217 protein-coding genes, 3 tRNA genes, 1 pseudogene and 1 riboswitch (1 of these 222 running past the window's edge) are annotated in these 225,566 nt (G+C 62.7%); of the genes and pseudogenes, 133 read left to right on the plus strand and 88 right to left on the minus strand.

The window, feature by feature from the left end; all coding sequences use genetic code 11:
• Positions 1-181: 181 nt before the first annotated feature.
• The 5 genes from cas3 to L0F51_RS00020 all read right to left on the minus strand — a co-directional run bounded on the left by cas3 (position 182) and on the right by L0F51_RS00020 (position 6,239).
• Positions 182-2,872, minus strand: coding sequence for a CRISPR-associated helicase Cas3' (cas3, locus tag L0F51_RS00005; protein WP_234627370.1), 2,691 nt, complete (start codon positions 2,870-2,872; stop codon positions 182-184).
• Positions 2,873-3,582: 710 nt separating this feature from the next.
• Positions 3,583-4,629 carry a tyrosine-type recombinase/integrase gene (locus L0F51_RS00010; RefSeq protein ID WP_370642357.1) on the minus strand — a complete coding sequence of 349 codons (1,047 nt, stop codon included), beginning with the start codon at positions 4,627-4,629 and terminating at the stop codon, positions 3,583-3,585.
• Complete coding sequence (locus tag L0F51_RS20075; protein WP_370642274.1) at positions 4,512-4,826, minus strand: helix-turn-helix domain-containing protein; 315 nt, start codon at positions 4,824-4,826, stop codon at positions 4,512-4,514. The genes L0F51_RS00010 and L0F51_RS20075 overlap by 118 nt, the downstream gene beginning before the upstream one ends.
• 442 nt (positions 4,827-5,268) lie before the next feature.
• Entirely contained in the window at positions 5,269-5,493 is a 225-nt protein-coding gene (locus L0F51_RS00015) for a hypothetical protein (RefSeq protein WP_234627372.1), read from the minus strand.
• Positions 5,494-5,645: 152 nt separating this feature from the next.
• On the minus strand, positions 5,646-6,239 hold the full coding sequence (locus L0F51_RS00020) for a J domain-containing protein (protein WP_234627373.1): 594 nt from the start codon (positions 6,237-6,239) through the stop codon (positions 5,646-5,648).
• A 104-nt stretch (positions 6,240-6,343) separates the two neighbouring features.
• Here L0F51_RS00020 and L0F51_RS00025 point away from each other — a divergent pair, with 104 nt between their 5' ends.
• Entirely contained in the window at positions 6,344-6,532 is a 189-nt protein-coding gene (locus L0F51_RS00025; RefSeq protein ID WP_234627374.1) for a type II toxin-antitoxin system HicA family toxin, read from the plus strand.
• A 57-nt stretch (positions 6,533-6,589) separates the two neighbouring features.
• Positions 6,590-6,976: a type II toxin-antitoxin system HicB family antitoxin gene (locus L0F51_RS00030; protein ID WP_234627375.1), complete on the plus strand. Its 387-nt coding sequence runs from the start codon at positions 6,590-6,592 to the stop codon at positions 6,974-6,976.
• A gap of 17 nt (positions 6,977-6,993) precedes the next feature.
• Here the strand turns inward: L0F51_RS00030 and L0F51_RS00035 are convergent, their stop codons facing one another.
• From L0F51_RS00035 to L0F51_RS00100, 14 genes are all read right to left on the minus strand, one after another.
• Positions 6,994-7,260, minus strand: coding sequence for a hypothetical protein (locus L0F51_RS00035; protein ID WP_234627376.1), 267 nt, complete (start codon positions 7,258-7,260; stop codon positions 6,994-6,996).
• Positions 7,257-7,916, minus strand: coding sequence for a hypothetical protein (locus L0F51_RS00040; protein ID WP_234627377.1), 660 nt, complete (start codon positions 7,914-7,916; stop codon positions 7,257-7,259). The genes L0F51_RS00035 and L0F51_RS00040 overlap by 4 nt, the downstream gene beginning before the upstream one ends.
• On the minus strand, positions 7,913-8,155 hold the full coding sequence (locus tag L0F51_RS00045) for a helix-turn-helix domain-containing protein (protein ID WP_234627378.1): 243 nt from the start codon (positions 8,153-8,155) through the stop codon (positions 7,913-7,915). Before L0F51_RS00045 ends, L0F51_RS00040 begins: the two co-directional genes overlap by 4 nt.
• Positions 8,156-8,157: 2 nt before the next feature.
• Positions 8,158-9,267: a hypothetical protein gene (locus L0F51_RS00050; RefSeq protein WP_234627379.1), complete on the minus strand. Its 1,110-nt coding sequence runs from the start codon at positions 9,265-9,267 to the stop codon at positions 8,158-8,160.
• A gap of 52 nt (positions 9,268-9,319) precedes the next feature.
• Entirely contained in the window at positions 9,320-9,613 is a 294-nt protein-coding gene (locus tag L0F51_RS00055; RefSeq protein ID WP_234627380.1) for a hypothetical protein, read from the minus strand.
• On the minus strand, positions 9,610-10,326 hold the full coding sequence (locus tag L0F51_RS00060) for an exonuclease domain-containing protein (protein WP_234627381.1): 717 nt from the start codon (positions 10,324-10,326) through the stop codon (positions 9,610-9,612). The genes L0F51_RS00055 and L0F51_RS00060 overlap by 4 nt, the downstream gene beginning before the upstream one ends.
• Before the next feature lie 10 nt (positions 10,327-10,336).
• Complete coding sequence (locus L0F51_RS00065; RefSeq protein ID WP_234627382.1) at positions 10,337-11,581, minus strand: hypothetical protein; 1,245 nt, start codon at positions 11,579-11,581, stop codon at positions 10,337-10,339.
• The gene (locus L0F51_RS00070) at positions 11,578-12,495 is read right to left on the minus strand and encodes a YqaJ viral recombinase family protein (RefSeq protein WP_234627383.1); all 918 of its coding nucleotides are present in this window, start codon (positions 12,493-12,495) and stop codon (positions 11,578-11,580) included. Before L0F51_RS00070 ends, L0F51_RS00065 begins: the two co-directional genes overlap by 4 nt.
• Positions 12,492-12,665: a hypothetical protein gene (locus L0F51_RS00075; protein ID WP_234627384.1), complete on the minus strand. Its 174-nt coding sequence runs from the start codon at positions 12,663-12,665 to the stop codon at positions 12,492-12,494. Before L0F51_RS00075 ends, L0F51_RS00070 begins: the two co-directional genes overlap by 4 nt.
• Positions 12,658-13,227, minus strand: a complete 570-nt coding sequence (locus L0F51_RS00080) for a hypothetical protein (RefSeq protein WP_234627385.1) — start codon at positions 13,225-13,227, stop codon at positions 12,658-12,660. The genes L0F51_RS00075 and L0F51_RS00080 overlap by 8 nt, the downstream gene beginning before the upstream one ends.
• On the minus strand, positions 13,227-13,430 hold the full coding sequence (locus L0F51_RS00085; protein WP_234627386.1) for a hypothetical protein: 204 nt from the start codon (positions 13,428-13,430) through the stop codon (positions 13,227-13,229). Before L0F51_RS00085 ends, L0F51_RS00080 begins: the two co-directional genes overlap by 1 nt.
• Complete coding sequence (locus L0F51_RS00090) at positions 13,427-13,696, minus strand: hypothetical protein (RefSeq protein ID WP_234627387.1); 270 nt, start codon at positions 13,694-13,696, stop codon at positions 13,427-13,429. Before L0F51_RS00090 ends, L0F51_RS00085 begins: the two co-directional genes overlap by 4 nt.
• Entirely contained in the window at positions 13,693-14,580 is an 888-nt protein-coding gene (locus tag L0F51_RS00095) for a hypothetical protein (protein ID WP_234627388.1), read from the minus strand. Before L0F51_RS00095 ends, L0F51_RS00090 begins: the two co-directional genes overlap by 4 nt.
• Positions 14,581-15,116: 536 nt before the next feature.
• Positions 15,117-15,719: an XRE family transcriptional regulator gene (locus L0F51_RS00100; protein WP_234627389.1), complete on the minus strand. Its 603-nt coding sequence runs from the start codon at positions 15,717-15,719 to the stop codon at positions 15,117-15,119.
• A gap of 90 nt (positions 15,720-15,809) precedes the next feature.
• Here L0F51_RS00100 and L0F51_RS00105 point away from each other — a divergent pair, with 90 nt between their 5' ends.
• Positions 15,810-16,064 carry a hypothetical protein gene (locus L0F51_RS00105; protein WP_234627390.1) on the plus strand — a complete coding sequence of 85 codons (255 nt, stop codon included), beginning with the start codon at positions 15,810-15,812 and terminating at the stop codon, positions 16,062-16,064.
• A 2-nt stretch (positions 16,065-16,066) separates the two neighbouring features.
• Here L0F51_RS00105 and L0F51_RS00110 read toward each other — a convergent pair whose 3' ends face one another.
• Positions 16,067-16,354 carry a hypothetical protein gene (locus L0F51_RS00110; RefSeq protein WP_234627391.1) on the minus strand — a complete coding sequence of 96 codons (288 nt, stop codon included), beginning with the start codon at positions 16,352-16,354 and terminating at the stop codon, positions 16,067-16,069.
• 157 nt (positions 16,355-16,511) lie between these two features.
• Here L0F51_RS00110 and L0F51_RS00115 point away from each other — a divergent pair, with 157 nt between their 5' ends.
• The 31 genes and pseudogenes from L0F51_RS00115 to L0F51_RS19870 all read left to right on the plus strand — a co-directional run bounded on the left by L0F51_RS00115 (position 16,512) and on the right by L0F51_RS19870 (position 37,835).
• Complete coding sequence (locus L0F51_RS00115; protein WP_234627392.1) at positions 16,512-16,898, plus strand: hypothetical protein; 387 nt, start codon at positions 16,512-16,514, stop codon at positions 16,896-16,898.
• A gap of 361 nt (positions 16,899-17,259) precedes the next feature.
• A complete protein-coding gene (locus tag L0F51_RS00120; protein ID WP_234627393.1) occupies positions 17,260-17,556 on the plus strand; it encodes a hypothetical protein in 297 nt (98 codons plus the stop codon).
• Positions 17,557-18,486: 930 nt separating this feature from the next.
• Positions 18,487-18,984, plus strand: coding sequence for a GcrA family cell cycle regulator (locus L0F51_RS00125; RefSeq protein ID WP_234627394.1), 498 nt, complete (start codon positions 18,487-18,489; stop codon positions 18,982-18,984).
• A gap of 47 nt (positions 18,985-19,031) precedes the next feature.
• Positions 19,032-19,607 carry a hypothetical protein gene (locus tag L0F51_RS00130; protein ID WP_234627395.1) on the plus strand — a complete coding sequence of 192 codons (576 nt, stop codon included), beginning with the start codon at positions 19,032-19,034 and terminating at the stop codon, positions 19,605-19,607.
• Between the two features lie 3 nt (positions 19,608-19,610).
• A complete protein-coding gene (locus L0F51_RS00135; protein WP_234627396.1) occupies positions 19,611-20,162 on the plus strand; it encodes a hypothetical protein in 552 nt (183 codons plus the stop codon).
• Entirely contained in the window at positions 20,159-20,344 is a 186-nt protein-coding gene (locus L0F51_RS00140; RefSeq protein WP_234627397.1) for a hypothetical protein, read from the plus strand. The genes L0F51_RS00135 and L0F51_RS00140 overlap by 4 nt, the downstream gene beginning before the upstream one ends.
• The gene (locus L0F51_RS00145; protein WP_234627398.1) at positions 20,341-20,559 is read left to right on the plus strand and encodes a hypothetical protein; all 219 of its coding nucleotides are present in this window, start codon (positions 20,341-20,343) and stop codon (positions 20,557-20,559) included. Before L0F51_RS00140 ends, L0F51_RS00145 begins: the two co-directional genes overlap by 4 nt.
• Before the next feature lie 605 nt (positions 20,560-21,164).
• Positions 21,165-21,560 (plus strand): annotated as a pseudogene (locus tag L0F51_RS20080) (DNA N-6-adenine-methyltransferase); the annotation flags it as partial.
• A 156-nt stretch (positions 21,561-21,716) separates the two neighbouring features.
• Complete coding sequence (locus L0F51_RS20085) at positions 21,717-21,902, plus strand: hypothetical protein (protein ID WP_234629421.1); 186 nt, start codon at positions 21,717-21,719, stop codon at positions 21,900-21,902.
• A complete protein-coding gene (locus L0F51_RS00160) occupies positions 21,899-22,234 on the plus strand; it encodes a hypothetical protein (protein ID WP_234627399.1) in 336 nt (111 codons plus the stop codon). The genes L0F51_RS20085 and L0F51_RS00160 overlap by 4 nt, the downstream gene beginning before the upstream one ends.
• Entirely contained in the window at positions 22,231-24,561 is a 2,331-nt protein-coding gene (locus L0F51_RS00165) for an AAA family ATPase (protein ID WP_234627400.1), read from the plus strand. The genes L0F51_RS00160 and L0F51_RS00165 overlap by 4 nt, the downstream gene beginning before the upstream one ends.
• 14 nt (positions 24,562-24,575) lie before the next feature.
• Complete coding sequence (locus L0F51_RS00170) at positions 24,576-24,818, plus strand: hypothetical protein (RefSeq protein WP_234627401.1); 243 nt, start codon at positions 24,576-24,578, stop codon at positions 24,816-24,818.
• Complete coding sequence (locus L0F51_RS00175; RefSeq protein WP_234627402.1) at positions 24,818-25,318, plus strand: DUF6362 family protein; 501 nt, start codon at positions 24,818-24,820, stop codon at positions 25,316-25,318. Before L0F51_RS00170 ends, L0F51_RS00175 begins: the two co-directional genes overlap by 1 nt.
• A 354-nt stretch (positions 25,319-25,672) precedes the next feature.
• Positions 25,673-25,749, plus strand: a tRNA-Met gene (locus L0F51_RS00180).
• A 17-nt stretch (positions 25,750-25,766) separates the two neighbouring features.
• Positions 25,767-26,261, plus strand: coding sequence for a terminase small subunit protein (locus L0F51_RS00185; RefSeq protein ID WP_370642276.1), 495 nt, complete (start codon positions 25,767-25,769; stop codon positions 26,259-26,261).
• Positions 26,212-27,693 carry a phage terminase large subunit gene (terL, locus tag L0F51_RS00190; protein WP_370642277.1) on the plus strand — a complete coding sequence of 494 codons (1,482 nt, stop codon included), beginning with the start codon at positions 26,212-26,214 and terminating at the stop codon, positions 27,691-27,693. Before L0F51_RS00185 ends, terL begins: the two co-directional genes overlap by 50 nt.
• 19 nt (positions 27,694-27,712) lie before the next feature.
• Positions 27,713-29,362, plus strand: coding sequence for a phage portal protein (locus tag L0F51_RS00195; protein ID WP_234627404.1), 1,650 nt, complete (start codon positions 27,713-27,715; stop codon positions 29,360-29,362).
• Positions 29,295-30,083: a phage minor head protein gene (locus tag L0F51_RS00200; protein WP_234629281.1), complete on the plus strand. Its 789-nt coding sequence runs from the start codon at positions 29,295-29,297 to the stop codon at positions 30,081-30,083. Before L0F51_RS00195 ends, L0F51_RS00200 begins: the two co-directional genes overlap by 68 nt.
• 211 nt (positions 30,084-30,294) lie before the next feature.
• Positions 30,295-30,981, plus strand: coding sequence for an HK97 family phage prohead protease (locus L0F51_RS00205; RefSeq protein ID WP_234627405.1), 687 nt, complete (start codon positions 30,295-30,297; stop codon positions 30,979-30,981).
• A gap of 26 nt (positions 30,982-31,007) precedes the next feature.
• Positions 31,008-32,411: a phage major capsid protein gene (locus L0F51_RS00210; protein WP_234627406.1), complete on the plus strand. Its 1,404-nt coding sequence runs from the start codon at positions 31,008-31,010 to the stop codon at positions 32,409-32,411.
• Positions 32,412-32,437: 26 nt separating this feature from the next.
• Positions 32,438-32,881: a hypothetical protein gene (locus tag L0F51_RS00215; RefSeq protein ID WP_234627407.1), complete on the plus strand. Its 444-nt coding sequence runs from the start codon at positions 32,438-32,440 to the stop codon at positions 32,879-32,881.
• 69 nt (positions 32,882-32,950) lie between these two features.
• Positions 32,951-33,457 carry a hypothetical protein gene (locus L0F51_RS00220; RefSeq protein ID WP_234627408.1) on the plus strand — a complete coding sequence of 169 codons (507 nt, stop codon included), beginning with the start codon at positions 32,951-32,953 and terminating at the stop codon, positions 33,455-33,457.
• Positions 33,454-33,984 carry a DnaT-like ssDNA-binding protein gene (locus tag L0F51_RS00225; RefSeq protein WP_234627409.1) on the plus strand — a complete coding sequence of 177 codons (531 nt, stop codon included), beginning with the start codon at positions 33,454-33,456 and terminating at the stop codon, positions 33,982-33,984. The genes L0F51_RS00220 and L0F51_RS00225 overlap by 4 nt, the downstream gene beginning before the upstream one ends.
• A gap of 10 nt (positions 33,985-33,994) precedes the next feature.
• A complete protein-coding gene (locus tag L0F51_RS00230; RefSeq protein ID WP_234627410.1) occupies positions 33,995-34,252 on the plus strand; it encodes a hypothetical protein in 258 nt (85 codons plus the stop codon).
• A 32-nt stretch (positions 34,253-34,284) separates the two neighbouring features.
• Positions 34,285-34,692 (plus strand): hypothetical protein, encoded by a 408-nt coding sequence (locus L0F51_RS00235; protein ID WP_234627411.1) that lies wholly within the window; start codon positions 34,285-34,287, stop codon positions 34,690-34,692.
• Positions 34,689-35,039, plus strand: coding sequence for a hypothetical protein (locus L0F51_RS00240; protein ID WP_234627412.1), 351 nt, complete (start codon positions 34,689-34,691; stop codon positions 35,037-35,039). Before L0F51_RS00235 ends, L0F51_RS00240 begins: the two co-directional genes overlap by 4 nt.
• Positions 35,036-35,533, plus strand: a complete 498-nt coding sequence (locus tag L0F51_RS00245) for a hypothetical protein (protein ID WP_234627413.1) — start codon at positions 35,036-35,038, stop codon at positions 35,531-35,533. The genes L0F51_RS00240 and L0F51_RS00245 overlap by 4 nt, the downstream gene beginning before the upstream one ends.
• A 73-nt stretch (positions 35,534-35,606) precedes the next feature.
• Positions 35,607-36,767, plus strand: a complete 1,161-nt coding sequence (locus L0F51_RS00250) for a DUF3383 family protein (RefSeq protein ID WP_234627414.1) — start codon at positions 35,607-35,609, stop codon at positions 36,765-36,767.
• 11 nt (positions 36,768-36,778) lie between these two features.
• The gene (locus L0F51_RS00255; RefSeq protein ID WP_234627415.1) at positions 36,779-37,210 is read left to right on the plus strand and encodes a phage protein; all 432 of its coding nucleotides are present in this window, start codon (positions 36,779-36,781) and stop codon (positions 37,208-37,210) included.
• A gap of 8 nt (positions 37,211-37,218) precedes the next feature.
• Positions 37,219-37,647 (plus strand): phage tail assembly chaperone, encoded by a 429-nt coding sequence (locus L0F51_RS00260; protein ID WP_234627416.1) that lies wholly within the window; start codon positions 37,219-37,221, stop codon positions 37,645-37,647.
• A gap of 59 nt (positions 37,648-37,706) precedes the next feature.
• Positions 37,707-37,835 carry a hypothetical protein gene (locus tag L0F51_RS19870; protein WP_255701259.1) on the plus strand — a complete coding sequence of 43 codons (129 nt, stop codon included), beginning with the start codon at positions 37,707-37,709 and terminating at the stop codon, positions 37,833-37,835.
• 36 nt (positions 37,836-37,871) lie between these two features.
• On the opposite strand, the gene L0F51_RS00265 is transcribed toward L0F51_RS19870, so the two are convergent.
• Entirely contained in the window at positions 37,872-38,531 is a 660-nt protein-coding gene (locus L0F51_RS00265; protein ID WP_234627417.1) for an FxLYD domain-containing protein, read from the minus strand.
• A 61-nt stretch (positions 38,532-38,592) separates the two neighbouring features.
• On the opposite strand from L0F51_RS00265, the gene L0F51_RS00270 reads away from it, so the two are divergent.
• The 19 genes from L0F51_RS00270 (at position 38,593) to L0F51_RS20040 (ending at position 56,300) form a co-directional block, all read left to right on the plus strand.
• On the plus strand, positions 38,593-40,458 hold the full coding sequence (locus L0F51_RS00270; protein ID WP_234627418.1) for a tape measure protein: 1,866 nt from the start codon (positions 38,593-38,595) through the stop codon (positions 40,456-40,458).
• Positions 40,455-41,036, plus strand: coding sequence for a phage baseplate protein (locus L0F51_RS00275; RefSeq protein ID WP_234627419.1), 582 nt, complete (start codon positions 40,455-40,457; stop codon positions 41,034-41,036). The genes L0F51_RS00270 and L0F51_RS00275 overlap by 4 nt, the downstream gene beginning before the upstream one ends.
• Complete coding sequence (locus tag L0F51_RS00280) at positions 41,036-41,362, plus strand: hypothetical protein (RefSeq protein ID WP_234627420.1); 327 nt, start codon at positions 41,036-41,038, stop codon at positions 41,360-41,362. The genes L0F51_RS00275 and L0F51_RS00280 overlap by 1 nt, the downstream gene beginning before the upstream one ends.
• A gap of 2 nt (positions 41,363-41,364) precedes the next feature.
• Complete coding sequence (locus L0F51_RS00285; protein WP_234627421.1) at positions 41,365-42,252, plus strand: hypothetical protein; 888 nt, start codon at positions 41,365-41,367, stop codon at positions 42,250-42,252.
• Positions 42,252-42,899: a Gp138 family membrane-puncturing spike protein gene (locus L0F51_RS00290; protein WP_234627422.1), complete on the plus strand. Its 648-nt coding sequence runs from the start codon at positions 42,252-42,254 to the stop codon at positions 42,897-42,899. The genes L0F51_RS00285 and L0F51_RS00290 overlap by 1 nt, the downstream gene beginning before the upstream one ends.
• Before the next feature lie 3 nt (positions 42,900-42,902).
• Positions 42,903-43,280, plus strand: coding sequence for a hypothetical protein (locus tag L0F51_RS00295; protein WP_234627423.1), 378 nt, complete (start codon positions 42,903-42,905; stop codon positions 43,278-43,280).
• The gene (locus tag L0F51_RS00300; RefSeq protein ID WP_234627424.1) at positions 43,277-44,179 is read left to right on the plus strand and encodes a hypothetical protein; all 903 of its coding nucleotides are present in this window, start codon (positions 43,277-43,279) and stop codon (positions 44,177-44,179) included. Before L0F51_RS00295 ends, L0F51_RS00300 begins: the two co-directional genes overlap by 4 nt.
• A 63-nt stretch (positions 44,180-44,242) precedes the next feature.
• Positions 44,243-44,677, plus strand: a complete 435-nt coding sequence (locus L0F51_RS00305; protein WP_234627425.1) for a hypothetical protein — start codon at positions 44,243-44,245, stop codon at positions 44,675-44,677.
• Between the two features lie 3 nt (positions 44,678-44,680).
• On the plus strand, positions 44,681-45,649 hold the full coding sequence (locus tag L0F51_RS00310; protein ID WP_234627426.1) for a DUF2612 domain-containing protein: 969 nt from the start codon (positions 44,681-44,683) through the stop codon (positions 45,647-45,649).
• 8 nt (positions 45,650-45,657) lie between these two features.
• On the plus strand, positions 45,658-46,902 hold the full coding sequence (locus L0F51_RS00315) for a hypothetical protein (RefSeq protein WP_234627427.1): 1,245 nt from the start codon (positions 45,658-45,660) through the stop codon (positions 46,900-46,902).
• A 5-nt stretch (positions 46,903-46,907) separates the two neighbouring features.
• A complete protein-coding gene (locus tag L0F51_RS00320) occupies positions 46,908-47,216 on the plus strand; it encodes a hypothetical protein (RefSeq protein ID WP_234627428.1) in 309 nt (102 codons plus the stop codon).
• Positions 47,216-48,937 carry a hypothetical protein gene (locus L0F51_RS00325; RefSeq protein WP_234627429.1) on the plus strand — a complete coding sequence of 574 codons (1,722 nt, stop codon included), beginning with the start codon at positions 47,216-47,218 and terminating at the stop codon, positions 48,935-48,937. Before L0F51_RS00320 ends, L0F51_RS00325 begins: the two co-directional genes overlap by 1 nt.
• Positions 48,934-49,536 (plus strand): hypothetical protein, encoded by a 603-nt coding sequence (locus L0F51_RS00330; RefSeq protein WP_234627430.1) that lies wholly within the window; start codon positions 48,934-48,936, stop codon positions 49,534-49,536. Before L0F51_RS00325 ends, L0F51_RS00330 begins: the two co-directional genes overlap by 4 nt.
• 172 nt (positions 49,537-49,708) lie before the next feature.
• The gene (locus L0F51_RS00335; protein ID WP_370642358.1) at positions 49,709-50,080 is read left to right on the plus strand and encodes a hypothetical protein; all 372 of its coding nucleotides are present in this window, start codon (positions 49,709-49,711) and stop codon (positions 50,078-50,080) included.
• Positions 50,080-50,886, plus strand: coding sequence for a LamG-like jellyroll fold domain-containing protein (locus L0F51_RS00340; protein WP_234627431.1), 807 nt, complete (start codon positions 50,080-50,082; stop codon positions 50,884-50,886). The genes L0F51_RS00335 and L0F51_RS00340 overlap by 1 nt, the downstream gene beginning before the upstream one ends.
• 247 nt (positions 50,887-51,133) lie before the next feature.
• Positions 51,134-52,360, plus strand: coding sequence for a GGDEF domain-containing protein (locus tag L0F51_RS00345; RefSeq protein WP_234627432.1), 1,227 nt, complete (start codon positions 51,134-51,136; stop codon positions 52,358-52,360).
• 497 nt (positions 52,361-52,857) lie between these two features.
• Positions 52,858-54,105, plus strand: a complete 1,248-nt coding sequence (locus tag L0F51_RS00350) for a peptidoglycan-binding protein (RefSeq protein WP_234627433.1) — start codon at positions 52,858-52,860, stop codon at positions 54,103-54,105.
• A gap of 36 nt (positions 54,106-54,141) precedes the next feature.
• On the plus strand, positions 54,142-54,501 hold the full coding sequence (locus tag L0F51_RS00355) for a hypothetical protein (RefSeq protein ID WP_234627434.1): 360 nt from the start codon (positions 54,142-54,144) through the stop codon (positions 54,499-54,501).
• A gap of 104 nt (positions 54,502-54,605) precedes the next feature.
• Positions 54,606-56,300, plus strand: coding sequence for a site-specific DNA-methyltransferase (locus tag L0F51_RS20040; RefSeq protein ID WP_370642278.1), 1,695 nt, complete (start codon positions 54,606-54,608; stop codon positions 56,298-56,300).
• A gap of 44 nt (positions 56,301-56,344) precedes the next feature.
• Here L0F51_RS20040 and L0F51_RS00370 read toward each other — a convergent pair whose 3' ends face one another.
• Positions 56,345-56,800 carry a thermonuclease family protein gene (locus L0F51_RS00370; RefSeq protein ID WP_234627435.1) on the minus strand — a complete coding sequence of 152 codons (456 nt, stop codon included), beginning with the start codon at positions 56,798-56,800 and terminating at the stop codon, positions 56,345-56,347.
• Between the two features lie 194 nt (positions 56,801-56,994).
• Between L0F51_RS00370 and L0F51_RS00375 the strand changes: the two genes are divergently transcribed.
• On the plus strand, positions 56,995-57,183 hold the full coding sequence (locus L0F51_RS00375; protein WP_234627436.1) for a hypothetical protein: 189 nt from the start codon (positions 56,995-56,997) through the stop codon (positions 57,181-57,183).
• Between the two features lie 154 nt (positions 57,184-57,337).
• Here L0F51_RS00375 and L0F51_RS00380 read toward each other — a convergent pair whose 3' ends face one another.
• Together L0F51_RS00380 and L0F51_RS00385 are read right to left on the minus strand one after the other, a co-directional pair.
• A complete protein-coding gene (locus tag L0F51_RS00380; protein WP_234627437.1) occupies positions 57,338-57,712 on the minus strand; it encodes a hypothetical protein in 375 nt (124 codons plus the stop codon).
• A gap of 99 nt (positions 57,713-57,811) precedes the next feature.
• A tRNA-Gln gene (locus L0F51_RS00385) sits at positions 57,812-57,885 on the minus strand.
• A 341-nt stretch (positions 57,886-58,226) separates the two neighbouring features.
• Here L0F51_RS00385 and L0F51_RS00390 point away from each other — a divergent pair.
• The 11 genes from L0F51_RS00390 (at position 58,227) to L0F51_RS00440 (ending at position 71,689) form a co-directional block, all read left to right on the plus strand.
• Positions 58,227-59,543 (plus strand): Ppx/GppA phosphatase family protein, encoded by a 1,317-nt coding sequence (locus L0F51_RS00390; protein WP_234627438.1) that lies wholly within the window; start codon positions 58,227-58,229, stop codon positions 59,541-59,543.
• Positions 59,544-59,649: 106 nt separating this feature from the next.
• Positions 59,650-60,315, plus strand: coding sequence for an RlmE family RNA methyltransferase (locus L0F51_RS00395; protein WP_234627439.1), 666 nt, complete (start codon positions 59,650-59,652; stop codon positions 60,313-60,315).
• 143 nt (positions 60,316-60,458) lie between these two features.
• A complete protein-coding gene (locus L0F51_RS00400) occupies positions 60,459-61,079 on the plus strand; it encodes a YceI family protein (RefSeq protein ID WP_234627440.1) in 621 nt (206 codons plus the stop codon).
• A 347-nt stretch (positions 61,080-61,426) separates the two neighbouring features.
• Positions 61,427-62,929, plus strand: coding sequence for an IMP dehydrogenase (guaB, locus tag L0F51_RS00405; RefSeq protein ID WP_234627441.1), 1,503 nt, complete (start codon positions 61,427-61,429; stop codon positions 62,927-62,929).
• 107 nt (positions 62,930-63,036) lie between these two features.
• Positions 63,037-64,332 carry an RsmB/NOP family class I SAM-dependent RNA methyltransferase gene (locus L0F51_RS00410; RefSeq protein WP_234627442.1) on the plus strand — a complete coding sequence of 432 codons (1,296 nt, stop codon included), beginning with the start codon at positions 63,037-63,039 and terminating at the stop codon, positions 64,330-64,332.
• 98 nt (positions 64,333-64,430) lie between these two features.
• Positions 64,431-65,132, plus strand: coding sequence for a glutathione binding-like protein (locus L0F51_RS00415; RefSeq protein ID WP_234627443.1), 702 nt, complete (start codon positions 64,431-64,433; stop codon positions 65,130-65,132).
• A gap of 313 nt (positions 65,133-65,445) precedes the next feature.
• Positions 65,446-65,538 (plus strand) — tRNA-Ser (locus L0F51_RS00420).
• A gap of 78 nt (positions 65,539-65,616) precedes the next feature.
• Complete coding sequence (locus L0F51_RS00425; RefSeq protein ID WP_234627444.1) at positions 65,617-65,952, plus strand: DUF6538 domain-containing protein; 336 nt, start codon at positions 65,617-65,619, stop codon at positions 65,950-65,952.
• A 159-nt stretch (positions 65,953-66,111) separates the two neighbouring features.
• Positions 66,112-67,254, plus strand: coding sequence for a tyrosine-type recombinase/integrase (locus L0F51_RS00430; RefSeq protein ID WP_234627445.1), 1,143 nt, complete (start codon positions 66,112-66,114; stop codon positions 67,252-67,254).
• A gap of 365 nt (positions 67,255-67,619) precedes the next feature.
• Complete coding sequence (locus L0F51_RS00435; RefSeq protein ID WP_234627446.1) at positions 67,620-70,103, plus strand: hypothetical protein; 2,484 nt, start codon at positions 67,620-67,622, stop codon at positions 70,101-70,103.
• Entirely contained in the window at positions 70,100-71,689 is a 1,590-nt protein-coding gene (locus L0F51_RS00440; RefSeq protein ID WP_234627447.1) for a hypothetical protein, read from the plus strand. Before L0F51_RS00435 ends, L0F51_RS00440 begins: the two co-directional genes overlap by 4 nt.
• Before the next feature lie 443 nt (positions 71,690-72,132).
• Here the strand turns inward: L0F51_RS00440 and L0F51_RS00445 are convergent, their stop codons facing one another.
• The 21 genes from L0F51_RS00445 to L0F51_RS00545 form a co-directional block, all read right to left on the minus strand.
• Complete coding sequence (locus L0F51_RS00445; RefSeq protein ID WP_234627448.1) at positions 72,133-72,897, minus strand: HNH endonuclease; 765 nt, start codon at positions 72,895-72,897, stop codon at positions 72,133-72,135.
• Positions 72,897-74,579, minus strand: a complete 1,683-nt coding sequence (locus L0F51_RS00450; RefSeq protein ID WP_234627449.1) for a DUF2326 domain-containing protein — start codon at positions 74,577-74,579, stop codon at positions 72,897-72,899. Before L0F51_RS00450 ends, L0F51_RS00445 begins: the two co-directional genes overlap by 1 nt.
• 275 nt (positions 74,580-74,854) lie before the next feature.
• Positions 74,855-78,265, minus strand: coding sequence for an N-6 DNA methylase (locus L0F51_RS00455; RefSeq protein WP_234627450.1), 3,411 nt, complete (start codon positions 78,263-78,265; stop codon positions 74,855-74,857).
• A 153-nt stretch (positions 78,266-78,418) separates the two neighbouring features.
• Positions 78,419-79,399, minus strand: a complete 981-nt coding sequence (locus L0F51_RS00460; RefSeq protein ID WP_234627451.1) for a hypothetical protein — start codon at positions 79,397-79,399, stop codon at positions 78,419-78,421.
• 2 nt (positions 79,400-79,401) lie between these two features.
• A complete protein-coding gene (locus L0F51_RS00465; protein WP_234627452.1) occupies positions 79,402-81,051 on the minus strand; it encodes a C-terminal helicase domain-containing protein in 1,650 nt (549 codons plus the stop codon).
• Positions 81,052-81,096: 45 nt separating this feature from the next.
• The gene (locus tag L0F51_RS00470) at positions 81,097-82,038 is read right to left on the minus strand and encodes a DEAD/DEAH box helicase (protein ID WP_234627453.1); all 942 of its coding nucleotides are present in this window, start codon (positions 82,036-82,038) and stop codon (positions 81,097-81,099) included.
• Positions 82,039-82,169: 131 nt separating this feature from the next.
• The gene (locus L0F51_RS00475; protein WP_234627454.1) at positions 82,170-83,300 is read right to left on the minus strand and encodes a DUF1998 domain-containing protein; all 1,131 of its coding nucleotides are present in this window, start codon (positions 83,298-83,300) and stop codon (positions 82,170-82,172) included.
• The gene (locus L0F51_RS00480; protein ID WP_234627455.1) at positions 83,278-86,748 is read right to left on the minus strand and encodes a DEAD/DEAH box helicase; all 3,471 of its coding nucleotides are present in this window, start codon (positions 86,746-86,748) and stop codon (positions 83,278-83,280) included. Before L0F51_RS00480 ends, L0F51_RS00475 begins: the two co-directional genes overlap by 23 nt.
• Before the next feature lie 475 nt (positions 86,749-87,223).
• Positions 87,224-88,354 carry a hypothetical protein gene (locus tag L0F51_RS00485; protein ID WP_234627456.1) on the minus strand — a complete coding sequence of 377 codons (1,131 nt, stop codon included), beginning with the start codon at positions 88,352-88,354 and terminating at the stop codon, positions 87,224-87,226.
• A 942-nt stretch (positions 88,355-89,296) separates the two neighbouring features.
• Positions 89,297-89,533 (minus strand): hypothetical protein, encoded by a 237-nt coding sequence (locus L0F51_RS00490; protein WP_234627457.1) that lies wholly within the window; start codon positions 89,531-89,533, stop codon positions 89,297-89,299.
• A 39-nt stretch (positions 89,534-89,572) separates the two neighbouring features.
• Positions 89,573-89,965, minus strand: coding sequence for an AAA family ATPase (locus L0F51_RS00495; RefSeq protein ID WP_234627458.1), 393 nt, complete (start codon positions 89,963-89,965; stop codon positions 89,573-89,575).
• Positions 89,966-90,081: 116 nt separating this feature from the next.
• Positions 90,082-90,501, minus strand: a complete 420-nt coding sequence (locus L0F51_RS00500) for a hypothetical protein (RefSeq protein ID WP_234627459.1) — start codon at positions 90,499-90,501, stop codon at positions 90,082-90,084.
• Complete coding sequence (locus tag L0F51_RS00505) at positions 90,473-90,772, minus strand: hypothetical protein (RefSeq protein ID WP_234627460.1); 300 nt, start codon at positions 90,770-90,772, stop codon at positions 90,473-90,475. The genes L0F51_RS00500 and L0F51_RS00505 overlap by 29 nt, the downstream gene beginning before the upstream one ends.
• Positions 90,773-90,838: 66 nt before the next feature.
• On the minus strand, positions 90,839-90,982 hold the full coding sequence (locus tag L0F51_RS00510; RefSeq protein WP_234627461.1) for a hypothetical protein: 144 nt from the start codon (positions 90,980-90,982) through the stop codon (positions 90,839-90,841).
• A complete protein-coding gene (locus tag L0F51_RS00515) occupies positions 90,979-91,311 on the minus strand; it encodes a DUF6634 family protein (RefSeq protein ID WP_234627462.1) in 333 nt (110 codons plus the stop codon). Before L0F51_RS00515 ends, L0F51_RS00510 begins: the two co-directional genes overlap by 4 nt.
• Before the next feature lie 110 nt (positions 91,312-91,421).
• On the minus strand, positions 91,422-91,739 hold the full coding sequence (locus tag L0F51_RS00520; RefSeq protein WP_234627463.1) for a hypothetical protein: 318 nt from the start codon (positions 91,737-91,739) through the stop codon (positions 91,422-91,424).
• Positions 91,736-92,563 (minus strand): hypothetical protein, encoded by an 828-nt coding sequence (locus L0F51_RS00525; protein ID WP_234627464.1) that lies wholly within the window; start codon positions 92,561-92,563, stop codon positions 91,736-91,738. Before L0F51_RS00525 ends, L0F51_RS00520 begins: the two co-directional genes overlap by 4 nt.
• 492 nt (positions 92,564-93,055) lie before the next feature.
• Complete coding sequence (locus tag L0F51_RS00530; RefSeq protein WP_234627465.1) at positions 93,056-93,325, minus strand: hypothetical protein; 270 nt, start codon at positions 93,323-93,325, stop codon at positions 93,056-93,058.
• 554 nt (positions 93,326-93,879) lie between these two features.
• The gene (locus L0F51_RS00535; protein ID WP_234627466.1) at positions 93,880-94,590 is read right to left on the minus strand and encodes a cyclopropane-fatty-acyl-phospholipid synthase family protein; all 711 of its coding nucleotides are present in this window, start codon (positions 94,588-94,590) and stop codon (positions 93,880-93,882) included.
• Positions 94,591-94,785: 195 nt separating this feature from the next.
• Complete coding sequence (locus L0F51_RS00540) at positions 94,786-100,743, minus strand: DUF3320 domain-containing protein (RefSeq protein ID WP_234627467.1); 5,958 nt, start codon at positions 100,741-100,743, stop codon at positions 94,786-94,788.
• A 252-nt stretch (positions 100,744-100,995) separates the two neighbouring features.
• Entirely contained in the window at positions 100,996-102,780 is a 1,785-nt protein-coding gene (locus L0F51_RS00545) for a DEAD/DEAH box helicase (RefSeq protein ID WP_234627468.1), read from the minus strand.
• 366 nt (positions 102,781-103,146) lie between these two features.
• Between L0F51_RS00545 and L0F51_RS00550 the strand changes: the two genes are divergently transcribed.
• The 6 genes from L0F51_RS00550 (at position 103,147) to L0F51_RS00575 (ending at position 107,319) form a co-directional block, all read left to right on the plus strand.
• Positions 103,147-103,626 carry a low molecular weight protein-tyrosine-phosphatase gene (locus L0F51_RS00550; protein ID WP_234629283.1) on the plus strand — a complete coding sequence of 160 codons (480 nt, stop codon included), beginning with the start codon at positions 103,147-103,149 and terminating at the stop codon, positions 103,624-103,626.
• Entirely contained in the window at positions 103,623-104,429 is an 807-nt protein-coding gene (locus tag L0F51_RS00555) for a fructosamine kinase family protein (protein ID WP_234627469.1), read from the plus strand. The genes L0F51_RS00550 and L0F51_RS00555 overlap by 4 nt, the downstream gene beginning before the upstream one ends.
• A gap of 101 nt (positions 104,430-104,530) precedes the next feature.
• On the plus strand, positions 104,531-105,013 hold the full coding sequence (locus tag L0F51_RS00560; RefSeq protein ID WP_234627470.1) for a DUF3429 domain-containing protein: 483 nt from the start codon (positions 104,531-104,533) through the stop codon (positions 105,011-105,013).
• Positions 105,014-105,099: 86 nt separating this feature from the next.
• On the plus strand, positions 105,100-105,714 hold the full coding sequence (locus tag L0F51_RS00565; RefSeq protein WP_128293483.1) for a CDP-alcohol phosphatidyltransferase family protein: 615 nt from the start codon (positions 105,100-105,102) through the stop codon (positions 105,712-105,714).
• Positions 105,711-106,382, plus strand: a complete 672-nt coding sequence (locus tag L0F51_RS00570; protein WP_234627471.1) for a 1-acyl-sn-glycerol-3-phosphate acyltransferase — start codon at positions 105,711-105,713, stop codon at positions 106,380-106,382. Before L0F51_RS00565 ends, L0F51_RS00570 begins: the two co-directional genes overlap by 4 nt.
• Positions 106,375-107,319 carry a phosphatidate cytidylyltransferase gene (locus L0F51_RS00575; protein ID WP_234627472.1) on the plus strand — a complete coding sequence of 315 codons (945 nt, stop codon included), beginning with the start codon at positions 106,375-106,377 and terminating at the stop codon, positions 107,317-107,319. Before L0F51_RS00570 ends, L0F51_RS00575 begins: the two co-directional genes overlap by 8 nt.
• A gap of 229 nt (positions 107,320-107,548) precedes the next feature.
• On the opposite strand, the gene tenA is transcribed toward L0F51_RS00575, so the two are convergent.
• A complete protein-coding gene (gene tenA / locus L0F51_RS00580) occupies positions 107,549-108,226 on the minus strand; it encodes a thiaminase II (protein WP_234627473.1) in 678 nt (225 codons plus the stop codon).
• A 216-nt stretch (positions 108,227-108,442) separates the two neighbouring features.
• On the opposite strand from tenA, the gene L0F51_RS00585 reads away from it, so the two are divergent.
• A complete protein-coding gene (locus L0F51_RS00585) occupies positions 108,443-109,450 on the plus strand; it encodes a TAXI family TRAP transporter solute-binding subunit (protein ID WP_234627474.1) in 1,008 nt (335 codons plus the stop codon).
• 99 nt (positions 109,451-109,549) lie between these two features.
• Positions 109,550-111,607, plus strand: coding sequence for a TRAP transporter permease (locus L0F51_RS00590; protein WP_234627475.1), 2,058 nt, complete (start codon positions 109,550-109,552; stop codon positions 111,605-111,607).
• On the opposite strand, the gene modC is transcribed toward L0F51_RS00590, so the two are convergent.
• From modC to L0F51_RS00610, 4 genes are read right to left on the minus strand one after another with little or no spacing between them, the layout of a single operon-like run.
• Positions 111,604-112,734 carry a molybdenum ABC transporter ATP-binding protein gene (gene modC, locus L0F51_RS00595; protein ID WP_234627476.1) on the minus strand — a complete coding sequence of 377 codons (1,131 nt, stop codon included), beginning with the start codon at positions 112,732-112,734 and terminating at the stop codon, positions 111,604-111,606. The genes L0F51_RS00590 and modC overlap by 4 nt on opposite strands.
• A complete protein-coding gene (modB, locus tag L0F51_RS00600; protein ID WP_234627477.1) occupies positions 112,731-113,417 on the minus strand; it encodes a molybdate ABC transporter permease subunit in 687 nt (228 codons plus the stop codon). The genes modC and modB overlap by 4 nt, the downstream gene beginning before the upstream one ends.
• 6 nt (positions 113,418-113,423) lie before the next feature.
• A complete protein-coding gene (modA, locus tag L0F51_RS00605; protein ID WP_370642279.1) occupies positions 113,424-114,185 on the minus strand; it encodes a molybdate ABC transporter substrate-binding protein in 762 nt (253 codons plus the stop codon).
• Between the two features lie 17 nt (positions 114,186-114,202).
• Positions 114,203-114,994, minus strand: coding sequence for a TOBE domain-containing protein (locus L0F51_RS00610; protein WP_234627478.1), 792 nt, complete (start codon positions 114,992-114,994; stop codon positions 114,203-114,205).
• Between the two features lie 90 nt (positions 114,995-115,084).
• On the opposite strand from L0F51_RS00610, the gene L0F51_RS00615 reads away from it, so the two are divergent.
• The 7 genes from L0F51_RS00615 (at position 115,085) to L0F51_RS00645 (ending at position 121,016) form a co-directional block, all read left to right on the plus strand.
• On the plus strand, positions 115,085-115,294 hold the full coding sequence (locus tag L0F51_RS00615) for a molybdopterin-binding protein (protein ID WP_234627479.1): 210 nt from the start codon (positions 115,085-115,087) through the stop codon (positions 115,292-115,294).
• Position 115,295: 1 nt separating this feature from the next.
• Complete coding sequence (gene tsaA / locus L0F51_RS00620) at positions 115,296-115,814, plus strand: tRNA (N6-threonylcarbamoyladenosine(37)-N6)-methyltransferase TrmO (protein WP_234627480.1); 519 nt, start codon at positions 115,296-115,298, stop codon at positions 115,812-115,814.
• A 172-nt stretch (positions 115,815-115,986) separates the two neighbouring features.
• Positions 115,987-116,418, plus strand: coding sequence for a manganese-binding transcriptional regulator MntR (gene mntR / locus L0F51_RS00625; RefSeq protein WP_234627481.1), 432 nt, complete (start codon positions 115,987-115,989; stop codon positions 116,416-116,418).
• A gap of 259 nt (positions 116,419-116,677) precedes the next feature.
• Positions 116,678-117,898 carry an NAD-dependent epimerase/dehydratase family protein gene (locus L0F51_RS00630; RefSeq protein ID WP_234627482.1) on the plus strand — a complete coding sequence of 407 codons (1,221 nt, stop codon included), beginning with the start codon at positions 116,678-116,680 and terminating at the stop codon, positions 117,896-117,898.
• A gap of 23 nt (positions 117,899-117,921) precedes the next feature.
• On the plus strand, positions 117,922-118,725 hold the full coding sequence (locus L0F51_RS00635; protein WP_234627483.1) for a glycosyltransferase family 8 protein: 804 nt from the start codon (positions 117,922-117,924) through the stop codon (positions 118,723-118,725).
• Positions 118,726-118,741: 16 nt separating this feature from the next.
• Positions 118,742-119,740, plus strand: coding sequence for an NAD(P)-dependent oxidoreductase (locus tag L0F51_RS00640; protein ID WP_234627484.1), 999 nt, complete (start codon positions 118,742-118,744; stop codon positions 119,738-119,740).
• Positions 119,718-121,016 carry a DUF3422 family protein gene (locus L0F51_RS00645; protein WP_234627485.1) on the plus strand — a complete coding sequence of 433 codons (1,299 nt, stop codon included), beginning with the start codon at positions 119,718-119,720 and terminating at the stop codon, positions 121,014-121,016. Before L0F51_RS00640 ends, L0F51_RS00645 begins: the two co-directional genes overlap by 23 nt.
• Here the strand turns inward: L0F51_RS00645 and L0F51_RS00650 are convergent.
• From L0F51_RS00650 to L0F51_RS00660, 3 genes are all read right to left on the minus strand, one after another.
• Positions 120,910-121,497, minus strand: a complete 588-nt coding sequence (locus tag L0F51_RS00650; RefSeq protein ID WP_370642280.1) for an excalibur calcium-binding domain-containing protein — start codon at positions 121,495-121,497, stop codon at positions 120,910-120,912. The genes L0F51_RS00645 and L0F51_RS00650 overlap by 107 nt on opposite strands.
• Positions 121,498-121,576: 79 nt before the next feature.
• Positions 121,577-122,089 (minus strand): hypothetical protein, encoded by a 513-nt coding sequence (locus L0F51_RS00655; RefSeq protein WP_234627487.1) that lies wholly within the window; start codon positions 122,087-122,089, stop codon positions 121,577-121,579.
• A gap of 66 nt (positions 122,090-122,155) precedes the next feature.
• A complete protein-coding gene (locus tag L0F51_RS00660) occupies positions 122,156-122,572 on the minus strand; it encodes a DoxX family protein (protein ID WP_234627488.1) in 417 nt (138 codons plus the stop codon).
• Positions 122,573-123,011: 439 nt separating this feature from the next.
• Between L0F51_RS00660 and L0F51_RS00665 the strand changes: the two genes are divergently transcribed.
• The 11 genes from L0F51_RS00665 (at position 123,012) to L0F51_RS00715 (ending at position 131,454) form a co-directional block, all read left to right on the plus strand.
• Positions 123,012-124,496: an FGGY-family carbohydrate kinase gene (locus L0F51_RS00665; protein ID WP_234627489.1), complete on the plus strand. Its 1,485-nt coding sequence runs from the start codon at positions 123,012-123,014 to the stop codon at positions 124,494-124,496.
• Positions 124,497-124,678: 182 nt separating this feature from the next.
• Positions 124,679-125,452 (plus strand): SDR family NAD(P)-dependent oxidoreductase, encoded by a 774-nt coding sequence (locus tag L0F51_RS00670; protein ID WP_234627490.1) that lies wholly within the window; start codon positions 124,679-124,681, stop codon positions 125,450-125,452.
• Entirely contained in the window at positions 125,449-126,390 is a 942-nt protein-coding gene (locus L0F51_RS00675) for an ABC transporter permease (RefSeq protein WP_234627491.1), read from the plus strand. The genes L0F51_RS00670 and L0F51_RS00675 overlap by 4 nt, the downstream gene beginning before the upstream one ends.
• Positions 126,391-126,436: 46 nt before the next feature.
• Positions 126,437-127,384 carry a sugar ABC transporter substrate-binding protein gene (locus L0F51_RS00680; RefSeq protein ID WP_234627492.1) on the plus strand — a complete coding sequence of 316 codons (948 nt, stop codon included), beginning with the start codon at positions 126,437-126,439 and terminating at the stop codon, positions 127,382-127,384.
• A 44-nt stretch (positions 127,385-127,428) separates the two neighbouring features.
• Positions 127,429-128,166 carry an ATP-binding cassette domain-containing protein gene (locus L0F51_RS00685; RefSeq protein ID WP_234627493.1) on the plus strand — a complete coding sequence of 246 codons (738 nt, stop codon included), beginning with the start codon at positions 127,429-127,431 and terminating at the stop codon, positions 128,164-128,166.
• Positions 128,167-128,369: 203 nt separating this feature from the next.
• Positions 128,370-128,666 (plus strand): metalloregulator ArsR/SmtB family transcription factor, encoded by a 297-nt coding sequence (locus L0F51_RS00690; RefSeq protein ID WP_234627494.1) that lies wholly within the window; start codon positions 128,370-128,372, stop codon positions 128,664-128,666.
• Entirely contained in the window at positions 128,663-129,739 is a 1,077-nt protein-coding gene (locus tag L0F51_RS00695) for a permease (protein ID WP_234627495.1), read from the plus strand. The genes L0F51_RS00690 and L0F51_RS00695 overlap by 4 nt, the downstream gene beginning before the upstream one ends.
• An 18-nt stretch (positions 129,740-129,757) precedes the next feature.
• On the plus strand, positions 129,758-129,994 hold the full coding sequence (locus L0F51_RS00700) for a thioredoxin family protein (RefSeq protein ID WP_234627496.1): 237 nt from the start codon (positions 129,758-129,760) through the stop codon (positions 129,992-129,994).
• A 52-nt stretch (positions 129,995-130,046) separates the two neighbouring features.
• Entirely contained in the window at positions 130,047-130,469 is a 423-nt protein-coding gene (gene arsC / locus L0F51_RS00705) for an arsenate reductase (glutaredoxin) (RefSeq protein WP_234627497.1), read from the plus strand.
• 79 nt (positions 130,470-130,548) lie between these two features.
• On the plus strand, positions 130,549-130,905 hold the full coding sequence (locus L0F51_RS00710; RefSeq protein ID WP_234627498.1) for a hypothetical protein: 357 nt from the start codon (positions 130,549-130,551) through the stop codon (positions 130,903-130,905).
• 78 nt (positions 130,906-130,983) lie between these two features.
• Positions 130,984-131,454 (plus strand): DUF411 domain-containing protein, encoded by a 471-nt coding sequence (locus L0F51_RS00715; protein ID WP_234627499.1) that lies wholly within the window; start codon positions 130,984-130,986, stop codon positions 131,452-131,454.
• Positions 131,455-131,539: 85 nt separating this feature from the next.
• Here the strand turns inward: L0F51_RS00715 and L0F51_RS00720 are convergent, their stop codons facing one another.
• The 5 genes from L0F51_RS00720 to cobF all read right to left on the minus strand — a co-directional run bounded on the left by L0F51_RS00720 (position 131,540) and on the right by cobF (position 140,339).
• Positions 131,540-133,204, minus strand: coding sequence for a hypothetical protein (locus tag L0F51_RS00720; RefSeq protein ID WP_234627500.1), 1,665 nt, complete (start codon positions 133,202-133,204; stop codon positions 131,540-131,542).
• A complete protein-coding gene (locus L0F51_RS00725) occupies positions 133,195-134,493 on the minus strand; it encodes a glycosyl hydrolase family 8 (RefSeq protein ID WP_234627501.1) in 1,299 nt (432 codons plus the stop codon). The genes L0F51_RS00720 and L0F51_RS00725 overlap by 10 nt, the downstream gene beginning before the upstream one ends.
• Entirely contained in the window at positions 134,490-136,898 is a 2,409-nt protein-coding gene (locus L0F51_RS00730; RefSeq protein WP_234627502.1) for a cellulose biosynthesis cyclic di-GMP-binding regulatory protein BcsB, read from the minus strand. Before L0F51_RS00730 ends, L0F51_RS00725 begins: the two co-directional genes overlap by 4 nt.
• Positions 136,895-139,366, minus strand: a complete 2,472-nt coding sequence (gene bcsA / locus L0F51_RS00735) for a UDP-forming cellulose synthase catalytic subunit (RefSeq protein WP_234627503.1) — start codon at positions 139,364-139,366, stop codon at positions 136,895-136,897. Before bcsA ends, L0F51_RS00730 begins: the two co-directional genes overlap by 4 nt.
• Positions 139,367-139,586: 220 nt before the next feature.
• On the minus strand, positions 139,587-140,339 hold the full coding sequence (cobF, locus tag L0F51_RS00740; protein ID WP_234627504.1) for a precorrin-6A synthase (deacetylating): 753 nt from the start codon (positions 140,337-140,339) through the stop codon (positions 139,587-139,589).
• A 262-nt stretch (positions 140,340-140,601) separates the two neighbouring features.
• On the opposite strand from cobF, the gene L0F51_RS00745 reads away from it, so the two are divergent.
• The 4 genes from L0F51_RS00745 to L0F51_RS00760 all read left to right on the plus strand — a co-directional run bounded on the left by L0F51_RS00745 (position 140,602) and on the right by L0F51_RS00760 (position 144,517).
• Positions 140,602-141,714, plus strand: coding sequence for an ABC transporter substrate-binding protein (locus L0F51_RS00745; RefSeq protein ID WP_234627505.1), 1,113 nt, complete (start codon positions 140,602-140,604; stop codon positions 141,712-141,714).
• A gap of 91 nt (positions 141,715-141,805) precedes the next feature.
• On the plus strand, positions 141,806-142,660 hold the full coding sequence (locus L0F51_RS00750) for an ABC transporter permease subunit (protein ID WP_234627506.1): 855 nt from the start codon (positions 141,806-141,808) through the stop codon (positions 142,658-142,660).
• A complete protein-coding gene (locus L0F51_RS00755) occupies positions 142,657-143,448 on the plus strand; it encodes an ABC transporter permease (RefSeq protein ID WP_234627507.1) in 792 nt (263 codons plus the stop codon). The genes L0F51_RS00750 and L0F51_RS00755 overlap by 4 nt, the downstream gene beginning before the upstream one ends.
• 1 nt (position 143,449) lies before the next feature.
• Positions 143,450-144,517 carry an ABC transporter ATP-binding protein gene (locus L0F51_RS00760; protein WP_234627508.1) on the plus strand — a complete coding sequence of 356 codons (1,068 nt, stop codon included), beginning with the start codon at positions 143,450-143,452 and terminating at the stop codon, positions 144,515-144,517.
• 44 nt (positions 144,518-144,561) lie between these two features.
• Here L0F51_RS00760 and L0F51_RS00765 read toward each other — a convergent pair whose 3' ends face one another.
• Positions 144,562-145,956, minus strand: coding sequence for a hypothetical protein (locus tag L0F51_RS00765; protein WP_234627509.1), 1,395 nt, complete (start codon positions 145,954-145,956; stop codon positions 144,562-144,564).
• 223 nt (positions 145,957-146,179) lie between these two features.
• Between L0F51_RS00765 and L0F51_RS00770 the strand changes: the two genes are divergently transcribed.
• The gene (locus L0F51_RS00770) at positions 146,180-147,139 is read left to right on the plus strand and encodes a complex I NDUFA9 subunit family protein (protein ID WP_234627510.1); all 960 of its coding nucleotides are present in this window, start codon (positions 146,180-146,182) and stop codon (positions 147,137-147,139) included.
• A gap of 70 nt (positions 147,140-147,209) precedes the next feature.
• Here the strand turns inward: L0F51_RS00770 and L0F51_RS00775 are convergent, their stop codons facing one another.
• The 6 genes from L0F51_RS00775 to L0F51_RS00800 all read right to left on the minus strand — a co-directional run bounded on the left by L0F51_RS00775 (position 147,210) and on the right by L0F51_RS00800 (position 153,146).
• Positions 147,210-148,655, minus strand: coding sequence for an aldehyde dehydrogenase family protein (locus L0F51_RS00775; protein ID WP_234627511.1), 1,446 nt, complete (start codon positions 148,653-148,655; stop codon positions 147,210-147,212).
• Positions 148,656-148,682: 27 nt separating this feature from the next.
• Entirely contained in the window at positions 148,683-149,852 is a 1,170-nt protein-coding gene (locus L0F51_RS00780; RefSeq protein WP_234627512.1) for a M20 aminoacylase family protein, read from the minus strand.
• Positions 149,853-150,665, minus strand: a complete 813-nt coding sequence (locus tag L0F51_RS00785) for an ABC transporter permease (protein WP_234629285.1) — start codon at positions 150,663-150,665, stop codon at positions 149,853-149,855. It abuts the gene before it with no gap.
• A gap of 29 nt (positions 150,666-150,694) precedes the next feature.
• Entirely contained in the window at positions 150,695-151,408 is a 714-nt protein-coding gene (locus tag L0F51_RS00790; RefSeq protein ID WP_234627513.1) for an ABC transporter permease, read from the minus strand.
• A gap of 166 nt (positions 151,409-151,574) precedes the next feature.
• Positions 151,575-152,348 (minus strand): transporter substrate-binding domain-containing protein, encoded by a 774-nt coding sequence (locus L0F51_RS00795; protein WP_234627514.1) that lies wholly within the window; start codon positions 152,346-152,348, stop codon positions 151,575-151,577.
• A 60-nt stretch (positions 152,349-152,408) separates the two neighbouring features.
• On the minus strand, positions 152,409-153,146 hold the full coding sequence (locus L0F51_RS00800) for an ATP-binding cassette domain-containing protein (RefSeq protein ID WP_234629286.1): 738 nt from the start codon (positions 153,144-153,146) through the stop codon (positions 152,409-152,411).
• 447 nt (positions 153,147-153,593) lie between these two features.
• Between L0F51_RS00800 and L0F51_RS00805 the strand changes: the two genes are divergently transcribed.
• From L0F51_RS00805 to L0F51_RS00815, 3 genes are read left to right on the plus strand one after another with little or no spacing between them, the layout of a single operon-like run.
• A complete protein-coding gene (locus L0F51_RS00805; RefSeq protein ID WP_234629287.1) occupies positions 153,594-154,223 on the plus strand; it encodes a TetR family transcriptional regulator C-terminal domain-containing protein in 630 nt (209 codons plus the stop codon).
• Between the two features lie 44 nt (positions 154,224-154,267).
• A complete protein-coding gene (locus tag L0F51_RS00810) occupies positions 154,268-155,467 on the plus strand; it encodes a pyridoxal phosphate-dependent aminotransferase (protein ID WP_234627515.1) in 1,200 nt (399 codons plus the stop codon).
• Positions 155,464-157,092 carry a 5-guanidino-2-oxopentanoate decarboxylase gene (locus L0F51_RS00815; RefSeq protein ID WP_370642281.1) on the plus strand — a complete coding sequence of 543 codons (1,629 nt, stop codon included), beginning with the start codon at positions 155,464-155,466 and terminating at the stop codon, positions 157,090-157,092. Before L0F51_RS00810 ends, L0F51_RS00815 begins: the two co-directional genes overlap by 4 nt.
• A 57-nt stretch (positions 157,093-157,149) precedes the next feature.
• Here L0F51_RS00815 and L0F51_RS00820 read toward each other — a convergent pair whose 3' ends face one another.
• Genes L0F51_RS00820 through L0F51_RS00830 form a run of 3 tightly spaced genes read right to left on the minus strand, consistent with a single transcriptional unit; the run spans position 157,150 to position 160,272 of the window.
• Positions 157,150-157,968, minus strand: a complete 819-nt coding sequence (locus L0F51_RS00820) for an ABC transporter permease (RefSeq protein ID WP_234627516.1) — start codon at positions 157,966-157,968, stop codon at positions 157,150-157,152.
• Positions 157,965-159,218, minus strand: a complete 1,254-nt coding sequence (locus tag L0F51_RS00825) for an ABC transporter permease (protein ID WP_234627517.1) — start codon at positions 159,216-159,218, stop codon at positions 157,965-157,967. Before L0F51_RS00825 ends, L0F51_RS00820 begins: the two co-directional genes overlap by 4 nt.
• 7 nt (positions 159,219-159,225) lie before the next feature.
• Positions 159,226-160,272 (minus strand): ABC transporter substrate-binding protein, encoded by a 1,047-nt coding sequence (locus L0F51_RS00830; protein ID WP_234627518.1) that lies wholly within the window; start codon positions 160,270-160,272, stop codon positions 159,226-159,228.
• Between the two features lie 317 nt (positions 160,273-160,589).
• On the opposite strand from L0F51_RS00830, the gene L0F51_RS00835 reads away from it, so the two are divergent.
• Positions 160,590-162,371, plus strand: coding sequence for a M10 family metallopeptidase C-terminal domain-containing protein (locus L0F51_RS00835; RefSeq protein WP_234627519.1), 1,782 nt, complete (start codon positions 160,590-160,592; stop codon positions 162,369-162,371).
• A gap of 120 nt (positions 162,372-162,491) precedes the next feature.
• On the opposite strand, the gene L0F51_RS00840 is transcribed toward L0F51_RS00835, so the two are convergent.
• Entirely contained in the window at positions 162,492-165,224 is a 2,733-nt protein-coding gene (locus tag L0F51_RS00840) for a calcium-binding protein (RefSeq protein ID WP_234627520.1), read from the minus strand.
• Positions 165,225-165,697: 473 nt separating this feature from the next.
• Positions 165,698-168,271 carry a calcium-binding protein gene (locus L0F51_RS00845; protein WP_234627521.1) on the minus strand — a complete coding sequence of 858 codons (2,574 nt, stop codon included), beginning with the start codon at positions 168,269-168,271 and terminating at the stop codon, positions 165,698-165,700.
• A gap of 741 nt (positions 168,272-169,012) precedes the next feature.
• Here L0F51_RS00845 and L0F51_RS00850 point away from each other — a divergent pair.
• Positions 169,013-169,246, plus strand: coding sequence for a hypothetical protein (locus L0F51_RS00850; protein ID WP_234627522.1), 234 nt, complete (start codon positions 169,013-169,015; stop codon positions 169,244-169,246).
• Positions 169,247-169,444: 198 nt separating this feature from the next.
• Here L0F51_RS00850 and ald read toward each other — a convergent pair whose 3' ends face one another.
• Positions 169,445-170,560 carry an alanine dehydrogenase gene (gene ald / locus L0F51_RS00855; RefSeq protein WP_234627523.1) on the minus strand — a complete coding sequence of 372 codons (1,116 nt, stop codon included), beginning with the start codon at positions 170,558-170,560 and terminating at the stop codon, positions 169,445-169,447.
• A gap of 131 nt (positions 170,561-170,691) precedes the next feature.
• Between ald and L0F51_RS00860 the strand changes: the two genes are divergently transcribed.
• Positions 170,692-171,174 carry an Lrp/AsnC family transcriptional regulator gene (locus L0F51_RS00860; protein ID WP_234627524.1) on the plus strand — a complete coding sequence of 161 codons (483 nt, stop codon included), beginning with the start codon at positions 170,692-170,694 and terminating at the stop codon, positions 171,172-171,174.
• Positions 171,175-171,206: 32 nt separating this feature from the next.
• Here L0F51_RS00860 and pncA read toward each other — a convergent pair whose 3' ends face one another.
• The 5 genes from pncA to L0F51_RS00885 all read right to left on the minus strand — a co-directional run bounded on the left by pncA (position 171,207) and on the right by L0F51_RS00885 (position 176,411).
• The gene (gene pncA, locus L0F51_RS00865) at positions 171,207-171,839 is read right to left on the minus strand and encodes a bifunctional nicotinamidase/pyrazinamidase (protein ID WP_234627525.1); all 633 of its coding nucleotides are present in this window, start codon (positions 171,837-171,839) and stop codon (positions 171,207-171,209) included.
• A gap of 123 nt (positions 171,840-171,962) precedes the next feature.
• A complete protein-coding gene (locus L0F51_RS00870; protein WP_234627526.1) occupies positions 171,963-172,808 on the minus strand; it encodes a carbohydrate ABC transporter permease in 846 nt (281 codons plus the stop codon).
• Positions 172,805-173,647 (minus strand): carbohydrate ABC transporter permease, encoded by an 843-nt coding sequence (locus tag L0F51_RS00875; RefSeq protein WP_234627527.1) that lies wholly within the window; start codon positions 173,645-173,647, stop codon positions 172,805-172,807. Before L0F51_RS00875 ends, L0F51_RS00870 begins: the two co-directional genes overlap by 4 nt.
• A gap of 63 nt (positions 173,648-173,710) precedes the next feature.
• Positions 173,711-174,964 (minus strand): extracellular solute-binding protein, encoded by a 1,254-nt coding sequence (locus tag L0F51_RS00880; protein WP_370642359.1) that lies wholly within the window; start codon positions 174,962-174,964, stop codon positions 173,711-173,713.
• 265 nt (positions 174,965-175,229) lie between these two features.
• Positions 175,230-176,411 carry an ROK family transcriptional regulator gene (locus L0F51_RS00885; RefSeq protein WP_234627528.1) on the minus strand — a complete coding sequence of 394 codons (1,182 nt, stop codon included), beginning with the start codon at positions 176,409-176,411 and terminating at the stop codon, positions 175,230-175,232.
• A 153-nt stretch (positions 176,412-176,564) separates the two neighbouring features.
• On the opposite strand from L0F51_RS00885, the gene L0F51_RS00890 reads away from it, so the two are divergent.
• From L0F51_RS00890 to L0F51_RS00910, 5 genes are all read left to right on the plus strand, one after another.
• On the plus strand, positions 176,565-177,608 hold the full coding sequence (locus L0F51_RS00890; protein WP_234627529.1) for an SIS domain-containing protein: 1,044 nt from the start codon (positions 176,565-176,567) through the stop codon (positions 177,606-177,608).
• Positions 177,605-178,579, plus strand: coding sequence for an ROK family protein (locus L0F51_RS00895; protein ID WP_234627530.1), 975 nt, complete (start codon positions 177,605-177,607; stop codon positions 178,577-178,579). Before L0F51_RS00890 ends, L0F51_RS00895 begins: the two co-directional genes overlap by 4 nt.
• 14 nt (positions 178,580-178,593) lie before the next feature.
• Positions 178,594-179,682 carry an ABC transporter ATP-binding protein gene (locus tag L0F51_RS00900; protein ID WP_234627531.1) on the plus strand — a complete coding sequence of 363 codons (1,089 nt, stop codon included), beginning with the start codon at positions 178,594-178,596 and terminating at the stop codon, positions 179,680-179,682.
• Positions 179,683-180,115: 433 nt separating this feature from the next.
• Positions 180,116-180,328: riboswitch (cobalamin riboswitch) on the plus strand.
• 119 nt (positions 180,329-180,447) lie between these two features.
• Complete coding sequence (locus L0F51_RS00905) at positions 180,448-181,698, plus strand: PocR ligand-binding domain-containing protein (RefSeq protein WP_092814174.1); 1,251 nt, start codon at positions 180,448-180,450, stop codon at positions 181,696-181,698.
• The gene (locus tag L0F51_RS00910) at positions 181,691-182,560 is read left to right on the plus strand and encodes a response regulator (protein WP_234627532.1); all 870 of its coding nucleotides are present in this window, start codon (positions 181,691-181,693) and stop codon (positions 182,558-182,560) included. The genes L0F51_RS00905 and L0F51_RS00910 overlap by 8 nt, the downstream gene beginning before the upstream one ends.
• A gap of 12 nt (positions 182,561-182,572) precedes the next feature.
• On the opposite strand, the gene eutJ is transcribed toward L0F51_RS00910, so the two are convergent.
• From eutJ to L0F51_RS00925, 3 genes are all read right to left on the minus strand, one after another.
• Positions 182,573-183,421 carry an ethanolamine utilization protein EutJ gene (gene eutJ / locus L0F51_RS00915; RefSeq protein WP_234627533.1) on the minus strand — a complete coding sequence of 283 codons (849 nt, stop codon included), beginning with the start codon at positions 183,419-183,421 and terminating at the stop codon, positions 182,573-182,575.
• Between the two features lie 10 nt (positions 183,422-183,431).
• Entirely contained in the window at positions 183,432-184,640 is a 1,209-nt protein-coding gene (locus L0F51_RS00920) for an acetate kinase (protein WP_234627534.1), read from the minus strand.
• 98 nt (positions 184,641-184,738) lie between these two features.
• The gene (locus L0F51_RS00925; protein WP_234627535.1) at positions 184,739-185,860 is read right to left on the minus strand and encodes an alcohol dehydrogenase catalytic domain-containing protein; all 1,122 of its coding nucleotides are present in this window, start codon (positions 185,858-185,860) and stop codon (positions 184,739-184,741) included.
• Positions 185,861-186,275: 415 nt separating this feature from the next.
• On the opposite strand from L0F51_RS00925, the gene eutS reads away from it, so the two are divergent.
• The 16 genes from eutS (at position 186,276) to L0F51_RS01005 (ending at position 200,264) form a co-directional block, all read left to right on the plus strand.
• Complete coding sequence (gene eutS / locus L0F51_RS00930; protein ID WP_234627536.1) at positions 186,276-186,638, plus strand: ethanolamine utilization microcompartment protein EutS; 363 nt, start codon at positions 186,276-186,278, stop codon at positions 186,636-186,638.
• 17 nt (positions 186,639-186,655) lie between these two features.
• Complete coding sequence (locus L0F51_RS00935; RefSeq protein WP_128293630.1) at positions 186,656-187,147, plus strand: EutP/PduV family microcompartment system protein; 492 nt, start codon at positions 186,656-186,658, stop codon at positions 187,145-187,147.
• Between the two features lie 6 nt (positions 187,148-187,153).
• Positions 187,154-187,453: an ethanolamine utilization microcompartment protein EutM gene (eutM, locus tag L0F51_RS00940; protein WP_234627537.1), complete on the plus strand. Its 300-nt coding sequence runs from the start codon at positions 187,154-187,156 to the stop codon at positions 187,451-187,453.
• Positions 187,454-187,487: 34 nt separating this feature from the next.
• The gene (pduB, locus tag L0F51_RS00945; RefSeq protein ID WP_092814152.1) at positions 187,488-188,285 is read left to right on the plus strand and encodes a propanediol utilization microcompartment protein PduB; all 798 of its coding nucleotides are present in this window, start codon (positions 187,488-187,490) and stop codon (positions 188,283-188,285) included.
• Between the two features lie 31 nt (positions 188,286-188,316).
• Positions 188,317-189,984, plus strand: coding sequence for a propanediol/glycerol family dehydratase large subunit (locus L0F51_RS00950; RefSeq protein WP_234627538.1), 1,668 nt, complete (start codon positions 188,317-188,319; stop codon positions 189,982-189,984).
• Between the two features lie 24 nt (positions 189,985-190,008).
• Positions 190,009-190,689: a propanediol/glycerol family dehydratase medium subunit gene (locus tag L0F51_RS00955; RefSeq protein WP_128293640.1), complete on the plus strand. Its 681-nt coding sequence runs from the start codon at positions 190,009-190,011 to the stop codon at positions 190,687-190,689.
• A 19-nt stretch (positions 190,690-190,708) separates the two neighbouring features.
• Entirely contained in the window at positions 190,709-191,224 is a 516-nt protein-coding gene (locus tag L0F51_RS00960; RefSeq protein ID WP_234627539.1) for a diol dehydratase small subunit, read from the plus strand.
• Positions 191,225-191,353: 129 nt separating this feature from the next.
• Positions 191,354-193,192 carry a diol dehydratase reactivase subunit alpha gene (locus tag L0F51_RS00965; RefSeq protein WP_234627540.1) on the plus strand — a complete coding sequence of 613 codons (1,839 nt, stop codon included), beginning with the start codon at positions 191,354-191,356 and terminating at the stop codon, positions 193,190-193,192.
• A 3-nt stretch (positions 193,193-193,195) separates the two neighbouring features.
• Positions 193,196-193,858 carry a glycerol dehydratase reactivase beta/small subunit family protein gene (locus L0F51_RS00970; RefSeq protein ID WP_234627541.1) on the plus strand — a complete coding sequence of 221 codons (663 nt, stop codon included), beginning with the start codon at positions 193,196-193,198 and terminating at the stop codon, positions 193,856-193,858.
• Positions 193,849-194,541, plus strand: coding sequence for a BMC domain-containing protein (locus L0F51_RS00975; RefSeq protein ID WP_234627542.1), 693 nt, complete (start codon positions 193,849-193,851; stop codon positions 194,539-194,541). Before L0F51_RS00970 ends, L0F51_RS00975 begins: the two co-directional genes overlap by 10 nt.
• 79 nt (positions 194,542-194,620) lie before the next feature.
• Positions 194,621-195,403, plus strand: a complete 783-nt coding sequence (locus tag L0F51_RS00980) for a PduL/EutD family phosphate acyltransferase (protein ID WP_234627543.1) — start codon at positions 194,621-194,623, stop codon at positions 195,401-195,403.
• A 21-nt stretch (positions 195,404-195,424) separates the two neighbouring features.
• Positions 195,425-196,240 carry a flavoprotein gene (locus L0F51_RS00985; protein ID WP_234627544.1) on the plus strand — a complete coding sequence of 272 codons (816 nt, stop codon included), beginning with the start codon at positions 195,425-195,427 and terminating at the stop codon, positions 196,238-196,240.
• Positions 196,241-196,259: 19 nt separating this feature from the next.
• Positions 196,260-196,508 carry a EutN/CcmL family microcompartment protein gene (locus tag L0F51_RS00990; protein WP_234627545.1) on the plus strand — a complete coding sequence of 83 codons (249 nt, stop codon included), beginning with the start codon at positions 196,260-196,262 and terminating at the stop codon, positions 196,506-196,508.
• Complete coding sequence (locus tag L0F51_RS00995) at positions 196,505-197,485, plus strand: cob(I)yrinic acid a,c-diamide adenosyltransferase (protein ID WP_234627546.1); 981 nt, start codon at positions 196,505-196,507, stop codon at positions 197,483-197,485. The genes L0F51_RS00990 and L0F51_RS00995 overlap by 4 nt, the downstream gene beginning before the upstream one ends.
• Positions 197,486-197,512: 27 nt before the next feature.
• Positions 197,513-198,937 carry an aldehyde dehydrogenase family protein gene (locus tag L0F51_RS01000; protein ID WP_234627547.1) on the plus strand — a complete coding sequence of 475 codons (1,425 nt, stop codon included), beginning with the start codon at positions 197,513-197,515 and terminating at the stop codon, positions 198,935-198,937.
• Between the two features lie 493 nt (positions 198,938-199,430).
• Positions 199,431-200,264 (plus strand): permease, encoded by an 834-nt coding sequence (locus L0F51_RS01005; RefSeq protein ID WP_304504487.1) that lies wholly within the window; start codon positions 199,431-199,433, stop codon positions 200,262-200,264.
• A 269-nt stretch (positions 200,265-200,533) separates the two neighbouring features.
• On the opposite strand, the gene pflA is transcribed toward L0F51_RS01005, so the two are convergent.
• A complete protein-coding gene (gene pflA / locus L0F51_RS01010; protein ID WP_234627549.1) occupies positions 200,534-201,352 on the minus strand; it encodes a pyruvate formate-lyase-activating protein in 819 nt (272 codons plus the stop codon).
• On the minus strand, positions 201,315-203,585 hold the full coding sequence (pflB, locus tag L0F51_RS01015) for a formate C-acetyltransferase (protein WP_234629290.1): 2,271 nt from the start codon (positions 203,583-203,585) through the stop codon (positions 201,315-201,317). The genes pflA and pflB overlap by 38 nt, the downstream gene beginning before the upstream one ends.
• Positions 203,586-203,929: 344 nt before the next feature.
• Between pflB and L0F51_RS01020 the strand changes: the two genes are divergently transcribed.
• Positions 203,930-204,769: a MurR/RpiR family transcriptional regulator gene (locus L0F51_RS01020; RefSeq protein ID WP_234627550.1), complete on the plus strand. Its 840-nt coding sequence runs from the start codon at positions 203,930-203,932 to the stop codon at positions 204,767-204,769.
• 33 nt (positions 204,770-204,802) lie between these two features.
• Here the strand turns inward: L0F51_RS01020 and L0F51_RS01025 are convergent, their stop codons facing one another.
• The 5 genes from L0F51_RS01025 to ptsP all read right to left on the minus strand — a co-directional run bounded on the left by L0F51_RS01025 (position 204,803) and on the right by ptsP (position 213,432).
• Entirely contained in the window at positions 204,803-205,048 is a 246-nt protein-coding gene (locus tag L0F51_RS01025) for a hypothetical protein (RefSeq protein WP_234627551.1), read from the minus strand.
• A gap of 115 nt (positions 205,049-205,163) precedes the next feature.
• Positions 205,164-207,821, minus strand: a complete 2,658-nt coding sequence (gene adhE / locus L0F51_RS01030) for a bifunctional acetaldehyde-CoA/alcohol dehydrogenase (RefSeq protein WP_234627552.1) — start codon at positions 207,819-207,821, stop codon at positions 205,164-205,166.
• A 345-nt stretch (positions 207,822-208,166) separates the two neighbouring features.
• Entirely contained in the window at positions 208,167-209,921 is a 1,755-nt protein-coding gene (locus L0F51_RS01035; RefSeq protein WP_234627553.1) for a fructose-specific PTS transporter subunit EIIC, read from the minus strand.
• Between the two features lie 8 nt (positions 209,922-209,929).
• Complete coding sequence (pfkB, locus tag L0F51_RS01040) at positions 209,930-210,919, minus strand: 1-phosphofructokinase (protein WP_234627554.1); 990 nt, start codon at positions 210,917-210,919, stop codon at positions 209,930-209,932.
• On the minus strand, positions 210,916-213,432 hold the full coding sequence (gene ptsP / locus L0F51_RS01045) for a phosphoenolpyruvate--protein phosphotransferase (RefSeq protein WP_234627555.1): 2,517 nt from the start codon (positions 213,430-213,432) through the stop codon (positions 210,916-210,918). The genes pfkB and ptsP overlap by 4 nt, the downstream gene beginning before the upstream one ends.
• 161 nt (positions 213,433-213,593) lie before the next feature.
• Between ptsP and L0F51_RS01050 the strand changes: the two genes are divergently transcribed.
• Positions 213,594-214,637 carry a LacI family DNA-binding transcriptional regulator gene (locus tag L0F51_RS01050; RefSeq protein WP_234627556.1) on the plus strand — a complete coding sequence of 348 codons (1,044 nt, stop codon included), beginning with the start codon at positions 213,594-213,596 and terminating at the stop codon, positions 214,635-214,637.
• 19 nt (positions 214,638-214,656) lie between these two features.
• Here L0F51_RS01050 and L0F51_RS01055 read toward each other — a convergent pair whose 3' ends face one another.
• Positions 214,657-215,253, minus strand: coding sequence for a cyclopropane-fatty-acyl-phospholipid synthase family protein (locus tag L0F51_RS01055; protein WP_234627557.1), 597 nt, complete (start codon positions 215,251-215,253; stop codon positions 214,657-214,659).
• Positions 215,254-215,332: 79 nt separating this feature from the next.
• Positions 215,333-216,127, minus strand: coding sequence for an IclR family transcriptional regulator (locus L0F51_RS01060; protein WP_234627558.1), 795 nt, complete (start codon positions 216,125-216,127; stop codon positions 215,333-215,335).
• Positions 216,128-216,354: 227 nt separating this feature from the next.
• Here L0F51_RS01060 and L0F51_RS01065 point away from each other — a divergent pair, with 227 nt between their 5' ends.
• The 8 genes from L0F51_RS01065 to L0F51_RS01100 form a co-directional block, all read left to right on the plus strand.
• Positions 216,355-217,923: an ABC transporter substrate-binding protein gene (locus L0F51_RS01065; protein WP_370642360.1), complete on the plus strand. Its 1,569-nt coding sequence runs from the start codon at positions 216,355-216,357 to the stop codon at positions 217,921-217,923.
• Positions 217,924-218,003: 80 nt separating this feature from the next.
• Positions 218,004-218,855 (plus strand): alpha/beta hydrolase, encoded by an 852-nt coding sequence (locus L0F51_RS01070; RefSeq protein ID WP_234627560.1) that lies wholly within the window; start codon positions 218,004-218,006, stop codon positions 218,853-218,855.
• Positions 218,855-220,465, plus strand: a complete 1,611-nt coding sequence (gene ggt, locus L0F51_RS01075; protein ID WP_234627561.1) for a gamma-glutamyltransferase — start codon at positions 218,855-218,857, stop codon at positions 220,463-220,465. The genes L0F51_RS01070 and ggt overlap by 1 nt, the downstream gene beginning before the upstream one ends.
• A 17-nt stretch (positions 220,466-220,482) precedes the next feature.
• Positions 220,483-221,457: an ABC transporter permease gene (locus L0F51_RS01080; RefSeq protein WP_234627562.1), complete on the plus strand. Its 975-nt coding sequence runs from the start codon at positions 220,483-220,485 to the stop codon at positions 221,455-221,457.
• A 4-nt stretch (positions 221,458-221,461) separates the two neighbouring features.
• A complete protein-coding gene (locus L0F51_RS01085; protein ID WP_234627563.1) occupies positions 221,462-222,388 on the plus strand; it encodes an ABC transporter permease in 927 nt (308 codons plus the stop codon).
• 1 nt (position 222,389) lies between these two features.
• Positions 222,390-223,391 (plus strand): ABC transporter ATP-binding protein, encoded by a 1,002-nt coding sequence (locus L0F51_RS01090; RefSeq protein ID WP_234627564.1) that lies wholly within the window; start codon positions 222,390-222,392, stop codon positions 223,389-223,391.
• A 17-nt stretch (positions 223,392-223,408) separates the two neighbouring features.
• The gene (locus L0F51_RS01095; RefSeq protein WP_234629291.1) at positions 223,409-224,428 is read left to right on the plus strand and encodes an ABC transporter ATP-binding protein; all 1,020 of its coding nucleotides are present in this window, start codon (positions 223,409-223,411) and stop codon (positions 224,426-224,428) included.
• Between the two features lie 72 nt (positions 224,429-224,500).
• Positions 224,501-225,566 carry the 5' portion of a heavy metal translocating P-type ATPase gene (locus L0F51_RS01100; protein WP_234627565.1) on the plus strand. Its footprint extends 1,763 nt past the window's final position, so 1,066 of the gene's 2,829 nt are visible here — the first part of the coding sequence; the start codon lies at positions 224,501-224,503; its stop codon lies beyond the right edge, outside the window.

Here is a 225,566-nt window from a genome sequence, read left to right on the forward strand (position 1 = left end):
TTTATTTTCGCGAGCGAAAGGAAGTCGCGGAACGGTTCATCCCCGCGTGTGCGGGGAACACAGGCACTCTCCATCCGGCAGCCCTGGGCATGGCGGTTCATCCCCGCGTGTGCGGGGAACACTCCTTTTGGAAGTTATTGGAATGAGGGCGGTTTTTCCAGCGTCCTAAAACTACCGATCCTCAGCCCTCGTTTTGACTGCGGAGGAAGCCGTGTACGGGGTCATAAGCAAAGTGGTCTCCCGAGGGATTCGCGAGGGAAAGGTTGCCGTCCTCATCGACGACGACGAGCACGATCTTCGCCTCCCATTCCGGCCAGTCGGCACGCGCCGCATTCGCTGCGGCATCGTGAAGAGGCGCTGCCTGGCGCAGGAAGGCGGCCCGTACGCGACATTCCGACAGGGCCCAGGCCTGCATCGTCGTCGGCGCGTCTGCCCAGGGAACGACCTCTGCGCCTTTCCGCCTCGCGAGCCGCAACGTCACGGTGGCTTCGCCGAGGCGGGTGCCGATCTCCTCATCGTTGCGCAGATCGCTTGGCAGCCCTCCATACCCCTTGGCGAGGTCGACGACGTTCCAGCGGCCCATCGCATCGTCCGCGCGGGCAATGCCTTCGCCCTCGCGCTGAGCCGCCTCCAGGCATTCCGGGACACGATCGCTCGCATAAACAGCCTCGATCAGATGCCGCAGGCGGTCTGGCGCCACGATCCGGCCCTCGTCGAAAAGGAGTTTTGCCGAACGCCACATGATGCCGGCATGCTGATAGACGAAAGCCGCACCGCCGAGCGCTGGGCGCAGCCAGTCGGCGGCTGTGACCGCATCAGGGTCCGGCGAAATCACCTGGATGCGGGGCGCCGCGATGGGGCGGCCTGCGGCCGGCCGCCGGTCGAGATGCCGCCAGATCCGGCCTGCTCTTTGAATGATGAGATCGATCGGCGCGAGATCGGAAACGAGGACGTCGAAATCGACATCCAGCGATTGTTCGACGACCTGCGTGGCGACGAGAATGTGGCCCCTGCGGCCCTCGTCGGGGCCATCGGCTCCGAAGCGGGCAAGCACCTCCGCCTCGATCGCCTGACGGTCCGTCTGGGCGAAGCGGGCGTGAAAGAGATGCACTTTCTCCGGCTCCGGCATTTCGGAGACGAGGGCCTCATAAAAGGTGATGGCTTCATCGACGGCATTGACGAGAACGAGCACGGCGGCGCCGTCTTTCGCGAGTGAGAAGGCGATCGCGCGCGCTTGTTGACGATCCTCCAGCCGCTCCACGCCGATTTCGCGCGCCAGGCTGGGGGACGCGGCGACCGGACGCTCGCACGTGGTCTCGCGGGATGCGATCGTCACGAGTGGATAGGCGCTCGACGTGACGCGCGGCGGTTCGTCAGCGCCCAGCCCCTCTGTGAAGGCTTCGATGAGCCTGCGCCGCTGCTTCTCGGCGAGGGTGGCGGAGAGAACGATTGCCGAGCCGCCCTGCATGGCATGCAGGCGCAGCAGCGTCGCAAGCTCCCGGCTCATATAAGCATCGAAGGAATGCGCCTCGTCGATGATGAGGATACGGCCCGCAAGGCCATATTGGCGAAGCGTCAGGTGCTTCTTGGGCAGGATGGAAAGAAACGCCTGGTCGATTGTGCCGGCCCCGACATCGGCAAAGAACGCCTTGCGGCGATCATCGGCGATCCAGGCGGCACAGAAGGCGCCTTCGGCCGTGTCCTCGCCGCGGCTTTCGCCGTTGGAGAGCGGGAGAGAGGCGAGGAAGGCCTGCGTGTGCCGGGCATGGCCGTGCGCAAGAACGAGTGAGGGGGAGCCGCCTTCGAAGAGAGCGCGATAGAACGCGGCAAGTCGGCCATGCATCGCATTGGCCGTCGCCTCCGTCGGCAGCGCGAAGTAGATGCCTTCTCCCTTGCCCTCCGTCATCATGCGGGCCGCGACGAGAGCCGCAGCCTCGGTTTTGCCGGCGCCTGTCAGATCCTCGATCACGATAAGACTGGGACCTTGCTGCAGCGCAAGACGTCCCGCCTCGGTCTGCAAGGGACGGGGCGCTGCGGCTGCGTGTGGGGCAAGACGGGCGAGACTGGGCTTTGCGAAAACGGCGGGCGGCACGAGGCCCTTTGCGTGGAGCGCAGCTTCGGCCGCCGTAAGAGCGTGCTCCCAATAATCCTGCGGCGGCATCTCCGGCGGATGGAAGCTGAAGGAGGCGACATCGGAGCCGATCCAGTCGGCGAAGGTGATCAGCCCGGAAAGCTGCCAGGACCAGCGGCAAGCCCCCGTATTACGCAACGCCGGAAGCGGCTCAGGCCGGATGATGTCCGCCAGGAGGCGTGTCGCTGTTGCGGCGGCATCGACGCAGATCGGACCGATCGCCGGGTGTCGTTCGGCGTCTGTCTTGTCGGCCCCCGCTTCGAGGCTCTCCGTCGGGCGACCATGGTGGCCGGCGACAGCCGCGATGATCGATGCCCGCCGGCTTCCTTGAAGTCGCGGAAACAGCGGGTCGAGGAGGAGTGCAATGGGCCCGGCATTGAGAAGAAGAGCGCTCGCCCGCCAGTGGGGCAGGGGAACTGCCGGGCTGAGCGGCCCCAATTGCTCTTGCGGCCAGAGAGCGGGCTGCAAAGCCTGGAATGATTTGGAAAACTTCCCCAGATCGTGAAGTGCAGCAAGAAAGGCCGCGGTGCGCGCAAGTGATTCCGGATCCACGCCGAGGAGATCGGCCATGCGTCTCAGACGCGATGGGACCGTGCGTTGCGCGACGAGCGCGACGGCGCCGACGTCCATGAGATGATGCAGGACTGGTTTATAGGCGCCGTCATCGTTTGAATGCGACGCGGGCGGAGGCGTCTTGCCCCAGAAGGGAATGACGCCGCGCCAATCGTCCTCTTGCCCCATGACCCCCTACCTCTCATGCATGTTTGCGGACCTATGGCGGGGTCGGTCAAGTCATGCGTCCGCGCAAATCCTGGCGGTTCTCCGTCGACCCCCGCTGCTAAGGGTATCCCGCGCGTCTTTCTGACTGGCAGACCGGATTATAAGCTCATGAGCGGATGTTCATTGGCGCGTCGAGGATGCTTCAACGTTCTCGAGGAAGGTCTCGAGTGCGCAACGCTATGAGCTGACCGATTTCCAGTGGTCGACCATTCAGCCTTTGCCTTGCTAGGTCCCGTTGGTCGGAGTTTCGACTCCATGAGCTTGGGAATGAGACGTCGGATTGTCCCGGTATCGAGCACGGCACCGTCTCCGACGCCTGCCATCTGTCACGCACCAGGAGGAGGTGCTCCGAGAATCGCCGGAGGGCGCGGATGGAGCCGCCGGGCGACGCCGTCTGCACGGCCGCCAACTCTTTGCCTTGCGCGAGAAAGGGGTAAACGGCGGCGCCACCAATATACGGCGCCGCGGCGATGGACGTGCTGAATCGTGTCACGCTCAAAAGTCCTCCGGTTGAGGACGGGAGCGGTTAGACATCTCTGTGAGACAGGTCCGTGTGAATCGGCCTTGCGGCCCGCGAAGCGCGCAAGAATATCGATCACTGAGGGGTGATTGGCTGGGGAACCTGGATTCGAACCAGGACCGACGGAGTCAGAGTCCAGGCAGCGTATGCTCTAAGCTGTTGATTGTCTTCGATTTGTGGCATGATGACCGTGGGTCTGTGCCGTCTTTTGTGCCGAGGCTTCGAGGTCGAGGAAGGCATAGCTCTTCTCGGTCACCTGCACGGATGAATGGCCCAGGAACCAGGATACCTCCTCCATCGAATAGCCGTCGCGTTGCAGCCATCGGCATCCGGCCGTGCGCCGCAGATCGTGCCATTTGAGGTCGGCAATGCCCGCATGCCGAGCTGCTGTCTGGAACGCCTTGATGGTGCGGCCGTAACGAGTGCCATCAGCGTGGCAGATGACGTAGGGGCTCTGAAAATGCCGTGGGCGCTGTGCCAATATTTGTGCCGACCGGGGCAGGAGCGGAATGACCCGGGCCTTGCCGGATTTGGTCTTCGTGGTGGTCCGGACGAGGCCGGCGTCGAAGTCGATCTGATACCATTTCAGGTCGAAAATCTCCTGATCGCGTAGACCGGTGTCGATCGAAAGAATGGCGGCCGTGCGGCAAGGCTCTGACATGTGTGCGAGCAATGCCTCTTCTTCCGCGGGGGAGAGATAGCGTGTGCGTGGCGGGCTCTCCTTCAGACCGCGGCGGCGCATGCGACGCATGAAGGTCGGCACTGGATTCGAGCCGGCTTCGACCCATTCCCACTCCTCGCAGTAAGCGATGATCAGCGACAGGCATGTGAGATCGCGTCGGATCGATGCGCTTGTGACTCCGTCTCCTCGGCGCATTGCCACGAAGTCGCTTAAGAGCGCTGTCCCGACGTCCTGAATTGTCTTGCCGTCAAGGACGCGAGACAGGTTCTTCAGGCTGACGCCATAGCGTGTCAGGCTCGACCGCTTGATCGTCGGGGCGTGCTGCTCAAGGAAGTGCGGCCACACGTCTTCCCATCGCCTTGCCGGCTTCTCCCCCCATTTGAGCTTGTCGAGCTGGTTCAGCCAGTTTCGGAGACGCGTTTCAGCCACGCGTCTATCCTGGGTGCCGAGGGACTTCCGATGTTCCTTGCCGGCCCGGGTGGCGCGGCCCCACCATATCTTTCCGCGGCGATAGATGGCTGCCATCGATCAGTGGTCCTGCGCTGTGAGCGACGCCATACGGCGAATTCCTTCGGGTCGAAAAGCCATTTGCCTCCAGCCCCGCCGGGTTGCCATGCCCCAGGTATCTTCCCTGCTGCAGCGAGCCGCGTCCAGTGCCTCGGTGACATGCCGTATTCTGAGGCGAGTTCGGCTGCTGTGACGTGACGAGGCATGATTAGGCTCTGTCGCGCGCGGCCTGCATGTCGGACGGCAGGACGCGGAGGGTTTTGAGGTCGGTTTCAGTCGTCATCCCCGCACGCCCATTTCGTCCAGAATCGCTTCCATGCCAGCCGGCTTCTCGCCCGGGGTAGCGTTCGCAATGATGCGCTCCCAGAATTTGTCGAGCAGCTTCTCCATCCGCGTGATTCTGCTGTAGTCGCGGTTTTGAGGCATGCGACGCCGTTGGCCGGCATAGGCGCGCTTTACGGCCTTCCACCGTCTTAGAAGCGACGGCGGAGACATCTTAAGGTGTTGCCTACAGATCAGATCACAGCCGAAATTCTCTGGCCGATACGGCCACGATTTATTGCAGCCTGGAACGCAGCACTCCTGCCGCGGCGGGATATGGTCTGGGAACGGCACCTCACGAACGTTTTGCATGTCGTTTACCCTTCCTCACCCGGCCGCGGCTTGCGCCCGGGTCGCGGCGATGGCGCGCACGCGGTCGAGCGCGTCTTCGCGCTTTTCCAGGGCGGCGCATTCGCGGTCGAGCCGGTCAAAGATCGGCAGAAGCTCCTCGCCATGGCGCAGCACCAGCGACGCGGCGAGCGCGCGCGCCCGCGTCAGCTTGCGTTGCCGCTCAGTTATTGCCGGTAAGGGAATACGCTCTTCGGTGTTCATTGGGGGCTCCACAATATCTTTCCAGAGACAGTCTCGACCCGAAGCGTGCCGGGGTTCACCTCGGCATGCTCTGCGGCTTGCCCGAAAAGGCGATCAATGCGCGCCGTGGCGCTTGCAGGGCAGTAGTGCGTGTGGGCCGAACTCATGGGAGTTCAGTCTCTCTCATGACCTGATCTCCTTAGCGCCTCATCCCGCGCGCGGTTCAATTCGGCCATGGCCGTTTCTGAGCCGCCAGGCCGATCTGGATGCAACTCTGCCGCTTTGTGGCGATAGGCAGCTTTGATTTCGGCTTCTGTCGCGTCTTCTTTCACGCCGAGGATGCGCCACCACTTCGCGCTTTCCGCCTGACCGGGCGGTGGAAGAGCCTGAAACCCCTTGAAGGTTGCCCGAACCAAGGCGAGCGTTCCGTGCCGAAGCTCGGTTCGCCGCGCCTCGATGACGTGGTGGATGGCCTGCAGGTTGTGCTCGATCAGCAGGTACCGGTCGACGGGGATGCAGACCTGCATTCCATCCCACCAGAACCATACGGCGACGCCAGGGTCGGAAGGCCGGCGATCACCGAGCGAATAGTTCGATGAGATCACCAGGTTCTCGACCTTCTTGCCGCTATCAGATGCGAACCGGCGGATGCTGTCTTCGACGTTCTTTAGGGCGTTCGGCAGCGTTGTCTTGAAGCGGCCTCCTTCGCGCCTCGACGCCCGATCGATGTGGTCTGGCCACGTTAGTGGGAATGCGGCAACGCTCATTGTCCCACCCCTGGCGCATAAAAAAGTGCATCATAATGCACGATTTCGCTTGTCATCACGAGCAAAAGAGTGCATATATATGCACATAGAAAGGGGCGGGGACGATGGAACAGCAAACGGCAAAGATCATCAAACGCCTTGAGAAGGACGGTTGGTATCTTGCCCGGAACGGATCGAACCACGACATTTACCGCCATGATGTCATTGAAGGCGTCATCACGGTTCCAAGACACAAAACGGTGTCGCCGGGTGTCTGGCGTTCGATAGCGAAAAAGGCGGGCTGGCCAGTTTAGGCCAGCCTCCCAGGCTGTTCCCGCGTTTGCCCTGATTGTGTTGAGAGGATGTGAGCCATGAACCGTTATCCTGCGCTGATCGACGGCGAAAAGGGCGCTTACGGCGTCGTCTTTCCGGATCTTGATGGCATCGTCGCTATGGGGGAAACCATCGACGCGGCGATGCTGAATGCCGAGGAGGCTCTGCGCGACGCGGCCCTGGAAGCGGAAAAGGATGGGGCCGCCTTGCCGGCGCCCTCCGCGCCTGAAGATGTGCACGTGCCGGATGGAGCGACGCTTGTTTCCGTGCCGCTGATTGCGCTCTCCGGCAAGTCCGTGCGCGCCAATCTCACGCTGGACGAGGACGTGCTCGCATTTATCGATGCCGAGTCGAAACGACGCGGCATGACCCGCACGGCCTATGTCAACTGGATGGCGCGGCGTGTGGCGCAAATGGGCGGCTGAAGTGAGGAGAGGTCGCGTCATGCCACGTCTTCCTTCAGATTGTTCTTACCGGCGCCCTGGAAGCCCCAAACCGAGATCCCTGAGCATCGGAAGACAGACGCCCCGGCGGCCACCTCCGAGCCTCGATAGATGACACCACTCATCGGCTTGATGATCCGACGAGCTTTCAGCGCATCCTCTTCTGTGAGCACGAGTTCGGCTGCAGCGGCATCGATCCCGGCAACTTTCAGCGAGTCGTGCAGGATCAGAAGTGCATCGTTGAGCGGGCGGGCGTGGTCGTTCATGCCACTTCCCTCGCCACGATCTCGTCGACATTCGCGAAGAGCGGATCGAAGCTGACGACGGCGACCCATGGGTTATCCTCCCATGTGCAACCGGGGCGCTTGACGTTGATTGATTGCCACAGGTCTGCAAAGGCCAGCCTCTCGATCGAATAAGGGGCTCCGGCCGCGACCTTTCGTTCCGCGTTGTCGTAGAAGTCCGTTTCACGGACGCCTTCTGCTACGGCATCCTCTTCACTGATGCCCTGTAGTCGTTCCACGCGCACGTCGATGACGCGGAGCGTGATTCGACTCGCCCATCGCGGCATGTGGATGGATGGGCGAGATTTTCGCCCGATGACGCCGGCATTGTCATTGCAATCGCCGGCGTCAAACCAGAGTCGCGACCACGGGGCTATGTCCTTGATTTTTGCGCCATCATATCCGCGGCCAGCTCGCCACGTCTCCCTTACCCAGAGGAGATCGCCGACGGCATATGGCACGCGGACCGGAATGTGCGGCAGGCCGCCTTCACCAGTCCACTGCCAGCCGGTCGGCCCGAGGCGATCAAGATGCATGCCTTCAAACTGCGGCTTGAGCACCCGCCGCGTCTGCGTCTTCCTCCTCTCGAGGATCTCGTGCACCATCGGCCCGCCGAAGAGAATTGGACGCACATTCATCGCGTGGCCTTCCGATCGAGAAGAATGTCGCCGGGCGTCACGCCGACGATCTCGGCAATGCGGACAAACCTCACCGTCGGCATGGGGCAGGTGCCCATCTCGTATCTGTGCACTGTCGCCTTCGTGACGCCGATGCGGCCGGCAACCGAGGTGAGACTGAGGCCGGCGGCCTCTCGGGCTATCCGGATGCGACCGCCGATTTCCTGAGCCATGGTGCGCTCTGCGTAGGTCGTAGACATCCTCACTCCGCTTCGTCTGGGTCTTCGGACGGCAGCGCGGCTCGCTGAGCCGCGGAGAGCCCTGCGAACCACTCGGCAAACGCCTGCATCCCTGCCTCTCTTTTCTGGGCAGCGATCTCGGCGAGGGCTTCTGCCTCTTCGTTCGAGATGTCGCCGGTCCCGCCCTCAGCGGAGGACGTATGGGCGGGACCGGCTTCGCTGGCGGCCGGACCAGCGTTCTTGGAGGTAGTGTTCTTCGGCTTTTCGTTCTCGGGCGCTTCGGTTTTGCCCGTGTCGGTCGCCGGCGAACCAAACTCCTGCAGCGACTTCGCTGGCGCTTTGCCGGGGGCGGGTTTCTTCGGAAACATTTCCTCGACGGTAGCTTCGCCGCTCTTCAGAGCGGAGTGCATGCCCATCAGCGTTGGCATGTGCTCCAGCGTGATCTCCTCCATCCCGGCGATGCCAAGAGCTTCGAAGATCTGTTCCGGCGTCACTCCAAAGGTCGCGAACGCCTTCATCGCGTTGTCGCGACGCTCGGCGAGAGTTTTTACGTCTCCAGCAACGACGGACTCCACAGCATCGTAGGAGCGTCGCCAGACAGCCTTTGGCACGGCACCGAGGATCGCATTGCGCTTAGCGATTGCACACGCTGCATTGCCGGTGACGACGATCATATCGTCGTTCAAGAGGCGTCCGTGCTTGTCGGAAATCCGGCGCCGCACCCGCGACGTGGTGGCGACGTTGGTCTCCAGATCGTGAAAGATGCCTTCTGCTTCGACGTACTTCTCCAGCCGGTCGACGTGCACGACGCGCGCACCGACGCGGCAGTTGCCCCACTGGCCGGCGATGATCTCGGCGAGGCGAATTGACGGGCCTTTGATCGGCTTGCCGCCGCGTGGGAGTGCGTAGACGCATTCCTCGGCGCTGCGCTCATCAAGCGTCGCAAGAGACAGGATGTTGTCGACGGCGCGCTTTACCGAGCGCGGCATCGCGCGGGCTGTGGCGATCTGCTGATCAACCTCGGCTCGCGCCAGGCTGACGGCTAGGCTCTGTGTTGCCTCACCATATGCGGCGGGGAGACCGGCGACGAATTCGCCATCGTCGGTAACGTGCTGCATTTCGTGCTTGGTCATGCTGCCCTCTGCTTCAGGTGATCGTTGCGCGTGAAGAGCTTGCTCTCGGTCATCACTCCTGCTCCTCGTTCAGAGCCGGCGACGGCGGGGCGTATGCAACGCCTTCGAGCGAATGAAGTGGGGCCTCGAAAATGACTGTCTCACCGTCGAAGACGCGAACCCGCTCCATGTTGCAGTGGAGGCCGGGAAGGTCGTCCGTGACGGTAATGCGAGACACCACGCCGACGTCCTCCCAGGTGTTGCCGACAGGGCGCCTGTACTTGGATCCTAGCTGGTAATAGATGCCCTCTTCGCCGTCCTGTCCCCAAGGTATTCCCGTGACGATAGTGGCTTCGCGAGTGCTCATGCTGCTTCCCTCTGCTTCAGGTGATGGCGGGCATTCGCCTTCACGTCTCTGCTCATGTCGGATTTGTCGGCGAGCCAACGGAGGTAATCCGTGGGCACGTCCTGCCACTTCGCGCCCTTGTGCTTGCCGAACGTGACCTTCGGCAGCAACGCCGGACCGCGCGACCAGCGGATCATCTCTTCCGGGTCGGCACCGGCTTCCAGAAGCGCCTTCAGGAGCCACGCCGTGACATAGGCGTCCGGTCCGGCGCGGTGCGGCGGCAGGGCGAGCTCGGCATCAAGCTTCAGATCGTGGTGGTACCGCAGCACCTGGTTGCTGTGAGACGGCGCGTCGGGCCAGACCCGGAGCGCGCTCTTGTAGGTGCATATCCAGGGCACATCGCCGCCCCCAAAGAACTCTCGCTCAAAGTCGGCGTTGTGGGCCACGAAGACCGTAGTCCGGTCGTCCATGCCGTCCATCAGGTGCCGAAATCCGTCGGTCACGTCAGGGGCTGCCGCACATTGCGCATCAGTGATGTGGTGCACTGCCAGAGCCTCGATCGATATCGGGCGGTGCGGATTGACCAGCATCGCTGCCGGAGGCGCCACGACGCGCCATGCCGTGTCACCGACGGGGAGCACGTCGCACCACCCGATCTCACAGATCGCATGCCGTTCTTCGTCCGTGGGGGTGCCTGTCGTCTCGAAGTCGACCACGCGGAAGAGCGTCCTCATGTGCGTATCCTCAAAACCGAATAGTGACGTTGGGGACGCTGCCGGCAGCTATCGCCGCGACGATTAGCTTGGCCTTCGCCTCGGAGATTGTGCCGGCTTCCATGACCGCTTCTGTCGAGGCTGCCATGACCTTGGACCGGTGTTCGCGGTCCCGCTGGCGAGCTTCCGCAGCCTCGCGCTCTCGGCGTTCGGCCTCCGCTTTCTCTGCGGCTTCTCTTTCAGCCTTGCGCCGCTCGGCGGCACGCTCTTCCTCTATCCGTCGAAGCTCGGCAGTGTGACGCTCTTCGGCCTCGCGCTGCGCACGGGCTGCTGCCTCTTCAGCAAGACGAGCTTCGGCTGCCGCGCGCTCGGCCTCATGACGTTCGGCGTCACGCCTTTGCGCCTCTCGAAGCGAAGCGAGCGCCTCCTGGCGAGCGGCTTCCACCTCTCCCGCGAGGTCACCGCAAGCGTCGTCCACGACGAGCTTTTCTTCCAGCTCACGAAACAGGATCACGTACGGATACGGAGTTCCGTCGATCATGCCGAGGGCGCATTGCTTGCAGTGCTCAATCAGCCGCCTCGCGTAGTCACGCCTTTGTTCTCGCTCTTGCTCGGCGGCGATGCGCTCTTGCTCCTTGCGGTCCCGTTCGGCGGCCTCAGCTCGTAGACGCTCCAGCTCCGCGCGGTCGGCTTCCTCTTGGCGAATGCGTCTCAGATTGGCTGTCAGGATTTCAACTGCGCTGTTGCGCAGGCGTGCCGCATCTGTGTGAAATTCCTGGTAGGTCTCGGCGTCAACCCGAAGTGTACCAAGTGTCTCAAGACGCGCGCTAATTGTCTGCACGGTGTCATCGGGGTCGACGATGGCAGCGACCTCTATCTCCGCCAAGCCACGCTTCAGCGCTTCAATGCGAGCCTTCTCCGCCTCTTCCCATTCCGTAAGCGGCTGCCGAACCTGGTCGCGGAGTGCGTCCAGGCGAGCGCGGACATGCCGCCGGGATTCATCGACCTTGTTGATGCGCTGACGGGCCTCTTCATTGAGGCGCTTGCCAGCGTCGTCGATGGCTGTCTTCGTCCGCGCGACCTTGTAGGCGAGGGATCCAATCGCTTTGCGTCCGGACGGTGTCGACGTGTCAGCGACGAACGCCTCTACCTCCCGCAAAATCTCGGCGTAAAATACTTCGAATTTCTCGCTGTCGATGAGGACGAGCGTAGGGTTCGCCTCGACGTGTTTGATGATATCCGTCGAAGTCTCGACGGCTTCTGCAAGCGCGCTCATGCCGCTTTCCCCCATGCTTTCGGTGTGTGGATGCGAAGGACGCGGAACGACGTCGCAGCGAGCGTCACTTCTTTGCGGTGTTGTGTCTTCCACGAGATGGACCGGCCATCGGCGAGGATGGCGCGCTCGGCATCTCCGAGCTTCGCCTTGATCTCGTCATCGATCGCGTCTCGACGCTTCTTGTCGGCACTCTGTCGCGACGTAATCTCGGCGCGCTCATCCAGGAGCTCAGGAAGCATGTTGTCGCCGGAGAGGTCGATTTCTTTGCCGACCGTTTCGCGTGGATAGAGCGCCGCAAGAGCGGCCGCGTCTTCGCCGTACGTTGCGGGCGGTGGATCCTGGTTCTCTAGGCGCTTCCAGAAAGCGGCGACGCCTTGGAGAACCCGCTCTTCCGCAGCGGCGACACGCTCGATCTCGAAGATGCGCAGATCGGCTTTCCAGCCGTCGACAACGAGGGCCGCGATCCAGCACTTCGGCTTGTCGAGCAGAACCGCCTGGGTCAGCGCCTGCAGCTGGTAGTGCAGCGGCGGCCCGTCTTCCCATTCTGTTTCGAAGACCCGCGGGGTTGGCGCCTTGACTTCGACCGGTTCACCATCGAAGCCGTCGGCGATCAAATCCGGCGTTGCGCCGAGTCGAAGCTCGGTATCCTGCACGAAGACACCAGCAGCTCTGCACTGCATCTCTGGTCGCTCGTCGGCAAGCGCGGCGAGGGCGGCTGCCTCAAGCCAGCGGCCCCTCTGCAGGAGCGCGTTGTCGTCGATCTCACGGCCGTTGATCTTGGCGAGATAGAGATCAAGCGGCGTCATGAACGGGGAAACACCGAAGACCGCCGCGACCTCGCTGCCATTGATCGAATGCCGACGTTTGGCGAGCCAAGTGGCTCGATCCGTGACGGGATAGGTGACCGCGCTCATGACCACCACCCGATGAGATGGCCGATGCCCGAGAGGATGAGACCCGCGGTAGACAGGGCAGCCAACGCGTCGGCGACCCAGGCAGAGAGGCCCATGTCGGTCGCACGCCGCAAAAATGCGTCGGCGTTCGCCAACCGGCCGCGTGCGCGGAGGAGGGGGAGGTCAGACATTGCCGGCCTCCTTGAGGACGGCACGTGCCTTATCGCCCGCATCCTTATCAGCCGCTGACAGAGCATAGCCAGCAGGCGCCTCGCGGACGTAATCCCCGCAGCGGACAGCTGTCGTTACATCGGCGCCATCTCCAGTGCTTCTTTGCTTCGCACGCTGCTGTTCGATGGTCAGCTGCGTCCAGGAAGCGATATCGGCATAGAAGCGGAGGGCTTCTTCGGCTCTCTCAGCCCGATCGCGGAGAGAGGCGATGTCACACTGGGCGGACCGGAGCTTGTCGTTGGCCATGCGGCAGGCCGCGTAAACATCCTCTTTTCCCGCATGCCGCCGGATCATGTGCCATTCCCACTCATCCATCTCGAGATGGAGATCGCGGAGCTGATCGGCTTGATTGGTGCTGGCGAAGTAGACGCGGTCGCCTTCATCCTCCAGCGTCTGGACAGTTGAACCGACCACAACTTCAGCATGACGCATCGTGCGCGCCATCGACGTCAGTTCCGCTTGGAGCTGCCTGGTTGCGATACGCAGCTTCTCAATCTCGGCTTCTTTGGTCCTGTCTGCCATCACGCGGTCTCCCTCGTTGCTGCCAAGCGATCGCCGTCGTCCGGGAGCATCGAGACAAGACGAATGGCTTCGTCGAGCGCTTCGGCACGACCACGCATTTCACGGGCCCATTCAGTGAGGCGTGACGCCTCATCTTCGGCTTGAGATTTCTCCGCGGCGCGCTTCGACGCCTCGAGACAGGCGAGAACCTGTTCGCGGGTCATGCCGCCCTCCTGAGCTTCTTGCCGCTTATCCGGTCTAGGCGAGCTGCAGCCGCTTCTCTGCGATCCTCGGCATAGGCATCGGCCATTCGCCGCTCGGCTTCGTCGAAGTGCGGGACCGTGCAGACTTCGTGATATTCATTTCGTGCGTCGGCGCGCTGGACCTGCCAGTCGCCGCCGGAGGTCTCCACGATGCAGTAGCCGTGGCTGTAAAAGTGGGCTTCGCCATCCTCGTCCGTCCAACAGCCGCGGAAGTAGGGAAGGGTCATGCTGCCCTCCCTGTGCAAAGGGCGTCGCCTAGCGCCTTCATGACATGCTCGACTGCGCACCGGCCGTTCTGGTTCAGGTGACGCTGCCAGGCGCCAGCTGATGGAGCCCATCGAAACCCCCGGCTCTTCAGGAGTGAACGCGTGGCCTCATCCGGCTTGTCCGGAAAGAACAACTGGATACGGCCTGCTTCCGGGTCTTCGACGATGCGAACATCTCCGGCTGCCGTCTCCTTTGTTTTCTCCACCTCGCCGCGGTCGACCTGAGCGGATATCGCATCGATGCGTTTGTCGATCCGGCGGATTTCTGCGCCGAGGCTCTGGAAACGGAAGCCCTCGGCTCCGCGCTTGCCCATGTAGTTCGGGGTGATGAAGGTCCTGGCGGTGCTTTGTTTCCAGCCCATGGCTGCCGCCACCGCCGCGGCCATTTCTGCCTCGTCGGCGCCGGACCGCTCGGCCTTGCGCAAGACAGCGTTGGCGGTTTTCAGAGCGTCGCGTTCAGCGATGAGATTTGCGCGCTTCTGTGCCAACAGCGCCAGCGCATCGGGATTGTTCGATCGGATTGCCTTGCCAGGCGCACCATGCGGAAAGGCGCGACGCTTGGCTGCGTTCTTCGATCGCGCGACATGGTCGCTGATCTCGGCGCCGCGCTTTGCGGCCGTGTCCATTCGTTTGCGATTCCGCGCGATGGGGAAGTTGGCCGGCCCGCAGATGAAAGAGGAAGCGCAGCGGCTTTCGGCGGCCCAATAGGCGCGGGTCAACTCGACATGCTTGCGGGCGAAGCGCTCGCCTTCGGCAGCAGCCTTGAAATCCGCGGTGGCCGCTTTCGAGGCTTCAAGCTTTTCGAGATAGGCGCCGAAGTCATTCAGACGCTCGCAGAGCCCCACGAGTTCGAGGCGTGCGCGCCTTTCGGGATACTGCGAGAGTGAGTTCCAGGACGAGGCGATATCGGCGACAGAGATCGTCGTCGTGAAGTCGCCGGCGGAGATGCTGAGGGTGCCATCTGTGATCGATGCGAACGCCTTCAGCGAAGGATGCGCCGCGCTGTCGTTCTCGCCAGCTTTGGGTGCCCGCTCATGCAGGGATGTCGTGTTCATCGCGTCCTCCGATCGATGAGGAGGACAATAAGTCGGATATCTCCGATGTGCAACAGGAAAAGTCGGAAGTGTCCGATTTTTTCTTGACGCGGCCGAATGCGTGCCGCTACAAGCGAAGCGACCCCTGCGCGGAACACGGTAAGAAGATGAAGTCGGCGCGCGGCTCAGAGACTCAGGAGTCTGTGGAGAGGGGAGCGCATAAAGCGCGACCCATCGACTCGCTGAATCTCCCTATGCACAGAAGTTGAGATTCTGAGTGAAGAGCCGCGAGGCAGAAAACTGCTTGCGCGCTCGCTTGCCCTTGAGGGCGCGAGCGCTTGCTCAGCTCACCGAGGCTTCATGTCGAGCACCTTCGCTGCCCACACCACGTGGGCATCGAAAATCGGCTCTGCATTTTCCGATAACAAGTGAAACCGTCCAACTCGTTCGGACGAAGCAAGCTTCTTCACGAGGACCCGATCGTCGTCGAGGCCGACGACGCAAAGACTTCCGATCAGATCCGGGGTCACTGGCGCGCGAACCTCGTCGTAATAGGCGCGCCAACCGTTGAAGATGCTACCCAGGCTGTCGCCGCGTATCTCGACTGCGACGGTGTGTTCGGTGGCTCCAGATGGCGCTGGAACGTCATCGAACGGGCCCTGGCCAGCTCCGAACAGGTGAGCTTCGCCGCCTGCGCCGACAAAGCCGACAAGCGGAACTGCACGTCTAGGATTGTCGTCTTCCGACAACCTGCCGAGGAGCCACGCTTCGCTTGTGTTCAGCCCCCGAGCGAGCTTCGTCAGGCTTGTGTCGCGGATCGATCTCTTCCGACCCGAGAGGAGGTCGTTGATGAAGTTCCGCTCCACGCCTGCGCGACGAGCGGCCTCGAAGGGATTGATCCCGAGATCATCAAGCCGTTGGCGCACCCGTTCTTTCAAGCCGTTCTCCATGTCGGGTTTATCCGACAGAAACTAAAACGACGCTATTCGGAGATTTCCGATTGACATGGTCGGAAACGTCCGACTATCTTCGTCGCCATCATGGAAACCGAGCTAGCCCAAAATCTCATCTCCTGTGCCGAGGCTTACTGCCGCGAACGCGGGAGGAAGCGCTCCACGATCGGCCGGCTGGCCGCCGGTGATTGGCGGTTCTTCGACAGGCTTGCCGATGGGTCGAGCTCCTTCACCGCGCGAAAATACGACGAGGTCATGACCTGGTTCTCAGCGAATTGGCCGGACGGGCTGGACTGGCCCGCCGGCGTCCCGCGGCCACAGACAAGCGAGGCCGCGGCATGACCTCACTGCTTTCCGGCGCGTCGGATCCGGCGCTCGATATCGGCGACCAGCGCTACCGCATCGATCTCGGCCGCCTTGGCGAGACGCTCGGCGGAACCCCGCGAGAAGCCAGGGAAGGCTTCCGGGCGCGCGGCTACCGCAATATGTCGCTTGAGCCCTTCGAGTTGTTGCATGGCCTCGGCGTCGTCGGGCGGAAGCGTCGCTTCGATGAAGATGCCGATCAGGAGCTTCAGGCTCGCGATCTGGGCAAAGAGCTGCTCGGTGACGAGATCGTCGACTTTCTGCTTCATGGCCATTCTCCGCTGGGGTTGTCGGTCAGCATAGCGGACCGGGGGCGGGAATGACCGCCGCCAATCTGATACTCGCGCTCATCGTTCTCGCGTTCTGCGTCTCGTCTGCGCTCGTCTTTATCGGTGCGCGGCGCGGTTGGTTCGATGGGGAGGATTGGTGATGCGCGATCTTCACCTCCTTGACGCCTATCGGCAGACCGGCTCCGAGATCGTTCGGCGGTTTGGCGGCATTGGAGATGGCGGCTGCGGCATGTTCGAGGTTGCGTCGCCGGTCGATCGCGCCCCGATGCGCGTCGTCGCGTCGACCGGCGGGGGTTGGGACCATGTCTCGGTGTCTCGGCCCACCCGGTGCCCGCACTGGTCTGAGATGGAGTACGTCAAGCGGCTCTTCTTCTGCGACGATGAAACGGCGATGCAGTTGCATGTTCCGCTGTCTCAGCATGTGAATCATCACCCGCACTGCCTGCATTTGTGGCGACCTCAGCATCAGGACATCCCATGTCCCCCGGCGTGGATGGTCGGGCCCAAAGACGAGGCGGTCTGATGCCTTGCTCCGACATCTCGAGCGATGCCTACGATCCTGAGCTCGCATCCGATCCATATCTCGAGGCCTGCGCTTCTCGGCTATCGCCGCCGGCGTTGCCGGCGGGCTTCGATCGCAGTCCGTTCACTCTGTTTTTCGGCCTGACGCCATTTGACGTCAGCATTTCGACCAGCCGCCCGACGAGGGCTCCCAAAGGCTCCCATACCCCGGAGCTCTCGTGATGTCGGCTGTCTCTGCACACTTCGCATCCTCCCTAACCGTGATGACTGGTCCAAGATCAGCCACGGAGAACGGGGTGTCTGCGTACAACGCTACGGGAAAGTGCGGAAATCGATCCGTAAAGTCACGGGTTGGGCTCGATATGGAAGGCCTGGCGGCCTTTCTGCGGCGCATCCATCCGATCAGCACAGCCATGAACGTCGAGGCCGACACCGGCATTTCGGCGCGCACGATCGAGGGGTGGTTGGAGCTCCGGTCGCGGCCGAGCTTCGCGAATGGCCTCGTCATGGTCGGGGTTTATGGCCCTGAGTTTCTTGCTGCGGCCGCGCACGGCGCCCCCGATTGGCTTTCCGAGGCCGGACGGCAGCAGCGCATTGACCAGCTCAAAGCCGAGGAAGAGGCGCTTCGCGAGCGGCGGCGCGCTTTGGAGGGCGCATGAAACGTCTGCTGTGGGCGGTCTGGTTCCGCGTCTGTGAAGGTCGAGCGTCGCGGCATTTCGAGCTTGCCCGTGCGTGGCGGCGACGCGCCGAGGCTGCGCATGGAAAGGTGAGGTCTCAGCGATGACATTGCCCGTCCGCAACGTCCGCCTGAAGAAACCGTGGTCGCGGCTAAGCCGAGCTGAAAAGCGCTCGCTGGTGCGCGCGGGACAGCAGATGGGCATGACGCTTCGCGAAATTGCGTCCGCGCTGCATGTCGAATGGCACATGGTGGCCCTTGCCGCGGCGGATGACGATGAAGAACCGCGTCGGGAGGTGTTCCCAGAGCCTGCTTCCTCCTGCGCCGGCCAGGAGCCCGACAGCGGGCCGGCAAGAACTCAGAGTGGGGTGTCGACGTCCCCATTATTGTCCTCGTCTGCCGGGCGCGAGGCTGAGAAAGCCCCGGCAACCATTTCGATCGCGGCTCCTAAGGTGCGCCGCGGGGCGACAGCGGCAGCGGCCCCAATAGACAAGCCCGCGCCCGCAAAGACCGCGAATAAGGGGCCGTCCGAATCGAACGGCTCCGGGGTGGCGCAAGCGACGGTAGGGTCGACCTCCGTCACCCCGTCCAATTCCCGCCGACGCGACGTCAGGCGGGAGAGCGAGGGTCGCTCAAAGCCCCGAGCCGGTGGGAGGCCGGCGCCTCAGCCGGCCGGCGCTGACGAGCTGCACTTCGCCCCCATTCACTTCGAGGCGTCTGGTTCGCGGCACTGCCGGTGGCCGATGTGGGATGAGCTAGCCGATTACGCCGAGAAGGCAGTCTGCGGCTGCCCTCGCGTTCCTGGCAGCCCGTATTGCACCACGCACGCCGCGATGGCGGCCGGCGTGGGCACGTCGAGTGAGCGCCGCGCCGTCTCCGACCTCAAATCCCTGGCGAAACAAGAGGCTATGGCATGACGGCGGAGCCGACCAAATGGGTGCCGGGTCGTGTCGATCGGCTCAAGCAGATGATCCGTGACGGGATGAGTCGCGACGAGATCGCGCGGCATTTCGGCGTGTCCCGCGGCATGATCAAGAAGGTTCTTGAGCGGCACGTGTCACCGCCTTTTGATGAGGATCGGCGCTTCGTTCCCGGCACGAAATGGACCCGCCAGCAGCTCATCGACATGAGCAATCGGTCGCTTGCAGCGATGGCAACCGCGCATCCCAAGCATCCTGCGGCAGCTCAGATATTCGTTGCGGCTGCAGCTTTTAAGCAGGCCTCAATAGAGGCTCAGGTCGGTCGCGAGCGCTCAGATTCTCCCTGGACGAGCGACCGGGTCGAGCGGCTTAAGGCAATGCACGCAGCCGGCGCCTCCGCGCAGCTGATCGCCGATCGCCTCGGTCTCTCCCGCAACTCCGTGATCAGCAAGTCCAAACGTCTCGGGCTCAGGAAGAGGCCGGCAGCATGACGCCGACGCCGCAAGGAAAGCTCTCAACCGGGAAGGAGAACACGCGAATGACAGAGACAGAACCGAGGGCGGGCCATAACGGCTTCGATCCGCAGAAGTGCCAGACCTTCGTCTCGCAGATTGAGCGCATCTTCGCCGAGATGGAGACGAAGAAGGGCGAGTATATGGCGTGGTGCCAGGGGCGCCGCGAGCTCATTTCGGGCGTCTACGACAATGCCAAGGATGCTGGGATTCCGAAGAAGGAGCTGAAGGCGAACGTCAAGCGGCGTCAACTGGAAGCACAGATCGATGCGCTCCGCGAGGACATGGAGCCCGATCAGCAGGACACCTACGACAACATCCGACTTGCTCTCGGCGATCTTGCGGATACGCCGCTGGGGGATGCGGCCCTGGCAAAGTCTTCAGCTGGCACTGGCGGAAATGCCAAGCAGGAGCCGAAGGATGTCAAGCCGTCTGATGCTGATGTGAAGGCGGCCACAGCCAAGGAGATGGCGGAAGCACCCGAAGAGGTGACGACGTCCTACGCTGATCGACTGCGCAAGCAGAATGATAGCGTCGACAAGAAGCTTCGCGGCTCCGGTTTCCCGGGCGCTGATGCGCCGGGATCGCACAAGGTCAACTGAGCCGTGTCCGACGAGCGCATCATCCTCACGTTGGACATCGCGACAAACACCGGCTTCGCGACGGGGCAGCCCGGTGCCCTGCCGCGGTCAGGTGTGGTGCGCCTCAAGAAGCGTGACGACGAGCCGATGCGGGCGCCACGAAATCTTGCCTGCTGGCTCCGCGATCAGTTCGTCCTGAGCCTGCCGCACATGGTGATTTATGAGGCCCCCATGGCGACTGGAGCCATGCTGGAGGCCGGCAACGCCAGCCGCACGGCCGATCTCACATGGATGCTCGTCGGAGCCGTGGAGGCCGTGTGCGGCGCCTACGGCATCCCGAGCAAAACGGTGAACGTCCAGACGGTTCGGAAGCACTTCACTGGCCGGGCTCGGTGGGGCGATCGGCAGAAAGCCAAACGGGCTGTAATCGAACGCTGCCATTTGCTCGGTCTCATCCCCGGCGATTGCCGAGATGACAACCGCGGCGATGCCTGCGCGATCTTCGATTGGGCGAGTGCGACGCTGTTCAGGGCGCCGCTGCCGAGCTTTGCGATGTTCCAGGAGCCGGCAGCATGATCCCACTTTCCGAGCTCATCGCGACGGCGAAGGCGACAGCGCAGCTCGCCGAGCACAATGACGAGATGTGGGGGCAAGAGTCGCGCCGCGCGGTGCAATTCCGCGCGATCCAGAGGCTGCTGGAGCGGATCGCCGAACGGCCGGACCTGCATGCGCTGCTGGAAGGGGAGCCGGCGGAATGAGTGAGAAGAAATTGACCCGCCAGCAAGCCGCAATGCTCAGCCGCCTGCGGGATCACCCAGTTATCATCCCCGTCGAGGGTGTGTTTACGGATATCGGTGGCAACAGGCTCAACAAGCGCGTGGTCAAGGGCCTCATGGCGAAGGGCTGCGTCACTGCGCAGGGCGATGCCTTCCTGGGTGCCCCCCCCCCAGTCGTACCGAGTGGGGTCGCCTAAATGAGCTGCGAACTTACTCAGACCGAACCCCGCGCGAAACACGCCAAGTTGTGGGATCGTGACCCGTTCGATTGGTACGTCGAGCCGGAATGGGTTTCTGAACGACTGTTTCAGGTCGAGCCGTTCGACGGCATGATCATGGACCCAGCGTGCGGCCTTGGACGCATCGTAGACGCGGCGTTTCGGTCCGGCCTTACCGCTTTCGGCACAGACATTGTCCGCAGGTCTGATAATTGCGCCGAAGAATGCGATTTCCTCACAAGTTATGATGGCGCTCGCAACATTGTCTCTAACCCACCATTCGGGCTGTGTGATCCCCGGGACAAGAGCCGGTGTTTCGTCCGGCATGCGCTGAAGGTCACACAGTACAAGGTCGCGCTTCTGCTGCCGACTGTGTGGCTCAATTCTGCAGAGCGAGGGGCGTGGCTGGAGACAACGTCTCTCTACCGTGTCTGGCTGTTGGGGCCGCGCCCGTCCATGCCGCCTGGTGCAGTTATCCAAGCAGGAGAGAAGCCTGGGAACGGGACGAAGGACTTTTGCTGGGTCGTCTGGCTGAAGGGGTTTGACGGAGCGCCATCGCTTCGTTGGTTGCGGAGGATGGGCAAATGACCCACCGCCACCCGCACAATACGCCGCCAGGCTCGCAAGTCTGGCTGACGCCTCCACACGTGCTGGCTGCTCTGGGGGACTTCGATCTCGATCCCTGTGCTGCCCCAAACCCGCGGCCGTGGCCTACCGCTGAACGTCATTTTGTGGAGGCTGACGATGGGCTTGCTCGGGAATGGTTCGGGCGAGTTTTCTTAAATCCGCCTTATGCCCGAGCTCTCATTCAGTCGTGGATGGCGCGAATGGCAGCCCACTGCCGCGCGGGAGGCCGGGGAGTTGCGCTTGTCTTCGCTCGTACGGACACAATCTGGTTCCAGCGGGACATTCTTGGGGCGGCTGACGCGGCGCTATTCCTTGATGGGCGGCTTCACTTCCATCATCCAGACGGCCGGCGCGCCGCTGCTAATGCAGGGGCGCCGAACGTGCTCGCTGCCTACGGTTGTGATGACGCTGAGATCCTAGCCGGGTGCGGGCTCGCCGGCCATTTTGTGCCGCTCAGATTGCCTCGCTTCCTGCCGATTCTCTTGAGGCGCCGGACTTGGCGAGAGGCGGTGCTTGAAATCCTGGCTGCCGAAGACGGGCCAGTCACGATTGATGCGCTTTACCGGGCCCTCATCGGCACAGCGACGGCTCGCGACAATCGGCATGTGCGTGAGAAGATCCGGCAGACGCTTCAGCGCGGGCCATTCGAGCGCATCGAGCGTGGGGTGTGGCGGCTGCATCCGGGGGCCACATGACTTCCGACCGCCTCTCCTGGTGTAACTCCAAGCTCGCCCGGGCCGCCTATCTCTGCGGCAGCGGCATGTCCTGGGATGAGATTGGCGCTGAGCTTGGCTGCTCCGGCGACGCCGTCCGCGTCCATCTCGGCAGATACGGACTGCGACGCCGGTCGCGTGACCCGAACTCGATTGGTTGGCCTCTCAATCGGCTGGAGCCCGCTGCCAGGGCGCGCGGCATATCTGTGACAGATCTCGTCGCCCGAATTGTCGGCGTGCTTGCTGCGGATCTGGAGGAAGGTCGGACCACGGTCGACGCCGTCTTGGATGACGGGGTGTCGAGCCTGATATGAGCGCGGACGCCCTCGCATCGGCACTGCCTGCGCTCGCTCGCGATGTTCTGGGCGACAAGTTTAATGCCGCCCTATCATCCAAAGGGCGCGAGGATCGCTATGGGCGCAAGGGCTCGATCGCGGTCGATTTGCAGAAGCACACCTGGTACGATAATGAGCAGAACGAGGGCGGAGGCACGCTGCAGTTCTGCGCTCGCTTTCTTGGTCTCGACAAGGGGGCCGCCCTCCAAGAGCTCGAGCGGCGGCACTTGATCCCGCCTCGTGACGATCGAAACGGAAGCGCCCATAACGGCCATTCCAACGGCTACGCGAATGGCGGGCCGAGCTTCTCCTCCCCCTATGTGCCGGATGAGCCGCCGCCGTGGGAGCCCGAGGAGCCGTCTTCATCGCCGAAGTTTGATGCCAGCACTGGGCCGATCGCGACCTACCGCTATGAGGACGAAGCCGGCGAGCTGCTCTACGAGGTTCTGAAGTACCCGAAGGATGTGAAGCCGCGCTTCCGACAGCGCAGGCCGGCGCCGGATGGCGGCTGGGTATGGGGCCTCAGCGCCGGGGAATACGGCAGGACTCGCGCCGGCGACTGGTACAAGGCGAAGGACGGTAAAGACTATTCAGAGCGCCGCGCCTTCGACGAATGCCGAAGGGTGCTCTACCGGCTTCCGGAGGTGCTGGAGGCGATCTCGCTCAGCCGGCCCGTCGTTCTGACGGAGGGCGAGAAGGATGCGCTCACGGTCGTCGAGTTCGGCGCCGTCGCGACCTGCAACGCCGGCGGCGCCGCGTCATGGAAGCCGGAATACACCGAAGCGCTTAAGGGCGCCGACGTCATCCTCATCGGTGACAACGATGATGCCGGGCGCAAGCACATCCTGACCATTGGCGCAGCGCTGAAGCCCGTCGCCAACTCCGTCCGCCATCTCGACCTGAAAGCTATCTGGTCAGAGATCGGCGAGAAGGACGATATCACCGACTGGAAGGAAAAGGCGGGCGGAACGGCGGAGCTCTTCCATCAGGCGATTGCGGATCATGCAAAGCCGTGGGTGCCAGGGCCACCACCGAGCCATTTTAAGGCTCGCCTCTGGTCGCAGCTCGACTTGCCCGGGCCAGAGCACGAATGGCTGATCGAAGATTTTCTCTCGGTCGGTGACCGATCGATCATCGCCGGGCCGTCGAGGTCCGGGAAGAGCTTCTTAGCGATCGATGCCGCGATGTCTGTCGCGCAGGGCAAGACGTTCTTCGGTCGCGACGTTCAGCCGGGTCTCGTCATCTATCAGGCCGGCGAGGGCGCGCGGGGCATCCTGAAACGCCTTAGGGCCTATCGTCAGCATTACGGACTATCACCCAAGGCCGATTTGCCGTTCGTTCTCCTTTCGTCGCCCGTTGATCTCTACCACACCGATGGCTCGACCGGCCCTTTGATCGAGGAAATTAAGGCATGGGCCGCCTACTGGGACCTGCCGCTGCGCCTCGTCGTAATCGACACCCTGTCGACCGCCACTGCGGGTGCAGACGAAAACAGCGGCAAGGACATGTCGACGGTGCTGGCGAACATCGCGCGCATCTCCGAAGAGTGCGCCTGCCACGTGTCGCTCGTGCACCACATGAACGCGGGCGGCACTAAGCTTCGCGGCCACACGTCCATTCTCGCCAATGTCGATCAGGTCATCGAAGTCGCCAATTCCGACGGCACCAGGACCGCGACGCTGACGAAGCAGAAGGACGGAGAGGACAACATCTCTTTCCGGTTCGGTCTCAAATCTGTGCGCATCGGCACAGGCTGGCGAAAGGACGGCGCCGAGAAGCCGATCACGTCCTGCGTCGTCGACCCGCTCTCCGATGGGCAGGCGATAGACCGCCAGCTGGAGCGACAAATGTGGTCGCCCAATGTGGTCGAGCGCCGCGTCCTTGTCGCCATGTTTGAGGCGCTTAAGCGGCATGGGCACTTCCTGAGCGAAGGCGAACGCGAGGAGCACAAGGGTGTGCCGCCTGGCACTATGGTGCTGCACTACGATCATTATCGCGCCGTCATGAAAGAGATGTCTCCCGACGACGAGCGCACGGCAGGTGCCATCAACAAGGAGTTCCAGCGTGCGCGCGACAAGCTGATGCCGGCCAACGTCCTGGGCTGGAGCCGCCCGTACATGTGGCACAAGGGGCGCCCGGTTCGGGGAATTCCTGAGACATCCAAGGCGATGACGAAGCGTGGACAGATGGCGGACGCGGCTGACCCGGCAAGCGGACAGAGCACCGACACTGGCGCGACAGAAGGTGGACACGACAGTTTCGGATGTGGTGATGACCTCGACCCGACAGCCGAGCTTCCTTGGTAAGGGGAGAGGTCACGATGTCCCGCCTGTCCCCACATGTCTCGCTGCTTGTCTCCCGAGCCGAAGCTCTCGTCGCGGCTGTGGTTGACGATGAGAACCTGAGCGGAGGGCTGCTCTCGAGAGAGACAATCCGCAAGGCGGATGAGCTGCGGATCGAGATCAATCGAGCCAGACGAAGAGCCGCAGAAGAGGAGAGGCGGATGGAGGAGTTCCTCGCCACGATTGATGCGTTTGCGCCAACTATGGGTGAGGAGGGCTGATGCCGATCATTGCCGAACCTGCCGCGCGGGCTGAGGATCTGCCGGACGAATGGACGCCCGAGCACGTCGGAGAAAAGCTCATTGAAGCTTTCAAAACGCTCCGCCGGATGCCGTCCGATATCGGGCCGGCCGGCTACGGATCGAACTGGCCGGCCTATCTCCACGACTTCGCGGATCTCCGGAACCAAGTTGAGGGGATGTCCGCCAAGGAGCCCACACGCCCGCGATGGCGCACCCGCGGCGCTAAGATCCCGCCGACGCCTGCAGAGATCAGCCGCATGCTTGCCGCTCTCTCATGGAGCATCGAGCTTTTGCCGACATCGGATCACGACTTCCGCCGGCAGGTTCAGGTTTGGGCGATGGCGACCGCCTGGGGCCTCAATCGGGAGCGGTTGCAGGAGCTCTTCGGCTGGGAGCGGAACATGTGGCGCCGGCGGAGGATGCGGGCCCTCGAAATCATCTCCGAACGGCTCAACGCGAAGAAAGTCGGCGTCTTCTAAAGGCTCCTTTGAACAAGTCGCGAAGAACCGTTAATCCAAAAAATGGCGCTGCGCCTGTGCCTTGTGACAGTGAGTTAAAGCAAACTCTTGTTCAAGTCACAAAACGTGATCGCTTGACGTGAGCAGAGTGAGCAGTCCAACGTGCGCGCGTTCAGCCCCCCTTGCATCCTCTCCAACGCCGGCACTCGCTGCCGACCGCTTGGAGGGCCGGCGCCAAGCCGGACCCGACAAGCCGAGTTCAAGCTCAGAGAGATACGGCTGGGGCATATCAACAAACTCAGAAGTAAAGAGCCGCGCGCGGAAAATCGCGTCGGTCTGAGTGTCGCGCATCGAAGGTGTGCCGGTCCAAAAAATAGCTGGGTGGAGCAGTCCGGTAGCTCGTCAGGCTCATAACCTGAAGGTCAGAGGTTCAAATCCTCTCCCAGCAACCAACGCGTCGGATGAGATCATGACGGGACGTCCATCTTCGTTCACACCGGAGATCGGAAACGAGATCTGCGAACGTATCGCTTGCGGGCAATCCCTCAAAAGCATCTGCCGTGACGAGGAAATGCCACCTGAGCGCACCGTAATGCGGTGGCTCCAGGTGAACGATGCCTTCCGGCAGCAATACGCGCGAGCAAGATCGGAGCAGGCCGACGCCGATGCTGATGCCATCGGCGACATTGCGGAGCGTGTGTTGCGTGGTGAGGTCGAGCCCAATGCTGGTCGGGTCGCGATCGATGCGCTGAAATGGTCTGCGGGCAAGCGCAAGCCGAAAAAATATGGCGACAAGCTTGCGATCGGCGGTGATCGCAACATGGACCCGATCTCGACGGTAGACCTGACGAACCTTTCGGATGAGCAGCTCGCAGCCCTCAAAGCCGTCTTTGGCCCGCTTGCAGGTGGCGCCAATGACGATGATGCGCCTGATTCGGCAGGAAGAGGCTCGGAGGCAAGCTGACCGGGAGCGGGAGCGCCTTGCGCGCGATGCTGAGCGTATCCGCGCACGCTGCAGGTCTCTGCGCGGCTTTGTTGGGGAGGCTTGGTCTGTCCTTGAGCCGAACGCTGCCTTCGTTGGAAATTGGCATATCGATGCAATCTGTGAGCACTTGGAGGCGATCACAGGAGGGCAGCTCAATCGCCTCCTGATCAACATCTCACCGGGTTCGTCGAAGTCTCTGCTGACGTCGGTTTTTTGGCAGGCGTGGGAGTGGGGGCCGATGGGGCTCGCCTCGCTCCGCCATTTGACGACGAGCTTCAATGACGGGCCGGTGAAGCGGGACACGCGAAAGACCCGCGATCTCATCCTGTCGGATTGGTACCGGCAACTCTGGCCTGAGGTGGACCTCGTCAGGACTGGCGAGACCAGCTTTGCCAACTCGGCGACGGGCACCCGCGAGGGCGTTGCTTTCGGCTCTCTGACATCTCAGCGCGCCGATAGGCTCGTGATCGACGATCCGCATTCGACGGAGACGGCGGAATCGCCTGCGGAGCGAGAGCGCACGACCAGGAAGTTTCGCGAGGGTGCGCAGAACCGACTGAACGATCAGCAGCGGTCGGCGATTGTGGTCATCATGCAGCGCCTGCACAGCGATGATGTTTCCGGCGTGATCGAACGCTATGGCATGGATTACGAGCGGCTCATGATCCCGATGGAGTTTGAGCCGGAGCGGCATTGCCGAACGTCTATCGGCTGGTCCGATCCTCGTCGCACCGATGGGGAGCTCATGGATCCGGTCCGCGTGCCGCGTGCGGAAGTCGAAAGGCTCAAGCGCGACATGGGCTCATACGCTTGGGCCGGACAATACCAGCAGCGCCCGATGCCGCGCGAAGGCGGCATGTTCAAGCGGCAGTGGTTCGAGGGGAAAATCATCCAGGCCGCTCCACAGGGAACGGTTTGGGTGCGCCATTGGGATCTGGCGGCCACCAATAAAGTGAACGCTGCGCGAACGGCTGGCGTGAAGCTTGGGAAGACTCCCGACGGACGCTTTGTTGTTGGTCACGTCGTTCTTGAGCAAGAGGAAGGTCCAGTCGTCCGGCGGCTGATAAGGGCCACTGCTGAGAGTGATGGCTTCGATGTCGAGATCAGCCTTCCACAAGATCCGGGACAGGCTGGCAAGGTCCAGAAGAGCGACATGATCGCGATGCTGGCCGGCTTCTCCGTGCATGCTGAGCGCGAAGGTGGCAACAAGGAGACTCGTGCGGAGCCATTCTCCGTCCAGTGCGAAGCTGGCAACGTCTATCTCGTGGCCGGGACTTGGAACCAAGGCTATATCGATGAGCTGTGCCTCTTCCCGGGCGGCTCATTCAAAGATCAGGTCGATGCGAGTGCCGGAGCGTTTGCGCGGCTGATCATGAGACCATCGGCTTTCGAATGGTACGTGGGAAACTGAGCGGAGAGGCTGAGCATTTATGGCATCGCTCAATCCGCTGAGATGGTTCGGCCGTGACGATTCGGCACCAGCACTAGCTACACGTCAGGAGCCGCGGCTTGAGCTAAAAGGCTCCGCCGCGGGCGAAGCGATTTCCGCTGTTACGATTGGTCAGCCGGTTTGGACCGATCGCCGCTTCGATGCTCTGGCGGAGGAGGGGTATGCTCGCAACGCAGTGGCCTATCGCTGCGTGCGCATGATTGCGACAGCCGCGGCAACCGTGCCGTGGTTGCTCTATCGCGGCGACCAGGAAGTCGAAGAACACGACCTGCTGCGTCTGCTCGCGAAGCCGGCGCCGGGTATTGGCGGGCATTCGCTGTTTGAGGCGTTCTTCGCCTACCTGCTCTTGAGCGGGAATGGTTTTCTGGAGGCTGTCGGGCCGGATCAGAGACCTCCGCGCGAGCTGTGGACGCTCCGCCCGGACCGCATGAAGATCATTGCGGGGCGAAGCGGCTTACCGGCTGGATATGAGTATGAGGCCAATGGCCGTCGTATCCGTTGGGATGTTGATGCGGTGACTGGGAAGTCGCCTATCCTGCATATGAAGGAATTTAATCCGCTCAACGACTGGTATGGCATGTCGCCGTTGGAAGCTGCGGCTTATTCAATCGATCGCCATAATGCTGCGGGCGCCCATAACGTGGCGCTGCTCCAAAACGGAGCGAGTCCCAGCGGGGCGCTGGTGTTCAAGCCGGTGTCGGTTGGTCAGGGGGTGGCCCCTCAATATGCGCCGCAGGACGTCATCAAAGCCGCTGAGGATCGGCTTGAAAGTCGCCACCAAGGGGCGGTCAATGCGGGTCGGCCGATGGTGCTTGGTGGAGATATCCGATGGGAGCCGATGGGGCTTGCTCCGAAGGATATGGATTTCAACGAGGGCAAGCTGGATGCGGCGCGAGACATTTGCCTGGCATTCGGCGTCCCCCCGATCCTGATCGTTGAGGGGCAATCGACGTACAACAACGTCCGCGAGGCGAAGCTTGCGCTCTACGAGGAGACGGTTTTGCCGCTCCTGGACAAGTCCACCGATCATCTTAACGAGTGGCTCGTGCCGCAGTTCGGGGACGATCTCCGGATTGCGCCCGATTTGGACGAGGTGCCGGCGCTGGAGTCGCGCAGAGAGAGTAAGCGCAACTCGGTGCGGGATCTGTACAAAGACGGACTACTGACACGAAGCGAGGCGCGGGCGGCACTGCAATACGATGAGCTCGATGAGACGTTCGAAGGGGCTCCGGATGCCGCGGTTATCACGGCGCTGCTCAGCGCATACGACCAGGGCGCATCGACGGTTCAGCCGCTGCGGCGATATCTCGTCGCGATGGGGCTCTTGGATGCATCCGTGACCGACGAGGACATGATCTCAACCGCCCGCGGCATCGCCAAGCAGCTGGAGGTGCCGGCCAAGCGCATCAACATCGCTCAAGCCGCGGCCATGACCGGCGAGGTGAGCGGTGAAGCCCTCGGGCGCGGGATTGAGCTTGTCTTGGCGGGTGATCGCGTCTTGCCAGATTTTGAGAAGGCCTTAGCGGACGCAGCGGATGAAGACGCGATACGATTTGGCGGCGATGGCGAGGGAAAAGACCCGGAAGCGTCAGATCGTCCTCCGCAAGATCGAGCATCGCCGAGCGGCTGAGGAGACCTATCGCAAGGCGCTTTACGCCATGATCAGGGCGGCGGCAGCAATCGTCCGTGCCGAGGTTCTGCCAGCTGCGGCGAGTGCTGCGGCTCAGATGCAGGGCAAGTCGGTCGGACAAATGGAATGGGCACTGAATATACTCAGGGAGGCCCTGCAGTTTCGTCTGTCACGAATTGCGGAAGAGACAGTGGATCGCGTGCTGTCAACCGAGAGGGATCGGCATACCCGCGTCTTTGCGGAACGTGTCCGATCGGCTCTCGGTATCGACCTGACTGCAGTTCTTGCTCAGGATGGGCTTGAGGACGAATTGGCTGTTGCTCTTCGCCGCAACGCCGCTTTGATCAAATCTCTGTCGGACGAAACGGTGAAGCGGGTTGAGAGCGCAGTTAGCCGATCGGTGCTTGCCGGTGGCGGACACCGCCAACTGGCGAAGACCATGACGGATGAGTTCGGAGTGCTGCAGAGCCGGGCGAGATTGATCGCCCGGGATCAGACGTCGAAATGGAATTCCGACCTCAACCGCATTCGGCAAGTGCAGGCAGGTGTCACTCAGTACCGTTGGCGCACTTCGCGCGATGAGAGAGTGCGTCAGACGCACCGCGAGAAAGAGGGCAGGGTCTACGCCTGGGCAAAACCGCCGACGGATACCGGTCATCCCGGTGAAGACGTTCAATGCCGCTGCACCGCGGAAGCTATTCTCGATCTGTTTGAGGACTAGGCCGGGCGAGAGCCTCTTTCATGGGGAGATTGTCCGTGAACATGGCGGCAATGTCCTCTGTCGAGATGGGTTTCGCCAGGAGGCCAGCCTCTTCGGCAAGATCGGCAAGAAACTCTGCGTCGGCTGCCGACGCGCCCTGAGCGCGCATTGCAGCGATAAACATGTCTCGGGTCATCGGCCCGACCTTACACCATCGAAGAGGTGCAAGCCTATGATCGGCTTCGAGCGGAAGGAAAGTCGCTTCGAGGGCCATATGAGTGCCCCGGTCGAGCTCGAAATGAAGCTCCTCTCCGAGGAGGGGGAATTCGAGGGTTACGGGTCGATTTTCAATACGGTTGATCATGGCGGCGATATCGTCATGCCGGGTGCGTTTTCCGCGTCGATCGGCAAACGTGGTGCCGCGGGTATCAAGATGCTGTTTCAGCACGACACACGCGACATCATCGGGAAGTGGCTGGAAATCCGTGAAGACGCGAAGGGGCTCTACTGCAAAGGTAGGCTGTTTCTCGGTATCCAGCGCGGGCGTGAAGCCTACGAGCTGATGCGCGAAAAAGCCCTGGACGGTCTTTCGATCGGGTTTCGCACCATCGTCGATCAGTGGGATCGCGAGGACGACGTGCGGCGATTGATCGAGGTCGACCTTCGAGAGATTTCGGCGGTGACGTTCCCGATGCATGAGGGAGCGACTGTCTCGCTGGTCAAGGGCGATCAGCTTCCGACTGAACGAGAATTCGAGCGCTGGCTTGTGCGGGATGCCGGGTTCAGCGCGCGTCAAGCCAAGGCAATTGTTGCCTCTGGCTACAAGTCACTCCAGCGCGAGCGGGATGCCGGAACGGGTGACGAAACTGGTCTTTTGGAGGCCATTCGCGGGCTTCGCAGCTCTATCGCGGCGGCCTGACCCAACCTGACATCAAGGAAAAGATCATGACCAAGCACTATGGTCGTCAGTCCTTCGCCCTGGAGCGCAAGGACGAGGGCGGCGGTAATCGTAATTCCGTGGTGGATGAAGTCCGCCGTGAGGTGAAGTCGTTCGGCGACGACTTCAAGCAGCTCAATGAATCCATGCGCACCGACCTCGAGGCCGTGCGCAAGCTCGCCGAAGACGCGAAGAACGCAGCAGAGCGTCCGGAAATCAAGTCGCAGATTGAGGCGCTGACGACCTCGGTCTCCGAGAAGCATGCGGCGCTGGAAGACTTGATCAAGAAGGCGAACGACCGATCCGAAGCGGTCGAAACTGTCTTGAAGCGATCACCGGTTGGTGGCGGTCAGGATGAAGCGGATCATGTCAAGCACGCCATTCGCTTCTTCGAGACGAAGGCGGCGGCCTCTGGCAACCTCGCCTGGCGTAGCCGGCCGACGCGGGAGAGCGTCGACATGGATGGCTACAAGGCGTGGGAAGCCGAGTTCGGCACCTATCTTCGCGCCAGTGACGAGCGGCAGGTCGAGGCGAAAGCCCTTTCCGTCGGCTCCAATCCCAATGGCGGCTATCTCGTGCCGACTGCCACGTCGCAGCGGATTATCGCCAAGGTCTATGAGACCTCGCCGCTTCGTCAGCTTGCCGCGATCGAGACGATCGGTACCGAGGCGCTGGAAGTTCCGGTCGACACCGATGAGGCCGGCGCCGGCTGGGTCGGTGAGGAAGAGGCTCGCTCCGAGACATCCACGCCACAGGTCTTCATGCAGCGCATCCCGGTGCACGAGATCTATGCCAAGCCCAAAGCGACCCAGTCGTTCCTCGAGGACGCATCGGTCAACGTTGAGCAGTGGCTTGCGACTAAGGTCGGCGACAAGTTCTCTCGGGTCGAAGCTGCGGCGTTCATCGTCGGCAACGGCGTCAAGAAGCCTCGTGGCATTCTGACGTACCCGGCCGGATCGTCTGGCGCGCGCGGCACCGTCCTGCAGTACGCATCCGGAGCCGCGACAGCAATCACGGCCGATGCCATCGTGGCGATGCCGTTTCAAGTAAAGGCGGCATATCTCGCCAATGCGCAGTGGCTCATGAAACGCTCGACCGTGCAGGCAGTGATGCTGCTGAAAGATGGGCAGGGTCAGTATCTGTGGCGCCCCGGACTGCAAGCCGGCATGCCCTCCGTCCTCAGCGGATACCCGGTCACCATGGCGGACGATATGCCGGCAGTGCAGGCCGGAGCTTTGCCGATCGCCTTCGGCGACTTCCGCCGGGCTTACACCATCGTCGATCGTCTCGGCATCACTACGCTTCGCGATCCTTACTCGGCGAAACCCTTCGTCGAATTCTATTCGCGCAAGCGCGTCGGCGGCGATGTGGTCGACTTCGAGGCTTATGCCCTCATGGTCGTGTCGGCGTAACGGCGGCTCAGGAAAGGAAACCTCCCATGCACATGAACTTGCTTCATGACGCCAAGATCGTTCCAGTCGCGATCGCCGCGGCGGCCGGGCAAACTCTGCTCACCACCGACGTGGTCGATACGCAGGGCTTTGAAAGCGTCGCCTTCGTCGTCCATCTCGGCGATGTGACGGACACTGCAGAGCTGACCCTGACGGGCTTCACGAACGAAACCGAAGACACGGTGGAGCCGACTGAGCTCGCCGACAATGTGACGTTCACGGCCGGGGCGACCGACGCTGACAACAAGCTGTTGGTCCTGGATCTGCACAAGCCGCGTGAGCGGTATGCCTACGCCACACTTGCCCGCGGAACGGCCAACGCGGCCGTGAATGGCATCATCGCTGTGCTCTACAACGCTCACCAGAAGCCTGTGGCCCAGGCCGCCGAGGTGATTGCGTCGGCGCATCTCAACGATCCCGATCCCGCGTAATCCCCCAACGCGGTTTTGACAGCCGGCCGGGACTAAGGCCCCGGCCTTCAAATTCCAGGAGGCGCGACGATGCTCTGCAAGGTCCTCAAAGATTTCCCATTCAGCCGGGATGGTTTCACGACCGTGTCTGCGAAGGCAGGCACATCACCGGATGTTCCCGATCGTCTCGTGGCGGGGCTGCGGCGTGAGGGGTACCTTTCGTGCGTTGGCGACAAGTCGCTCGATGCAACGGCTGAGAACAAAGCGGTTCTGAGCGCTGAGGAACAGCAGGTCATGCCGGCGTTCGAAAACAAGGCTGAAGGAAGCTCCTCAGTGAGCGCTGCAGGCGACGAAAGCGATGATGTCGGCAGCACCCAACAGGCCTCTCCTGAGCCTCCTGTGGCCGATGATGCGAGAAATTTCGAGGCTCGGGAGACCGGGCGCGGCTGGTTCGCTATCGGTTCGCTCGCCGTGGACGGCTCGTGGGTTGAAATCGAGCCTCTGAGAAAAATGCGAGAGAGCGACGCTAAGACTTTCAACGAGATGTCGCCGGCGGACCAAGCCGAATACGTTAAAGCGGAGCTCGAGAGCGAGTGACGCTCGTCGTCGAGGACGGCACCGGCATTATCGGCGCTGAGAGCTATGCCAGCGTTGCTGAGGTCTCAGCCTATTGGGGCAAGCGCCCGCATGATCCGCTGGCGACATCATGGAGCGACGGATCCGCGGCGAACCAGGAGGGGGCCCTGCGCGAGGCCACGGTTTTCCTGGATGCGAATTACGGTGGCCGATATCGCGGCATCCGGGCCTCTTATTCGCAGGGGCTGGAATGGCCGCGATATGAGTTGGACGATTCCGGCGACAAGGTTGCGGTCAAAGATCGAGACGGCAACGAGCTGCCGGACCTGCCGGCGCAGCTGAAGAGTGCAACGGCCGAGCTTGCCGTGCGGGCACTGAGTGAGCGTCTGGTCATCGAACCCTCATCCGAGGGCGTCATTGGGCGCGAGAAGGTCGGGCAGGTCGAAACCGAATATGCCGTTGCCGCCGCGGGGGCGAAATCGTTCGCATCGGTCGATGGCATCCTGTCTCAAATCATCGGCGCGTCAGCCAATTGGTATTGGCGCTGAGGAGTTCGATATGACCGCAGCCAATGTCACGAGCCATCATGATGCGCCGTTGCCGCTGCCGGGCGGAACGCTCCTTCGGCCGGGCGCTACGGCGCGCGTCGAGAATTGGGATGTGGTCAAGGCGCATCCCACAGTGAAGGCCTGGCTCGCGGCCAACGCGATTTCCGCGGATTTGATCAAGGCCAATGTCGCGAGCGAGCCTACAAAGCGCAGCGCCCGCAAGAAGGGAGCGCCAACGGCAGAGAAGGGTGCGGGAAGCGCGTCCTGATGTTCACGGCTAAGGTCATCCGCAAGAAGCGGTTGGATATCGGTGAGATCAATTCTCGGCTGCACGGGCCGGCTCGGGTCAAGGTTGGGCTGCCGGCTGGCAACTCGCCTGGCGCCGTGCTCGATCGTGCGTTTTGGAATGAGTTCGGCACGGCGCGCATTCCGGAACGTCCGGCGCTGCGGAATGCCATGCGCGCCAATCGCGGCAAGTATCAGTCTGGGATGCGTAAAGGCGCAAAGATGATCCTGAACGGATCGGCGTCGATGCGCACGATCCTGTCGCAGCTCGGGATCAAAGCGCAGGATGACATGAAGGCGGAGATCGTTTCGCTCGACAGCCCTCCGAACGCGCCCTGCACGGTTCAGCAGAAAGAATCGAGAAATCCATTGATCGATACCGGAGAGTATCGCCAGAGCATCACGTGGAAGATCGACGAATGAGCGTCGCCTCCGTCATCGACCGCAAGGGGCGCATGGTCGCGCTCGTGACCAAGACTGGCGGCCATTACAGCACCGACCCGGACAATTACGGCGAGTGGGTGCCGGGTGGCGAAGCGACGAAGCCGATCAAAGCTTCGGTGCAGCCAGCTTCGGCGACGCTACTCAGGAACAAGCCTGAGGGCGTGCAGGCCGAAAGCCGGCTGATTATTTGGACGCGGGCTCAGATCTCGGAAGACGACATCATCGAAGATGACGGCAAGCGCTACCGCGTGCTCGACCGTGAGAACTGGAGTGCCGACGGGGGTTACTTCGTCGGGTATCTGGGATCGCTGGGGGCGACGGATTGACTGAAGCTGAAGTGCAGTCCGCGTTGAACGCGTGGCTCGCCAGCGTCACGGGTGTCGCGACAGTTATCAACGCGCATCCCGACGCGCCGCGCCCGGCCAAGCCCTATTGCATGACCAATCTGACCATATCGGGCGCGGTCTACCTCGATCCGATCGAGGACGAATTTACGGTCGAAGGCGAGGGCGAGGAAGACGAGACGATCACACAGGCGCCGGTGCGTGACTGGTACTGGCGCTTTTCCGTCTTCGCTTATGGCGATGCGCCCATGTCGACGCTGCGCAAGATCGACACGGCCTGGAAAGTGCCGACTGCGCATGGGGAGCTGTACCCGCTGACGATCTTTGAGGCGAGTGCGGTGCGCAACGTTCCAGAGCTTGTCGAGAACGCCTGGGAAAAGCGGGCGAATATGGACATCGAAGTTCGGGGCATTGTCCGCGACGGGCTCGTGGTCGATGTCATCGAAGAAGTGCCAGTTACGGTTCAGCGCGCATAGCCGCGCCCCCTCCATCTGAATTCCATCGCAATTTGCCCGGCGGCGGGCTTAACGTGAGAGAGGACACTCGCTCGTGGCGAAAAACCCGTATTCTCGCGTCGTCAACGTCTCTTTGACGCGAAGCGACGCCTATCCTCAACGCCGGGGCTTTGGCGTCGCCGGTCTTCTGACGTCGACGACGATCGCCGGTAAGCTCGACAGCTCCAACCTCACTCGCGTCTACGGGTCGATCGACGAAGTAGCGGCGGACTTCGCTGACGGCGACGCCTTCTATGCTGCCGCACAACAGGCCTTTTCGCAGAAACCGAGGCCGCTGCAGGTCAAGGCCCTATGGTACGACACCGCCGCCTATACCGCGGCCGCTGACGACGTGGCGAAGGGCTCGGTTCTCTCCGATGCACTGGATGCGATCCAGGACGCCGATCCGAACTTTTACTGGCTCGATGTCGAAGCCGGCCTTCGTGACAAGGGTGCTCTCGACGCCGTCGTGGCCTGGCTGGAGGCACACAACAAGATCGGCATCTTCACGTCGAACGATGCAAAGCTGAAAGACGCTACCGACACGACGAACATCGCCGCTCGTCACAAGGGCACGGTGGAGCGTTCTGCTGGCTTCTATCACGAGACGGCAGAGCTTTACCCCGGCTTCGCCCTCGCGGCCAAACTCGGCACCTTCAACTTTGACGACACGAACTCAGCTTACACCGCCAAGTTTAAGAAGCTGCAGGGTGTCACGGCGTCGAATATCCGTTCTGCCGAGGTGCAGGCCATCACCGGCTTTGTGCCGGCGCTCGGGCAGGACACAGACAGCGGGCATTGCTGCAACTGCTACATCGACATCGGCGATCAAGACTTCGTCGTCGAAGGCTCAACGTTCACGCCCAACGTCTTCATCGACGAGATCCATGCGACCGACTGGATCATCGCCCGGACCGAGGAAGAGGTTCTCGGCATTTTCCTGAACAATGCCCGTGTGCCTTACGACGGCGGCGGCATGGAGATGATTGCGAGTGCGGCGCGCACCGTCATGGGCCTCGCCGATCGCGCTGGGCTCATCGCCAACGACCTTGATGAAAACGGGGACTACTCTCCAAACTTCACGGTTACGGTGCCGAGTGTCTTCGACGTCACAGCAGCGCAGCGCAAGGCCCGTATCGGCCCGAACATCTCCGTTCGGTTCCGCTATCGCGGGGCGCAGCACTATACGACCATCAACTACATGATGACCTTCTGAGGAGCTGATCGATGCCCCAGGTTTCCAGTTATGGATGGGAGGCTGTTTCGGCCACTCTTGATGGCCAGGCCGTCTCCGGCTTTTGGGAAGGCGACGATGCTGTCGTCGTGAGTGAGCGCGACGATGTCGGCACGGAAATCGTCGGCGTCGACGGCTCGTTTATCTTTTCGCAGAATATGAGCCGCGCCGCGACCATTACCATTCGCCTCCAACACACCTCGCCCACGCATCGGTTGCTGATCCAGAAATGGAAGAGACAAAGGGCTCTCGCCGGTGGCGCTGGGTTTCCTTTCGACTTCAACGACCGATCGAGTGGCGAGGGCGGATCGACGCCATCGGCATTCATCAAGACGGCGCCGGACGATCAGAAGGGGCGCAACGCTTCGGTTCGGGTTTGGACGCTCGTCTGTGGTGACTGGAACCGCCTGGTTCCGAATGCGTGAGGTGATACGTGGCTGAGAAGAAGATCAACGGCCGCACCTTCAAGGTGGAGCCAATGCTGGCTTATCAGGCCATCACGTTGCAGGCGCGATTGCTCAAGGCTGCCGGTCCGGCTCTCGACAAGTTACCGGCCATCTTTGGCGGGCTCGGCAAGGGCGAGACGGCTAAGGTGGAGGCCAACGTCAGCGCGATCGCTGCTCTCTCCAGTATTCTGGAGAAAATGGAGCCGTCACAGGTTGCCGATCTGATGCGTGATGTCGCCGAAACGGCAAAAATCGAGCGGGCCTCCGGGCATTATGAGCCTGTGGATTTCGACGGCGACTTTTCCGGCCGCCTTGGTGACGTCATCCCCGTCATGGCCTTCGTCTTGAGGGAGCAGTTCGGCGATTTTTTTCGCGACGCCCTGGGGAGTGGCAGCCCAGCGACGGCAGCAGGTTAACCGAAGCTGATATCCGCAGGGCTGCGCCGACGCTCAATCTCTTCCTTTGGCGTCCGATTTTGTCTGAGCCGCCGATCTATACGCAACGCGATCTCAAGGAATGGGTCACGTTGTGCGACGTGCTGGACGCGCACGAAGCTCTCGATCTGAAGGCGATGTTTGCGGAGAGGTCGAGGCAGAAGGATTAGCTCCGAATAAGCTTTGGATTTAGTCGATGTCCACCGTCACGAGGGGTGATTGAAACGCACCACCCTGCAGTCCGCAGATACAGCTCCTTCGACGGTGCCAATGGCCTCGCCCACAGCTTGGGTGCCTGGCGCGACATTGTTGATCCAGCCTCCGGCGCGTCCGACGCCATTGCCTTCATCGTCGTATAAACTGCACCGAACGCTTACGTTTGCCGGCTCCTGCATGTCGTTCTTTACGAGAAGAACGACCCGGACGAACCCGCCTGGTGTATTGTCGAGCGCTTCAGTTTCGAGCGTCAAACCGGCAAATGTTGACGTCGCAGAGAGGGTTTGATTTGGGCGGGCCTTGGATCTTGAAGTCCGCATTACTTTAAGAGCTTTTATGGCCGCTTGCGCCACGAACATCTCGGGATGCTTGGAGCAAAGTTCAAGGACAGCATTCTCATAAGCGATAATTTCTTCCTCGTCTCCGAGAACAAAATCGCGCTTTGTGTCGCCGAAATAAATTCCTGTGACAAACCCCATGATGTGGGCGGTTTTCGCGGGAATTTTTTCGATGCTTGGCGTGGGCGATGCCGCTTTCAGCGCCGTAAATTCGTCGTGGTATTGGGCGCAAAGAATAGGGTCTGCCGCCGCCGTATGCGTGCCGACGATAAGAGACCCGGCAAGCACTAGGCCAACTAGCCTCACAAACATTGATGATGCCCTCCAGTTCTGAGTGTCAGCGTAACCAGCGCTACATGAAAAGAGCAACAACATGATCATTGACGAACTTGTCGCACTGTTGGGTTACGACGTCCGTGGTGAAAGCGAACTTCGGAAGTTCAACCAGGGCCTTGACGCTGCCGAGCGAAACGCGCGTGGCCTCGCTGCCGGCATGGCGAAAATCGGGCTGGCGATTGCTGGCGCCGTCGCAGCGATGGACGTTGGGCGACGCTTGGTTGGCTTCGTTAGCGATATCACCGCCGTCAACGCTGAATTCGAGAGTTATGAGGCGACGCTGAAAACCATCACCGGATCGGCCGACGAGGCTGAAAAGGCGATGAGTTGGATTTCTGATTTCGCCCAGACAACACCATACGATGTGGCCGGTGTTACTCAGGCATTCATCCGGCTGAGGGCATATGGCTTGAACCCTGTGGACGGGACGCTTCGTACCGTTGGGGATGCCGCCTCAGCCATGGGTATGGACCTTATGTCGGGGGTGGAAGCCATCGCGGATGCGGTGACTGGCGAAAACGAACGACTGAAAGCGTTCGGCGTCACCACGTCTGTAGCCGGAAACAAAATCACATACTCTTGGCAGGAGAACGGCAAGAAGCTCTCCAAGACGGTTCAGAAGAGCGCGCCGGAGATCCAGAAGGCATTGCTCGCGATTTTCAACCGGTTTCAGGGAGCGATGGACGAACAGTCCAAGACCTGGGTCGGGATGACATCCAATTTAGAGGAAAACTGGACCAAGTTCCTCCGCAAGATTGGCGAGGCAGGATACTACGACGACATCAAGCGCCGAATGCAGGGGTTGCTCGACTGGACCGAGCGGGCCTGGGTCGATGGACGTATTCAGGCCGTGGCTTTGGCAATTTCGGATGCTCTCGTGCAAGGTATGCGTTTGGCAGAGCACCTCGCCACGCAGGCGTACCGCATCGGTCGTGGCTTCTATTACGCTGCAGACGGCATTGTTTCTCTGACGAGCCGCCTCACTGGCATGTCGAAGACGATGGCGGGAGTGGGGCTTGGTGGTGCCTTGATTGCATCGTCCGCTTTCGGCAGGCGAGCACTCATGGCCGTTGCGCGCAGAACACCGCTCATCGCTGCTCTTCTCGCCTTCGACGACATTATGGCCGGCCTCAGCGGCGACAAAAGCGTCGTTGGTTCGCTTGAGGGCGGACAGGAGGCGCTGAACAATCTCAAGCAATCATTCGACGAAGTTTACGAGTCCTTGGAGCAGTTTGCCGGCGCGCTCAACGAGTTCTTCGGCAACCAGATGCCGGCCGGTGCCGACATGTCGCAATTCGAGCTCCTTTTCGAGGGGCTCCGAGCGTGGGCGTCAAGCGAGGTCGTTCGCGGATTTAAGGAGATGGCGGAGTCCATGCGAGAGATCGCGGGGGCGGTCGACTTCCTTCGCAGGGCACTCGAAAACCCCGAGGCGATGTGGCAGCGCTTCGCAGATGCTGCGGTGTCTGCAATCGATCGCGTCGTTGCCGCTCTTGACGAGCGTCTTGGCGGGGCCTTGAGCCGTTTTGGTCTGGTTGGCGGTGGTGCCAACACGATGGCGCCCGTCCAGGTCGGCGGTGGGGCACCTTCCGCGCCGCGCACATCACCGAACTTCACGCCGGAAGCGCGCGCTTATCTCGACCGCTTGCAGGTGGAGGAGGGGTTGAAAAATCTGCGGGGCAACCTCGCGAGGATGGACGCTGCACCGCAGGCCGCGATCGGCACGGTGACGAACAACAACCAGCGCACGATCAACACGACTGTCGATGCTCCGATCACGATCAACCAGCGCATCAACCAGGCCGTTGAAGCAGCTCAGTCTGCGGCTCAGGCGACGGGCAATTCGGTTCGTGCTGCGGTTCGTGACGCCGCCCGGCTGCAGGCCTCCGAGGCTGCGGCGCCGTGAGCGTTATCGTCGTCAACCGTGTTATCGGGCCGGTCGCGCTTGACGTCATCGTGCGCGAGAAGCACGAGAGCGAGCTGGAAATTGCGCAGTCCCCGATCGAGGCCGGCGCCGACATCACCGATCACGCCTTTATGCGGGGCAAGCGGTTGGTTCTTGACGTTGCCGATGGCGCCGCTGCCGTCACCTTCAACGCCCTTGAGCGGTTCCAGGCTTCGCGGGTGCCATTCACGATGGTCAGCGGGCTCTACGTCTACCGCAACATGCTGATCAGGCGCCTGAGTGCGGAGCGGGATCAAAGACATTCGCAGATACTGAACTGCATCTGCGAGATGGAGGAAGCGATCATTGTCGGCACCGCGACCGTCCTTGTGGGCGGTGAGGGCGCCACGGAGACGCGAGGCGGGGCAGCAGAGCCAGGCGGTAAGGGAAGTCGCAGATCAGCGCGGCCAAGCACTGAGCGCGCCACAGACGCAGCTACGGCCGATCGCGCCGCCGATACTGTTGCCCGCGGCGACAGCGCGTCGACGCCTGTCGATGCCAGCAAGGGCTCTAGCATCCTTTACGACCTGACTCACTGATGCGCGAATTCACGATCATCGACGCCGCAGATCAGAAGTTCACTGCCATCTTCGGCAATCGGCGCGCAACGATCCGTCTGCGCTACAGCGTGTTCGCCAAGAGATGGGCAATCGATCTCTCGATCGATGATGAGCCGGTCATGCACGGCCGACGGTTGGTGCTCAACGTGGACGTCCTGAAAACGCTCAGTCTCGGCATTGGGGCGATTTTCATCGCGGCCGAAACCGATGGGGCTGAGCCCAATCGCGAGAACCTGCCGGGCGGGCTGGTGCGAATGTACCACGCCACGGAAGAAGAGGTGGCTGCGGCGGCGGCGCTAGCCTGACGATGTGGCAGTATCTTCGCAAAATCCGGGTCACCTTCAACGGTGGTGCGCTGGTCGTGAACCCTGGCAGCGAGACAGATCGCCAGCTTCGGGTGCGATTCAGCGTGTCGAAGGGAATCAGCGGCGTCGCTAACACGGCCACGATCGAGATCTTCAATTTGGCTAAAGATCGCCGCAAGGCAGTCGGCAAGGAGTTGGATGACGTGCTGCTGGAGGCTGGTTACTGGCCTCCGACCGGCGGCAACAATGTTGGGATCATCTTCAAGGGGCAGATGCGTGATGTCGAGCACCGCTACGAGGGTGCAGACATCATTACCAAGCTGGAATGCGGCGACGGCGATAGGGGGCTGCGGCGCGCGACCATCTCGAAGACGTTTCCAGCCGGAACGCCGGTCAAAGAGGTCGTGGAGGAGTTGCAGCGCAAGTTCGAAGAGCATGGCATCGACCGCGGTGAATGGAGGGGCCTTGATGACCTCCCGCCCTATAAGCGGCCGTATTCGATGTGCAGCACATGCGATCGCGAGATGGATCGGATCGCGCGGTCGAACAAGCTCTACTGGTCCATCCAGAACGGCGCCATGGAGATCATCACGAGCGACGGCTTTATCGAAAGCGCCGTCTATCTGACGCCCGAGACTGGACTGATCGGCGTCCCCACATTGACCGACAACGGGATCAGGTGTGATGCGCTGCTCAATCCGGAGGTTCGGCCCAACCGCAAAGTCGTGGTGCAGTCGAAAACCCTGGAAATGAACTCCGAAGGTGGCGTCTACCGTGTCTCGCAAGCCGCTTACACCGGCGACAATCGTGATGACGGCCCGAACTTCATCGTAACGATCGCTGGTGAGCGCATCGAAAGCGGCAAGGTCGATGAAGGGGTACGGAGATAATGCCGGCCGGGCATGGATACGTCGGCAAGACGACGAACACCGAACGGGACATCTCCGGCGCCCACCTTCAGGCGGAGCGCGAGGACATGTGGGGCGAGATGCCCGGCAAGATCGTCTCTTTCGACAAGGACAAGCAGACGGCGACGGTCCAGCCGCTCTACAAGAAGCGCCTGAACGGCGAGCCGACGGCGCTGCCGGAGCTCCAGGAAGTGCCGGTGCGCTTCCCGCGGGTCGGCGGCTTCATCATGACCATGCCGGTCCGCGCCGGCGACCGTGTCACGTTGAGGCCGCAGATGCGCAACAACGAGGCCTATCACGAGGAAGATCAAGAGTACGCGGCCAATGATGCCCGATCCTTCTCGCTCTCGGACTACGAGGCCTTTTTGGACGGTGGCGAAAGCCTGGCAACGCCGATCGAGAACTTCAATGCCGATCGCCTGGAGATCCGTTCCGAAGGATCACCCGTCAAGGTGGATATGGCTGATGATGTCGTGCGCCTGGTGAATGATCAGGTCCGCGTCGTTGCGAGAAATCAATACGTGCAGCTCAAGGCAGGCGAAATGCATCTGACGATCGATCTTGTGGCCGGGCAGATCGTGTCGTCGCATCCGATCGTCCTTGGCCCTGATCCGCACCCAGAGGACTGATCCATGGTCGTATCGCGCATCGGTCTCGCTTTGGCGTCGCCTGCGGCAGGCGCTCCCCATGACCTTTATCTGCTCCCGGACGGTAATCTCGCCGTGGTGCGCGATGCAGAAGCAGTCGGGCAGCACGCCAGGCAGCGCACGATGGCGTTTGCTGAAGAGTGGTTTTTGGATTCCGACGTCGGCATGCCGTGGTTCGATGATATCTTGGGTGGGCCTTCTGACTTGCCGCTTGCTGAGGCGCTGATCAAAGCCGAGATCATGGACACGGATGGCGTCACGGGGATCGAGGATTTTTCGATCCGCTATCTTCGCGGAACGCGCGGTGTCGATGTGACCCGCGCCGTGATCGGCACTGAATATGACGAGGTCGCCTCGGTATGAACGCCTATGGCCCGACTTCCGCAGGCTTCAATCGCAAGCCCCTCTCGGTCATCCTCTCTGAGCGGGAGCAGGCCAATGTCTCGACATTTGGCGAGGGAGTCATCCAGGCTGCCGCCACGCCTCTAGGGCAGATCAATGGGCTTGCCGCGGACTTCGCCGGCGAGCTGTGGGAGCTGCTTCACGAGGTCTATCTCTCCTTCGATCCGGACCAGGTCGAAAAGCTTCGGCTCGATCATATCGGGCGAATTACCGGACGACCGCGTGGAAGTGGCATTTCGGATGACGATTATCGCCGCATCCTGACCAATGACGGGGCGGCGAATATCAAGGTCACGGATGCGCTTTCAGCCATCCAGGGTGTCGAGGGTGTGTCATGGTGCTCCATGACGGAGAATAGCGGCGATTATGTGCGTGAGAATGGGCTGCCGGCGCATAGCTTGGCGTTCGCCGTGATCGGAGGCGCCGATGCTGACGTCGCGCGCGCCATCTATCTCAATACGGTGTCAGGGGTTGGCCTTTATGGCCTCACCTCAGTCGAGGTGGCCGCGGACGGATACTGCCGTCAGATCAACTTCATTCGCCCGGATGATGTCGAGACCTTCGTGGATCTCACTTTGCGCAAGATCGACGGTTGCGGCTGCACCAATGCCCAGCCCGGAGATATCGCAGAGGCAATCGAGGATTACGCGCTGACGAGCTGCGGCTTTACCAACGGTATGGCTTTGAGCGAAGGGCACGTCGCTGACGCGCTCTCGAGCGCCGGGTTCGGCGGCCTCGAAATGGTCACGACATTGTTCGGTATCGATGGGGCTGATCTCTCAGAGGGGCCGCTGCAATTCGACATTTTCAGTCGTCCGGGCATCGTCAGAAAGAACATTTCGGTTCGCTTCGTCACCTGACACCAGGCTTCTCTGCCGTCATTTTCGAGCCCGCGTTATGCGGGCTTTTCTATAGGATCGCCCATGTCAAAGAGCGCTACCTTTGCCGATGATCTTCTCGCCTTAATCTTCAACGCGACGCCGATTGCCAATATCGCAGACGACGCCTCCTCGTCGCCGCTCGCCAGTCTCTATATCGCGTTGCATACGGCCGATCCTGGCGAGGGCGGCACGATGGCGACGAGTGAGTGTGCCTACACCGGGTATGCCCGAATGGCCGTCGACAGATCATCGGATGAATGGCTTGTCGAGAATGGCCGCGCGACGCCCGTCAACAACATCGTTTTTCCGGCGGTGACAGGCGGCAACGAAATTGCCCGCTATTTTTCGGTTGGCGTCGGCGCCACGGCCGGCGGTGCCGACAAGATCCTCTACAGCGGCGCTCTAGAGAATGAGATCGCGATTTCGTCGGGTGTCATACCGCAGCTCACGACGGCAACGAGCATTTCCGAGGACTGATCCGTGGCGACTTACGGTGTTGCCGCAGGTTCATCGACCACCACAGGCTATGGCGGCACGAATATCAGCGCCGGCACGGCGGCTGGTCGTGCAGCGGTGTCCGGTGCGCCCGGACCCATCGCGTCCACCGCCGCCACGGCCGCCGGATCGTCTCGGGTCAAAGCCTTTGCTCCACATGCAGGCGCGGCGATCGAATATGATGAGGCTGCGGCGCTTGAGCAGCGCGTTGATCGTGTTCTGACGCAATACCGGGAGAGCCCGAAGCTTCTCGGGCTGATCCGGACGCAGCTTGGCGAAATTGCGGAAGTTGCCGCGGCGGCGAAGGTGCTGCCGTCGTTCTTCGACATTGAAACAGCGTACGGCGATACGCTGACGATCATCGGCAAATGGCTCGGCTGGCCCCGCACCCATTGTGAGGGGCAGTTGGTGCCGGTGTTCGGCTATTCGCGGGGCGGTCGGCAGGAGGGGTGCGGAAGCGCAGTCCCGACGCTCGGCTATTGCGAGGGCGCCTACTACGCTTGTCCGGAAGGTTCGAAGTATCGCCCCTATACGTTCGGCGATGACGATGTCTACCGCCGCTATCTCAAGGCCCGCCGTATCAAGCTTCGCCGGGATTTTCGGCGCGAAGCCTTTATTGAGGCCACTCAGGAGCTTTTCGGCGACGATGCTTTGATCATCCGGGAGAGCCCTGGCGTTGTCATGGCGTCGCCCGGGCGGAGCTTCTCGCCAGAAGAGCTGTCGGTTCTGCATCTTGCCGAGCATGTCTTGCCGGTAGCGCCTGGCATCCGCCTGGAATGGGCAGAAAGTGGTCCGGCGCCGTTCGGCTATGGCGAGGGATGGGGAGGATACTGCGACAGCAGTTTCTACCGGATCATCACGAGGCCGGAGCAGACAGAGCTCCACGATGAATTCGGCTATGGCCCGAAATATCGGGGCTACGGCTACAGCAACTGGCTACCCACACATTCGTGAGGACGTAAATGGCAGTCCCCTATGACGTGCTCTGGGCTCAGGGCAACGCGAACAAGCGCGCCCCTACGACCAGCGAGCTTCTGAATGGTCACGCGTGCGGCCCGGCCGATCCAGACCTCGAGGATTATCTCAAGCACCAGCTGCAGCAGACGCAAAACAACTTCGCTCTGCAGCTCACCTATGCCGCTTCGCAGCTCGGCCTCGGCTATGATCCGGCAGGGGAAGATCAGCTCTACAGGATACTGCAGTCCTACGCCGACATCATCAAGCAGGACATGGCGATCTCGGTTCCGGAGGATTATCCGACCATCATCGACGCCATGAACTACCTCTCGAATTACCGCATCATCGAGGGCGTGACGGTCGTCATTTCGGTGGCCTCCAACACCTACAATCATGGCGATGCGGTCATCCCGGGCCATCCTGACGGCGATAAAATTCTGGTTCAGGGAGCGTCATTGCCGCTTGGTATGGTCTCTGCTGGCGACTTCGCTGTGACGGGCGCCGATGCAAGCTCTCGCAACGCCGATCGGATCACCAACGATGCGATGCTTCGCGCCCGTTTCCCGACCAGGATTGTTACGTCTGGAGACGCCGTCGCGGTCGGCGGCAATCATATTCGCCTTAAGAACCTTGTCTTCATCGGCGATGGCGACAGCGACGGCTTGAAAGCCTCGGAAGGTGGCTCGATCGAGTGCGAGAATGTCGCCGTCCATTACTACGCCAACGGGATGCTGACCGACGACGGTGGGCGCATCGACGCCCCGTATTGCAGCGTGTCGGGGTGCACCGAGAACGGTGCGACGACATCCCGCAATGGCGTCATTGTGCTCGACAACGGGATCGCATCCGGGTGCACGGGGCAGGGCATTCAGGCCTCCTTCGGGGGCCATATCAACTTCATCCAGGGCATATCGAAGGGCAATGGCTCGACCGGTGTCTTGGTCAGCTTCGCCGGGTCTGTTCAGGCCTTGAGTTCCGAGGCCGATGCAAACGGTGCGATCGGCTACTCGGTGTCCAATGGCGGGATCATCCAGGCCAAGCAGTCAACGGCCACGGCCAATCCTACGATCGCTTATTTCGTCAACGGCAACGGCACGATTAACGCTATCGAATCGACCGCGACCGGCAGCGCCACAGCCTACAAGGCGCAAGAGAGCGGCTACATCGAGGCGACCTCTGTTGGCGGGACGACGACCTATTCGCCGACCAAGAATGCCGTCGGCAACGGCAACGCCTACATCAAGGGCTGATCCCCATGCAGAAAACGATTGTGACCTCTCCCGAGGGGCAGATCATCGCAACACACGACGTCGCGCAGGGTGTCACTCGCCAGGACTACGAGGCTTTCGGGCTCGTCTATGTCGGGGCGATGGACGCCGGCATGATCAGGCGCGGCGAGACAGGATTCGTGTGGACGGACGCGGCAGAGACCTTCGAGAATACGAAGAAACTGGCACTGCAAATGCTTTCCGCCGAGGGCGCCGACGAGGATGCAATCGCCGCGGCTGAGAAGACCCGCAAAGCATCGACGTTGCGCGGTGCTCTGGAAGAGGCGCTCGGCTGATGGGGCGCATCTGCAACTGGCAGGTCGATCCGCCTCGCCAGCGCAGAATTGGGCGCGCCGCTGTCGCCTCAAAAGGGGCGTTTGAAAGCGGCGCGATCGCGCACCTCAATTTCACCCGCGGCGTCTACATGGTCGAGGGCAGGGTCTATACCAACCCCGCCATGGCCGTGACGGTGAATTGGGCTGGTCGCGAGCTTTATATGGCTCAGCCGGATGGGATCGATATCCGGGGCGGCAAGGCGCGCCTGCTGCTGCCACCTGGGACTTACGACATCCTGCAAGTCGACCCTGCCGGCGGTTATTGGCGCAACGGCGTCACCGTTCCCTATGACAAATCGATAGAGCCGCGGCCAGGCACAGCCTTCGTGCAGCTCGTTCTCGTCTTTCCGGCCGGGCTTCTTTCCCAAGCAGAAAAGGATGCACTCATCATGCCGCTGAACGTGCAGGCAGATTGGGACGTCTCCGACAGTGAATCGACGGCATTCATCAAGAACAAGCCGAGCGTGGTGACGAAAGTTGAGCTGGAAGGCCGCGTCATTGCCGAGGTCGCCGATCGGCTCGCAGATTACGTCACTCCGACATTCAGCTTCCAGGCGGGGGAAGAGGGGATCGAGATTGCCGGCAGTTGGGCGCCAAACGACTACATGCCCTTTGTCGACTACGATCTCATCCGTGGACAGGCGGCCAAGGCCCCGATTAGTTGGTCATCCGTCGACACTGACGGCGGCGAAGTGGCGGATGTCGATCAGGCCTATGTCTTTGAAAACAGGGTGTGGCGTGCCCTAGCGGCGACGATCGAGGATCCATCCGAGGTATCCGCGGACTGGGAATTTCTCTATCACGTCTATGTCCCGGCGCGTGCATGGAAGAGTGGCGTCACGACAGCGGAGCCGTTCGGGCAATATGCTTTCGACAACGCTGTTTGGTTGGCGTTGGTCGAGACAACAAATGATCCGGCCGAGGCCTCGGGAGATTGGGAGTTTCTCTACTCCGGACCTTCGACGACGCATAATCACGATGACCGCTATTATACCAAATCGCAGCTCGATCGCGTCGCGCTCGCCGGCATTCCGGCCGTGTCGGACATCGTTCCGATCGAAGGCGTGACGCCCGCCGGCTATGTGCGGGCCACGACGACGAGCCGGACCGATCCTGCTGGCAATGCGCAAAGCGTGCCGGCGGGCGTGATCCCTGTCGATTACGACGCGACCACGGGGGCTCTTCTCGGCTGGCTCTTCGACGATGCCGATGACACGTGGTCCGTGCCGCTTGAGGCGACATTCGATGTCGGCGAAGGCGCGATCTACATCCGGGGCCGGACCGGGTCGCTCACGGGTCAGAAGGCGTTGTGGGTGCTCGATGACGGCACGTCCGACAATTACATCTATCTGGCTCACTCCAGTGGCAATTTCACTCTAGGGATCAAGGCTGGAGGCACGACGGCTCTGAATGCCACGTTGGGTGCGGTCGCGACCGACACCGATTTCGCGCTTGCAATCGCGTGGGTCGGCACAGCTGTCAAAGCGTCGATCAACGGCGCGGCGTTTACGAGCCACACGGCGGCGGGCCTTCCCTCCGGACTGACGACGGAGCGTCGCGGGGAGATGCCTGCGGGAACCTCGGGTGGCCTCCATTGGGCCGGGCACGCCAAACACTTTGCCCGCTTCGCGCGTGCGGTTGATGGGGCAACGCTCCAGGCCATAACGGGAGGCCTCGCATGAGCACGATGAACGCACTTTTGCGACGGGCGATCGACAGCGGCGCCATTCCGAGCGGTGCCGGAAAGCAGACGATCGCCATCCCTGCGTCGGCATGGGATGAGGACAAGAGCGCTCCCCCCTCTTACGTGCCAATGACAGGCGACGGTAGCCAAAAGCTGGCTAATGGGTCGTGGGAGTTCTCCGAAAGCTCAATTCAACGCATCAACACCCCGATATTCATGCCTAAATCGTGGGATGGCGGGGTAATTGGGGTCCGGTCAATATGGTACAGCTACTCTGGGGCCAGCGGGGACGTATTGTGGGCATATACAGCTCTCAATCGCGTTGAGGGCGACAGTGTTAGCTCAGGCTCTTTGTTGTCGTCGGTGAACGCAGATGACGCTGCATCAACAGTCGACACCGCGGCTGACGCAACGCTGCGCGTCGCAGATAGGGTGGAGCTGGACTTAGGCGCCGCCGCTGAAGCGTTAGTCGGCATGAGAGCTGTGTGGGTGCAGGTGGAGCGCACAGCGACATCTGGGTCGGACACACTAAACAATCCGGTTAGATGGATCGGCGCTCTTATCGACTACACCACGACAGCAGCGACGGACGACTGACATGGAAAAGATAGAACTCGCACTCGTCAGCGGATCTGGCGAGGTGCTCGATACTGCGCGCGTAACGCTGGCGCAGGCTGTCGAATGCTATGGCTGGGTCGAAGGCGAAACGGCCACGGCGCCAAACGGCAAGGGCAATCGTTGGATGCTCGTTGTTCGCGACGATGCGCCGGTGAACCCCGACACGGAGGCGGCGACCGAAGAGGTCGTCACGGTCGAAGCCGATCGCGTCGTCAAGGCGCGCGGGAAGCGGGCGCTGACCGTCGACGAATTGATGCCCCGCTATGGGACGGCGATCCAGGCTCATCTCGATGCTGTGGCGGCCGAACGCAGGTACGACGGGATCCAGACCGGCGTCTCTTATCGCGACGATCCGAGGCCGAAGTTTGCCGCTGAGGGCGAGGCGCTCTTTGCCTGGCGCTCGGCCGTGTGGGGCTATGCCATGGACGAGCTTGGCAAGGTGCAGGCCGGCGAGCGCCCCGTCGTGACGCCGGCCGAATTCGTTGCCGAACTGCCGTCCTTCGTCTGGCCTGAGGCGAGCTGATGGCGCTCAATGGGGCCGCGCTGACGCTGATGGGCGGGAGACGGCGGGGCGGCGCCAACAACTTCTTCGGCGACCTGCAATCGCTTGGCCTCGACACCGGCCTGGTCCGCTGCGTCGATGCCGGCGCGGCGGAGAGCTATCCCGGCACGGGGCAGACCTGGGCCGATCTCAGCCCGGCCGGCAACGATCTCTATCTCGGCTCGAGCTCCGGTGCCGACGCGGCTGATCAGGCGTTCACCGGCACGGCCGGGGAGGTCGGGCCCGACACGTATTTTTCGTCGGATGGCGGAGATTACTTTGTCGAAGCCGCCGCGGTGATGACGGACTGGCACAAAAACAACGGCCTGTTTTCGGTCGCGGCCCTGATCTACTACACCGGCTCCAACACCATCATCGTCTCCAGTCAGGGGTCTGTCAGCCAAGGCGTCCGGCTCGCGATCGTTTCCGGAATTTTGAGGCTGCAGTGTTACAATGGCAGCGGTTTGGCTTTGGATGCACAGCATCCCGGCACACCAACACCGAACGCATGGAATTTTGTAGCCGTCGGCGAAGATGAAGCGGCAGAAACCTGCCGCCTTTGCCTCAATGGGGCAAATAGTTCCGTGGCAGGCACTTATACCAGCCCCTCAGCATCGAATCCCGCCATCGCCATGGGCGCTGTCGGTGCGCTCAACAACGGTTTTCTTCTCGCCCCCGCCGGCACCCGCTTTGCCCGCCTCGCCATGTGGGACGGGGTGGCGCTCTCCGCGGCCGATCTGAGCGCGATCTACGCCAAGCAGGCGGAGCTGTTCACCACGCTGCCGTAGCGCCCCGACGGGCGATCCGCCGGAATCATCCAACATCGGAGCCCACCCATGAACCTCGCCTGGAACTGGCGCAGGGTGCTGCGCCATGCCTAGTGCCTCAGGTCTGATCTTAAGCGTCTATCCATCGATTTCTGCTGCTACTAACGCGTAACAGCTTATTCGAAGTTACGCGGGAGTAAATCTGGTGGTTGGATTCCTCAGGACTAAGTCCCTGCGGTTCTGGGTTGCGGTTGGAATGTGTCTTGCCTTGGCGCCGCTGATCATTTCCGGCGTCGGAGGATATTTTCTGCTCCAGCGTGGTGTCATTGTGCCGTTCGAGGACGTGGCGCATCGGCAGCGTCATCAGATCGCTCCGGTGCAGCAATTGCGCTTCCTCATGTGGGAAACCCTCAAGCCGATCGATGAATATATCCAGGAGAATGATCCAACCCATGTTCCGGCCTATCGTGATCTCCGCAGACAAATTGAGGCGGGCTTTGCCAGCCTCTTTGAAGTGCTGGACGGCAAGCCTGCTGTTCAAGCGCTGGTAGAGAGGGCGGGGGCTGACTGGTCTCAGGCAGACGTTCATGCCACCGAGTTGCTCGCAGCAACTCCGAACACAGATGGCACGATAAACCCGAGAACCTTGCGGCTTTTTCACGCCAACATTTTGGCTGCGAATGATAAGCTGGCTGGCGCCTATCGAGAGCTCGCTACAGAGATCGAGAGCGACCACGATATAGCTCTCCAATCTTACCAGAGATCTCTATGGATCTCCGCAATTGCAGGCATTATTTCGCTCATCACGCTGATAGGTGGCGTAATCATCATTGGGGGCATTCTCAAGGCGAGCGTTGACCGGCTTGTCGATGGCGCCATCCGCTTTGCGGAAGGCGACCGAATCCATCGCATCAAGGTGCAAGTGCCTCCGGAACTTCGTCGCGTAGCGGACGAGTTCAATCACATGATTGGGCGTATCCAGGAATCCGAGGCTGCCTTGTCGGAGATGGCACATCGAGACAGCTTGACGGGGCTTCTCAACCGAAGAGCGTTCGACGACGCCTTTCCGAAGCTTCAAGCGCGCATGCTACGCTACGGGGAGGTCGCAAGCCTCTTGGCTCTGGATATTGATAAATTCAAACGAACAAACGATGACTACGGCCATGCAGCGGGAGACGAAGTTCTCCGCATTGTTGCTAGGCTGATGTCACAGCACGTGAGGGTTTCAGACAACGTCTTCCGGCTCGGAGGAGAGGAGTTCGCTGTTCTTCTCTCGCACACCGATGTGAAAGAGGCGCGTCAGACGGCAGAACGGCTCCGTCAAGCATTCGCTGCTACGCCAATACATTACGAAGACCAAGAGATCAGGATAACCGTCAGCATCGGTGTGGCTGAGATCCTAGCGCGCTTTCCTCAAGAAGCGACGATGAAGGTGGCTGATGCCGCCCTCTACCTAGCAAAGACACAGGGCCGAAACCAAGTTGTGATCGGGTAGAGACGAGCGGACCTGCACATCCCCTTAGCAGGCGCAGCCCGGGCCTTTGCGGCAGGTTTTGTCACGCGAGATGCAGCTGTCGCCGCAAGGCTTGCCCTTGCTGCAGTGCTTGCAGCAGGCGGCCGGCTGGGCGGGGACTGGGGTCATCTGAGCGGAGGTTGGGGCCTGTTTGAGTAAAGCCGCGAGATCCAGCATCGGTGCGGCTTGGGCCGTTGTGGCCATAGCCGCGATCAAAAGGGCTGCAACCAGGCGCATGATATCCTCCCGTATATGCGCGTCTTGCGAGAAGAATGCGCAGCACGCCCGCATGAGTCGAGACGCCTGAATGCCGCGGGATAGGTGGTGGGCGAACTGCTGAACCAAACGCACCAACCGGAAGCGCCGGGGGCAGATCCCCGAGCCTGAACGCTGAAACGCCCGTCCCGGTGGGTCTGCCGGCGGCCCGCGCACTGTGAGCAGCCGGGGCGGGCGACATCAACATCACAAGGAACATTGTCATGCTGACTGAAGCACAGCTTCGGGCGGTCGTTGGCCGTCGTGCGTCTGCGGCGATCCTGCGAAAGGTGGCGGCAAGCGGGGATATTCTCGCGCGCTTCGATCTCGCTCAGTCACATCGGCTGGCGCAATTCCTTGCGCAGATCGCTCATGAGAGCGCGCGGTTTCGCACGACGACGGAATATGCAAGCGGCGCCGCCTATGAAGGCCGCGAGGATCTCGGCAACACGGAAAAGGGCGACGGCGTCCGTTTCAAGGGGCACGGGCTCATCCAGACGACCGGCCGCTACAATCATCGCAAACAAACCGCGTGGCTGCGTGCGAACGGTTTTCCGAGCTGTCCCGATTTCGAGGTTGAGCCGGACAAAGCGTCCGACTTTCCCTGGGCGCTTCTCGGCGCAGTCTGGTATTGGCAGAGCCGCGACCTCAGCGCCTATGCCGATCGCGGCGACATCGAGATGATCACCCGGCGCATCAACGGCGGGCTCAACGGCTATCAGGATCGCATCGACCTCTATGTGCGCTTCGCGCTCGTCATCCTCGGTTATGAGCTGACGAAGGGGGCGGTGAAACGCTTTCAGGCCGCCCGCGGCCTCACCCCCGATGACATCGCCGGAGCGAAGACCCGCGCCGAACTTCACAGACAACTCGTCATCCTGCCGCCCGTCGCGGCGGCGGAACCTGTGCAGGAGACTGATATGCCGATTGACGAAAGCATCTACAATGGCGAGCCGAACGACGTGGTTCGGGCCGTCCAAGGGCAACTCAAGGCCAAGAATTATCCCGTTGGCTATGTCGATGGCCGATGGGGCAATCTCACGCGCGACGCGGTCAGGGCCTTCCGTGCTGACAATGGTCTTGCCGATGGACGACTCGATGCGGAGCTGTTGGCGACGCTCGTGACGGCCAAGTCGCGGCCTGTGAGCAACGATCGCGCGGCCGCGACGGAAAGCGAACTGAAGAAGACGTCGCGCATCGCGTGGGGCTCTTGGGTCGGCAAGATTGGCGCCGCGGTGACCGGCATCGTCGGCGCAGGCGGGCTCAGCGCGGAGGTCATTTCTATGGCCGGAGATCAGATGTCCAATACGGACATCGGCGCGGCGATCGATACCGCAAGGACAATCGGCACCGCGACCGCTGAGCTCGGCCCATGGGGCCTGGTTGTTGCTGGCGCCGTGCTGGCGTTCCGAGTCTTTGCGATGGTGTCGAAAGCGCGCCTGGACGACGAGCGCACCAGCAGGACTGCGTGAGCGCATGAGTAGGACAAGAATCATGGGGCAGGGTGTATGAGCCCACAGACTGTCTACGAGGACGCCAAGGGCCGTGCTAATGACCTTGCCGACAACGTCATCCTGCGGCTTCTAGCGCGCCTGTCGATGCTGTTTTGCATGCCGGTCGCGATCTGGTTTGGCAGCCAATTTATCGACGTCCGCGATAAGGCCTTGATGCTCGCGAACACGGTGAACGCGCTTGCCGACCGGATCGACGAGCGAACGGCCGATCGATATCCGGGATCGCTTGCGGCTCGTGATTGGGCAGAGCAAGCGCGCCGCGACACGCAGCAGGACGCGGCGATTGAACGGAATCAGACGCGCATCGACAGCAATGACGTGAGGTTGCGCAAGCTGGAGATCGAGGGGCGGTAAATCAACTCGGTACCAAATTCGATTGTCTGCTTGAGGGGTGCTTCATGAAAACCTGACATTAACCGTCATTTCGGCATTCTAGTCGAGCAATCGAGGGGGGTGGTGTGAACAAACTGTTCTTTGGAGACAACCTCGACGTCCTCCGCGAGCATCTGGCGGATGAATCCGTCGACCTCATTTATCTCGATCCTCCTTTTAATTCCGCGGCTAACTACAATCAGCTTTTTAAAGAAGTTGGCGGTCAGCCTTCCGAGGCACAGGTGGAGATTTTCCGCGATACGTGGACCTGGGGCGAGGTCGCTGAAGCGTCGTTTGACGATGTTATGGCTGCTGGCGGTGATCTCGCGGTCTTGATGCGGGCGTTGAGAAGCGTTTTGCACCAGACGCCAATGATGGCCTATTTGACGATGATGACGTCACGGCTTCACGAGTTGAGGCGTGTTCTTAAGGCTAATGGGAGCCTTTTCCTGCACTGTGATCCCAGCGCGAGTCATTACCTCAAGATCGTGCTCGATCAGCTTTTCGGACCAGACTGCTTTCGGAATGAGATCGTTTGGCGGCGTTCCACCGGAAAATCACTGATGTCGCGGCGCTTGCCCACGAACCATGACATCGTCTTCTTCTATGCTGGCAGGGATGCGGTCTGGAATGTCGACAATGCTTTCATCCCGTATGACGAGGCTAATCTCCCGGTCAAGACGGCCAGAAAGTACTCTCACAAGGATGCCGACGGTCGGCGCTTCAGGCTTGACAGCCTCATAAATCCAAACTTGGACCGACCTAATCTGACTTACGAGTTTCTTGGCGTCACGCGAGTGTGGCGGTGGACGCGCGAGCGAATGCAGGCGGCCTATGAGGCTGGTATTGTCATCCAAACCGGTCCTGGTCGCGTCCCCGCTCTAAAGAGGTACCTTGACGAGCAGCGTGGTCTTGCGATTGACGATGTCTGGATGGATATTCCTCCGCTGAATTCTCAGGCTGCGGAGCGGCTCGGTTATCCCACTCAAAAGCCTCTTGCCCTCCTGGAGAGGATAATCTCCCTAACCAGTAAGCCGGGGGACCTAGTTTTAGATCCTTTTTGTGGATGTGGCACTACCGTCGAGGCGGCTGAGTCTTTGGGACGAGAGTGGATTGGCATCGACGTTGCTCACTATGCGATCTCCCTGATTGAAGCTCGTCTGCAGGCAAACCATCCTCAAGCGCAATACTCGGTTGACGGCCGTCCGACCACGTTTGATGGAGCTCGCGAGCTTGCTCGCCGCGATAAGCACCAGTTCCAGATGTGGGCAGCGTGGAGACTTGGAGCGCAAAGCTACAGAGAAACGCGGAAAGGCCCTGATAGAGGGATCGATGGTCGTATCCAGTTTAAGAATGGTGCTTATGGTTGGGGCCAAATAATCATTTCGGTGAAGGGCGGAGAAAACGTTGGCGTTTCTGCCGTGCGCGACCTCCGCGGCGTCATTGAACGAGAGGAGGCCGAGATGGGGGTGCTTGTTACCTTAAATGAGCCCACCCGGCAGATGGTGAGCGAAGCGGCGGCCGCCGGTTTTGTGAGTCGTTCAGCCCATGGACGGCTTCCCCGGCTACAAATAGTAACTGCAGAAGAGATTGTGGGTGGAGCCATGCCGTCGCTTCCTCCGATCCCGCAACCTGTGCACGCTGCGGTCCGTCGACCACGGAAGGGCAGGAAGACGTCCAGCGCTCAGATAGAGATGCTTCTGCCAATCGGCGACGGGAAAGCTCCAAAGAGGGTGGAGAACGAGGTGGTGGATCCCCGTTTCATGGATCTCACTGGCTAGAGACCACTGGCGTCCCGCCTAAAGTCGCTCATTCGCAATTGCCGTTACTGGTGGGAGCTCTCATGCTCGCACCACCGATTGCCTTCATTCGGCCATCGCTGCGACAGGCCTTCCTGGATCAATACCTTTCCTGCATCGCGACCGTCTGACAGGCGGATGGTCGCCAGCTCCCGCCCTAAGCTTCCCCGCCGATCCGCCCACTCGATCGTGTAGCCACCGGCCATGAGCTCTCGCAGGCGGTCGCGCGCACGCTCTCCAAGCTCCCGCTCTCTGTCGCACTCTGCATGGCTGATTTCAGGGGTGTCGACGTCGATCGCGCGCCACTTGATGCCGGATTCCCACCCGGTGTCGCCATCCACAAGGCATGTCACCTTACGAGCCGCTCGGTTTCCGCCGGAGCAGATCGGCAGCATCTCGCCAGCGACGGCACCTGATGTGGTGACGATGGAAAGAGCGAGGCTCAGCCACCTCCGGCTAAGGCTCATTTGCTTGAGATTCATTGGTGGATCGATTCTCCCAGGTGGGCGTGTAGACGGGCGGCGGTTTCGTAGAGGGAGTTTAGTTAATTGCTCAGAGACATGACTATATGTTGTCCTCGCCCTAAGCGTTAAAAAGCCATAAACGAAAATTTACATCAATTAATATTCTGTCTTCGATAACATGACCTCGTATAAAACATGCGCCTGGGGGTTTTATGATTATCTTTACAACGGAAGAACATTTTCCTGCGGCGGCGCCGGCCGGACAGATTGCCGAGGTACTCAGTGAAATCATGGAGTTATCGCAGTCGCAGGGTTGGTCATTTCTGGCCTATCTCGTCGATATGGCCCGATATGAGGCTTTGATCATTGAGGCATTGGCGAGCGAGTCAGGCGAAGGGTAGAGCGCCTAGGGAAGGCGGCGGGGCGCCGCCGGACTGACGCGGCGGACGTTGGCAAAGCTTCTCGGGCGACCGGAGATCACCGTGTCGCGTCAGTTGCTGGATCGATGAGGCGGAAAAGGCGAAGGCCGAGGAGAGCGGCGAGGGCTAACGATGGTTATTCCATCAGAGCTCGCCAGATTACAAGCGCTGGCGCGACAATATTAATCCAGCAAAAGGTGGCGAGAACAGCAAGGCCGACGACCCATAGAAGCGCGGACGCAAGCCGCTCTCTTGAGGTTGTTTTCAGTTCTCGTTTGGGAAGGAGCGCCTCTTCGGCCATTCGGGCCGCCTCAATCTTGCTCGCCGAAAAACCACTTCCCAGCGGAGTCGTTCGGCTGGCGCACCAATACCAGCTCCGATCGCCGTCGTGATAGGTCCGGTAAATGCGGCCGACGCCATCAGCCGCATCTTTGGCGGTGAAGTCGGGCCCTCGCTTCGGCCATGTGTGACGCCAGGCGAGCCGGAGGGGAGAACGCTTGTTCTCCGTCATCTCGGGGTGTGCCGAGTTTTGCGCGTCCGATGTGCGCCGTTCGTTCCGGGATGTCTGGTTTGTCGAGCAGCCCAACAGCTTGGAATGCCTGGGTTTTGATGGCTGGGGAACCTGGATTCGAACCAGGACCGACGGAGTCAGAGTCCGCTGTTCTACCGTTAAACTATTCCCCAACGGGCCGAACGGCGTCTACCTAAATTCCGCTTTCGCGCTTGGCAAGGCCATTGCAGCGATTTTCTGCTGGCGCGACAAGCCATGCACAGGCTTCAGGGCAGCCAGAATGTCGTGCCGCCCCTGGCGGATGTCGTTCGGCCGGCCCCAAACCTGGAGGGCGCCGCCCGGCCGCAAGATCCGGCGAACCGGAATAAGCGCCCGCGAAGAGGCCATCGAAGGTCAAAGATCTTCGCCGGCCCGCACGCTGTGCGGCCTTGACCGTTTCCCTTTGCCGGCGACGCTGTTACTCTCTCCTCAACGAAAGCGTGGTCTCAACCAGGAGACCGCGCGAGGAGAGCATATGACCAAGGGCACGAATGCGGTGCGACCCGCATTCCTGCCCGGTCCGACGGAGCCGCTGGCGCGCGCAGCATCCTTGCGCGAGGCGGCGGTTGACGCTGCAGGCGCTGCGCAGCCCTCCCATCGGCGGATGGAGCGCGAAGGTGCCGAACACAAGAGCGGCTCCCGTCGATCGGGCACGAGATGGCGCGGTCGCCATGGCAGTTTCGAGCGGGGGCCTTACTATGCCGCGCTCGATCTCGGGACGAACAATTGCCGACTTTTGATTGCCGAGCCGCGGGGTGAGCATTTTCGCGTCGTCGATTCGTTTTCGCGCATCGTCCGGCTCGGGGAGGGGGTCGGTCAGAACGGCTGCCTTTCCGAGGAGGCACAATCGCGCGCCGTGGAAGCGCTGAAGGTCTGCCGGCAGAAGCTCGAGACACGGCCGATCGCACGAACCCGCCTCATCGCCACCGAAGCCTGCCGTCAGGCGACGAACGGCCGTGATTTTCTGGAAAGGGTGCAAAGCGAGGTCGGTCTCCGGCTCGAGATGATCGACCGGCGCACGGAAGCCCATCTCGCGGCGGCCGGCTGTGCCCCGCTTTTGGATCCCGCGACAGAGGGGGCCGTCCTTTTCGATATCGGTGGCGGCTCTTCCGAAATCGTCTGGCTCGACCGGCGGCGCGGGCGCCGCCGCGGTCTCGTACGCGCCTGGGCGTCTCTGCCCGTTGGCGTGGTGACGCTCGCCGAGCGCTATGGTGGCGTCGACGTAACGCCTGCCGTCTTCCAGGCGATGGTGGACGATGTGCGCAAGGAATTTTTCCGCTTCCGCGCCCGGTCCGCCCTGCAGAGCGCCTTGCGTGAGCGCCGCTTTCACCTCCTCGGCACATCCGGAACGGTGACGACGCTGGCCGGCGTCTATCTCGATCTGCCGCGCTATGACCGGCGCTCCGTCGATGGTCTGTGGATGGAAGCGGCCGACATCGAAGCGATGATGACGCGGCTGCGTGCCATGGATTACGCGGCCCGCATCGCCAATCCCTGCATCGGCCGCGAGCGTGCGGATCTGGTGCTGGCCGGTTGCGCCATCTTCGAGGCGATCCGCTCCGAATGGTCGTGCGAGCGTCTGCGCGTCGCCGATCGCGGTCTGCGCGAAGGGATCCTCATTCAATTGATGCGCGCCGACGGACATCTGAAGCCGCGTCCGGATCAGCCACGCCACGACCAACACCGCCGCGGTGACATGAAAGGTGGTGAAGGGAGAGGTGGCGAGGCGAGGGCTTGCGAGGCGAAGGGAAAAAGGCGCGGCCGGCCCGACATCTCCGGAGACGATGCATGACACCGCCAGCGCTTTTGCACATAGGCCGCCCGCGCAGGCGGCTCGGGCGCGGCGTGCTGCACACGCGTGCTGCGAGCCTTATGGAAGACGGTAAGGAGACGCCCGAATGGCGCGGCTGACAAGCCACAAGAAGCGCAAACCCTCGTCGCGCCGCTGGCTGGAGCGCCAGATCAACGATCCTTATGTCACCCGCTCGAAAGCGGAAGGCATGCGCTCGCGCGCGGCCTACAAGCTTCTGGAGATCGACGAGAAATACGGGCTCCTGAAGCCGGGGCTGCGGGTCGTCGATCTCGGTGCGGCACCGGGTGGCTGGTCGCAGGTGGCGGCAAAGCGGGTGCAGTCGTCAGACGAGGCGCCCCGCGTCGTGGCGATCGATTATCTGGAGATGGACGCGCTTGCGGGCGTCGCCTTCCTGCAGAAGGATTTCCTCGACGATGACGCGCCGGATGCGCTCAAGGCGGCGCTGGGCGGGCATAAGGCCGATCTCGTCCTGTCCGATATGGCCGCGCCGACGACGGGCCACAAGCCGACCGACCATTTGCGCATCGTGGCGCTTGTGGAGACGGCTGCCGCCTTCGCCGACGAGGTTCTGGCGCCGGGCGGCGCGTTCCTGGCGAAAGTCTTTCGCGGCGGCACCGAACATACACTTCTGGCCGAGCTCAAGAAAAGCTATGCCAAGGTCGTCCATGTGAAGCCGCCGGCGAGCCGCTCCGACAGCCCCGAAACCTATCTTCTGGCGACGGGATTTCGCGGGCAGCCGGACGAGGCATAGCGGGGGAACCTCAGCGCTGGTGCGCAGTCGCCGTGACTTTGGCTGGCGGGGAGGTGGGTGCAGACCTTTCCGGTCGATGGCTCGCATGCCATATTCGCAGCGGGCCTGAGGCCTCCCCCCGTCAACTTCGAAAAAGGTATTTCATGCGCATCATCCTTGCTGCCGCGTTCGCTCTCGCTGCTGGCACTGCTTTCGCACAGACGATTCCCACGACCGCCGAGCAACCCGGACAGGCGGAACCCGCCCGTATCGAAGCCGGCACATATCAGGTCGATCCGGCCCATACGCAGGTCTCCTGGGCCGTAAACCATCTCGGCGTCACGATGCTGGACGGCCTGTTCGGCGCATCGGAGGGATCGCTCACCATCGATCCGGACAAACTCTCCGCTGCAAAGGTCGATGTGACCTTCCCGATCGAGGATGTCCGCGTGACCTTCGCCGATTTCGCCGGGCATCTTCAGTCGGAGAGCTTCTTCAACGCGGCTGAATATCCCACCGCTCACTTCGTTTCGACATCCGTCACGCCCGCCGACGGGAATACGGCGACGATCGTCGGCGATTTGACGATCAAGGATCAGACGAAGCCGGTGACGATTTACGCAAAGTTCGTTGGCGCGGGCACCAATCCGATGGATGACAAGCTGAATGTCGGATTCTACGGCACCGCGACGATCAAGCGAAGCGACTTCGGCCTCGACGCATACGTGCCCGCCGTATCGGACGAGGTGCATCTCGAAATCAACGCGGCCTTCATGGCGCCCTGAGCTTGCGTCGGAAGAGTGGTGCGTTTTTCGGACCGCTCTTCCGCCCGGCGCCAAGGCTGCCCAGCGTGAAGGCTGTGGCGGTCAAGGGGATCTGGGACGGATCGCCTGTGCGCTCGCACAAAATCTTGCGCAAAGATCAAGCCGGGCGGGGATCCCATCCCGCGTGCTGACCTCCGTGCCGAGTGAGCGGGAGGGAACCTCGCCGGCTTCTTTTCTCTCTGCAGGGCAGCCGTGCAAAAGGGGAAAGGACTCTTGAGGGCATTTGCAAGCCGTCACCTGCGTGTTAATGACCCGCGCCAACCTCACTTACGCCCAGTCGCACCGTTGCGATCCCTCTCGGAGGTGGCATGCCACAAATCATTGATGTCTCGACCGGTCGCGAAGCTCTTACCTTCGACGACGTGCTTCTGCGTCCCGCCCACAGCCAGGTGCTGCCGGGCGAGACCGACCTTTCAACCCGTCTGACGCGCACGATTTCCCTGAAGCTGCCGATCATTTCCTCGGCCATGGATACCGTGACGGAGGCGAAGCTTGCCATCGCCATGGCGCAGGCCGGTGGCCTCGGCGTCATCCACCGCAATCTCAATCCGGAAATCCAGGCCGAGCAGGTGCGGCAGGTCAAGAAATTCGAATCGGGCATGGTGGTGAACCCCGTCGTCATCGGCCCGGACGCGACGCTTGCCGACGCGCAGGCCCTGATGAAGGCGAACGATATTTCCGGCATTCCGGTGGTGCAGAATGCCGGCACCGGAGGCACGGTGACGGGCCGCCTCGTCGGCATCCTCACGCATCGCGACGTGCGCTTCGCATCGGATCCGAACCAGCGCGTCTACGAGCTGATGACGCGAGAAGATCTCGTGACGGTGCGCGACAATGTCAGCCAGGAAGAGGCCAAGCGGCTTCTGCACCAGCACCGCATCGAAAAGCTGCTCGTCGTCGACGAGGCGCACAATTGCATCGGTCTCATCACGGTCAAGGACATCGAGAAGGCGCGTCTGCATCCAGATTCCGCCAAGGATGCGCAGGGCCGTCTGCGGGCCGCCGCCGCCACCAATGTCGGCGATGCCGGGCTTGAGCGCTCCGAGCGCCTCATCGATGCCGGCTGCGACGTCATCGTGGTCGACACCGCCCACGGCCATTCCTCACGCGTTCTCGAAAGCGTGACGAAGATCAAAAAGCTCTCCAACGAAACGCAGATCGTCGCCGGCAATGTGGCGACGGCTGAAGGCGCCAAGGCGCTCATCGATGCCGGTGCCGATTGCATCAAGGTCGGCATCGGGCCGGGCTCGATCTGCACGACACGGGTCGTGGCCGGCGTCGGCGTGCCGCAGCTCACCGCCATTCTGGAGACGGTGGAGGCAGCCTCGAAAGCCGACATTCCGGTGATCGCGGATGGCGGCATCAAATTCTCGGGCGATCTGGCGAAGGCGCTCGCCGCCGGCGCGTCGGTCGCCATGGTGGGCTCGCTTCTCGCCGGCACGGATGAAAGCCCGGGCGACGTCTATCTCTACCAGGGCCGCTCCTACAAAGCCTATCGGGGCATGGGCTCCGTTGGCGCCATGGCTCGGGGGTCCGCCGATCGCTATTTCCAGGCGGAGGTGCGCGATTCTCTGAAGCTCGTCCCGGAAGGCGTCGAAGGCCAGGTGCCCTATAAGGGGCCGGTCGGTGGCGTTCTCCACCAGCTCGCCGGCGGACTTCGCGCCGCCATGGGCTATGTGGGCGCACAGAACCTGGAAGAATTCCGCAACAAGGCGCAGTTCCTGCGGATTTCCGGCGCGGGCTTGCAGGAAAGCCATGTGCACGACGTGCAGCTGACCCGCGAGAGCCCGAACTATCCGGGCCGCTCGTAGGCTGCCTCGACGTCGTTTCAAAGGCGCTGCCAGCCGACGGTAGCGCACCACGTATCGTGCCGGGCGGCTCCCACCGTCCGGCCGATTTTTTCAAAGAGGCAGAAGCCATGCGCCTTCCCGGGCGGATCGATGCGGCCATCGCAGTTTTGACGGATGTGGAGGAACGCCATCGGCCCGTGGCGGAGGCACTCAAGGATTGGGGCCTGTCGCATCGTTTTGCGGGGTCCGGCGACCGCGCGGCGATCGGCGATCTCGTCTATGATGCGCTGCGCCGACGCGCCTCCATCGCCTGGCGGATGGGGGAGGAGACGCCGCGCGCTTTGGGGCTCGGAGCGGTGGTGTTCCACTGGGGCGAGTCTGCGGACGGTTTGAATCAACTTTTCAGCGAAGACCGCCATGCCCCTGCGAAACTGACGGAATCGGAGCTTGAGAGACTTCAAGCAACATCTGAGGAAGGCATGCCGGAGGCCGCCCGCGCGGATGTTCCGGACTTTGCCGCAAAAGAGCTTGAAAGGGTCTTCGGGTCTGCCTGGGTCGAGGAGGGCGCCGCGCTTGGCGAACGGCCGCCGCTCGATCTGCGGGTCAACACGTTGAAGGCGGAGCGGGACAAGGTGGAGGGGCAGCTTGCGCGTTTCGGCGTGGAGAAGACGCGCCTGTCGCCCGTCGGTCTGCGTGTGCCGCCGCGCGAAGGCGCACGCCGGCATCCGAACGTTCAGGCCGACGAGGCCTATCAGCGCGGCCGCATCGAGATCCAGGACGAGGCGAGCCAGCTTGCGGCGCTTCTCGCCGCCTCAGCCCTCGATGAGGGTGGTGGGCAGATCCTCGATTTCTGTGCCGGCGGCGGCGGCAAGACGCTTGCTCTGTCGGCGGCGCTCGCCAATCGCGGGCAAATCTACGCTCATGATGCGGACCGCCACCGCCTGGCGCCGATTTTTGAGCGATTGAAGCGCGCGGGTGCACGCAATGTGCAGGTGCGGCAGCCGGGCGAGGGTGCGCTCGACGATCTTGCAGGACGGATGGATGTCGTCCTCGTCGATGCGCCGTGTTCCGGCTCCGGGACCTGGCGGCGCAGGCCTGACGCCAAATGGCGCATGAAAGAAGATGCGCTGCAGGAGCGCGCCGAAGAGCAGGAAAAGATTCTTCACGAGGCGTCTCGTTTCGTGCGGCCCGGTGGCGTCCTCGTCTACGTCACCTGTTCGCTGTTTCCTGCCGAAAACGGCGAGCGCATCACCGCCTTCACCGGGGCACAGCCGGAGTTTCAGACGCTCGACCTTGCCCCGGCCTGGGACAGGGTGACCGCGGGGCCACTGCCGCGCTGGGCGACGCCCGCAGGCCTCGTTCTCACCCCGGCCTCGACGGCAACCGACGGTTTCTTTGTCGCGGCGATGGCGCGGCAATCTTAGGCTGAGGCTTTGCATGGCGGCCCTTTGCGGTCGTCATGCAGCGCTTGTCGAGGGCCTGGGCGCGACTAGCTATGGGCACGAATGCAAAGGAGTGTTTCATGGCAGAGCCCGCCCTTCAGCTCTATTTCTGGCCGACGCCCAACGGCTTCAAGGTAACCCTGTTCTTGGAGGAAGTCGGCGTCCCCTATGGCGTCAACTTTGTCGATATCGGCAAGGGCGAGCAGTTTCAGCCGGACTTTTTGAAGATTTCTCCCAACAACCGAATGCCGGCGCTGATCGACCATGACGGGCCGGGCGGCGAGCCGATCTCGATGTTCGAATCGGGTGCGATCCTCATGTATCTCGGCCGAAAATTCGGCCGCTTCTATCCGACGGACGAGAGACAACGCGTGGAGGTGGAAAGCTGGCTGATGTGGCAGATGGCAGGCTTCGGCCCGATGCTCGGCCAGAACCACCATTTCCGCAATTATGCGCCGGAGAAGATCCCTTACGCCATCAAGCGCTACGAGGATGAAACCGATCGGCTTTACGGCGTTCTCGACCGCCGGCTGGAGGAGCGCAGCTTCGTCACCGGCGAAGAGCTGACGATCGCCGATATGGCGATCCTGCCCTGGGCGCGTTCTCCCGAAAAGCAGGGTGTTGATCTGGCGGATTTCCCCAATGTCGCGCGTTGGCGCCAGATGCTGCTCGCCCGTCCCGCCTTTGAGAAGGCCTTCGCGGTCGGCCTGGACAAGCAAATGGATCTGTCCAGCGACAAGGACGCGCAGGCGGTGCTCTTCGGTCAGCGCACGCGGCGATAGGCCTACAAGCGACTCTTTTGCAGTGGGAGGCCATCTGAACCTCTTGCTCACCATCCGCCATTAACCCCCGGAAGCCGCCGCGCCACAATCTCGTGGCGGCGTCTATGGCCCGCAAGCGGCCCAACCTCATCTGCACTTTCAGGGATTGGGAAGCCCGTGCCTGTGCCGGCTCCGGAATGGGCGTCTCGCGAGCGGCCGGCCGGTCTTGTCGACGGCAGCGTGGGCGCGAGCATGCAGGTGCAAACAGAGCCAAAAGCCTTTCCGGCAAGAGACCCGGTTGACGCGGGCCGCGAAACCGGCCATTTCGGGAGGTGGAGAGGTGGCCGAGTGGTCGAAGGCGCTCCCCTGCTAAGGGAGTAGACGGCTTAAACCCGTCTCGAGGGTTCGAATCCCTTCCTCTCCGCCATACCTAAGCCATTGATAAAAGCGCAGAATTTCGCGGATTTGGGTTTTTGGTACCCACCAATGTACCCAGGAGCGAAGGATGCGTCTCGCCCGCCGCGGCGCCGTCTGGAGATTCCAGATTCGCGTGCCGCGTGATCTGGAGCCGGTTCTCAGCGCCACCCCCATCCGCATTCCGATCGGCACTGCGACAACTCGCGAGGCCCAAAGCCAGGCGCGTTTACTCGCTGGAAGGGCGGAATCCGCATTTCTCGCTTTAAAAGCCAGGGGCGGCAGAATGGGCGAGCACGAAGATCCACGCGATGAGCTGATCAGGATCTTGAAAGCGAACACCGAAGAGCTTCGCGAAGCGCGTGCAGAAGACCGAAAGCAATGGGCGGAGCTCGCGGGGGAGCAAAGGCGTTTCCATGCCGAATAGCTCCGCGTCATCGAGCAACGCTACAAAGACGAACGTGCCGACGACGCACATGTACTCCGCAGCGCGAGTGAGAAGGCCACCGAACTTGCCGAGGGCGGAGGAGCCGGCGTCGGTGGCGAAGGAGCCACTGCAGGCGGTCAGCTCGAGCAGCTCGTTGCGTTGCTCAAGAAGGTCGGACTCGAAAAGAGCGAGGAGAAGAAGGCGCCGCTCTTAAGCGAGTTCATCGAGGACTATGTCGCCGCGAAGCAGAGGCGCGGCGTCGACGATAAATTTGCGCGTTCCATCCGCAACCGGCTCTCCGACTTCATTGCCTTCGCGGGCGACAAGCCGCTCGATGAGTACATCTTCTCCGATCTCCAGGATTTCGCCGACATGCTCGCGAACCTGCCGACGAACTGGACGAAGAAGGAGCTCTTCAAGGATCTGAGCCTGAAAGAGGCGGCCGAGAAGCATCGCCAGCTCCTAGAGGAGGGACGCCATCCGCTTCCCCGCTTCGGCCGCAAGACGATCAAGGACAATTACATCGGCATCGTCCGAACCGCCTTCGCGGAGCTTTGCGTCAAGCACGATTGCCGTCACCCCTTTGAGCGCGGCAGGATCTATGTGCCTACGGAGGCAACCGCCTCGATAAAGCGCGAGGCCTTCACGGTGGGAGCACTCAATCGCTGGTTCGCTCTCGCCGCAGCGGAGGACCGACCCGATGATCGCTGGCTGCCGCTTCTCGGCACGCTGACAGGAGCCAGGCTTGCGGAGCTCATCTATCTGCAGGGCAAGGACATCTACGAACTGAAGAAGGGGCTCTGGGTTGCCGACCTGACGAAGAAACTGCTCCTGCAGGATGGCAGGGAGAAGCGGCGGGCGATCAAGACGGAGACGAGCATCCGCATCTTCGCTCTGCATTCGGTGTTCGAGGAGGTCGGCTTTCTCGACTACGCCCGCAGGAAGAAGGAGGGGCAATGGCTCTTTCCGGCGCTGCACAGCGGCGTCGCCGATCCGCCGAGGACGGCCTCCAAGCGCGTCAACTACCGCCTGAAGAAGGCGGGCATCCACCGCCCGCGCGAGCTTGTCTTCCACTCATCGCGCCACACCTCGAAGGACCTCATGCGCATCGCCCATGTCGACCCGCGCACCATCGACAGGCAGACCGGCCACGCGCCCACAAGCGTCGGCGACCGCTACGGCTCCAAGCACCTGCGCGAAGACGAGATCGCGGTTCTTGCAGCCATCCCGCTGCCGGAGGGGCTGGATCTCGGGCCGTACCTGAGGAGACGCGAGGCGGAGCTGGAGGGGCGGCGGAAATGATTTCCGCTCGCGGATGAGTGCGTAGAGCTTCTGTCCCTAGTCTAGCACGCTACGCTTGAGCTCCCTCGCGTGTTCTATCGACGTCTACAAATGGCGCCACTCAGAGACAAATGGCCCCACGCACAGCCGTGCCAACTGAGCCCAGCGCAGTTCGAGGATCAACGCGCCCGCAAGAGGCAAAAGCGGATCCTGATTGTGTTCATCCGCGGGGCGGCACTCCATCACGTTATTAGGAATTGAGCCTTTCCGCTTGGGTTGCAGCTTCGGCCCTCGGTCGCGTGCGAACGGAGCGTCTGAATAAGGCTGTTGCGCTGATTGCAGAAGAACTTTTCCCGTCTGCGAGAATCTCCTAACCTTGGGACACCATGAGTGAACCGGCGAATCCGCTGCAAGGTCCGAGAATCGCCGAGGTTCTCGCCTCGGCATCGTGGAAACATGCGCTATTCACTACCTATACGCTTAGTCTGAGCTACTTCGAATCTGAAATATTGCGGCCGTTGCTGCGCGGCGGCTGCAGTGACATCTGGCTTGTGGCTGATGTTGTAGGCTATCGGGCGTCTCTACTCGAGCGGCATTCCGCCCGAATTGGGCAGGACTACCGACTTATCCCGGCCGCGTTGCCTGACGGCGTGTTTCACGCGAAGTGTATCTATCTCTGCGGCGAGAGCGAAGACGTCCTGCTCGTTGGCAGCGGCAATGTGACCTTCAGCGGTCATGGCCGGAATCTCGAGGCCTTCGAGGCTTTCAGCTCAGCGGAGTCGCCCTGGTTATTCGAGGAGTTTGCGCTTTTTCTCGAGTCGCTGGGTTCGCGTCCGGATATCCAATTTGCGTGCAGCGAATGGGTTGATGATTTCGCCGAGCATGCCCGGCGCGTTGCCAGACGCGATGGCGGCACGACAAAACCGCCGATCAGTCTGGTGCACTCGCTCGACGAACCGGTCAGTAGCCAGCTTTTTGATGTTCTGGCGCCCTATGGCTCGTGTATGCGTGCGACGCTAATGTCGCCCTACCACGACGCAGACGGCGAAGGCGCGAAGAGCATCATCGCTTCTTTATCGCCCGCCGAGGTGGATATCGCCGTAACGAGCAGAAACGATGAGAGTGCGTTTCCTTTCGCGAAGGCCGCCACCTGGGGTATTCCTGTCCAGCCGGTGCGCTTGGAACACCGGGACACGCGTTTCGTACACGCGAAGTGGTACGAGTTCCTCTTCGAAGACGCGTGCCTGCTGCTGACCGGCAGCATCAATGCCACACGCAAAGCGCTCACAACGACCGGCAATGTCGAGCTCGGAGTGCTGCGGGTTCTGAAAGCGGGAGAGGGCTTCCTCGCGTGGGAGCAGGTTGGGAGACCGGAGTATGCTCCGCAGGCCCGCATGCGCTCCGGCCTTGGTAACACGGAGCTGGTGTACGCTAGCTTCGACAGCACTGCGCAAGACCGTCTTCGGGGTCAGATCGTGAGTCTGCAACCCCTCTCCGGAACATGGCAGGGCTGCCTCGTTCATGCGGACGGAGATACCTTGACTTTCTCTGCTGTGGTGAATGCCGAAGGACAGTTTGAGGTGCGCGAAAGAGAGCTTGAGGCGTTCGCCACTCTGCCTTCGATGCAAATCGTGATGAGCCTCGCTGACCGGACCGCTCGAGGCTGGGTTCACAACGACATGCTTCTTGGGATGGGCACGCGGGGCCGATTGTCGGCGGGTGCACTTAGCCGTCTTGTCCGGCGGGTGGGCACCGACGACGACCTTCAGGCTTTGCTCGATTACCTTAGCCAGCAGGCCGAAACGCATCTCAGGCTCTTTGAGGGTGCGATCGGGGATAAGGACGGAGAGAGGTCAGGTGAACGCGGCGAAAAACGGACGGTCATAGTAGCCATTGAAGAGCTCGCCCCGCTTGAAGCCGTTCCGAGTTGCACGGGAGAGCACGGTCATAGCGGCGACGCTACTGGTGATAGCTTCCAGTCGATCATGGCGCAGCTACGGCGCGTTCTGCTCGGCCACGGGCGGAGTTGCAATCCCGCGGCCATGAACGGGCTGGACGAGAAGGCCAGCGAAGTTCCGGAAGACTCGCCGGAAAAGGGGCTGACCGCGGAGGAAACGGCACGCCATATCGGTCTCGTTGACTTCGAGGTCGAGATGGATCGCATGATCGAGGATGCCGAGGGTCGACCCCAGATGAGGAACGGGCTCCTCAGCATGCTCCTTGAGGTAAGCATGTCGATGCGGCTGTACCGCCTCAATGATCGTGATGGCGCCCACGAATTCCTTAGCAACTGGCTTGGCGAGGCATCTCATTTCGGCACGTTGGATCGAGAAACACGTTCGTCCCTGCCGCAGCACGTGGTGACTGCAGCCGCGATACTTTACCTCCTTGGCGGAACCGGCGGTGCGAGAGCCGTTCTGGTAACCTCCCTGCACGATGCGCTAGAGACGTTCTACGGCGGCACTGTCGATTGGGATCATGCACGCTCGGTGTTGATCGCTGACCCACAAGCCGGGTTTGCGACGCCGCTAGTTGGCGAGCTCGAAGCTCACGAGCTTCGCCGTGCGCTTGACAGGATCTCTGCGACGCCGACCCGCCGCAAGCAGCTGGATGACATGCTGGCGAGGATAGCGCGCGGTGAGGACGTGCCTTCTGACTGGCCGATCTTTCAGAGCCCCCTCGGTCAGAAGCTCTGGAAGGCACTGGAGCGTCCTGATCCCGAAAAGCGTGTTAGGCGGGCAGCTTTCCAGGGAAGCGCGTGCGCGTTTGACTATTACACCTTCGCGCCACAGGAAATGGCGCAGTTCAAGCGTCAGCGCATCGGTTATTGCATTCACTGCCACCGGTTCACGGTAAATACTGCGATATGAATATCCCTCTTCCCCAATCGGCCTTCTTTCTGCCTCCTCGCATCGGTGAAAACAACGGGGTGGACTTCCTTGGGTTGCGGCAGGCAAATCTCGATCTCATGGCTGAAATCATCCCGGCGACGAACAACGTTACCGACTATGTCAGACCCTTTTCGTTGCTGTGTTGGATTTTCTGGAAATTCCACAAGCTGTGCGAAGAAGAGGAGAAAACAGAGGTAGATGGCCGCGAGCTGCAGATTTTTCGCGAGCGCATCGAGGTGCTCTTCACGTGGGGCGCCCGTCTTGCGGATTTTCCGCGACTACCAGGAAAACGGGCGACACCTCCACCCATATCGGAAAAGGGCGCAGCTCTGACATTCAAGGATTGGGGGCGCTCACAGGACAGCACTAGTCTCATCGCGGCGCTGTGGTACGGTCCGGCCGCAAAGATGACCGGCCTCCGCTTCCTGATGCCTGTTCCGGGGAAGAGCGGTTTCTTTCGCACCGTGGAGCATGGCATCTCGCTTGCGGAGGCGCTTGATGAACGGCTGCAAGAGGATGCGGATCGCTATATCCGACTCCTCTCGACGCTCAAGATTGTCACAGCCACTGAGGAGGATGCGCAGGCGCTCTGGGACTCATGGCGACCCGACCGCCTGACCACTCAAGAAGCCGATGCGTTTCGGCTCGCGCTCTTCGATGCGCGAAGTGTCGGGAGCTACAAGTCTATGTTGGGACGCCGCAGCAGCATGCTCTCCCTCGTTCAGCTGCATCTGCAACACGAGGACGGCGCTGTCTCTGCCGATCAAGTGCGCAGCGGTGTCTTTCTGTCTCAAGGCGCGGAAGGCGACCCCTATGAGTTGCCCGAGCAGCTTCAGGAAGCGCGGCAGAAATGGATCATACTCCAGATGCGCCAGCTCCAGCGCTACTCTCTTGAGAATCTTCTTGGGTGGGTCGAGATGCAGCTTCGAGAGGGGGCACAAGACACGGAGGCTCTAGTTTCCGCCTTGATTGATGAATGGACGGAGATGGAGTTTCCAGGGTCGGAGACTTCTACTCTCGATGCCGCGCTCGACGAGACTTCGGAGCACTTCTGCTCGCTCGAGGAGTTCATTGCCGCTTGCCGAAGCGGCGACATCGAAACGCCCTTCGCCCTGATCGAGCGCATCTATGAAGGGATAAGCGACGAGGGCGGCGGCGCAGCAGCTTGCCTGCATGGTTTGTTTCTCTGTGCAGAGTTTACTGCATGCTTCCCTGCCGATCATCAGGGGATCCAGACCGGCGGGCCGCAACGTTTGTCGCTCTTTCATCTGCACAAGCGCTTTCGTGCACTCGGTGGCATGCCTATGAGCGAGGCGATCCGCTTCATCCTTGAGGCGATGGTGATCAGCCAGCACTTTGCGACGGCAGTCAATCGCTTCGACGGCCAGAGTCAGCGCTTGCGATTGGCAATTGACGAGAACGGGCTTGCGCGGCTCGTAGACGAGCCGTGGGCGCCCTCAGTTACCGAGGATCGCTTGCCCACGCTCCTTTCCCTTGCCGCCCAAGCCGGTCTCGTCGGCCGCGACGATGAAGGGCTCTATCTTCCGGCAGAGAGCGGTCAATAGAGATGGCAATTCGTTCTGAAGCTTCGGACTAGTCACTTGCGCTAGGCTCTGCCCGCGAGAATGCAACAGGCTGCCTCAGTCGACGGCGCCTGTCCCTGGCTTCAAGCGAGAGCAGTTCTTCTGCCCCGGCCATTCTCCAACGTTGAACAGAAGCTTGCGGCCGCATGTCCGGCGTCGCGGAAATTATTTCCGCGCGCATTGAAGAGCCAAGTTGCCGGACGGCAGGAGAGGGTAGGCACAGCGGGAACGCAATCTCGCGCCCGCCATGGCGTGCTCGGACGGCAAAAAGCAAGAATTACTCGCGAATGTTGCCGCAAGCTGGCTCGCAAAGGTCGACGGCTCGGTGAAACTGAATTTGAAGAGCGTTTTGAGCAGCGCCCTCTCCGCCTGGTGCTCGCCGGGAGCGGAACGGATCGGGGGGCGGTTGAGCTTTGGCGGCGGGGTCAGCACAGGTGCTGTTCCGAAGTCTGAAATACCCTCGTTCTGTGCCATTCGAGGAAAGCCCGGTGTTGATCCGTGAGGCGCAACGGCCTCTCGTAGGCTAGAGCTAAGACGGCCCGTTCGCCTAACTCCGCCGAGAACTGCGGATGTCCGTTGTCGTCGAAGGTCACAAGCCCTCCGTCAAACGCAGCGTCCCAAAGTGCCGAAAGCAGGAGGCCGTTGTGCACATCGAGGCGCGCTTCGTCGGTTTCACAGTCCCTCCACGGCTGAATATGAGAGGCGCGAAGCAGTGCGGGATGATCGATGCCCGTCAGCGGACAGCGCCCTTGCCAGTACTTCATCAGGCGTTCCCGAAAAACGCTCTGGCCGACGCGCTGAACCAGAAGCCGTTCCGCCTCGGTTTCCTTCGGCAGATCGCGCGTACGCTGCAGGAACTCTCGCAGCGGCGCGTCCGGGAGGCTGATCGCAAGCTCGTAAACGCGTGGCATTGAAGCGTAGAGCGTGCCCAACGGTCCGAATCGGAATCGCGAGAGACCGGGGCCATTCACTTCAGCGGGTTCAATTCCGATTTCGGCGACCACACCGGCGTGGTCGATCGCTAGCATCCAGCCCGCGTCGCCAGATGCCAACCAGATTGAGCCCTGCGCCGTGGTCGAGCTGTAGCGTCGCCAGCCGTCGGTTTCTCCATGAGGCCTGCGGAAGCCGTGCTGAAACGCGACCTTGTCGCATTCTTGGCGGGTTACGAAGGATTGGGGCGCTTCGATCATCACAAGTCCATCCGGAAGAGGCGCTGCTCCGCTGGGGTCGAACTCATTTGCAGGCGTACGTACTGGTCGTTGTGCAATTCCTCCGGCGGAGCGGTGGTTGTCGTAATGATGTACTGGAAGCAGGGCGGTCCGGCTTCCTCCTCCCAACATTGCACCAGTCGGAACAGGCGGGCGTACAGGGTTCCATCCAGATCCGCCTCGCGGGGACTGTCATGGATGAGAAATGCGGGCAGATCCGCCTTTTCTTCCACTGCCAAGTGCAGCGCTGCCAGGTCAAAGGCGACAATCTTCAGAGAGTCGAGCGCGGCCGTCGAAACCTCGCCCCGGCCGGAAAATTGTGCGTCGACCTTTAGCCCTTTGCCGTCGAGCTTTATCGCGCCATCCACCCCTTCAGGAAGCCAGGTGGACATTATCCCCCGATACCGGTCTTCCAAGGTCTGGATCGCCTGCTGCGCACGTTTCCTCCCCTGTTCCAACTGCGCACGGGCGGCGTCCAGATCATCTGTCGTGAGAAATGCAGGTGCTGCAGTAACTGAACTCTGCCGAACGTCTCGCGCGTCGTCGAGTAGACGCCTTGCTTGATAAACCCGGTCCTGGATGTTTGCTGCCGCTTGTTGCGCAGCTCGAAGGGCGATATCGGCGCCCTTCGCTTGTCCTTCGGCGATGCGTATTTCCTGATCGATCTGCGTGATGATGGCTGCTATGCGTTTTGCTTCGCTTTCGGCTCGCTCGGCTTCCTGATCCAGATTTGCTGCCTTCTTCTGTTTCGCTTCGATCTCAGCTTTGATGGCGGCGACGTCGCATCGCTCCAGCGAAATCCCGCACCCCTGCGCCAGTACCTGATCTATTGAAACTCGGCAGATCGTGCATACCCGAATACGGCCCTGGGTGATATCGATCTCGCCAACGCTTGCTTCGCTGCGGAGGTGTTCTGCCTCAAGTCGCTTCCGCTCAGCGTCTCTCTCCGTTGTCTGTCGATCTTCAACGTGCGCTGCTCGCCGGGTGTTGAGATCTCCCAAGCGATCGAAGAGCGCGCTGACATCAGGAGGTGCCGGCAGGTCTGCCCGCATTGCCTCGGCGAGCGCCGTTTCAGCAAGTGATACGAGCCCCTTTTGGTCGAGCGTGTCGTCGAGCCCGATTTCGTCTTCCACACCCAATGCACTGCGAAGAGCACCTAGCCGATCGGCCAGTCGTTGCTCATCGTATGCATGTTTCCTGCGCTCTTCCTCGGCAGCGCTCGCCAGCTCCCGTTCGCGCGCGGCGGCCTGCTGTTCCTCCGCGTCGAGCGCGCGCAGGGCAAGACGCACCATGGTCAGTTTCGCGGTTTCGCTCAAAACCTGCGCGCGCGAGCGCGTCTGCGTCTTCGCTGTCCGCCAAGCCAAAATGTCGCCCAAGCGGCACTCCTGATCTCGCGAAAGCCATGCCCTGAGCACGTCCCAGATGTGTTCGTCTCCGACCTCTTGGGGCGAGCGCCCGTTGAGGCCGGAGAAAAAGGCCCTTGTGACAATAGGATCGAGTGACGCTGCATCGCCTTCCTGGCGCCCCCTTGCCAAAGCGTCCTCGACGCTATCCGCTCGAGCGACGAAACTGCTGCTTCCAAGCCCTAGGTAGCGAACGGCGATCCAGCAGTCTCCATCGACGATGACCTCGGCCGCCACCAGTCCATTCGGTAGCTTCGCCATGAGGCGGGTGCGCTGGCTGTCTGTTGCGTAGTCGGGCTCTCCGAGGCAGGCCGCTGAGCAAGCGGCAGAACGTCGTCTTCCCGCTTCCATGCGCCAGCGCCGACTGGCCACTGACGGACATGTCGGGCGTCCACACGATGTTCAGACCGGGCTTGAGCGGGATGTCCCGTTTGATGGTCTCCGGATCCTCGAACAGGGCCAGACGGCGTACCCACAAGCGCGGCTCGCGACTCCCGCCTGGAGCGATGGGCGGCTGTAACTGAGGCGCAAAGAGGTCAGGCCCAACCATGCCCGAACCTCGCCCAGACGATGTTATCCTCCTGCGCGACGGCTTGGGCAACTCGGCCTTCATCGAGCTGCCGGATAGCTCGCAGAGCGAACGCTGCCCGCTGGGCTTCGGCAGAGTCGGCCCTCAACCCGGTCGAGTCGAAATGCTCGCCCCGGCACCAGTCTCCGCCGTTCCGTTCCTCGAGTTGGCCGGACGAGATGAGTGTTTCGAATGCGGTGCGCCATGCCGCATTTATGGGCGGACGCAGGCGGGCAACGCCTTGCGCCGGTCGCGCTTCCGCACCCAGCAGTCGGATCCACTGCACGCGATCCTCTTCGCTGAGCAGCGGGGTCAATAGGGAAGGTTCGGCCAGGCAGGCGACGAGCACCCGCATGCGCGAGGCATCTTGAGAGGGATCGCTGATCCAGAGCGCGTATTGAGCCGCATAGCGCAGCCTCTTTTGCGGCGGGGTGTGTACCGGCCATCCCCATGCTCCGTCGCGCAAGAATGCAAGCACCGGCGGTTCGATGCGCGGCGTCTCCCCCGGCGTCTCCACTTCGGCACCCAACCCCATCGCCGCGAATTCACCGCCCGCCTCCATGCGGTCCCAGGAGGCGAGGGCGAGGCGGCGGGTGCGGTATTCGCCGTGTTGGCGGATTTCCTTTTCCTTGAGGACGCGGAAGGTTTCCGAGGGGTAGTCGGTGCCCTTCACGTCGGCGGGGTCGAGGATGTAGCGCAGCTCGTCGCGGGTCAGGCCGTAGGCGCGGGCGTAGAAGGCGTCGAGCTCGGCGCGAAGGAGCGCACGGCGGTCCTCGTCCCAGGCGAAGGGCGGACCAACGTGGCCCAGATCGCGGGCGAAGGGGGCGAGGCTGTGCGAGGTGTAGGTGAGTTCCAGCACCCTTGGAGTTATGAATCCTCGCCGCGCAGTAGTGTAGAACTCTGGTGGGAGTATTGGAAACTGTTTGAGATACCCAAAGGTAAGATGAGTTCCGCCAACCGATTGCCGGGCTACAAAGTCGAGAGCAAGTGAACAAAGGCAAGCGAGAAAACCGGCGATGGCATCTGGTTCGAGATCCAGAAATATCAACGGAGAAGTATGCCCGACAGCAGACTTCGGAAAGACGGCGGCGATTGTTGTCCTTTCATTCGTAGCGTTCGTGATATCACGCCAACCCATTAGCCAGTCGCGTGTCCAGTTGCGATCTCTTAGCCGCTTTGTGACCTCAGCCTCGGGCACCCAATATCGGGCGGTGGGCTCGAATGACGCATTTCGTTTTTCGGACAGCTGCACGTCGCGTGCGTTTCCGCCTTGGTCATAAGTGGCCCATCGATGATCGAAATGATGGAACATCTTCGCTTCATACAGCGGTGCGAATCGTTGTGGTCCTCGCGGCCCAGCGTCGTGAAGATTTAGGACGCCTGCACCTGAGCCTTCGACGGATAGAGCGCCTTGCCTTGTACGTGCACCCTCGGCCACCCATGAAGTTCCATTCTTGACATAGCCCGCGTCAGACAAGTTGGAGGCGGTGCGGAACCATTCGGAATCCTCCGCCATGTGCCAAATCCGAGAGTGCAAGCTAACGTTCCAAGGGTTGCCGATCGAACCCTTGCTGTCTTCGATCAGGACCGGAGCCCGAGTGTAGATTTTTGCTGTCAGTTCGGCGTCCCAACGAGATCGGAACACAGGCGCCGTTTTGGTATTTGGATTGATGGCGGCAATTTGCTCAGGACTAAGCGTGAAGTTTCGCTCCGCTTCCGCCAACTGTGCAGGCTCAGTGAGGAAGAAGGCAAAGCGTGCTGCTGGTTCGTTGCTTCCGATTGTAAGCAAGCAAAACTTCATACGGCTGTCGACTGCCGGGAATAACCCTGCTCGGTTCTCGAAGTCCACTAAGCTTGAAAGGCGTTTTTCTTCAACAAGATGAGAGAAAAATGGAGCTGTCGTGGCGTCTGTAGCAATGCCCGTGGGAACAATCACACCAGCGCGGCCTTCAGGTCCAGCTAAGCAGGAGAACAGCTCGGCAAACACCTGATATGTGTTCACATCACCCGCACCTGTGAAAGGGAAGCGGCCGCCATCTTGGCCGTCGACACGAGCGAAAGTTGAGATGGCGTCAGAGAAGCGTTTCTCTGCCTGAAAAGCATCCCAGAGCGCTCTTTGCGGAGTACCTTCTTCAGCGTCTCTCAGCTCATTAATTTTTCGTGTTCGAGCAGCTGCGTTAGGTGCAGATGCAATGTCTGCGTCACGTGCAGCGAAGAATTCTTTCTCTTGAAGCTTGATCCGTTCCCAAGGTGGATTTCCAAGCACCACATCGAAGCCGCCACGCCCGATGATATCCGGAAACTCCAGGGGCCAATGCAACGCACGTGCCTGCGTTGCGGCCCTTGCGTTCTCCATGATGGGTTTTCGCCCTTTGCCTTGACCCACAGCCAGCCAGACATCCTGCGAGGTCGGTACGGTCCGCTCGGAGTCTCCGCTCGGCACCTCTCCGGTCTTCGGCAGCAGGAAAGCCGCAGTGTAAAGGTTGCAGCCCATGCGCGCCCGCAGGAAGGCGTCCTGCTTGTGGAGCGAGCGGTAGGCCTTCGCCTTGGCCTCCACATCCGCGACCGTGTCCTCCGGCAGGTCGCGCAAATCGGAGAACTCGGCCGAAAGCGGTGCAGTGGGCAGGTCGGATCGGCCACCGGTGAAGTCGAACGCACCCTGGCCCTTCTTCGCATCCTTGTTGGCGCGGTCGTAGAACTTGGCGACGTCCTTGTCGTCGCCCGTCAGCGGCTTGTAGGCAGCGTCGGGAATGCCGTCCTCCAGCACCTTCAGGTCGAAGACGCCAAGCAAGGCGTCGCCGCAGCGGATCTGCGCGTCGAAGAAACCGAGGGGAAGGCCGGGGTCCACCGTCTCGATCCAGAGGGCGACCTTGGTCAGTTCCACCGCCATCGGGTTGCGGTCCACCCCGTGGATGCAGCAGCGCGCGACATCACGGAGTGCATGGCGGAAGTCGGCGAGCGAGGGCGTGCCCTCGGCCCGGATACGCGCGAGCCGCGTGGCGATACGGCGGGCGGCAGCCAGCAAGAAGTGGCCTGAGCCGCAGGCGGGGTCGATGACGGAGAGCTTCAGCAGCGCCTTGGCGGGATCGTCCGCCTCGGCCTCGGTCTTGTCGAGCACGGGGTCGAGCGCTGTGTCGAGCAGCGCCTGAACGAGGCTGTCGGGCGTGTAGTAGGAGCCGGTGGTCTTGCGCTGGTTGCCCTTCTGCTCGGCCGCCTCGGAGGCGAAGACCAGCGTCTTGCCGTCGTCGCCCAGCTGCGGCTGCAATTCGAGGAGGGACTCGTAGACAGAGCCCAGTTCCTCGGTCTCCATCGCGCGCCAGTTGACGGGGACCATGCCGGATTTGTCGGCGAGCCAGGAAAGGCGGTAGAGCGCCTCCATGAAGGCCCGGTTGCGCAGGCGGGCGGTTTCGAGGTGGGGCAGCCTGTCCTCGGCGAAGAGGCCGCCGAGCGCCGGGAGGGCGAGCGCCTCCTGCCCGTGGGCAAGCGCGCGGAAGACGATCTTGATGCCCTCGTAGCGGTCGTGATGCTTGTCCTAGGTGGCGGCGCGGTAGCACTGCTTGCGCAGCGCCGCGAGGCTGTAGCCCTCGGCGTAGAGCGCGCGGGCCTCGGTCTTCGACTTCGCCGGGTGGAGCAGGTTCCGATCCTCGGCGACCATCAGGAAGATCAGCCGATAGACGAGGCGGAGGAGCTCGTTGAACCAAGTGGTGAGGTTCACCTCGCCCGATTTCAGCTTGGCCGCGAGGTCTGGGTTAGCCTCGAGGAAGCCCGAGCCCAGCACCTTGAGCGCGATCTGGACCTGGTCCGCCAGGCGGTCACGCGCGGTCTCGCCCTCGCGGGAGCCTGCCTCGCGCCAGCGCTCCAGCGGGCAATCGGTGGCCGGGGTGTCAGCTGCGCCGAAGCGGGACCTGTGGATCAGGAGCCAGAGCGCGGCGAAGGACGCGATATCCTCGGTCGAGAAGATCTGGGCGAGGTCGGCTTCGATGTAGGCAGGGCGCGTAAGGGACGCGTTGTCCCGCATGAGGCGCAGGTGAGTGCCGTTGGTGACGATGCCCCACAGCGCGTCGTCGGAGTCGTTGAGGTAGTCCTGAAGTGCGAAGGCGGGCGAGCGGGAGCGATCGACCGACAAGGTCGGGCTTCGGCGGTCCAGCGTCTCGCTCGGCGGCACCACAACCACAGGAACCCGGCCACTCGCGATCATGGCGAGCGGGGCAGCGGCGGGCGCCAAGTCGTCAAAGCCGAAGGTCTCTTTGAAGAAGCCGGCAACGAAACGGCGGGTTGCATCCTGGGAGGGCGCCTCGAGTTTCGCGAAGGCGTCGAAGTGGGACTGGCCGACCCGGAACGCCGTGGAGATTTCTTCGCGGATCGTGAGACCCTTGCGGACGGCGTAGTCCTCCGGCGCCTGTTCCGGGGCGTCCCGTTGGTCGATCCTGGCGATCATCGCGGGCGCGATCAGGTTGCCCTCGAGGCTGAGCGAGGGCCATGCGGACATGTCGGAGATCGGTTTGCGCGCCATGATCACACCTCGCCCGGCATGAGGACGAACAAACCGATCACGTCGGGCGGAAGGACCGCTTCGACGCTGACGCGGGAGATGGATCCGGCCGCGGCACGCAGTCTCGCGTGATCCTCGACGAGTTCCGCTGCACGCTGCTTGACGAAGTCTGCCAAAGGTCCGGCAAGCAGGTCGGGAAGTTCCGCCTTGGCAGCATTGATCATCCGATCTCGCGCGATCGCCGCGAAGTCGGCACTGGCGGACGTGCTGAGCATGTTGCGGACGTCTTCACCGGTCGCCACGACGCTCTTGCCCTGGAGGGCCACCAGCGCCGCTTCTTCGGCCAGAAGGAGCCGCTCCTTTCTGGCGTGGATCGTGAGCTTGTACCGGACGCGCAGGAGGGCGACGCGTGTCATCGCCGAGACCGCTGTTGTCGGCCATGCACCGACACGGCCGATGCCGAGGTCCGGAAGCGCCTCCTGATCCAAGGACGCCTCGACAAGACTTTCGGCAAGCGATGCCGTCAGCGGGTGGGTTCTCGTCAAGAGAGACGTTCCAGAGGGAGCAGGCTCTGAGGTGGCGAGCCGGACGGACTTCTCGAGTCCGCGCTGTTCAAGCTTCTCCTTCAGGGCCGGCTGGAGCGCGTGAACGTGAGCAACGTAGGCGTTCCGCTTTCTCTCAAGCGGCACACCGAACCGCGACATCGCGCGCTCGACGAAAAGCTTCGTGTCCTGGGGCGAACCAAGGAGGCTTCTGACCTTGTCCCACTCCGGCGCTACCTCTGCGGGCTTCATCGCATTCTGGGCGAACCTGGCTCGCGATTTCTTCTCGTTCTCGCTGGCATCGCGCCAACGCGCTTCCATGACCTTGGTGCCATCCTCGAGGCGAAGGTCGAGCGTGAGCTGCTTGTGCCCTCCTCGGCGGAGCATCATTGCGGACATCAAGGCGTCTGTGACCGGCCCGCGCTCGTCAGGCAGAGGAACCGTCACCCCGGTTGCCTTCCTGATTTCCTCGGCTTTTCGCAGGATCACATCGAGGACGGCACCATCGATGGCGCTTTCCGGCGAGAACATCATGATCGAGCGAACAAGCTCCGCCGGCTGGCCGAAGCGGTCCACCCGTCCCTCACGCTGCTGATGTCGGGTCGGATTCCACGAGAGATCGTAGTGTACGACCGTGTCGAAAAGCTGCTGCAGATTGATGCCTTCTGAGAGGCAGTCGGTCGCCACCAGGATTCTCTGCGCACCTTCTTCCCCATCTCCCAGCGCCATCTCCGCGACGCGATCGCGGCGTTCGTCCGGGGTCAACTCTCCAGTTACCGACTCGATGATCAGCTTCGTGAAAGCTTTCCGCAGGCCTGACTTCACGTATTCGGCGGTGGCCAAATACCGGCAGAAGACGACCGGGTTGGCACCACTCTTGATCAGCGGCTTGAGCGCACCGACGAGGGCATCGAGTTTCGGATCTTTCGCTTCAAGTAGATCGCCAGCCTGATCGATGAGAGCACGAAGCACGGGATCATCCGAGAAAGCCGTACTCGGTTCGATGTCGACGGCATCTTCGTCCTCGCCGTCTTCGTCATAGATCTGCGGTTCGAGACGGTCTGCTTCGTTGGGGGCACGATTTCTCAGCGCACTCAACTCCGCGGCGGGCGAGGAACCGACGCAGCGCATGAGAGCGAGGGTGCCCCAGAGCGCAAGGCGCTGATCTCTCTTCTGCTATCCCGCTTTCGAGACCACCTCGAGGCAATAGTCCAGAACGGCCTCCTGGAACGCCAAGTGCTCGGGCGAGAGGCGGTAGGCGTGCTCTGTCGTTTCGTGTTTCGGGAATGATCGGTCCTCCTGCCAATCACCCTCGACGAGATCTACGCGACGCCGTTGGACAAAGTGCCTGGCAAGGCGCTCTCGATATCTCGCGCTGTCAAAGTCCAGCGTTGCGAAGTCTTGGTCGATCAGTGAGAGCAGTCGTGCGAATGCTTCCTCGTCGCCCGAATGGGGCGTGGCCGTAAGCATGATGATCCGGCGTTCCGTGTCCTTCGCGAGCCCCTGCAGCAACTCGAAACGCTGCTGTTTGCCTTTGTGGGTGCCCACACAAGCGTGGGCTTCATCGACGATCACAAAGTCGGGACAGGCCCGCGCGAACCCCTCCCGGCGCTTCTCGGCCTTGATGTAATCGAGGCTGACAACCGTGTAGGGATAAGCGTCGAAGAGAGTATGAGCGAGCGGCAGATTGCGTTCGAGGCGTGCCGCGGTGCCGGAAGTTACCGCCACCGCGTCGATTCCGAACCGATCCTTGAGCTCGATGATCCATTGATCCACGAGGTGGGGCGGGCAAAGAACCGAGAAGGCATCGATTTCACCGCGGTCCATGAACTCCCGCAGGATCAGGCCCGCTTCGATGGTCTTGCCGATACCGACATCGTCGGCGATCAGCAGTCGCGGCACCTGGAGCCTCAGTGCCATCAGCAGTGGCACAAGCTGATACGTTCGAGGTTCGAAGGCGAGCTGCGCGGCAGATCGGAAGGGCCCGGCGCCGCGGCGAAGCGTGAGACGCAGTGCATCCGCCAGGAGCGCAGCCTTGGCCTGGACAGTAGTGCGCGCGTCCTCGGGGAGATCGAACCGCGCGGTTTCGACCGCGGAAATCTCCAGCGCGGGATCCAAGACAACGGTGTCGTTCTCGTTGCCTGACAGCGGTCGTAGCGCAAGAACCCCGTCGCGTGGCGCTGGGAGAGCCACCCATTCGCGGCCTCTGGCTCGAACCAAATCGCCAGGTGCGAAACTCAGCACGATGCTTACCCCCGCAATAGATCAAGTAGCTGTTTGGGGATGCCGCCCTCGGCCGATGCTGGCAGCGCTACGAGCTCCCAACCTTTGCCGGCTGCTTCATTGGCCATGTCTGAGGAAACCCCCTGGCTGGTGGCAGCTACAAAGTGGCCCCGCCATGCAAATTCGGCTTCCTCACCGGCAAAGCTGACGCCGATGGTGTCGACGCGGGGGAGACCAGCAGCCTCAAAAGCCTCCAGCCACGGCGACGAGGCCCCGTCGGGCGCAGCTCGCCTCTCAACGACTGTGTGACCACGCGCGAGATCAACCAACAGCTGGGTAACTTCCCCGCTGCCGCGGTCGATCTGCTCGTGGTCCGGCTGGTTGAAGTATGACAACAGACAGCGGTAGCAGCCTCTGACGCAGGCTTCGTCTGGCTTCTCGGTCAGCAGTTCGGCATCTCCGCTTGCGATTGCCGCGTCGATGTTCTCGAAGTGCATGAGCCCGAGAGCTGTCCGTGCGACTTCGCTGATCGCCTCCGGATCATCCATCAGACGAGTAAGCACACCGGCGCCGCCCTCCGTTGCTTCGTAGGCAAGAATGGCGCGGCGGTTGTCGCGGGCTGGAAGCGGCTCGCCGAGGATCTCACCCTCTTCAAGCTGGTAGACGACCTCGATGCCTCGCAAAAGCGCATGCTGAACGGTCGTAATCGTGCTCTGGGCAAAGTTTCCCGGTTTCTTGAAACGGAAGAGGAGCGCGTTCTTGCGGTCTCTCACGATCGGCACGATCCGAACTGGTTTGACCACGTCTGGTGGAGGGTCTGTCTCAGTATCCTCGTCTTCTGATTTCGCCCAATAGCCGGTACGTGGATCTATGTTGAAACCGAAGACCGTCTGATCCTTCCGACGCTTCAAGCCCTTGTTCAGACGGCTTATCTCGGCGCTGTTGGCGTACTGCAGTGCGAGCAGGGAAGTCTCGCCGCATTTGAATTCCGCGTTCGTGACCTGGAGCTGATCGTCCTTCTTCGGCCAAGCAAATACGGTCTGGATGTCGAAGCCCTGCCGCACGCGCTCTTCATCGTTCGCCGTGATGCGCTCCGTGGGCGCGGCCTCGACGTTGTTGATGCGGAGCGTCCGTTTAATCGGTACTTCGCCGGCCATGTGCGCATCGCAGCCATGGCAGCGCTCCACCTCTCCCTCGTGGCACGCTCCGCAGTTCGCACAGATGTAAATGTCCTTGGTAGCGAGTTCTGCGGTCGCCACCAAGATCGAGGATGTCCGGGATGTCCGGCGAGAGGGCTAGGCGACTCTCAGCGAGCCAAACCGCGTGCAAGTGCGAGCGGACCAGTTCTTCGTTCGTGATGTCCAGAGCAGGCGGGCGCACGATACCTGCCACCATGTCATTGCGGCGCTCGAAGAAGTACTGGTCGTGTGGAGAACCCGATGCGCAGTACGTCACCACAACCGCTGCCTGGCCGGACCGGCCCGAGCGGCCAGCGCGCTGCGCGTAGTTGGCGGGCGTGGGCGGGACGTTTCTTAGGTAGACCGCATTGAGAGCAGAGATATCGACCCCCAGCTCCATCGTTGGTGAGCAGAACAGCGCAGGGAGGAACTGGTCGGATTCCCCGGTCGCCTTGATTTCTGTTCGGTACTCCGAGGTGCTGAGGTTCTCCAGATCATCATCTTCACACCTGAAGCGCCACTCGCGCCATTCCCGCTGCCTTTGGGAAACCTGTGCGGTGTGCTCACGACCTTCCAGTCCCCAATAGGCGCTATGACCCGATGCCAGATCGTGCGCAATTGAAGCGTATAGCTTATGGAAGTATCGGTTTCCCCGTTTGCTCTCGTCGGAAAGCGCGGGCCCGGGCACAAGGCGGACGGCAGAGGGGGTCAGCCGCCAGCCTGCGAGATCAGCTTCTAGTTCAACCGGGACAATCAGGCCCTCATCAGCGAACAGCTCAAGCAGGCGTGAGAAGAACTCAACATAGTCATCCCGCCCGAGCTTCGTGCCCAGCAGACTCTTCTTGTTGATCAGCCGCGCAATGCGCGAGTTATGGCCGGCGCGAAGGAGGGTCTGTTCCTCACGAAGGCCCACGGCGTTCTTTCCGGGCGCACGCAGAAGCAGCGACGACCGTCCGCGCGGGTTCTCCTTGGCATCTATCGCCCACGGAGCGCGCAACAGCGAACGTGATTTCTGCGCGACACCATCCAGGACAGTCAGATCCAGGGCTTCCGTATTGACGGCCAGCCCTTCGAGCATTGCGCCCAGCACGCTCTTCAGCAGAATGGCTCTCTGCTCTTCTGCTTGATTGCCGAGCTCGGGCAGGACTGTCATCAGCCTTTCCCGGTCTGATGCCATGTCGGCGACGCCGACGAACTCAACACCGAGAAGCTTCAGAACGGAGAGGCTGGGGTTGGTGTAGCGCCAACCCCTGCGGAGGTCAGTCCACACTCGGTGAGCCAGAACCTTTGCGAGTGCGCGCTGGGCGTCTTCCTGAATGACGGCGCCAGCCGATGGATCGAGCATCCAGTGGGCGCGCGCCTCCTTGTTTGCAGACGTGAAGCCAAGCGCCTTGACGACGCTGAGACCGAACTCATCCTCGGTCAGGCCCTCGGGCCCTGCTGCAATTATCGCCCGGAGAATGGCCCCACGTAGAAGGCTCACAAACAGAAAGTCGTTGAAGTGGCCGGACTGAAGCGCAGCATCTTGCCGATTGTCAGTGAACCCCAGCAATTTTCGCTTCGTTTCTGGAACGCCGCTCGTCGGCTTGTTCATCCACTCGAGAGCACTGGATACGAGAAGCGTCGTCGCGGAGCTCCGCCCTTCCCCGGACAGGCCGGCTAGCTTGCTGCGCTCGCGCATCCCCTGATTGGGCTCGTCTTTGCAGCAGAGGCAGAATGCAAACTTTCCAGGGATGAACCAGAACTCTCTGCCACCAGCGCCATGGCGACCGTCTGGCGTCACCACATAGGAGATGGGCGCGCGCTTCTTGCGATAGGATCGAAGCCGCTCGATGCCGTTGCGCTCTTCCAGCCAGCTCTCAGGATAGCCGCTCAAGTCACCATCGAAGGCGAAATCGAAATCATTGGCCGGAACCGGACAGAGATATCCCGCCACATCATCATCGTCTTCGGTTTCCAGCGGTGTATCGTCGATGTTGCGAGGGAGAAACCTGATGTGACCGTCGTCTTCGTTCTTCGTGACGACGTGGTATTCGTGTCCGCAGTTCCTGCAGAAGCGTGTTGGGTAAAGCCGATTTCCTGGAGCGTCGGGGTCCTCGAGCTGACCCTCGAACAGTACGGTGCGTGGCTTGTCCGTAAGCGTGGTGAAGATCTCACCCGCGCCGGAAATGAACCTGTGCAATTTGAAGGCGAGGAACGCTCCCTCGCCGGTCCCACCGCGCTGATTTTCTGGAAGGCTTACCAGTGTCAGGAAGCCTTCGAGCTGATTCCGACACAGCTCTGCATTGAGCCCGCTGTCTTCGGTAAGCCGTTTGACGGCGTCCTCGAACGGGATAGGCTTCTTTCGCTTCAGCTCGAGCCCGTCATCGAGTCCGAGCGCAAGCTCTGCCCATACCGCGAGCGGATGCTTCTTGAGCTGCTCGTCGTCCAAGTTTGTCGGAATTGGATGTTGCAGCGTATCAGCGAGCGCAGTGGTCGCTTGTGCAAGAGTGATGGTGTCGTCAGTCGCTCGCTGAAGGGACTCGTCGATGACTGCGTCTGGACCGATCTCGGAGCCGAAGAGCTTGGCTGCAACTTTTGCCACGGCAACCGCTCGGCTTTCCTCGGTTCCCTCCGAAGCCATCGTCGCCGATGTGCCGATACAGATCGGAGCTTTGTTCGGGGTACATCGATCCCGTAGCCGTCGAACGAGTACCGCCACATCTGCACCTTGGCGACCTCTGTAGGTGTGGAGTTCGTCCAGGATGATGAATTCAAGGCCGGTCGCGTTTTTGACGACCTGGGCGTCTAGGTCGTCTTGGCGGGTCAGAAAGAGTTCCGCCATCATGTAGTTGGTGAGTAGGATGTCTGGCGGACTGGCCGCGATTCGTTGACGCTCCTCTTGGCTTTCCTGGCCTGTGTATCGTTTGACAACCGGTTTCAGTCCGTTAGGTAGCCCCGACTGTCCAATGAACTTTTCGATTTCCTTCAGCTGGCTGTTTGCCAGTGCATTCATTGGATAGACTATTATTGCTCGGGTGGTTCGCGGTTTTCCTGCGCGCAGCGCGCGTATGATTGTGTCCACGACCGGCACGAAGAAGCACAGCGACTTACCGGAGCCTGTCCCTGTCGTGACGACAAAGCTTTTTCCGGATTTTGCCTTTGCAATCGATTCCGCTTGGTGCCGGTGAAACCTCAAAGGTTCTTCGCCAAACCGGAATACCCGCCCAACCCCTTCGTCGAGATCTTCCGAGGCGACGAGGTCATCCACGCTGGGACCTGAAAGGTATCTGGGGTTCAAGGAGAGGAGGGTATCAGGCCAGAACCGCCCTGCATCATACTGTGCGTCGATTGCTGCACTGAGATCCGTCGAACGAACGGTGCTAAAGGAGCGTGAGAACCGTTCGTACGAGCTGACTAGATGATGGTCAAAGGCAAATGCTTTCATGGAAAATTCCTGCAGTGGGAGCAATAGCCGCCGTATCGGGCGGTAGCTTTGACCAAGTCCGCTCAGTCAGGTCTAGGTGCATAAATCGGTGTGAAGGCTAGCACGAGGATCCCGATGGTTGTACCAGCGACCATCGCTACGAAGTGTCGTGGCGCTTCGTTCAGCCCCTGATGTTGATATCAAATGCCCACATGCGCTGCGTCGTCCGCAGAGTTCCGACTCTGCGGGACTACAGTGCGAGATCATCAGTATGCGGACAAAGAGCCGGTTCCGCCGCCGCCGGCAGAGGTGGTCGTCAAATCAAGCGTGTCCGCCCGACAGTCGGAGGGAGCCGCGGCCGAGTTTCGGTAACGGCCGCAGAGAGTGCCCGAGTGCTGCAGTCGGCGAGGTGCAAGCCAGGGAAATCAGTTGCTGCGAAGCCTGAGCACCGCCCATCGTTGAGACGCGGGCGGCTTGCGCCGCCCGCCGGAAGTGATCACGCAGCGGCGGTTGCCGCCTCGGCGTTGTCGTTCTTCGCGCGCCGCGTCCAGGTCTTCCGGGTAGGCGCTGCCGACTTCGCCTTCTCGGCCGGTGCTTCGCTGTCCGCATCTGCCGCCTCGGGCTCAATGTCGATAGGCATCTCAGGCTCCGTCGCGGGCTGAGCGATGGTTGCCTTGCCCTTCGCGGGCTTGCGCTTCGCTTGCGCCTCCCGAACGGCTTCGACAGTTTCCAAGGCGTGCCGCTTCAGCTTCTTCGGCACGCCGCCGTCGAGTGCCCACAGAAGCTGGGGCACCACCTCGTCCACGAGCCAGGGAACAAGCTCCGTCACGCCCGGCCACTTGTCCTTGCCGCCGAGCTGGTAGACCAGATTGTGGAACCTGCGCCACGCATCCGACGCGCACTCCTTGTGCCCGACGCTCACGCCATAGGAGGCAAGGAAGCTCTCCGTGCTGAGACCGCAGAGGAGTTCCTTCATCTGGCGATTGGCAAGACGGGCGAGGATCTCGATCTCTCCAGCGAGCTTGCCCTTTTCGACGCGCTTTTTGTCGGTGGCTGGCTCAAGCGCCGTCACCACGGCTTCCAAAATGGTGAGCAGTGCGCCGGTGACGACGTCCGCCTGGGAGCGAGCGTGTTTCGTCGCGTGGTCGCGCAGCGCCTTGACGCCGCCGGGATCGCCATCGTCCTCGGCGGCGGGTTCGCCGGTCTGCAAGAGCACTTTCACCTCGTCGACTTTGAGCGGGTTGCCCGCCTCGAAGGAAGCGACGACAGTCTCCACGGTTTCTGCCGGCGCGCTGGCGATATTGTAGAGCACCGTGGGCGGAACGGCCGCCTCGATCACCCGCTTGCAGTAAGCGCTGAGATTGCGCAGGACCGCGCGGTAGTTCCGCTCGTGCCGGGGGCAGATCTCGCATTCGTCTTCGATGAAGCGGGCGAACAGCCGCGTCCTGCTGCCGTCCGCGTCATTGCCCTCGCCGAGGATCAGCCTTTCGGCTTCCTCGATCGTCTCGGCCCGCTCGAACACCTCCTTCGTGTTCGCCCGGCCCATGGAGCGGTTCTTCTCTTTCAGCTCACGCAAACGCTTGGCCTCCTTGGAGGAGAAGAGGCCGTATTCGAACTTGGCATCCATTTAGAGATACTCCAATAAAAGTGAAAGATTTTGTTTGGTCGCATTCTAATTTTTCGCGGCTCATATTCTAGGGGTTGACCCCATGGGGCTGTGTGAGCTTGTCCGAGATAGTCATTGACGCTCTGTGAGATAAATATTCGTGCAGTTTAATTTTAATTTTCCACATGGCATCCGCGTCGACGCACGCCTGCGGGCGCGGAGGAACTGGGCCCCGAGACTTTCGATTCAGAACCCCGGGACATTTGTTTAGTCGGGCCCCGAGATTTTTGATTCAGAACTCTGCGCATTTGTTGCGAAACCACGGAGTAATGGGGGGAATCGATCACGCGCCAAGAAAGTTGACGGCTGGTCCAGGCGCTCACGCGCAGGGGCGAGGGCGCCCGAGCAGGGAGCGGGGAAACGAGCATAAGGAACGGGGAGGCGGGGCCGTCAGCTACAAGGTGACGAACGGCGCGAGGAGGGGCGCCAGCAGATGCGCTTCGTAAGGAGGAGTACCCGGAGCACGCCCCCGGTGAGGGACTGACACGCTGCCGGTTAAGTCAGGCGATAGGGCCAGCCCACCCTGCCAGAGCTCCTCGGCACCTCCGGGACGAGGCGCCTGCCCAGCCGGTGAACGGCTCTGCGGTCCGGGGCTCGCCGGAGCAGGGATTCGCCACGCAGCAATCGCCTCGCCGCAAGGTGACCGTAACGTGCCCGTAAATTATCATGCTTTACCAGCAAGTTGTGAAACGAAAGTCTTAGGGAAGCGGAACAAATGCGCAGAGAAGCGTAACAAATAGTTGGAATCTTCGAATCAAAGATGCGGAGATTCTGAATCTTTTGCCTCGGGATCGTGAAACGCATGTCCGCAAGTCATCCTGAGTTGCAGGCACGTTATCCGGCTTCCGCGGCGGATTTTGGGAACCCTCAGCCGGTGGGCGGAGCGCCTGATCCTGGCGCCCCTCACTGCACTTCCTCTTCCGCCTTCCATCTGTCACGCGCCATGAGGAGCCGCTCTACCATCCGCCGCAGGACGCGGACGGAGCCGCCGGGCCATGCGGCGCGGAGCGCCTCCAGCTCTTCGCCGTCGAAGGGGATCGCCCAGCGCCGGTCCAGTCCGCGCTCGACGATGATCTCCGCCATCAGCCGATTGGCGAGAGGAATGAGGTGCTCAGGTCCCGGCTTCGGGAAGCGGAACACCCGGAAACGATCACGGAGCGGGCCCGGGAGACTTCGGAGTTAGTTCGCGGTGGCGATCCACACGACATGAGACAGGTCGACGGGCGCCTGGATATATGGGTCGTACCAGTGCGCTCCCGACAGCGGCTCGAGCATCGGCAATAAGGCATCGAGGGCGTTCCCGTTATGACAACCGGTGCCCACTTTCTCGATCTCGTCGAGAATGATGCCGGGCGAGGCGTGCCGGAAACGCCGGATGAGGCTGACCGGGAGGGAAGGCTCCGCCGACATCCAGCGCCTTGCCGTTCCGCCGAGCGCAGCGTCGCCGACACCGCCGCAGGAGTACGTCTCGTGTGGGAGGGAAAGGGCATCGCAGAGCCGCTCGGCAAAGCGGCTCTTGCCTGCGCCGGGCTCGCCGACCAGAAGGATCGGCCGGAGGCGGACAATGTCCAAGGGCACCAGCTCCGACGGGATCGCGGAAATAATTTCCGCGGCATGCGGAAACTCGTCCGCGAGAGCTTTTGAGACGGTTGCCAGATCCGGTCGTCGGGCAAGTCGCAGCCGCTTGTTCAGGAGCCTGGCGAACTCCCTTCCGACGCGTTGCGACGTTTCCATGTTGCCGACCGTCCGGAACACGACGAGCCCGGCTCTCCCGGCCGGAGGTCGCCAGCTCCGGCGTTGCCGGTGCCGGGTGGCGATGAAATGCCGACCCTGTCCGGTTCGTAGAGCTGCTTGAAATAGGTCTCGACGCGCCGAAAAAGGCGCCGCTCGCGTTCGTTGAGAATGCGCTCCAGGAGATCGAGGCCGAGATCGGTCGCGTCGGCCCGGAAACTCGATCGTGGTCGGGAAGGCTGCCGGGCAAGCCGGTCGGCCGAAAGAGGCTCGTAGCGCCCAGCATGGAGCAGCCAGCCGACCGCCGCAATCGCGTAGTCCAGCGCCTGATCCTGCGGCGTTTTTCGGTCATGCGCGCGAGATCGCCTCTCCGGCAATGCGCCATGGCGTGTGCCGGTCGCCCACACATGCCAGGTAATAGTCGAGCCGCATCGCTGCTTCCGCCTTGTCGATGCGCTTCAGCTTCCCGGCCCTGCGGAAGGCTTCGGAAGCTTCCTTGAGATCGTAGAGGCTCGCGGAGACGGTCAGGATGATCAGATGCTCGCGCAGCGCCTGATGATCACGGCGGTCGTCTTCCGGGATGAGTGTGTAAACGCGCTCCGCCCAGGTTTGGACGTCGGCGGGAAGGTCGTTGCCGAAGAAGGCCATGCCTAGGATCAGCTCTGCAAGGTCGAGAAGATGACGCCTCTCCGTGGTGGCCTTTTCGCGCCGGAATCACCTTCGCTCTCGCCGCTCCCGTCCTTCCGGATCCGGGTCGGGCCAGACCGGGGAAGCCGGGTCGTCATCATCGTCATCGCGACCGGGACGGTTGGCGAAGTCGGCAAGCGCGCTTTTCTTCCCTTTCTTGTCGTCGCTCATGAGCCGGTCTCCGCCTCGTCGGCGGGCAGGCCGAGGCAGTAGTACCGGGAGAGCGTCCTCACGAATCCATGTCCGGGTGCAGCGACCCAGACGGCGGAAGTCAGGACTTCGCGCGTGCCGGGAAGCGGATGGCCGAAGACATGGCCGATGAGCGCCGTGCCGGGGATCGTGACGAGCGACCACCGGTCGATCAGCGGCGCGTTAATGAGGTCCTGCGGCGTCGGAATCCGGCCTGCATGCAGGGCACGGAGGTCTGCAACGAGACCCTCGGCGCGTTCCAGATCGCGGCCAAGCGGCGTGGTGAAGCCCTGCGGTTCGAGGATATACATGGCAATGTCTTTCGGAAGAGGAGACGAGCTGTTCCTGCCGGACCGGGACAGCCGGTCCGGTTCTGTTCTCGTGCTGTGGAGTGTTGGGGAGTTCTAAGACGCGACCCGATCTACTCAACGACTTCGAGAGACCGCCAGGCATGGATCGGGCGCCAGACATTGCTTGGCACATGCGATCCGGCGAGCACCCTGGCGGCGATCGACTTTGACCAGAACGCCACTGCGGAATTGAGCCGCTGCCGGTCCGTCACTCCCGGAATCGGCGTCATCACGCCGCGCTTCTCCAGAATCGCGCGGCGGGTCCGGACGCTGCTCTCCTCGTTGCCGTTTTCGCCCAGAACGCGGACCTCCGAGCCGGGCAGCACGATGAAAAGACCGTCGCACTCAAGCCCCCGGCCGAAGAGATCGGCGTAGGCGAGCTCCATCATCGGGCGCTTCGCCTGTTCGGGCGAGACCAGGGCGGGATCGGCAGCCTCCGCATCCACGATGCCGAGCGCAGGGTGGCGCAGTGAGGGCTCAAGCAAAGGGCACCCAAGGTCCCACAAGAGGGGACGTTCCTGATCCAGGAGCGGCTCCGCAATGGCCGCGAAGACGGGCGGAAGCTCTGCTGCCTCCGGCGGCGCGCCGACGAGTTTTGCCCGGCCGGAAGCGGCGATGAGGCCGCATATTTTGCCTGCCGGTGCCGAGCCAGATCCTTGGAGTTCAGGCCGCTCTTCGAGGTGACGACGAAGACCATTTCGGCGAAAGCTTTCTGCTTATCGTGCTTGTGCCGGTCCAGGCGTCTCATGAGGTCGCCCGTCTCGCCGACATAGGCGAGCGTCTCCCCGTCCTTGCGACCGACGAGGATGTAGGTCACCGCTTCGCCGGACCTGACACCAAATTCGCGCAACGCTTCGAAGTGCCGGAAGGGCACGGCAAAGGCGCGGGCCGTGCCGACCACGGTCTCTGCGGAGCGTGCCGAGAGCGGGCCGGACATGGCGTCCAGCCTGCGGATCACGCTGAGACTGCCGAGGTCGGCAGCACAGAGCGACAGCGGCGCCAGATCTTCGGCGCTGAGGTTGAGAACCCCGCCTGCCGGATCGTACCCGGATTCGGGCATCCCCTTGGCGTCGGTGCTGGTGGGAGCGCCGACCGGCTGGACATCGGAAATGGCGGTCGCGGCCGGTGCGGCATCAGTCGTTGCCGCCTCCTCGGCGATCCCGTTGCTCGTTGCGGCTTCGGCGGACGGGGGATGGTGTCCGCAGCGGATCACTCAGAACACGCGCAGCCGCCGCCGTTCCCGGCCGCAGAGGTGGTCGGGTGGAGGGCTTCTGCAATGTCCGAGGAATCTGCCGGGCGTCAGCCGTCTGCTGGCCGCTCTCGTCCGATCGTCAGATCAAAGGGGAAGCTGCGTCAGGCGCGCAGGTGGGTGCGGCCCGGCGACGCCGAGGAAGCCGCGCCGGGAGCCGTCGAGGGCATTCCGTGCAAGCGGACACGTGACAAGGGGATTTCGAGAAAAGCCCATCTCGGGCTAAGAAGGCTGTCAGCCATTGCAAGCACCTCAACTGCTTGTGTGGTCAGGCCGCCGGTCGCTGTTGGCGCAGCGCCGGGGCCGCTCATTCCGCTCCCGTCTATCGAGAGCAAAAGGAATGTAGCAGCTCCGATTTTGTACGTGAGCTCAGTACGTTAGTACGTGGTTAACGGCCAGCGATCGACAAGTCGTCGGCCGGAGAATTGCTGCCGAGGACCCCCTATCGATGCGCCGCTATGCGGCGTCTTCTTCGATTCGAGCAAAAACGAAGGGATTGTCACCCCACTGGATGGGAGACCCTTGGCCGACCCGATCAAGGAGCGCGCGGCGGCTCGGATTTCCTCTGCGGAGGGATGATAGCAGGATTTCTTCGTCATTCAGTTCGCGGCATACCAACCGCTGAAGAACGGCCAGCATCTCCTTTTCCGTCGTCTGTGACGGCATTTCGCCGATGAGTGACTGTGTCTGTCCGTCCGAGCGATAAACCCTCCAAACGTTTTTCATTGGCCGCCTCTCGTCGATCTAAAGGGCAACGAACACGCAATGATAGATCGGCCTTCTGTCTTTTGACCATGCAGCGTAGTGACCCCACACGCCCCATTCTGTTGACCGAATGTACCCGTTTGTGTGCCCACTTGTGTCCCCAGTCACGAAAAAATTCCGCATCTAGGTCAAATACTTGAGTATGTTTTGGGAGAGGTTCGCTTCCTCTCCGCCATACCTAAGTCATTCATAAAATTTCAGAATTGCACGGTTTCGGGTGTCGGCGTCTGCCAAAGTGCCCGGAGCGAACGAGGCATGGCGTCTGGTGGCAGGCCGTGAGGGGCACGGACGGGCGGTCCGAGATTCGCGTGCCGCGTGGTCTGGAGCTGCTTCTATGCGCCCATCCGAATTCCGACCGGCCCTGCGACAACACGCGAGGGTTATGTCGTGAACTCGGCTGGCAATGGGGTCGCCCCATCCGCTTGGACCGGGAAATCGGTCCGACATGTTGCCTCGCAGATCTTGGCGGGGCAATCCACCCGATCGTAAGCCGCCGTCTCCGGCCCGCTTATCGGTCAATGACCTTCGAGGCGTGTATGCCACGCGGTCCAGAAGAGGCTGGCGAAAAACCTCTTAGGGATAGAAAACCCGGCCTCGCCGAGAAGCGCGGCGACGGCCTCCTCGGATTCCGGGGGGACGGCCCCCGCTTTGATGCGCGCCAGCTTGACCTCGACGTCCTCCTCGGAGGCACCGTGAAGGCGCCAGCGGTTTGCCCAGGCGGCCTGAAGCAGCGGTTCACTGTCATAGGCCCTGCAGTTTCCGGCAAGGACGAGCGACCCGCCAGCAACGAGCCTGCCGGCAATGTCAGCCAACAGCCGTGCCTTGTCTCCGCTTTCAGGGATATGGTGCAACACGCCGATCATGAGCGCGGCATCGTATTGAGGTTCGCGCGGGAGGGCGGAAACCTCCTCGCGAACGAAAGCGACGCGATCTCCGATTCCCGCAGCGTCGACCTGCGATTGCGCCAGTGCGAGCATCGGCTCCGACGGATCGACCGCAACAAAACGCCAGTCCGGTTCAAGCCGGGCGGCGGTGATGATCTCACCGGCCGTGCCGCCTGCTCCCACAACGAGCACGCGTCGCTCCTTACGCCCGCTCAAGGCGGCCGACAGGATGCAGGCGCAGAGCTCGTGGCAGGCGTCGTAGCCGGCAAGCGCGATCCGCGCCTGTTCCCCATATTCGCGAGCCCGATCCGGATCGAACTTGGCGTGGGATGAGGATGTCATCGGTCGAGCCTCTTCATTTCGGGCGAGCGTCTGTGTCGCGCGCACCGGGATAGGCGTCGACCGGGAAAAGGTGAAGACAAAATTCAGGATCGACAGCCCTCGGGACACTGGCTGTCTGCGTGAGCGCGTGCATGCGGAGACTGCGACGGCAAAGCTCCGCTGCACGTACGCGGCTGACGCCGAGGGGCTCGTGCGTCAGGGGTCGACCTGCGACCCACCTGTGCCGAGGCGTTGCGCATGTTGCAACGCCTTATCGAGTCGTGTCCGCGATGAGGCGGAGAGCCTGTCGACGCCGATGGTGCGTGCGAGGGCGAGCGCCGGATCGACTTCTGCGAACACCGCAGGAGCCGCGAGGATGAGATCGGCGAGCTCTGCGAGAGAGATTTCCGGAACTGCGCGGCGGTGTTCCGGCCCGGCGGGGGCTCGGTAGGGCACACGTTGCGAAATCTCTGTCTTCCACAGGAAGGGCACGTCGTCCTCTTCGGTCCTCATCTGGGTCTTCAGATGCTTCGCGATCTGCTCCCGGATCCGTCTTCCGGTCCGCAGCCAGCCATGCGCGCGCGCAATGCGCTGCATCAGAATGTCCTCGCGCACCGGAGCTTCGGCCTCCAGAACCGCGTCGACCATCGCCTGAAGCTCATCGCGGTAGTCGAAATCGAAGAATCTGTTCGGATCGGCATCGAAGACTGAGAGATCTCCGACGTGGAAAAGGGGCTCACCCGTCTCTCGTACCGCGTCAGGCCCTGCAAAGAGGCTCTCTTGTGGCGTGGCCCCGCCGGCGAAGCGGTCGGCATCGTCGCTGGCGGCGTCCGAAAGGTCAGTGGGCTGCTCCTCCGTCACCACGGATATCGCACTCGCCACAAGCGGCTCGCGCATCGCGCCCTCCGTCTCGGCCATCTCCCAATGCGCCGTCTCTGAAGGTTCCGGGATGGGGGCGGGTTGCCGCGCGAGGAGCTCTTCCAGGGCGTCATGCAGTCTGGAGGCCGCTTCGGTGCGATCGAACCACCAGTCGGTCGACCAGACACGAATGATCTCCCAGCCGAGCCCACGCAAAACCTGTTCGCGCACCTTGTCGCGGTCGCGGGCCGTGGCGGAGCGGTGATAGGTGGCGCCATCGCATTCGATGCCGGCGAGATAGGCGCCGGGGCGCTCCGGATGCTTCACCGCGATGTCGACCCGGAAACCGGAGACGCCGACCTGAGGCACGATATGCCAGCCGCGGTCACGCAGCTCATCGGCGATCTCCTGTTCGAAGGGCGATTCGAGTTCGCCCTGAGACCCGGTCTCCACCGCGGGCAAAGCCACGGCGCCTCTTTGCGCATAATCCAGGAACGCCTTGAGGTGGTGGACGCCTGCGGCCTTGGTGCGGCTGAGATCGATCTGGTCGGCGGTGATCCCGGCGAAAACGAGGAGCTCCTGGCGTGCCCGTGTGACGGCGACGTTCAGCCGCCGCTCGCCGCCGTCGCGGTTGATGGCGCCGAAATCGACGCTGAGCTTGCCCGCGGCGTCCTTGCAGAAGGTGATGGAGAACAAGATCACGTCGCGCTCGTCGCCCTGGACGTTTTCCAGGTTCTTCACGAACACCGGTTCGACGCGGTCGTCTGCGAAGAACCATTCGATTTCGTCGTCTGCGCGCCGCTCGTCGTCGAGAAAATCCAGGATGAGTGCCTGCTGCTGGCTGTTGAAGGTGATCACGCCAATGGTCGGCCGCTCGCTCTCCGGCAGTCTCAGCCAGTCTTTGAGACGTGTGGCGACCTCTCTCGCGATCGCCCGGGCTTCCTTCTCGTTCGTGCGGCTCTTGCCGCGGTCGTAGACGGCGTCGGGCACGTGCCGGAACGACACGGCCCTGTCCTCGGTGACGGGAGACGGGAAGGTGATGAGACGGTTCTGGTAATAATTCCAGTTGGAGAAGGCGATCAGGGATTCGTGCCGGCTGCGATAATGCCAGCGCAGATCGTGAATGGGCAGACCGCAGGCTCTCGCTTCGTCGAGGATGCTCTCCAGATCTTTTTCATACTCTTCGAGATCCGCATCATCGGCCTCGTTGCGGCCGAAAAAGTTGGTCGGAGGAAGTTGTTTTGGATCACCGACGATGATCGTCTGGCGTCCTCTCGCGACCGCGCCGACGGCATCCCAGGTCGTGATCTGCGAGGCCTCGTCGAAAATGACGACATCGAAGAGGGCCTGGTCCGGCGGCAGATATTGCGCGATCGACAAGGGGGACATGAGGACACACGGGGCGAGCCTTCCGAAGCTCTCGGGCATTTTGCCGATCATTTCGCGAATGGAACGGCTTGGGCGCTTCAGCTCCAATTGATGCCGGAGATGTCCGAGCTCGGATTTCCGCGGGACCGTGTGCGCCGCTGGCAGATCGTGCTCGACGGCTCTGACGACGCGCGTGGAGGCGGCCTTGCGCACGAGATCGTCCAGCTCGCGGAAATCGTCGATCGCATGCTCGTGCTGAAAGCGCCGGAAACTGCGCAGCGTGGCATCGTCGTCGATGGCGAGCGGCAACCACCACCTTGCATAGGCGAGGCGGAAGATGTCCCGCGTGTCATGGGGCTCGATCAGGCTTTTTCCGAGATCCTCGACGAATGGCTGAAGGCCGTGGGCAATGGCCCGGTTCCGCACGCTGCACCACGAGGACCAGTTGCGCAGGAGGGGACGGCTCTCCTCGATCTCGCGCATCGCCTTCGAGATGGAAGCGAGGCTTGGCGTTGCTTCGAGGTCAGTCGGTCTCTGGCCTGCCGCCGCGCCAAATTCCGCTTCCGCCGAGAGAAAGGCCGCGTGTCGTTCCAGAAAGCGCGCTGCGGCTCTGATCAGCGTGTCGCCTTCGCGCCGCCCGTAGATGATGGGCGCGACGCTCTCGACGACGGTTTTCATCTCGCCCACAGTTCTGAGAAGCCCGAGGAAGGCGCCGCGCAGCTGCCGGGCTGCCTCGAGATGCGCTCGCAGCTTTGACGTGTCCGTGTCGAGCCCGGCGAAATGGCTTCGTTCGACGACAAGTGGGCTTTGAGCGATCGCTGCAGCGGAGTGTTGCATCCGCCGGATCAGCGGCAGATCGTTCTCCGGGTCCACTTTGCCGGAGCGTGCGTAAGTCTGCAGGAGCTTGCGGCATTTGCGCCGCCGCAGCCATGAGAGCGGCCAGTTCGAAGCCTTGGCCTGCCGCCAGTCTTGTTCGATCGTATCGACCGGAATCCGGCCAAGTTCCTCGCGCTCGAAGATCGCTGAAAGCGCGCCCGCATCGGAGACATAACTCTGCAGAGCGCGCTCCAACTCGTCCATCGCGGCTTGGATCCGCTCGAATTCGCGGTCGAGAGCGATGGCGTAATCACCTTCGGCGCTTTTGCCGATGTGGCGCGCAAACTCCGCATAACTCTTCAGCGACGTCCGATCCGCATCCTCGACGGCATCGAGGCCGAGCTCGTGCCGGAGCCGACCGAGAGCTTCCAGAAGATCGTCCGTCGCATCCCGGCAGATGCGAGAGGCCGCCAGCATTTTGTCTTCCCATGCGGACGACCATTCCTCGATGTCGAGGAAGGCGAGCGAAGGCCGGTATTCCACTTCCGCGAATGTGCGGCCGAGTTCCGCCGCCAGATCTTCGAGCTCGAGCAGGCTCTCGCGATCATGCGCATCCTTCGAGGGCCAATGGAGAGCCGGCGCGTAGCGCGTTTTGCCGCGCAGTGTGCGACCCATCGCGAGGTAGGGCGTGAGCCCGTTCGCCGCCTGACGGTGGAGCGCGTCGACATAGGCATTGAGCTCATCGCGGCGGATCCGGAGACGATCGTTGAGCTCGATCCATTTTGAGGCAGCCCCTGCCTTGCCGCTTTCCCAGGCGTCGCGCAATTGGCTGAGAAAGTGCCGCCGGTCGGCATTGCTGGAGTGCAGCTCCAGACACCGATGCGCGAGCCCGTGCTCGCGCAGGCGCCGGTAGACAACGTCGAGAGCCGCCGTCTTCTCCGCCACGAAGAGCACGGTCTTCTTCTTTGCCAGGCAGTTCGCGATCATGTTGGCGATGGTCTGGCTCTTGCCGGTTCCCGGCGGCCCGACGAGGACGAAATCCTTGCCTTCGGCCGCGGCAATGCTTGCAACCAATTGAGAGGAATCGGCGGGAAGCGGGGTCACGATGTCGGCCGGGGCGAAGACGCGATCGACGTCGCGTTCCGGATGGAAGGCCGTGCCGTCGCCGGAGAACGGCTGCTCCGGCGTATCGATGAGATGCCGGACGACCCGATTTTGGCGAAGCGAATCGGTCCGTTCCACGAGGTCCTTCCACATCAGGAACTTGGCGAAGGAGAAGGTGGCCAGCGCCGTCTCGTCGACGACCTCGAAGCCCGGCACGTCGCGCACGGCCCTGCGCATGAGCTCCAGAACGAAGGGCACGTCGATACCGCTCTCGTCGGTCGGAAGCTCGCCCTGGAGCGACGGAATTTTGAGATCGAAATCCCGCTCCAGAAACTGCAGGAGCGTGGCGTTGAACCGGACATCGTCCTCATGGTGGAGCAGGCGGAACTGCGAGGAGGCGCTGCGCCGTTCGAGCTTGATCGGAATAAGGAGGAGTGGGGCGCGATAGGTCCGCTCGTCCTCGGGTTTTTTCTTCCAGCGAAGGAAGCCGACGGCCATATAGAGCGTATTCGCGCCGCCTTCCGCGAGGTCGCTTTTGGCCTGCCGGTAGAGCGTTGTCAGCCGTGCTTCCAAAGACTGGGGTTCGAGCGGAGACGCGATTTCGTCGCGGTTCAGGGCGTCGAGAGCGAACTCGCGTTGGATGTCTTTGCCACGGACCTCGCGGTAGAGCTCGGCATCCCGCTCGCCGAGCGGGTTCTGTTCGGGCAGCGAGATGATGCGGATCGCCTTTCCGTCGGCGAGCCGATCTTCCAGGAAGGCTGGGTCTGGGCAGAGAAATGCGACGGTCGATTTCGATCCGACGAAATTCAGAAGCCGGTTGCGCAGCGAAAGGTCGAGGAGTTTGCGCTGCCAGCGGTCGATGCGGCCGGCCGGCGTGGCGGGCGTCTCTTCCACTTTATCGGGCATGGCATCGAAGTCGGGCACCGGGGGCAGCGGGACCTCGCCGGCCGGCTCCTCTGTCGCGGCGTCTTTCGCGGTCAACCGCTCATGCGAAGCGAGCGGTGTGACACCGCTGCTGCGGGAGCGGGCAACGTCGACGGCCGCGACGAACGACAGCTCGTGTTCTTCGCCGAGACGCTCTCCAGCCGATAGACACGCCTGATTGAACATCATCGGTGGGCGATGAGTAACGCCCGTCGTCTCGAAGACCAGGAGCTCGCGTGCTGCGATCGCCTTTCTGATCTCGCTGGCGTCGTTTTCGACCGTGTGCGGCAGCGTTCGTGGCCGCAGCCAGACGCCCGTCGTCGCATGGTCGGCAAAGAGCACGATGATCGGATGAAGGCCCGCCGCCTCGAGGGCTGCCGCGAAGAGGAGGCTCGTGTCGAGACAGGTGGCGAGACCTTCGGCGAGCACGGTGCTCGGACGACGGACCTTTTGGCCCCGCCGTTCGAAACTCGCCGGCGGCAGGGCGTAATGGAGGCCAAGGCCGGTCACCGCCGAATAGATGGCGGCGGCCAGCATATAGGCCCGCTTCGGATCGCCGCTCTGGTAGCCGTCCATGCCGGAATCGTGGCCGTGACGCGCAAGGCTCTCCGCTGCCGCGCGCAGCACCTTCGAAATCGCGCCGTCGTTCGGCATGACGAAAGCCGGAAGGATCTGGGCCATGTCTGCGACGCCGCCCCATTCGTCGCGGGCGAGCAGCCGCACGGGAAAAATGCGCTCCGCGAGCGTCTCGTCGCCTCGTGTCAGCCGGAGGGTGATGTCGCCGCGCTCGGCTTCGTTCAACCCGGCAAGATAATCGGCATCGAGGTCCACCCGACGTTCAAGGATGGTGAGTTCGTCTTGTCCGGCGATCCGGTCGATCTTCCAGGTCTTTCGCCGAACGAAGGGCGGCGAGGCCGACAGCGACAACTCGGCGTTTTCGATCGGCTCTGGCGCGCGGTTCACCAGTCGCAGAGATCGGAGAACCGGGACCGAGTTTTGATAAGAGGCGTATGTGAAGCTTGGCGAGATGTCGGCCGAGACGACGATTTCCGTGCTCCCCGTATCGCTCAGGGGAGCACCTTCAACAGCGGACGTCCGCTCCATTCTCTCACTCCGCCGCCTGGATCTTTATTCTAAGAAATACTTGAGAGAGCAATAGATCAGATAATCTGCCGGTGCGAAAGAAGCCGCCGGGACGCACGTTGCACATGGGCAAACATCATCCTTCGAAGGAATGCAGACACATTCTTCGCCGGAACCGTCAGGCGGCCTGCGCCTGCTGTGCCTCTTCCTCGTCGTTCTCCGCGTCTAAGCCTTCCTCCCGCTCTTCGCCCCGATAGGCGGCCTGGCGGCCGATCAGCTTTTGGTTTTCTTCGCTTTCGGGCGCTTGGTCGGTTTGCCGTGGGGTGGGCCGCCGGCTTCTTTGAAGCCTTTGCGCTTGGGCTTGAAAGCCTTGCGGTCGTCGTTGGGACCGTTTCGGCCCATCGGCTTGCCACGGCCTCCCGGCCCGCCGCGGCTGCCAGGCGCATCGGATTGCGAGATGGTGATGTCGTCGCCCTCGCTGTGGGCCGCGGTCTCTAGAAAACGCCCGGCGACGCTCTCGGCGATCTCGAACTTGGTTTCCCGGTCGAAGATCTTGATGGCCCCGATCTCCTGCCGTGTGATCTGTCCGCGCCGGCACAAAAGGGGCAGCAGCCATTTCGGGTCGGCATTGTTGCGCCGTCCGACGTCCATGCGGAACCACAGATAGGGGCCTCCGCGTGCGTGTTTGGACGAACCCCTGTCGTCGCGGTCACGGCCGGGCCTTCCCGCGGCCGGGTCGCGCCCGAAATTCGGGTCGAAGACGTCTTCCGGCGCGGGCAGCTCCGAGCGCCACTGGCGCACCAGCATTGCAGCGAGAACCTCCGGTGAGTACGCGGCAAGCAGCCGGGCGGCGGTTGCTGCGTCCTCCTCGCTCGGCTCTTCCTTGAACGCCGGATCGGCGAGCAGGCGCTCTTCGTCGGCCACGCGGATTTCATCTGCCGAGGGGGCAGCGCACCATGCCGCATCGATGCGCGCTTCGGCCAGAAGTCGTTCTGCCTTGCGGCGTCGCGAGATCGGCACCAGCAAGACCGAGACACCTTTGCGGCCAGCCCGGCCGGTACGTCCTGAACGGTGCTGCAGGGTTTCGGCGTCGCTCGGCAAATCCGCATGGATGACGAGATCGAGGCTCGGCAAGTCGAGACCGCGTGCCGCGACATCGGTTGCGACGCAGACGCGCGCCCGGCCGTCGCGCAGCGCCTGCATGGCCTGGTTGCGCTCCGCCTGACTGAGTTCGCCGGACAAAGTGACGGCCGCGAAGCCGCGTTCGATCAGGCCGGAGGAAAGGTGGCGCACACTTTCGCGGGTGTTGCAGAAGACGATGGCGTTTGGCGCTTCGGCGCGGCGCAGAATGTTGACGATCGCATGCTCGGTCTCGTTCGGCGCGATCCGGACGGCGCGATACTCGATGTCGGCATGTCCCGTCTCGCCGCGCGCCACCTCGATGCGGAGCGCGTCCTTCTGGTAGCGCTTCGTCAGCTGCATGATGGTTTGCGGCAGGGTTGCCGAGAACAGGAGCGTGCGGCGGGACGCCGGCGTGGCCTGCAGCAGGAATTCCAGATCCTCGCGGAAGCCGAGATTGAGCATCTCGTCGGCCTCGTCGATGACGAGGGCTTTCAGATTGCCGATCTGCAGCGCGCCGCGCGTGAGGTGATCGCGCAGCCGTCCCGGGGTTCCGACGACGATGTGGACGCCTTGATCGAGCCGGCGGCGCTCGGCGCGCGGATCCATGCCCCCGACCAGTGTCACGAGGCGGGCGCCGGTTTCCGCAAAGAGCCAGGTGAGCTCGTTCGTCACCTGCATGGCGAGTTCGCGTGTCGGCGCCACGATCAGAGCCATCGGCTCGCCTGCTTCGGGCAGTCTTTCTTCTTCGCCGAGGAGTGTGGGGGCGAGGGCGAGACCATAGGCGACGGTCTTGCCGGATCCGGTCTGTGCGGAAACGAGCAGGTCGCGCTCGTCGGCTTCAGGTTGGAGGACGGCCGTTTGAACGTCGGTAAGGTCGGTATAGCCACGGCTTGCAAGCGCGGCGGCGAGCGGCGCGCTCGTCGTGATCAAGGGCATTGGGTATCCTAATTGGGCGGAATGCGGGCCGCGCGGATATGCGCGGCGGCTCCGAAAAGCGGCGACATGGTGCCGTGGCTGTTGCGGGCTCCATACCAAGGATTTGCCGGCAAGCCAATGACGTGTGGTGCGGCTGCGTCACTCGCCCGGCTGTTCACGCTCTTCGGCCCGGGCAATTCCTTCCAGCACGGAGCACGTCTGCAAACATACTCTTGGCTAAAAAGCTCATATCTCTGGTGCCGGACGCACAATTCTACTTATGTTGTTCGTGGGGGGCGGATCACACGCGTAAGCGAGTTGTGCGATGCAGAGTGCGAAAAGCGCCGATGGGACGCGACCAAATTGAACCTCAGATCTCATGTGCAAATGCCGGGGGCCGATCGCCCGTCGGTTCTTTTCGTCTGTCTCGGCAATATCTGTCGGTCGCCTTTGGCCGAGGCCGCCTTTCGTGAAGAAGCGGAAGCGCAGGGGATCGACGTGGACGTCGATTCGGCCGGCATGGGCGACTGGCATGTCGGCGAGGCGCCCGATCCGCGGGCGCAGGCGGTGGCGCGCCGCCACGGTGTCGATGTCACAGCCTGCCGCGCGCGCACCGTCACCCGCCAGGATTTCTACCGCTTCACCCATATCGTGGCGCTCGACCGCGAAAATCTGGCCGCGCTTGAACGGCTTGCGCCCCCCGACGCGACGGCGAGGCTGAGCCTGCTCCTCGACCATGTGAAAGGCCGTGAGGGCGAGCCGGTGGCCGATCCTTATTTCGGAGGAGACGAGGGCTTCGAGACCACGTGGTCCGATGTGAGCGTCGGGGCTCGCGGTTTGGCGCAGCATCTCAAGGTGCGGGTATGAGCCTCCTCGGGAAGGCCGGGGTGGAGCTTCTTGGCGGCGTTCTCGTTTCGGAGACGGTGCTGCATGGCGGCGACATCTCGCAACTCGCGCACATCAAGCTCGAGGATGGGCGCGAGGCCGTCGTCAAGAATGGTCCTTCTCCCCGCACAGAAGCGGCGATGCTCGCCGCGATTTCCGAAAGCGGCGCTCCGGCGCCGGCGGTTCTGGCAGCTGACGAGCATGTTCTCGTCATGGAGGTTCTGCCCGACAGCGGCAGTCTCAGAAATGCGTGGGCCGATCTCGGCATCGCGCTTGCGACATTGCACGCGCGCCGCGCCGGCCAATATGGCTGGAGCGAGGATTATGCCTTCGGTCCAGTCGCGATCGTCAATGATCGTGCCGAGGATTGGGTCGCATTCTGGGGAGACAAGCGTCTCCTCGTGAACGTGCCGCATATCGACGGCAGGCTCGCGCGACGTATCGAACGTCTTGTCGCCGATCTTCCGAACCGAATTCCCGGGCGACCTGCCGCGGCGCTCCTGCACGGAGATATGTGGGGCGGAAACATCGTCGTGTCCGATGATCGGGTCTCCGGGCTGATCGACCCGGCTTGCTATTTCGGCCATTCCGAGGTCGATCTCGCGATGCTCAATCTCTTCGGCCGCCCAGGCGGCGCTTTTTACGACGCCTATGGTGCGCTGGAGCCGGGCTATGAGGAAAGGCTCACCATCTATCAACTCTGGCCGGCGCTCGTGCATCTGCGCCTCTTCGGCGGTGGGTACCGGCCGATGGTCGAAGGTCTTCTCCAACAGCTCGGCGTCTAGAATCCGGCATCGCTCGAGGAGTTCTCCTCTTGCGACCGTCGACATGGCTGCCGCAGCCTGTTGCAACGGGAACCGTCAAAGGATTCCGAAGTTCCCTGGCTATGCCGACTTACGAAAAGGACGGCCGCAGCCTTGAGATAAGCGAGCCGGCCAGGACGCCGGGTCTCAGCACTTTCCTCGGCTACGGTGCAATGCTGCCGATCGCCGTAGGCGCGCTCGCTGTCCTCGTGCTACCGGACGATGCGGCCGAGGTCGTGCTGTCTCTGACGACGATCTGGGGCGCCGGTGTTTTAATCTTTCTTGGTGGCGTGCGCCGAGGCCTCAGTTTTCGCACCGAGGCCGGCCCGACCATGACGCAGCTCGCCATGACTTTCTGGCTCTTCGGGCTCGGGCTTCTGTCTCTGCTGCTCGGGCCAGGATCAGGAGCGTTTCTTTTGCTGTTGGCCGGCTATGTGAGCCTGGCGATCGTCGATCCGCTCAGCGCCAGGAGAGGCGAAGCGCCGCTCTTCTTTGCGCGTCTGCGTCCCCTCCAGATGCTCGTGCCGATTGCAAGCTTTGTGGTTCTTCTTCTCTGGGTCGATTGAGGCAGGCGACGAAGCCGTGAGCCGGCTTGCAAACTGTGTCGAGGCAGGCATTGTGGCCGCTATCTTCTTTGATTCCCGGCCCGCCCATGACCCTCTACGATCTCAAGCCGGCCTTCCAGGCTCGCCTGCGCCCATATGTCGACCGCCTCGCCGAAAAAGGCGTGACGGCCAATCAGGTGACGCTTGCTGCCGCCGCCATCTCCGTTCTCGTCGGTCTTCTGGTCATGGCGGCCGAAGTGCGCCCACTCTTCCTCCTCATCCCCTTGTGGCTCGGGCTGCGGATGGCCTTCAACGCCGCCGACGGCATGCTGGCGCGCGAGCATGGGCAGAAGAGCAGGCTCGGCGCCTTTTTCAACGAGCTCGGTGACGTCGTCTCCGACGCGTTCCTTTATGCGCCCTTCGCGATCCTGCCGGCCTTTGGCCCGGGGCTCGTCGCCTTCGTCGTGCTTCTCGCCATTCTGACCGAGTTTGCCGGCGTCCTGGCGCAGGCGCTGGGTGCCAGCCGCCGATATGACGGCCCGCTCGGCAAGAGCGACCGGGCGCTCGTTTTCGGCGTTATCGGGACATGGGTCGGCTTCGGCGGGCCGTTGCCGGATTGGAGCGCGCTCGCTCTGTGGGCTGTGGCGATCCTGCTCGTCGTCACCATCGTCAAGCGGGTGCGCGCGGCGCTTGCCGAAATGCCGGTAAGGGCAGGCGAATGAGCGATTTTCCGCCCGCCGCGTCGGGGTTCATGGTCGATGCCACCACGACGGCGCTGATCCTTGCGGCGCGAGTCGCAACCGGTGTGCGCGCGGAATGGCGCGGCTGCGATCCCACCACCCATCGCCGCATTTATTACGCCAACCATGTGAGCCATGGCGACTTTGTGCTGTTGTGGTCGGTGCTGCCGCCGGCGCTGCGGCGCGTGACACGCCCTGTTGCGGCCGCCGATTACTGGCGTGCGACGCGGATGCGCCGCTATATCTCTGAAGAGGTGTTTCGCGCCGTCCTGATCGAGCGCACCCGCACGGAAGAGACCCCCGATCCGATCGCCCTGATGGCGGATGCATTGTCCGGCGGCGCCTCCCTGATCCTGTTTCCGGAAGGGACGCGCAACACTGGCGACGAGCGTCTCCTGCCGTTCAAGAGCGGCATCTACCGGCTCGCCGAGAAGCGTCCCGAGATCGAGTGCGTCCCGGTCTGGATCGACAATTTGAACCGTGTCTTGCCGAAAGGCGAGATCGTGCCGGTGCCGCTCTTGTGCACCGTGACGTTCGGCGCTCCGGTCAAACTGGGTGAGGGAGAGGAGAAAGAGGCGTTTCTGGATCGCGCCCGCGCGGCGTTATTGGCGACCGCTCCGGCCAACGGAGAGACCCACAAAGATGGCTGAGCCCAATCTCCTCACTCTGGCGGCCGGCGTCTTTGCCATTCTGGCCGTAGCTTCGCTCATCGGGTTCATCCTGAAGCGGACGATCAGCTGGCAAAAGCCGCACGCGGTGATCGACAATCTCAACGCACGCATCAAGGCCTGGTGGGTGCTCGTCGCGCTGATGCTCATCGCCTTCCTGTTCGGCAAGGCGGGTGTCGTCCTTCTTTTCGCCTTCGCCTCCTTTACGGCATTGCGCGAATTCATGACGCTGACGCCGACCAGACGTGGCGATCATTACGCGCTCGCAGCCAGTTTTTTCATCTTTCTGCCGGCGCAATACGCCCTCGTCCTCGCCGACCAGTATGGCATCTACTCGGTTCTGATCCCGGTCTATGCCTTCCTGGCTCTCCCGATCATCGCGGCCTTCCGCGCCGAGACCGCGCGATACATGGAACGTGTCGCACAGGTGCAATGGGCGCTGATGATCTGCGTCTTCTGCCTGTCGCATGTGCCGGCGATCTTGAACCTCGACATCCCGGGTTTTGAGGGCGGAAATCTTCTTCTGATCGCCTTCCTGATCATTGTCGTGCAGGCGAGTGACGTTCTCCAATATGTGTGCGGCAAGCTGTTCGGACGCCGAAAGGTCGCGCCGAATTTGTCACCGTCTAAGACCTGGGAGGGGCTGATCGGCGGCGTCGGGCTTGCGACGCTTCTGGGCGCCGGGCTGTGGTGGTTGACGCCGTTTACGCCGCTTGTTGCGCTCGCCATGGCGGCGTTGATCGCCATCATGGGCTTCTTCGGCGGTCTCGTCATGTCGGCGATCAAGCGCGACCGTGGCGTCAAGGATTGGGGACAGATGATCGAAGGTCACGGCGGCGTGCTCGATCGTATCGACTCGCTCGTCTTCGCCGCGCCGATCTTCTTCCACTTGACGCGGTTCTTTTTCTCGGTGAGCTGACCGGAGCAGTTTTTCGGCTAAGTATTGATTAGGACGAAAGGTGCTCGAAAGGCTCGTCGCACGAGCAACCTCGAATTCATTCTGCTTTTCAGCATGATGTCCGTAGGCGCCGTGGCGATCGGCGTGTTCTTCTATTTCGTATCACGTCACCAGGACCGACCCCGCGATCGCAGGCATCCGGGCTGAGCGCCCGCGGCTCTCACGCCGCGGGTCATGTTCAGGCCGCTTCCTATTCCCCGGGGCGCACCGGCCATGTCTCGAGCCGGTAGGCTGACTCCCAGAACATCCATTCAAGCTGCACCGCCCGGTCGAAGGCATCATGCGCCTTGGCCTGAACGGCGGGCGCCGCCTCGGCCACGGCCTCGTCGGTGGTGGCGATCATCGTCTTGACGGCGTCCTGAAACTCCTCACCGGCATAGGTTTCGATCCACGCCGAATAAGGATTGGGCGACGCGGCGCGGGCAAGGATGTCGTTGCCGACCTCGGCATAGATCCAGAAGCAGGGCAGGAGCGCCGCCAGCAGCACCTCATAGGGCTCGCTCCAGGCCGTCGCCGTGATGAACGACACGTAATGGTGGCAGGCGGGCGACAGCGGGCTCGCTTCGAAGACCTCGGGTGCGATGCCGTAATCGGCAAAGAAAGTGCCGTGCAGCGCCCGTTCCACCACGATCGCTCCTTGCGCGGAATTGGCGAGCTGCACCATGCGCTCGGGATCGGGTGCCTTGGCCGCGGCAATGGCGAGGCCCTTGCCGAAGCCGATCAGGTAATGCGCATCCTGGGTGATGTAATGCTTGAAGCGCTTTTCAGAGAGCGTCCCGGCGGCAAGCTCGGTGTTGAACGGCATGTTGCGGATAGTCTCGTAGAGCCCGGCATTGCGCGCCCAGGCTGCTGCGGAAAACGTGCTCATCGCGATCTCCTTCCCATTCCCCGGCAAGTAGCCAGAACAGAGGGAAGCGTCTACCTGTCGAAGGGCTCTTTCGACTTAAGCTTTACGGGGATGTGCCGCTATTTCCGTCACAATCTGGTTTCCTTCGGCCTGTTCCGACAGCTATGGTGCGGCCCATGCGGGAGGCTTCGGGCCTCCCGTGCCAGTTCACGAACATGGGAACAGAAGATGACATTCATGCCATCCAGAAAGCTGATCGGGGCGGTGATCGCAGTTGCCGGCCTGGCGCTTGCCGGGACCTCCTTTGCGCAGGACGTAAAATTCTTCCGCATCGCCACCGGCGGCACGTCCGGGACGTATTTCCCGATCGGCGGTCTCATCGCCAATGCCATCTCCAACCCTCCGGGCTCGCGTCCTTGCGACGAAGGCGGCAGCTGCGGCGTGCCGGGCCTGGTGGCGACGGCGATCGCTTCCAATGGCTCCGTTGCGAACGTCAATGCAATTAATTCCGGCGGTGTCGAATCCGGCTTTTCGCAGTCGGACGTCGCCTATTGGGCGCAGACCGGCACCGGCGTCTTTGAGGGCAAGGGCAAGGTCGAGAAGCTCCGTGCGATCGCCAACCTCTATCCCGAGAGCATCCATCTCATCGCCAGCAAATCCTCCGGCATCAAGTCGGTCGCCGATCTGAAGGGCAAGCGCGTCTCTCTGGACGAGCCGGGCTCCGGCACCATCGTTGATGCGCGTCTGATCCTCGGCGCCTGGGGCTTGAGCGAGGACGATATCGAGGCGGATTATCTGAAGCCGAACCAGGCCGCTGACCGTATGCGCGACGGCGCCATGGACGCCTTCTTCTTCGTCGGTGGTTTCCCGGCCGGTGCCATCGTGGAACTGGCCTCCAACACCGACATCACCGTCGTGCCGATCGCCGGCGACGAGGCCGACAGCGTCGTCTCCGATTACGAGTTCTTCGCCGCCAACACGATCCCGGCGGGCACCTATGAAGGGCAGGACGAGGACGTTGAGACGCTCTCTGTGGGTGCCCAATTGGTGACGAGCGCCGATCAGCCGGAAGAGCTGATCTACGAGATCACCAAGGCTTTGTGGAACGACAACACCCGCAAGCTCCTCGACAGCGGTCATGCCAAGGGCAAGGTGATCACGCTCGACACGGCTCTCGACGGTGTGGGCATCCCGCTGCACCCGGGTGCGAAGAAGTTCTACGACGAAGCCGGCGTCTCCAAGTAAGCCGGATTTCAGCAATGCAGGCGGCGGTTTTCCGCCGCCTGTCTGATTGTGGACGTTTGAGTGTGGAAGGCCGGAAGGCCCAAAAGACGACAGGTTCGGATGCAGGAAGAAAAAGAGATTGATCCCGCCGCGGTCAAAGAGCTCGAAGAGCGGTTTGATCCGGAAGTGCGTTTTCGGCCGCTCGGGCGCTACGCGGGATATGTCGCCGCGACGCTCCTCTTCTGCCTGTCGCTCTTTCACTATTACACGGCGGGCTTTGGCCTTTTGCGCGAGGTCAACCATCGCGGCGTGCATCTCGCCTTCGTCCTGTCCTTGATCTTCATCGTTTTCGCCGCGACCAAGAAGGGCCAGGATACCCTTTATCCCTCGAGCCTGTGGCGGCCGCTCGGCCTGCCGATCTACGACTGGCTTTTCGCCCTCGCGGCGGCCGTAGCCTCGCTCTACGTCCCGTGGATCTTCAACGATCTCGCCTTCCGCGTCGGCAATCCTCTGCCGATCGACGTCGTCATGGGGACGGTCATGATCGTCGTCCTCCTGGAGGCGACGCGCCGATCGATGGGCTGGCCCTTGCCGGTGATTGCCATCATCGTCATGGCCTATGCGATATTCGGGCAAAGCGCGCCGGGCGTCCTCGTCCATCCCGGCAGCGATTGGAAGACGCTCGTCAACCACCTCTATCTGACGAGCCAGGGCATTTACGGTCTGCCGGTCGGCGTCGTGGCGACGTACGTCTTCCACTTCGTGCTCTTCGGTGTCCTGGCGACGCGGATCGGCCTCGGGCGTCTCTTCATCGATTTCGCTTCGGCCTTTGCCGGCCGTTTCTCCGGCGGCCCGGCGAAGGTCTCCGTCTTCTCGTCCGCTCTTCTCGGATCGATCTCCGGCTCGTCGATCGCCAACACGGTGACGACCGGTGCGCTGACGATCCCGGCGATGATCCGCATCGGCTATCAGCGCCATTTCGCGGCGGCCGTGGAAGCGGCATCCTCGACAGGCGGGCAGATCACGCCGCCGGTCATGGGCGCCGCCGCCTTCCTGATGATCGAGTTTCTTGGCGTCTCCTATACGACCATCATCACCGCGGCGATCGTGCCGGCGGCGATGCATTTCTTCGGCGTACTCTGTCAGGTGCATTTCGAGGCGAAGCGTCTCGGCCTGCGTGGCCTGACGAGAGAAGAGTTGCCGAAGGTCGGCGTGATCCTGAAGCGCGACTGGCCGACGCTCATCCCGCTCTTCCTCTTGATCGGCATCCTCCTTCAGGGCTTCACGCCCTATCTCGCCGCCTTCTGGGGCATCACCGCCTGCATCGTCATCGGCCTCGTCAATCCGCTGAACCGCATCAGAGTGAAGGACGTCGTCGACGCTTTCGTGCTCGGCGCGAAATATGCGCTTGCCGTGGGCGCGGCGGCCGCGACCGTCGGCATCATCATCGGTGTCGTCACGCTCACCGGCGTCTCCTTCAAGATCGCCTATATGGTGACTTCGACTGCGGGGCAGTGGGCGGAAATGATCGGCCCGTACATCCCCTTCGGCGTGATGGAAGTCTCGACGCTGACGCTGCTCATCACCCTCATCCTGACGGCGATCGTCTGCATCGTGATGGGTTGCGGCATCCCGACGACGGCGACCTATCTGATCATGGTGTCGGTCGCAGCGCCGGTTCTGGGGCTGCTCGGGATCGCGCCGATCGTGGCGCATTTCTTCGTCTTCTATTACGGCGTTCTGGCCGACATCACGCCACCTGTGGCGCTTGCCGCCTATGCCGGGGCGGGGATCGCCAATGCCAATCCCTTTAAGGCCGGAAATACCGCTTTCCGGCTCGGCATGGGCAAGGCGCTGGTGCCGTTCGTCTTCGTCTTCTCCCCGTCGCTGCTTCTGGTGACCGATGGCTTCACCTGGCAGGCTTTCGCGCTCGCTTTCACCGGGACGGTGGTCGGCATCACGGCGCTGTCGGCGGCGTTTGCGGGCTGGCTGTGGGGACCGCTCTATCTCCTCGAACGCTGGGTTCTGGCCGTTGCGGCCATTCTTCTGGTGGCGCCGGAGTTCACCTCGACGGCGATCGGCCTCGGCATTCTCGCCCTCGTCCTCCTGCGGCAGGTCTTCTTCGGCTTTGAGCACGTACCGCCGCGGCGGACCGCAGAGAGTGAGGCGTCGACCTAGCTGCTGGCGCTCGCCGGCGTAAGCGCCACGCCTTTGACCTGTGCATAGAGCTTCTGGCCGACCTCGAGTTCGAGGTGGTGCCAGGAGCGTTGCGTAACGCGCGACAGAAGCTTCGCGCCTCCGCCATTCTTACCAAGGCGGAGGACGAGAAGGGTTTCATGCGCGCCGACGGGCGTTTCTGAGACGATCGTCACCGGCAGGATGTTGATGATGGTCGTGTCCTCAGGCGGACGGCGGGTGAGGCTCACATCGCCCGCGGCGATGCGAATCCGGCGGCGCGTTCCGGGCGCCCCGGCGGCGGCCGGGATCTCGAAATGCCCGCCGGCGACGGCAAGCCGCGCAAGCCCGAAAGCGGCATCATAGCTTTCCACGATCGCATCGAGGCTGACGACCGCCTCGCGGGAGGCGGCAAGCGGCAGGTTCGGATCGGCCTGCAATTCCGCGAGCGGCCCGGCGGCGAGAACCTTGCCCGCCTGCATCAGGACGAGATGGTCGGCAAGGCGCTCCACCTCGGCGATGTCGTGGCTCACATAAAGGACGGGCATGGCGAGGCGATCGTGCAGACGCTCCAGAAACGGCAGAATGCCGTCCTTGGTCTGCCGGTCGAGCGCCGAAAGCGGTTCGTCCATCAACAGGAGCTTCGGCTGCGAGAGAAGCGCCCGGCCGATGGCGACGCGCTGGCGTTCGCCACCGGAGAGATTGCGGGTCGAACGCCCCAGGAGATCGCCGATGCCCAAAAGCTCGATGACTTCCTCAAAACCCGTGCCGCTGGCGGAGGAGGGCGGCCGTCTGCCCGGCGCGCCGTAGAGAAGATTCTGACGAACGCTGAGATGCGGGAAGAGGCTCGCTTCCTGAAAGACGTAGCCGATCGGGCGGCGATACGTCGGGCGGAAGGTTTTGTCGTCCTGCCAGATCTCGCCGTCGATCGAGAACGTGCCCTCTAACCTGTTGAGGCCGGCCGCGCAGCGCAGAACCGAAGTCTTGCCGCAGCCCGACGGGCCGAACAGGCCGGTGACGCCTTTTGCCGGGACCGAGAACGAAGCGTCGAGCGCGAAGTGACCGAGGCGACCTGAAAACGTAGCCTCGATCGTGTTTCCTGCCATCGGCGGAGGTGTCTGAACCGTCATTTCCCGGGACGCGCCACGCGCTTTTCGATGAGTGTCATGGTCAAGATGACGATGAAGGCGAAGACGACCATGCCGGCCGCCAGCACCGTCGCCTCGGCCCAGCGCAGTGTCTCCACATAGTCATAGATGGCCACCGACAGGACCTTGGTCTCGCCCGGAATGTTGCCGCCGATCATGAGGACCACGCCGAATTCGCCGACGGTATGGGCAAAGCCGAGGACGGCACCCGTCAGAAAGCCGGGCCGTGCGAGCGGCAGGGCGACGCTCCAGAACGTGCGCAAAGGGGAGGCGCGGAGCGTTGCGGCGACCTCCAAAGGTCGTTCGCCCATCGCCTCGAAGGCGTTGCGGATCGGCTGCACGACGAAGGGCATGGAATAGATGACGGAGCCGATGACGAGGCCTTCGAAGGTGAAGGCGAGCGTGCGCCCGCCCCACAGCGCCGCGAGCTGCCCGCCCGGCCCGGAGGGGCCGAGCGCAACGAGAAGATAAAAGCCCAGAACCGTCGGCGGCAGGACGAGGGGCAGCGCGACCACGGTCGCGACTGCCTCCTTCCACCAGGCGCGCGAGCGCGCGAGCCACCAGGCGATCGGCGTGCCGACGAGGAGCAAGATCACCGTGGTGATCGTTGCAAGCTCGATCGTGAGGCGGATCGCCGAGACGGTTTCAGACGAAAGCTCCGGCACGAACGATCAGCTTCCAGCAGCGGTGCCGTAACCGTACTTCTCGATGATGGCGCCGGCTTCCGGTCCCTTCAGGAAATCGAGAAAGGCCTTTGCCGCCTCGCTCTCCTCGCCCTTCTTCAGAAGGACGGCGTCCTGCTTGATGGGCGTGTAGAGATCGGCCGGAACCTCCCAGCGCGAGCCCTCGTCACTGGCCGCAATCTGCGACAGGGCCACGAAGCCGAGCTCGGCATTGCCGGTTTGCACGAATTGGAATGCCTGGGCGATGTTGTTGCCCTGGACGATTTTCGGCTCGAGATCGTCGTAGACGCCGAGCGCCTTCATGGCCTCCACAGCCGCGGCGCCATAAGGGGCGGTCGTCGGATTGGCGATCGAGATCTTGTCGAAATCACCCGATGTCAGAGTGTCCTCGCCGGTGACGAGGTCGGCGTCGGTGCTCCACAAGACGATCTTGCCGATCGCATAGGTGAAGTCGCTGCCTTCGACCGCATAGCCTTCGGTGATGGCTTTGGCCGGCCGCTCGTCGTCGGCGGCAAGAAACACCTCGAACGGGGCATCCTGGCTGATCTGCGTGTAGAGCTGGCCGGTCGAGCCGAACGACAGAGCCGCTTCGTCGCCGGTCTTTTCCTTGAAGGCGGCGGCGATTTCTTTCGCCGCTTCGGTGAAGTTCGCGGCGACGGCGACATTCGTTTCGGCCGCCGCAGCCATCGAGGCAGGCAGAGACACCGCGGCCACCAGAAGCCCGGCCGCAAAAGAGCGCAATGACATCATTTCAGTTCCCCCAATGATCAGTCGATCGCAAGAATGACATGCGCTGCGTCGAAGAGAGCGCATGCCGGCTTTCCGGGTTCCAGGCCCAGAGATCTGGCACTTTCGGCCGTGATGGTTGCGGCGAGGCTTTTCTCGCCGCCGATGTCGAGGACGACTTCTGTCGTGACTTCGGAGGGCGTCAGCCGGCGGACCGTGCCGGCGACGCAGTTGCGCACCGACAGGGGCGGAGCGCTTTCGCCCGGCGCAATGATGACGAAGGGTGCCTTGATGAGGGCGACCGCCTCGCGACCGACGCACAGGCCGAGCATTTTGAGGCTTTCCTGCGTGACGACAGCGTAAATCGTCGTGGCCTCGTTGACCTTGACCGCCACTTCGCTTGCGACCGCATCGGAGATGATCTGGGTGATCGTACCTCTCAGCGCATTGCGGGCCGAGGTCTTCATGAGCACTCCCGAGACGAGGTTGAGCGGAGAAATGCCGGTGCCGGAGAGATGCGGCTCGAGGGAGCGCACGACACGTGCCATCTCCGTCTCCAGCTTGTGGTAGGCCTCGATGACCTTGATCCCCGTAGGCGTCAGCGTCGCCCCGCCACCGGCACGTCCGCCGGTGCGCTTTTCCAGAAGTGGCTGACCGAACAGATTGGCCATGGCATCGAGCGCATCCCAGGCGGCCTTGTAGGTGATGCCGGCCGCCTTCGCTCCGGCCGTGATCGAGCCCTCCCGCGCCACGGCTTCGAGCAGTCGGATCCTGTCGCGACCGACGGCCGGCGATTCCGAGCTGCGCAAAGACACAAGGGCTTCGATTTCCATGGCCGAGGGACACTCTCCTAACGTCGTATAGTCAAACTACATAACGTGTCATTAGTCTCATAGATAGTTCGACGTTTGGGGGACAAGGATATGAAGCTCAGTGCACGCAATCAGCTCAAGGGCACGGTCGTTGAAGTGTTGAAGGGGGCGACCACTTCGCATGTTCGCATCGATATTGGCGGAACGGTCATCACCTCATCGATTACCAACGAGGCTGTCGATGAGCTGGGCCTTAAGGTCGGTCAGGAGGCTTATGCGGTCGTGAAGGCTTCCGACGTCATGGTCGGCGTCAGCGACTGATATGAGCGGGCGAGACGCCGCCGATGCAAGGGAGCGCGCCGTTGCGGCGCCTCCGCCCGTCGATGCGGGCCTCGTCTTTATCGGCCGTGCCCGCACGCCTTGGAGATCGCGGATGGATTGTCCGCGCATGGGGCGGCCGGACGGGCCGCTGTGCCGGTTGGAAATCTTTGAGCCGTGGACCGAGGCGCTGCGGACCATCGCGCTCTACGAGCGGCTCGAAGTGCTCTACTGGCTGCACCGTTCCCGCCGCGATCTCGTCCTGCAGAGCCCCAGAGGCGGCGGCGAGGCGCGCGGCACGTTTGCGCTTCGCTCGCCGGTGCGGCCAAATCCGATCGGCTCCTCGATCGTCAGGCTGGTTGCCGTAGAGGAGGGGGCGCTCCTGGTGCGCGGCATGGATTGTCTCGACGAGACGCCGCTCATCGACATCAAGCCCGATCGTTGTCTCTATAAGCCCGCTGGACCTCCGCATCCGGGCGATTTGCAGGTGGAGAGCGATTTGGCCGGGCGTTCAGCCCCTTAAGCCGCGGGATACGGCGAGGTCGACCGAGCTTCTCGGGATTGCCGTCATGTCATGACGTTCGGCCGAAGCCGTCGAGGCGCGCGGCAGGCGTTCCGCTTAGGCAGTGCTAAGCATTGTTCACGGGTGAAAATTTGTTACAGAAGTGGCATTGCTCCTGCCCACGGACCGGACAGTGCCAAAGGACAAGCTTCTCAACCCGGCGCGCCAGCGCGCGGCCTTCGAGCGGGTGCGCAAGGCGCACCAGTCGGAAGTGGCGGAGGATTACGTCGAGCTGATCGACGACTTGATCGCCGTCCGTGGAGAGGCGCGGGGAACCGACCTCGTGGAGCGCTTCGGGGTGACGCACGCCACCGTCAACCGGACCATTCAGCGGTTGATCCGCGACGGACTCGTGCGCTCCGAACCCTATCGCTCGATCTTCCTGACCGATGCCGGCAAGGCCCTTGCTGAACGCGCACGCGAACGTCATGCGCTGGTACGCGATTTCCTCCTGGCGATCGGCACGAGCCGCGAAATCGCCGAACAGGATGCCGAAGGCGTGGAGCACCATGTCAGCGACGAAACGCTGGCGGCATTCCGCAATTTTCTCAAACGCCAGAATTGAGCGCGCGGCGCTGAACGGGGTACCAGGGGCCCGGACCACCCTTTTTTATGAGCCGGGCAAGGGCTCGACAGCTCGCCTTGATGGCCGCGCCGCGGCGTCCGAACTCCAAGTGGTGTGGGCACCTTCGGCCCCGTCCGGGTGGTTCACCCTTGGGCGCCGACGCGCAACGTCGCATCCCTGGCTTGCAGCATGGGATTGTCATCCGGCGCCGATATTGTGACAAGATCGACGCAAAGCGCACTCAGGAGATGGGATTGTCATGAAGATCGCGGTTTTAGGAGGCGACGGTTTCGTCGGCTGGCCAACCGTCTTGCATTTGTCGAAGCGTGGGCACGAGGTCCATATCATCGACAATCTGAGCCGTCGCTGGATCGACACCGAGCTCGGCGTTCAGTCGCTCACCCCGATGGATTCCATCCAGGAGCGCTGCCGGGTCTGGCGTGAGCTGACGGGAGTGGCCCTGCGCTTCCATCTGATCGACGTTGCCAAGGAGTACGAGCGGTTCAAGAACTGGCTGGATGAGAATCGTCCCGCGGCGATCATCCACTTCGCCGAACAGCGTGCGGCGCCTTATTCGATGAAGTCGGATCGTCATAAGACCTACACCGTCGACAACAACGTCAACGCCACCCACAACATTCTGAACGCCATGGTTGCGGTCGACCTCGACGCGCATCTCGTGCATCTCGGCACCATGGGCGTTTATGGCTACGGCACGGTCAAGGCGCAGATCCCGGAAGGTTATCTGCCGGTCAAAATCCAGAGCCAGACGGGTGAGTGGGAGGATCGCGACATCCTCTATCCGGCCAATCCGGGCAGCGTCTATCACATGACGAAATGCCTCGATCAGCTGCTTTTCCAGTTTTACGCCAAGAACGACGGCGTGCGCGTCACCGACCTGCATCAGGGCGTGGTATGGGGCACCAACACCGCCGAAACGAAGATGCACGAACAGCTCATCAACCGTTTCGATTATGACGGCGATTACGGCACCGTCCTCAACCGCTTCCTGATTCAGGCGGCCGTCGGCTATCCGCTCACCGTGCACGGCACCGGTGGGCAGACGCGGGCTTTCATCCATATTCAGGATTCCGTGCGCTGCATCGAGATCGCCCTCAAGAATCCGCCGGCATCGGGCGAGCCGGTCAAGATCTTCAACCAGGCGACGGAAACCCATCGCGTGCGCGATCTCGCCGAGCTCGTCGCGAAGATGACGGGTGCCAAGATTGCCAACCTGCCCAATCCGCGCAAGGAGGCGGACGAGAACGAACTCTCCGTCTGCAACGAAAAATTCCTGGCTCTCGGTCTCGATCCGATCCGGCTCGAGGAAGGTCTCCTCTCCGAAGTGATCGATGTGGCCCGCAAATACGCTTACCGCATCGATAAGACGCGCATTCCATGCGTGTCTGGGTGGACGAAGGAGCGGAACAAGGCGATTAATACCCATCCGGGCTCGCCGAAACTGACAGCGATCTCCTAGAATTCATAGAAAGTCTCGGCCGTATGGCGAAAGTGGCCTATGCTACCCTTGCCGCTAATCCTGACTACTTGATCGGAGCGACGGCGCTTGCGCGCTCGTTCCGCATGACGGAATCGGAGGCGCCGCTGCTTGTCCTGGCCCCGGAGGATCTTCCGGGGCTCGATCAGATGGAGGCGGAAGGGGTGAGCGTGGTTCCGACGCGTCCACCGGAGGTGTCGGAGGCATTTCGTGAACGCCACAGCCGGGCCGCACAGCACCGCGAAGCGCCCTTTACGAGGGGTGAGAAGCCGAGCTTCCACGACCCGCTTCTCAATTTCGCCAAGCTGCGGCTATGGGAACTCGATGAATATGAGCGCATCGTCTTCGTCGATGCCGATGCGCTCTTTCTGCGCAATTGCGACAAGCTCTTCAGCTATCCGGGATTTTCCGCGGCGCCGAACGTCTATGACGCGCTCGACGGTTTCCATCGGCTGAATTCCGGCGTCTTCGTAACCAAGCCCGACAAGGCCACCTACGAGACGATGATGCTCGTCCTCGACGCGCCCGACGCGTTCTGGCCCCGCACCGATCAGAGCTTTTTGCAGGATTACTTCGCCGACTGGCACGGCCTGCCGTACATCTACAACGTCCTGCAATACGTCTATTTCCGGCTGCCGCAGCTGTGGAACTGGGACGCTACCAAGATCCTGCACTACCAATACGAAAAGCCCTGGCAGGAGGATCATCCGAAGCGCGCCGAACTCGGCCCGCTGATCGATCTATGGTGGAACGTCATGGAAGGGCGCGGACTGCCGGAATCGCTCGATCCGATTGCGCCGGCAACCTGAGAGCCTCTCTCCGCGCATGAGCGAAAAGCCACCTCTCGTTCTCGTCACCGGGGGGACCGGTTATGTCGGCCAGTTGATTGCGCGCCATCTGGCCGGCCATGGTTTTCGGATCAGGCTCGCCTCGCGGCAGCGGCCTCCCGAGGGGCGCTTCTCCTTTCCTTTCGAATGGGTGCCGTTCGAGCTCGATCCGCAGGCCGATTTTGGTGCGGCCATCGCGGACGTCGATCATGTCGTCCATGCCGCTTTCCAGCATGTGGCGGGCCGCTACCGCGGCGGCGAGGGCGATGATGTCGAAGGTTTTTACCGCGCCAACCGCGACGCCTCTTTGCGCGTCCTGAGAGAGGCCAAAGCCGCTGGCGTGAAGCGGGCAGTCTTCTTGTCGAGCCGTGCCGTCTACGGGTCTCTGGAGGGCCCGCTCGATGAGACGATGGTGCCCGAGCCGGACACCCATTACGGCCACGTCAAGCTCGCCGTGGAGAGGGGGTTGCGCAGGCTCTGCCTTGACCCGCCGGAGACTTTCGCGCCGCTCGCCGTACCGGCCGTCACGCCCGCCATGCCGTCCGTGGGCTTTGCGGGAGCCTCGCTCAGAGTGACCGGGGTTTATGGTCTCGTCGAACCGCTGGAGCGGACGAAATGGATGAGCATCGCGCGCCAGATTCTTGACGGGACTCTCGAGATTGCGCCTCGCGTCGCGACGGAGGTTCATGGCGAGGATGTCGGGCAGGCTGTCGCTCTCCTTCTCGATGCGCCTGCGGAAATGGCCACGGGGCAGATCTACAACTGCTCCGATCTTCTTCTCAGCAACCGCGAGATCGTGGCGGCGTTGCGCGAGGCACTGGCCCGGCCAGGATCGCTGCCGGAAAGGGGCGACGAAAGAAGTGTCGCCATCATGTGTTGTGATCGCTTAAGGAGACTTGGCTGGCAGCCGGGCGGGCGGGCGCATTTTGCCGGCACGATCGATGCGCTTGCCGGCGTTTGTGGAGCCGAAGCGAATGAACCCACAACTTTTCCGTGAGCATCCGCAGCGGGAATACCTGATCCGTGAGCTGCATGCGCGGCCGTCGGAGCCGATGCGCGCGCCATTGCGAATCTCGCAATTCGCCGCCCTGTCGGGCGAAAAGAGCCTGGAGGCCGATCGCGAGCATCTGGCGCGCCTTTGCGCCCGTCTCGGTGGTGCCGCGCCCTCGAGCGAGGCGAAGCACCATACGGCCGAGTTCGGCGGTCTCACGGTGAAATGGGAGCGCCATACGGAATTCTGCTCCTACACCTTCTTCCGGCGGGCGCATTTCACCCACCCCTTCGAAGACACGATCATCGAGGAGCTGCCGCGCGACTGGCTGGCAGAAGTGCCGGGAGAGGTCCTGTCGGCGGTGCATTTGGCAATCATCCCGAAAGAGGTGGAGATGCCGAGCCCGGAGGAGATTTCGCTCCGGCATTTCAATGGCAATCCCCTGATCGGAAATGCCGTGGCTGGCGGCAAGGCTCTGGTCTGGGCCGATTTCCGCCTGCATTCCGACCATTTCACCCGCATCCTCATTCAGGACAAGGGGCTCGAGGAGCGCCATGCCGGCCGCACGGTGCAGCGGCTCGTCGAGCTCAACACCTATCGCGCGCTCGCGCTTCTCGCTTTGCCGATTGCCCAGGAGGCGACGCCGCGGCTGCGGTCGGTCGACGAGGCGCTCGCAGATATCAGTGCACGCATGGCTGACCGGGCCGATCAGACGAGCGACGCCGATCTCCTTCGGCACCTGTCACAGCTTTCGGCCGAGATCGAAAGCGTGGCGGCACGCACCAGCTATCGCTTCGGCGCCTCGCGCGCCTACTACCAGCTCGTCAAGCAGCGACTGCGCGATCTGCGTCTGGAGCGCATGGACGAGGTGCTGACCATTGATGGCTTTCTGGACCGGCGCATGGGACCGGCGATGGCCACCTGCGAATCGGCCGAGGAGCGCCAGGAGGCGCTGGCGCAGCGCGCCGCGCGTGTCGGCAGCCTTTTGCGGGCACGTGTCGAGGTGGAGCTCGAAGAGCAGAACCGAGACCTTTTGAAGAACATGGACGAGCGCGCGCGCGTTCAGCTCAAGCTGCAGGAGACGGTCGAAGGTCTGTCGGTGGTGGCGATCAGCTATTACGCCATCGGTCTCGTCGGCTATCTCTTCAAGGCAGCGGAAAGCGCCGGCACGCCGATCAATGTTGGTCTGGCGACGGGTCTTGCGGTGCCTTTTGTGGCAGGTCTCGTGTGGTACGGGGTCCGCCGGGCACGGCGTGCAGCTGCCAAAAAGACTCCCGATTAGACCACGACCTGAATCTCAAATCGACGTTCGTCGACGGCACGGGCTCGCAGGCAATCCCATCATTATCTGCGTCGTGCCGCGGCCAGTAGCCCGGGTCGCCACGCCTGGCGGGTGCGAGCTTGACGAGTCGCGCGAGGCCGCAGTTTGGCGCCGCCGCGTAATGGCGCAGGACAATGGTTGGCGGCAGGTGAGGCTGCACAAGAACGGCGAGGAAGCCCGCGAGAAAAGCCAGGATAATGAGTGCGACGAAGGGGAGCCGACGTTTCTGAGGTGTTCGATACAGACCGGCGGCTTTGGAAATGCGCGCGAAGCGCTGGCGCAGTTTCTCTGCCTCTTTCTCTGCAAGATCGGGAGGCAGACGGGGGCGCGCCGCCGCCGCGGCTTCCCCGTGCCCTTCGTGACATTCCGATCCACCCCTAAGGCCCGGTTGGTGATCGGTCTCGCGTCGTGTATCCCCCGACATGTTTTGCCACCTACGCATGAGGGGTTAACCTTAGGTTGCGAGGGGTGGACAGCGCACGCACAGCGGTGCGGCTTTCTGAAGCTGAGCTCTGCCGGCGTTACTCGCTCGCCTGCGCCTGTTCGGCAAGGCGCGAGGCGATCTCCGCGCCGTTGGTGCCGTTGCGGGCGCCGATCGTGCTGAGCGTGTCGCCGAGCGAGGCCTTGATCCCGGCCTGGTGCAGCATGTCCAGTGCGGTCTCCGGTTCCAGCCCGAAGGCGGGGGCGGCCTTCTCCAGAGGCGCGTTCGACAAGACCTGAAGCACGGTTGTCGGGCTCACATGCTGAGCGTTTCCTGTCATCCCGGTGAGCGCCACCGATGCCATGAGGGCGATGCCGAAAGCGCCCCGGCCTGCACTCCGTTTGAAGGACCGGGCAACGGCCCGCCAGTTGCTGAGGAAAAGCCAGAGCGCGGCGACGATGAAAAGAACGCTCAGCCATTCATGCGCAAAGCGAACAAGATCGCTGTAGCGATGCGTGAGCATCATGATCCCGGTCACGCCCGAGACGACCAGGAGCGCGACCATGGCCGGCTTCACGATCGTGCCGGTCGGGTCGCTGCCGAGCGAGGCCATGTTCGCGTTCCTTGAGCGCAGACGGTGGAGAGGGAAGGGCGGTGCGTCCCGCCCTTCCGGAAGAAATCAGTCGCGCGGCGGCAAGAAGGTCTTGTTCGCGCGCCAGGCATCGGCGCTCCACGGGCCGGGACCGGCGAAGACGAGATAGAAGAACAAGAAACAGAAGAGGATCGCCGCATCGCCGCCATTCAGCACGGGATAGAAGGCACGCGGGAAATGCGCGAGGAAATAGGCAAAGGCCATGAGGCCAGAGAGAACGAAGGCGACCGGCCGGGTGAACAGACCGATGACGAGGAGCGCGCCCCCGCACATTTCGAGAATGCCGGCGTACCAGCCGAGGCTGAAGGCCGCCGTGACGTGATCGGCCGGTGGGAAGCCCAAGAGCTTCTGCGTGCCGTGCTCCATGAACAGGAGTGCGGCGACGATGCGCACGACACTGAGGACGCGTGGTGTCCAGATTGTCTCAAGATCCTTGGTGGTCATGGGAAATTTCCTTCTTGACGATCGCCTGGATCCGCGAGCCTCGCCCGCAAACCGCCCCGGCCGCTTCGTTCGCCCGCACGCGGAGAAAAACCGCTTCCCACGGGCAATGACGAACGATCAGCCTGCCGGAGAAAGCCACAGCATGGCTTCTCCCGCAAATTAACAGCTGGTAAGTCAGGGGCTTAAGAATGGACTCAGATGAGTCGCATGAGGAGACCGTGGAGCTAAGTTATAGGTCCCGCAGGGTTTTCTTTGGTCCTGCACACGCTCTTCAATCTGCCGTGACCCTCTCGCACAAGGTTTCGCGCGTGATCTCTGCCTCCACGGGTGCCGGAGCTTTCCTGTCTCATGCACGAGGTTTGTCGGTGTCGTCCGGGCAGGCGGCGAGGGCGTGTCCGCCTGAAACGCGGCCACAAGAAGGATGCAGGAGAGGTTTCCCATGACGCGCCTCCTGGCGATCGATCTCGGGGGCTCGGCTCTCAAGGCATGTCTGTTCGAGGCGGACGGGTCGGTCGTGGCAAGTGCGAATGTCGAAACGGGTTTCGAGGAACGGGCGCCGGGGCATTCCGAGCAGGAGCCGGCGCTGTGGTGGGAGGCTCTGAAGAGCGCCTGCGAACGGATCTCAAGCGAGAGCGCGGGTGGGCTCGGCGGCATTGCGGCGGTGGCGCTGTGCGGTTTCACGCGCACGCAGGTCTTTCTCGATCAAGCGGGGAAGAGTGTGCGCCCGGCGCTCGGCTTCCGCGATTCGCGCGCTGAAAGCGCGCTGGCGATGGCGCGGAGGGACGAGGCTCTCGACGCCGACGGAGTGTTCGCAGGCCTCAATGCCTTCCATCCGACCGCACGTCTTCTCTGGTTGAAGGAGAACGAGGCGGAGAATTGGGAAAGAACGCACCTCGTTCTGGAGCCTAAGGATTATCTCAATCTGCAACTGACGGGCATCGCCCGTTCCGACCACGTCTCGCAGCATTGGCTGGCGCAATCTTTGGCTGGCGGCGACGCCTCTGTCGCCGCCCGCCTCGGCCTTGAACGCGCTCTTCTGCCGCCGCTCGGGCAGCCGGAAGATATCGTCGGCCAGGTGCGCGAAGGGCTGCCGGGGGCGCTGAGCGCCCTTGCCGGAGCCAAAGTCCTGTGCGGTTCCAACGACAGCTGGACCGCGGTCGCCGGTCTCGGGGGACTCAAGAGCGGAAGCGCCTATTGTATTTCCGGCTCTTCGGAGGTCTTCGGCCTGCTGTCGCATCGGCGCGGCGAGGCCGAAGGGCTGATCACCATCCCCTGGGGGGAGGAACTCTGGCATCTGGGTGGGCCAGGCCAGAACGGCGCCAACCTTCTCAGTTGGATCGTCGATGGGCTCGATGCGACGCGTCGACCGTTTCAGGAACGGCTGGCGGCGCTTCTGGGCGAGCCTGAAAATCCGCGCCCGCTTCTGTTTCACCCGTATCTGCACGGAGAGCGCACACCGTTCTGGGACGGAGACCTTGCGGCCTCCTTTCTCGGCATGACGTCCGGCCACGGCCGGGGCGACCTCGTGCGTGCCGTCATGCAAGGCGTCGGCTTCCTCAACCGCACCGTGCTGGAGCGGGCGGAGACGGCGACAGGCCTTGCCGCGGAAGCCGTTCGCATGGCCGGCGGCGGCACGAAAAGCCCGCTCTGGAATCAAATGCGCGCCGATATCCTCGGCCGTCCTGTCCTTGTCTCCCGCCACGCCGAGATGGGGCTTGCCGGCTGCTTTGCCCTTTGTCGGGTGGCCCTTGGGTTGGCCGAGAACATCGGCGCGGCCGCACCCGAGGAGGACTTCACCTCCTACCTGCCGAACGCGGCGCAGCATGCGCATTACGATGCGCTCTATGCCCTCTTCACCGAGATGCATGAGCCGGTGGCACATGCTGCCCGGTCTCTCGAGAAGCTTCGCCGGAGGCCGAGTTGAATGCATCGTCGGGGAGCGACATGCGGCTTTAAGAGCAAAGTGCCGATCTGGCCCTTGACCTTACGCCGCATTCTGCGCCACGCGAACGTTCACGCATAATGTACTGAAATGACTCTTGGATGCAGTATGGGGCAAAGGATGAGGCATGGCACACCGCTGCGAGCGCATCGGGGCGCATCGAGATGAGCGGAAAACCGGTCGTACTCATCACCGGGGCCAGCGGTGGCATCGGCCGCGCGACCTTGTCCGCCATGCAACGTGATGGTTGGCGGATTTTTGCCACCGATCTCGATGACGGCGACAGACTTGCCGATCTGTTGGGAGAAGACGACGGCTACGCGTCGGCCGATCTTCTCGACCGGTCGGCGCCGGAGGCTCTGGTCGATGCCTGTCTCGCCCGCTTTGGCCGCATCGACGGGCTCGTGCATTGTGCCGGGACATCGCATGTCGCGGCCTTTCCCGATCAGGACGACGAGGGCTGGGAGAGGGTGATCGACGTCAATCTCTCGAGCGCCCATCGTGTCGGCCGGGCGGTGGGGCGCGCCATGCGTTCTGCCGGAAACGGCGGCGCTATGGTCTTCGTCTCATCGATCGCCTGGCTTTCGGGCGGCGCCAATCCGGCCTATGGCGCGGCCAAGGGAGGCGTCAACACTATGACCTTCAACATCGCCCAGTCCTTGGGGCCGGACGGCGTGCGTGCCAATGCGGTGGCGCCGGGGATCATCGCCACCGAGATGGTGCGTGGGGCTTTCCCGGGCGATGCCTTCGGAAAACTCGAGCGGGCAGCCTCGGCGCGGACGCCTCTGCGCCGTCTCGGTCGGCCTGAGGACGTCGCGGAGGTCGTCGCCTTCCTCATGTCGCCGCGCGCCGCCTTCGTGACGGGCGCCGTCATTCCCGTCACCGGGGGGCTGGAATTGATCCCGCCGATCGGCAAGCTCGCGGACCAGGCCGGGTGAGAGATTTCATCGCCAAATACGGGACGGCGCTCGCGGGGCTCCTCGTCTTCGTCTTCCTGCTCGTTTTCGCGCGCAATTTCGCCTCCAGCGCCAATCTGCTGAATGTTCTGAAGCAGACGAGCTTTCTGGCGATCCTTGCCACCGGCTTCACTTTTGCGCTGTTGACCTCCGAGCTCGATCTCTCCTTCGCCAATCTTGCGAGCCTTGCCGCCGTCGTCACCGGCGGCCTCATCGCCGGAGGCACGTTTTGGGGGCTTGCCGTTGTCGCGGGTCTTGCCGTCGCCACCCTGGGCGGCTTGGTGAACGGGTTCCTCGTCACCGGCGTGAAGGTGCCCTCTCTCATTGCCACACTCGGCACGGCCGCGATCGCCAATGGTCTGACGTTCATGATCACCGGCGGCGTGGCTTTTGTCGGGCGCTGGGATCCGATGTTTCTCGCCCTCGCGCGCGGCGAGATCTTCGGCATTCCGGTCCTCGTCGTGGTCATGGCGGCCGTCGTTCTGAGCGCCTGGTTCGTGACGCGCAAGACGCGGCTCGGCACGCATATGCTGGCAACCGGAGAAGCGCAGGAGGCGGCCCATCGTGCCGGCATCGCGACGCGGCGCATGAAGCTGATCGGCCTTACGCTCTCGGGGTTTGCGGCCGGTATTGCGGCCGTTCTCCTCGTCGCCAATCTGAGCTCCGCCTCGCCGCAGATGGCGGGCGATTATCTCCTGAACGGTATCGCCGCGGTGCTTCTCGGCATGACCATGTTCGAGCCCGGACGCCCGAACATCGCCGGAACTTTCGTCGGCGCCCTGATCATTTCGGTGCTCGCCAACGGCCTCGTGCTTCTCGGCGCGCCCTATTACCTGCAAGATATCATGCTGGGCGTCATCGTCATCGCCTCGGTGAGCGTCTCCGCCAGCGTTCTGAAGAAGGCCGCATTTTCCGTATGAAGCGCGCCGAAAAAGCCGCGCTCTGCCAACGACAAGAGGGATGAACATGAAATTCAGATTGCTGCTTTCGCTTGGCGTCGTCGCCTTCGCGGTGACGCGCGCGATGTCCGCGCAGGCCTTCCAGCTCGGCGTCGTCGCCTTTCAGATGTCGTCGGAGACGCATGCGCGCGTCGCCAATGCCGTCGAGGCCGCCGCGAGGAAAAAGGGCTGGGATGTCGTCATGTTGAATTCCAACGGCACGCTCCAGACGCATGCGGAGCAGATCGAGAACCTCGTCCAAAGCGGCGTCGACGGCATCGTGCTCGCCATGTCGAAGCCCGTCGAATTCGATGCGCAGATGCAAGAGGTGAAGGATGCCGGCATCCCGCTGATCACGGTCATGAGCGGGGCCAGCCCGAATGCGCTTTTCGATATTCAGGTCAATGAGTACGCCGTCGGCTCTGAATCGGCGCTCTATCTTCTGGGGCAGCTCGGCTATGAGGGCTCGATCCTGACGGACCGCTTCGAATCCAATGTCGGCACGCGCATCCGCGGCAAGGTGCTCGACGTCGTCTTGAGCGAAAACCAGGCGGTGAAGGAAGTGGGCAGCCATTCGATGGCCCGCACCAAGAGCTGGCAGGAGGATGTGCGCAACGGCATGAATGCTCTCATCATGCAGAATGCCGGCAGCTTCGACGGCATCTGGGCATCCTTCGATGGGCAGGCCTTCATCATCGACGATCTCCTGAAGCAGCAGGGCATGCAGAAGGGCGATGTGGTTCTCGTCTCGACCGACGGCGGGCCGGAAACGTTCCGGCGCATCAAGTCGCCCGATTCCATGCTGATGGCGACGGTGGCGATCCCGTTCGAGGCGATGGGCGAGGCGGCTGTCGACGCCATGCAGAAGATCGCCGTCGAAGGTGCGGAGAAAGAAACGATCACCTCCGGCCCCTATCTCTACATGAAAGCCGATCTCGTCGATCAGTCGAACGTCGACAATTTCATCAAGGAGTAGGCGAGGGGTTCGGCGGGCGAGCCGCCGGCCACTTTGGAAAAAAGATGAGCGACATCCTCACCGTCCGCAACGCCCGGAAATCCTACGGTGCCGTCAAGGCGCTGCGCGGCGCCGATCTCAGCGTCGCGGCCGGCGAGGTGCACGCACTCTGCGGCGACAATGGCGCCGGAAAATCGACGCTGATCAAACTCGTCTCCGGCGTCGAACGCCCCGATGTGGGCGACATTCACGTCCGCGGCGAAAAGGTGCGGCTTGCAAACCCGCATGACGCGCTCGCGGCCGGCATTGCGACCATCCATCAGGATCTCGGTCTCGCGCCGCGCATGATGATCTATCAGAACATTTTCATGGGCTCCGAGCTCGAGAGGCGGGTCCTCGGCATCAAGGTGCTCGACCGCGCCGCCATGATCGCCCGCTCGCAGGATTTTCTGATCTCGCTGAATTCGGTGATGCGCGACATGACCGCCAAGGTGGAGAACCTGTCCGGCGGGCAACGTCAGGCCGTGGCGATTTGCCGGGCGCTTCGCTGGAAGGCGGAAATCATCATCATGGATGAGCCGACCGCCGCGCTCGGCGTGCGCGAAACGGAAGAGGTGATGAAGCTCATCCGCCGGCTGAAGGAAAACGGCGTTACCGTCATCCTGATCAGCCACAACATGCACGACGTCGTCGCCGTCGCCGACCGGGTGACCATTCTGCGCGGTGGCCGGACCGAAGCATCGCTTTCGACCGACGGCCTGACATCGCAGGCTCTGTCGGAGCGGATCATGGGCGGCGACTGAGCGAACAAGAAAGGCGGAGAGCGGCCGCCATCCGTGCGGGGTGAGGCCGCTTCGCACCGAACGCTAAGCCCACCGCAGATCCGACGGACGCTGAGAGCGAATATCGTCCGTGTCCTTCATGCCGGCCGAGCAACGCACTTGACTTCGTCGCACAGTGAGAGTTTATGCGCTTAAACGCATATGCGCAAAACCGTGAGTTTGTGATGGACGTGTCTCTTGTTCTCTCCGCCTTGGCTGAGCCGACGCGGCTTGCCGCCATCCAGATCGTCTGGGACGGCGGGGAGCATTGCGTCTGTGAGCTGATGCAGCGCTTGGAGGCAACGCAATCGCGCATGTCGCGGCATATGGGGGTGCTGAAAGCTGCGGGGCTCGTCGTCGACCGCCGCGATGCGCAATGGGTTCGCTACCGGCGCAATCCTGACCTGCCGCAAGAGCTTGCGGCGATCGTCGATGCGGCCATGGTCGCGCTCGATGGCGGGTCGAGGAGGGCGGCTGCATGAGCGCCTCCGGCTTTGCAGACGGCACTGCGCCGGGATCAGGCCGGCGCTCCTCGCCACTCCTGTGGTATCTTGGCACCGTCGCAGCGTTCGCGCTGTGGGTCGGCGTTTATATGGGCCTCAAGCCGGCTGCCGAAGCACTTACCGGCTTGCTTCCAGTCGCACGGGAAAGCCGGCTCGGCGAGGCGCTCGCCTTCTTTCTCTACGACACGCCGAAAGTGCTGATGCTGTTGGCGCTCGTGGTTTTCGTGATGGGGGTGGTGCAGTCTTTCTTCTCGCCCGAGAAGACGCGGGCCTTTCTGTCGGGTCGGCGCGAGGGGGCCGGCAACGTCATGGCGGCTGGGCTCGGCATCCTGACGCCCTTTTGCTCCTGTTCCGCCATTCCGCTCTTCATCGGTTTCGTTCAGGCCGGCATCCCGCTCGGCGTTACCTTCTCCTTCCTGATCGCCGCGCCGATGGTGAACGAGGTGGCGCTTGGCCTTCTCTTCGGTCTGGTCGGCTGGCAGGTGGCACTCCTCTATCTCGCCTTCGGACTTGGCGTCGCAATCGTGTCGGGTTGGGTCATCGGCCGCCTGCATATCGAATCCTGGCTGCAGGACTGGGTGCGCGAGTTGAATGCGACCGGCGGCTGCTGCCGCGTGCCAGAGGACGAGATCACAGGCGTTGAGCGTCTCCGCGAGGGCCTTGCCTCCATGAGGGAGATCGTCGGCCGAGTCTGGCTGTGGATTCTCGCCGGTATCGCTGTCGGCGCCGGCATTCACGGCTATGTGCCGGCGGAGCTGATGGCGCGCATCATGGGTGCGGAGGCCTGGTGGTCGGTGCCGGCTGCAATCGGCCTCGGCATTCCGATGTATTCCAATGCTGCCGGTATCATCCCCGTGGTGGAAGCGCTTCTCGATAAGGGTGCGGCCCTCGGCACGACACTCGCCTTCATGATGGCGGTTCTGGCGCTCTCGCTGCCGGAGATCGTCATTCTGAGAAAGGTGCTGAAGGGAAAGCTCATCGCCGTCTTCGTCGCCATCGTCGGGACGGGCATCTTCAGCGTCGGCTTCCTGTTCAATTTCCTGTTCGGATAAATCGGAGGTATTTCTGAGATGAAGGATGTGAAAGTGCTCGGCCCCGGCTGCAAGCGCTGTGAGACGACAGAGGCCATGGTGCGCAATGCTGCCGGGAGGCTCGGCATTGAGGCAAAGGTGCAAAAGGTAACGGACTACGCCGAGATCGCTCGATATGGCGTTGCCTCCACTCCGGGCATCGTCATCGACGGCAAGCTTGTCCATGCCGGAGGCCTGCCGCGGGAAGACAAGCTGGAGGAATGGCTGACGGCGTGAGCTTGCCCTTCGCCCTCGTATCCGATCGCAGAGAGAAAGAGTTTCGCCGACCATGAACGTCGTCATTCATCACAATCCCGACTGCGGCACTTCGCGCAATGTTCTGTCGATCATCGAGAAGGCCGGCTATCAGCCGACCGTCATCGAGTATCTCAAGGAAGGATGGACCCGCCCGCAGCTTCTGGCGCTCTTCGCCGCGGCCGGACTGACCCCGCGCGAGGCACTCAGGACGACGAAATCGCCGGCGGAGGAGCTCGGCCTGCTCGATCCCGAGGTCAGCGACGAGAAGCTCCTGGAGGCGATGATTGCGCATCCTGTTCTGGTCAACCGGCCGATCGTCTGCACGACAAAGGGTGTGCGGCTGTGCCGGCCGAGCGAGATGGTGCTCGACCTTCTCGATCGCCTGCCGCCCGGGCCGCTCGCCAAGGAGGATGGCGAGCCGATCATCGATACGAACGGACGCAGGGTCGCGTAACGAGCGTGCTCGCTTACATTTCTGTAACCCGTTGATTTGCCTCAAGCGCGGTATCGCCGGATCTGCTAGATTGCAGAGGATGCTCGCCACTCGGATTCCACGTCTGGCATCGCTGCTTCTCGCGCTTCTCCTCGCACTCGTCGGCGGGCAGGCGAGCTACGTCTCGGCGCATGGCCCGAAGACGGTTTCGGCTGAAATGTCGGCGATGCGTCTCGTGGCCGAGCCATCGCATGATTGCTGCCAGGAGGCGCCGGTGGAAAAGGCCGGCTGTATCGCAATCTGCGCCGCAACCCTGCAAGCTTTCGCCACCACTCATATGCCGGCTGTGCCTGCGCCACGGAGCGATGTCGCGGCCGAAATGCGGCCTGATGCGAGGGTGCTGGTTGCCATAGATTCGGAAGCGCTGTCGCCTCCGCCACGAAGCATCCTTTCCTGAAAGAAGCGGGCAAAGCTCGCAACAGACTGAATCGCCGGGTGAAACCCGGCCCATCTGCACTTTGGAAAGATGCTTCCGATGAAATCTCGTTTTCTTCTCGCTGGCGCTGCGTTTGCCGGCATGCTCGCCGTTTCTTCCGTTCATGCGGAAGGACTTCCGGCCATGACCGTCTACAAGGACCCCTCCTGCGGCTGCTGCACGGCCTGGGCGGACAAGATGCGTACCGAGGGCTTTGCCGTCGAAGTCGTCCCGACCGACGATATCGGCGCCGTCAAGCAGCAGTTCGGCGTGCCCGATGAACTCGCCTCATGCCATACGGCCGTTGTGGGCGGCTACGTCCTGGAAGGTCACGTGCCTTCGGCGATGGTTGCGCGGCTCCTCGATGAAAAGCCCATGACGGCCGGTCTCGCCGTGCCGGGCATGCCGGTCGGCTCGGAAGGCATGGCCATGCCCGGCATGGAGCCGGACACCTATCCGGTCGTTTCTTTCGGAGCTTCCGGTCAGTCGACCTATGCCCGCTATCGCGGCGAGGAACGCCTGTCGGATTAAGACACTTGATGAAGAAGAAAGGGCGCTCACCCTTTGCGGGGTGAACGCCCTTTCGACTGGCTGGAGGTGCCAGGCTTTCTCTTGTCTATCGGTGACGGGCGGGCAGCTGGGCGTTCATGATCCACGCCAGCGCTTCCCGGGTCTCTTTGGTGGAGCTCTTTGCGTCGAGCTTGCGAAAAATCTCCCGCGCCTCGGCGATCTGATGCACGTGGTAGAGGGCCCAGCCTCTGAGCATCATCATGCCGCGTGACTTGCCGTCGAACTCGTCGAGAAGCGCCAAGGCCTCGCGATAACGCTTCGCTCCGAAGAGATCGTTCACCCGCTGCGCAACCCGCGCCGCCCGCACCTGTTGCGTGCGATCGACGGTCGAGGCGGTCCGCGTCGGGCGCTTGAGCTCCGGTGCGATCGCAGCGACGCTCGGATAGTCCGGCGAGAAACTCTTCAAAAGATCGGCGAGTTCGGACCATTGTTTGAGATGGAAAGTCGCAAGAACGAGGCCGAGTGCCGTCGTGTCCTGCGGCTGCCAGGCCATCGCCTGTCGGAACCAGCTCTGCGCATCATCAAACGACTTGGTGTTGTAATGGTACCAGGCGAGCGCCTGCGCGCCGTCGCCGGATTGCGTCTCTTCGATAGCGTTGGCGAGTTTGACGAAGTAGTCGCGGGTGAGATCGGGCGGGGGATCCATGCTGAGCCGCGCCGCACCGAGGCCGAGAAAGAGGCTGCGCACCTCGGCCGATTCCGCTTCCCATTTGGCGGCGATCGCTTCCGCCTCGTCGGGCTTCTCAAGCGCGCTCAGCGAAAGCACGGCGCCTTCGGCCGACTTCACGTCACCACCGCGATCGAGCGACGTCTTGAACCAGCGCGCCGCATCCTGCCAGTCGTTCTGGCCATAATAGAACCAGCCGAGAAGTGCCGCATCGGACATCGCGCTCTTGTCGGCTTCTACGCCGTCTTCGAAGCGCACGAGTTCGCTCCGAGAGACCGTTCCCACGTCTTCGCCGGCGGCGATGGCGCCGATGCGGGCGCGCAACAGATCGTCTTCGACGATCTCGAATTCGTTGCTGCCGTCCGGATTGGTGCGGCCGAGGGAGATCAGCGTCTCGACCTCGCGCACAGGCAGGAGCCCGAGCGCCTTCTGTATGGTCCCGAGCCGCTCGCCCGAATTTGAGGAATCTTGCAGGATCTTTTCGTAGAGAGCGAGCGCTTCCTGCTCTGCATGGTTGTGTGCGTCGGCTTCCGCCACCCGCCACATGACGTCGACGTCTGCCGTGCTCAGGACGATGTCGCCGCCTCCGGCGATATCGAGAACCTTGCCCCATTGCTTGAGATCCGAGGCGTTGACGAGGCGCTGGCGGGCGCGCTTGTAGGCGACCTTGCTCCTGAGGTCCTCGGACGGCTGCCAGCCCGGTTCGGAATGTCGTCGCGCCTCGATGGCGGCTTCGAGATCATCGAGCCGGTCGGCTGCGAAAAGCTCCCAGAATTCCGTTTCGTCGCTGCCGCCGGTTACCTGGGTGAAGAGGTCGTCGGGCGGTGTCCAACCCGGATGCAATTGCTGCAGCCGGTGGATTTCGGCCTCGACACGGTCGAGCTCCTGGTTGCGCGCATAGTAGCGCAAGGCGCTCTCATCGACTTTTGTAATGGCGGCGCCCGACATGTGGGCGGGCGCCTTGATGGTGATGGTCTGGGCCTGTGCGGGTGCGATCCAGGCCGCCCCTGCGAGGAGGAGAAACGGGAGCGTTTTCAGCGACATCCGGAATATGCCTCCTGTGCTGCGACGACAGAAAGGGCCTGTAGGGCACTCGGATAGTAGAGGTCGGGAAGGCTGTTGCGCGCCGAGGCAGGGAAGGGGGTGCCTTGGCGTGCGCAGGCGACGAGCCCCGCGACCGCCGCATAGCCAGGGCCGCCCAGAGGCTGGACTGCCCGCCCCGACATGACATCGACGGTGCTCGGCTGCGTCCGCTCCCACAGCGCCTGATAGGGGGCGAGGTCGGAGCGATCTCCGGCCTCAGCCCAGGCGGCATAGAGGGGAACGCGGATTGCATTGTAGGCAAAGGTCGGGGGAAAGCCGTTGGCCGGTCTCGGCTTCTCGCCCGAAAGCGAGATCCAGTCGCTCGGCAGATTGCTTTTGCCGAAACGGGAGGCCCGCATCAACGCCACGCCGCTGTCTCGCAGGGCATCCCAATCGTATTGCGGAGCGGCCTTTGCGAGAGCCGGGAAGGCCGGAAACACCCAATAGGAGAGGTTGATGACGGGCCCGTCGCGACGATCATCGGCGCGGAACCCGTGAACGCCCGGCAGGATGATGCGGCCGTACGCGCTCTCTTCCGTGGTTTTCTCGTAGATCGCTGCTGCGATCTCGGCGGCGGCCTTGCGATATTCCGGTTCGTTGAAGCGGGCTGCACCTTCCATCAGTGCCCAGGCGATCAGGATGTCGCCGTCGGTGGCATTGTTGGGGTCCGTGATGTGCGGATCGGCATCGGGCTCCCAGCGCCAGGCGGCAAGGCCGTCGTCGCGGATCAGGAGCTCGGTGACGGTCCAGTTCCACACGCGGCGAAAGGTGACGGGATCATCGGCGAAGGCCGCGAGCAGCAGGCCGTATCCCTGGCCTTCGCTGTGGCTGATTTTGCCATTGCCGTCGTCGATCACGCGTCCGTCGTCGCCGATGAAATTGTCACGGAAATTCGCCCAGAGAGGCGCAGGCAGATCTGCCTTCGTCGCACCCGCGTTCGAGCCGGCTGCGCTGCCGGCAGCCGCGACTTCAATCGGCGTCGAAACGGGTGTGCCTGTGGCTGCGGCCGCAGGCACCGGGTCGAAGGTTGTTTCTGCGACATGCGACGCGGTTTCCCCCGATGCCATCGGCAGGCGGAGGGCGATGTTTTGAGGAACGGCGCTTGCCATTGTGGCGGCCCTCTCACCCGGCTCGCAGGGCAGCGCGGCCTTCTCCGAGGGGCTGTCGTTCAAGAGCGCCGCGCCAGCCGAAATTGCCAGAAGGGCGGAGAAGGACGCCACGATGGCGGTGACGGAAACGCGCGCGCTCATGACGAATGCCCCACGCGCCGCAGAAGGGCAGTCGTCGCGAGGCCGAGGCATGCGCAGGCCGCGATGAGGCCGAGGACGTAATAGACGATATTGAGCGACATCCATCCCGCTGCGACGAGGCGAATGTTCTGGAAGGACAGCGGCTGCGTCGTCACGTAGTAGAAGCTGCCGTTCGTGGCCCTGGTGATGTCGCCGTCGTTGCGGCCGAATGCGAGCGCCCGCCCGTCCAGCCGGTAGAGCAGCGACGCCGTGTTGATCTGCGCGACGGAGGCTGCGAGCTCTTCGCTCGTTGGCGCCGTCACCACTGTCCAGGTGCGCCCCTCGTTGGCCGGGGCTTCCGCTTGGGCAAGGACGAGTGTGCTGCCCGGCTTGACCCGCAGCGGATCCGGTCCTTCGCCGAGGCCGATATTCCCGGTGGCGCTCCCGACCTGATCCTTGAGCCAGGAGATCGCCCGCTCGAACGGTCCGCCGAAGCCACCATTCTCGCGCATCTGCTCGGTCCAGTCGTCGAGCGAGACAGAGGGTTGCATGAAAAGCCGTTGCGAGACGCGTTGCGGCGCCGGATCGTCGCGGCCGGTCGAGCCCGTGTAGAGCGGTGCTTCTCCAAGTCCGGCTCTGCCGACACGGCTGTTGAGCATCTGCGAACGCCAGGCCTGGCGCATGCCGGCGGCGTCGAGACCGACAGCATCGGCGACAGAGCCGGGCAGGGCCTGCGCCGCCGCCACGACGATCGAGGTGCCGGCGTCAGCCGGGGGTGCGGAGAAGGCGACCTCGAGATTGAGCGGCGCCCCGCTGACCGCAGCCAGATTGGCTGCGAGCGTCCCTGCGGCGGAAAGCGTGTCGGCGTCGGGATCGGGGATGTAGGCGGCTGTCGTTTCGCCTTTGGCGTAAGGGAACCCGCCGCTGAGGGTCGAAGCGAGATTGGGCATGCGTGCGATGCGCGCGACCGGCGGGAGATAGAACTCGCTCGTATCCATGATGAGGAAGCGGCTCGGGCTGGAGAGCCCGGCAAGCGTGTCGCAACTGCGATCGCTCTGAGAGCGGAGCTGCGCCTCGATCTGCACGCGGTTGATGCCGGGATGCAGCACTTTCAGCGGGATCGGGATTTTGCGTCCCCGCATCAAGGCACCGTCGTCATCCAAGAGTGGCAGCACGGACGCCGTCTGATCGTTCACGCGCACGAGAAGCTGGCTCTTGGGATCGAGCCGTGGCGCAAAGCCGGCCGTCAGCCGAATGACCGCCTGGCTGTAATCTGCCGACAGAAAGTCATAGGGCATGCGAATGTTGAAGGAGGTGCGGTAGAGGCGACCGTTGAACTCCTCGGAGACGACGCCGAGGTCGCGCAGGCTCACAGAGCTTCCCGGCGGCACGAGGTGGCCGAGGGCGTTTTCAGCGGCGCGCAGCCCGGACGGCGTTCCTTCCGAAGGCTCCGTTTTGCTCCCGGCTTCGAGACTTGCGAGCGCTGCGTCGATGGCGGCGTCGCTGCCTCCCACGATCCAGATGGATACGCGGCCATGGATCAGATCCATTTCGTCGGGAAGGATGACGGAGACGCCGGGCTGCGCCGTCTCGCCGGGCTTCAATACGCCGAGCCGACGCAGTTCCTCCGGCGTTCCGATCGCAATTTCGACGCCGGGTCCCGAGGCAGGTCCGGTGTCGAAGCGGACTTCGCTGCGGGGTGCCTTCGTCATGATTGCGGCGATCTCGGCCACGCGCAAAAATCTCTCGGTCGCCTTCGGCGTTGGCGTCTCAGGCGCCCGCACGCTGATGCTGACGGCGCCGTCGAGACCCGGATTGACGGCTGCGAGATCGCTCAAGCGCTCGAAACCGGCGCCGGCCCCCGCAAAGGCAAATCCCGTGACCCCAGGATAGATCTGGGTCCACAATTCGTAGGTGCCCTCGAGAGAGCAATCGACGCGGTGCCGCTGCTGCACCGAGATGCGCACGGAATTGTAGCCAGGCTGGAGGAGACCCGGGGGAACGGAGAGGCGCGTGCGGGCGAGCTCGTCGGGCGATGCAATCGGGATTTCACCGATGCTGACTTCATTGACCGTCACGGTCAGCGTCGAACCCTCCGACATCACCGACACGCTGTTGATGTAGCCGAGCTGCATCTCCGCCCGTGAGGCCGCCTGCGTCCTCGTCAGATAGACGGGCCATTCATGACCGGCGGTTTCGCCATTGAAATGCAAATCGCTCAAGGCTGCGGGAAGGCGACGAAGATCCGGATCGACCTCGGCCACGAGCGGCACGCCGGTGTCGGAGAGGGCCATTTGGCTGGTCGTGGGCTGCGCCCTGACCGGCGCTGCCGACCGAACCTGATCGAGAGACAGGACGACCTTGCCCGCCTGGGCCTGCGGTGCGAGCAGGAGGAGTGCAAGGCCCGCGGTTGCGAGATTTCTCATACCGCATACTCCCAGACGTCATGACCGAGCGAAGCGGTGGCAGCCGTCGATGTTGAGATGGAGCGCCGGCGTTGCGCCTCGCTCGGCTCTGCTTGCTCGACCTGGGGCGTGGCGACGCCGACCGCCGCCGTGCTTTGGGCGGCAGGAGCCGCCGCAGGGGCGGGAACAGATGTCGTTCCGGCTTCGACCGGCATGGCTGGTGCGACATGCAGATGGGACTGAACCCGCGGCAAGGCAGGCTCCGATCGCCCGATTTCGACGCCGAAACCCGTTTCGGCGCTCGCAAACCCTTCCATGTCCGTTGCGGCAGGCTGATTGCGCCTGAGACCGATCCGGAAGGCCCGTAGCGTGTAATAGAAGCTCCAGGAGAGGAAACCGATCGTGGCTCCGATGACGCTCCGCGATTTCCGCCGCCGGCTGCGAAATGCCTCGAAGACATTGGCGCTGCGGTAGAGGAGATCGGCGATGAGCTTGTACTGCGGCGCGGTGAGCTGGATGAATTCCATGCCGAGGAAGCGGCCGCGGTCGTCATTGCCGGCGCGGCGTAGAACGACGGCGATTGCCTCTTTGGTGACGGTGCCGTCGTCGTTGACCAGACGCAGCATGGCGATTGTGGCGCCCGCCTTCATCGGCGGCAGTGCGTCCTCCAGCGGGCGCACCCGCACGCCTGAAGTAGAGACATCCTCCACCGAGACGGCGATTTCGCCGACACCGACGATCTCGAGCACCGCGCGCCGCACGACGGCGAGACGTTGCGCCCGGCGCCGCTCCGGCATCTCCGATACGACGCCGAGCGCAACACCGGCGATGACCAGATTGATGGCGTTCCACACGCCGCAGATCATCAACAGGTCGTTGCCGGCAGGCTCCGTAAAGTAGCGCCAGGCGGCATAGGCGCCGGTGACGGCAAGGACGCCGAAGATCGCGAAATAGGGGCCGGCAAGGGCCGAGAGCTGCTCTTTATCGCTCGTCTGGCCTTTCGCCGTGACGTTGAACGTCGGCGCACGCGGATTGACGACGACGCTCAGGATCGCTCGGCCCAGATAGACCGACTGCACGTATTCGTAGAGTTCCGACACCCAGGGCCAGCGGAGCCTGCCGTAGAGATAGCTCTGCAGCATGATGTTCACCGCCATATAGGCGACGGTGTAGCCGACGAACTCACGGAAGCTCGCTTCGTAAATCTGCAGCGAGAAGATGATGTAGAGCAGCGGCGCCAGCATGAAGGTGAGGCGCGTCAGCGGGAACAGCCAGAAAAGCGACGAGGAGAGGTAGGCGATACGCTGTTCGAAGCGAAGCCCCCGCTTGAAGAGCGGGTTCTTCAGCATCAGGATCTGCACCATGCCGCGGCACCAGCGCGAGCGCTGACCGATGAAGGAGACGAAGTTTTCCGGCTGCAGACCGGCGATCAGCGGAATGTCGACATAACGGCTGTTCCATCCGCGCGAATGCAGTTCGAGCGCCGTCTCGCAGTCTTCGGTGATGGAAACGCCGGAAAAACCGCCCGTCTCCTCGAGCGCTGCTCGCCGAAGCACGGCCGCCGAGCCGCAGAAGAAGGCCGCGTTCCACTTGTCCAGACCCTTCTGGATCACGGAGTAGAACATCTCATTTTCCGACGGCATCCGCTCGAAGGTCGAGAGGTTCCGTTCCAGCGGATCCGGATTGAGGAAGAAGTGCGGCGTCTGCACCAGGAAGAGACGCGGATCGTCGGCGAAATGACCGACGGTCTCGCGCAGGAAGGAGCGGACCGGGCCATGATCGGCATCGAAGACCACGATGAGATCGGCGGTGGAGCAGTCGAGACCGTTGTTGAGGTTGCCGGCCTTCGCGTGTTCGTTGCGCTCGCGGGTGAGGTAGTGGGCGCCGAGCTGCGCGCACAGGCGCTGCAGTTCCGCCCGCCGGCGCTTGGCGGGGACTGAGACGTTCGGGTCGGGATTGTTGACCTTCTGCTCGGTGCCGCCGTCGTCGAGCAGCCAAACCTGTCTTTTCTCATGCGGATAATCCATCGCGAGCGCTGCCGCGATGGTTGTGGCGAGAAGGCTTTTGTCTTCGTTGTAGGTCGGAATGAAGATGTCGACGGTCGGAAGCTCAGCATCGCGCAGCTGGCGCGCCCGCTTCCGTTCCAAAGGGTCGGCCGTAATGAACAGGCTGATGAAAAGCATCAGCACTGAAAACATTTCCATGAGGTAGACGAGAAAGCCCGGAACGAAGTTGATCGGTTCCGAAATCGGCGGCAGCGTCGAGGTGGTGCGCCAGTAGACGTAGCGCAGCACCACGGCCGTCGCGAGCGCCAGAAAGACCTGGCGCCAAACGCCTTCCTTGCTGAACATCCACACGGCCGCCATCCCGCCGACGGCCGCCACGCCCATGACGAATTGCGCCTCGATGCTAATGGGCTGCATGATCAGCAGCAGCGTGGCGGTGGTGGCCAGAAGCCACAACACCGCCAGCGGCATCGTTTTCGACATGACGCCTCTCCTACCCCTTGTTGCGGGGATATTGAGCCGACGCCCGTGTTTAAAAGCTTAATTAAATTGCGAACACGCCACAGTTTGGGCGGCATGGTTTCACAAAAATTAATCAGATCACAGAAGGGCTTGGAATAGGTCCTTCATTTAAGCTGAAAAGGTTGCGTGCGATGCAACTACAAGAGGTTACGTCACGGCAGGGTGGAACGGCTCTCACCCTTCACGGCCGTCGCAAAAGGTAGGCATCCATGATCCAACCGTGACGCGCGCGCGATGTCTCGATCGTTTCGGCGATTTCGTCCGCCTTCTCCTTCAGCGGTCCGGCGATGAGGATTTCTTCGTCCATGCCGAGATAAGCGCCCCAGTAGATATAGAGATCGCTCTCTTTGAAGCGCAGGAAGGTGGCGCGCCCATCGAGCATCACGAGGGTGTTGGAGATCGTCGCGGGCTCGGTCTCGGCCAAGAGCCGTGCGGTGGTGACGGTGATTTCTTCGCCGATGCGGTTCAACGGAATGCGGTGACGGGCGGCAAGGGTCTGCAGGCTCGTGATGCCGGTGACCACCTCGAAGTCGATCTCGAATCCCTCGGCGGCGAGCTCATGCAGGATCTGCGTGGTGCCGTCATAAAGCCCCGGATCGCCGATGATCAGAAAGCCGCCGGTCTCCTCAGGACCGAGCTCCGACAGCATCTCGCGAAAGATCCGCCGCCGCTCGCCGCGCCACCAGTCGATACCCTTTTCGTAGTCTCGGCCGTCTTTCGGTCGTTCGGGGCTGGTGGCATGGATGCTTCGGTAGGAGGCCTCGGGAACGGCCCGTGCGAGCACCTGCTGACGGAAGGCGATCAAATTCTCTTTGCCGGCCCCGTCCTTGTCCATGAAGAAGAAGACGTCGACGGCCCGCATCGCCTCAATCGCCCGCAGCGTGAGGTCAGACGGATCGCCGGCCCCGATCCCGATGACGTAGACTTTCTTCATCGCCGATATCCCATTCTTCTTCTGCGTTCAGGTGTCTTGCAGCTTGCGGTCGGGCCTTCTTAGGACGAAGGTTACGGCGACCCAAGACACGACCGACGCGAAGCGGGGATGCGCCACAGACAAATTGTCTTTCGTTGCGTGGCGTGAACAAAGCCGCCGTGCCGACGCAGCGTCACGGATCTGTCATGGGCCGGTTCTAGTGGACGTTCGGCTTGGCGACTCTCTTTCGAATGGGGGCCGAGCCACAGCACGGAGTCGCATAATGAAAACCAAAACTCTATTCGCTGCCTCGGTATCCGTCGTCGCTTTGCTAGCCACGACGATGACGGCGAGCGCCGAGACGGACCTTGATGCGCTGTACAAAGCGGCCAAGGAAGAGGGGCAGCTCACCACGATTGCGCTGCCGCATTCCTGGTGCGGCTATGGCGATGTGATCGACGGGTTCAAGGAGAAGTATCCTGGCATCCAGGTGAACGAACTCAACCCGGATGCGGGTTCAGCCGATGAGCTGGAGGCCGTCCGCGCCAACAAGGACAACACCGGCCCGCAGGCGCCCGACGTTCTCGATGTCGGCCTCGCTTTCGGCCCGCAGGCCAAGGAAGAAGGCCTCATCGAGCCCTACAAGGTCTCCACCTGGGACGAGATTCCGGACGACGCGAAGGATGCCGACGGCTACTGGTACGGCGATTATTACGGCGTTCTGTCGTTCCTCGTGAACACGGATATCGTCGGTGAAGCGCCGTCGAGCTGGGCCGACCTCCTCGACGAAAAATACGCCAACGCCGTTGCTCTGTCAGGTGATCCCCGCGCCTCCAACCAGGCGATCCAGGGTGTCGTCGGAGCCGGGCTCGCCGAAAACGGCGGTGATCTCGATCAGGCTGCAGAAGCCGGGCTGCAGTATTTCAAGCAGCTCAACGAGCGGGGCAACTTCGTTCCGGTGATCGGCAAAGCGGCCTCGGTTGCACAGGGTACGACGCCGATCGTGGTCGCCTGGGACTACAATTCGCTCGCCTGGCGCGACGGTTTTGAGGGCAACCCCGCCGCCGACGTCGTCGTCCCGTCCGACAGTGTCGTCGCCGGCGTCTACGTCCAGGCGATCAGCGCTTACGCGCCGCATCCGAACGCCGCGAAGCTGTGGATGGAGTATCTTTATTCCGACGAGGGTCAGCTTGGCTGGCTTGCCGGCTACTGCCACCCGATCCGCTTCAATGCGCTCGCCGAGCAGAAGAAGATCCCGCAGGAGCTTCTCGATGCGCTGCCGCCGGCGGAAGCCTACGCCAAGGCCGTGTTCCCGACCATCGAGCAGCAAAATGCCGCCAAGGCCGTGATCACGGAGAAGTGGGATTCCGTGGTCGGCGCCAATGTCGCCGAATAACGGCAAGCCGCTCGCGCTTCCGACTGAAACGACTGGCCCGGATCACTCCGGGTCAGTTGCCTTGCCTGCGCGGAAGCGCCGATTTTCGCAGATGTTCGCCGAGTTGAGGCTCGGGGAAGCGATCGCCATCCTGCCGTTTCTGGCGTTTGCGATCATGTTTCTCATCCTGCCGACTCTGGGCCTGTTCGCGACGGCTTTTTCCGACGGGCAGGGCGGTGTGACGCTCGACAATATCGGTGCACTCTTCACGCCGCAGATCCTGCGATCTTTCTCGATTTCGATCCGAATCTCCTTCGCTTCCGCCGCACTCGGCTGCCTGATCGGGCTCGCGATCGCCCTGGCCGTCATTCGTGGGCGTCTGCCACCGGTGATCCGCTCCACGCTTCTGACCTTTTCCGGCGTCGCCTCCAACTTTGCGGGCATCCCGCTGGCGTTCGCCTTTCTCGCGACGCTCGGGCGCGTGGGTCTCGTGACCATCATTTTGCGGGAGGTTTTCGGGCTCGACCTCTACCGCGCCGGCTTCAACATTCTCTCCTTCTGGGGCCTGACGCTCACCTATCTCTATTTCCAGATCCCCTTGATGATCCTCATCATCACGCCGGCGATCGATGGGTTGAAGCGGGAGTGGAGCGAAGCGGCGGAGACGCTCGGCGCCTCCACCTGGCAGTTCTGGCGGTATGTCGGGCTGCCGGTCTTGTGGCCGAACCTTCTCGGCACGCTCTCCTTGTTGTTCGCCAACGCATTCGGGGCGATTGCGACAGCCTATGCGCTCACCGGTTCCTCGCTCAACATCGTTCCGATCCTGCTTTACGCGCAGATCCGTGGCGACGTGCTGCAGAACCAGCAGCTCGGGGCGGCTCTTGCCGTCGGCATGATCGCGATCACCGCTCTTGCCAACGTCGTCTATCTGGTCGTGCGCACCCGCGCTGAGAGGTGGCTCAAATGAGAGGCAATCGCTTCTGGTCCTGGGTCGTCTTCGGTCTCGGCGCGGCCTATTTCCTGCTGCCGCTGCTCGCGACGCTTGAGTTCTCGCTGAGCATCCGGCGCGACGGATATACGCTCGACGCCTATCGCAATGTCTTCGCCGATCCGGGCTTCCAGCAGACCTTCACCTATTCGCTGGTGATCGGCCTTTGCACCATCGTCGTCGGCATCGTCATCATCATGCCGGCCGCTTATTTCGTGCGGCTCAGGATGCCGCAGATCAGGCCGATCGTGGAATTCCTCACGCTGATGCCCCTGATCATCCCGCCGATCATCCTCGTCTTCGGCTATATCCGGCTCTACAACTCGTCGTCTTTTCTGCCGCTCACCGGTTCGGTGATGGGCACCAATATCCTGCTGACGCTCGGCTATGTGGCGCTCGCCATGCCCTATATGTACCGGGCGATCGACACGGGTCTCAGGACCATCGACGTGCAGACGTTGACGGAGGCGGCGACCATTCTTGGCGCCAGCCGCCTCAGGATCCTGACACGGATCATCTTTCCGAATGTCATCACGGCCGTGCTGTCGGGTGCCTTCCTGACGCTCGCCATCGTCATGGGCGAGTTCGTCCTGGCGAGCCTGCTCAACCGTCCGGGCTTCGGCCCTTACATGCAGAATATCGGCGCCAACCGGGCCTACGAGCCCTCGGCGCTCGCAATCATCTCCTTCGTCTTCACCTGGAGCGCGATGGTCGCGATCCAGCTCCTCGCGCGCTTCGCTCCGAAGAGCACGGCCAGAAAAGATTGATATGGCAGAAGAATTCCTCAATCTCGAAGCGATCACCAAAACCTTTGGCACCAATACGGTGATCAAGGATCTGGACCTCTCGTTCAACAGCGGCGAGTTCGTGTCGCTGCTCGGTCCGTCCGGATGCGGCAAGACAACGGTGCTGCGCATGATCGCGGGTTTCGAAAAACCCACGAAGGGCCGCATTTTCGCCGACGGGCGGGAGATCACCCACCTGAAGCCCTCGCAGCGAAATGTGGGAATGGTTTTCCAGTCTTACGCGCTTTTTCCGAATCTGAATGTGAGGGACAATATCGGCTTCGGGCTGAAGGTCGCCGGCGTGCCGCGGGCGAAGGCGCGCGAGCGTGTGGCCGAGATGCTGGAGCTCATCGGTCTGCCCGATCTCGGCCGGCGCTATGCGTTCGAGCTGTCCGGCGGCCAGCAGCAGCGCGTGGCGCTTGCTCGCGCACTCGCGCCGAGCCCAAGGATGTTGCTTCTCGACGAACCGCTCTCCGCACTCGATGCGAAAATCCGCGTGTCGCTGCGTGAGCAGATCCGCAACATTCAACGCGAGCTCGGCATCACCACGATCTTCGTGACGCACGATCAGGAGGAGGCGCTGTCGATCTCCGACCGGATCGTGGTCATGAATTCCGGGCGCATCGAGCAGGTCGGCGCGCCATTTGAGGTCTACAACCGGCCGGCAACGCCTTTTGTCGCCAACTTCGTCGGCACGCTCAACCGTGTCGAGGCGCGGGTGAGGAATGCCGCTGCGCAGGAGGTGGCGATCGGTGAGCAATCCGTGGTCCTGAGAAAGCTCCCGGCGACCGCCCGTGACGGAGAGCCGATCGTGCTGGCGCTCCGCCCCGAGGCGCTCAACCTCGTCAACGGCGCCGATGACGGCATCTGCCTCAACGCCCGTGTCGAAGCGGTGAGCTTCCTCGGCTCGGTGATCCGCATCGGGGTCGCGGTCGGCGACACGCGTCTCCATGTCGATCTCTTCAACGACCGTCGCTCGGCACCGCCGCAGCCGGGGGAGACGCTGCGGGTCGGTTTCAAGGACGAGGACGTCATTTCCGTCAGCGCGTGAGGTGCACCGATCGCCGGCGCGGAACGTGCGCGCCGGGCAGTGGCTCACCAGAATGCGAGAAAGGCGACCCAGGCCGAGAGCGCGAGCCCCGTCACGACGACATAAAGGCCGTTCCAGACGAGCCCGACATAACGGGCGGTGACGCTGCCGAAACCGCCGACGACGAGCGTGCTTGCCGTAAACGGCGAACTTGCGGCGGCAAGCGCCCAGCCGGCGGTCATCGCCACGGCAATATCGCTTGCATCGATCCCGACCTCGCTGGCGGCAGGCAGGAGCGGCGCGATCAGCGAGACGGCCAGGATTGGGTTCATGCCGAGCTGGCCGGCGGCCGGAATGATCCAGAGAAGCCCGACGAGAAGCAGCCAGCCCGGAAGCGAAGACAGATCGAAGCCGGCGCCGAGGACGAACGGGCTCAGAAGATGTCCCCCAAGGCCGCCGATGAAGCCGGCCATGGTGAGGAGGACGAGCTCGTTGCGGTAGCCGAGGAGCTGGCGTGTCACGAAGAGGCCGGTGCGCTCGCGCACGTGGCGCATCGGGGCATCATCCCTGTTCTGAAAGGCGATCCAGGCGAGTGAGATGATCGGCACGACCAGAATGACGGCGGCGGTCGCCCGCACGCCCGTGGCGAGATGAATGCCGCCGACGCTCACCCCGAGCACCACCAGAAGGACAGGAAGCGGCCAGATGCTGGTCCAGCTCAACTCCGTCACCACGGGCGTCGACGGCGAGGCCGAGACTTTGGGCTTGATGAGAGTGTCGAGAAGCCAGCCACCTACAGCCAGGATGAGAGAGCTGACGAGGCTCGGGCCCAGAATCTCCTTCCACGTCGTATCCGGCACGAACGAGATCGAGATCGCCGTGGCGAAGGCGAGCGGCGACCAGGTGAGGGCGGAGGCGAAGCCACGCTGAATGGCGAGCAGCATGCGTCGCAGGCGAATGGCGCGGATATGCGGGTTGTCTTCCCGGCGGGAGCTCTCTTCCGCGAGCGCCCCGAGAAGCGCGATCGAGCCGTAATTGAGGACGAGCGTGAAGAGATGTCCGCCGGTTGTCAGCGCCAGGTAACGCCGGCCCGGAGGCTGCTCGGCGAGAAGGCGGCCACATTCGATGACCGCAGGTGAACTCGTGGCGGCGTAACGGAGCGCGGTCGTCGCGGTGAAAAAGGCGGCGATGAAGGCCGTCGTTTTCAAGGCCGATGTGGTGAGCGTCAGCCAGTCCGCACGTGTCGCCAGCGTCGCGATAAGGAGGATGCCGGCGACCGAAAGGAAGACGGTCTGCATGCGACCCGTGCGGCGTGCCAAAAGAAGCACGGCAGGAATGACGGTGACGATCTCAGCGCCGACCAGGATGCTCTCGCCCGACCATTGCGCCAGGAAGACGAAAAAGCACGTGGCGATCAGCAGCCAGCCGGCGAGACGGTCGGGAAGGGGGGAGGTGTTCATCGACAAAATTCTGCGGGCGATGAACCCACTTTAAGCTCCGACGGGGTGATGAACAGCCCACTCCGTCGATCGATCAGCATCGTCCGTCCAGACGAGCCTGGAAACCACCTATGCGGCCATTTGCAGGGAGGCCGTCATCGGATGTGGCAATTGCGCAGGGAGCAAAGTCCGTCATCGGCAGTTGTGCTCCCCAAAAGCGAAGATCGTGACGGGGAGGTTCGACATGCCCGAAGATGGCACCTTTGCAGGCAAGGAAGCACCCGTCGTTGTTTTTGGCGGCGGCGGTTTTCTTGGGCACCGGATCTGCCGGCGCCTGCTGGAGAAGGGCAGGAGCGTGCGGGCGGTCTCCCGCCATCCGAACAAGATCACGGACCTTCTCGGGAGGCCGGCCGGGCTCAGCGTCGTAGAAGGCGACATCGAGCGGCCGGAGGATGTGGCAAGGCTTGTCGAGGGCGCAGGTGCCGTCGTCAACGCCGTCAGTCTCTATGTGGAGCGGGGTGGCAAGACTTTTCGCGACATCCATGTGGAGGCGGCGGGACAGCTTGCTGCTCTGGCGCATCGACACGGCGTACCGCTTCTCGTCCAGCTCTCTGGCGTGGGCGCTGATCCGAACTCTCCTTCCCGCTACATCGCGGCGCGGGGTGAAGGAGAGATCGCGGTTCGCCGGGCCTTCGGAAACGCTGTCATCGTGCGGCCGGCCGTCATGTTCGGTCCGCAGGACGGCTTCATCTGCACGTTCTCCGATCTTCTGCGGAGATATCCCGTCTTTCCTCTCTTCGGGAGTGGAGAGACGCGGCTGCAGCCGACCTTCGTCGGAGATGTGGCCGAGGCGATCGCGTGTATCGTGGTGGCGGGACCGGCTCCCGAGCCGCGCACCTACGAGTTGGGCGGCCCGCGCACATACACCTACCGCGAACTCGTCGGGATCGTGGCAGACGAGGTCGGTGTTCGGCGCTTGCTCGTCCCATTGCCGATCGGCATTTGGAAAGGCCTGGCGGCAGCAGCCGAGCGGCTGCCGAAGCCGCCGGTGACCTCCACGGAAGTGGAATTGATGGAGGCGCCCAATGTCGCGACCGAGGAGCCAGGCTTTGCGGCCTGGGGCGTGACGCCGACTTCCGTTGAAGACTTCCTGCGGGAGCGGGAGGACCGAAAGGCGGCGCAGGCCCGGCATTCGGTCGAATAGCCGGCGGCAAACGCCGCGCGGCCGCAGTCGCAAAAGGGCTGCGGCCGGAGACTGATTCAATACAGTGGCCTCAAGACAGCATGTCGCCAAACGCGACCGTCTTGATCTCGAGAAAATCGTCCAGACCGAAGATTCCGCCTTCGCGGCCGTTGCCGGATTGCTTGTAGCCCCCGAAGGGGCTGCCCTGTGCGAAGGGGGCACGGTTGACGCGCACCATGCCTGCCCGCAGCTGCAGCGCGACGTGGCGGGCGCGCTCCGTGTCCTGGGTGCTGAGATAGGCGGCGAGGCCGTAGGGCGTGTCGTTGGCAAGGCGGATCGCCTCCGCCTCGTCCTTGAACGGCGTCATCGCAAGCACCGGTCCGAAGATTTCCTCGCGCCAGATGCGCATCTCGGGCCTGACATCGGCAAAGACGGTCGGTCGGGCATAATAGCCGCGATTGAAGCCGGCCGGCCGGCCCGTCCCGCCAGTGACGAGACGCGCGCCTTCCGCAATGCCGGCCCCGATCAGATCCTGTACCTTGTCGAACTGGGTCTGCGAGACGAGCGGGCCGATATGGTCGCCCTCCTCATGCGGATCGCCGACGGCGACCTTCTCCGCCGTCTCCTTGGCGATCGCGATCGCATCCTCGTAGACCGAGGCTTCGATGAGCATGCGTGTCGGCGCGTTGCAGGACTGGCCGGTGTTTTCCATACAGAAGCGGACGCCGCCCTCGACCTGTGATGCGAGATCGCAATCGGAAAAGAGAATGTTCGGCGACTTTCCGCCGAGTTCCAGCGTCACACGCTTGACCGTGTCGGCGGCGGCCTTGGTGACGGCGGTGCCGGCGCGCGTCGATCCTGTGAACGACATCATGTCGACATCGGGATGCGCCGACAGCGCCGCGCCGACGCCCGGCCCGTCTCCATTGACGAGATTGAAGACGCCAGGCGGCACGCCTGCGGCGTCGATCATTTCGGCGAAGAGGAGCGAGGAGAGGGGGGCTATTTCCGACGGCTTCAACACCACCGTGCAACCGGTGAGAAGCGCGGGCACGACCTTGAGCGTCACCTGGTTCATCGGCCAGTTCCACGGCGTGATGAGCCCGCAAACGCCGATCGGCTCCTTGATGATGCGTTCGCTCGGTGCATCGGCGCGCAGCGGCCGCTCCCATTCGATCTCGTGGATGGCTTTGAGAAACCCTTCGATGTGCCAGTCGCCGGCGCCGACCTGTTCGTCGCGTGAGAACGACATCGGCGCACCCATTTCGGTGCTGATCGCCTTGGCCATCTCCTCGGCGCCAGCCCGGTAGATCGTCAGGAGCCGTTCGATCACGGCGATGCGTTCGGTGACGTCTGTCGCGCTCCAGGTCGGAAAGGCGGCCCGCGCCGCCGCCACGGCCTTGCCGATATCGGCGGAACTCCCGAGCGAGATCTCGGCAATCTCACTTTCGGTCGCCGGGTCGATGACGGGAAACGGGTTCGGCTCGGCCGGGCCCACCCAGCTGCCGTTGATGTAGAAATCGGTCTTTTTCGGCATTGAGATCTCGTCGGTGTGCGCTCGTGCTCAGGCCCGGCTCAGAAAGGCTTCGGCGAATTCCGTCCAGAAGGCGACGCCGGTCGCCAGAATATCATCGTTGAAGTCGAAGGACGGGTGATGCAGCGGCGGATCATCCGGCCCGCGCCCGGTCCCCAGAAAGAAATAGCTGCCCGGACAAGCCTTCAACATATAGGCAAAGTCCTCCGAGCCCATAAACGGACGGGCGAGGTCGGTGACATTCTCGGCACCCGCGAAACGGATCGCCTGGGCGCGGAGGAAGTCCGTTTCCGCCGGATCGTTGATGGTGGCGTCGTAGCTTCGGAGATAGTCGACCTCTGCGCGCGCGCCAAAACTCTCCGCCTGGCGCGTCGCGATCAGGCGGATCTTCTCTTCCAGAAGGTCGCGCGTCGCATCGTCGAAAGAGCGGACGCCGATGACGAGTTCCACGCTCTCAGGGATGATGTTGCTCGCCGAGCCGCCGTGGATGGAGCCGACCGTGACGACGGCGGGATCGATCGGATGCGTGTTGCGGGCGACGATCGTCTGCAGGGCCATGACGATAGAAGAGGCGGCAACGATCGGATCGATCGTGTCCTCGGGATGTGCCCCATGGCCCCCGCGGCCTGTGACGACGATCCGAGCCTCGTCGACGGCCGCCATGATCGGCCCGTCTCTGAGCGCGAACTGTCCGAACGGAAGCTGCGGCTCGTTATGAAGTGCAAAGACGGCGTCGCAGGGAAAGAGCTCAAAGAGACCTTCGTCGACCATCATCTTGGCGCCGCCGAAATTCTCCTCCGCCGGCTGGAAGATGAGATGCACGGTGCCGTCGAAGTTTTTTCGCTCCGCGAGCCGCTTCGCCGCGCCGAGAAGCATGGCGGTGTGGCCGTCATGGCCACAGGCGTGCATGCGATCGGCAATCTCGCTCTGATAGGGAAGGCCGGTCTTTTCCTGGATCGGTAGGGCGTCGAAATCGGCGCGAAGGCCGACCGCGCGCTTGCCTGTGCCGTTCTTCAGGGTCGCGACGACGCCCGTCTTCGCAAGCCCGCGATGCACCTCGTAGCCGAGAGCCTGGAGTTTTTCGGCCACGTAGGCGGACGTCCATTCCTCTTCGAGGCCGAGCTCAGGGTGACGATGCAGCTCATGCCGCATGGCGACGATGTCGGGCAGATCGTTGCTGAGGTCAGGGGCGATACCCATTCACACTCCTCGGGTGGGGATTCGGTTTTCGAGATGGCGGAAGCCCGCGACGAGGAGGCCGGTCAGGCAGAGATAGATGAAAGCCAGAAAGAGAAGTGGCTCGTAGATGATGTAGGTGTCCTGGCGCACGTCGCTGATGACCGCATAAAGGTCGATGACGGTGATCGTCGCCACAAGCGGCGTCGCTTTCAATTGCAGCACGATCTCGCCGTTCAAGGTCGGCAAAGCGCGCTGGATCGCGCGCGGCAGCCAGATGCGGCGTAGCACGGTGAAGCGGCTCATACCGTAAGCGCGGGCGGCTTCGAGCTCACCTTTCGGTACGCCGGCAAGCGCCCCGCGCATCACCTCGCCCTCATAACCCGCAAAGGAGATGGTGAGCGAGGCGAGCGCGTAGGGCCACGCCTCGCGCAGATAAGGCCAGATGAAGGAGCCGCGGATCCACGGGATCTGGGGAAACAGCGAGCCGAGCCCATAATAGAGAAGCCAGAGCTGCAAGAGCAGAGGCGTGCCGCGGATCACGGTGCAGAAACCACGGGCCGCCCAAGCCAAGGGTGCAGGCCCCGAGACTTGTGCGAGGCCGAGAGGCACCGCCATCGCGAAGCCGAGGATGCTGCTGCCGACGAGAAGGGCGAGCGTCACCCCCAATCCGCCCAGCATTTCCGGCCAATAGAGCGGCAGCCAGTCCCAGCGCATATTGAACGCCATGAGGGCGACCATGAGTGCTGCCAGAAGCAGCAGCACGATGCGGTGCGGCTTCAGCCAGTTTTCGCTTTTCGCCTCTCTGTCCTTCTGCGGGTCGATGAGGTCGGCCATGGCATGCACGGCTTCGGCATTGTCTTCCCTCATGAGGAGAAACCCGGCATGCCGCGCCTTGCCCGACGCTCGATGAGGGCGATGACGACATTGGAGACGAGGCTCACCATCAGATAGAGGAGCCCCGCGGCGCAGAAGAAGAGCATGTATTCCCGCGTTGCCCCGCCGGCCTGCCGCGTCGCGAGCGTGAGTTCCGTAAAGCCGACGACGGCGAGAAGGGCCGTGTCTTTGGTGGCGATCAGCCAGAGATTGGCAAGTCCCGGAATGGCGTGCGGAAGCATGGCGGGCAGAGTGATGCGGCGCATGAGGAGAAACGGCGGCATGCCGTAAGCGCGCGCGGTCTCGATCTGGCCGGCCGGTACGGCCTTGATGGCACCACGGAGCACCTCCGTCGAGTAGGCGCCCTGGACGAGGCCGATGACGGCGATGCCGGCCGCCATGCCCGAGACGTCGAGGCGCGCATAGCCAAGCGCTGCCATCAGACGGTTCAAGAGGTCGGTGCCGGCGTAATAGACGAGGACGATGAGGACGAGCTCGGGAACGGCGCGGATAATCGTCGTGTAGGCCTCGAGGAGATCGCGCAGGATCGGCCCGCCGTAGAGCTTTCCGAAAGCGCCACCGACGCCGATCAGAAGCCCCACAAGATAGCCGCCGGCAGCAACTTCGAGCGAGGTCAGGAGAGCGCGCAAGAGGACGCCGCCCCAGCCGGGCGGAGAAAAAGCAAGAAGTTCTAAAGGACCCATTACATTACGGTTGGACGTGGCGCATTGATGCTGGCGCGGCCGCGTGACCGCACCTGGCTTCTAGCAAGCGGCGTGCCTTTTCAGGCGCCGAGCGACCTGCGTGGACAGAAGCCGGGCGGAAAAGGGGAGGGGCGGTTGCCCGCTCCCCAAGCTGCGAGCGAGCCGCTCACTTTCCGTAGATGTCGAAGTCGAAGTATTTCTCGGAGATCTTCTCGTAGGTGCCGTTCTCGCGGATCGCGGCAATCGCCTTGTTGAGCTTCTCCTTGAGCTCGGTGTCACCCTTGCGGAGTCCGACGCCAACACCCGGTCCGAGAATTTCCTCGTCGGGCTCAACTTCGCCCTTCATGTCGCAGCACGCCTTGCCGGAATCGGATTCCAGGAAGGTTGCGAGTGCGAGGGAATCTGCCTGCACAGCATCGAGGCGGCCGGCCACGAGATCCTGGTTGGCCTCGTCCTGTGTCTGGTAGGTTTTCACTTCGGCATCGGGAAAATGCTTGTGGACGTAGTTCTCATGGATGGTCGAGCGCTGCACGCCGAGAAGCTTGCCAGACAGGCTTTCATTCGTCGGCTCGATCTCGACATCCTTGAGGCCGATGATGGCCGTCGGTGTGTTGTAGTACTTGTCGCTGAAATCGATCACCTTGAGACGTTCTTCGGTGATCGACATGGAGCCGATGATCATGTCGATCTTGCCCGAGGTGAGGGCCGGAATGATGCCGTCCCACGCTGTCGGCACGATGGTGCAATCGAGCTTTGCCTCCTCGCACAGCGCATCCATGATTTCGATCTCCCATCCGGACCAATTGCCGGCGGCATCCGGAACCGTGAATGGCGGATAGGGTTCGGCCGCGATGCCGACCTTGGTCTCGGCGCTGGCCGCGCCCGCTCCGAGGACGACGACGGCCGCGGCTGCGGCGAGGCGTGTGAGAATACGGTGCATGAGGAGTTCCCTTCTTGCTTGATGCGATGACGGCCGGCGTGAAGCGCCGGCACATTGCCGCTATTGAATTGATCCGATGAACTTTTGCAGACGCTCAGATTTTGGATTGTCGAAGATGGCTTCCGGCGGGCCTTCTTCTTCGATCTCGCCGTCGGCAAGAAAGATGATGTGATTGGCCACCTCACGCGCGAAGCTCATCTCGTGAGTGACGAGGACCATCGTGCGGCGCTCATGTGCGAGGTCGCGAATGACGGACAGAACTTCGCCGACGAGCTCCGGATCGAGCGCTGAAGTGGGTTCGTCGAAAAGCATCACCTCCGGCTGAATGGCGAGCGCGCGCGCGATCGCGGCACGCTGCTGCTGACCACCGGAGAGAAAGGCCGGATAGACGTCTTCCTTGTCGCTCAGACCAACGCGATCGAGGAGAGTGCGGGCTCGCTCCACGGCTTCGCCTCTGGGGACGCCGAGAACGTGGACGGGCACTTCGATGACGTTGCCGAGAAGCGTCATGTGCTGCCAGAGATTGAAGCTCTGGAAGACCATGGCGAGACGCGTACGGATGCGCTGCACCTGGCGCCGGTCGGCGGGCATGAGGCCGCCGTCGCCGTTGCTCTTCATGGCGATGGTTTCGCCGTGCACGCTGACGCTGCCTGCGGTCGGGTGCTCCAGCATGTTGATGCAGCGAAGAAGCGTCGATTTTCCCGATCCCGAGCCGCCGATGATGGCGATCACGTCGCCTTCGTGGGCCGTGAACGAAATCCCCTTCAGAACTTCGAGGCTGCCGAAGGATTTGTGCAGGTTTTCGACCCGAACGACCTCGGAGCGCTCCGCGGACGGCGGCGCAGTCGTGGCCGCTGCTGGCTCTTGTTCCTGGATCACTGGCCTGTTCCCCAAGCCGCATTCGAGGCGGGGATCAGATCTTCAAACCGGGGCGGCGTCAAATGCCGAAACCGCCGCGAGGCCCATATGAACGCGTTCGAGAAGCCAGTGATTGGTCCATTCCTTTCGTGAGAGATCGGAGTGTGTCGCGACCGAAGCCGAGGGCCGAATTGATACACTTGCACGATAGTTATGCAAGTGCATAAATGTGCTCATGGCCAAACGGGCGGCGGTGGATTCGCCGAAATCGACATGTACCGGACGGATAAAATTGCGCTCTTCACCCAGGATGGGGCGGCTCGTGACGGCGATAGCGCGCCCGTCGGTGGCGAGGTCTCGGAGCCTTCCGGCAAGCGGTCGGGCCCCATGACCCGGCGAAGCTTCAGGCGTGGGACGCAGGACGAACGGCGCCATGCCTTGATCCAGGCGACGCTCGATCTCATCGCCGAGAAGGGCCTCAAGGGGATCACCGTGCGCGAGGTCGCAGCCCGCGCCGGCGTCACCAATGGCCTCATCCGGCATTATTTCTCCGGCAAGACCCAGCTGATCGAAGCGGCCTATCAATCCGTCATGGAGGGGATGACGGAAGCCGCGAAAGCCGCGGTCGCCGACACCGAGGGCGACGCGAAAAGCCGGCTGCGCCACTTCATTGCCGCCAATTTGACGCCCCCGGTCGCCGATCCGCGCGCCTTGTCGCTCTGGGCGACGTTCATCAGTCTCATCCATGTCGATCCCGCCATGGCGGCAATTCACCGGGCCGGCTATCTGCAGTTTCGCCGCGAGCTGGAGGACCTCATTGCCTCCTTGTTCGCCGAAATCGGACGCGAAGCGGAGACCGCGGAGCGTGTGCGCCTCGCGATCCAGATCAATGCCGTCATCGATGGGCTTTGGGTCGAGCGCTGCCTGGCGGAAGACATGTTCGCCGATGACGAATTGGTCGCTGCCGGTGTCGAAGCCGTCGAGGCTCTCCTGGGCCTCAGCCTCGCTCAGTCATGACACCAACAAGTCAGCCTTAACTTCAACCAGAAGGTAGAAACGACATGCGCTACGCCTCCATCACGGAGCGGCTCGCCGATCTCGGCTCGGGCAAATGGGCCGTCCACTTCCGCGCTCGGGCCATGGCGGCAGAAGGTGCCGAGGTTCTGGAGTTGACGATTGGCGAGCCTGACATCCCGCCGGAGAAGGAGCTCTTGGACGAATGCAGCCGTGCCATGCATGCCGGCCGCACACGCTATTCGGCCGGGCGTGGCGATCCGGCGCTCCTCGACGTCCTGGCAGAGAAATACACAAGAAGGTCCGGACGTACGGTCACGTCGGAAAACGTTCTGTGCTTTCCGGGTACCCAGACGGCGCTCTTCGCGGTGATGACCGGGCTCGTCGAAACGGGTGACGAGGTCCTTGTCGCCGATCCGCTCTACGCGACCTACGAAGGGGTTATCCGGGCAAATGGAGCTGAGCTGCGCTCCGTGCCGCTTTATGCGCGCAACCGCTTTCACCTTGACCCGGCGGATCTCGAAAAGGCGATCACGCCGCGCTGCCGGGTTCTCCTTCTCAACTCGCCGCACAATCCGACGGGTGCCGTTCTGAGCCGCGACGAGCTGAAAGCGATCGGCGAGGTCTGCCGCCGCCACGATCTCTGGATCGTCTCTGACGAGGTCTATGAGGAGCTCGTCTTCGAAGGCGCATTCGCCTCGCCTTTCGATATTCCCGAACTCGCGGAGCGCACCATCGCAGTCGCCTCGATTTCCAAATCGCATGCCGCGCCGGGCTTTCGCAGCGGCTGGGCGGTGGGGCCGCAGGAATTCTGCTCCCGGCTTCTGCCGGTTTCCGAAACGATGCTTTTCGGCGGCCAGCCCTTTATCGCCGATATGACGGCCTATGCGTTGTCACGCCCGTCGCCCGCGGCAGCACGGATGCGCGAGGCGTATCACCGCCGGGCGCAATTCGTGACGACCTTCCTCGGGAATACGGCCGGTGCGCGCCCGATCATGCCGGAGGGTGGCATGTTCATCCTCCTCGACGTGCGCGACAGCGGCCTGACCGGCGAGGATTTTGCCTGGGGGCTCCTGGAGAGCGAAGGTGTGGCGGTCATGCCGGGGGCCTCGTTCGGCGAGGAAGCGCGCGGCTTCGTGCGTGTGAGCCTGACCGTGCCCGACGAGCGGATGGAAGAGGCCTGTGCGCGTATTGCCCGCTTTGCCGCGAATGCGGTGGCACCGAAAAGGGCAGGCGGTTGGGCATGAACGCTGGGATGACGCAAGACGCGATGGAAGCAAGCACGGGCGAGGCGCTGATCGCGCTTCTCGAAAAGTACGACGTTGATGTCGTCTTCGGCATTCCCGGTGTCCATACGGCCGAGCTCTACCGCGGACTTGCCGGCTCGAAGGTCCGACACGTGACGCCGCGCCACGAGCAGGGCGCAGGCTTCATGGCGGACGGCTATGCCAGGGTCAGCGGCAAGCCCGGCGTCTGCCTCGTCATCACCGGGCCGGGCCTGACAAATACCATCACGGCGATGGCGCAGGCCCGAGCCGATTCCGTCCCGATGCTCGTGATTTCCGGCGTCGGCCGCCGTGGGTCGCTTGGCCATGGCCGCGGCGCATTGCACGAATTGCCGGATCAGCGCGCGATGATGGCAAGCTTCGCGCTCTTCTCCCACACGCTTCTGTCGGCCTCCGATCTTCCGGGCGTCATGGCGCGTGCTTTTGCGATCCTCAATTCCGGCCGGCCCGGACCGGTCCATATCGAGATTCCCGTCGATGTCATGCAGGAGAGGGTTGCGGCGCTTCCGGCTCGCGTGTCGGCCCTGCCGTCACATCCGCATCCCGGGCGGGGCGAGCTTGAAGCGGCTGCGCGTCTCTTGTCCGAGGCGCGGCGGCCGGCAATCATCGTGGGCGGAGGGGCAAAACGCGCCAACGACGACGTGACAGCGCTGGCGGAACGTCTCGACGCGCCGGTGGTGACGACGGCGAATGCGCGCGGGCTTCTCGCCGGCCACCCCTTGCGCGTGCCGGCAAGCCCGAGCCTCAAAGCCGTGCGCGCCTTCCTGGCCGAATGCGATGCGGTCCTGGCGCTCGGTTCCGAGATGGGACCGACGGATTTCGACGTCTATGAGGACGGCGGCTTTCCCGCTCTCGAAGGGCTCGTGCGTGTCGATATCGATGCGGGTCAGCTCGCTCGAGGGCCGCAGGCCGAGATGGCGATTCTCGGAGATGCGCGCGCCACCGCGGTCGAGCTTTGCAGTGCTCTCCGCGCGGCAAGGATCGGCGGCGAGCGAAGCGGTCGTGACATGGCGCGCAGGCTCCGAGCGGCAGCCTTCGAAGAAATCGGAGACGCCTATCGGGGAGAGGTCGCGATCCTCGATGTGATCCGCGAGACGTTGCCGGGCGCCCTTTTCGTCGGCGACAGCACGCAGCCCGTCTATGCCGGCAATCTTTATTGCGACATCGACACGCCCGCAGGCTGGTTCAATTCCGCAACCGGCTTCGGCGCTCTCGGCTATGGCGTACCCGCCGCGATCGGCGCCGCGATTGCGGATCCTGAGCGGCCGGTTGTGGCGCTTCTGGGCGACGGTGGTCTGCAATTCTCGCTCGCCGAGCTCGGCTCCGCCATCGATGCCGGAACGCCCGTCATCCTCATCGTCTGGAACAATTTCGGCTTCCGCGAGATCGAGACGTTCATGATCGAGCGTGGCATCGCGCCGGAAGGGGTGAAGCCGACTCCGCCCGATTTTGACTCCGTCGCAAAGGCTTATGGCCTCGTCTTCGAACGCCCGTCGAAGCTTTCAGACCTGCCGGCATCGCTGCGGCGTGCCCGCGACAGCGGCCGTGCGGCCCTTATCGAGCTGCGCATGCCTTTCGACATGTGAGGGGCAGTGCCCGAGCGATCCGCTCGCTCGGGCACGCTCGTTCCTGTTGAGCGCGACTCAACCTTTCGCCTGCAGCCGCGAGGAGCGCCGGCGCAAAAACTCCGCGGTGAGGAGGAGAAGCACGGCGAGCACGATCATGATGGTGGCGGCCGCCGCGATCGTCGGCGAGATGTTTTCGCGGATGCCGGAGAACATCTCGCGCGGCAGGGTCCGCTGGTTGGGCCCGCCGATGAAGAGCACGGTGATGACCTCTTCGAGCGAAACGGAGAAGGCGAAGAGCCCGCCGAAAATGACGCCGGGCGCAATCAGCGGAAAGACGACGCTTCGGGCCACGCGGACCGGCGAGGCCCCGAGGCTGAGGCCCGCGCGGATGAGCGTGCGGTCGAAGCCGGAAAGCGTCGCGGTGACCGTGATGACGACGAAAGGCGTGCCGAGAACGGCATGAGCCAGGATGAGGCCGGTGAAGGTCGCCGTCAGATCGAAGGGCGCGAAATAGAAGTAGAGCCCGACCGCATAGATCACCATCGGCACGATCATCGGAGCGAGCAGGAAGGCGCTGATGAAGCGCTTGCCCGGGAAATCCGCAAGCCAGAGCCCGGCGGCCGCAAGCGTGCCGAGAAAGGTGGCGATCGTGGCGGCGACGATGCCGATGATCAGGCTGTTGCGGATCGACGACATCCACGTGCCGGAGAAGAAGAAGTCCTCATACCACCGCAGGGAGACCCCGCGCAGCGGATAGGTGAGGAACTGGCCGTCGTTGAAGGAGAGGGGCACGATGGCGAGGATCGGCGCGACGAGAAAGAAGAAGCCGCCGATCGCCACCACATAAAGGACGACACGCCACGCCTTTTCCGTGCCGGTGACAGCGCCGCTCACATCACCCCCCGAACGCCGCCGACGAGACGGCTGTAGATCGCATAAAGGATGAGCGTCGCGGCGAAGAGGCCGGTGCCGAGCGCCGCGGCGAGCCCCCAGTTCACCGTGTCGGTGGTGTAGAAGGCGATGTAGTAGGAGATCATCTGGTCGGCAGCCCCGCCCACGAGCGCCGGTGTGATGTAATAGCCGAGCGCGATGATGAAGACGAGGATCGAGCCGGCGGCGATCCCGGGCATCACCTGCGGAATGTAGACGCGGCGGAAGGCCGTGAAGGGCGGCGCGCCAAGCGAGCGGGCGGCACGCATGTAATCTTTCGGCACCGTGCGCATCACCGCGTAGAGCGGCAGGATCATGAACGGCAGAAGCACGTGGGTCATGGAGATGATGACGCCGGAACGGTTGTAGACGAGGCGGATCGGCCCGTTCGTCAGATGCAGGAATTGCAGCATCTGGTTGACGAGGCCATGCTCCTGCAGGACCACGACCCATGCCGCGGTGCGCACGAGAAGCGGCGTCCAGAACGGCAAAAGGACCAGGATCATCAGAAGGTTGGCGAGGTTCTCCCGCAGCCCTGCCAGGAGGAAGGCAATCGGAAAGCCGATCATGAGGCAGAGAAGCGTGACGGTGAGCGCGATGGCGAAAGTGCGCGCATAGATCTGCAGATAGACGGCGCGCTCCGTCGGCACCGGCACGATCGAGCCGTCGATGTCGCGCTGGCGGTCGACCGTCTGCAGGAGGAAGAAATCGGTGAGGGGCCCTGCCGCACGGCGCACGGCAGCCCAGGTTTCGGCGCGGCCCCAACCTGGCTCTGTCTCGATGAGCGTGTCGCGCCAGGAGGCAGGTGGCTGATCGAGCCGCGCGATCTTTCTCGCCGTTCCCATGACCAGGGAACGCCCACCCGAAATATCGTAATTGAGACGCCGGGCAACGGCCGCTGCGGTGCGGTCGTCGTAGGAGCGGATGAGGTCCTGCGCGAGCGCCGAAAAGACCGCCTCGTCGGGCACGGCGTCTTTGTCCCAATCATAGCCCCGCACGGCCTCGGCCGTCTTCGGCCAGGTCTCCATGAGGTCTGTGTCGACGACGCTCCGCTCCAGCATGCCGGCGATCGGCGCGACGAAGAAGATGAGGACGAAGACGATGAGAGGCAGGACGAGCAGGAAGGCGTTGCGCTTGCGCTTGCGTTCGGCGCGCGCCAGATCCCGCTTCAGGGACCGCGTTTGACGCGGCCCCGCGAGCATTGTCTCGGCCATTGGATCGCTAATTCGTAGAGGCCCAGCGGCTCCAGCGCTCGGTCAACCGATCGATGTTGTCGAGCCAGAAGGTATCCGAGATCTTGAGCGCATTCTTCATGTTCTCGTCCGCGGTCGGCAGCTCCTTGAGGCGCTCCGGCGCGATCATGCCGCTCGCATCGGGATTGGTGACACCGTATGCGATCTTCATCGGCAGCTTGGCCTGATTTTCCGCCTCTCCGACGAAGTCGAGATATTTGTAGGCGGCGTCGAGGTTCTTGGAGCCGGCGAGGATGACCCAGGAATCGAGCGTATAGAGGCTCTCGTTCCAGACGATGCCGAAATTGCGCCCGTCCGCCTTGTTGGCGGCGTCGACGCGGCCGTTGTAGATCGAGGTGAGGGCGACTTCGCCGGAGGCGAGAAGCTGCGGCGGCTGCGCACCCGCCTCCCAGAAGACGAGGTCCGATTTGATCGTGTCGAGCTTCTTGAACGCCCGCTCCACGCCCTCGTCTGTGGCAAGCACGTCATAGACTTCCGCAGGCGGCACGCCGTCGGCCATCAGCGCGATTTCGAGATTGGTCTTCGGCCCGTTCCGGAGTGCGCGCTTGCCCGGGTATTTGTCGAGATCGAAGAAATCTTCCCAGCCGGCGGGTGCATCCGAGATCTTGTCCTTGTCGTAGCCGAGGACGAAATTGTAGACGATCGCGCCCACGCCGCAGGGGCTGACGGCGGCTTCAATATAGCGATCCTTGCCGCCGATCTTGTCCCAGTCGAGCTCTTCGAAGAGCCCTTCGTCGCAGCCGAGCTGCAGCTCTTCCGATTCCACCTGCACCACGTCCCAGGTGGCGTTGCCGCCTTCAACCTGCGCGCGGAGCACGCCGATGCCGCCGTCCCAGCTCTCCTCGACGAGATCGATGCCGGTCTGCTCTTCGAAAGGCTTGAAATACACTTCACGCTGAGCGTCCTGATAGGCGCCGCCCCATGAGGTGACGGTGACCTGCTCCGCGGCCGCCATGCTGCTGCTGGCCATCAAGATGACGCTCAAAGCCGCGGCGACTTTGATTCTGGACCTCATATTCCCCTCCTGTGCCTTGTTCTGGCTCGAAGCGTTAACCGCTTCCTACCAATGGTTGCCGAGACAAAAGGCTTTTCGCAATGGGCTTGAAGTCGTAGAGAGGCAACTTCTTCGAATTTCTATAAATTTTGCTCTCGCGTCAGCTCCTGAAAGCTCCAGGTCGCCGGTCGATGAGGCGTGCATCTAAACGCAGCAAGCCCGAAAGCGCGCACTGATTTTGCGCTGCACTTTTTAGCCGTTCAAATCCAAACTTTCTGGTCAAGCTCCACTCAAGCCCCGGTCGTTAGGCAACCCCCGCAACTGGCGAGGGAGCCGCGATGTTCTTTTCAAGCGACGAGATGGGTTTCGCCGCGACGGCAGAAACGGCAGGCAACGGGACGGGCGGAGGCGTCGCATCAGCGACCAGCACTGCCACCATTATCGACCAGCTCCAGACCTCCTGGACGCACGAAGCCTCGCCGAGCCCGATCTCCTGGCTGGGCGACACCATCACCTACACCATCCTCTCTTCGGCATCCGGGGGCCGCGAGGCCGAAGGCTTCCAGCCTCTCTCCGCCTACAAGGCGGCAATGGCCGACCAGGCCTTTGCGCTCTGGGACGATGTCATCGCCCCCGATATCGTGCGCACCGCGTCGGGGGGCGGCATCTCGATCGGCGAGAGTTCGACCACCGCGGGCAACGGCACCTACACCTCCTACAGCTTTCGCTTCGACGGTGTCAGTGCCGGCCATGATTCCTTCATCAGCGCTGATGTCTGGCTGAACAGCTTTTGGAGCAGTCTCAACGACGACAGCGACATCACCTACGGCAAATACGGCTTTCTCACCTATCTCCACGAGATCGGCCATTCGCTGGGGTTGAGCCATCCTGGCACCTATGATGCGGCCCGCGGGGCGGTCACCTATGCCGATGGCGCCGAATTCGCTGAAGACACGCGCCGCTTCACCATCATGTCCTATTTCGATGCCGACGAGGACGGCAGCGGCACCGACCATGTCGGCGCCGATGGGCTCATGCATTACGCCCAGACGCCGATGCTCTACGACATCCTCGCCATCCAGGACCTCTACGGCGCCGATTATTCCACACGCGCCGGAGACACGACCTATGGATTCGGCGCCTCGGGCCTCGGTTCCTATGACGCCGTCTTCGACTTCACCCTCAATCCCGAGCCGATCGTCACGATCTGGGACGGCGGTGGCATCGATACGTTGAATGTGTCGGGCTTTGCCGACAACACCGTCATCGATCTGCGCGAAGGTGCCTGGTCGTCGATTGGCGGCATGAGCAACAATCTGGCGGTCGCCTATGGCGCCGAGATCGAGAATGCCGCCGGCGGTGCGGGCGATGAGGTGATCAACGGCAACGGCCTCGACAACGTGCTCCTCGGGGGCGGGGGATCCGACATCCTCTCCGGCTTCTCCGGCGACGATCTCCTCTTCGGTGGGCGGGGCGCCAGCAACGACACGCTTTATGGTGGCGATGGCGACGACAAGCTTTTCTCCGGCGGCGGCGACGACCGGGTCGACGGAGGCGCCGGCAACGATTTCATCGGCTCCGGCGTCGGCAGCGACATCGTCAACGGCAATGCCGGCAACGACACGATTTTTGGCGGAGCCGTGCCGGGCAGCGATCGCATCGACGGCGGCGACGGCGACGACGTGATCTGGGGCGGGGGCGGCAACGACAGCCTTTATGGCCAGACCGGCAACGACGAGATCGGCGCCGGCGGCGGCAACGATATCATTGACGGCGGCGCGGGCGATGACACGCTCTTCGGCGGTGCCGGCAACGACACCGTGACGGTGGGGGCAGGGCGCGACCTCGTCTACGGGTCGGGTGGCGACGACGTCTTCATCTTCGGCGACGACGGCGAGCGCGATGTCTATGCCGCTGTCTCCGGCAACGGCCACGACGCCATCGATGGGTTTGAGGTCGGCACCGATGTCCTCGACGTGTCTGCTTATGCCGGGAGTTTCGCTGAACTCGATTTTGCCGATACGGCGGCGGGGCTCGTGATCACGCTCGCGCCCGATGCGAGCGTGACGCTCGATGACGTGACGCGCGCCATGTTGAGCGAAGAGAGTTTCGTCTTCTGACCATCCATTTTTGGATTGTCGGCCGATCCATCCTGCCCTGACCCGAAAAGGCCGGCCGCTTTGGGCGACCGGCCGGGGGATTGGGGCGGCGCGCGGCCGCCCCGGCGTTGTCCCAAATCCTCAGAAGAGGAAGTCGGAGGCGTCGAGCTCGGAGGCTGCGACGCCGTTGAGCGTCAGGATATTGCCGCCGCCGAGATCGATCGTGGCGTTGCCTTCGCCATCTTCTCCGATCGTCAGCTCGGCAAACGAGGTGAAGCCGTTCGCCCGAACGTCGAGATGGTCGGTGCCGTTCTCGAAGCCGAAGACCACATCGGTACCGTTGTCGGCCACGGAGGCATAGATGTCCGCCGCGCCGTCATTGTCGCCGAAATAGATCTGGTCGTTGCCGCTGCCGCCATAGATCGTGTCGGCATCGGCCCCTCCATAGAGCATGTCGTCGCCGGCACCCCCGTAGAGGAGGTCGTTGCCGTCGCCGCCGCCGACCGTGTCGTTGCCGCTGCCGCCGCCGACCGTGTCGTCGCCAGCGCCGCCGGTCGCGATGTCGTCGCCGTCGCCGGCATAGCCCTGATCGTCTCCGTCGCCGGCATAGAAGGCGTCATTGGCATCGCTGCCGAGGCCAGGCTTGCCGCCGAAGAGAACGTCGTTGCCGGCCCCGCCGATGATCGTGTCGTTGCCTTCGCCGCCGCCGAGGAAATCGTCTCCGTCGCCGCCGTCGATATCGTCGTTGCCCGTGCCGCCATAGGCCTGATCGTTGCCGGCCCCGCCGGTGACGACGTCGTCGCCCGCGCCGCCGAAGACCATATCGTCGCCGTCGCCGCCATCGACCGTGTCGTTGCCTTCGCCGGAGAACAGCGTGTCGTTGCCGCCGCCGCCTTCGATCTCGTCATTGCCGCCGCCGCCCGACATGGTGTCGGCGCCGTCGGTGCCCGTGAGCGTGTCGTCTTCCTCGCCGCCCGTGCTGCCGCCGCCGGTGTCGCCATCATCGCCACCGCCGCTACCGCCGCCGGAATCCGGCACCGTGAGCGTCACGTCATCGACCTTCAGGCCGCCGTCGACCGAGATATCGGTGAACCAGAGATAGCGATTGCCGCCGACCTCAGTGTCGATCGAGTCCGCCGTTGAGCTGCGAACTTCGGAGAAGACGAAATCGCCGGCTTCATCGTAGACGTTCATCGCGACTTCGAGGTTGCCGTCCTCGTTCTCGTAGAAGTTCCAGTCGAACGTATACCAGCCCGACGTGCCGATTGTGGCGTGGTTTTGCAGCTCAAGGTTGTCTTTCGGTTTGAAGCTCGAGTTGTTGTCCGCGCCGACGAGTAGCGTACCCGTGTCCTCATCCTTTGTGACGTGGAAGATGAAATCGCGCTGGTGAGCACCGTCCTGACCGTTGGCCGCGACCGACACGTCAAACCCGTCGCCTGTGTCCCAATTCGGGTCGAGGTAGATCTTGGCGGAGACCGTGTAGCCGTCTCCGAAGTCGCTGCTGTAACCGCCGAGTTTTGTGTAGGCGGAGGAACCGTCCGCCGCCTCGGCGAAGAGCCCATAGGAATCGCCGTCGCTGTAAGCAACGGAAATAACCCCTGTAGAGGTGTCGCCGTTCACAAGAAAAGAATCCGTTGCCTTGCTGTCTTGAAAGTCTTCCTGGAAGATAACTTTGCTGTTGGCATAGTTAGGGCTATTGGCGTCTAGCTCATAAATGATCTTGTCATTGCCGAACTGGATGCCTTCAATGCCCGTCAGCGTGTCGGCCCCGTCGTTGCCGTCACCATCGGTTGTATCGGTGACCGTGTAGCTGCTGTTTTTGTTTTGCGTGATCGTGTAATCGTCGCGGTCCCCGCTGAAGAGGGCCACGTCGTCGCCTGAACCGCCCACGAGTTTGTCGTCGCCCGCACCGCCGGAGAGTGTGTCGGAAAGGTCAGATCCTGTCAGTTTGTTGGCCTCATCGCCGGCCTCCCAGTAGACCGTTGCTCCGTCGCCGCTGATTGCAGAAATATTTTGGATCTCGCCGTTGCCGACGATTTGGACGGCCGATTCCGACACGCCGGTGAAGGTGTTGCCGGCACCGAAAGTCACCTTGCTCGTGTCGTTGTCGAGGTAACCGACGGCGACGCCGAGGCTGAACCCCTCGAAGCTATTTCCGGTAATCGTGGCTTCAGAGCCGTCGCCGAAATAGGTTGTGACAAGAATGGCTGCCGATCCGGATTGGTCGGTCGAGGCCACCCCGGTGATCTTCGTGAAACTGTTATCCGTGATCGAGGCGTTCGCGCCGCTTTCCACTTCGACGCCGTAGTCGAGACCGTCGACGTCACCCTTGCCGGTATAGGTATTGCCTTCAAAGCTGCCGGTCGCCTCTTCGCCGTAATAAGCGCCGATGCGGCCGATATTGGTGAAGGTGGAATCGCTGACATCGAGGACGGCATCCGCACCACGCGCCGCAACGGCGGTGCCGAGGTAAGTCGAATAGTGGATGTCCTCGAAGGCACTGTCGGTTACGTCGAGATCGCCGTGCGTGCGGATCGCCTCGTAGACCTGGTGTCCTTCGCCATCGACGGTGACGTCGCTGATGTCGACCGCGGCACCCTCTTTGACGAGGATCATCGCCCGCGCGTCGCCGCTTGATCCCGTATTCGCCGTGGGCACGATCACTGTCTTGCCGACACCCGCCCCCGTGATGGTGATGTCGACGTCGATTGTGAGCTGGCCGTTCGCGTTACTGCTGTCCTCGGTCGACACCGTGCCTTCGCTGAGCTCGATGCGATAGCCGTCGCTGCACGCATTCACCGCCGCTTCGAGGCTGGTGTAGGTCTCACCGACGACCTGATTGTTGTCGTCGTAGACCGTGATGGTCGCTGCCATTTTGGTAATCCCCCATACTCAACGCCCCAGGAATTCGCCTGACCGCCCGTCGGGAAAATCCCTAACGAAGGATTAATGGTAAGCATGGGGTTTGAATTAATGGCAATGAGAGTTTGAGCCGCAAAGTTAACGAAAGCAGTGGGGTGGCCGCGATGCTCTGGAGTGAGTCCGCAGAAACCCGCGATTGTTGCGGTGCGAGAGCGTGGAAAGAAAAATCCTCTTGCGACGTTCTGCTGCAGGGTAACGCGGTGTTCTTCGTTAACAAAAATGTGCCGGATGGAGGTGGGGCCGGACGAGGAAGCCTGCATCCTGGTGAGGGGTCGAAAGATGTGTCGCCCCGCTGCCTGGCCGCGACTTGAAAAGCCGAGAGGAAAGCCGATCCATCCTGCTCTGACCCGAAAAGGCCGGCCGCTTTGGGCGACCGGCCGGGGGATTGGGGCGGCGCGCGGCCGCCCCGGCGTTGTCCCAAATCCTCAGAAGAGGAAGTCGGAGGCGTCGAGCTCGGAGGCTGCGACGCCGTTGAGCGTCAGGATATTGCCGCCGCCGAGATCGATCGTGGCGTTGCCTTCGCCATCTTCTCCGATCGTCAGCTCGGCAAACGAGGTGAAGCCGTTCGCCCGAACGTCGAGATGGTCGGTGCCGTTCTCGAAGCCGAAGACCACATCGGTGCCGTTGTCGGCCACGGAGGCATAGATGTCCGCCGCGCCGTCATTGTCGCCGAAATAGATCTGGTCGTTGCCGCTTCCGCCATAGATCGTGTCGGCATCGGCCCCGCCATAGAGCATGTCGTCGCCGGCACCCCCGTAGAGGAGGTCGTTGCCGTCGCCGCCGCCGACCGTGTCGTTGCCGCTGCCGCCGCCGACCGTGTCGTCGCCAGCGCCGCCGGTCGCGATGTCGTCGCCGTCGCCGGCATAGCCCTGATCGTCTCCGTCGCCGGCATAGAAGGCGTCATTGGCATCGCTGCCGAGGCCAGGCTTGCCGCCGAAGAGAACGTCGTTGCCGGCCCCGCCGATGATCGTGTCGTTGCCTTCGCCGCCGCCGAGGAAATCGTCTCCGTCGCCGCCGTCGATATCGTCGTTGCCCGTGCCGCCATAGGCCTGATCGTTGCCGGCCCCGCCGGTGACGACGTCGTCGCCCGCGCCGCCGAAGACCATATCGTCGCCGTCGCCGCCATCGACCGTGTCGTTGCCTTCGCCGGAGAACAGCGTGTCGTTGCCGCCGCCGCCTTCGATCTCGTCATTGCCGCCGCCGCCCGACATGGTGTCGGCGCCGTCGGTGCCCGTGAGCGTGTCGTCTTCCTCGCCGCCCGTGCTGCCGCCGCCGGTGTCGCCATCATCGCCACCGCCGCTACCGCCGCCGGAATCCGGCACCGTGAGCGTCACGTCATCGACCTTCAGGCCGCCGTCGACCGAGATATCGGTGAACCAGAGATAGCGATTGCCGCCGACCTCAGTGTCGATTGAATCCGCTGTTGAGCTGCGAACTTCGGAGAAGACGAAATCGCCGGCTTCATCGTAGACGTTCATCGCGACTTCGAGGTTGCCGTCCTCGTTCTCGTAGAAGTTCCAGTCGAACGTATACCAGCCCGACGTGCCGATTGTGGCGTGGTTTTGCAGTTCCAGGTTCTCATCCTGGCCAAAGCGCGCATTGTTGTTCGCGCCAACGAGAAGCGCGCCCGTGCTCGTGTCCTGCGTGACGTGGAAGACGAAATCGCGCTGGTGCGCGCCGTCCTGCCCGTTGGCCGCGACCGAGACTTCGAACCCGTCGCCGGCCTCCCAGGTCGTGTCGAGGTAGATCTTGCTTGAGACCGTGTAGCCGTCGCCGAAGTCGCTGCTGTAGCCCCCGAGCTTGGTGTAGGCGGAGGAACCGTCCGATGCCTCTTGGAAGACGCCATATGTGTCGCGTCCGTCGTAAGCCACGGAAATAACGCCGTTAGACGTGTCTCCGTTCACAAGGAACGTGTCGGTCGCCTTGCTGTCTTGGAAGTCTTCGTTGAAGAGGACCTTGCTGTGCGCATAATCCGGGCTGTTGGCATCGAGCTCGTAAGTGATCGTGTCGCTGCCGAACCGAAGTCCTTCGACCCCCGTCAGCGTGTCGGTCCCATCGTTGCCATCGGCGTCATTTGTGTCGGTGACCGTGTAGCTGCCGTTTTTGTTCTGGGTGATCGTATAATCGTCGCGGTTTCCGCCGAAGAGGGCCACGTCGTTGCCAGAGCCGCCGAGGAGTTTGTCATCGCCTCCGCCTCCGATGAGCGTATCGTCACCGCCGAGGCCGTTCAGCGTGTCGTCACCGCCATAATCCGTGTAGGTGGGCGCGTCTTCGTCCGGCGCATTGAGCACATCGTCACCCGTCGTGCCGGTCAGTGAATCGTTTGATTCCGTACCCCGCACCAGGGCGTCGAACGCATCCGAGTTCTGGTTGTTGATCGTAACGCCCGAGAGATCGAGGCCGATGTCATCGGGGCCTTTCGTATAATCGCCGGTGCCGCCCGAGCCGGCGTCGCCCATCGGATCGACGAACAGCAATTCTCCCCAGTTGGAGGAGCCATTGAGCGTGACGTCCGGCATGGAGAGGCCGGACACGTCGTTGTAGCCCTGGATCATGATCTGGGATTTCTCGAACGCGCCCGTCACGCTGACATTGTCGAGGGTGACGTGGCCGATCGGAGAGGAGACGTCATGATTGCCGCTGTCGTCGAAGCCGGCGATCTGCAGGGCGTTTCGGCCTCCCGTGGTGGCCCCATCGGTTGCGCTGATGTCGACATCTGTGAGGTTCGCGTCGCCCGTGAACTCGAACAGAACGATGTCGCCGTGCCCGCCGTTGGTCGTTCCATTGTCGGAGAAGTTCGAACCTGAAATTTCGACGTTCAGGTTTTCGCCCCCGCCGTTGACCAAAATCCCCTGTGCCTTGAAGCCGGAAATGTCGACGTTGCTGATCTGAAGATCGAGATCGCTGTCGCCATCTAGGTCGTCCTTAAAGAGGATGCCGCGAGCCGCAGTCCCCTGACCTTCGATCTTGAACCCTTCAATCGCGACCGTCTGGGACACGTCGTCCGCGATTGTAATCACATTTCCGGATTGAGATGTAAGTATTGTTGGTCCGTCACCTGCAGCTTTTAGTGTAATATCCCTATCGATGTTGAGGTTAACATCATAAGTCCCGCTATGTACGGTGATCGTGTCGCCGCTAGCGGCGCTATTTATTGCGTCTTGAATGCTCTCGTAGCCGTGGTCGCCGATAAAGACCGTGTAGTCGTCAGCCATCTTCGTAATCCCCCATACTCAACGCTCTGGGGATTCGCCTGACCGGCGTCAGGAAAATCCCTAACGAAGGATTAATGGTAAGCATAAGAGTTCAATTAAGAGCAATGCCAATTTGCGGCGAAAAAAGCGATGCACGCGGAGGTCGTTGCGGCCGGGGTGGCGAGGACCTTGCGGAACCGCAAAAGCGGTTCGGCGAGCGCGACCCGATTTTTTTTTGCCTTCGACGACGGGTTGCAGGAGAGCGTCGTGAGACGGGTTTTGAGACGAGGCCGCTCCGCCCGGCGTGCTCGATGTCCCGTCGAGGACCGTCATTCCTGTCTGTGGTCGACCTTCCAGGCGGTGGGGGACGGACGTCCCCGGTGATTTTTCCCGTCACCGCTTTCTCGCCATTGTCGCCTGGATATTCGGCGTCCGCGGCCTCGCACTAACCTGCTTTAGTGCCGTCCCGGGGACGATCGCGGAATTCTTCGCCGTCTGCCGGGGCTGTCGGGGCCGCCTGCAGGAATATGAAAAGGTTCAGGAAAGATGCTGGATGACGCCTACAATCCGGCCCGAAGCGCCGTGTTCGAGGAAATCCGCCGGGTGGTCGCCGAAGCGATCGAGAGCGGCATTTGCGTCGATACTGGCAGTCAGGCCGAACGGATCGACCGCATCTGGCCGCACAGCGGCTTGAGCGCCGATGATATCGCCAGTGCACTTTCGGAAGCTGCGGTGAGCGCGCGCATCGCCGTCAAAATGAGCCGGCCGCGTCCGCATTGATCGCCATACGGATCGAAAGATCGATCCCGAACGGAGGATTGTTTCCCCAAAGGCTGGCCGAAGCCGGTCGCCGCGCCTGAAAACGGCGACCAGACACGAAAAGGCGCGAGAAGGCTCTCGCGCCCGATCTGAAGGTTTTTCGCCGAGAGGTTTCAAGAACGCGGGAAGCCACCCAAAACCGGCTGGCGGCGGAGAGCCTCAGGCTTTCAGAGCTTCAGCCGCATCGATGAACGGCTTGCCGAGTGCTTCCGCAACGGCCCGATTGGTGACCTTGCCGCGATGCACGTTGAGGCCGGCGAGAAGATGCGGATCGGCGGTCAATGCCGCAAGGCCGCGGTCGGCGAGCGCCAGGCCGAAGGGCAGGGTGGCGTTGTTCAAGGCATTGGTCGAGGTGATCGGAACGGCGCCCGGCATGTTGGCGACGCAGTAATGCACGATCCCTTCCACCTCGAAGGTCGGCTCCGCATGGGTGGTGGCATGCGAGGTCTCGAAACAGCCTCCCTGGTCGATGGCGACGTCGACGAGAACCGCTCCCTTCTTCATGCCCGACAGCATCTCGCGCGTGACGAGTTTCGGCGTCGTCGCGCCCGGAATGAGGACGGCACCGATGACGAGATCGGCTGCGAAAACGGCCTCTTCGACGGCCGTCGGCGTGGAGAAGGCGGTCTTCACCCGACCCTCGAACAGGTCGTCGAGATCGCGCAGGCGCGGGATGGAGCGGTCGAGAATGGTGACGTCGGCCCCAAGGCCGAGTGCCATCTTCGCGGCCTGCTTGCCGACGACGCCACCGCCGATGATGGCGACGCGCCCGGAGGCAACGCCTGCGACGCCGCCGAGAAGCACGCCCCGCCCGCCGCAGGCTTTCTCGAGCGCGCGAGCGCCGGCCTGGACGGAGAGGCGGCCGGCGACCTCCGACATCGGCGCAAGCAGCGGCAACCCGCCATGGGCGTCGGTCACCGTCTCGTAGGCGACGCCGGTGACGCCGGAGGCGATGAGCCCTTCCGTCTGCTTCGGATCCGGAGCAAGGTGCAGGTAGGTGTAGAGGATCTGGCCTTCTTTGAGCTGCGCCCACTCGCTGGGCTGTGGCTCCTTCACCTTCACGATCATCTCGGCTGCGGCGAAAACCTCTTCGGCCGTGGCAGCAATCGACGCTCCGACCGCCGCATAATCTTCATCGGAGGCATCGATGCCGGCGCCGGCGCCGCTTTCGATCATCACCTGATGGCCATGCGCCACGTATTCGCGCGCCGCCGCCGGTGTCAGGCCGACGCGATATTCGTGGTTCTTGATTTCCTTGGGACATCCAACACGCATTGTTCTCTCCTCTTGGTGGGAAGGAAAAGAAAGCGCAGCAGATGCGCAATGTCTTTGCAGAAAGGGGCAGGCAGTCAGCCCGCGATGCAAATATCTTGCAGAAGAGGCTCAATCCGCGCAATCATCCACACATGTACGAGGTTGATCATTTTGATCTTGCCATCATGCGGGCGCTGGAGCGAGAGGGGCGGCTCTCCAACACGGCACTGGCGGAGCGCGTCGGGCTGTCGCCCTCGGCATGCTCGCGGCGTCTTGACCGTCTGGAGAAAGAGGGCGCCATCAAGGGCTACCACGCCCGCCTGTCGCACCGCCATCTCGGGCGGCCCGTCACGGTTCTCGTCAATATCGCGCTTTCCGGCCAGAGCGAACGGCATCTGTCGGAGTTCGAAGCCGCGGCGCGGCGCTGCCCGAACGTGCTGTTCTGTTTTCTGATGTCGGGGGAGTACGATTATCTTCTGCGTGTTGCGGCGCGCGATCTCCAGGATTTCGAGCGCCTTCACAAGACGGTGCTGTCGGCCTTCCCGCATGTCGCGCGGCTGAACTCGTCCTTCGCGCTGCGGGAGGTGGTCGACCGGCCAGTGCGTTTCTCCGATTTCCTGGACGGCGACGATTGAACGGCGCCGATAGGCCTGCCGCCGCGTTGGGGCTAGATTGCCTCCGAGGTGACGAAGCTCACACCGGCCGCAGCCATTTCGGCGCGCGCCTTGTCCAGTGAACCGTCGAGATCGATCGCCCGGCACGCATCTTCCACGAGCACGGCCGTAAAGCCTTCCCGGCGGGCATCGAGCGCCGACCAGGCGACGCAGAAATCGGTGGCGAGGCCTGTGAGAAACAGGCGGGCGAAGCCGCGCTCGCGCAGATAGCCCGCAAGACCGGTCTCCGTCGTCCGGTCGTTTTCGTAGAAGGCGGAATAGGAATCGATGCCGGGGCGAAAGCCTTTGCGCAGGATGAGCTCGGCCGGCACCGTATCGAGCTTGGGGTGGAACGCCGCGCCGGCGCTTCCCTGCACGCAATGCTCAGGCCACAGAACCTGTTCGCCGTACTCGGCAGAAAAAGTCTGGAACGGGTCGCTTCCGGGATGCGCGCTGGCGAAAGACTGGTGCCCCGCCGGATGCCAGTCCTGGGTCAGCACGACATGCTGAAAACGTGGCATCAGCGCGTTGATGACCGGCACGACCGCGTCGCCATCGGGCACGGCGAGCGCGCCTCCCGGACAGAAATCGTTCTGGACGTCGATGACGAGGAGCAGGTCCTGTGCCCCGATGCTGAAATCGCCCATGTTGCTGTCTCCGTTCCTGCCTTCACTGTGGCGCGGCGCCGGGCGAACGCAAGGCCTGAGTGTCAGGTGCGTGGGAGAGACGGGGGACGCAAAGGAGAAATGCGTCCCCTGAAGTTCGTCGCCTCAGCCCTTCACGCCGCCCTGTGCCAGCCCGGAGACGAGCGCGCGCTGCAGGAGAATGCCGATGATGAGCGGCGGCAGCGCCGTCAGAATGCCGGCGGTTGCGAGCAGGCCGTAATCGGAGACGCGGCCGCTGGCGAGATTGGCGATCGCCACGGTGAGCGTCTGGCTGCGGTCGTCGTTGGTCAGGATGAAGGCGTAGAAGAATTCGTCCCAGACGAGGAGGATGGAAAAGAGCACGACGGTCGCGAGCGCCGGCTTTGCCATCGGCAGCGTGACGCTGCGCAGGACCGTCAGCATGCTGGCCCCGTCGACGAAGGCGGCTTCTTCGATCTCATGCGAGATGTTGTCGAAATTGCTCTTCAGAAGCCAGGTGGTGAAGGGCAGGACGATGGAGCAATCGACCAGCATCAGCCCGGTCTTGGTGTTCAAGAGGCCGAGGCCGTTCAAAAAGGCGAAGAGCGGAACGATGAGAGCGACCGGCGGCAGCATGTAGGTCGCGACGACGACATAGAGAAGGTTGCTCTGCCCGCCCTTGGAGCGGGAGAAGGACCAGGCCGCAGGGACCGCCGCGCAAAGCGCGATCGCTGTCGCGCCGAAGGCGACGAGGGCCGTATTGCGCATGGCGTAGAGGAACATCTCGCCGCGGCTGTTGGGCTCGAGCGTCGTGAGCTTGGCGTAATTGTCGAAATTCAGATTCTCGGGAATCCACTCGAAGGGGAGGGTCGTCAGATGCGTCGTCGTGCTGACGCTGACGAGGAGGAGCCAGAGGATCGGCGCCAGGATGATGACGGCGACGAGGATCGCCAGAGCATGCAGGACGACGCGGAGGGCAAGAGGTTGTTTCATTGTGCCCCCTGGCGGCGCAGGAGCGCCACGTAGACGTTGATGAGGATGAGGCTGACGAGCACGATCAACAGGCCTTGCGAGGCGCCGGATCCGGCCCGGAAATTCGAAAAGGCTTCCTGGTAGACCTGAATGCTCATGGTCTTGGTGCTGTTGGCGGGGCCACCCCGAGTCATCACCCAGACGATATCGAAGACCTTGACGCCCTCGATGGTTCGAAGGACGGCCGCGACCATCAACGGTCCGACGATCGCCGGCATGGTGACGGTCTTGAAGCGCGACCATGGCGAGGCGCCATCGATATGGGCGGCTTCCAGCTGTTCGCGCGGCACGCCCTGAAGGGCGGCGAGCGTGATCATCGCCACGAGCGGCACCGTCTTCCAGATGTCGGCGACGGCGATGGCGTAGATCGCGGTCGCGGGCGAGCCGAGCCAGCTCTGATAGGAATCGAGGAGGCCGATCTGCGTCAGAACCGCGTTGAGGCCGCCGAAATCGGGATTGTAGATCAGCCGCCACGACATGGCGTTCACCACTGTCGGCAGCGCCCAGGGGAGGATCAGGAGCGCGCGAAAGAAACGCCTGCCGTAAAGCGGCTGATCAAGCAGCAAAGCCACCAAGACGCCGAGAACGAGTTCCAGCGAAACGGTGAGGGCGACGAAGAAGATTGTCGTCGCAAGCGCGCCGCGAACCTGCGGCGAGCGGAAGGCTCGGATGTAATTGTCGAGGCCGACCCAGTCGCCTGTGTACTGGGTCAGCTGTGCCGAGGTGAAACTCATCCATATCGTGTCGAGGAACGGCCATCCGACGATGATCAGGACACCGACCGCGAGAGGCGCGATCATGAGCCAGGCAGTCAGACGCTGCCTGGAATGATACGATAGGGATGAGCGCATCGAAGGAAGGCCTTACTGGTCGGTCAGGGATTTAAGCTGATCGGCGGCCGAGCCGAGGGCGTCTTCCGGGGAGGAGGCGCCGAGAAGGGCTTCCTGGATCGACACCTGCAGGATGTTCGACGCTTCCTGGTAGTTCGGCAGGGTCGGACGGGCGATCATCGCGGTGAAGGCGTTGCTTGCGGCCTTCATGAGATCCTCGCGGCCAGAGATGACCTCGGAATTCTCGAAAGAAGCCTTCCAGATCGGCAGGCTGCGCTCTGCGTGGCTGTTCTGCATCTCCGGCGAGGACATGTGCTGGACATACTTCCAGGCGATGTCGGCGTTGTCGGTGTTGGCGGTGACGCCGAGACCCATGGAGCCGTTCACGCCGGACGCTTCGGTGCGGTCTTTGACACCGAGCGGTGCCATGACGCCGACCTTGCCGCTGATGTCGGATTCCTTCGGATCGTTGGCGAGGTTGTACATATAAGGCCAGTTGAGAGCGAACGCGGCCTGGCCGCTCGAGAACACCCGGCGCACATCCTCTTCGAGATATTCCGTCGAATTCGGATTGGTGATGCCGTCGTCGAGCGTGGAGACCATGAACTTCAACGCTTCGAGGCCCCCATCCTCCTGGAAGACCGGAGCGCCGTCCTTGTCGAGGAACTTGCCGTCGAAGGCGTCGAGAAGCACGGTGTAGTCGCAGATCACGGCTTCCGCCTGCGCCCAGCTCCACACGATCGGGTATTCGACGATACCCTGCTCCTTCATCGCCTTGGCCTGCTCGACGAGTTCGCTCCAGGTCTGCGGAGCGTGATCGAAGCCGGCCTTCTCGACCATTTCCTTGTTGTAGAAGAAGAGCTTGGAGCTGTTCGTCCACGGCATGCCGTAATAGTGGCCGTTATATTCCACGGTCGTCCAGGCGCCGGGGAAAATCTCGTCTTTGACCTTGGCGGAGATGTTGTCCGTCTCATCGGCGAGGATGCCGCGCTTGGCATATTCCGCGGTCCAGATCACGTCGAAGAGGACGACGTCGTAACCCTGGCTGGAACTGCTGGCGAGGAGGGTCTTGTCGCGCAGGCCTTCGTAGGGGACGAACTCGAGATTGACTTTGACGTCCGGGTTCGCCTTCTCAAAGGCCTCTGTCATGCTGCGGACATCGGCCTCGTTGTAGGAGGCTTGCGACATGTAGAGAGCATTGATGGTCGTCTCCGCCCAGGCGGGGCCGGCCATGCCCAGGCCGAGCGATGATGCGACCAAGGCGGTGGCCGCACTGAGGCGTAAAATGTTCATGCACTTGGACTCCATTTCAGTTGCGGACAGTTCCAGCGACATCGAAACCGCAAGGATTAATAATTCAAATTGTTTTGCTAAATAGATCAAGGGCAAAATTGTCTGTCAACGGGCGTTAGCCTGGCCTGTCGCCCTTATTGCACTGCAAAAATCTGCCGATAGGGCCTGAGTAGGTGCACCCTTTGGACGGCGGAGCGCACTCTTTCGAGAGAGGTGCGAGCGCCCGTTCCGAGCCCCGCACAGCGCTCCACTTTGGCGCTCAAAGCGCTCCGAAAAGGCCGGCTCCTGCGGCATTCTCCAGCTCTGGCCCGTCTTCCTTCGCAAGCGGATGCAGAAGGCGCGACATCGGCAGAGCTGCAGCTCCTGCCGCCGGCGTATCGAAGCGCACTTCGCCCTTGATGAGCCGCGCGCCTCGGGTCCCTGGATCCGCCGCGGAGCTCGGCAACAGTGGAAAAGTCTTCTCGACGAGGGCGGTCAGGATCGGGTCGGGAAGCAAGCCACCCACGACGATGCCGTTCGGATCGAAGAGATTCTCAAGCCCGTTGACGGCGATGCGCAGATAGTAGGCGGCGTCGTCGAGCCACTTTGCGAGCGCGTTATTGCCCGTCTGAAAGGCTTTCAGGAGCAGGTCGGGGCTTGCGCCCTGCCATTCGTTCTCTGTTTGAAGGATCGCCTCGTAGGCGCTGTGCAGCGAGACGTAGCGCTCCAGGCAGCCCCGATTGCCGCAGGCGCAGGGCTTGCCGCCGGGATTGACGATGAGATGGCCGAGTTCCGCCGCTCTTTGCCGCACGCCGGTAAAGGGGCGTCCGTCGATGACGATGCCGCCACCGAGGCCGAGGCCGAAATAGATGTAAATGAAGGTCGGATGGGTCTGGCCGAAGCCGTAGAGGCTTTCGCCGATCGCCGCGGCTGTCGCGTCGTTGTCCACAAAAACCGGCAGGTTGAGACGTTCGGAAAGCTCCTGGGCGAGCGGAAAATCGAGCCAGCCTTCCATCGTGAGGGGGCCGCGTGACGCGAAGGTGCCGCTCTCGAAAAAGCCCGGCATCACCGCGCCGAGCCCGAGAAGGCGCCGCCGGATTTCGTCGTTTCCGTTGACCAGGCCATCGACGGCCCGCTCCACGAGCGGCAAGACCTCGCCCGGATTTTGGCGGGCGATCGGAAGCGCGGTGCGTGCAACGATGTGGCCCAGAACGTCGACGAGCAGGCCGACCAGCTGGTTCTGATCGAGGTGGATGCCGATCGTGTAGGCGCCCTCGTCGTCGACCACATATTCGGTGGCGGGCTGGCCCTTGCGGCCGAGGCGACGCCCGGTCTCCTTGATGAGGCCGAGTGCGATCAATTCCCCGGCAATGTTGGACGCGGTCTGCGAGGTGAGGCCCGTCATCCGGGCGATTTCTGAGCGCGACAGCGGGCCGTGTTTCAAAACCGCTTCAAACGCCACGCGGCGATTGCGTCTTCTCGCATGTTCGAGGTTTGTGCCCTGAAGCGACATCGCACTCCGTTTCTGTAAATGGTTGAGTTTTCCAAAACGTTTTGATTAATAGGGACCCATCACGTCAATCAACTTCCTCGATACGGACCCTCAGGCTGCGTTATGACCATGAAAATCAGTGACTTTATCGCCCAACAACCGGCGACGGTCGAGAAAGTCCTGTCCGACTTGCCGTCACAGATCGAAGCGGCGCTCCCGGAATCGGAGCCTGAACGCGTCATTTTGATCGGCACCGGCAGTTCGATGAATGCGCTCCTTGCCGCCTCCGACAGCTTTTCCGGTCTCCCTGCCGAGCTTGCGCTGCGCAGCCCGCTGACCTTCCTGGCCGAGACCGGCGAGCGCCGGGTCGCCAAGAGCCTTGCCATCGTCTTGTCCCAGTCGGGCAACAGCAGCGATACGATCGCAGCGACGAAACAGGCCCGCAAAGAGGGCATGGATGTCATCGTGGTGACGGCCGGACGAGAGGCGCCGCTTGCCGCCTGTGATGTGAAGCTCGTCTGGCTTCCGGTCGAGGACGAAACCGTCGGGCCGAAGACCAAGGGCTACACGGCGAGCGTTCTGGCGCTTCGCTTGATCGGCATGGCGCTGAGCGGCAAGACGATGCCGACAGCGGCGCGTGGTTTCGTCGAGGGTTATGCACAGCTGATCGAGACGGCGCGCATCTGGTCGACCAACATGGCGCCGAAGCTCGCCGGTGCCGACGTGATCGCAGTGCTGGGGCAGGGCCGGCATTACGGTTCTGCCCTGGAGGGCTCGTTGAAAGTGGCGGAAATGGCCGGCATTCCCTCCTTCGGCCTCGAAACCGAGGAGGCGAGCCACGGCCGTCTGCACGGCCTCACCAAGAAGAGCGTGACGATTGCGCTTGCTTCGAACGCGGACGAGCTTGATCTGGCACGCCGCGTCGTGGCAGCGATGGCGCATTACGGCCTGACCGGCTTCATCTTCGATCTCACCGGCAAGGAGCCGGAGGGGATCGTCTGGCCGGCGTCGGAAGAGCCGACGCAAGGTCTCGATACCTTGAGCGCCGTCGTGCCGTTTCAGTGGCTCGCAGTCGATCTTGCTGCGGAACGCGGTCTCGTGCCGGAGGATATGCCTTATCCGGGCATGACGCAGCGGCTCGGCATCAAGGTCGGAGAGGCCGTTTGACGCCCGAATTCCTTTTTGCGGTCGATGTCGGCGGATCCTCGGTGAAGCTTGGCATCGTCGACGGCAACGGCGTCGTCGTTGCCAAGAGCGCACTTCCCTTTCGTTCGCTGGCAAGCTTCGAAGCCCTCGTGGAGGGGGCTGCCGAAAGCCTCGATGCCTTGGCGCGTACGGTCTCAGCCGCGCCCGAAGCGATCGGGATCGCAGCACCGGGCTATGCCGATCCCGCCACCGGCCTGCCGCTCGACGGTACCGGAAATGTTCCGCTTCTTAAGGGCGGCTCGCTTGCGGCTGAGCTCGCCAGACGTCTGAACGTGCCCGCGGCAACGGACAACGACGCGATCTCTGCCACGCTCGGCGAATTGGAGTTCGGTGTCGGCAGGCGCGTTTCGAGCTTTGCCCTCATCACGGTGGGCACCGGTATTGGCGGCGCCCTCGTCATCGATCGGCGTATCGTGCGCGGCCGTGATGGCAAGCCACCGGAATTCGGTGCCATGGTTTTGGAGCCGGGTCATCCGTATGAACGCTATGGTCTTCACGGTACGTTTGAGGATCTCGCCGGTGGCAAGGCCGTCATCGCCGCCTATGCCGCGGAGACCGGAGAAGCGGCCGAAGATCTCAACATGAGCCTTTTACGCGAACGCGCTCTGGCCGGTGATGCACGAGCCGACGCGGCGTTCGAGACGATGGGGCGCTACATCGCCCAGGCATTCGGGACGATGATCAACCTCACCGCCATCGAGCTTTGCGTCGTCGGCGGGGGCATCTCGCTCGCCGGAGGCTTTCTGCTGGACCGTATCCGTCGCCACCTTCGGGCAAACACCTGGCCGTATCTGTTTGATGATGCCCGGATCTTGGCGACCGAGCATGGTAACGATTCCGGCCTCATCGGAGCTGCGGCCATGGTGCGCCGCCGTCTCAATCCTGTGGCGGGCGAAAACGTCCCCGTCATCAAACCATCGGCATTCGGTTGAACGAGGTGACCGCCATGGCCCGAGAGCTGCAAGTTGAACTTCGAGGCGTGCGTAAGAAGTTCGGGGCCGCGGAGGTGATCCGCGGTGTCGACCTTGGTGTCGAGCCCGGAGAATTCGTCGTTTTCGTCGGACCGTCTGGATGCGGGAAGTCGACGCTCCTGCGCTTGATTGCAGGGCTGGAGGAGATCACCTCCGGCGACCTTTTGATCGAGGGGCGTTCGGTGAAGGATTTGTCGCCTGCCAAGCGCGGCATCTCGATGGTGTTCCAGTCCTACGCGCTCTATCCGCATCTGACCGTGGAAGAGAATATGGGCTTCGGCCTGAAGCAGGCGAAGGTCGAGAAGTCGGAGATCAAGCGGCAGGTCACGGAAGCGGCGGAAATGTTGCGCCTGTCGGAGCTTCTTCAGCGCAAGCCGCGGCAATTGTCCGGCGGACAACGCCAGCGTGTCGCCATCGGTCGTGCGATCGTGCGTGATCCGAAGGTCTTCCTGTTCGACGAGCCGTTGTCCAACCTCGACGCCGCTCTGCGCGCCCAGATGCGCATCGAGATCGCGCGTCTGCATCGCGACATGGACGCCACGATGATCTACGTCACACACGATCAGACCGAGGCGATGACGCTGGCCGACCGCATCGTGGTGTTGAACGAGGGGCGCATCGAGCAGGTGGGCACGCCGCTCGAACTCTATGGCAAGCCGAAGACCCGTTTCGTGGCGAGCTTCATCGGCAGCCCGCAGATGAACTTCCTGCCGGTGCGCGTCGCCGGAGCGGCGGAGGGAGGTCCTCGCCTCAAGCTCCCGAACGGGGTCGAAATGGCTTTTCCGGAAGCGCCGGCGGCAGCGATCGATCGGGAGGATGTCGTGCTCGGCATCCGCCCGCATGAGATCAAGTTCAGCCGCGAGAAAACCGAAGGTATTGCGGCCGAGATCGTCGTCGTCGAGACTTTCGGCAACCACACGCTTCTCTATGCCAATATCGGCGAGGATGATCTCGTGACCGTCGAGACGGCTGGGATCAGCGATGTGACGACGGGCGAGCGCGTTTGGCTGAGTTTCGATCCCGCCCATTGCCATTTCTTCGACAGGGATGGTCAGGCTCTATAGTTCGGGCCGAGGCTTTGACGGCATCGGCCACCCCCGTGCTCGAAGGGGTGGCCCGGAGGAGGCGACCCCGAGGAGGTTGCTGGACGGCACACGGGCAGTCCGCCTCTGTTGCAGAAATCCTGTACTGAAAGGCGCTATACGTCCCGCGGCGTGGTGCCGCTGAGGCCAGGCGAAGAGGGTGTCGAGGCCCGGCAACGTGCGGCATTATGGCCGGATCGGGGCGCGAGCGCCTGTAGAAATCGTCATACATCGAAGTATTATTCTCCAATTCCGATGTAAATATTACGAATATTGGAGCTTCGAGTGGCCGTTTTATGGCAGATAGCAACCTGCACGCGCTAAAAATAAACCGAAAATAGAATTTTCTCCTATTGCCGGTGGGTAACGAAAGCGTTAGCGGCCCTGCCGACTTGACATAAGCCGCCGTTGGCGCCAGTAAAAGCCTGTTACCGGTTTCCGAGCGTGAGAGCGCGAGGATGAAAAGGGAATACGGTGAGGCGTACCCAAAAGGGTCCGAAACCGTAGCTGCCCCCGCAACTGTGAGCGGAGAGCAGGGCTGGGAGTGCCACTGGCGCGTGAGCGCTGGGAAGGTAGCCCTTGCTTGGTGCCGCGAGCCAGGAGACCTGCCGGTGATGTGCGTCGGGCTGTGTGGGCTGTCGGCGTACAACGAGGGATGTCGGGGTCTGCATCCAGCGACGAAAATCACGGCGGGCAGCGCTTGCGCTTGCTTGTCATCTTTCGGCGTTGGGCGGGTCGGTCATCCTGATGGAAGAGCATTTCCCAACTCATAAGTGGCGGATCCAGGACTTCGTCGACGTCCCGACGTTGCAGCGGATCCAGGATACTTTTGCCAAGGCCATGGATATGGCCGCGGTGACGGTTGATCGCGACGGGGTGCCCGTCACCAAAGCGAGCAATTTCCAGCCTGTGTGTCGTTTGATGCGCTCCACCCCCGAAGGGTTGCGGCGTTGTCATGCATGCGATGCCTGCGGGGGGCTCGCCGCCTACCGCTCAGGCCGGCCGGCGACTTATGTCTGCCATGCCGGGCTCGTCGACGTCGCCGCGCCGATCATCATCGAGGATGAATATCTCGGCTGCCTCTTGTGCGGCCAGGTGATGCTCGAAGACGAGCGCGAGCGCACGATCAGCAACGTGCTCGACCGAAACCATTCTCTCGGCATTGCTCCGGCAGAGCTTGAGGAAGCCGTCTATGCCATGCCGGCGGCCGATCGAGATCGCCTCGATTCCGCCGTGGAGATGCTGATGCTGGCGGCGAGCCACATCATCGAGATTGGCAAGACGAACCTGATCCAGGCGCGTCTCCTCAAAGAGGTGAAAGCCAAAGCCGCCACGGAAAAGGCGCTGCAGGATGCCCAGTTGCGGGCGTTGCAGGCGCGCGTCAATCCGCATTTTCTGTTCAATTCTTTGACGCTCATTGGCTACACGGCCTTCGAGGAGAAGGCGGTGAAGACCGAGGAAGTCGCTTACATGCTGAGCGACATCCTCCGCTACAGCCTGCGCAATCTCGCCACTTCGGTGCCGCTCAGCGAAGAATTCGACATGATCGAACGCTGCTTGCGCCTCCACCAGCTTCGCTTCGGCGACCACCTGAGCATCGAAGTCGATCTCGACGAAAGCCTGCGCAATTGGCCGGTCCCGTGCATGGTTCTGCAGCCGCTTGCCGAGAATGCCATCGTGCACGGGGTGGAAGCGCTCTCGCGGCCGGTTCGCGTGCGCGTCTCGGCGCGGAGGGTGGACGATCGCGGCTTGATCGAGGTCTATGACAACGGCGCGGGGATGAGCGAGGCTCAGGTCGCCGCGCTCAACAACGATCGTTGTGTCCTGCAGCAGGCGGAGCGCAGCCGCGCGGCTCTCGGACTGCAAAGTGTTATCACCCGGCTCGACAGCGAGTACGGCAACGACTTCGATCTCAAAGTAACAAGCAGATTGAATGAGGGAACCCGAATTGAGCTTTCCTGGCCACTCGGCGACTATGCGCAGCTTGAAAATGCTTGAGCTCGCACGCACTGAGCGTTTTGCGTCCATGTTTCAAGGCGCTTTTCAGCAGGAGTCCTCGGTTCGGCCCGGCCTTCTGGTGGCCGACGACACGCCCATCATTCGCTCGACGGTCAGCCGCGTCGTGGCGGCTGAGGCGCTCGACTTCGCCAATGTCTGGGAGGCCAAGAACGGCTCCGAGGCGGTGGAGCTGGCGCGGCGCGAGCGGCCAGAACTCATTCTGATCGACATCAAGATGCCCGGCGTGGACGGGTTGGAAGCGGCCGCGATCATCAAGGCCGAGCTGCCGCGCACGCGGCTCATCTTCCTCACGGCTTATGATGAATTTGCCTATGTGCAACGCGCTCTCAAGATCGGTGCGCTCGACTATCTTTTGAAGCCGATCCGTCCGGCGAAGCTTGGCGAATTGTTGCGGAAGCTCCACGGTGAGATTTGCACCGAACTGAGTGCATCCTCGTCCGCCGCCGATGCGGAGATCGCGCGGGACGTGACGTCGGCTGCCACGCCCTGTGCGCCGGAGAGAGATCCGGTCAAGCGTGCGATCGCCTTCATTTCCGAAAACTATGCCGATGAAAACATGTCGCTCTCGGCTGTCGCCAACGTCGCGCATCTCAGCCCGTCGCACCTTGCGCACCGTTTTCGCGAATGTGTCGGCATCAGCTATAAGCAGTTTCTCACCGAGAAGCGCATCGAGGCGGCCAAGGACCTGCTCTTGACGACCGACACGACCAACGAAGCGGTCGCCGAGCAGGTCGGCTATGCCAACGTCACCAATTTCTATCGCCTGTTCCAGCGTGAGACGGGGATGACGCCGGCGCAGTTCCGCCGAAGCGAGAAGGAGCCGGCGTCCGACGCGCAGTGATCGCGCGGCCGCCTATTTTTGAAGCGGCGCGCTTTTTTTGTCTTCGCGATCATGCATGGCGATGCCAATCGGCGTCACGAACATCGGGTGAGACGGCAGCTTCGTCGGGATTCCGGTCATCTCGGCCACGATGTCGGCCATGCCGGGCATCCCGCTCGTGCCGCCCACCAGATGGATGGTCTTGACGTCGTAAGGGGCGATGTGGCGGGCAACGATGCTGCCGACCTTCTGCATCACCGGTCTGACCAGCGGATAGAGTGAACGGGCCCTTTTCGGGTCTTTCTTGATGTCCTCCGCCTCCTCGAAGGAAACGCCGAGAGCGCCTGAAAGCACCAGCGTGAACTGGGTCCCGCCGGTCGCCTCGTCGGCCGTATAGACGACTTCGCCATCCTTGAAGATCGCAACGCCCGTCGTGCCACCGCCGACGTCGACCACCGCCCCGTCCTTGATCTGCAGGAGGGCATTGGCCGCTGTCGGCTCATCGACGAAATGCTCGCATTCGAGCCCCGCACCGATGACGACATTCTGCGTTGCCTTCACCTCTGCCGGCGCAACGCCGGGAGGGTAGGAGGTCGCCGCACTCTCGAGCGCGAAGCCGAGATCCGCCTCCACCTCAGCCTTCATGCGTGACAGGATCTGCATGGCGCCGATGAAATCCACCACGAGGCCGTCACGCACGATTTGCGCGAACTGATACCGCCCGGCGAGAGGCTGTCCGTCCTCGTCGAGGACGACGAGAACGGTGTAGGCCGTGCCGAGATCGACCCCGACATGGACGCGGCCCTTGTAACCCTGTCGGGCCGGCGTCTTGTTGAAGACGCTGACTGCTCGGGCGAGGATGTCGTCGGCGTGGCTGTTCATCGTTTCGGCCTCACGCGGCTTCCGCTCTGGCCTTTTCGGTCAGGCGGAGTGTGTCGATGGCGATCATCTTTTCCTCGTCGGTCGGGACGACCATTGCCGCCGTCCTGGAATCGCGGGTGCTGATCCGCCCGTCGTCGCCCGGCGCCTCGTTGGCGTCGCTATCGATGGCAATGCCGAGAAAGCCGAGCTTCTCGCAGATTCGCGCCCGCATCGAGGGGCTGTTCTCGCCGATGCCTGCGGTGAAGACCAGCGCATCGAGCCCGCCCAAGGCGGCCGCATAGGATCCGATATATTTCCGCGTCATGTAGGCGAACATCTCGAGCGCGAGCTCGCAACGGTCGCAGCCACCCTCGGCGCGTTCCTCCACTTCCCGCATATCGTTGCTGATGCCCGAGACGCCGAGGAGGCCGCTCCTTTTGTAGAGCATGGCCTCGATATCGCCGAGGCTCATGCCGAGTTGCTTGTTGAGATAGAAAATCAGCCCCGGATCGACGTCGCCGGAGCGTGTGCCCATCATCACGCCGGAAAACGTGGCGAAGCCGATGCTCGTATCGATCGAGCGTCCGTTCTCGATCGCGTCGATCGTGACGCCGTTGCCGAGATGGCAGATGACCATTTTGAGCTCATCCACCGGTCTGCCGAGCATGTCCGCCGCCTTCTGATTGACGAAGCGGCACGACGTTCCGTGGAAGCCGTAGCGACGAATCCGGTGCTCGCTATAGAGCTCGTAGGGCAGGGCGTAGACATGCGCATATTCGGGCATGGTCTGGTGGAAGGCGGTGTCGAAGACGACGACCTGCGGTACGTCCGGCAGCAACTTGCGCGCCTCCACGATGCCGACGAGATTCGGCGGGTTGTGAAGCGGGGCGAGCGGGACGCACTCTTCCAGCTTGGCGATGACTTCGTCATTGATCACCGACGATTTGACGAAGGTGTCGGCGCCGTGAACCGCGCGGTGGCCGACCGCCGTGACCTCGCTGATGTCGTCGATGACCCCGACCTCGGGATCGAGCAGGAGGTCGATCATGGCCGTGAAGGCCGTGTGATGGTCGGGCACGGGCATCACGCGGACATGTTTCGATCCGTGAGCGGTATATTCGATCCGTGAGCCCTCTTCGCCGATCCTGCTGACGAGACCTTTGGCGGTGACGACCGCGAGATCGGTCGTGTAGAGCTGGTATTTCAGCGTCGAGCTGCCGCAATTGATAACCAAAATCACCGGTGAACACTCCGCAAGCATGGCCGCACTGCCTCTGCGAGGCGTGGGGCGCCGGTTTTCGTTGAGCCGTGCCGCATCGCGGCCGTTGGCGAGGGATGTCAGAGGCTGGCCAGGACGCGCCCCACGATGTGGCGAATGAATTCGTTGTCGTTGGAAACGTCGCTGCCAGCTTTCTTGGCCGCATCGGTGGAGAGGACGACCTTGATTGCCTGCTCCTCGGCCGCGTTCTTGAAGATCTCGTAGGCGTCGAGGATCTCGTTGATGTGGAAGTGGTGAGAGACGAGGCTCGTCGGGTCGAGCCTTCCCGCCTGGACCATCTTCAAAAGGACCGGCACCGTGCTGTTGTCGACGACGCCCATGCGCAGCGTGATGTTGCGCGTCCAAAGCGTTTCGGCGTGCAGTTCGGTGCTCTTGTGGAAGATGCCGATATTGGCCATGCGGCCGCCGGCGGCGAGGATCTCCTGCGCCAGCTGGAAGGTCGCCGGATTGCCGATCACCTCGATGACCGCGTCCGCGCCGCGCCCTTCGGTGAGCGCCATAACCTTCTCGCGCGCCTTGCCGTCCTTGTTGTTGATGATGTCCGTGGCGCCGATTTCGAGAGCCTTGGCCAGGCGATTGTCGTCGAGGTCGATGGCGATGATCCGCGCCGGCGAGTAGAATTCCGCGGCGAGGATGGTCGCCAGTCCGACGGGCCCCGCGCCGATGACGACGAGCGTGTCGCCGAGGCCCACCTCCGCGCGTTTGACACCGACTTCGAGGCCGGTCGGCACAATGTCGGCCAGCATCAAAGCGGCTTCTTCGTCGACCCCGTCCGGAATGCGAAAGAGGCTCGAATCGGCAAGCGGGATGCGCGCGTATTCGGCCTGCACGCCGTCGATCGTGTTGCCGAGCAGCCAGCCGCCGCGTTCGCAGCTCGAGTGAAGCCCCCTGCGGCAAGGCTCACAACGCCCGCAGGACGTGTTGCAGGGAATGATGACGTGATCGCCGACCTTGAGGTCCTGAACAGCGGCCCCGACCTCGGTGATGTAGCCGGTGGCCTCATGGCCAATCGTGCGGCCAGGCTGAACGGTGGGCACGCCGCCGCGCAGAATCGCAAGGTCGGTGCCGCAAAGCGTCGTCTTGCTGATCCGGACAACGACGTCCGCCGGGTGCTCGATCTTTGGGAGGGGTTTGTCTTCCCAGGAGATCTTTCCAGAGCCGTAATAGACTAAAGCTTTCACAGTAGACGCTCCAGATGGGCCCATTTGTTCGCGGCTCGGCGCAGGTTCCACGGATCGCGCCGCGCATTGTCCGGCCTATAACAAAACCGGCAGCTATCTCTGGTTGTATTGCTGGGGCAGAAAATATCATCGGCCATTGCTGGCGTAATCGGCACCCTCACGCACAACACAACTGGCGGCCGCAAACCCTTATGAATGCGACAGAACCGGCTTTCTTAGCTGGTACTTTCTTATGGGGCGGGAGAGGGCGCGGCAATGCAATTAGCCGCTATGGTTGTGCACTTTTCGGCTGAGTTCGTACACGATCGAACGGAACAAAAGCCGATTTGTGGAGTGCATCCGCCGGTCCGTGCATTGAAGGCGTGACCCCCGCCGTCTAAAACCGCGACTGTCTTAAAAGGAAGAACAACTAAGCATGTCGCGGACACAGTTCGACCAGGAAGAAGTATCGACACGTATTATTCAAGAATACGTGCCTGGCCGGCAGGTAACGATTGCTCATATTATCGCAAATCCGGACGCCGCTTTGTGTCAAAGGGTCGGCCTGGAGGATGCGGAAGCGGTCGGAATCCTAACCGTGACGCCGGGCGAGGGCACGATCATAGCGGGCGATCTGGCGATGAAGGCGGCTGATATCAGCATCGGTTTCCTGGACCGCTTCAGTGGCACGCTGGTGGTGTGCGGCAGTCTGGACAGCGTCGAGGTCGCCGTCGAGGCGGCCAATCGTGGGCTCCAAAGTGTCCTCGGCTTCTTCCCGGCCAAGGTCACACGGACATGAGGCGGGGCGGAGTAGCAATGGCTGCAGCGGAAACTCCCTCCGAGCGTCGCTTCATGGTGCTCGGCTCCGTCGGTTTCGGCAAGACGACCCTGCTGCGCGCTCTTGAGGGTGCGGGCGAGGCTGCGCGCAAGACCCAGATGGTCGACTACGCCGGCTGGGGCATCGACACCCCCGGGGAATATTCCGAGATGGGGATGTTCCGGAACCATCTGATCACGACGGCGAACGACGCGGCCGTGCTCCTGGTGATCCAGGATGCGACGCGGGCGCGCTCCAGCTTTCCGCCTGGGTTCTTCCTGATGTTTTCCCAGACCGTCATCGGCCTGGTCACAAAGATTGATCGTCCCGACGCCGACATCGCTCATGCCTCACGGCTGCTTCGCGATGCCGGGGTGCGTGGGGACATCTACCCCGTCTCTGCGGTTGAAGGCACCGGCATTGAGGAATTGCGCCAACGTCTTCTTGCCCTGGGACTGGTTCACCACAGCGCTTCTAACACAGAGGAGTGAAGCAACATGGCAAATACACCGGGTGAAGCCCTTGGCCTGCTGGAGACGAAGGGTCTTGTCGCGATGGTCGAGGCGGCCGACGCGATGGTCAAAGCGGCCAACGTCACGCTGATTGGCACGGAGAAGATCGGCTCTGGTCTCGTGACCGTCATGGTCCGTGGCGATGTCGGCGCCGTGAAGGCCGCTACCGATGCCGGTGCCGCTGCGGCCCAGCGCGTCGGTGAGGTGGTTTCGGTCCACGTCATTCCGCGGCCGCACATGGATACGGAAAAGCTGCTGCCGAAGCTTCCGGGCGCCGCCAGCTGATCTGTACGCACTAGTCATTAAAGGATGACACGCCATGGACGATAAACTCCTCGACCAGATGGTGCAGCAGGTGATGCAGAAGATCGGCGGCAACGCCGGTGCTGCTCCGGCTGCTCCGGCTGCGTCGCAGCCCGCCACCAAGCATCCCGGCCTGACGGAATTCGTCGGGACTGCGGTGGGCGATTCGATCGGCATCGTGATCGCCAATCTCGATCCGAAGCTGCACGAAATGCTGGGCTACGATCCGAAGTACCGCTCGATCGGCATCCTGAGCTCACGCACGGGCGCCGGCCCCCACATCCTCGCCGTCGACGAGGCCGTGAAGGCCACCAACACCGAAGTCATCTCGATCGAGCTTGCTCGCGACACGAAGGGTGGGGCGGGCCACGGCTCCCTGATCATCCTCGGCGCCGAAGAGGTGTCGGATGCCCGTCGTGGTATCGAGGTTGCCCTTAAGGATCTGCAGCGCACGTTCGGCGACGTCTATGCGAATGACGCCGGCCACATCGAGCTGCAGTACACGGCACGTGCCAGCTACGCCTGCAATAAGGCCTTCGGTGCCCCGATCGGGCGCGCGTTCGGTCTTTGCGTCGGTGCTCCCGCCGGTATCGGTGTCGAGATGGTCGATGCCGCTGTGAAGTCGGCAGACGTCGATCTTCTGGGCATTTCTTCGCCGGCCAAGGGCACGTCTTTCTCGAACGAGGTCATCGGCTTCTTCAGCGGTGATGCCGGCGCGGTCCGCCAGGCGGTCGTCACGGCGCGCGAGATCGGCGTGAAGCTCCTCGGAACGCTTGGCTCGGAGCCGAAGACGGACGGAACTCCGTACATCTGATCGAGAGCCAGCCTTAGCGAGGAATAAAAGTATGGCCAAAAGGCATAAAAGATTTGAGGCTCTGGAGAAGCGGCCCGTCAACCAAGACGGGTATGTGACGGAATGGCCCGAAGTCGGCATGATTGCCATGGGCAGCCCGAACGATCCGAAGCCGAGCATCAAAATCAAGGACGGTGTGATCGTCGAGATGGACGGTCGCACGCGTGACGAGTTCGACTTCAACGAGCTCTTCATCGCCAAATATGGCATCAACACCAAGGTCGCCGAAGAGATGATGGCGATGTCGGCTGTTGATATCGCCAGGATGATCGTCGACATCAACGTGCCGCGCGAGAAGGTCGTTCGCGTCTTCTCGGGTCTCACGCCTGCCAAGATCGCAGCGGTGATCGACGAGCTCAACGTCGTCGAGATGATGATGGGTGTGCAGAAAATGCGTGCCCGCCGCACCCCGGCGAACCAGGCTCACGTGACCAACACTCAGGACAATCCCGTCCTGATGGCGGCCGACGCGGCCGAGGCGACCTGCTACGGCTTCGCCGAGATCGAGACGACCGTTGCGGTGTTCAACTATGGCCCGTTCAACGCGCTTGCGCTTCTGATCGGTGGCCAGGTCGGCCGTCCGGGCGTCCTCTGGCAGGACTCTCTGGAGGAATCGATCGAGCTCGAGCTCGGCATGCGCGGTCTGACCGCCTATGCGGAAACGGTCTCGGTCTACGGCACGGAGCGGGTGTTCATCGACGGCGACGACACGCCGTGGTCGAAGGGCTTCCTGGCCTCTGCCTACGCCTCACGCGGCATCAAGATGCGCTTCACCTCCGGTACCGGTTCGGAAGTGCAGATGGGTTACGCCGAAGGCAAGTCGATGCTGTACTTGGAGATCAAGTGCATCATGCTGACCAAGGCGGCCGGCGTGCAGGGCCTGCAGAACGGCTCCATCTCGTGCATCGGCGTTCCGGCCGGCGTCCCGGGTGGTATCCGTGCTGTCCTCGGTGAGAACCTCGTCACGGCGTGCCTCGACCTCGAGAACGCGTCGGGCAACGACCAGACCTTCTCGCATTCCGACATGCGTCGGACGGCCCGCCTGCTGATGCAGTTCCTTCCGGGAACCGACTTCATCACCTCTGGCTATTCGGCCACGCCGAACAAGGACAACATGTTCGCCGGTTCCAATGTCGACATCGACGACATTGACGATTGGCTGATCATTCAGCGCGACCTCAAGGTCGATGCTGGTCTCGTCCCGAGTTCGGAAGAGAAGATCGTGGAAGTCCGCAACAAGGCCGCCCGCGCCATGCAGGCTGTCTTCACGGAACTCGGTCTGCCGGCGATCACCGACGAGGAAGTCGAAGCCGCGACCTACGCCCATTCGAGCGACGACATGCCGTCGCGCGATAAGGTGCGGGACACCAAGGCTGCGCAGGACATCCTGAAGCGGGGCATCACCGGTCTCGATGTGATCAAGGCTCTTGCCAAGCAAGGCTTTGCGGATGTGGCGAACTCCGTTCTGTCCATCCAGAAGCAGCGCGTGGCGGGTGACTACCTGCACACTTCGACGATCTTCGACACCGACTTCAACCCGATCGCTGCCGTCAATGACCTGAACGATTACCAGGGCCCTGGCACTGGATATCGGGCCGAAGGCGAGCGCTGGAAACAGTTGCAGACGATCCGTCAGGCCATTCGGCCTGAAGATCTCTAAGCCGCGGTCAGGAGATAGACAGAAATGGCACAGATCACAGAAGCAGCTGTCCGTGACGCGGTTCGGGAAGTCCTGGCCCAGATGCAGCTGGCGGAAGACAAGAGTGCGAAAAGCACTCCGGTTTCCGCCTTTGCACCGGTCGACAACTCCGCCGCCAAGATGACACTGCGTGAGGTCGGCCCTGCCAAGCAGGGTACGGAGCCGAACGAAGTCGTCGTGGCTCTTGCCCCGGCCTTCGGCGACAAGCTGAAGGAACAGACGATCACTGGCATCCCCCACGCCAAGGTGTTGCGCGAAATTCTCGCCGGCATCGAGGAAGAGGGCTGCAAGGGACGCGTCATCCGGGTCAAGCACACCTCCGACGTCGCTTTCGCCGGCAATGTCGGTGCGAAGCTCGCCGGTTCGGGCATCGCCATCGGCATCCAGTCGCGGGGCACTTCGGTCATCCACCAGCGAGACCTGTTCCCGCTCCAGAACCTGGAGCTGTTCCCGCAGGCGCCGGTGCTCGACCTTGAAACCTACCGCTCAATCGGCCGCAACGCTGCGCGCTACGCGAAGGGCGAGACGCCCGATCCCGTGCGCCAGAAGAACGACCAGATGGCCCGGCCGAAATACCAGGCCATCGCAGCGGTCCTCCACATCCGTGAAACCAGCTTCGTCGATCGCAATGCGAAGCCGGTCGATCTGGAAGTGAAGTTCAGCTGAGCGGACAGGGAGAAAAACAATGTCACAGCAAGACCTGATCAACTCCATTGTTCGCGAAGTGCTCGCGGAGCTGGGCAACGGCGGTTCCGCCGCTGCCCCCAGCAAGGCATCGGCAAGCGGAAAGCTCGACCACACGAAGGACTATCCGCTCGCCAAGCATCGCCCCGAGCTGGTCAAGACGCCGGGCGGCAAGTCGCTCGAGGACATCACTCTTGAGGATGTGCTCAACGGCAAGATCGGCCCGAACGACATCCGCATCACGGCTGATACTCTGGAATACCAGGCTCAGATTGGTGAGAGCGTCGGTCGCCCGCAGTTTGCGGCGAACCTTCGGCGCGCTGCCGAGATGACCCGGGTTCCCGACGACCGGATCCTGCAGATGTACAACGCTCTGCGTCCGAACCGTTCGACGAAAGCCGAACTGCTGGCGATCGCGGACGAGTTGGAAAGCAAGTTCGACGCGAACATTTGCGCGGACTTCGTTCGTGAGGCGGCCGACGTTTACGAGCGTCGCGACGTCCTCCGTAAGGACTGACGAAAACGGACCGACCAAACTCCTGCACGTTGCTCCCCCTTGGAGTTTGGTTCTCTGCGAAACGGCGGGTGTACCCCCAATTGGCCCGCCGTTTCGCACCTTCCTCACAGCAAACCTATTGGAAGAAAAATGAAGGTCGCGGGCGTCGATATCGGAAACTCGACCACGGAAGTTGCCCTGGCCGAATTGGGCGCACCAGGTGGAGTGCCGAATTTCCTGGCCTCCAGCCGCATGCCGACGACGGGCATCAAAGGCACCCTGGCGAACGTGCCGGGTGTGGTGCGGGCGCTCGAGACGGCTGTGCAGCAGGCTGGGCTCGCGCTGGGCGACATCGACCTCGTTCTTCTGAATGAAGCGACCCCGGTGATCGGCGATATCGCCATGGAAACGATCACCGAGACGATCATCACCGAATCCTCGATGATCGGTCACAATCCGAATTCTCCCGGCGGGCTCGGCATCGGTGTCGGCGTCACGCACGACATCAGTGAGCTTGAGACAGCCCCGAAAGACGAGGCGATCATCGCCGTCGTCCCGAAGACCTACGATTTCACCCGCGCCGCACAGATGCTGGCAGCGGCCCTGGAGCGCGGCGTCGATGTGACGGCCGCGATCGTGCAGGGCGACGACGGCGTTCTGATCGCCAACCGCCTTCCGAAGAAGTTGCCGATCGTCGATGAGGTGAAGCTCATCGATCAGGTGCCGCTCGGCATGCTCGCGGCTGTCGAAGTGGCCGATCATGGCCAGGCGATCCAGCAGCTCAGCAATCCGTACGGCATTGCGACGCTCTTCAAGCTGACGCCGCAAGAAACGACGATGATCATTCCGATCGCCAAGGCCCTCATCGGCCTGCGCTCGGCCGTGGTCATCCGCACCCCCGCCGGCGACGTTCAGACGCGGCACATCCCGGCCGGCTCTCTGAAGCTGATCGGCGAGCGGCGCACGGTCGACGCGCCGATGGATTCCGGCGCTGACGCGATCATGGATGCGCTCGCCCAGGCCTTTCCGCTCAAGGATGTGGAAGGCGAGTCCGGCACCAATGTCGGCGGCATGGTGGCGCGTGTGCGTCAGACCATGAGCAACATGACGAAGAAGCCGGCGTCGGAGGTGCATATCCGCGACGTGCTGGCGGTCGATTGCCTGGTGCCGCAGCGGGTTTCGGGTGGCCTCGCTCAGGAATTCTCGATGGAGAATGCCGTCGGGCTTGCGGCCATGGTCAACACTGACAAGCTTCTGATGGAGCAGCTTGCCGAAGGTCTGCACAAGGAGCTCGGCATCCAGGTGCAGCTCGGTGGTGTCGAAGCCAATATGGCTATCCTCGGCACGCTCACCACGCCGGGTCTCGATACGCCTTTGGCGATCCTCGACCTCGGTGCCGGCTCGACCGACGCCGCCATCCTCGAAAAGGATCGTGACGTGCGCTCGGTCCATCTTGCCGGCGCCGGCGATATGGTGACGCTCCTCATCCAGCGTGAGCTCGATCTGCCGGGCGGCAACGAGACGGATGTCGCCGAGCAGATCAAGCGCTTCCCGCTGGTGCGTGTGGAAAGTCTGTTCCACGTCCGCCACGAGGACAACACCGTGCGCTTCTTCGAGGAGCCGCTCGATCCGAAGCTCTTCGGCCGTGTCGCCCTGATCACCCCGGACGGGCTCTCGCCGATCCCGACGCACCACACGCTGGACCGCATCCGCGAGGTGCGCCGCGAAGCCAAGCGCCGCGTCTTCGTGCGCAATGCCATGCGGGCGCTCTCCGCGGTCGCGCCGGCCGGCAACATCCGTGAGATCCAGTTCGTCGCCGTCGTCGGCGGTTCGGGGCTCGACTTCGAAGTCGCCCGCATGCTGACCGATCAGCTCGCCCATTACGGCACGGTGATCGGCACCGCCAATATCCGCGGCGCTCTCGGCCCGGTGAATGCCGTGGCGACCGGCCTCGTCCTCAGCCATGCGCGGCGTCAGGGAGCGGTCTGAGCTATGGCCGAGAAGTCCGAACGTCCCACCATCAACGTCGCGGTCGTCCGCGGAGCAACGCCGTCGCTTTACGAATGGGTGTTGATCGGCGCTGAGGAAGAGGGCGTCCCGACCAAGCTGGCCGAGGCGGCTTCCGGAGATGTCGTGGATGCGGCGTATGCGGCCGCGATCAGTTCGCGGATCGATATCGGTGTCGCGATCGGCACTGACGCGATCGTTCTGCACGAACGGCACATGCCTCCGCAAAAGCCGGTGCTGACGATCCCGTATGAAGGCAAAGCCGAAGCCGTGTGTCGCCGGGCCGGCGCCAATGCCGCCCGCATGGTGGCGCGCCTTCCGCTGCTTTTCGAAGACGCGGTCGAGGATGTCGACGAGCGCGTTCGGCCGGCCTCCGAACGACGCGCCGCAGCACAATCGGCTGCATCCGTTCCGGCTAAGACTGCCGCCGCCCTTCGGGACGGCAACGGCGGGGGCGTCCCGACACAAAGCCAGGCGCGCGCCGAAGGCGGTGCCGGGCGCAACTGCACAAATCAACAAGCGGCTGAGACAGCAAGACGGCCGGCCGGCGAGGCCTCCCCCGAGCTTGCTCTGAGCGAGGCCGACATACGCAAGATCGTCAAGATCGTCGTGGCGATCATCAAAGAACGAGGAACACAATGGCGCTGAAGGCTCTGGGATTGATCGAGGCCATTGGCCTGCCGACTGCGATCGCAGCGGCGGACGCGGCGGTGAAATCCGCCAATGTCGTGCTGCTCGGCTCCGAGACCGCGAAAGGCGGTGGACGTATCACCATCAAGCTCGCTGGAGACGTCGGTGCGATCCGCGCCGCGGTGGCGGCGGGAACGGCCGCTGGTGCCAAGGTCGGGCGGATCGATGGTCAGCTGATCATTCCGCGCCCGCACGACACGCTCGAAAGCCTGATCCTGCAGGCCGGCGGCAAGCCGAAGTCGGAGGCGCCAAGCGAGGCTGCTTCCGCGACGCCGGCGGCAGAGCCCGCGGCCTCTGAAGCTGCGCCGGAAGAGGCGAGCTCCGAAGCCGCCGGTTCCGAGGACAGCGCCGAAGGCGAAAGCGACGCCGAAGACGACCAACCCAAGGCTTCGGAGGTGACCGCGCCGGTTGCTGAAGAAGCCCCCGAGGTCGAGACGTCCGCCGCAGCCGATGCAGCCCCGCAAGAGGAAGCCCCGTCCGAGGCAGCGGCCGATAGCAACGATGAAGCGTCCGACGAAGCAGGTGATGAAGACGCCGATGACACCTCGGATGGCGAGACGGGCGAGACGAATGCGACCGGTGAGCACGCGGCCTCAAACGGCCGGCCCCGCAAGGGACGGCGCTCCAGAAGAAAATACTGACGGTCGGTGAAGACCGGGTCGCCGACGATTGGAACGGACGAAGAAGACCGCGCCGAAGGCGCGACTGAGGAGTAACTCGATGGAAATCACCGCCGAAACGATCGAAGGGGTCACCAAAGAAGTGGTCCGGCGTCTTTCGCAAGCGGGAGCGGGCGCGGCTAAGACGACGGCGAGTGCACCACCGGCTGCGGCCAAGACCGAGGTGGCGCCGCCCAAGCCTGAGGCTGCCCAGAGCGAAGTGCCGACGAAGCCGGTCATTCGCAACGGCAATCTGGAACTGCCGGTCTACACCGGCGTCTCCGTCCGCCACATCCATCTCTGCGACGAACACGTGAAGGTGCTCTTCGGTGAAGGCTACGACCTGCAGGTCTACAACGAGCTTTATCAGAAGGGTTATTTCGCGGCGAAAGAGCAGCTGATCGTCGTCGGTCCGAAGCGGGCGATCGAAAAGGTTCGCGTTCTCGGCCCGACCCGGGCGTTCTCGCAGGTCGAACTGGCGCAGACGGATGCCACCAACATCGGCCTGAAGCTGCCGGTTCGCACCGAAGGCAGCGAAGAGGGCACGCAGCCCGTCACCCTCGTCGGGCCGCGGGGCACTGTGCGCTTGCCGGGCGGCAAGGGCGGCGGTGCCTTCCAGGCGCGGCGCCACATTCACCTCAGCGACGATGTTGCCCGCGAACTTCGCGTCAAGGCCGGTGACCTTCTCGATCTGCGGGTCGACGGTCCGAAGCCCACGACGCTGCACGGCATCTTTGTGCGCGTGAAGGCGGGCTGGCGCACCGAACTGCACGTCGACACGGACGAAGCGAATGCGGCCGGCATCCGGACCGGCCAGATGTGCACGCTCATCATTCCGCGCTGAGGAGGCTGAAGGGAGAGGGCGATGGACGAGGCAATCGTCGACATGGTCGTCGCCAGAGTGATGGCGCAGCTTGAGGGCGAGACGATCGACACCTCGCCGCGGCGCGTCGTCATGCTGCTGAGCGGGGCTGCGAGTGGCTTTTACGCCGCGCGCGAAGGCATCCGCCGCCTGAGCGCCTCCAAGCACGAGCTCAAAGTGCTGATGACGCCGGGTGCGCAGCATGTGCTGACCGAAGATCTGGTTCGCCAGGAGGGTGCAAAGACGATCCTCCCGTACGATCCCTGGCTCGACGTGCCGGAGCTCATCAAGGCGTGCGACCTGCTCCTCGTGCCGTGCCTGACGATGAACCTTGCCGGTCGTCTTGCCCTCGGGCTCATGGATTCTCCGGCAACGACGCTCTTTCTGGGTGTGCTTCTTGCGGGCAAGCCGGTCATTGCCATTCGCAACGGCGCCGATCCTGCCGACAAGCGCGGCGAGGTCATGGGGTCAAAGCCGGACGGTTCGCCCGTTCTCTGGTCGCTTCTGCAGGAATACCTTGCTCGGCTCGCCGCCTTCGGCGCGGAGATGGTCGACAAGCAAGACTTCTTGATGCGGATGGAGCGCCACCTCGTGACGTCGCGCCACGTGACGGAGGCGCCTGCTGTTGTTCCGCAGCATTCGGCGACGATCGCCGCTGGGGTATCGAACGCGGTGACGCCAACCTCGAAATTTGTGACCGCCAATGAGCTTCTGGGCCTTGCGCCTGGTTCTTCAATCAGCCTCGCGCCGGGGCAGGCTTTGACGGCCCAGGCCCGCGATGCTGTCGAGCGCCTGCATCTCAAGCTCGTTGCCGCGTGACAGTGAAAGGACGACTGAAATGCAACTTGCAACCGTAATCGGAACTGTCGTCGCCACGCGCAAGGACGATGCGCTCGTTGGCTACAAGCTCCTCGTCCTGGAACTCTCGGACGGCTCCCGCATCGTCGCGATCGATCTCGTCGGCGCTGGCGGCAGCGACACGGTTCTCTACGTCACTGGCGGCGCTGCGCGCGTCAAACTGGATAAACCAAGCCCCGTCGACGCGGCCGTCGTCGGCATCGTCGATACGGTGGATGTGCGGTCATGAGCGTCTACACAAAAGGCGGAGACAAGGGCGAAACCTCGCTTCTCGGCGGCCTGCGTGTCTCCAAGGACAGCTTGCGGGTGGAAGTCTACGGGACCCTCGACGAGGCCACGTCGGCGATGGGCCTCGGGCGCGCCGCCTGTGAAGATGACGAGCTGCGCGGCGACCTCCATTGCCTGCAGCGCGAGCTGATCGACGTGATGGCAGAGGTCGCCTCCGGCTTTGACCCCGACAAGCCGCGCAAAGGCAAAGTGTACCGCGTCGAGCCGCACCAGGTGGAACATCTGGAGAAACTGATCGACGCCTACCAGGAAGAGCGTGTCCCCCAGAAGGGCTTCGTGACGCCTGGCGGCACACAGGCGGCGGCAGCCCTCGACATGGCCCGCACCTTCGTGCGCCGCGGCGAGCGCCGTCTCATCGCCCTCGGCCGGGAAGAAGAGATCAATCCGGTTCTCTTCAAATATTTCAATCGCTTATCTGACTATCTTTATATGGCGGCGCGCATCGACGAGCAGCGTGCGGTCGTTCGCGAAGTCACCAAGCAGATGAAGAAAGCCAAGGCCGAACCTGAGGAGGGGACGATGACGGAACTCTGCCTGTCAGATTGCGATCGCCTGGTGGAGGCCGGCATTGCCCGCGCGGACGCCATTTCCGTGCCGATGGTGCTGGTCGTCGTCGACGCGGCCGGCGATCTGATCGAGCTGCGCCGCATGAAGGGTTCGCTGGGCGTGAGCCTGAAGCTTGCGCCGCACAAAGCCTATACGGCCGCTGCCGTGCGCTCGCCGACCCATGAGATCGCGAAACTATCGCAGCCCGGCGGTCCGCTGTTCGGCATCGACAGCAACATTCCGAACTTCACGCTGGTTGGCGGAGGCCTGCCTCTCGAGCGTGGTGGCCGCGTCGTCGGTGCGGTGGGCGTGAGTGGTGGATCCGTCGAGGAAGATATCGATGTGGCCCGCGCGATGGTCGCGGCGCTGTAAGAATTCTGTGAAAGGAAAAGACACGCTATGGCTGTAGAAGACAACACAATCAGCGAGATCGTTCGCCGGGTTCTCGGTGAGATGGGTGGACGGCCGGATGCTGACAGCTCCGCTTTCCGGCCGCAGCCGGTCACGACCGGGCAACGTGGCGTCTTTGCGAATGCGGACGATGCCATCCTTGCCGTCGAGCGTGCCAATGCGGAATACCGTCGCGTCAGCCTTGCCAAGCGCAAGGCAATCGTCGACGCGTTGCGGGAAGTGACCATCGAACATGCGCAGGAACTGGCTCAGATGGCCGTTTCCGAAAGCCGCATGGGCCGCGTCGAAGACAAGGTGAAGAAGCACCTGGCGGTGGCTGAAAAGACCCCGGGTGTGGAAGGTCTGCCGACCAACGCCATGGTCGGTGATTTCGGCCTGTCGACGGAGGAGCCGGCACCGTTCGGCACGATCCTCGCCGTCACGCCGACGACCAACCCGACGGCGACGCTGCTCAACAATGCCATCAGCATGCTTGGCGCCGGCAACACGGTGTATTTTGCGCCGCATCCGCGTGCCCTGAAGACCTCGCTGCACTGCATCGACCTCATCAACGAGGCCGTGGAGAAGGCGGGCGGCCCGGCCAACACCTGCGTGACGACGAGCTCTGTCGATCTCAAGGTGGTTCAGGGCCTGATGCGTCATCCGAAGATTGCGATCTTGTGCATCACGGGTGGCACCGGCGTCGTGAGTGAAGCGATGACGAGCGGCAAGCGCGTGATCGGCGCCGCTGCGGGCAACCCGCCGGTCGTGGTCGACAACAGCGCCGATCCGGCGAAGGCCGCCCGCGAAATCATCGCCGGCCATTCCTTCGACAACAACCTGCCGTGCATCGCCGAGAAGGAAGTCATCGCGACCTCCGGCATTGCCGATAACCTCATGGCAGCCTTCGGCCGTTGCGACAACGCCGTCGTTCTCGGTGCAGACCGTCTGCCGGAGCTCGAGCGCATCGTGCTCAATGAAAAGCGGACGGGTGGTGCGCCGAAGATGATCGGCCAGAACGCCAACGTCATCCTCCGCGAGCTCGGCATTGATGCGGGCGACGACATCCGCGCCATCATCGTGGAGACCGACCGGAAGCATCCGTTCGTGGTCCACGAGCTGATGATCCCGGTTCTCGGCGTCGTGCGCGTCGGCAACTTCAAGGAAGCGGTGGATGTCGCCGTGGAGCTCGAGGGCGGCAACCGTCACTCGGCCATCATCCATTCCTCCGACGTCTATCACATGAGCGAGTTCGGCAGGGCGATCAACACGACGATCTACGTCAAGAACGCTCCCTCCTATGCCGGCATCGGTATCGGCGGCGAGGGCCATACGGGCTTCACCATCGCTGGGCGGACCGGCGAGGGCATTGCGACCGTGCGCACCTTCACGCGTGTGCGCCGCTGTGCGCTCGTTGGGGCGTTCTCGCTCTAGACAAGACTGCGAAAATGCATGCGAGAACGGCATCGTATTCGCCCGCTGAAGGGCTTCGCGACCGGGGCTGGGGCACAAAGGCGCCCGGTCGCTGAACCGTCTTGCAACCGTTGCCAGCCCTCAACGCGAGGGCTGGCCGCGGGTGGCCGCCGCGACGCCATCGGCGTAAGCGGATGGTGTGTGGAGGCTTCCGCCTCAAAGCTCGGAAGCGAAATCAGAATCTGAAACAACGAAATCTGCCGGAAACGGCGGAGCGGGAAAGGTTTTCCCAAAAAACTGCAGGCCGGCGGGGGATTGAGAAGCAAAGTACATCTTATGGAGCTCGGTATGGCAAGTGGCGGCAGCTTCATTCGTGCTTCGACTTTTGGCCAAGGCTTGGATCTTGTGAAACAGTGACGACCTCTTGGAGGGCAAAATGACGGTCCTAGGAATAATTGCCGCATTTGGCGGGGGGATATTTGGAGCTGCCATCGGCGCCTTGCCGGCGTTCGAGATGGTTGGCTTCCTCGTGATGATTGGTGTGGCGGTGCAGCTCGGTGTTGCGCCGGAGGCTACCGACTTCTTCGGTCTGCCGTTTGGCGTCTTCGGACCCCATGTCGGCGGCTTTGCCTCAGGTGTTGCTGCAGCGGCCTATGCCGCGCGCCGCGGCAAGTTCGACTCGGGCAAGAACATCCTTGCCGGGATGATGGGTCTTAAGGCGCCGGATGTGCTTCTCGTCGGCGGCGCATTCGGTATCTTCGGTTACATCGTCCAGTATTATCTCGCTCTGGTGCCGGCTTTCGGCGAAGGGCTGGCCTGGACGGATACGGTCGCTCTGACGGTCGTCATCAGCGCCATCGTTACCCGCCTCATGTTCGGCAAGGCTGGCCTGTTCGGAACGCCGAAAGAGGGCACGACGCGCTGGAACCCGGGAGAAGCCGATCGCTGGCTGCCCTTCCAGAGCACGCTCGGCCAGCTCGTCGTGATCGGCCTGGGTGTTGGCATCTTCGGCGGATACCTCGGAGATCTCTACGGTGGCGCTGGATGCTTCCTCGCCTTCGGTATCTCCGCAGCCTCGTTGATCTTCCTCCAGTTCGGCGTTTCCGTTCCGGTCACCCACCACATCGCTCTGCCGGCTGCTTTGGCGGCTGCGGGCTCGGGTAGCCTGCTGTGGGCGGCAGTCGTTGGCGTGATCGGGGCGCTGCTCGGCGAGTTCTTCGCCCGGCTCTTCCACGATCATGGCGATACGCACTTTGATCCGCCGGCAACGACGATCGCCACCATGACGCTCACGGTGAACTATCTGTTGTCGATCGGCTTCTTCAGCCTGGTGCCGCTGCCCTACTAAGGTCAGCAACGAAAGCACCCGAATGACTTTGCCCTCCCGCCGGAGATCGGCGGGAGGGCTTTTTTGTGGGAGAAGAGACTGTGTGCCCGGTTCCAGCTTGAGCCGAGTGAATGCACACGCAAAATCGTCGGGGGTGAGGTCGGGAAAATGCCCGAGCACGAGCCTCACGCGAAGATGAGCAGAATGATTGTCAGATCTCGGGCGGCTTGACGGTGATCGTCGCCGTCAGAGCGAGACGCCGGGCAAACAATGCGCCGCTCCCAGCCCCTCTATGTCGCGAGAAGACCCCGAGCCCGGAAAATGTTGCGCACCCGCTCCGTCTCTTCGAGCTTCGGTGGCTGTGTGCCTGCCAGACGATAGGCCTTGTCCAGGCGGGGCCATTTGTAGGCGCCGAGGTCGTGATAGGGCAGGACGTCGACCCGCTCGACATTCTTGAGATCGGCCACATAGCGGGCGAGGGCTTCGATCTCTGCCGTATTGTCGGTGAAGTCCGGCACGAGGACGTAGCGAAGCCACACGGGCTTCTTCATGGCGGAGAGCCGTTCGGCGAAATCGAGCGTCGGGCGTAGTCGCACGCCGGTCACATTGCGATAGGTGGCTTCCGAGAACGCCTTGATGTCGAGGAGAACGAGGTCGACATCCTCCAGGAACGCGTCATCGGCGCGCGCACCGAGAAAGCCGGATGTGTCGAGCGCCGTGTGCAGGCCGAGCTCTTTCGATGCCCGCAGGATCGCCCGGCAGAATTCAGGCTGCACAAGCGGTTCGCCACCCGTCAAGGTGACGCCGCCGCGCCCGCGCTTCAGGAAGGGCGCGAAGGAGGCAATCTCCGCCGCGATGTCGTCCGAACTCTGCAGCTTCCCCTCGCGCATGTGCCACGTGTCGGGGTTGTGGCAGTAGCAGCAGCGCAAAGGGCAGCCGGAAAGAAACAGCACGTAACGCAGGCCCGGCCCGTCGAGCGTCCCGCCCGTTTCGAGCGAATGCACCCAGCCCTTGACGCAAGGCGTCGTTGCGGCCTCGGGTGCTTCGCTCTGCGTCACCTCCTGAACGAGGTCAGTGGCGCTGGTGGAACGTGCGGCTGATGACGTCAAGCTGCTGCTCCCTGGTCAGCTTGATGAAGTTCACGGCATAGCCCGACACGCGGATGGTGAGCTGCGGATAGAGCTCCGGATGATCCATCGCGTGCAGAAGCGTCTCCTTGTCGAAGACGTTGACGTTCATGTGGTGACCGCCGGCCGCTACGTAGCCGTCGAGCATCCCGACCAGATTTTCCGTCCGCTCGTCCTCGGTCGGTCCGAGCGCGGATGGGACGATCGTGAAGGTATAGGAAATGCCGTCCTGGGCATGTTCGTAAGGCAGCTTCGCGACGCTCGCCATGGAGGCGAGGGCGCCCTTGCTGTCGCGGCCGTGCATCGGATTGGCGCCCGGCGCGAAAGGCTCGCCAGCCTTGCGGCCGTCGGGCGTCGACCCTGTCTTTTTGCCGTAGACCACATTGGAGGTGATGGTCAGAACCGACTGCGTCGGCGTCGCTCCGCGATAGGCCTTCTGCTGGCGCAGAATGTCCATGAAGGTTTTGACGACCCAGGAGGCGATGTCGTCGACGCGTGCATCGTTGTTGCCGAACATCGGATATTCGCCGTCGATCTCGAAGTCGGTGGCAAGCCCGCGCTCGTCGCGGATGACCTTCACCTTGGCGTGCTTGATGGCCGACAGACTGTCCGCCACCACGGAAAGACCGGCAATGCCGCAGGCCATGGTGCGAAGCACGTCGCGGTCGTGCAGCGCCATCTCGAGGCGCTCATACATGTACTTGTCGTGCATGTAGTGGATGGCGTTGAGCGCGTTGACATAGACCCGCGCCAGCCATTCGATCATGGGCAGAAACTTCTCCACGACCGTGTCGTAGTCGAGCACGTCGGCCGTGACGGGCGCGAAAGCCGGCACGACCTGCACGCCGGACTTCTCGTCGCGGCCACCATTGATGGCGTAGAGCAGGGCCTTTGCGAGGTTCGCGCGGGCGCCGAAAAACTGCATCTGCTTGCCGATCTGCATGGCCGAGACACAGCATGCGATGCCGTAATCATCGCCGTAATACGGCCGCATCAGATCGTCGTTTTCATATTGCAGCGAGCACGTCTTGATGGACGTCTCGGCGCAGAATTCCTTGAAGCCCTTGGGCAGCTTCTCCGACCAGAGGACCGTGAGATTGGGCTCTGGCGCGGGGCCGAGGTTGTGCAACGTCTGCAGCATGCGGAAGCTCGTGCGCGTGACGAGCGTCGAACCGTCGAGAGCCATGCCGCCGAGAACTTCCGTGACCCAGGTCGGGTCGCCGGAAAAGAGGGCGTCATATTCCGGCGTCCGCAGGAAGCGGACGAGACGCAGCTTGATGACAAACTGGTCGATGAGTTCCTGTGCCTCGGCTTCCGTGAGGGTGCCTTCGGCGATGTCGCGCTGGATATAGATATCGAGGAAGCTCGATACTCGGCCGAGCGACATGGCCGCGCCATTGGCTTCTTTCACGACCGCCAGATAGGCGAAATACGTCCACTGCACCGCTTCGCGCGCATTGGTTGCCGGCTGTGAAAGATCGAAGCCGTAGACCGCCCCCATCTCCTTGAGTTCGTTGAGGGCCTTGATCTGCTCGGCGATCTCCTCGCGCAACTGGAGAATTTCGGCGTCGAGCGGGCTCACCTCCAGCGAGGTCATCTGCTCCTGCTTGTCGGCGATGAGGCGGTCGACACCGTAAAGGGCGACGCGCCTGTAATCGCCGATGATGCGGCCGCGCCCGTAGGCGTCGGGAAGACCGGTGATGAGACCGGACTTGCGGCAGCGCAGGATTTCATCGGTGTAAACGTCGAAAACGCCGTCATTGTGCGTCTTGCGGAGGCTCGGGAACACCTCTTTGAGCTTGGGCGAAGGCGTAAAGCCATAGGCTTCCAGACCCTTCACGACCATGCGCCAGCCGCCGAACGGCATGATCCCGCGTTTCAGCGGCTTGTCGGTCTGCAGTCCGAAAACGACTTCCAGATCGCGGTCAATATAGCCCGCGCCATGCGAGGTGATGGAGGAGACCACCTCGGTGTCGGCGTCGAGAACGCCGCCCTTGGAGGCGCGTTCCTCTTTCAGGAGTTCGGCAACCTTGTCCCAGAGGGCCTTCGTCCGTTTGGTCGAGCCGCTGAGGAAGGAGGCATCGCCCTCGTAAGGCGTGATATTGTCGAGGATGAAGTCGCGGAGGTTGACTTCGTGCTGCCACGCGCCGGGCTTGAAGCCACGCCACGGGTCGTTCGTCGTCGGGAAGTCGTTGAGATCGACGCGAGAGGACATCACTATGGCGTTCATTGTCACTCCTTGTGAAAAGGGCGCTGTGGCGTGAACCTATCATATTTCTGATGGTTCTGCCGGTTGGATTGGATCCGTTTCACGAACCGTTGACTTTCTGTAGTTTTACTACACAAATGGGTATGGTTGAAGGGCAAAAGAGCGAGAATCGTACCTCGCTCGAATTTTCCCCAAGGGTAAAAATACAAATTCGTCAGAACGTTAGTCTTAATCCGGGTCGGATTTGCGGTGTGTAGCATGCTGTCATGCGTACCACGCAGGGCTTGTCTGTGTTGGCCCCCGTCACGGATGACCGCTTTCGCCGCCTGACGCAACAAAAGAGGGCGGAAATGCTGGGAAGAATCACCTCGGTCAAGGATCAGATCCGACCGTCTGAGCGCAAGCTTGCGGACTTCGTGCTCTCGCATCCTGGCGAGGTCATCAATCTGTCGATGGCCGAAGTGGCGCGCCGCTCGGAGGTGAGCGAGCCGACGGTGGCACGCTTCTGTTCTGCGCTCGGCTGCAAGGGATTTCGCGAGTTCAAGATCAAGCTGGCGCAGGATATCGCCGGCGGGATGCCGTTTCTCGATCAGGATGTGCTGCCCGACGACGGCGCCAGCGGCATCGCCGGAAAAGTCTTCGATCGCACCATCAACACGCTGATCGGCGTGCGCAACAATCTCTCTGCCTCGATGCTCGACAAGGCCGCGGACATTCTGGCGTCGGCGCGGCGCATCGAGTTCTATGGCTCGGGCAATTCCGGCACCATCGCGGAGGACGTCCAGCGCCGCTTCTTTCGGCTCGGAATGCCGACCGTGGCCTACAGCGATCCGCACGTTTACTTCATTTCGTCGCTGTCGCTCGCACCGGGTGATGCGGTCGTGGCCGTCTCGAATTCCGGGCGCACGCGCGATATCCTGGACAGCGTGCAGAATGCGCTGACGGTCGGCGCCGATGTCGTGGCGCTGACCCGCTCCGATTCTCCGCTGGCCCGCCTCGCGACGGTGAGCCTTCTGACCGACGTTGCGGAGGAATACGACGTTTATTCGCCGCTCACCTCCCGCATCAGTCACCTCGTTTTGGGAGATGCACTCTCCATCTGCGTGGCGCTGCGCAAGGGACGGACCCTGCATGAGCGCGTGGAGCGCAGCAAAGCGCTCTTGAAGGAAAACGGCGGGCTGCGGGACTGACGACAAGATATGCAAAGCCGTCGGCACGTGCTGTCAGAAGTCGCCGAGCGCGCGTGCGACATCATGCATGAGCCGGTCTGCGACCTGCACCGACAGCGCCCGGTCGTCCGGATCCATGCCGAAAACGGGCTCGCTGCTCGCCAGAAAGGTCTCGCTGCGGCAGGTCCAGGCGGACTGGCCTGAGACGGTCATCTCATAGCTGCGGGCGTCTTCGTTGAAAAGGCACTGAACCGTGAGGCCTCGCGCGTCTTTGGCGGTCCACATCAAGCTCTTGCTCATCGTCTCGTTCCTTCTGTCTCCGGCGACAAATCTTGGAATTGGTTGGCGCCGGAGTTGATCTGGCGGGTCCGCTTTCTTCGGGAGGAGGGGTGAGAGCGGACCCGCCAATGCGCCGTCATTCGGCGGCAAGAGAGGCTGGGGAGGAAGCCTGCGTCTGGTCTTCGGCTTCGAGCGACGGCTCGACCCAGGCCCGGCCGTAATAGCTGTCGAGAAGGAGCTGCTTCAGCTCGCTGACGAGCGGAAAGCGTGGATTTGCGGTCGTGCACTGGTCGTCGAAGGCCGCCTCTGCGAGGCTGTCCACCTTGTCGAGGAAATCCGCTTCCTTGACGCCGAAAGCCTGGATGCTCTCCGGGATTTCCAGCGCTTCTTTCAGCTCGTCCACCCAGGCGATAAGGCTCTGCACCCGCTCGTGGTCGCGCTCGCCGGAAAGGCCGAGATGGCGGGCGATCTGCGCATAGCGTGCGACGCCTTTCGGACGGTCGTACTGGCTGAAGGCCGTCTGCTTGGTCGGAATGTCGGCCGAGTTGTAGCGGATGACATTCGAGATCAGGAGCGCATTGGCGATGCCGTGCGGAATATGGAATTCCGCGCCGATCTTGTGCGCCATGGAATGGCAGACGCCGAGGAAGGCATTGGCGAAGGCGATGCCGGCGATCGTTGCTGCATTGTGCACCTGCTCGCGCGCCTTCGGATCTTCGTGACCTTTGCGGTAGGCCGACGGCAGGTAGTCTTTCAGGAGCTTGAGGGCCTGCAGCCCCTGGCCGTCGCTATATTCGTTCGCCAGCACCGAGACGTAGGATTCGAGCGCATGCGTCACCGCATCGATGCCGCCGGCCGCCGTCAGGGACTTCGGCATGTTCATGACGAGGTTGGGGTCGACGATCGCCATGTTCGGCGTCAGCTCGTAATCGGCGATCGGGTATTTGATGCCGGTTTTCTCGTCGGTGACGACGGCAAACGGGGTGACTTCAGAGCCCGTGCCCGAGGTGGTCGGCACCGCGACGAACTGCGCTTTCAAGCCCATTTTCGGGAATTTGTAGATGCGCTTGCGGATATCCATGAAGCGCAGCGCGAGCTCTTCGAAGGCGACGTCGGGATGCTCGTACATCACCCACATGATCTTCGCCGCATCCATCGGCGAACCGCCGCCCTGCGCCAGGATCACGTCCGGCTTGAAGGCATTGGCGAGCGAGGTGGCCTTGCGCACCGTCTCGAGCGTCGGATCGGCGTTGACCTCGTAGAAGACCTCGACCTCGAGACCGAGATTCTTGAGGAGGCTGATGGTTTCGCTGACGGCGCCGCTTTCGAACAGGAATTTGTCCGTGACGATCAGGCAGCGCTTGTGTCCCCGCAACTCTTCGAGCGCGAAAGGCAGGCTGCCACGGCGGAAGTAGATGGATTTCGGAAGTTTGTGCCAGAGCATGTTTTCCGCTCGCTTCGCCACGGTTTTCTTGTTCATGAGATGCTGGGGGCCGACATTTTCGGAGATCGAATTGCCGCCCCAGGAGCCGCAGCCGAGTGTCAACGAGGGAGCCAGCCGGAAATTGTAGAGGTCGCCGATCCCGCCCTGCGAAGACGGTGAGTTGATCAGGATGCGCGCCGTTTTCATGCGGTCGCCGAATTGGCGGATGCGCTCTTCCTGCTGATCCTGCTCGGTGTAGAGGACCGAGGTATGGCCGATGCCGCCGAGCGCGACGAGGTCCGCCGCGATATCGCAGGCATGGCCGAAGTCCTTCGCGCGGTAGAGCGCGAGCGTCGGTGACAGCTTTTCATGAGCGAAGACCTCTGTCTCGCTCACTTCACTCACTTCGCCGATCAGAACCTTGGTGAAGGGCGGCACCGAAAACCCGGCCATTTCCGCGATGGCGGCGGCCGACTGGCCGACGACACGGGCATTCAGCGTGCCGTTCGGCATGATGACATGGCGGACCGCGTCCGTCTCGTCGGGGGAGAGGATGTAGCCGCCGTGCTTGGAAAAGCGTGCGCGCACCGCGTCATAGACCTGATCGACGACAATCGCCGATTGCTCCGAGGCGCAGATGACGCCGTTGTCGAAAGTCTTCGACATGAGAATGGAGGCGACGGCGCGCTTGATGTCGGCGAATTCGTCGATGACGGCCGGCGTGTTGCCGGCGCCGACGCCGATTGCCGGCTTGCCGGAGGAATAGGCCGCCTTGACCATGCCCGGCCCGCCGGTCGCGAGAATGAGGTTGATGTCCTTGTGGCGCATGAGCGCGTTCGAGAGTTCGACCGTCGGTTCCTCGAGCCAGCCGATGATGTTCTCAGGCGCTCCGGCCGCGACCGCCGCTTCGAGCACGATGCGGGCGGCCTCGCAGGTCGCGTGGCGCGCGCGCGGATGCGGCGAGAAGATGATGCCGTTCCGCGTCTTCAGGCTGATGAGCGCCTTGAAGATGGCGGTCGATGTCGGGTTGGTCGTCGGGACGATGCCGCAGATGAGGCCGATCGGCTCGGCAATGGTCAGCGTGCCGTACTCCGGCTCCTCGGAGAGGATGCCGCAGGTCTTCTCGTCCTTATATTTGTTGTAGATGTACTCCGACGCGAAGTGGTTCTTGACCACCTTGTCTTCCATCACGCCCATGCTGGTCTCTTCGACGGCGAGCTTGGCAAGCTTGATGCGGGCGTTGTTGGCCGCCAGTGCGGCGGCGCGGAAGATCCGGTCGACCTTCTCCTGGGAGTAACCCGCATAGACCCGTTGGGCCTCCTTCACGGGAGCGATGAGAGCGTCGAGGCTGGGGAGCGTATCGGATGTCATGGCTCTGGCCCTTCCAGGAATGCCGGTTTTCTGCGCGCTGCCCTAAGAGTGGAACCCGAGAGAGCAGGGATGGCTGTGCCGTTCGCGGACTGATGCCGGGATGGTCTGTGTTTTCCGGCCGAGCGATCAGCTTATGTAGTAAAACTACACTATCTACTACAAGCGACTTTAGCAAGCGAAATCGAGCTTTTCGTGACGAAGTTTCGTGTGGCCAATGCGGTCGTTCTGGTGCCGCGCGAAGCCCCGTCCATGCTCGCCAGAATGTGCTTTCAACGCGATGAGGCCGGCGTTTTTAGCGCCGGCCTCTGCCTGGGTTCTTGCGGGGGGAGGGCAAGCTCCGCAGGCTTATTCAGCGGGTGCCAGAGCCGGCGCAGTAGCCGCTATCGGCTTCTTGAGAAGTCGCAGGAGCACCGCGCTCACCACCGTGCCGACCAGGAGCGCCACGATGTAGCCGCCGAGATGGGTGACGGCGTTCGGGATCGGCAGGACGAAAATGCCGCCATGCGGAACCTTGAGCTCCGCACCGATCGCCATCGAGATGGCGCCGGTCGTGGCAGCACCCACCATCATGGCGGGGATCACCCGTAGAGGATCGCGAGCCGCGAACGGGATGGCGCCCTCCGTGATGAAGGCGATGCCGAGCACGGCTGCGGCATTGCCGGCTTCCCGCTCGTCCGCGGTGAAGCGGTCGGCGAAGATCTTCGTCGCAAGCGCCACGGCGAGCGGCGGCACCATGCCCGCGGCCATCGCGGCCGCCATCGGCGTGTACACCTGGCTGGCGATGAGCCCGGTGGAGAAGGTGTAGGCCGCCTTGTTGACGGGGCCGCCGAGGTCGAAGCCCATCATCGCTCCGATGATGAGGCCGAGCATGATGGCGCTCGAGCCCTGCATCGACTTCAGCCAGTTGGTCAGGAAGGTCATGGTTTCGGCGACGGGCGTGCCGATCACGTACATCATCAACAGGCCGGTCAGGAGCGTGCCGAGGAGCGGCAGAATGAGAACCGGCTTCAAGCCTTCAAGGTTCTTGTGCAACTTGATGTGGCGATTCATGAAATCGGTGCCGTAGCCGGCGATGAAACCGGCGACGATGCCGCCAAGGAAGCCGGCGCCGACATTGGCGGCGAGAAGGCCGCCGATCATGCCGGGTGTGATGCCGGGCCGGTCGGCGATCGAATAGGCGATATAGCCGGCAAGGGCCGGGACCATCAGTGCGAAGCCGCCCTTGGCGCCGATCTGGAAGAGATTGTAGGCGAGCGTGCCTTCGTTCTCGTAGGCGTAGATGCCGCCGATCGCAAAGGCGACCGCGATCAGCAAGCCGCCCGCCACGACGAAGGGCAGCATGTACGAGACACCGGTCATCAGGTGCTTGTAGGGGCCCGTGCGGGACGCCGCGCGTTCCGCCTTGCCTGCGGCGACGCGATCGGCGAGGCCCTGGCTGCCGCCCTGGATCTCGGCTTCCTTGAAAGCCCGTTCAACCAGCGCCTTGCCGTTGTTGATGGCGGGTTTCGTGCCCGAGAGGAAAACGGGCTTGCCGGCGAATCGGCTCAAATCCACCTGCGTGTCGGCGGCGATGATGACGAGATCGGCCTTTGCGATTTCCTCGTCGGTCAGCTTGTTCTGCGAGCCGACCGAGCCTTGCGTCTCCACGCGCGCGGAGTAGCCGAGCGCTTCGGCGCCCTTCTGCACGCCTTCGGCCGCCATGAAGGTATGGGCGATGCCGGTCGGGCAGGAGGTGATGGCGACGATGTGCTTCTGTCCGCCCGATGACGCGGCCGGCGCCGCATCCGTGGCGGCACCAGCGTCTTGAACGGCCTGAGCGAGGACGCCGTCTGCATCCTCCAGGACCGCCTCGATGGTCGCGGTGCTTTGCTTCAGCGCGCCGAAACGGCTTTCCTCGTGCTCACCGGGGCCGACCAGGAGAAGGGCGACGGCGTCACCTGCAGCCTTGCCCGAAATCGAATTGCGGATGCCGAGGTCGGAGCGCACCTCGATGTCGATGCGATGGCCCAGATTGTCGGCCGCCTTGCGCAGGGCCTCGGCCGCCAACGCGGCCTGGGTCGTGAGGTCGCCTGCCGATATGACGGCAAGAACGTGTGTCATGGGTCCTCCTATGCTTGTTGCTTGAGGTCCCGGCCAGCCGGGAGCTCCGTCACGACGACCGCCCGCGCAAGACGCTGGACCTCATCTGCATCGGGCAGGTGCGGCCCGATGCGGCCGAGCTTCGCGGCGGCAAAGGCGTTGGAAAGGCGCGCCACGTCCTCAAGCGGCGCATCCTCTCGAAAGGCGGCGACGAGGCCCGCCACCATGGCGTCTCCGGCCCCGACTGTGCTCAAGGTTTCGACGGGCTCGCTTCGACCCATGAGAACCTGGTCTTTGGTAACGAACAGAGCTCCCTCGGCGCCGAGGGAAACCACCACGATTGCGATGCCGCTCGCCTGAAGGGCTTGGGCGGCGGCGAGAAGATCCTCGCGGCCTGCCAAGGACTTGCCCGCCCATTCTTCGAGTTCGTGCTGGTTGGGTTTGACGCAAAAGGGGAGATCCTGGGCTGGTGCCGAGAGGGCGGCCCTGAGCGGTGCCCCGCTGGTATCGACAACGACGCGTGCACCTCGTTTGCGCAATGCCGCTGCGAGGCGGGCAAGCGTGTCGTCAGGAAGCCCGGCCGGCAGACTGCCGGCGAGCACGACGAGGCTGTCGGGCGCGACCGTTTCGTTGAGAACGGCTTTCACCCGCTCGAGCGCAGCTTCGTCGGCCACCGGTCCGGGGAGGTTGATGTCGGTGGTTTCGTTGCGGGTGGGATCTGCGATTTTGATGTTCGTGCGCGTTTCTCCGGGAACGCGCACGAAGAGATCGCGAATGCTCTTGGCGCTGAAAAGCGCCTCGAAGGGGCCGGGATTGCCGCCGCCCAGGATGCCCGTCGCAATCACGGGCACCGACCAGTCGGCGAGGCAGCTCGCGACATTGACGCCCTTGCCGCCTGCATTGCTCTGCACGGACGAGGCGCGGTGCACTTCGCCGAGCGTCATCCCTTCCACGACGACCGTCTGATCGATCGCCGGGTTCAGGGTGACGGTGACGACGGGGAGGGGCGAGGTTTTCACGATTCCTCCCGATCCAAGGCATGCACCTCGGCCGCCGTCTCGCAGTCCAGAGCTTTGTCGGCGAGGGCTTTGAGCGCGGTCAGGGACGTTCCGCGCAGGGCCGCTTTGACGGCGGGGATGTCACGCGGCGTCATCGACAATTCGTTGACCCCGAGGCCGGTCAAGAGAGAGGCCGCGAACGGTTCGCCGGCGATGCCGCCGCACACGCCGACCCAGCGGCCATGCTTTGCGGCGCCCTCGACGGTCATGCGGATCAGGCGCAGGACGCAGGGATGCAGGGCATCCGCCTCTGCGGCGAGTTCCGGATGCTGCCGGTCGATGGCAAGCCCGTATTGCGTGAGGTCGTTGGTTCCGATGGAGAAGAAATCGACATAGCGGGCGAGGATGTCCGCCCCGATCGCGGCGGCCGGCACCTCGACCATGGCGCCGAGCGGCACTTTTGGCGCATCGAGTTCATCGCGAATGCTGTCGGCGACGGCCCTGAGGCGTTGCATTTCGCCGACGGAGGTAATCATCGGGAACATGATCGAAAGACCGCTGCTCTCGCCGTCACGGGCCGCGCGATAAAGCGCACGCAGCTGCGTGGCGAGAAGGTCGAGGCGGCGCAGGAGAAGCCGCGAACCGCGCACGCCGAGGAAGGGGTTGGCCTCGCGCGGGAGGTTGAGATGCGGCACCTGCTTGTCGCCGCCGATATCGAGTGCCCGCACGATGAGCGGACGGTCTTCGAGACCATCGAGCATGGCGCGGTAGGTCTCGTACTGCTCGTCTTCCGTCGGTGCGGAGCTGCGCTCCAGGAACAGAAACTCCGTGCGCATCAGGCCGACACCTTCGCCGCCTTGCGACAGTGCGAGCTCGATCTGGTCTGGCCGGTTGATGTTTGCCGCGATCTCCACCTGATGGCCGTCGGTGGTGCGCGCGGGCAGGCTGCGCTCGGCGATCTCGCGCTTGTGCTGCTCTTCCTGCGAGGCGAGCCAGTCGCGCGCCGAAGCGATGGCCGAGGCGGACGGCTTCGGATAGAGGCGGCCGGCCTGTCCATCGAGAATGACTTCCGTGCCGTCTTCGAGATCGAGCAGAGCCTCGCTGCCGCCGACCATCGCCGGCAGGCCGAGCGTGCGTGCCAGAATGGCAGTGTGTGAAGTCGGTCCGCCCTGAACGGTGGCGAGCCCGAGCACCCGCTCCACGTCGAGGCCCGCCGTATCGGACGGCGAGAGGTCGCCGGCGAGGAGGATGCACGGCTCGGCCGGCAGGGGATCGCCGTCTCGGTTTTCGAGCGAGGGGTCGATCCGCGCCAGGACGCGCCGCCCGACGTCGCGCAGATCGGCGGCACGTGCGGCCAGCACCTCGTTGTCGTTGGATTCGAGATCCCGGGCCGTGCGTTCGATCGCCTCGTTCCATGACCAGGCGAGACCATGCCCTTCGACCATCAGCTGACAGGCGAGGGTGATGAGATCGGTGTCGTGGAGGAGTTCGGCCTGGGCGCGGAAGATGTTCGCTTCCGCCTCGCCGAGACGGCGCAGCGTGTCGTCGGCGAGGACGCGCAGCTGCGTCTGCGTCACCGTCAAAGCCTCATGCAGCCTGTTGCCGCCTTCGTTGAGTGGCGTTGGCGTATCCGCAATCGCGATATCGGCGGGCGCATAGACGTGGATCGGCCCGATCGACAGGCCGGGGCTCGCGCCGATGCCTGCGATGACGGGCATCTCTTCGGGCGGCGTCCAGCCCTTGACGGTCGGCTCCGGTCCCTTCGCCGCCTGGGCGTCGGCTTTTTCCTGGGCGCTGAGCTCGGTGACGGTTGCCTGCATCCGGTCGATTGCGGAGCCCGCATCGGGGCCGTCGGCGGAAATGACGATCGTGTCGCCCTGGCGCAGACCGAGCCGCAGAAGCGACACGAGCGCCTTGGCGTCGGCCACCGCGGCGCCTTTGCGCACCTGGACGGAGCCGCTCGCCTTGCGAGCCGCAGCGACCCATGCCGAAGCCGGGCGGGCGTGAAGGCCCGAAGGATAATCGACCACCCATTCGAAGCGTTCGTCGAGGTCTTCCGCCGGAGCCCCGCCCGTCTCGGGCTCGGCGTCGGCCTCGCTCAAAGCATTGATGATGTCGGAGGTGTCGTTCGTCTTGAAGAGCTTCTGAAGCTGCTCCTCGTCTTGCAGGAGGTTGGTGAGACGCCTCAGCGTGTCGATATGCGCGTCCGATTCCGCGGCGATGGCGACGACGAGATGCACAGTCTGGCCCGCGTTCCATTCGACGCCCTCGGGCACCTGCAGGATGGCGAGGCCGTTGCGGCGAACCATGCTCCGATCTTCGACTTTTCCGTGGGGGATGGCGACGCCATGTCCGAGATAGGTTTCGGCCACGTCCTCGCGCCGCATCATGCTGTCGGCATATTGGGGATCGATGCATCCGGCCGCGATCAACAGCTGCGCGGCTTCGCGGATGGCAGCCTCTTTGTCGGCGGGGGCGGCGCCGAGGCGAACCAGATTGGACGGTGGCAGGATGTCGGGCTGGGCGTTTGTCATTGGTCCATTTCCTCCGTACCAGTTGATTTACTGAAAACGATTACATTCTAGATGTCAATCGTGACGATGCCAAAAATCCATGTTTTGCAGCGCACAATGGTTGCCTGTGCGCACGCAACGTGGCATCGTTCGGGTGTAATGTCTGAAAACGATTTCTGAAAATGTCCATCAGCATCAAGGACGTCGCCGAGAAGGCAGGCGTATCGGTCGCCACAGTGTCGCGGGTCCTCAGCGAGGGGCCCGTGCGCGCGGACACCAAAGAGCGCGTTCACGCTGCGATCAAGGCGCTCGGCTACCGCCCGAACCTCTCGGCTCGGCGCCTGCGCACGCAGCACGCACAGACGATCGGTCTCATCGTCTCCGATATCCGCAATCCGTTTTTTACGGCCGTAGGTCGCGGCGTCGAGGATGCCGCTTATCGGGCCGGCATGCGGGTGCTCCTGTGCAACACCGATGAGAACGTCGAGCGCGAGCGCATGTATCTGCGCCTGATGCAGGAAGAGCGTGTGACCGGCCTCATCCTCGCGCCGACGCTCGCCATGCTCGATCAGCTGCAAAAGAGCCCGCTGCAGTTTCCGGCCGTCCTCATCGACCGGGCCGGCGCGGGCGGCCTTTACGATTCCGTCGTTCTCGACAACCGCGAGGCCGCGAACACGCTCGTGGAGCATCTTTTCGACGAGGGCTATCGCCGCATCGGCGGCGTGTTCGGCCAGACGAGTGCCACGGGTTTGGAGCGTCGCGACGGCTATTGTGCCAGCATGAAGGCGAGGGGCCTCACCCCGGATCCGCGCCTCCTGCCGCCGACCGTCGATGCAGGCGAGAAGGTGATGAGCGAATGGCTGGCGGGGCCCGATGCACCGGAGGCGATCATCGCCAGCAATGGCCTGCTGCTCATGGGCGTCGTCAAAGCGGCGCAGCGGCTGGGGCGCGCCATCCCGCGCGATCTTGCCGTTGCCGGCTTCGACAATGAGGACTGGACGGAAGTGGTCGGGCCGGGGCTGACGGTGATCGAGCAGCCGGTCCACGACATCGGCCGCAACGCCATGTCGCTCCTCTTCGACCGTTTGCAAAATCCGGGTTTGGCGCCCCGCAAGGTGGTCCTGTCCGGTCGCTGTATTGTGCGCGGTTCGACCTTGGCGTCAAAACCGGCGGCTCTTGCGGAAAACAGATCCGCACCATTGGCTGCGGAGGCGATGAACCCCTGAGCGTCGGTCGGGCCCGGGCTCAGGTGGGTTTGCGTGCCACGAGGTCGATCAAGGCCGAGAGGCCGGAATGTCCCTTGCCCTCGTGGATCTCGCTGTCGTGCTCCGCAAGGTGAATGATTTCGAAATCGGAGAACGCCGCTTCGATCAAAGAGCGCGTATAGAGGTGGTCGGGATCGGGCGGTCCGCCTGTGCCGTAGCCGATCTGCTCGGGCCTGTAGCCTTGCAAGAGCAGAATGCCGCCCGGCATGAGGGTTCGTTTCATCGCCTCGAAGAGCTCGGCGCGAAGCGTCGGATTGGCGAACTGGACGAAGATCGCCACCACGCCGTCATAGGCGGAGGAAGGCCATTCCCATATGGCGATGTCCGCGTGCACGTGGGCGAGGGACACGCCGCGTTCGGCTGCGAGGCGTTTCGATTTTTCGATCGCCACCGCTGAGGCGTCGATCGCTGTCACCTCAAGCCCCCGTTCGGCCATCCAGACGCCGTTGCGCCCTTCGCCGTCGGCCACCGAAAGAACCCGCATTCCCGGGCTCAGCAGGTCCGCATGGGCGGCGAGGAAGGCGTTCGGCTCAGTGCCGAAGAAATAGCCGGGTTGGCCATATCTCTCGTCCCACATCACTCCAGCGCTCCTCGTCGCTCACATTGCCGCTCGTTTCTATCTATCGCGGCGCGGCGGGGCTGCGAGGTGTCCGGCTTCACAGCGCCATTCGTCCGCCGAGCGAAGCGTCGCCCTTCCAGCCGAGCCCTTCGGAAATCCGCCCCGCCGCCTCGGAAACCAGACGAATGAAGCGCTCGATGTCGGTGTCGTCGGTTCGGAAGGCCGGCGCGGCGATATTGATCGAGGCAAAGACGGAGCCGTCTGCGGAAAACACTGGCGCCGACACGGCCACGAGCTGGTCGCTCACTTCCCCGCGGCTGATGCAGATTCGCGTCTGACGGATTCGATCGAGTTCGGCAAACAGGCGAGAACGGTCGGTGATCGTGTTGCCGGTAAAGGCTTTGAGCTCCTGCGGCAGAACCGATTCGCGTTCGTCTTCTGGGAGATAGGCCATGATCGCCTTGCTCGATCCGGCATAGAGCGGGCGGCGTCGGCCCACCACCGCATGCACGCGAAGATCCCGCGAAGGCTCGTATTTGGCGATGCACAGAGCTTCGCTCTTGTCGCGCAGGCGCAGCTGAACCGTCTCGTTCGTTTTGAGCCCCAGATCCTCCAGAATCGGATTGGCGAGTTTGACGAGATCGATCTGTGAGGAGGCCGAAGTGCCGAGCACCAGGATGGCGTTGCCGAGCCGCCATCGCCCGTCCGGCTCCTGCGACACCAGTTCTCGCCGTTCCAGTGTTCGCAACAATCGGAAGGTTTTGGCCTTTGTCACTCCGGCTGCGCGGGCGATCTCCGACACCCCGGCTTCGGGATGTTCCGCAACGGTCATGAGAATGTTGATCGCATCATCAACAGACTGAACAACATAGCTTTTTTCGTGTTCTGCCATGGCCTGATCCCCCTTCGCTCAACAGCTTTGCGGCAATCTGCCTCAAATTCCGGTTGTGGCACTCGCCTGTCTCATACAGTGAAACATAGTTTCATTCTTATTGACAGCCCTCCGTTGCGCATGCGTTCCTGGTCAGCGTTCAAGCGTGGTCAAGGCATGGGCATCGCCGCCTGGCGTGGCACCGGCCTTGTCGAACAAGAGGGGATTAATTCTTGGGTATCTCGACAATGGGATGGATCGGCCGGGGTGCTGCTGCCTTGGCTTTATGCGCGGTCGCTGCCGGAACGGCATCGGCTCAGGACAAGGAGCTGACGGTCGGCATGGCGTCGACGTTCGCGACCGTCGATCCGCATGAGGAATCGAACTCGCCGCACAACGCGATGAGCCGGCATATTTTTGACAGCCTCATCTATCGCGGCGGCGCTGCCGAGAACGAACCGCAGCTTGCGACCTCCTGGGATGTCGTCGACAACACCCATTGGCGGTTCCATCTGCGCGAAGGGGTGAAATTCCACGACGGCACCGATTTCGACGCCGAAGACGTGATCGCCTCTGTGCTGCGGGCGCGCGACAAGCCGAGCCAGGCTTTCGCGTCCTACACGCGCAACATTACGGACGTGACGGCCGAAGATCCCCACACGGTGGTGGTGGAGACGAGCGTCCCGGATCCGATGATCCTCAATTCGCTGAGCCGCATTCGCATCATCAGCTCCGAGCACGCCGACGACGATGTCGCCGCGTTCGACAACGGCACTGCGGCGGTCGGCACCGGCCCGTTCAAGTTCGTCTCGTACACGCCTGGCGACCGGATCGTCATGGAGCGGAACGACGACTATTTTGGCGGTGCCTCCGAATGGAGCAAGGTGACTTTGCGCATGCTGCCCGACAACGGCGCACGGCTCGCAAGCCTGCTCTCCGGTGACGCAGACCTCATCGAGACCCTTCCTGCGGAAGGCGTCGAGCGGGTGAAGAATTCCGACAATCTCAAGGTCATTCGCGGCCAGTCGACCCGCATCGTCTATCTCGGCACGGATGTCGCCCGCGATCAGACGCCTTTCATCACGGCAAAGGACGGCTCCAAGCTCGACAAGAACCCTCTCAAGGACGAGCGGGTGCGTAAGGCGCTCCTGATGTCGATCAACCGGCAGGCGATCGTCCAGCGCGTCATGCAGGACAACGGCACCGTCGCCCATCAGTTCGTCGCCGAGGGCTACTTCGGCCATTCGGACGATGTCGAAGAAGTCTCCTACGATCCGGAAGGTGCCAAGAAGCTTCTGGAGGAGGCGGGTTATCCCGACGGCTTCCGCCTGACCCTGCACGGACCGCAGGGACGTTACGTCAACGACAGCGACGTGCTGCAGGCGGTCGGCCAGATGTTCGCCCGCATCGGCATCGACACGAAGGTCGAGGTGATGCCGTGGTCGATGTATGCCGACAAATACTCCAACGGCGAATACTCCGTCTTTCTCGGTTCCTGGGGTGTGAACACCGGTGAAGTGTCGAATCCGGCGATCGCCATCGTGGCAGGGCGCGACGAGGCAAAGGGCACCGGCCGTTACAACGGCGGTGGCATCGACGATCCGGAGATCAACAAGCTCCTGGATGAGGCGACCTCGACGCTCGACGAGGACAAGCGTGAGCCGATCCTTCAAAAGGTCTCCGAGCTCACCTTCAACCACCACTATCTGCTGCCGCTGCACTACGAGAACGTCGTGCTCGGGGCCAGCAAGAACGTCGACTACAAGCCGCGTGGCGACAAGTATCTCCTCGCCTACGAGGTGAAGTCGGCCGAGTGAGCCCCAAGGCTCGCCTTTAAGTCACCGGGCGGGGCGCCTCTGCGCCACGCCCGCCATTTCTCCCCTTTCAGGACATAGGAATGCAGGAACTCGGCACCAGCGCTGCCGCTGCCCGCGCGCGCGCCATCTACGACTACGGCCATACGGCAATCTTTGCCTCCACGGCCGACCCGCGTTTTCACATGCTCTTATATGTGCCCCCGGCGGCGGCCGACGGTCGCCCGGTCGACCTCCTGGTCGCCGTGCACGGAACCGGCCGTACCTCCGCAATGGAATTCCGCGACGGTTTCGCCGAGTTCGGTCTCTACAACGACTGCGCCGTCCTGTGCCCGATCTTCCCGATGAATGTGCGTGGAGACGGCGCGCGCTCGGGGTACAAATATCTGATCGAGGGCGATATCCGCTACGATCTCCTGCTCATCTCCATGGTCGAGGAGATGGCGGCGAAATACGCGCAGGACTGGTCGCGTTTTGCGATGTTCGGGTATTCAGGCGGTGGACATTTCACCCACCGCTTCGCGCTCGTTCATCCGGAACGTCTCTGGGCCGCATGTGTCGGTGCGCCGGGGTCGGTCACGCTGATCGATCCAGAGCGTGACTGGTGGGTCGGCACCCGCGATCTCGCGGAGAAGTTCGGCAAGCCGTTCAATCTCGAAGAACTGGCGAAGCTGCCGGTGCAGATGGTCGTCGGCAAACTCGATCTTGAAACCTGGGAAATCACGCACAAGCCTGGCTCGGCCTACTGGATGGAAGGGGCGAACGATGCCGGCGAGACGCGTCCGGAACGCCTGCGTTCGCTCGCGCGCTCCTTCGAGGCCGTCGGCGTGAACGTCACCTTCGACGAAGTCCCCGGCATTTCACACGACCGTATGAAGGTGCTTGGCCATGTCAAAGCCTTCCTGACACGCACGCTGGCAGAGAGGCGCAGCTGATGAACAACGCAACCATCGTCGCCCCGCAGCCGGAGGCTGTGGAGGCGGGAGCCAATGTCCTGGCGCGCGGCGGCAATGCCGTCGATGCGGCGCTCGCCTGCGCGTTCATGCAGGGCGTCGTCGATCCGCAGATGGCCGGTGTCGGCGGTTTCGGCTCGATGCAGATCTACATGCCGGGCCGAGGCGTGCACGAGATGCTGGAATTCTACGCGCTCGCGCCGGCCGCGGCCACGCCGGACATGTGGCTCGACAAGCTGCTCGGCCAAAGCCGCGACGGCTTCGGCTTCATTCTCGAAGGCAACATCTCCGAGATCGGCTATCTCGCCTGCTGCACGCCGGGCTCTCTCAAGGGCTATGAGACGGCCCTTCGCGATTACGGCACGTTCGATTGGGCCGATCTGATCACGCCTGCGGCCGAAGTCGCGCGTACCGGCTTCATGATCCGCCCGCACATGCACTGGTACTGGTCGAAGGACCAGTCGGGAGACGGGCAGGCGAACACGATCGACAAGCTGCGCTTCTCCAAGACCGGTCGGAGCGTCTATTTCCACGAGGACGGAAGCCTGCGTGCCGTGGGCGAGCTCCTGCGCAATCCCGACCTTGCCAACACTCTGGAGCGGATCGCGCGAAGCGGCGGCTCGGGTATCTACTATCACGGCGAAATCGCCGAAGAGATTGCCGCCGACTTCAAGGCGGGCGGAGGCCTGATCGGTCTGGAGGATCTCGCGCAATACGAGGTGACCAGATCGAAGCCGGTCTGGGGGCATTATCGCGGCCACAAGATTTCCACGAGTGCGCCTCCGGCATCCGGTTTCCCGATGCTGGAGATCCTGCACATCATGGAGCATTTCGATGTCGGGGCCATGCAGCATGCAAGCACCGAGCATGTGCGTCTTCTCTTCGAGGCGATGAAGCGCATGACGATCGACAAGGACGCCCATATGGGCGATCCGGCCTATGTCGAGGTGCCCGTCGAGCGACTTCTCTCCGACGAGAATATCCGGGCCCATGCCGAAAGCATCCGTCGCGGCGAACGCGCGAATGTGGAACGCCTCGACCTCTCGCAGCGCGACACCACCCATATTTCGGTGATCGATCGTGAGGGGAATGCGGTCGCCATGACCCACACGCTCGGCAGCCCCTCCGGCGCCATCACCGACGGCCTCGGCTTCATGTACAACGGCACGATGAGCCGCTTCGATCCGCGTCCTGGACGTCCCGGCTCGATCGCGCCGCGCAAGCGTCGGGCGAGCTCGGCCGCGCCGACGATCGTGTTTCGCGATGACAAGCCGTTTATCGTCATCGGCGCGCCCGGTGGCAGCTATATCGCCCCGACGGTCGCTCAGGGCATCATGAACATGATCGATTTCGACATGTCGATTCAGGAGGCGGTGACGGCACCGCGCATCGTCGGCGTGTCGAACACGATCGACATCTGCAACCGCATTCGCCGTTCGGTGGAGGCGGATCTGCGCGCGGATGGTTACGAGGTCGAGCGCTCGCCGCAGACCTATGCCTTTGCGGCTTTGCACGGCATCCGGATCGACGACGGCGTGTCGAAGGGAGCCGCAGATCCGCAGCGGGATGGTATGGCCATCTCGATCAGCTAGGCAGGCGGAGAGGCTGAATGGTCACTTCCATTATTCGGCGGTTCATCCAGGCATTGTTCGTCATCGTGGCGATGACGGTGATCGTCTTTGTCGCCGTGAACGTCATCGGCAATCCGGTCGACATTCTGATCAACCCGGATGCGAACCAGGCCGAGCGCGCACGCGTGATCGCGGAATATGGCCTCGATCAGCCTCTCTGGCGCCAGTACATCGACTTCCTGGCGGGGCTGTTGCGCGGCGATTTCGGCAACAGCTTCGTCTACGGTCGCTCCGCTCTCCAGGTGATTTTGGAGCGTTTTCCGGCGACGCTGGAACTCGCCCTCTCGGCGCTGGTGATCGCGCTCATCGTCGGTCTGCCGCTCGGCCTTTACGCCGGACTGCGGCCGCGGAGCATCGCCTCGCGCATCATCATGTCGGGCTCGATCCTCGGCTTTTCGCTGCCGACATTCTGGGTCGGCCTCATGTTCATCCTCTTGTTTTCCGTGCAGCTCGGATGGCTGCCGTCGAACGGGCGTGGCGAGACCGTGGAAATCCTCGGCATGCGCTGGTCGTTCCTGACGGAGGACGGGTTGCGGCATCTCTTTCTGCCGGCCCTCAACCTGGCGCTCTTCAAGACCTCGCTCGTTCTGCGCCTGACCCGGGCCGGCGTGCAGGAAGTGCTGCCGCAGGATTACATCAAGTTTGCCCGAGCCAAGGGACTGAGCGAGCGCCGGATCATTTCCGTGCACGTCCTCAAGAACCTGATGATCCCGGTCGTGACCATCGTCGGCCTGGAGTTCGGCTCGCTCATCGCCTTCTCCGTGGTGACGGAGAGCATCTTCGCCTGGCCCGGCATGGGCAAGCTCATCATCGACAGCATCAACCTTCTCGATCGGCCTGTGATCGTCGCTTACCTGATGATGATGGTCCTGATTTTCGTCGGCCTGAATTTCATCGTCGATCTTTGTTACACGCTGCTGGATCCCCGCGTCCGGCTCGATGCCAAACGGTGACGCCATGGACCCTCAGCTTGTAGATCACATTGAAAATGCGGTGTCGGAGACGGAGACGCTCACCTCCGAGCGCGGCCGCAATCAGCTTCGGGAGTTCTTTCGCTCTCCCGGCGCCGTGCTGGGGCTGCTCACGCTTTTCGTGATCATCATTGTGGCGGTCCTTGCGCCGCATATCGCCCCGCAGAATCCTTACGACCTTTCGCAGCTCGACATCCTCGACAGCAGGTTGCCGCCGGGCTCGGAATCCTTCGCTGGCGTGCCTTACGTTCTCGGTACCGATGCGCAGGGACGCGACATCTTTTCCGGCATTCTCTACGGGCTGCGCGCCTCGCTGATGGTGGGCGTGCTCTCGGCCTTCGCCGCCGCGATCATCGGCACCTCGGCGGGCCTCACGGCTGCTTACATCGGCGGACGGGTTGAGAGCCTCATGATGCGGATCGTCGATCTGCAGCTGTCCTTTCCCACGATCCTTATGGCATTGATGATGCTCGCCGTGCTCGGCAAAGGCCTGGTGAACGTCATCCTGGCGCTGATCATCGCCGAATGGGCCGTCTATGCCCGCACCGTGCGCGCGACGGCGCTCGTTGAACGTGAAAAAGAATATATCGAGGCGGCGCGCTGCCTGCGGCTGCCAGGCTGGCGAATCCTCTTCCGCCACCTTCTGCCGAACTGCCTCGCGCCCGTGATCGTCATCTCCACGATGCAGGTCGCCCGCGCCATCAGCCTGGAGGCGACCTTGTCCTTTCTCGGTCTCGGTGCATCCGTGACGGAGCCCTCGCTCGGCATGCTCATCTCCAACGGCTACCAGTACCTGCTCTCCGGCCTCTACTGGATCAGCTTCTATCCGGGCATTGCCCTGCTCGTGACGATCGTCGCGATCAATCTCGTCGGTGACAGGCTGCGTGATGTCCTCAATCCGAGGAACGTGTGAGATGGCAGCTTTGCTGGAAGTGAAGAACCTCGTCACCGAGTTTCCCCGTCATGGTGCAGCGCCCGTCAAGGCGGTCAACGACGTCTCCTTTTCGCTCGAGAAGGGAAGGGTGCTCGGACTTGTCGGCGAAAGCGGCTCGGGAAAATCCGTGACCGGCTTTTCGATCATGGGCCTCGTCGATGCGCCCGGGCGTGTCGCTTCGGGTGACATCTTCTTCAACGGTGAGAACCTCGCCGATCTCAATGCGGAGGAGATGCGGCGCCTGCGCGGACGCCACATCGCGATGGTCTTTCAGGATCCGATGATGACGCTCAATCCGGTCCTGCGGATCGAGACGCAGATGACCGAAACGCTCCTCGCGCATGAGAAGATGGATCGTGCCGAAGCGCGGGCGCGGGCGCGCGATGCGCTGGGCATGGTCGGAATCCCAAGCCCCGAAGAGCGGCTGTCCGCCTATCCGCACGAGTTTTCGGGTGGCATGCGCCAGCGCGTCGCCATCGCGATTGCGCTTCTGCACAGCCCCGAGCTGATCATCGCGGACGAACCCACGACGGCGCTCGATGTGACCATCCAGGCGCAAATCATTTCCGAGTTCCAACGCCTGGCCGAGGAGAGGGACACGGCCGTGATCTGGATCACCCACGACCTTGCCATCGTCTCGCGGCTCGCCGACGACATTGCCGTCATGTATGCGGGCCGCCTCGTGGAGACCGGCCCGGTCGCCGAGGTGCTGACCGATCCACGCCATCATTATACGCGCGGGCTGATGGATTCCGTGCCGAGCCAGAACACCCGCGGCGCGCTTTTGAAGCAGATCCGCGGCATGACGCCGAGCCCGGCCAATCTTCCTTCCGGATGCAGCTTCCGCACCCGCTGCGGAGGCGCTGACGCGCTCTGCACGAAGCTCCCGCCCGAGATCAGGGAAGGGGAGAGGAGCTATCGTTGCGTACATCCCTTGGGCGCGCGTGCCTTGGGCGCGATCACCGGGGAGGCCGTATCGTGAGCGAGACGAACGAGGTCATGGAGAACACTCCAAAGATGCCACTCGTCGAAGCGCGCGACGTGACGCGCCGCTTCGGTGCGACGCCCGATCTTGCCGCCCGTATTGCCATCAGCGCAGGCGCGGCGGAACCGCCGGCCGTCGTCTATGCGCTCGACGACATCAACCTCTCGGTTGCCCGCGGCGAAGTCCTGGGGGTTGTCGGCGAGAGCGGCTGCGGGAAGTCGACGCTCGGCCGCATCGTGGCGGGCATTCTGCCGCCGACCGAGGGAGAAATCCGCTGGAAGGGCGAGCCGCATCACAAGCTGAAAGGTCGGGCGCGCAAGGCCGCCGATCTCGCCGCGCAGATGATTTTCCAGAATCCGATGGCGGCGCTCAATCCGCGTATGCGCATCGAGAGCATCGTGGCCGAGGCGCCGCGCGCTCACGGTCTCATCGAGGGAAGCGTCTCCGATTATGTCGATGAGCATCTGCGCATGGCCGGCTTCGATCCGGCGATGAAGAAGCGCCTGCCGCACGAATTCTCCGGCGGCCAGCGTCAGCGTGTGAACATCGCGCGGGCTCTCGCCGTGAAGCCGGAATTTCTGGTTTGCGATGAAAGCGTCGCTGCCCTCGACGTCTCCATTCAAGCGCAGATCATCAATCTCTTCGTGAAGCTGCGGGAAGAGCTCGATCTCACCTATATGTTCATCAGCCACGATCTCGGCGTGGTCGAGCATATCTCCGACCGCGTCGTCATCATGTATCTCGGTCGGATCGTGGAAGAGGCGCCGGTGGAAGAGATCTTTGCCCGCCCGAACCATCCCTATACGCAGGCGCTGCTCGCCGAAATTCCGCGCATCGAGCCGCGCAAGCGCCGCTTCGAGGCGATCAAGGGTGAGATTCCGAGCCCGTTATTTCCGCCGAAGGGCTGTCACTTTCATCCCCGGTGCCCGTTCGCCCATGAACGCTGCCGGGTGGAGGTGCCGAAGCTCAAGCCGGTTGCCGGCGGCCATCTCTCCGCCTGCCATCTGAACGACGAGGCCGCCGCCGGGGCGTGACGATCGACTGACTTGACCTTCCAGTGGCTGGAAGCTCCAATTAGGGTGCGATCAGCCACGAGGATTGGTCTCATGAACGAGATTGCACCCGCCGCGAGCCGCCGCGAAGGCTCGTCTTCGCGCCGATACAGGGTCGAGGGCATGACCTGCGCCTCGTGCGTGCGCCGGGTCGAGCAGGCGATTGCGGCGCTACCCTCTGTCGACAAAGCCAGCGTCAATCTGGCGACGGAGACGGCGGAGGTCATCTTCGTTGGTACGCCTGAGGATCGCCCCGTCATCGCCGCGATCGAGAAGGCCGGCTACGACGTGCCGCGCGAGAATTTTGAGATCGCCATCGAAGGCATGACCTGCGCCTCCTGCGTCGGCCGGGCCGAGCGCGCGATCAGGGCTGTGCCCGGCGTCGACGAGGTGTCGGTCAATCTGGCGACCGAACGCGCTTCGATTTCGGCCCGGGGCGGGCTTGATCGCGGGGTGGTCGCGGCGGCGATCCGCGAGGCGGGCTATACGCCGCGCCTGATCGAGAATGACGGTGCTGGAGCGGACCGGCGCGCCGAGGTCAAGGCGCGCGATTATGTGGCCCTGAAGCGCGATCTCACCATTGCTGCAATCCTGACGCTGCCGGTCTTTCTGGTCGAGATGGGTTCGCATGTCTCGCCGGTGATCCATGATCTCGTGCAGCGGATGATCGGTTCGGGCACCAATCATCTCGTGCAGTTCGTCCTGACCACCCTCGTTCTCTTCGGTCCGGGATTGCGATTCTTCCGCAAGGGCTTGCCGGCGCTCCTTCACGCCGCGCCTGACATGAATTCCCTGGTCGTTGTCGGCGCCAGTGCCGCCTGGGGCTATTCGACGGTCGCGACCTTCGTGCCGCAGGTGCTGCCGGCCGGAACCGCGAATGTCTATTTTGAGGCGGCGGCCGGGATCGTGACGCTCATTCTCGTCGGCCGCCTTCTCGAAGCACGCGCCAAGGGCCGCACGGGCGAGGCGATCAAACGCCTGATCGGCCTGCAGCCGAAGACCGCCCGGGTCGAGCGGGAGGGCCGTTTCGTCGAAGTGCCGCTTGAAGATGTCGTCGTCGGCGATGTCCTGCAGGTGCGGCCCGGGGACAAAATCGCCGTCGACGGAGTTGTGCTGAGCG

It is taken from the genome of Afifella sp. H1R (assembly GCF_021462425.1).
In the GTDB taxonomy this organism is placed as follows: Bacteria; Pseudomonadota; Alphaproteobacteria; order Rhizobiales; family Afifellaceae; genus Afifella; species Afifella aestuarii.

What these genes read in the sequence shown, in the direction of transcription:
- cas3 (WP_234627370.1), bottom strand. Translation starts at nt 2,872, where the DNA reads ATGGGGCAAGAGGACGATTGGCGCGGCGTCATTCCCTTCTGGGGCAAG.
- L0F51_RS20075 (WP_370642274.1), bottom strand. Translation starts at nt 4,826, where the DNA reads ATGCCTCGTCACGTCACAGCAGCCGAACTCGCCTCAGAATACGGCATG.
- L0F51_RS00015 (WP_234627372.1), bottom strand. Translation starts at nt 5,493, where the DNA reads ATGAACACCGAAGAGCGTATTCCCTTACCGGCAATAACTGAGCGGCAA.
- L0F51_RS00020 (WP_234627373.1), bottom strand. Translation starts at nt 6,239, where the DNA reads ATGAGCGTTGCCGCATTCCCACTAACGTGGCCAGACCACATCGATCGG.
- L0F51_RS00025 (WP_234627374.1), top strand. Translation starts at nt 6,344, where the DNA reads ATGGAACAGCAAACGGCAAAGATCATCAAACGCCTTGAGAAGGACGGT.
- L0F51_RS00030 (WP_234627375.1), top strand. Translation starts at nt 6,590, where the DNA reads ATGAACCGTTATCCTGCGCTGATCGACGGCGAAAAGGGCGCTTACGGC.
- L0F51_RS00035 (WP_234627376.1), bottom strand. Translation starts at nt 7,260, where the DNA reads ATGAACGACCACGCCCGCCCGCTCAACGATGCACTTCTGATCCTGCAC.
- L0F51_RS00040 (WP_234627377.1), bottom strand. Translation starts at nt 7,916, where the DNA reads ATGAATGTGCGTCCAATTCTCTTCGGCGGGCCGATGGTGCACGAGATC.
- L0F51_RS00045 (WP_234627378.1), bottom strand. Translation starts at nt 8,155, where the DNA reads ATGTCTACGACCTACGCAGAGCGCACCATGGCTCAGGAAATCGGCGGT.
- L0F51_RS00050 (WP_234627379.1), bottom strand. Translation starts at nt 9,267, where the DNA reads ATGACCAAGCACGAAATGCAGCACGTTACCGACGATGGCGAATTCGTC.
- L0F51_RS00055 (WP_234627380.1), bottom strand. Translation starts at nt 9,613, where the DNA reads ATGAGCACTCGCGAAGCCACTATCGTCACGGGAATACCTTGGGGACAG.
- L0F51_RS00060 (WP_234627381.1), bottom strand. Translation starts at nt 10,326, where the DNA reads ATGAGGACGCTCTTCCGCGTGGTCGACTTCGAGACGACAGGCACCCCC.
- L0F51_RS00065 (WP_234627382.1), bottom strand. Translation starts at nt 11,581, where the DNA reads ATGAGCGCGCTTGCAGAAGCCGTCGAGACTTCGACGGATATCATCAAA.
- L0F51_RS00070 (WP_234627383.1), bottom strand. Translation starts at nt 12,495, where the DNA reads ATGAGCGCGGTCACCTATCCCGTCACGGATCGAGCCACTTGGCTCGCC.
- L0F51_RS00075 (WP_234627384.1), bottom strand. Translation starts at nt 12,665, where the DNA reads ATGTCTGACCTCCCCCTCCTCCGCGCACGCGGCCGGTTGGCGAACGCC.
- L0F51_RS00080 (WP_234627385.1), bottom strand. Translation starts at nt 13,227, where the DNA reads ATGGCAGACAGGACCAAAGAAGCCGAGATTGAGAAGCTGCGTATCGCA.
- L0F51_RS00085 (WP_234627386.1), bottom strand. Translation starts at nt 13,430, where the DNA reads ATGACCCGCGAACAGGTTCTCGCCTGTCTCGAGGCGTCGAAGCGCGCC.
- L0F51_RS00090 (WP_234627387.1), bottom strand. Translation starts at nt 13,696, where the DNA reads ATGACCCTTCCCTACTTCCGCGGCTGTTGGACGGACGAGGATGGCGAA.
- L0F51_RS00100 (WP_234627389.1), bottom strand. Translation starts at nt 15,719, where the DNA reads ATGGAGAACGGCTTGAAAGAACGGGTGCGCCAACGGCTTGATGATCTC.
- L0F51_RS00105 (WP_234627390.1), top strand. Translation starts at nt 15,810, where the DNA reads ATGGAAACCGAGCTAGCCCAAAATCTCATCTCCTGTGCCGAGGCTTAC.
- L0F51_RS00110 (WP_234627391.1), bottom strand. Translation starts at nt 16,354, where the DNA reads ATGAAGCAGAAAGTCGACGATCTCGTCACCGAGCAGCTCTTTGCCCAG.
- L0F51_RS00120 (WP_234627393.1), top strand. Translation starts at nt 17,260, where the DNA reads ATGGAAGGCCTGGCGGCCTTTCTGCGGCGCATCCATCCGATCAGCACA.
- L0F51_RS00125 (WP_234627394.1), top strand. Translation starts at nt 18,487, where the DNA reads ATGACGGCGGAGCCGACCAAATGGGTGCCGGGTCGTGTCGATCGGCTC.
- L0F51_RS00130 (WP_234627395.1), top strand. Translation starts at nt 19,032, where the DNA reads ATGACAGAGACAGAACCGAGGGCGGGCCATAACGGCTTCGATCCGCAG.
- L0F51_RS00140 (WP_234627397.1), top strand. Translation starts at nt 20,159, where the DNA reads ATGATCCCACTTTCCGAGCTCATCGCGACGGCGAAGGCGACAGCGCAG.
- L0F51_RS00145 (WP_234627398.1), top strand. Translation starts at nt 20,341, where the DNA reads ATGAGTGAGAAGAAATTGACCCGCCAGCAAGCCGCAATGCTCAGCCGC.
- L0F51_RS00160 (WP_234627399.1), top strand. Translation starts at nt 21,899, where the DNA reads ATGACTTCCGACCGCCTCTCCTGGTGTAACTCCAAGCTCGCCCGGGCC.
- L0F51_RS00165 (WP_234627400.1), top strand. Translation starts at nt 22,231, where the DNA reads ATGAGCGCGGACGCCCTCGCATCGGCACTGCCTGCGCTCGCTCGCGAT.
- L0F51_RS00170 (WP_234627401.1), top strand. Translation starts at nt 24,576, where the DNA reads ATGTCCCGCCTGTCCCCACATGTCTCGCTGCTTGTCTCCCGAGCCGAA.
- L0F51_RS00175 (WP_234627402.1), top strand. Translation starts at nt 24,818, where the DNA reads ATGCCGATCATTGCCGAACCTGCCGCGCGGGCTGAGGATCTGCCGGAC.
- L0F51_RS00185 (WP_370642276.1), top strand. Translation starts at nt 25,767, where the DNA reads ATGACGGGACGTCCATCTTCGTTCACACCGGAGATCGGAAACGAGATC.
- terL (WP_370642277.1), top strand. Translation starts at nt 26,212, where the DNA reads ATGACGATGATGCGCCTGATTCGGCAGGAAGAGGCTCGGAGGCAAGCT.
- L0F51_RS00195 (WP_234627404.1), top strand. Translation starts at nt 27,713, where the DNA reads ATGGCATCGCTCAATCCGCTGAGATGGTTCGGCCGTGACGATTCGGCA.
- L0F51_RS00200 (WP_234629281.1), top strand. Translation starts at nt 29,295, where the DNA reads ATGGCGAGGGAAAAGACCCGGAAGCGTCAGATCGTCCTCCGCAAGATC.
- L0F51_RS00205 (WP_234627405.1), top strand. Translation starts at nt 30,295, where the DNA reads ATGATCGGCTTCGAGCGGAAGGAAAGTCGCTTCGAGGGCCATATGAGT.
- L0F51_RS00210 (WP_234627406.1), top strand. Translation starts at nt 31,008, where the DNA reads ATGACCAAGCACTATGGTCGTCAGTCCTTCGCCCTGGAGCGCAAGGAC.
- L0F51_RS00215 (WP_234627407.1), top strand. Translation starts at nt 32,438, where the DNA reads ATGCACATGAACTTGCTTCATGACGCCAAGATCGTTCCAGTCGCGATC.
- L0F51_RS00220 (WP_234627408.1), top strand. Translation starts at nt 32,951, where the DNA reads ATGCTCTGCAAGGTCCTCAAAGATTTCCCATTCAGCCGGGATGGTTTC.
- L0F51_RS00230 (WP_234627410.1), top strand. Translation starts at nt 33,995, where the DNA reads ATGACCGCAGCCAATGTCACGAGCCATCATGATGCGCCGTTGCCGCTG.
- L0F51_RS00240 (WP_234627412.1), top strand. Translation starts at nt 34,689, where the DNA reads ATGAGCGTCGCCTCCGTCATCGACCGCAAGGGGCGCATGGTCGCGCTC.
- L0F51_RS00255 (WP_234627415.1), top strand. Translation starts at nt 36,779, where the DNA reads ATGCCCCAGGTTTCCAGTTATGGATGGGAGGCTGTTTCGGCCACTCTT.
- L0F51_RS00265 (WP_234627417.1), bottom strand. Translation starts at nt 38,531, where the DNA reads ATGTTTGTGAGGCTAGTTGGCCTAGTGCTTGCCGGGTCTCTTATCGTC.
- L0F51_RS00270 (WP_234627418.1), top strand. Translation starts at nt 38,593, where the DNA reads ATGATCATTGACGAACTTGTCGCACTGTTGGGTTACGACGTCCGTGGT.
- L0F51_RS00280 (WP_234627420.1), top strand. Translation starts at nt 41,036, where the DNA reads ATGCGCGAATTCACGATCATCGACGCCGCAGATCAGAAGTTCACTGCC.
- L0F51_RS00285 (WP_234627421.1), top strand. Translation starts at nt 41,365, where the DNA reads ATGTGGCAGTATCTTCGCAAAATCCGGGTCACCTTCAACGGTGGTGCG.
- L0F51_RS00290 (WP_234627422.1), top strand. Translation starts at nt 42,252, where the DNA reads ATGCCGGCCGGGCATGGATACGTCGGCAAGACGACGAACACCGAACGG.
- L0F51_RS00295 (WP_234627423.1), top strand. Translation starts at nt 42,903, where the DNA reads ATGGTCGTATCGCGCATCGGTCTCGCTTTGGCGTCGCCTGCGGCAGGC.
- L0F51_RS00300 (WP_234627424.1), top strand. Translation starts at nt 43,277, where the DNA reads ATGAACGCCTATGGCCCGACTTCCGCAGGCTTCAATCGCAAGCCCCTC.
- L0F51_RS00305 (WP_234627425.1), top strand. Translation starts at nt 44,243, where the DNA reads ATGTCAAAGAGCGCTACCTTTGCCGATGATCTTCTCGCCTTAATCTTC.
- L0F51_RS00315 (WP_234627427.1), top strand. Translation starts at nt 45,658, where the DNA reads ATGGCAGTCCCCTATGACGTGCTCTGGGCTCAGGGCAACGCGAACAAG.
- L0F51_RS00320 (WP_234627428.1), top strand. Translation starts at nt 46,908, where the DNA reads ATGCAGAAAACGATTGTGACCTCTCCCGAGGGGCAGATCATCGCAACA.
- L0F51_RS00325 (WP_234627429.1), top strand. Translation starts at nt 47,216, where the DNA reads ATGGGGCGCATCTGCAACTGGCAGGTCGATCCGCCTCGCCAGCGCAGA.
- L0F51_RS00330 (WP_234627430.1), top strand. Translation starts at nt 48,934, where the DNA reads ATGAGCACGATGAACGCACTTTTGCGACGGGCGATCGACAGCGGCGCC.
- L0F51_RS00340 (WP_234627431.1), top strand. Translation starts at nt 50,080, where the DNA reads ATGGCGCTCAATGGGGCCGCGCTGACGCTGATGGGCGGGAGACGGCGG.
- L0F51_RS00350 (WP_234627433.1), top strand. Translation starts at nt 52,858, where the DNA reads ATGCTGACTGAAGCACAGCTTCGGGCGGTCGTTGGCCGTCGTGCGTCT.
- L0F51_RS00355 (WP_234627434.1), top strand. Translation starts at nt 54,142, where the DNA reads ATGAGCCCACAGACTGTCTACGAGGACGCCAAGGGCCGTGCTAATGAC.
- L0F51_RS00370 (WP_234627435.1), bottom strand. Translation starts at nt 56,800, where the DNA reads ATGAATCTCAAGCAAATGAGCCTTAGCCGGAGGTGGCTGAGCCTCGCT.
- L0F51_RS00375 (WP_234627436.1), top strand. Translation starts at nt 56,995, where the DNA reads ATGATTATCTTTACAACGGAAGAACATTTTCCTGCGGCGGCGCCGGCC.
- L0F51_RS00380 (WP_234627437.1), bottom strand. Translation starts at nt 57,712, where the DNA reads ATGACGGAGAACAAGCGTTCTCCCCTCCGGCTCGCCTGGCGTCACACA.
- L0F51_RS00390 (WP_234627438.1), top strand. Translation starts at nt 58,227, where the DNA reads ATGACCAAGGGCACGAATGCGGTGCGACCCGCATTCCTGCCCGGTCCG.
- L0F51_RS00395 (WP_234627439.1), top strand. Translation starts at nt 59,650, where the DNA reads ATGGCGCGGCTGACAAGCCACAAGAAGCGCAAACCCTCGTCGCGCCGC.
- L0F51_RS00400 (WP_234627440.1), top strand. Translation starts at nt 60,459, where the DNA reads ATGCGCATCATCCTTGCTGCCGCGTTCGCTCTCGCTGCTGGCACTGCT.
- guaB (WP_234627441.1), top strand. Translation starts at nt 61,427, where the DNA reads ATGCCACAAATCATTGATGTCTCGACCGGTCGCGAAGCTCTTACCTTC.
- L0F51_RS00410 (WP_234627442.1), top strand. Translation starts at nt 63,037, where the DNA reads ATGCGCCTTCCCGGGCGGATCGATGCGGCCATCGCAGTTTTGACGGAT.
- L0F51_RS00415 (WP_234627443.1), top strand. Translation starts at nt 64,431, where the DNA reads ATGGCAGAGCCCGCCCTTCAGCTCTATTTCTGGCCGACGCCCAACGGC.
- L0F51_RS00425 (WP_234627444.1), top strand. Translation starts at nt 65,617, where the DNA reads ATGCGTCTCGCCCGCCGCGGCGCCGTCTGGAGATTCCAGATTCGCGTG.
- L0F51_RS00435 (WP_234627446.1), top strand. Translation starts at nt 67,620, where the DNA reads ATGAGTGAACCGGCGAATCCGCTGCAAGGTCCGAGAATCGCCGAGGTT.
- L0F51_RS00440 (WP_234627447.1), top strand. Translation starts at nt 70,100, where the DNA reads ATGAATATCCCTCTTCCCCAATCGGCCTTCTTTCTGCCTCCTCGCATC.
- L0F51_RS00445 (WP_234627448.1), bottom strand. Translation starts at nt 72,897, where the DNA reads ATGATCGAAGCGCCCCAATCCTTCGTAACCCGCCAAGAATGCGACAAG.
- L0F51_RS00450 (WP_234627449.1), bottom strand. Translation starts at nt 74,579, where the DNA reads ATGGCGAAGCTACCGAATGGACTGGTGGCGGCCGAGGTCATCGTCGAT.
- L0F51_RS00455 (WP_234627450.1), bottom strand. Translation starts at nt 78,265, where the DNA reads ATGGAGGCGCTCTACCGCCTTTCCTGGCTCGCCGACAAATCCGGCATG.
- L0F51_RS00460 (WP_234627451.1), bottom strand. Translation starts at nt 79,399, where the DNA reads ATGGCGCGCAAACCGATCTCCGACATGTCCGCATGGCCCTCGCTCAGC.
- L0F51_RS00465 (WP_234627452.1), bottom strand. Translation starts at nt 81,051, where the DNA reads ATGCGCTGCGTCGGTTCCTCGCCCGCCGCGGAGTTGAGTGCGCTGAGA.
- L0F51_RS00475 (WP_234627454.1), bottom strand. Translation starts at nt 83,300, where the DNA reads ATGGCCGGCGAAGTACCGATTAAACGGACGCTCCGCATCAACAACGTC.
- L0F51_RS00480 (WP_234627455.1), bottom strand. Translation starts at nt 86,748, where the DNA reads ATGAAAGCATTTGCCTTTGACCATCATCTAGTCAGCTCGTACGAACGG.
- L0F51_RS00485 (WP_234627456.1), bottom strand. Translation starts at nt 88,354, where the DNA reads ATGGATGCCAAGTTCGAATACGGCCTCTTCTCCTCCAAGGAGGCCAAG.
- L0F51_RS00505 (WP_234627460.1), bottom strand. Translation starts at nt 90,772, where the DNA reads ATGGCCTTCTTCGGCAACGACCTTCCCGCCGACGTCCAAACCTGGGCG.
- L0F51_RS00510 (WP_234627461.1), bottom strand. Translation starts at nt 90,982, where the DNA reads ATGAGCGACGACAAGAAAGGGAAGAAAAGCGCGCTTGCCGACTTCGCC.
- L0F51_RS00515 (WP_234627462.1), bottom strand. Translation starts at nt 91,311, where the DNA reads ATGTATATCCTCGAACCGCAGGGCTTCACCACGCCGCTTGGCCGCGAT.
- L0F51_RS00520 (WP_234627463.1), bottom strand. Translation starts at nt 91,739, where the DNA reads ATGATGGAGCTCGCCTACGCCGATCTCTTCGGCCGGGGGCTTGAGTGC.
- L0F51_RS00530 (WP_234627465.1), bottom strand. Translation starts at nt 93,325, where the DNA reads ATGAAAAACGTTTGGAGGGTTTATCGCTCGGACGGACAGACACAGTCA.
- L0F51_RS00535 (WP_234627466.1), bottom strand. Translation starts at nt 94,590, where the DNA reads ATGACATCCTCATCCCACGCCAAGTTCGATCCGGATCGGGCTCGCGAA.
- L0F51_RS00540 (WP_234627467.1), bottom strand. Translation starts at nt 100,743, where the DNA reads ATGGAGCGGACGTCCGCTGTTGAAGGTGCTCCCCTGAGCGATACGGGG.
- L0F51_RS00545 (WP_234627468.1), bottom strand. Translation starts at nt 102,780, where the DNA reads ATGCCCTTGATCACGACGAGCGCGCCGCTCGCCGCCGCGCTTGCAAGC.
- L0F51_RS00550 (WP_234629283.1), top strand. Translation starts at nt 103,147, where the DNA reads ATGCCGGGGGCCGATCGCCCGTCGGTTCTTTTCGTCTGTCTCGGCAAT.
- L0F51_RS00555 (WP_234627469.1), top strand. Translation starts at nt 103,623, where the DNA reads ATGAGCCTCCTCGGGAAGGCCGGGGTGGAGCTTCTTGGCGGCGTTCTC.
- L0F51_RS00560 (WP_234627470.1), top strand. Translation starts at nt 104,531, where the DNA reads ATGCCGACTTACGAAAAGGACGGCCGCAGCCTTGAGATAAGCGAGCCG.
- L0F51_RS00565 (WP_128293483.1), top strand. Translation starts at nt 105,100, where the DNA reads ATGACCCTCTACGATCTCAAGCCGGCCTTCCAGGCTCGCCTGCGCCCA.
- L0F51_RS00570 (WP_234627471.1), top strand. Translation starts at nt 105,711, where the DNA reads ATGAGCGATTTTCCGCCCGCCGCGTCGGGGTTCATGGTCGATGCCACC.
- L0F51_RS00575 (WP_234627472.1), top strand. Translation starts at nt 106,375, where the DNA reads ATGGCTGAGCCCAATCTCCTCACTCTGGCGGCCGGCGTCTTTGCCATT.
- tenA (WP_234627473.1), bottom strand. Translation starts at nt 108,226, where the DNA reads ATGAGCACGTTTTCCGCAGCAGCCTGGGCGCGCAATGCCGGGCTCTAC.
- L0F51_RS00585 (WP_234627474.1), top strand. Translation starts at nt 108,443, where the DNA reads ATGCCATCCAGAAAGCTGATCGGGGCGGTGATCGCAGTTGCCGGCCTG.
- L0F51_RS00590 (WP_234627475.1), top strand. Translation starts at nt 109,550, where the DNA reads ATGCAGGAAGAAAAAGAGATTGATCCCGCCGCGGTCAAAGAGCTCGAA.
- modC (WP_234627476.1), bottom strand. Translation starts at nt 112,734, where the DNA reads ATGACGGTTCAGACACCTCCGCCGATGGCAGGAAACACGATCGAGGCT.
- modA (WP_370642279.1), bottom strand. Translation starts at nt 114,185, where the DNA reads ATGATGTCATTGCGCTCTTTTGCGGCCGGGCTTCTGGTGGCCGCGGTG.
- L0F51_RS00610 (WP_234627478.1), bottom strand. Translation starts at nt 114,994, where the DNA reads ATGGAAATCGAAGCCCTTGTGTCTTTGCGCAGCTCGGAATCGCCGGCC.
- L0F51_RS00615 (WP_234627479.1), top strand. Translation starts at nt 115,085, where the DNA reads ATGAAGCTCAGTGCACGCAATCAGCTCAAGGGCACGGTCGTTGAAGTG.
- tsaA (WP_234627480.1), top strand. Translation starts at nt 115,296, where the DNA reads ATGAGCGGGCGAGACGCCGCCGATGCAAGGGAGCGCGCCGTTGCGGCG.
- L0F51_RS00630 (WP_234627482.1), top strand. Translation starts at nt 116,678, where the DNA reads ATGAAGATCGCGGTTTTAGGAGGCGACGGTTTCGTCGGCTGGCCAACC.
- L0F51_RS00635 (WP_234627483.1), top strand. Translation starts at nt 117,922, where the DNA reads ATGGCGAAAGTGGCCTATGCTACCCTTGCCGCTAATCCTGACTACTTG.
- L0F51_RS00640 (WP_234627484.1), top strand. Translation starts at nt 118,742, where the DNA reads ATGAGCGAAAAGCCACCTCTCGTTCTCGTCACCGGGGGGACCGGTTAT.
- L0F51_RS00645 (WP_234627485.1), top strand. Translation starts at nt 119,718, where the DNA reads ATGAACCCACAACTTTTCCGTGAGCATCCGCAGCGGGAATACCTGATC.
- L0F51_RS00650 (WP_370642280.1), bottom strand. Translation starts at nt 121,497, where the DNA reads ATGCGTAGGTGGCAAAACATGTCGGGGGATACACGACGCGAGACCGAT.
- L0F51_RS00655 (WP_234627487.1), bottom strand. Translation starts at nt 122,089, where the DNA reads ATGGCCTCGCTCGGCAGCGACCCGACCGGCACGATCGTGAAGCCGGCC.
- L0F51_RS00660 (WP_234627488.1), bottom strand. Translation starts at nt 122,572, where the DNA reads ATGACCACCAAGGATCTTGAGACAATCTGGACACCACGCGTCCTCAGT.
- L0F51_RS00665 (WP_234627489.1), top strand. Translation starts at nt 123,012, where the DNA reads ATGACGCGCCTCCTGGCGATCGATCTCGGGGGCTCGGCTCTCAAGGCA.
- L0F51_RS00670 (WP_234627490.1), top strand. Translation starts at nt 124,679, where the DNA reads ATGAGCGGAAAACCGGTCGTACTCATCACCGGGGCCAGCGGTGGCATC.
- L0F51_RS00680 (WP_234627492.1), top strand. Translation starts at nt 126,437, where the DNA reads ATGAAATTCAGATTGCTGCTTTCGCTTGGCGTCGTCGCCTTCGCGGTG.
- L0F51_RS00685 (WP_234627493.1), top strand. Translation starts at nt 127,429, where the DNA reads ATGAGCGACATCCTCACCGTCCGCAACGCCCGGAAATCCTACGGTGCC.
- L0F51_RS00690 (WP_234627494.1), top strand. Translation starts at nt 128,370, where the DNA reads ATGGACGTGTCTCTTGTTCTCTCCGCCTTGGCTGAGCCGACGCGGCTT.
- L0F51_RS00695 (WP_234627495.1), top strand. Translation starts at nt 128,663, where the DNA reads ATGAGCGCCTCCGGCTTTGCAGACGGCACTGCGCCGGGATCAGGCCGG.
- L0F51_RS00700 (WP_234627496.1), top strand. Translation starts at nt 129,758, where the DNA reads ATGAAGGATGTGAAAGTGCTCGGCCCCGGCTGCAAGCGCTGTGAGACG.
- arsC (WP_234627497.1), top strand. Translation starts at nt 130,047, where the DNA reads ATGAACGTCGTCATTCATCACAATCCCGACTGCGGCACTTCGCGCAAT.
- L0F51_RS00710 (WP_234627498.1), top strand. Translation starts at nt 130,549, where the DNA reads ATGCTCGCCACTCGGATTCCACGTCTGGCATCGCTGCTTCTCGCGCTT.
- L0F51_RS00715 (WP_234627499.1), top strand. Translation starts at nt 130,984, where the DNA reads ATGAAATCTCGTTTTCTTCTCGCTGGCGCTGCGTTTGCCGGCATGCTC.
- L0F51_RS00720 (WP_234627500.1), bottom strand. Translation starts at nt 133,204, where the DNA reads ATGTCGCTGAAAACGCTCCCGTTTCTCCTCCTCGCAGGGGCGGCCTGG.
- L0F51_RS00725 (WP_234627501.1), bottom strand. Translation starts at nt 134,493, where the DNA reads ATGAGCGCGCGCGTTTCCGTCACCGCCATCGTGGCGTCCTTCTCCGCC.
- L0F51_RS00730 (WP_234627502.1), bottom strand. Translation starts at nt 136,898, where the DNA reads ATGAGAAATCTCGCAACCGCGGGCCTTGCACTCCTCCTGCTCGCACCG.
- bcsA (WP_234627503.1), bottom strand. Translation starts at nt 139,366, where the DNA reads ATGTCGAAAACGATGCCGCTGGCGGTGTTGTGGCTTCTGGCCACCACC.
- cobF (WP_234627504.1), bottom strand. Translation starts at nt 140,339, where the DNA reads ATGAAGAAAGTCTACGTCATCGGGATCGGGGCCGGCGATCCGTCTGAC.
- L0F51_RS00745 (WP_234627505.1), top strand. Translation starts at nt 140,602, where the DNA reads ATGAAAACCAAAACTCTATTCGCTGCCTCGGTATCCGTCGTCGCTTTG.
- L0F51_RS00750 (WP_234627506.1), top strand. Translation starts at nt 141,806, where the DNA reads ATGTTCGCCGAGTTGAGGCTCGGGGAAGCGATCGCCATCCTGCCGTTT.
- L0F51_RS00755 (WP_234627507.1), top strand. Translation starts at nt 142,657, where the DNA reads ATGAGAGGCAATCGCTTCTGGTCCTGGGTCGTCTTCGGTCTCGGCGCG.
- L0F51_RS00760 (WP_234627508.1), top strand. Translation starts at nt 143,450, where the DNA reads ATGGCAGAAGAATTCCTCAATCTCGAAGCGATCACCAAAACCTTTGGC.
- L0F51_RS00765 (WP_234627509.1), bottom strand. Translation starts at nt 145,956, where the DNA reads ATGAACACCTCCCCCCTTCCCGACCGTCTCGCCGGCTGGCTGCTGATC.
- L0F51_RS00770 (WP_234627510.1), top strand. Translation starts at nt 146,180, where the DNA reads ATGCCCGAAGATGGCACCTTTGCAGGCAAGGAAGCACCCGTCGTTGTT.
- L0F51_RS00775 (WP_234627511.1), bottom strand. Translation starts at nt 148,655, where the DNA reads ATGCCGAAAAAGACCGATTTCTACATCAACGGCAGCTGGGTGGGCCCG.
- L0F51_RS00780 (WP_234627512.1), bottom strand. Translation starts at nt 149,852, where the DNA reads ATGGGTATCGCCCCTGACCTCAGCAACGATCTGCCCGACATCGTCGCC.
- L0F51_RS00785 (WP_234629285.1), bottom strand. Translation starts at nt 150,665, where the DNA reads ATGGCCGACCTCATCGACCCGCAGAAGGACAGAGAGGCGAAAAGCGAA.
- L0F51_RS00790 (WP_234627513.1), bottom strand. Translation starts at nt 151,408, where the DNA reads ATGGGTCCTTTAGAACTTCTTGCTTTTTCTCCGCCCGGCTGGGGCGGC.
- L0F51_RS00795 (WP_234627514.1), bottom strand. Translation starts at nt 152,348, where the DNA reads ATGCACCGTATTCTCACACGCCTCGCCGCAGCCGCGGCCGTCGTCGTC.
- L0F51_RS00805 (WP_234629287.1), top strand. Translation starts at nt 153,594, where the DNA reads ATGACCCGGCGAAGCTTCAGGCGTGGGACGCAGGACGAACGGCGCCAT.
- L0F51_RS00810 (WP_234627515.1), top strand. Translation starts at nt 154,268, where the DNA reads ATGCGCTACGCCTCCATCACGGAGCGGCTCGCCGATCTCGGCTCGGGC.
- L0F51_RS00815 (WP_370642281.1), top strand. Translation starts at nt 155,464, where the DNA reads ATGAACGCTGGGATGACGCAAGACGCGATGGAAGCAAGCACGGGCGAG.
- L0F51_RS00825 (WP_234627517.1), bottom strand. Translation starts at nt 159,218, where the DNA reads ATGGCCGAGACAATGCTCGCGGGGCCGCGTCAAACGCGGTCCCTGAAG.
- L0F51_RS00830 (WP_234627518.1), bottom strand. Translation starts at nt 160,272, where the DNA reads ATGAGGTCCAGAATCAAAGTCGCCGCGGCTTTGAGCGTCATCTTGATG.
- L0F51_RS00835 (WP_234627519.1), top strand. Translation starts at nt 160,590, where the DNA reads ATGTTCTTTTCAAGCGACGAGATGGGTTTCGCCGCGACGGCAGAAACG.
- L0F51_RS00840 (WP_234627520.1), bottom strand. Translation starts at nt 165,224, where the DNA reads ATGGCAGCGACCATCACGGTCTACGACGACAACAATCAGGTCGTCGGT.
- L0F51_RS00850 (WP_234627522.1), top strand. Translation starts at nt 169,013, where the DNA reads ATGCTGGATGACGCCTACAATCCGGCCCGAAGCGCCGTGTTCGAGGAA.
- ald (WP_234627523.1), bottom strand. Translation starts at nt 170,560, where the DNA reads ATGCGTGTTGGATGTCCCAAGGAAATCAAGAACCACGAATATCGCGTC.
- L0F51_RS00860 (WP_234627524.1), top strand. Translation starts at nt 170,692, where the DNA reads ATGTACGAGGTTGATCATTTTGATCTTGCCATCATGCGGGCGCTGGAG.
- pncA (WP_234627525.1), bottom strand. Translation starts at nt 171,839, where the DNA reads ATGGGCGATTTCAGCATCGGGGCACAGGACCTGCTCCTCGTCATCGAC.
- L0F51_RS00870 (WP_234627526.1), bottom strand. Translation starts at nt 172,808, where the DNA reads ATGAAACAACCTCTTGCCCTCCGCGTCGTCCTGCATGCTCTGGCGATC.
- L0F51_RS00875 (WP_234627527.1), bottom strand. Translation starts at nt 173,647, where the DNA reads ATGATCGCGCCTCTCGCGGTCGGTGTCCTGATCATCGTCGGATGGCCG.
- L0F51_RS00890 (WP_234627529.1), top strand. Translation starts at nt 176,565, where the DNA reads ATGACCATGAAAATCAGTGACTTTATCGCCCAACAACCGGCGACGGTC.
- L0F51_RS00900 (WP_234627531.1), top strand. Translation starts at nt 178,594, where the DNA reads ATGGCCCGAGAGCTGCAAGTTGAACTTCGAGGCGTGCGTAAGAAGTTC.
- L0F51_RS00905 (WP_092814174.1), top strand. Translation starts at nt 180,448, where the DNA reads ATGGAAGAGCATTTCCCAACTCATAAGTGGCGGATCCAGGACTTCGTC.
- L0F51_RS00910 (WP_234627532.1), top strand. Translation starts at nt 181,691, where the DNA reads ATGCTTGAGCTCGCACGCACTGAGCGTTTTGCGTCCATGTTTCAAGGC.
- eutJ (WP_234627533.1), bottom strand. Translation starts at nt 183,421, where the DNA reads ATGAACAGCCACGCCGACGACATCCTCGCCCGAGCAGTCAGCGTCTTC.
- eutS (WP_234627536.1), top strand. Translation starts at nt 186,276, where the DNA reads ATGTCGCGGACACAGTTCGACCAGGAAGAAGTATCGACACGTATTATT.
- L0F51_RS00935 (WP_128293630.1), top strand. Translation starts at nt 186,656, where the DNA reads ATGGCTGCAGCGGAAACTCCCTCCGAGCGTCGCTTCATGGTGCTCGGC.
- eutM (WP_234627537.1), top strand. Translation starts at nt 187,154, where the DNA reads ATGGCAAATACACCGGGTGAAGCCCTTGGCCTGCTGGAGACGAAGGGT.
- pduB (WP_092814152.1), top strand. Translation starts at nt 187,488, where the DNA reads ATGGACGATAAACTCCTCGACCAGATGGTGCAGCAGGTGATGCAGAAG.
- L0F51_RS00950 (WP_234627538.1), top strand. Translation starts at nt 188,317, where the DNA reads ATGGCCAAAAGGCATAAAAGATTTGAGGCTCTGGAGAAGCGGCCCGTC.
- L0F51_RS00955 (WP_128293640.1), top strand. Translation starts at nt 190,009, where the DNA reads ATGGCACAGATCACAGAAGCAGCTGTCCGTGACGCGGTTCGGGAAGTC.
- L0F51_RS00960 (WP_234627539.1), top strand. Translation starts at nt 190,709, where the DNA reads ATGTCACAGCAAGACCTGATCAACTCCATTGTTCGCGAAGTGCTCGCG.
- L0F51_RS00965 (WP_234627540.1), top strand. Translation starts at nt 191,354, where the DNA reads ATGAAGGTCGCGGGCGTCGATATCGGAAACTCGACCACGGAAGTTGCC.
- L0F51_RS00970 (WP_234627541.1), top strand. Translation starts at nt 193,196, where the DNA reads ATGGCCGAGAAGTCCGAACGTCCCACCATCAACGTCGCGGTCGTCCGC.
- L0F51_RS00975 (WP_234627542.1), top strand. Translation starts at nt 193,849, where the DNA reads ATGGCGCTGAAGGCTCTGGGATTGATCGAGGCCATTGGCCTGCCGACT.
- L0F51_RS00980 (WP_234627543.1), top strand. Translation starts at nt 194,621, where the DNA reads ATGGAAATCACCGCCGAAACGATCGAAGGGGTCACCAAAGAAGTGGTC.
- L0F51_RS00985 (WP_234627544.1), top strand. Translation starts at nt 195,425, where the DNA reads ATGGACGAGGCAATCGTCGACATGGTCGTCGCCAGAGTGATGGCGCAG.
- L0F51_RS00990 (WP_234627545.1), top strand. Translation starts at nt 196,260, where the DNA reads ATGCAACTTGCAACCGTAATCGGAACTGTCGTCGCCACGCGCAAGGAC.
- L0F51_RS00995 (WP_234627546.1), top strand. Translation starts at nt 196,505, where the DNA reads ATGAGCGTCTACACAAAAGGCGGAGACAAGGGCGAAACCTCGCTTCTC.
- L0F51_RS01000 (WP_234627547.1), top strand. Translation starts at nt 197,513, where the DNA reads ATGGCTGTAGAAGACAACACAATCAGCGAGATCGTTCGCCGGGTTCTC.
- L0F51_RS01005 (WP_304504487.1), top strand. Translation starts at nt 199,431, where the DNA reads ATGGTTGGCTTCCTCGTGATGATTGGTGTGGCGGTGCAGCTCGGTGTT.
- pflB (WP_234629290.1), bottom strand. Translation starts at nt 203,585, where the DNA reads ATGTCCTCTCGCGTCGATCTCAACGACTTCCCGACGACGAACGACCCG.
- L0F51_RS01020 (WP_234627550.1), top strand. Translation starts at nt 203,930, where the DNA reads ATGCTGGGAAGAATCACCTCGGTCAAGGATCAGATCCGACCGTCTGAG.
- L0F51_RS01025 (WP_234627551.1), bottom strand. Translation starts at nt 205,048, where the DNA reads ATGAGCAAGAGCTTGATGTGGACCGCCAAAGACGCGCGAGGCCTCACG.
- adhE (WP_234627552.1), bottom strand. Translation starts at nt 207,821, where the DNA reads ATGACATCCGATACGCTCCCCAGCCTCGACGCTCTCATCGCTCCCGTG.
- L0F51_RS01035 (WP_234627553.1), bottom strand. Translation starts at nt 209,921, where the DNA reads ATGACACACGTTCTTGCCGTCATATCGGCAGGCGACCTCACGACCCAG.
- ptsP (WP_234627555.1), bottom strand. Translation starts at nt 213,432, where the DNA reads ATGACAAACGCCCAGCCCGACATCCTGCCACCGTCCAATCTGGTTCGC.
- L0F51_RS01050 (WP_234627556.1), top strand. Translation starts at nt 213,594, where the DNA reads ATGTCCATCAGCATCAAGGACGTCGCCGAGAAGGCAGGCGTATCGGTC.
- L0F51_RS01055 (WP_234627557.1), bottom strand. Translation starts at nt 215,253, where the DNA reads ATGTGGGACGAGAGATATGGCCAACCCGGCTATTTCTTCGGCACTGAG.
- L0F51_RS01060 (WP_234627558.1), bottom strand. Translation starts at nt 216,127, where the DNA reads ATGGCAGAACACGAAAAAAGCTATGTTGTTCAGTCTGTTGATGATGCG.
- L0F51_RS01065 (WP_370642360.1), top strand. Translation starts at nt 216,355, where the DNA reads ATGGGATGGATCGGCCGGGGTGCTGCTGCCTTGGCTTTATGCGCGGTC.
- L0F51_RS01070 (WP_234627560.1), top strand. Translation starts at nt 218,004, where the DNA reads ATGCAGGAACTCGGCACCAGCGCTGCCGCTGCCCGCGCGCGCGCCATC.
- ggt (WP_234627561.1), top strand. Translation starts at nt 218,855, where the DNA reads ATGAACAACGCAACCATCGTCGCCCCGCAGCCGGAGGCTGTGGAGGCG.
- L0F51_RS01080 (WP_234627562.1), top strand. Translation starts at nt 220,483, where the DNA reads ATGGTCACTTCCATTATTCGGCGGTTCATCCAGGCATTGTTCGTCATC.
- L0F51_RS01085 (WP_234627563.1), top strand. Translation starts at nt 221,462, where the DNA reads ATGGACCCTCAGCTTGTAGATCACATTGAAAATGCGGTGTCGGAGACG.
- L0F51_RS01090 (WP_234627564.1), top strand. Translation starts at nt 222,390, where the DNA reads ATGGCAGCTTTGCTGGAAGTGAAGAACCTCGTCACCGAGTTTCCCCGT.
- L0F51_RS01095 (WP_234629291.1), top strand. Translation starts at nt 223,409, where the DNA reads ATGGAGAACACTCCAAAGATGCCACTCGTCGAAGCGCGCGACGTGACG.